Annotated in this window: 203 protein-coding genes, 7 tRNA genes and 3 rRNA genes (2 of these 213 only partly in view); 86 read left to right on the top strand and 127 right to left on the bottom strand. The window is 59.5% G+C overall.

Annotated features, from left to right (window positions below):
• Positions 1 to 1,373, bottom strand: partial view of an MFS transporter gene (locus tag AB1J88_RS23965; RefSeq protein ID WP_086794949.1) — the 5' portion only. The gene continues 25 nt to the left of window position 1, outside the view; only the first 1,373 of its 1,398 coding nucleotides appear in the window; the start codon lies at positions 1,371 to 1,373; its stop codon lies beyond the left edge, outside the window.
• 191 nt (positions 1,374 to 1,564) lie between these two features.
• On the opposite strand from AB1J88_RS23965, the gene uvrA reads away from it, so the two are divergent.
• On the top strand, positions 1,565 to 4,399 hold the full coding sequence (gene uvrA, locus AB1J88_RS23960) for an excinuclease ABC subunit UvrA (RefSeq protein ID WP_003228713.1): 2,835 nt from the start codon (positions 1,565 to 1,567) through the stop codon (positions 4,397 to 4,399).
• A 65-nt stretch (positions 4,400 to 4,464) separates the two neighbouring features.
• On the opposite strand, the gene bfr is transcribed toward uvrA, so the two are convergent.
• The 56 genes from bfr to tyrS form a co-directional block, all read right to left on the bottom strand.
• Positions 4,465 to 4,929, bottom strand: a complete 465-nt coding sequence (gene bfr, locus AB1J88_RS23955) for a bacterioferritin (protein WP_003228714.1) — start codon at positions 4,927 to 4,929, stop codon at positions 4,465 to 4,467.
• 150 nt (positions 4,930 to 5,079) lie between these two features.
• Positions 5,080 to 6,534, bottom strand: a complete 1,455-nt coding sequence (locus AB1J88_RS23950) for a catalase (RefSeq protein ID WP_430292101.1) — start codon at positions 6,532 to 6,534, stop codon at positions 5,080 to 5,082.
• Positions 6,535 to 6,773: 239 nt separating this feature from the next.
• Complete coding sequence (gene rplQ, locus AB1J88_RS23945) at positions 6,774 to 7,160, bottom strand: 50S ribosomal protein L17 (RefSeq protein ID WP_003176402.1); 387 nt, start codon at positions 7,158 to 7,160, stop codon at positions 6,774 to 6,776.
• Between the two features lie 42 nt (positions 7,161 to 7,202).
• Entirely contained in the window at positions 7,203 to 8,204 is a 1,002-nt protein-coding gene (locus AB1J88_RS23940) for a DNA-directed RNA polymerase subunit alpha (protein ID WP_003186012.1), read from the bottom strand.
• Positions 8,205 to 8,226: 22 nt separating this feature from the next.
• Positions 8,227 to 8,847 carry a 30S ribosomal protein S4 gene (gene rpsD / locus AB1J88_RS23935; protein ID WP_003176404.1) on the bottom strand — a complete coding sequence of 207 codons (621 nt, stop codon included), beginning with the start codon at positions 8,845 to 8,847 and terminating at the stop codon, positions 8,227 to 8,229.
• 18 nt (positions 8,848 to 8,865) lie between these two features.
• On the bottom strand, positions 8,866 to 9,255 hold the full coding sequence (gene rpsK / locus AB1J88_RS23930; protein ID WP_002555466.1) for a 30S ribosomal protein S11: 390 nt from the start codon (positions 9,253 to 9,255) through the stop codon (positions 8,866 to 8,868).
• 30 nt (positions 9,256 to 9,285) lie between these two features.
• The gene (rpsM, locus tag AB1J88_RS23925; RefSeq protein ID WP_008374135.1) at positions 9,286 to 9,642 is read right to left on the bottom strand and encodes a 30S ribosomal protein S13; all 357 of its coding nucleotides are present in this window, start codon (positions 9,640 to 9,642) and stop codon (positions 9,286 to 9,288) included.
• Positions 9,643 to 9,772: 130 nt separating this feature from the next.
• Positions 9,773 to 9,889 carry a 50S ribosomal protein L36 gene (rpmJ, locus tag AB1J88_RS23920; protein ID WP_002555468.1) on the bottom strand — a complete coding sequence of 39 codons (117 nt, stop codon included), beginning with the start codon at positions 9,887 to 9,889 and terminating at the stop codon, positions 9,773 to 9,775.
• 27 nt (positions 9,890 to 9,916) lie between these two features.
• On the bottom strand, positions 9,917 to 11,245 hold the full coding sequence (gene secY, locus AB1J88_RS23915; protein WP_003228718.1) for a preprotein translocase subunit SecY: 1,329 nt from the start codon (positions 11,243 to 11,245) through the stop codon (positions 9,917 to 9,919).
• The gene (gene rplO, locus AB1J88_RS23910) at positions 11,246 to 11,683 is read right to left on the bottom strand and encodes a 50S ribosomal protein L15 (RefSeq protein WP_003228720.1); all 438 of its coding nucleotides are present in this window, start codon (positions 11,681 to 11,683) and stop codon (positions 11,246 to 11,248) included.
• A 3-nt stretch (positions 11,684 to 11,686) separates the two neighbouring features.
• Positions 11,687 to 11,863, bottom strand: coding sequence for a 50S ribosomal protein L30 (rpmD, locus tag AB1J88_RS23905; protein ID WP_003176408.1), 177 nt, complete (start codon positions 11,861 to 11,863; stop codon positions 11,687 to 11,689).
• Between the two features lie 2 nt (positions 11,864 to 11,865).
• Positions 11,866 to 12,366, bottom strand: coding sequence for a 30S ribosomal protein S5 (gene rpsE, locus AB1J88_RS23900; protein ID WP_003176409.1), 501 nt, complete (start codon positions 12,364 to 12,366; stop codon positions 11,866 to 11,868).
• A 3-nt stretch (positions 12,367 to 12,369) separates the two neighbouring features.
• The gene (gene rplR, locus AB1J88_RS23895) at positions 12,370 to 12,720 is read right to left on the bottom strand and encodes a 50S ribosomal protein L18 (protein WP_003186037.1); all 351 of its coding nucleotides are present in this window, start codon (positions 12,718 to 12,720) and stop codon (positions 12,370 to 12,372) included.
• A gap of 10 nt (positions 12,721 to 12,730) precedes the next feature.
• Positions 12,731 to 13,264, bottom strand: coding sequence for a 50S ribosomal protein L6 (rplF, locus tag AB1J88_RS23890; RefSeq protein ID WP_007966176.1), 534 nt, complete (start codon positions 13,262 to 13,264; stop codon positions 12,731 to 12,733).
• A 12-nt stretch (positions 13,265 to 13,276) separates the two neighbouring features.
• On the bottom strand, positions 13,277 to 13,669 hold the full coding sequence (rpsH, locus tag AB1J88_RS23885; protein WP_007966178.1) for a 30S ribosomal protein S8: 393 nt from the start codon (positions 13,667 to 13,669) through the stop codon (positions 13,277 to 13,279).
• A 209-nt stretch (positions 13,670 to 13,878) separates the two neighbouring features.
• Complete coding sequence (gene rpsN / locus AB1J88_RS23880) at positions 13,879 to 14,184, bottom strand: 30S ribosomal protein S14 (RefSeq protein ID WP_007955639.1); 306 nt, start codon at positions 14,182 to 14,184, stop codon at positions 13,879 to 13,881.
• Positions 14,185 to 14,197: 13 nt separating this feature from the next.
• The gene (rplE, locus tag AB1J88_RS23875) at positions 14,198 to 14,737 is read right to left on the bottom strand and encodes a 50S ribosomal protein L5 (protein WP_003210069.1); all 540 of its coding nucleotides are present in this window, start codon (positions 14,735 to 14,737) and stop codon (positions 14,198 to 14,200) included.
• Between the two features lie 20 nt (positions 14,738 to 14,757).
• A complete protein-coding gene (rplX, locus tag AB1J88_RS23870) occupies positions 14,758 to 15,072 on the bottom strand; it encodes a 50S ribosomal protein L24 (RefSeq protein WP_003186046.1) in 315 nt (104 codons plus the stop codon).
• A gap of 11 nt (positions 15,073 to 15,083) precedes the next feature.
• Positions 15,084 to 15,452, bottom strand: a complete 369-nt coding sequence (gene rplN / locus AB1J88_RS23865) for a 50S ribosomal protein L14 (protein ID WP_002555479.1) — start codon at positions 15,450 to 15,452, stop codon at positions 15,084 to 15,086.
• 23 nt (positions 15,453 to 15,475) lie between these two features.
• Positions 15,476 to 15,742: a 30S ribosomal protein S17 gene (gene rpsQ / locus AB1J88_RS23860; protein ID WP_003194644.1), complete on the bottom strand. Its 267-nt coding sequence runs from the start codon at positions 15,740 to 15,742 to the stop codon at positions 15,476 to 15,478.
• Positions 15,743 to 15,744: 2 nt separating this feature from the next.
• Positions 15,745 to 15,936, bottom strand: a complete 192-nt coding sequence (rpmC, locus tag AB1J88_RS23855) for a 50S ribosomal protein L29 (RefSeq protein WP_002555481.1) — start codon at positions 15,934 to 15,936, stop codon at positions 15,745 to 15,747.
• The gene (gene rplP, locus AB1J88_RS23850) at positions 15,936 to 16,349 is read right to left on the bottom strand and encodes a 50S ribosomal protein L16 (protein WP_003228729.1); all 414 of its coding nucleotides are present in this window, start codon (positions 16,347 to 16,349) and stop codon (positions 15,936 to 15,938) included. Before rplP ends, rpmC begins: the two co-directional genes overlap by 1 nt.
• A 12-nt stretch (positions 16,350 to 16,361) precedes the next feature.
• Positions 16,362 to 17,048, bottom strand: coding sequence for a 30S ribosomal protein S3 (gene rpsC / locus AB1J88_RS23845; protein WP_003176422.1), 687 nt, complete (start codon positions 17,046 to 17,048; stop codon positions 16,362 to 16,364).
• Between the two features lie 13 nt (positions 17,049 to 17,061).
• Complete coding sequence (rplV, locus tag AB1J88_RS23840) at positions 17,062 to 17,394, bottom strand: 50S ribosomal protein L22 (RefSeq protein WP_003103908.1); 333 nt, start codon at positions 17,392 to 17,394, stop codon at positions 17,062 to 17,064.
• Between the two features lie 11 nt (positions 17,395 to 17,405).
• Complete coding sequence (rpsS, locus tag AB1J88_RS23835; RefSeq protein ID WP_003228731.1) at positions 17,406 to 17,681, bottom strand: 30S ribosomal protein S19; 276 nt, start codon at positions 17,679 to 17,681, stop codon at positions 17,406 to 17,408.
• Positions 17,682 to 17,697: 16 nt separating this feature from the next.
• Positions 17,698 to 18,522 carry a 50S ribosomal protein L2 gene (rplB, locus tag AB1J88_RS23830; RefSeq protein ID WP_003228734.1) on the bottom strand — a complete coding sequence of 275 codons (825 nt, stop codon included), beginning with the start codon at positions 18,520 to 18,522 and terminating at the stop codon, positions 17,698 to 17,700.
• A gap of 14 nt (positions 18,523 to 18,536) precedes the next feature.
• Positions 18,537 to 18,836, bottom strand: a complete 300-nt coding sequence (gene rplW, locus AB1J88_RS23825; RefSeq protein ID WP_002555488.1) for a 50S ribosomal protein L23 — start codon at positions 18,834 to 18,836, stop codon at positions 18,537 to 18,539.
• The gene (rplD, locus tag AB1J88_RS23820; protein WP_003228735.1) at positions 18,833 to 19,435 is read right to left on the bottom strand and encodes a 50S ribosomal protein L4; all 603 of its coding nucleotides are present in this window, start codon (positions 19,433 to 19,435) and stop codon (positions 18,833 to 18,835) included. Before rplD ends, rplW begins: the two co-directional genes overlap by 4 nt.
• 12 nt (positions 19,436 to 19,447) lie before the next feature.
• Entirely contained in the window at positions 19,448 to 20,083 is a 636-nt protein-coding gene (gene rplC, locus AB1J88_RS23815; protein ID WP_003228738.1) for a 50S ribosomal protein L3, read from the bottom strand.
• Between the two features lie 80 nt (positions 20,084 to 20,163).
• On the bottom strand, positions 20,164 to 20,475 hold the full coding sequence (rpsJ, locus tag AB1J88_RS23810) for a 30S ribosomal protein S10 (protein ID WP_003186070.1): 312 nt from the start codon (positions 20,473 to 20,475) through the stop codon (positions 20,164 to 20,166).
• 158 nt (positions 20,476 to 20,633) lie between these two features.
• Complete coding sequence (tuf, locus tag AB1J88_RS23805) at positions 20,634 to 21,827, bottom strand: elongation factor Tu (RefSeq protein WP_024164425.1); 1,194 nt, start codon at positions 21,825 to 21,827, stop codon at positions 20,634 to 20,636.
• 31 nt (positions 21,828 to 21,858) lie between these two features.
• Positions 21,859 to 23,964, bottom strand: a complete 2,106-nt coding sequence (gene fusA / locus AB1J88_RS23800; protein ID WP_047296931.1) for an elongation factor G — start codon at positions 23,962 to 23,964, stop codon at positions 21,859 to 21,861.
• Positions 23,965 to 23,994: 30 nt separating this feature from the next.
• On the bottom strand, positions 23,995 to 24,468 hold the full coding sequence (gene rpsG, locus AB1J88_RS23795) for a 30S ribosomal protein S7 (RefSeq protein WP_003228745.1): 474 nt from the start codon (positions 24,466 to 24,468) through the stop codon (positions 23,995 to 23,997).
• Between the two features lie 107 nt (positions 24,469 to 24,575).
• A complete protein-coding gene (gene rpsL / locus AB1J88_RS23790) occupies positions 24,576 to 24,947 on the bottom strand; it encodes a 30S ribosomal protein S12 (protein ID WP_003186084.1) in 372 nt (123 codons plus the stop codon).
• A gap of 215 nt (positions 24,948 to 25,162) precedes the next feature.
• Complete coding sequence (gene rpoC, locus AB1J88_RS23785) at positions 25,163 to 29,362, bottom strand: DNA-directed RNA polymerase subunit beta' (RefSeq protein ID WP_041074962.1); 4,200 nt, start codon at positions 29,360 to 29,362, stop codon at positions 25,163 to 25,165.
• Positions 29,363 to 29,425: 63 nt separating this feature from the next.
• Complete coding sequence (gene rpoB / locus AB1J88_RS23780; RefSeq protein ID WP_027614262.1) at positions 29,426 to 33,499, bottom strand: DNA-directed RNA polymerase subunit beta; 4,074 nt, start codon at positions 33,497 to 33,499, stop codon at positions 29,426 to 29,428.
• A gap of 221 nt (positions 33,500 to 33,720) precedes the next feature.
• Positions 33,721 to 34,086, bottom strand: a complete 366-nt coding sequence (gene rplL / locus AB1J88_RS23775; protein ID WP_041074960.1) for a 50S ribosomal protein L7/L12 — start codon at positions 34,084 to 34,086, stop codon at positions 33,721 to 33,723.
• Positions 34,087 to 34,160: 74 nt separating this feature from the next.
• A complete protein-coding gene (rplJ, locus tag AB1J88_RS23770) occupies positions 34,161 to 34,661 on the bottom strand; it encodes a 50S ribosomal protein L10 (protein ID WP_003228752.1) in 501 nt (166 codons plus the stop codon).
• Positions 34,662 to 34,859: 198 nt separating this feature from the next.
• Positions 34,860 to 35,555, bottom strand: a complete 696-nt coding sequence (gene rplA / locus AB1J88_RS23765) for a 50S ribosomal protein L1 (protein ID WP_003228754.1) — start codon at positions 35,553 to 35,555, stop codon at positions 34,860 to 34,862.
• A complete protein-coding gene (rplK, locus tag AB1J88_RS23760) occupies positions 35,555 to 35,986 on the bottom strand; it encodes a 50S ribosomal protein L11 (protein ID WP_003228756.1) in 432 nt (143 codons plus the stop codon). Before rplK ends, rplA begins: the two co-directional genes overlap by 1 nt.
• 117 nt (positions 35,987 to 36,103) lie before the next feature.
• Entirely contained in the window at positions 36,104 to 36,637 is a 534-nt protein-coding gene (gene nusG, locus AB1J88_RS23755) for a transcription termination/antitermination protein NusG (protein WP_025113545.1), read from the bottom strand.
• Positions 36,638 to 36,646: 9 nt separating this feature from the next.
• Entirely contained in the window at positions 36,647 to 37,015 is a 369-nt protein-coding gene (gene secE, locus AB1J88_RS23750) for a preprotein translocase subunit SecE (protein WP_430292100.1), read from the bottom strand.
• Positions 37,016 to 37,060: 45 nt separating this feature from the next.
• Positions 37,061 to 37,136 (bottom strand) — tRNA-Trp (locus AB1J88_RS23745).
• Positions 37,137 to 37,189: 53 nt separating this feature from the next.
• A complete protein-coding gene (gene tuf / locus AB1J88_RS23740; protein WP_024164425.1) occupies positions 37,190 to 38,383 on the bottom strand; it encodes an elongation factor Tu in 1,194 nt (397 codons plus the stop codon).
• A gap of 84 nt (positions 38,384 to 38,467) precedes the next feature.
• Positions 38,468 to 38,543, bottom strand: a tRNA-Thr gene (locus tag AB1J88_RS23735).
• A 26-nt stretch (positions 38,544 to 38,569) separates the two neighbouring features.
• Positions 38,570 to 38,643 (bottom strand) — tRNA-Gly (locus tag AB1J88_RS23730).
• Positions 38,644 to 38,667: 24 nt separating this feature from the next.
• Positions 38,668 to 38,752 (bottom strand) — tRNA-Tyr (locus tag AB1J88_RS23725).
• A gap of 142 nt (positions 38,753 to 38,894) precedes the next feature.
• Positions 38,895 to 39,332, bottom strand: coding sequence for a hypothetical protein (locus tag AB1J88_RS23720; protein WP_222018087.1), 438 nt, complete (start codon positions 39,330 to 39,332; stop codon positions 38,895 to 38,897).
• A gap of 7 nt (positions 39,333 to 39,339) precedes the next feature.
• Positions 39,340 to 40,089, bottom strand: a complete 750-nt coding sequence (locus AB1J88_RS23715; RefSeq protein ID WP_222018085.1) for a pantothenate kinase — start codon at positions 40,087 to 40,089, stop codon at positions 39,340 to 39,342.
• A complete protein-coding gene (gene birA / locus AB1J88_RS23710; RefSeq protein ID WP_198758936.1) occupies positions 40,079 to 41,032 on the bottom strand; it encodes a bifunctional biotin--[acetyl-CoA-carboxylase] ligase/biotin operon repressor BirA in 954 nt (317 codons plus the stop codon). Before birA ends, AB1J88_RS23715 begins: the two co-directional genes overlap by 11 nt.
• Before the next feature lie 132 nt (positions 41,033 to 41,164).
• Positions 41,165 to 41,280 (bottom strand): 5S ribosomal RNA (rrf, locus tag AB1J88_RS23705).
• 154 nt (positions 41,281 to 41,434) lie between these two features.
• Positions 41,435 to 44,326, bottom strand: a 23S ribosomal RNA gene (locus tag AB1J88_RS23700).
• A gap of 247 nt (positions 44,327 to 44,573) precedes the next feature.
• A tRNA-Ala gene (locus AB1J88_RS23695) sits at positions 44,574 to 44,649 on the bottom strand.
• Positions 44,650 to 44,678: 29 nt separating this feature from the next.
• A tRNA-Ile gene (locus AB1J88_RS23690) sits at positions 44,679 to 44,755 on the bottom strand.
• An 81-nt stretch (positions 44,756 to 44,836) separates the two neighbouring features.
• Positions 44,837 to 46,373: ribosomal RNA gene (locus AB1J88_RS23685) — 16S ribosomal RNA — on the bottom strand.
• Together the 16S, 23S and 5S rRNA genes with 2 tRNA genes alongside form the textbook arrangement of a ribosomal RNA operon.
• 553 nt (positions 46,374 to 46,926) lie before the next feature.
• A complete protein-coding gene (gene tyrS, locus AB1J88_RS23680; RefSeq protein ID WP_041070157.1) occupies positions 46,927 to 48,126 on the bottom strand; it encodes a tyrosine--tRNA ligase in 1,200 nt (399 codons plus the stop codon).
• 212 nt (positions 48,127 to 48,338) lie between these two features.
• On the opposite strand from tyrS, the gene AB1J88_RS23675 reads away from it, so the two are divergent.
• Positions 48,339 to 49,763: a peptidoglycan DD-metalloendopeptidase family protein gene (locus AB1J88_RS23675; RefSeq protein WP_430292099.1), complete on the top strand. Its 1,425-nt coding sequence runs from the start codon at positions 48,339 to 48,341 to the stop codon at positions 49,761 to 49,763.
• Between the two features lie 3 nt (positions 49,764 to 49,766).
• Positions 49,767 to 50,858 carry an anhydro-N-acetylmuramic acid kinase gene (locus AB1J88_RS23670; protein WP_430292098.1) on the top strand — a complete coding sequence of 364 codons (1,092 nt, stop codon included), beginning with the start codon at positions 49,767 to 49,769 and terminating at the stop codon, positions 50,856 to 50,858.
• A 75-nt stretch (positions 50,859 to 50,933) separates the two neighbouring features.
• Here AB1J88_RS23670 and erpA read toward each other — a convergent pair whose 3' ends face one another.
• A complete protein-coding gene (gene erpA / locus AB1J88_RS23665) occupies positions 50,934 to 51,284 on the bottom strand; it encodes an iron-sulfur cluster insertion protein ErpA (protein ID WP_003228776.1) in 351 nt (116 codons plus the stop codon).
• Positions 51,285 to 51,453: 169 nt separating this feature from the next.
• Entirely contained in the window at positions 51,454 to 52,488 is a 1,035-nt protein-coding gene (gene argC / locus AB1J88_RS23660) for an N-acetyl-gamma-glutamyl-phosphate reductase (RefSeq protein WP_047296942.1), read from the bottom strand.
• 135 nt (positions 52,489 to 52,623) lie between these two features.
• Between argC and hemJ the strand changes: the two genes are divergently transcribed.
• The 6 genes from hemJ (at position 52,624) to coq7 (ending at position 57,196) form a co-directional block, all read left to right on the top strand.
• Positions 52,624 to 53,052: a protoporphyrinogen oxidase HemJ gene (gene hemJ / locus AB1J88_RS23655; RefSeq protein ID WP_027610742.1), complete on the top strand. Its 429-nt coding sequence runs from the start codon at positions 52,624 to 52,626 to the stop codon at positions 53,050 to 53,052.
• 32 nt (positions 53,053 to 53,084) lie between these two features.
• Positions 53,085 to 54,053 (top strand): NAD(P)H-dependent flavin oxidoreductase, encoded by a 969-nt coding sequence (locus tag AB1J88_RS23650; protein WP_430292097.1) that lies wholly within the window; start codon positions 53,085 to 53,087, stop codon positions 54,051 to 54,053.
• A 79-nt stretch (positions 54,054 to 54,132) separates the two neighbouring features.
• On the top strand, positions 54,133 to 55,080 hold the full coding sequence (locus AB1J88_RS23645; RefSeq protein WP_430292096.1) for a DUF805 domain-containing protein: 948 nt from the start codon (positions 54,133 to 54,135) through the stop codon (positions 55,078 to 55,080).
• A 61-nt stretch (positions 55,081 to 55,141) separates the two neighbouring features.
• The gene (locus tag AB1J88_RS23640; RefSeq protein ID WP_041070136.1) at positions 55,142 to 55,930 is read left to right on the top strand and encodes an SDR family NAD(P)-dependent oxidoreductase; all 789 of its coding nucleotides are present in this window, start codon (positions 55,142 to 55,144) and stop codon (positions 55,928 to 55,930) included.
• An 80-nt stretch (positions 55,931 to 56,010) separates the two neighbouring features.
• The gene (locus tag AB1J88_RS23635; RefSeq protein WP_430292095.1) at positions 56,011 to 56,349 is read left to right on the top strand and encodes a histidine triad nucleotide-binding protein; all 339 of its coding nucleotides are present in this window, start codon (positions 56,011 to 56,013) and stop codon (positions 56,347 to 56,349) included.
• Between the two features lie 199 nt (positions 56,350 to 56,548).
• A complete protein-coding gene (gene coq7 / locus AB1J88_RS23630; protein ID WP_025113536.1) occupies positions 56,549 to 57,196 on the top strand; it encodes a 2-polyprenyl-3-methyl-6-methoxy-1,4-benzoquinone monooxygenase in 648 nt (215 codons plus the stop codon).
• 116 nt (positions 57,197 to 57,312) lie between these two features.
• Here the strand turns inward: coq7 and speD are convergent, their stop codons facing one another.
• Both speD and AB1J88_RS23620 read right to left on the bottom strand, forming a co-directional pair.
• Positions 57,313 to 58,107, bottom strand: coding sequence for an adenosylmethionine decarboxylase (gene speD, locus AB1J88_RS23625; RefSeq protein WP_027610737.1), 795 nt, complete (start codon positions 58,105 to 58,107; stop codon positions 57,313 to 57,315).
• Between the two features lie 237 nt (positions 58,108 to 58,344).
• On the bottom strand, positions 58,345 to 58,767 hold the full coding sequence (locus tag AB1J88_RS23620; protein ID WP_016772921.1) for an OsmC family protein: 423 nt from the start codon (positions 58,765 to 58,767) through the stop codon (positions 58,345 to 58,347).
• 239 nt (positions 58,768 to 59,006) lie between these two features.
• Here AB1J88_RS23620 and crp point away from each other — a divergent pair, with 239 nt between their 5' ends.
• A complete protein-coding gene (gene crp, locus AB1J88_RS23615) occupies positions 59,007 to 59,651 on the top strand; it encodes a cAMP-activated global transcriptional regulator CRP (protein WP_007966430.1) in 645 nt (214 codons plus the stop codon).
• 10 nt (positions 59,652 to 59,661) lie between these two features.
• Here the strand turns inward: crp and AB1J88_RS23610 are convergent, their stop codons facing one another.
• The 4 genes from AB1J88_RS23610 to AB1J88_RS23595 form a co-directional block, all read right to left on the bottom strand.
• On the bottom strand, positions 59,662 to 60,363 hold the full coding sequence (locus AB1J88_RS23610; RefSeq protein WP_108183972.1) for a lipoate--protein ligase family protein: 702 nt from the start codon (positions 60,361 to 60,363) through the stop codon (positions 59,662 to 59,664).
• Between the two features lie 125 nt (positions 60,364 to 60,488).
• Positions 60,489 to 61,325, bottom strand: a complete 837-nt coding sequence (trpC, locus tag AB1J88_RS23605) for an indole-3-glycerol phosphate synthase TrpC (RefSeq protein WP_108183973.1) — start codon at positions 61,323 to 61,325, stop codon at positions 60,489 to 60,491.
• On the bottom strand, positions 61,322 to 62,371 hold the full coding sequence (gene trpD / locus AB1J88_RS23600) for an anthranilate phosphoribosyltransferase (protein ID WP_047296957.1): 1,050 nt from the start codon (positions 62,369 to 62,371) through the stop codon (positions 61,322 to 61,324). The genes trpC and trpD overlap by 4 nt, the downstream gene beginning before the upstream one ends.
• Positions 62,372 to 62,379: 8 nt before the next feature.
• Complete coding sequence (locus tag AB1J88_RS23595; protein WP_198758988.1) at positions 62,380 to 62,973, bottom strand: aminodeoxychorismate/anthranilate synthase component II; 594 nt, start codon at positions 62,971 to 62,973, stop codon at positions 62,380 to 62,382.
• A 407-nt stretch (positions 62,974 to 63,380) separates the two neighbouring features.
• On the opposite strand from AB1J88_RS23595, the gene estP reads away from it, so the two are divergent.
• Positions 63,381 to 65,291, top strand: coding sequence for an esterase EstP (gene estP / locus AB1J88_RS23590; RefSeq protein WP_430292094.1), 1,911 nt, complete (start codon positions 63,381 to 63,383; stop codon positions 65,289 to 65,291).
• A gap of 155 nt (positions 65,292 to 65,446) precedes the next feature.
• Here the strand turns inward: estP and trpE are convergent, their stop codons facing one another.
• From trpE to AB1J88_RS23540, 10 genes are all read right to left on the bottom strand, one after another.
• Positions 65,447 to 66,928: an anthranilate synthase component I gene (gene trpE, locus AB1J88_RS23585; RefSeq protein ID WP_047596415.1), complete on the bottom strand. Its 1,482-nt coding sequence runs from the start codon at positions 66,926 to 66,928 to the stop codon at positions 65,447 to 65,449.
• Between the two features lie 71 nt (positions 66,929 to 66,999).
• Complete coding sequence (locus AB1J88_RS23580) at positions 67,000 to 67,818, bottom strand: phosphoglycolate phosphatase (RefSeq protein ID WP_430292093.1); 819 nt, start codon at positions 67,816 to 67,818, stop codon at positions 67,000 to 67,002.
• Complete coding sequence (rpe, locus tag AB1J88_RS23575) at positions 67,815 to 68,489, bottom strand: ribulose-phosphate 3-epimerase (protein ID WP_003228808.1); 675 nt, start codon at positions 68,487 to 68,489, stop codon at positions 67,815 to 67,817. Before rpe ends, AB1J88_RS23580 begins: the two co-directional genes overlap by 4 nt.
• Before the next feature lie 80 nt (positions 68,490 to 68,569).
• Positions 68,570 to 69,718, bottom strand: coding sequence for an iron-containing alcohol dehydrogenase (locus AB1J88_RS23570; protein ID WP_430292092.1), 1,149 nt, complete (start codon positions 69,716 to 69,718; stop codon positions 68,570 to 68,572).
• A 233-nt stretch (positions 69,719 to 69,951) separates the two neighbouring features.
• The gene (locus AB1J88_RS23565; RefSeq protein ID WP_041070101.1) at positions 69,952 to 70,776 is read right to left on the bottom strand and encodes an ABC transporter permease; all 825 of its coding nucleotides are present in this window, start codon (positions 70,774 to 70,776) and stop codon (positions 69,952 to 69,954) included.
• 12 nt (positions 70,777 to 70,788) lie between these two features.
• A complete protein-coding gene (locus AB1J88_RS23560; RefSeq protein ID WP_098965898.1) occupies positions 70,789 to 72,036 on the bottom strand; it encodes an ABC transporter permease in 1,248 nt (415 codons plus the stop codon).
• A gap of 258 nt (positions 72,037 to 72,294) precedes the next feature.
• Positions 72,295 to 73,338, bottom strand: a complete 1,044-nt coding sequence (locus AB1J88_RS23555; RefSeq protein ID WP_041070096.1) for an ABC transporter substrate-binding protein — start codon at positions 73,336 to 73,338, stop codon at positions 72,295 to 72,297.
• A gap of 48 nt (positions 73,339 to 73,386) precedes the next feature.
• Complete coding sequence (locus AB1J88_RS23550; protein ID WP_007966453.1) at positions 73,387 to 74,511, bottom strand: ABC transporter ATP-binding protein; 1,125 nt, start codon at positions 74,509 to 74,511, stop codon at positions 73,387 to 73,389.
• A 331-nt stretch (positions 74,512 to 74,842) separates the two neighbouring features.
• On the bottom strand, positions 74,843 to 75,472 hold the full coding sequence (locus AB1J88_RS23545) for a response regulator (RefSeq protein ID WP_003228820.1): 630 nt from the start codon (positions 75,470 to 75,472) through the stop codon (positions 74,843 to 74,845).
• Between the two features lie 85 nt (positions 75,473 to 75,557).
• Positions 75,558 to 77,954: a PAS domain-containing sensor histidine kinase gene (locus AB1J88_RS23540; protein ID WP_430292091.1), complete on the bottom strand. Its 2,397-nt coding sequence runs from the start codon at positions 77,952 to 77,954 to the stop codon at positions 75,558 to 75,560.
• A 74-nt stretch (positions 77,955 to 78,028) separates the two neighbouring features.
• Between AB1J88_RS23540 and AB1J88_RS23535 the strand changes: the two genes are divergently transcribed.
• Positions 78,029 to 79,018 carry an alpha/beta hydrolase family protein gene (locus AB1J88_RS23535; RefSeq protein WP_041070089.1) on the top strand — a complete coding sequence of 330 codons (990 nt, stop codon included), beginning with the start codon at positions 78,029 to 78,031 and terminating at the stop codon, positions 79,016 to 79,018.
• A 101-nt stretch (positions 79,019 to 79,119) separates the two neighbouring features.
• On the opposite strand, the gene AB1J88_RS23530 is transcribed toward AB1J88_RS23535, so the two are convergent.
• From AB1J88_RS23530 to AB1J88_RS23520, 3 genes are read right to left on the bottom strand one after another with little or no spacing between them, the layout of a single operon-like run.
• A complete protein-coding gene (locus AB1J88_RS23530; protein ID WP_041070087.1) occupies positions 79,120 to 79,887 on the bottom strand; it encodes a TerB family tellurite resistance protein in 768 nt (255 codons plus the stop codon).
• Between the two features lies 1 nt (position 79,888).
• Complete coding sequence (murU, locus tag AB1J88_RS23525; protein ID WP_430289995.1) at positions 79,889 to 80,560, bottom strand: N-acetylmuramate alpha-1-phosphate uridylyltransferase MurU; 672 nt, start codon at positions 80,558 to 80,560, stop codon at positions 79,889 to 79,891.
• Positions 80,557 to 81,576, bottom strand: coding sequence for an aminoglycoside phosphotransferase family protein (locus tag AB1J88_RS23520; RefSeq protein WP_430289996.1), 1,020 nt, complete (start codon positions 81,574 to 81,576; stop codon positions 80,557 to 80,559). Before AB1J88_RS23520 ends, murU begins: the two co-directional genes overlap by 4 nt.
• Positions 81,577 to 81,706: 130 nt before the next feature.
• On the opposite strand from AB1J88_RS23520, the gene AB1J88_RS23515 reads away from it, so the two are divergent.
• The 11 genes from AB1J88_RS23515 to AB1J88_RS23465 all read left to right on the top strand — a co-directional run bounded on the left by AB1J88_RS23515 (position 81,707) and on the right by AB1J88_RS23465 (position 95,858).
• Positions 81,707 to 84,481, top strand: coding sequence for an LPS-assembly protein LptD (locus AB1J88_RS23515; RefSeq protein ID WP_430292090.1), 2,775 nt, complete (start codon positions 81,707 to 81,709; stop codon positions 84,479 to 84,481).
• Positions 84,462 to 85,778 carry a peptidylprolyl isomerase SurA gene (surA, locus tag AB1J88_RS23510; protein WP_222018068.1) on the top strand — a complete coding sequence of 439 codons (1,317 nt, stop codon included), beginning with the start codon at positions 84,462 to 84,464 and terminating at the stop codon, positions 85,776 to 85,778. Before AB1J88_RS23515 ends, surA begins: the two co-directional genes overlap by 20 nt.
• Complete coding sequence (pdxA, locus tag AB1J88_RS23505) at positions 85,775 to 86,764, top strand: 4-hydroxythreonine-4-phosphate dehydrogenase PdxA (protein ID WP_430289997.1); 990 nt, start codon at positions 85,775 to 85,777, stop codon at positions 86,762 to 86,764. Before surA ends, pdxA begins: the two co-directional genes overlap by 4 nt.
• Positions 86,761 to 87,579 carry a 16S rRNA (adenine(1518)-N(6)/adenine(1519)-N(6))-dimethyltransferase RsmA gene (gene rsmA / locus AB1J88_RS23500; RefSeq protein ID WP_145593498.1) on the top strand — a complete coding sequence of 273 codons (819 nt, stop codon included), beginning with the start codon at positions 86,761 to 86,763 and terminating at the stop codon, positions 87,577 to 87,579. The genes pdxA and rsmA overlap by 4 nt, the downstream gene beginning before the upstream one ends.
• A gap of 114 nt (positions 87,580 to 87,693) precedes the next feature.
• On the top strand, positions 87,694 to 88,074 hold the full coding sequence (apaG, locus tag AB1J88_RS23495) for a Co2+/Mg2+ efflux protein ApaG (RefSeq protein WP_108183985.1): 381 nt from the start codon (positions 87,694 to 87,696) through the stop codon (positions 88,072 to 88,074).
• Entirely contained in the window at positions 88,074 to 88,955 is an 882-nt protein-coding gene (locus tag AB1J88_RS23490) for a symmetrical bis(5'-nucleosyl)-tetraphosphatase (RefSeq protein ID WP_430292089.1), read from the top strand. Before apaG ends, AB1J88_RS23490 begins: the two co-directional genes overlap by 1 nt.
• A gap of 33 nt (positions 88,956 to 88,988) precedes the next feature.
• Positions 88,989 to 89,318: a thiosulfate sulfurtransferase GlpE gene (gene glpE, locus AB1J88_RS23485; RefSeq protein WP_430292088.1), complete on the top strand. Its 330-nt coding sequence runs from the start codon at positions 88,989 to 88,991 to the stop codon at positions 89,316 to 89,318.
• 293 nt (positions 89,319 to 89,611) lie between these two features.
• Positions 89,612 to 91,534 (top strand): PrkA family serine protein kinase, encoded by a 1,923-nt coding sequence (locus AB1J88_RS23480; protein WP_003228848.1) that lies wholly within the window; start codon positions 89,612 to 89,614, stop codon positions 91,532 to 91,534.
• A 205-nt stretch (positions 91,535 to 91,739) separates the two neighbouring features.
• Positions 91,740 to 93,011, top strand: coding sequence for a YeaH/YhbH family protein (locus AB1J88_RS23475; RefSeq protein WP_041070055.1), 1,272 nt, complete (start codon positions 91,740 to 91,742; stop codon positions 93,009 to 93,011).
• Positions 93,008 to 94,570, top strand: a complete 1,563-nt coding sequence (locus AB1J88_RS23470) for a SpoVR family protein (protein ID WP_041070053.1) — start codon at positions 93,008 to 93,010, stop codon at positions 94,568 to 94,570. The genes AB1J88_RS23475 and AB1J88_RS23470 overlap by 4 nt, the downstream gene beginning before the upstream one ends.
• Before the next feature lie 64 nt (positions 94,571 to 94,634).
• Positions 94,635 to 95,858, top strand: a complete 1,224-nt coding sequence (locus tag AB1J88_RS23465; RefSeq protein ID WP_430292087.1) for a multifunctional CCA addition/repair protein — start codon at positions 94,635 to 94,637, stop codon at positions 95,856 to 95,858.
• A 90-nt stretch (positions 95,859 to 95,948) separates the two neighbouring features.
• On the opposite strand, the gene folK is transcribed toward AB1J88_RS23465, so the two are convergent.
• Both folK and folB read right to left on the bottom strand, forming a co-directional pair.
• Positions 95,949 to 96,464 (bottom strand): 2-amino-4-hydroxy-6-hydroxymethyldihydropteridine diphosphokinase, encoded by a 516-nt coding sequence (gene folK, locus AB1J88_RS23460; protein WP_121187488.1) that lies wholly within the window; start codon positions 96,462 to 96,464, stop codon positions 95,949 to 95,951.
• The gene (gene folB, locus AB1J88_RS23455; protein WP_041070044.1) at positions 96,455 to 96,811 is read right to left on the bottom strand and encodes a dihydroneopterin aldolase; all 357 of its coding nucleotides are present in this window, start codon (positions 96,809 to 96,811) and stop codon (positions 96,455 to 96,457) included. The genes folK and folB overlap by 10 nt, the downstream gene beginning before the upstream one ends.
• Before the next feature lie 74 nt (positions 96,812 to 96,885).
• Between folB and plsY the strand changes: the two genes are divergently transcribed.
• Positions 96,886 to 97,455 (top strand): glycerol-3-phosphate 1-O-acyltransferase PlsY, encoded by a 570-nt coding sequence (plsY, locus tag AB1J88_RS23450; protein WP_041070041.1) that lies wholly within the window; start codon positions 96,886 to 96,888, stop codon positions 97,453 to 97,455.
• A gap of 23 nt (positions 97,456 to 97,478) precedes the next feature.
• On the opposite strand, the gene tsaD is transcribed toward plsY, so the two are convergent.
• Positions 97,479 to 98,504 carry a tRNA (adenosine(37)-N6)-threonylcarbamoyltransferase complex transferase subunit TsaD gene (gene tsaD / locus AB1J88_RS23445; protein WP_041070038.1) on the bottom strand — a complete coding sequence of 342 codons (1,026 nt, stop codon included), beginning with the start codon at positions 98,502 to 98,504 and terminating at the stop codon, positions 97,479 to 97,481.
• A gap of 199 nt (positions 98,505 to 98,703) precedes the next feature.
• On the opposite strand from tsaD, the gene rpsU reads away from it, so the two are divergent.
• The 5 genes from rpsU (at position 98,704) to AB1J88_RS23420 (ending at position 107,242) form a co-directional block, all read left to right on the top strand.
• Entirely contained in the window at positions 98,704 to 98,919 is a 216-nt protein-coding gene (gene rpsU, locus AB1J88_RS23440) for a 30S ribosomal protein S21 (protein ID WP_002551877.1), read from the top strand.
• Between the two features lie 478 nt (positions 98,920 to 99,397).
• Entirely contained in the window at positions 99,398 to 101,362 is a 1,965-nt protein-coding gene (gene dnaG / locus AB1J88_RS23435) for a DNA primase (protein ID WP_041070033.1), read from the top strand.
• Between the two features lie 67 nt (positions 101,363 to 101,429).
• Positions 101,430 to 103,277 (top strand): RNA polymerase sigma factor RpoD, encoded by a 1,848-nt coding sequence (gene rpoD / locus AB1J88_RS23430; protein ID WP_430292086.1) that lies wholly within the window; start codon positions 101,430 to 101,432, stop codon positions 103,275 to 103,277.
• Positions 103,278 to 103,403: 126 nt separating this feature from the next.
• Entirely contained in the window at positions 103,404 to 107,150 is a 3,747-nt protein-coding gene (locus AB1J88_RS23425; protein ID WP_086793438.1) for a bifunctional diguanylate cyclase/phosphodiesterase, read from the top strand.
• Between the two features lie 15 nt (positions 107,151 to 107,165).
• Positions 107,166 to 107,242, top strand: a tRNA-Ile gene (locus tag AB1J88_RS23420).
• Between the two features lie 200 nt (positions 107,243 to 107,442).
• Here the strand turns inward: AB1J88_RS23420 and AB1J88_RS23415 are convergent.
• Positions 107,443 to 107,640, bottom strand: coding sequence for a hypothetical protein (locus AB1J88_RS23415; RefSeq protein ID WP_430292085.1), 198 nt, complete (start codon positions 107,638 to 107,640; stop codon positions 107,443 to 107,445).
• A 66-nt stretch (positions 107,641 to 107,706) separates the two neighbouring features.
• Between AB1J88_RS23415 and AB1J88_RS23410 the strand changes: the two genes are divergently transcribed.
• The 11 genes from AB1J88_RS23410 (at position 107,707) to AB1J88_RS23360 (ending at position 119,261) form a co-directional block, all read left to right on the top strand.
• Entirely contained in the window at positions 107,707 to 108,036 is a 330-nt protein-coding gene (locus AB1J88_RS23410; protein WP_430292084.1) for a PBECR2 nuclease fold domain-containing protein, read from the top strand.
• Between the two features lie 296 nt (positions 108,037 to 108,332).
• Positions 108,333 to 108,794 (top strand): Lrp/AsnC family transcriptional regulator, encoded by a 462-nt coding sequence (locus AB1J88_RS23405; RefSeq protein ID WP_007966501.1) that lies wholly within the window; start codon positions 108,333 to 108,335, stop codon positions 108,792 to 108,794.
• 206 nt (positions 108,795 to 109,000) lie between these two features.
• Positions 109,001 to 110,683, top strand: coding sequence for a flavin monoamine oxidase family protein (locus tag AB1J88_RS23400; RefSeq protein ID WP_430292083.1), 1,683 nt, complete (start codon positions 109,001 to 109,003; stop codon positions 110,681 to 110,683).
• A gap of 12 nt (positions 110,684 to 110,695) precedes the next feature.
• The gene (locus AB1J88_RS23395) at positions 110,696 to 111,490 is read left to right on the top strand and encodes a carbon-nitrogen hydrolase family protein (RefSeq protein ID WP_430292082.1); all 795 of its coding nucleotides are present in this window, start codon (positions 110,696 to 110,698) and stop codon (positions 111,488 to 111,490) included.
• A 48-nt stretch (positions 111,491 to 111,538) separates the two neighbouring features.
• Positions 111,539 to 113,956, top strand: a complete 2,418-nt coding sequence (gene pqqF / locus AB1J88_RS23390; RefSeq protein ID WP_430292081.1) for a pyrroloquinoline quinone biosynthesis protein PqqF — start codon at positions 111,539 to 111,541, stop codon at positions 113,954 to 113,956.
• Between the two features lie 156 nt (positions 113,957 to 114,112).
• Positions 114,113 to 114,187, top strand: a complete 75-nt coding sequence (gene pqqA / locus AB1J88_RS23385; RefSeq protein WP_003422658.1) for a pyrroloquinoline quinone precursor peptide PqqA — start codon at positions 114,113 to 114,115, stop codon at positions 114,185 to 114,187.
• Between the two features lie 81 nt (positions 114,188 to 114,268).
• Complete coding sequence (gene pqqB, locus AB1J88_RS23380; RefSeq protein WP_430292080.1) at positions 114,269 to 115,180, top strand: pyrroloquinoline quinone biosynthesis protein PqqB; 912 nt, start codon at positions 114,269 to 114,271, stop codon at positions 115,178 to 115,180.
• A gap of 135 nt (positions 115,181 to 115,315) precedes the next feature.
• Positions 115,316 to 116,068, top strand: coding sequence for a pyrroloquinoline-quinone synthase PqqC (gene pqqC / locus AB1J88_RS23375; protein ID WP_096796665.1), 753 nt, complete (start codon positions 115,316 to 115,318; stop codon positions 116,066 to 116,068).
• Positions 116,065 to 116,340 carry a pyrroloquinoline quinone biosynthesis peptide chaperone PqqD gene (pqqD, locus tag AB1J88_RS23370; RefSeq protein WP_003228880.1) on the top strand — a complete coding sequence of 92 codons (276 nt, stop codon included), beginning with the start codon at positions 116,065 to 116,067 and terminating at the stop codon, positions 116,338 to 116,340. The genes pqqC and pqqD overlap by 4 nt, the downstream gene beginning before the upstream one ends.
• Positions 116,312 to 117,484, top strand: a complete 1,173-nt coding sequence (gene pqqE, locus AB1J88_RS23365; protein ID WP_430292079.1) for a pyrroloquinoline quinone biosynthesis protein PqqE — start codon at positions 116,312 to 116,314, stop codon at positions 117,482 to 117,484. Before pqqD ends, pqqE begins: the two co-directional genes overlap by 29 nt.
• Positions 117,450 to 119,261 carry a S9 family peptidase gene (locus AB1J88_RS23360; RefSeq protein ID WP_430292078.1) on the top strand — a complete coding sequence of 604 codons (1,812 nt, stop codon included), beginning with the start codon at positions 117,450 to 117,452 and terminating at the stop codon, positions 119,259 to 119,261. The genes pqqE and AB1J88_RS23360 overlap by 35 nt, the downstream gene beginning before the upstream one ends.
• Positions 119,262 to 119,409: 148 nt before the next feature.
• On the opposite strand, the gene AB1J88_RS23355 is transcribed toward AB1J88_RS23360, so the two are convergent.
• Positions 119,410 to 119,568, bottom strand: a complete 159-nt coding sequence (locus AB1J88_RS23355) for a YqaE/Pmp3 family membrane protein (protein ID WP_003228885.1) — start codon at positions 119,566 to 119,568, stop codon at positions 119,410 to 119,412.
• Between the two features lie 196 nt (positions 119,569 to 119,764).
• The gene (locus AB1J88_RS23350; RefSeq protein WP_430292077.1) at positions 119,765 to 121,048 is read right to left on the bottom strand and encodes an aspartate aminotransferase family protein; all 1,284 of its coding nucleotides are present in this window, start codon (positions 121,046 to 121,048) and stop codon (positions 119,765 to 119,767) included.
• A 169-nt stretch (positions 121,049 to 121,217) separates the two neighbouring features.
• Between AB1J88_RS23350 and AB1J88_RS23345 the strand changes: the two genes are divergently transcribed.
• Positions 121,218 to 122,147 carry a LysR family transcriptional regulator gene (locus AB1J88_RS23345; RefSeq protein WP_121187517.1) on the top strand — a complete coding sequence of 310 codons (930 nt, stop codon included), beginning with the start codon at positions 121,218 to 121,220 and terminating at the stop codon, positions 122,145 to 122,147.
• 227 nt (positions 122,148 to 122,374) lie between these two features.
• On the opposite strand, the gene AB1J88_RS23340 is transcribed toward AB1J88_RS23345, so the two are convergent.
• From AB1J88_RS23340 to bioB, 9 genes are all read right to left on the bottom strand, one after another.
• Complete coding sequence (locus AB1J88_RS23340) at positions 122,375 to 124,153, bottom strand: acyl-CoA dehydrogenase C-terminal domain-containing protein (RefSeq protein WP_222018047.1); 1,779 nt, start codon at positions 124,151 to 124,153, stop codon at positions 122,375 to 122,377.
• 189 nt (positions 124,154 to 124,342) lie between these two features.
• Positions 124,343 to 125,632 carry a GGDEF domain-containing protein gene (locus AB1J88_RS23335; protein WP_430292076.1) on the bottom strand — a complete coding sequence of 430 codons (1,290 nt, stop codon included), beginning with the start codon at positions 125,630 to 125,632 and terminating at the stop codon, positions 124,343 to 124,345.
• Positions 125,633 to 125,825: 193 nt separating this feature from the next.
• On the bottom strand, positions 125,826 to 127,631 hold the full coding sequence (locus AB1J88_RS23330; RefSeq protein ID WP_041069986.1) for a phenylacyl-CoA dehydrogenase: 1,806 nt from the start codon (positions 127,629 to 127,631) through the stop codon (positions 125,826 to 125,828).
• Between the two features lie 275 nt (positions 127,632 to 127,906).
• Entirely contained in the window at positions 127,907 to 128,203 is a 297-nt protein-coding gene (locus tag AB1J88_RS23325) for a hypothetical protein (protein WP_047297018.1), read from the bottom strand.
• A 108-nt stretch (positions 128,204 to 128,311) separates the two neighbouring features.
• Positions 128,312 to 128,992 (bottom strand): dethiobiotin synthase, encoded by a 681-nt coding sequence (gene bioD, locus AB1J88_RS23320; protein ID WP_430292075.1) that lies wholly within the window; start codon positions 128,990 to 128,992, stop codon positions 128,312 to 128,314.
• Positions 128,989 to 129,801, bottom strand: a complete 813-nt coding sequence (bioC, locus tag AB1J88_RS23315; RefSeq protein ID WP_041069977.1) for a malonyl-ACP O-methyltransferase BioC — start codon at positions 129,799 to 129,801, stop codon at positions 128,989 to 128,991. The genes bioD and bioC overlap by 4 nt, the downstream gene beginning before the upstream one ends.
• A complete protein-coding gene (locus AB1J88_RS23310) occupies positions 129,794 to 130,525 on the bottom strand; it encodes an alpha/beta fold hydrolase (protein WP_430292074.1) in 732 nt (243 codons plus the stop codon). Before AB1J88_RS23310 ends, bioC begins: the two co-directional genes overlap by 8 nt.
• Positions 130,518 to 131,696 (bottom strand): 8-amino-7-oxononanoate synthase, encoded by a 1,179-nt coding sequence (gene bioF / locus AB1J88_RS23305; protein WP_430292073.1) that lies wholly within the window; start codon positions 131,694 to 131,696, stop codon positions 130,518 to 130,520. The genes AB1J88_RS23310 and bioF overlap by 8 nt, the downstream gene beginning before the upstream one ends.
• A 161-nt stretch (positions 131,697 to 131,857) precedes the next feature.
• Entirely contained in the window at positions 131,858 to 132,913 is a 1,056-nt protein-coding gene (gene bioB, locus AB1J88_RS23300; RefSeq protein WP_430292072.1) for a biotin synthase BioB, read from the bottom strand.
• A 91-nt stretch (positions 132,914 to 133,004) separates the two neighbouring features.
• On the opposite strand from bioB, the gene AB1J88_RS23295 reads away from it, so the two are divergent.
• From AB1J88_RS23295 to rarD, 5 genes are all read left to right on the top strand, one after another.
• Positions 133,005 to 133,739, top strand: coding sequence for a ComF family protein (locus AB1J88_RS23295; RefSeq protein WP_222018039.1), 735 nt, complete (start codon positions 133,005 to 133,007; stop codon positions 133,737 to 133,739).
• A 102-nt stretch (positions 133,740 to 133,841) separates the two neighbouring features.
• Positions 133,842 to 134,606 carry a TOBE domain-containing protein gene (locus AB1J88_RS23290; RefSeq protein WP_430292071.1) on the top strand — a complete coding sequence of 255 codons (765 nt, stop codon included), beginning with the start codon at positions 133,842 to 133,844 and terminating at the stop codon, positions 134,604 to 134,606.
• Between the two features lie 70 nt (positions 134,607 to 134,676).
• On the top strand, positions 134,677 to 136,578 hold the full coding sequence (locus tag AB1J88_RS23285) for a PhoX family protein (protein ID WP_430292070.1): 1,902 nt from the start codon (positions 134,677 to 134,679) through the stop codon (positions 136,576 to 136,578).
• Between the two features lie 183 nt (positions 136,579 to 136,761).
• Positions 136,762 to 137,736: a serine/threonine protein kinase gene (locus AB1J88_RS23280; protein WP_430292069.1), complete on the top strand. Its 975-nt coding sequence runs from the start codon at positions 136,762 to 136,764 to the stop codon at positions 137,734 to 137,736.
• A 160-nt stretch (positions 137,737 to 137,896) separates the two neighbouring features.
• Positions 137,897 to 138,784, top strand: coding sequence for an EamA family transporter RarD (gene rarD, locus AB1J88_RS23275; protein WP_222018031.1), 888 nt, complete (start codon positions 137,897 to 137,899; stop codon positions 138,782 to 138,784).
• A 223-nt stretch (positions 138,785 to 139,007) separates the two neighbouring features.
• On the opposite strand, the gene AB1J88_RS23270 is transcribed toward rarD, so the two are convergent.
• Positions 139,008 to 139,526, bottom strand: a complete 519-nt coding sequence (locus AB1J88_RS23270) for a glycine cleavage system protein R (protein ID WP_430292068.1) — start codon at positions 139,524 to 139,526, stop codon at positions 139,008 to 139,010.
• Between the two features lie 634 nt (positions 139,527 to 140,160).
• Between AB1J88_RS23270 and AB1J88_RS23265 the strand changes: the two genes are divergently transcribed.
• Positions 140,161 to 142,338 (top strand): malate synthase G, encoded by a 2,178-nt coding sequence (locus AB1J88_RS23265; RefSeq protein WP_430292067.1) that lies wholly within the window; start codon positions 140,161 to 140,163, stop codon positions 142,336 to 142,338.
• Positions 142,339 to 142,485: 147 nt separating this feature from the next.
• On the opposite strand, the gene AB1J88_RS23260 is transcribed toward AB1J88_RS23265, so the two are convergent.
• Positions 142,486 to 142,932, bottom strand: a complete 447-nt coding sequence (locus AB1J88_RS23260) for a response regulator (RefSeq protein WP_041069952.1) — start codon at positions 142,930 to 142,932, stop codon at positions 142,486 to 142,488.
• Positions 142,933 to 143,191: 259 nt separating this feature from the next.
• Between AB1J88_RS23260 and AB1J88_RS23255 the strand changes: the two genes are divergently transcribed.
• The 8 genes from AB1J88_RS23255 to AB1J88_RS23220 all read left to right on the top strand — a co-directional run bounded on the left by AB1J88_RS23255 (position 143,192) and on the right by AB1J88_RS23220 (position 152,362).
• Positions 143,192 to 145,126, top strand: coding sequence for a putative nucleotidyltransferase substrate binding domain-containing protein (locus AB1J88_RS23255; protein ID WP_430292066.1), 1,935 nt, complete (start codon positions 143,192 to 143,194; stop codon positions 145,124 to 145,126).
• On the top strand, positions 145,123 to 145,830 hold the full coding sequence (locus tag AB1J88_RS23250; protein ID WP_430292065.1) for a 3'-5' exonuclease: 708 nt from the start codon (positions 145,123 to 145,125) through the stop codon (positions 145,828 to 145,830). Before AB1J88_RS23255 ends, AB1J88_RS23250 begins: the two co-directional genes overlap by 4 nt.
• 215 nt (positions 145,831 to 146,045) lie before the next feature.
• Entirely contained in the window at positions 146,046 to 146,564 is a 519-nt protein-coding gene (locus AB1J88_RS23245) for an RNA polymerase sigma factor (protein ID WP_041070166.1), read from the top strand.
• Entirely contained in the window at positions 146,561 to 147,532 is a 972-nt protein-coding gene (locus tag AB1J88_RS23240; RefSeq protein WP_430292064.1) for a FecR domain-containing protein, read from the top strand. Before AB1J88_RS23245 ends, AB1J88_RS23240 begins: the two co-directional genes overlap by 4 nt.
• A 269-nt stretch (positions 147,533 to 147,801) precedes the next feature.
• Positions 147,802 to 150,228, top strand: a complete 2,427-nt coding sequence (locus AB1J88_RS23235; RefSeq protein ID WP_430292063.1) for a TonB-dependent siderophore receptor — start codon at positions 147,802 to 147,804, stop codon at positions 150,226 to 150,228.
• 70 nt (positions 150,229 to 150,298) lie between these two features.
• Positions 150,299 to 151,423 carry a PepSY-associated TM helix domain-containing protein gene (locus tag AB1J88_RS23230; RefSeq protein ID WP_430292062.1) on the top strand — a complete coding sequence of 375 codons (1,125 nt, stop codon included), beginning with the start codon at positions 150,299 to 150,301 and terminating at the stop codon, positions 151,421 to 151,423.
• A complete protein-coding gene (locus tag AB1J88_RS23225; protein WP_108184017.1) occupies positions 151,420 to 151,599 on the top strand; it encodes a hypothetical protein in 180 nt (59 codons plus the stop codon). Before AB1J88_RS23230 ends, AB1J88_RS23225 begins: the two co-directional genes overlap by 4 nt.
• Positions 151,600 to 151,732: 133 nt before the next feature.
• Complete coding sequence (locus AB1J88_RS23220) at positions 151,733 to 152,362, top strand: glutathione S-transferase (RefSeq protein ID WP_041069936.1); 630 nt, start codon at positions 151,733 to 151,735, stop codon at positions 152,360 to 152,362.
• Between the two features lie 205 nt (positions 152,363 to 152,567).
• Here AB1J88_RS23220 and creD read toward each other — a convergent pair whose 3' ends face one another.
• The 4 genes from creD to AB1J88_RS23200 all read right to left on the bottom strand — a co-directional run bounded on the left by creD (position 152,568) and on the right by AB1J88_RS23200 (position 156,775).
• Positions 152,568 to 153,938 (bottom strand): cell envelope integrity protein CreD, encoded by a 1,371-nt coding sequence (creD, locus tag AB1J88_RS23215; protein WP_430292061.1) that lies wholly within the window; start codon positions 153,936 to 153,938, stop codon positions 152,568 to 152,570.
• A gap of 166 nt (positions 153,939 to 154,104) precedes the next feature.
• On the bottom strand, positions 154,105 to 155,523 hold the full coding sequence (gene creC / locus AB1J88_RS23210) for a two-component system sensor histidine kinase CreC (protein ID WP_430292060.1): 1,419 nt from the start codon (positions 155,521 to 155,523) through the stop codon (positions 154,105 to 154,107).
• Positions 155,523 to 156,203 carry a two-component system response regulator CreB gene (gene creB / locus AB1J88_RS23205; protein WP_430292059.1) on the bottom strand — a complete coding sequence of 227 codons (681 nt, stop codon included), beginning with the start codon at positions 156,201 to 156,203 and terminating at the stop codon, positions 155,523 to 155,525. Before creB ends, creC begins: the two co-directional genes overlap by 1 nt.
• Before the next feature lie 68 nt (positions 156,204 to 156,271).
• Positions 156,272 to 156,775: an ATP-dependent zinc protease family protein gene (locus AB1J88_RS23200; RefSeq protein WP_041069928.1), complete on the bottom strand. Its 504-nt coding sequence runs from the start codon at positions 156,773 to 156,775 to the stop codon at positions 156,272 to 156,274.
• 245 nt (positions 156,776 to 157,020) lie between these two features.
• Here AB1J88_RS23200 and AB1J88_RS23195 point away from each other — a divergent pair, with 245 nt between their 5' ends.
• The gene (locus AB1J88_RS23195) at positions 157,021 to 157,908 is read left to right on the top strand and encodes an acyltransferase (RefSeq protein WP_095695841.1); all 888 of its coding nucleotides are present in this window, start codon (positions 157,021 to 157,023) and stop codon (positions 157,906 to 157,908) included.
• A gap of 1 nt (position 157,909) precedes the next feature.
• On the opposite strand, the gene AB1J88_RS23190 is transcribed toward AB1J88_RS23195, so the two are convergent.
• The gene (locus AB1J88_RS23190) at positions 157,910 to 158,467 is read right to left on the bottom strand and encodes a DUF2780 domain-containing protein (protein ID WP_041069921.1); all 558 of its coding nucleotides are present in this window, start codon (positions 158,465 to 158,467) and stop codon (positions 157,910 to 157,912) included.
• A gap of 148 nt (positions 158,468 to 158,615) precedes the next feature.
• On the opposite strand from AB1J88_RS23190, the gene AB1J88_RS23185 reads away from it, so the two are divergent.
• The 3 genes from AB1J88_RS23185 to AB1J88_RS23175 all read left to right on the top strand — a co-directional run bounded on the left by AB1J88_RS23185 (position 158,616) and on the right by AB1J88_RS23175 (position 160,441).
• Positions 158,616 to 159,251, top strand: coding sequence for an RNA polymerase sigma factor (locus tag AB1J88_RS23185; RefSeq protein ID WP_041069918.1), 636 nt, complete (start codon positions 158,616 to 158,618; stop codon positions 159,249 to 159,251).
• Entirely contained in the window at positions 159,248 to 159,922 is a 675-nt protein-coding gene (locus AB1J88_RS23180) for an anti-sigma factor (protein ID WP_430292058.1), read from the top strand. The genes AB1J88_RS23185 and AB1J88_RS23180 overlap by 4 nt, the downstream gene beginning before the upstream one ends.
• Positions 159,923 to 160,132: 210 nt before the next feature.
• Positions 160,133 to 160,441, top strand: coding sequence for a hypothetical protein (locus tag AB1J88_RS23175; RefSeq protein WP_430292057.1), 309 nt, complete (start codon positions 160,133 to 160,135; stop codon positions 160,439 to 160,441).
• 54 nt (positions 160,442 to 160,495) lie between these two features.
• Here the strand turns inward: AB1J88_RS23175 and fdhA are convergent, their stop codons facing one another.
• The 8 genes from fdhA to AB1J88_RS23135 form a co-directional block, all read right to left on the bottom strand.
• Positions 160,496 to 161,695: a formaldehyde dehydrogenase, glutathione-independent gene (fdhA, locus tag AB1J88_RS23170; RefSeq protein ID WP_027610665.1), complete on the bottom strand. Its 1,200-nt coding sequence runs from the start codon at positions 161,693 to 161,695 to the stop codon at positions 160,496 to 160,498.
• A gap of 200 nt (positions 161,696 to 161,895) precedes the next feature.
• Entirely contained in the window at positions 161,896 to 162,753 is an 858-nt protein-coding gene (gene purU / locus AB1J88_RS23165; protein ID WP_430292056.1) for a formyltetrahydrofolate deformylase, read from the bottom strand.
• Between the two features lie 222 nt (positions 162,754 to 162,975).
• On the bottom strand, positions 162,976 to 163,608 hold the full coding sequence (locus tag AB1J88_RS23160; protein WP_034155013.1) for a sarcosine oxidase subunit gamma: 633 nt from the start codon (positions 163,606 to 163,608) through the stop codon (positions 162,976 to 162,978).
• A gap of 130 nt (positions 163,609 to 163,738) precedes the next feature.
• Positions 163,739 to 166,756, bottom strand: a complete 3,018-nt coding sequence (locus AB1J88_RS23155; protein WP_222018005.1) for a sarcosine oxidase subunit alpha — start codon at positions 166,754 to 166,756, stop codon at positions 163,739 to 163,741.
• Positions 166,753 to 167,082: a sarcosine oxidase subunit delta gene (locus tag AB1J88_RS23150; protein WP_003228964.1), complete on the bottom strand. Its 330-nt coding sequence runs from the start codon at positions 167,080 to 167,082 to the stop codon at positions 166,753 to 166,755. Before AB1J88_RS23150 ends, AB1J88_RS23155 begins: the two co-directional genes overlap by 4 nt.
• Before the next feature lie 14 nt (positions 167,083 to 167,096).
• Entirely contained in the window at positions 167,097 to 168,347 is a 1,251-nt protein-coding gene (locus AB1J88_RS23145; RefSeq protein WP_003206307.1) for a sarcosine oxidase subunit beta, read from the bottom strand.
• A 20-nt stretch (positions 168,348 to 168,367) separates the two neighbouring features.
• Positions 168,368 to 169,621: a serine hydroxymethyltransferase gene (gene glyA / locus AB1J88_RS23140; RefSeq protein WP_041069902.1), complete on the bottom strand. Its 1,254-nt coding sequence runs from the start codon at positions 169,619 to 169,621 to the stop codon at positions 168,368 to 168,370.
• A gap of 284 nt (positions 169,622 to 169,905) precedes the next feature.
• Positions 169,906 to 170,616, bottom strand: coding sequence for a TraX family protein (locus tag AB1J88_RS23135; protein ID WP_430292055.1), 711 nt, complete (start codon positions 170,614 to 170,616; stop codon positions 169,906 to 169,908).
• A 126-nt stretch (positions 170,617 to 170,742) separates the two neighbouring features.
• Here AB1J88_RS23135 and AB1J88_RS23130 point away from each other — a divergent pair, with 126 nt between their 5' ends.
• Together AB1J88_RS23130 and AB1J88_RS23125 are read left to right on the top strand one after the other, a co-directional pair.
• Positions 170,743 to 171,783 (top strand): low specificity L-threonine aldolase, encoded by a 1,041-nt coding sequence (locus AB1J88_RS23130; RefSeq protein ID WP_016772826.1) that lies wholly within the window; start codon positions 170,743 to 170,745, stop codon positions 171,781 to 171,783.
• 280 nt (positions 171,784 to 172,063) lie between these two features.
• Complete coding sequence (locus AB1J88_RS23125; protein ID WP_430292054.1) at positions 172,064 to 172,888, top strand: SDR family oxidoreductase; 825 nt, start codon at positions 172,064 to 172,066, stop codon at positions 172,886 to 172,888.
• Positions 172,889 to 172,989: 101 nt separating this feature from the next.
• On the opposite strand, the gene gbcB is transcribed toward AB1J88_RS23125, so the two are convergent.
• Entirely contained in the window at positions 172,990 to 174,090 is a 1,101-nt protein-coding gene (gbcB, locus tag AB1J88_RS23120; protein WP_041069889.1) for a glycine-betaine demethylase subunit GbcB, read from the bottom strand.
• A 282-nt stretch (positions 174,091 to 174,372) separates the two neighbouring features.
• On the opposite strand from gbcB, the gene gbcA reads away from it, so the two are divergent.
• The gene (gbcA, locus tag AB1J88_RS23115) at positions 174,373 to 175,665 is read left to right on the top strand and encodes a glycine-betaine demethylase subunit GbcA (protein WP_401281344.1); all 1,293 of its coding nucleotides are present in this window, start codon (positions 174,373 to 174,375) and stop codon (positions 175,663 to 175,665) included.
• 115 nt (positions 175,666 to 175,780) lie between these two features.
• Here the strand turns inward: gbcA and AB1J88_RS23110 are convergent, their stop codons facing one another.
• The 9 genes from AB1J88_RS23110 to AB1J88_RS23070 all read right to left on the bottom strand — a co-directional run bounded on the left by AB1J88_RS23110 (position 175,781) and on the right by AB1J88_RS23070 (position 191,522).
• Positions 175,781 to 177,025, bottom strand: coding sequence for a metallophosphoesterase family protein (locus AB1J88_RS23110; RefSeq protein WP_430292053.1), 1,245 nt, complete (start codon positions 177,023 to 177,025; stop codon positions 175,781 to 175,783).
• Between the two features lie 25 nt (positions 177,026 to 177,050).
• Positions 177,051 to 178,919: a hypothetical protein gene (locus AB1J88_RS23105; protein ID WP_430292052.1), complete on the bottom strand. Its 1,869-nt coding sequence runs from the start codon at positions 178,917 to 178,919 to the stop codon at positions 177,051 to 177,053.
• 208 nt (positions 178,920 to 179,127) lie between these two features.
• A complete protein-coding gene (locus AB1J88_RS23100; protein ID WP_430292051.1) occupies positions 179,128 to 182,580 on the bottom strand; it encodes a GMC family oxidoreductase N-terminal domain-containing protein in 3,453 nt (1,150 codons plus the stop codon).
• Between the two features lie 1,043 nt (positions 182,581 to 183,623).
• Positions 183,624 to 184,394 (bottom strand): electron transfer flavoprotein subunit beta, encoded by a 771-nt coding sequence (locus AB1J88_RS23095; protein ID WP_041063331.1) that lies wholly within the window; start codon positions 184,392 to 184,394, stop codon positions 183,624 to 183,626.
• Positions 184,395 to 184,409: 15 nt separating this feature from the next.
• Positions 184,410 to 185,630 (bottom strand): electron transfer flavoprotein subunit alpha/FixB family protein, encoded by a 1,221-nt coding sequence (locus tag AB1J88_RS23090; RefSeq protein ID WP_262948166.1) that lies wholly within the window; start codon positions 185,628 to 185,630, stop codon positions 184,410 to 184,412.
• Positions 185,630 to 187,579 (bottom strand): dimethylglycine demethylation protein DgcB, encoded by a 1,950-nt coding sequence (dgcB, locus tag AB1J88_RS23085; protein WP_430292050.1) that lies wholly within the window; start codon positions 187,577 to 187,579, stop codon positions 185,630 to 185,632. The genes AB1J88_RS23090 and dgcB overlap by 1 nt, the downstream gene beginning before the upstream one ends.
• A 145-nt stretch (positions 187,580 to 187,724) precedes the next feature.
• Positions 187,725 to 189,785, bottom strand: coding sequence for a dimethylglycine demethylation protein DgcA (gene dgcA / locus AB1J88_RS23080; RefSeq protein WP_222017988.1), 2,061 nt, complete (start codon positions 189,783 to 189,785; stop codon positions 187,725 to 187,727).
• A 15-nt stretch (positions 189,786 to 189,800) separates the two neighbouring features.
• Positions 189,801 to 190,331 (bottom strand): DUF5943 domain-containing protein, encoded by a 531-nt coding sequence (locus tag AB1J88_RS23075; protein WP_003228980.1) that lies wholly within the window; start codon positions 190,329 to 190,331, stop codon positions 189,801 to 189,803.
• Positions 190,332 to 190,544: 213 nt separating this feature from the next.
• A complete protein-coding gene (locus AB1J88_RS23070; RefSeq protein ID WP_007962626.1) occupies positions 190,545 to 191,522 on the bottom strand; it encodes a dipeptidase in 978 nt (325 codons plus the stop codon).
• A gap of 234 nt (positions 191,523 to 191,756) precedes the next feature.
• Between AB1J88_RS23070 and AB1J88_RS23065 the strand changes: the two genes are divergently transcribed.
• Together AB1J88_RS23065 and AB1J88_RS23060 are read left to right on the top strand one after the other, a co-directional pair.
• Positions 191,757 to 192,158 (top strand): lysozyme inhibitor LprI family protein, encoded by a 402-nt coding sequence (locus AB1J88_RS23065; protein WP_027610649.1) that lies wholly within the window; start codon positions 191,757 to 191,759, stop codon positions 192,156 to 192,158.
• A 48-nt stretch (positions 192,159 to 192,206) separates the two neighbouring features.
• Positions 192,207 to 192,623 (top strand): DUF3010 family protein, encoded by a 417-nt coding sequence (locus tag AB1J88_RS23060; protein WP_086793584.1) that lies wholly within the window; start codon positions 192,207 to 192,209, stop codon positions 192,621 to 192,623.
• 84 nt (positions 192,624 to 192,707) lie between these two features.
• Here AB1J88_RS23060 and AB1J88_RS23055 read toward each other — a convergent pair whose 3' ends face one another.
• Positions 192,708 to 193,652 carry a GlxA family transcriptional regulator gene (locus AB1J88_RS23055; protein ID WP_095121415.1) on the bottom strand — a complete coding sequence of 315 codons (945 nt, stop codon included), beginning with the start codon at positions 193,650 to 193,652 and terminating at the stop codon, positions 192,708 to 192,710.
• A 193-nt stretch (positions 193,653 to 193,845) separates the two neighbouring features.
• Here AB1J88_RS23055 and AB1J88_RS23050 point away from each other — a divergent pair, with 193 nt between their 5' ends.
• From AB1J88_RS23050 to AB1J88_RS23025, 6 genes are all read left to right on the top strand, one after another.
• A complete protein-coding gene (locus AB1J88_RS23050; protein WP_430292049.1) occupies positions 193,846 to 194,790 on the top strand; it encodes a choline ABC transporter substrate-binding protein in 945 nt (314 codons plus the stop codon).
• 75 nt (positions 194,791 to 194,865) lie between these two features.
• Complete coding sequence (locus AB1J88_RS23045) at positions 194,866 to 195,753, top strand: 3-keto-5-aminohexanoate cleavage protein (protein WP_086793588.1); 888 nt, start codon at positions 194,866 to 194,868, stop codon at positions 195,751 to 195,753.
• Positions 195,754 to 195,964: 211 nt separating this feature from the next.
• A complete protein-coding gene (locus AB1J88_RS23040; protein WP_430292048.1) occupies positions 195,965 to 196,930 on the top strand; it encodes an L-carnitine dehydrogenase in 966 nt (321 codons plus the stop codon).
• Positions 196,931 to 197,109: 179 nt separating this feature from the next.
• Positions 197,110 to 197,586 carry a thioesterase family protein gene (locus tag AB1J88_RS23035; RefSeq protein WP_430292047.1) on the top strand — a complete coding sequence of 159 codons (477 nt, stop codon included), beginning with the start codon at positions 197,110 to 197,112 and terminating at the stop codon, positions 197,584 to 197,586.
• 23 nt (positions 197,587 to 197,609) lie between these two features.
• A complete protein-coding gene (locus AB1J88_RS23030) occupies positions 197,610 to 198,773 on the top strand; it encodes a gamma-butyrobetaine dioxygenase (RefSeq protein WP_430292046.1) in 1,164 nt (387 codons plus the stop codon).
• Positions 198,774 to 199,125: 352 nt separating this feature from the next.
• Positions 199,126 to 199,389 (top strand): hypothetical protein, encoded by a 264-nt coding sequence (locus AB1J88_RS23025; RefSeq protein ID WP_007962640.1) that lies wholly within the window; start codon positions 199,126 to 199,128, stop codon positions 199,387 to 199,389.
• Between the two features lie 114 nt (positions 199,390 to 199,503).
• Here the strand turns inward: AB1J88_RS23025 and AB1J88_RS23020 are convergent, their stop codons facing one another.
• Together AB1J88_RS23020 and AB1J88_RS23015 are read right to left on the bottom strand one after the other, a co-directional pair.
• Complete coding sequence (locus tag AB1J88_RS23020; protein WP_007949927.1) at positions 199,504 to 200,607, bottom strand: GlxA family transcriptional regulator; 1,104 nt, start codon at positions 200,605 to 200,607, stop codon at positions 199,504 to 199,506.
• A gap of 601 nt (positions 200,608 to 201,208) precedes the next feature.
• Positions 201,209 to 202,585: an L-serine ammonia-lyase gene (locus AB1J88_RS23015; RefSeq protein WP_430292045.1), complete on the bottom strand. Its 1,377-nt coding sequence runs from the start codon at positions 202,583 to 202,585 to the stop codon at positions 201,209 to 201,211.
• Positions 202,586 to 203,021: 436 nt separating this feature from the next.
• Here AB1J88_RS23015 and AB1J88_RS23010 point away from each other — a divergent pair, with 436 nt between their 5' ends.
• From AB1J88_RS23010 to choV, 3 genes are all read left to right on the top strand, one after another.
• Positions 203,022 to 203,969 (top strand): choline ABC transporter substrate-binding protein, encoded by a 948-nt coding sequence (locus AB1J88_RS23010; RefSeq protein WP_041063381.1) that lies wholly within the window; start codon positions 203,022 to 203,024, stop codon positions 203,967 to 203,969.
• 66 nt (positions 203,970 to 204,035) lie between these two features.
• Complete coding sequence (gene choW, locus AB1J88_RS23005) at positions 204,036 to 204,881, top strand: choline ABC transporter permease subunit (RefSeq protein WP_041063383.1); 846 nt, start codon at positions 204,036 to 204,038, stop codon at positions 204,879 to 204,881.
• Positions 204,878 to 206,056, top strand: coding sequence for a choline ABC transporter ATP-binding protein (gene choV / locus AB1J88_RS23000; protein ID WP_041063385.1), 1,179 nt, complete (start codon positions 204,878 to 204,880; stop codon positions 206,054 to 206,056). The genes choW and choV overlap by 4 nt, the downstream gene beginning before the upstream one ends.
• A gap of 178 nt (positions 206,057 to 206,234) precedes the next feature.
• Here choV and betT read toward each other — a convergent pair whose 3' ends face one another.
• The gene (betT, locus tag AB1J88_RS22995) at positions 206,235 to 208,232 is read right to left on the bottom strand and encodes a choline BCCT transporter BetT (RefSeq protein ID WP_222017975.1); all 1,998 of its coding nucleotides are present in this window, start codon (positions 208,230 to 208,232) and stop codon (positions 206,235 to 206,237) included.
• Between the two features lie 428 nt (positions 208,233 to 208,660).
• Here betT and betI point away from each other — a divergent pair, with 428 nt between their 5' ends.
• From betI to yccS, 9 genes are all read left to right on the top strand, one after another.
• On the top strand, positions 208,661 to 209,281 hold the full coding sequence (gene betI / locus AB1J88_RS22990) for a transcriptional regulator BetI (RefSeq protein ID WP_041063389.1): 621 nt from the start codon (positions 208,661 to 208,663) through the stop codon (positions 209,279 to 209,281).
• A 62-nt stretch (positions 209,282 to 209,343) separates the two neighbouring features.
• Positions 209,344 to 210,816, top strand: coding sequence for a betaine-aldehyde dehydrogenase (gene betB, locus AB1J88_RS22985; RefSeq protein WP_047297082.1), 1,473 nt, complete (start codon positions 209,344 to 209,346; stop codon positions 210,814 to 210,816).
• A 236-nt stretch (positions 210,817 to 211,052) separates the two neighbouring features.
• The gene (gene betA / locus AB1J88_RS22980) at positions 211,053 to 212,756 is read left to right on the top strand and encodes a choline dehydrogenase (RefSeq protein WP_086793597.1); all 1,704 of its coding nucleotides are present in this window, start codon (positions 211,053 to 211,055) and stop codon (positions 212,754 to 212,756) included.
• A 283-nt stretch (positions 212,757 to 213,039) separates the two neighbouring features.
• Positions 213,040 to 214,482: a TldD/PmbA family protein gene (locus AB1J88_RS22975; protein ID WP_108184046.1), complete on the top strand. Its 1,443-nt coding sequence runs from the start codon at positions 213,040 to 213,042 to the stop codon at positions 214,480 to 214,482.
• Positions 214,482 to 215,819, top strand: a complete 1,338-nt coding sequence (locus AB1J88_RS22970) for a TldD/PmbA family protein (RefSeq protein ID WP_430292044.1) — start codon at positions 214,482 to 214,484, stop codon at positions 215,817 to 215,819. Before AB1J88_RS22975 ends, AB1J88_RS22970 begins: the two co-directional genes overlap by 1 nt.
• Positions 215,820 to 216,020: 201 nt before the next feature.
• Entirely contained in the window at positions 216,021 to 217,460 is a 1,440-nt protein-coding gene (gene mdtD / locus AB1J88_RS22965; protein ID WP_414904076.1) for a multidrug transporter subunit MdtD, read from the top strand.
• Between the two features lie 332 nt (positions 217,461 to 217,792).
• Positions 217,793 to 219,130 carry an ATP-dependent RNA helicase DbpA gene (gene dbpA, locus AB1J88_RS22960; protein ID WP_430292714.1) on the top strand — a complete coding sequence of 446 codons (1,338 nt, stop codon included), beginning with the start codon at positions 217,793 to 217,795 and terminating at the stop codon, positions 219,128 to 219,130.
• Positions 219,131 to 219,278: 148 nt separating this feature from the next.
• Positions 219,279 to 220,457, top strand: coding sequence for an NAD(P)/FAD-dependent oxidoreductase (locus AB1J88_RS22955; RefSeq protein ID WP_430292043.1), 1,179 nt, complete (start codon positions 219,279 to 219,281; stop codon positions 220,455 to 220,457).
• A 208-nt stretch (positions 220,458 to 220,665) separates the two neighbouring features.
• A complete protein-coding gene (gene yccS / locus AB1J88_RS22950; protein ID WP_430292042.1) occupies positions 220,666 to 222,849 on the top strand; it encodes a YccS family putative transporter in 2,184 nt (727 codons plus the stop codon).
• Positions 222,850 to 222,976: 127 nt separating this feature from the next.
• On the opposite strand, the gene AB1J88_RS22945 is transcribed toward yccS, so the two are convergent.
• Positions 222,977 to 223,714 carry a substrate-binding periplasmic protein gene (locus tag AB1J88_RS22945; protein WP_047297090.1) on the bottom strand — a complete coding sequence of 246 codons (738 nt, stop codon included), beginning with the start codon at positions 223,712 to 223,714 and terminating at the stop codon, positions 222,977 to 222,979.
• Positions 223,715 to 223,971: 257 nt separating this feature from the next.
• Between AB1J88_RS22945 and AB1J88_RS22940 the strand changes: the two genes are divergently transcribed.
• On the top strand, positions 223,972 to 224,424 hold the full coding sequence (locus AB1J88_RS22940; protein ID WP_041063410.1) for a GNAT family N-acetyltransferase: 453 nt from the start codon (positions 223,972 to 223,974) through the stop codon (positions 224,422 to 224,424).
• 248 nt (positions 224,425 to 224,672) lie between these two features.
• On the opposite strand, the gene AB1J88_RS22935 is transcribed toward AB1J88_RS22940, so the two are convergent.
• The 3 genes from AB1J88_RS22935 to AB1J88_RS22925 all read right to left on the bottom strand — a co-directional run bounded on the left by AB1J88_RS22935 (position 224,673) and on the right by AB1J88_RS22925 (position 227,699).
• Positions 224,673 to 224,969: a winged helix-turn-helix domain-containing protein gene (locus AB1J88_RS22935; protein ID WP_007913779.1), complete on the bottom strand. Its 297-nt coding sequence runs from the start codon at positions 224,967 to 224,969 to the stop codon at positions 224,673 to 224,675.
• Positions 224,970 to 225,040: 71 nt separating this feature from the next.
• Complete coding sequence (locus AB1J88_RS22930; protein WP_003229006.1) at positions 225,041 to 225,532, bottom strand: M48 metallopeptidase family protein; 492 nt, start codon at positions 225,530 to 225,532, stop codon at positions 225,041 to 225,043.
• 43 nt (positions 225,533 to 225,575) lie between these two features.
• Complete coding sequence (locus AB1J88_RS22925; protein WP_041063414.1) at positions 225,576 to 227,699, bottom strand: putative bifunctional diguanylate cyclase/phosphodiesterase; 2,124 nt, start codon at positions 227,697 to 227,699, stop codon at positions 225,576 to 225,578.
• A 334-nt stretch (positions 227,700 to 228,033) separates the two neighbouring features.
• On the opposite strand from AB1J88_RS22925, the gene AB1J88_RS22920 reads away from it, so the two are divergent.
• The 3 genes from AB1J88_RS22920 (at position 228,034) to AB1J88_RS22910 (ending at position 230,023) form a co-directional block, all read left to right on the top strand.
• On the top strand, positions 228,034 to 228,702 hold the full coding sequence (locus AB1J88_RS22920; protein ID WP_430292041.1) for a polysaccharide lyase family 7 protein: 669 nt from the start codon (positions 228,034 to 228,036) through the stop codon (positions 228,700 to 228,702).
• Between the two features lie 487 nt (positions 228,703 to 229,189).
• Complete coding sequence (locus AB1J88_RS22915; protein ID WP_041063419.1) at positions 229,190 to 229,552, top strand: DUF6124 family protein; 363 nt, start codon at positions 229,190 to 229,192, stop codon at positions 229,550 to 229,552.
• Positions 229,553 to 229,771: 219 nt separating this feature from the next.
• Entirely contained in the window at positions 229,772 to 230,023 is a 252-nt protein-coding gene (locus AB1J88_RS22910) for a helix-turn-helix domain-containing protein (RefSeq protein WP_041063421.1), read from the top strand.
• A 62-nt stretch (positions 230,024 to 230,085) separates the two neighbouring features.
• Here the strand turns inward: AB1J88_RS22910 and fba are convergent, their stop codons facing one another.
• Positions 230,086 to 230,686: the 3' portion of a class II fructose-bisphosphate aldolase gene (fba, locus tag AB1J88_RS22905; protein ID WP_041063423.1), read on the bottom strand. The gene runs 464 nt beyond the window's last position; the window shows 601 of its 1,065 coding nt (coding positions 465-1,065); its start codon lies off the right edge, out of view; it ends in the stop codon at positions 230,086 to 230,088.

Here is a 230,686-nt window from a genome sequence, read left to right as displayed (position 1 = left end):
GGGTTGTTCACCAGGCGTTCGAGGGTGTCGCGATCCACTAATTCTTTGTCCAGTTTGATGTAAACAGCTGCTTCATCAGCAACTATCACTGCATCTGTTACCCCTACGAGGGCCTTGAGGCGCTCGACCAGACCCGCTTCGCGGATCGCCTCGGGCGACAACGGCAAGCGCAGGCTCGTCACATAGGGTGGTTCGCGCATGGTAACAGCAAAGGCCAGCCAGATGGCAGCCAGACCGGCACATCCGAGGAAGACAACCGACAGACCGCCATGCTGAAACAGCCAGCCGCCGAGTATCCCGCCGAGTGCCGAACCGAGGAATTGGCTGGTGGAATACACGCCCATCGCCGTGCCCTTCCCGCCTGCCGGTGAAACCTTGCTGATCAGCGACGGCAGCGAAGCCTCCAGCAGATTGAACGCGGTGAAGAATACCACCGTGCCGATCACCAGCGCCCGCAAGCTGTCACCGAACTGCCAGAAGAATAGCTCAGTGAGCATCAGCGTCAGGACGGCGCCGAGCAAAATTCGTTTCATTTTGCGTTTCTTCTCGCCGTAGATGATGAACGGAATCATGGCGAAGAAAGAGATCAGCAGCGCGGTCAGATAGACCCACCAGTGCTGCTCCTTGGGCAACCCGGCTTTTTCCACCAGTGCCAGCGGCAAGGCAACGAAGCTGGACATCAACATGGCATGTAACACAAAGATGCCGAGGTCCAGGCGCAACAGATCCGGATGCTTGAGTGTCGGCATCAAGGCCTGACGCGCTACGCCGGATTCACGATGGCTCAGCGGCCCGGTGGATTTCGGCACCATGAACATAATGATCAGGATGCCGACCAGCGCCATGCCGCCGGTGGCGAGAAACAGTCCGGACAGGCCGAAGGCCCGGGTCAACAACGGCCCGACCACCATCGCCACGGCGAACGACAGACCGATGGTCATGCCAATCATGGCCATGGCTTTGGTGCGGTGTTGTTCACGGGTCAGGTCGGAAAGCAACGCCATCACCGCCGCAGAAATCGCCCCGGCCCCCTGCAGGATGCGTCCGGCAATCACGCCCCAGATCGAATCGGCCTGAGCCGCCAGCACACTGCCGAGGGCGAAAACCACCAGCCCGAGGAAAATCACCGGACGCCGGCCGATGCGGTCGGAAATGATCCCGAACGGAATCTGGAAAATCGCCTGGGTCAGGCCGTAAGCGCCAATCGCCAGCCCGATCAGGGCCGGGGTCGCTCCCGCCAGGTCCATGCCGTAGGTCGCCAGGACCGGCAACACCATGAACATGCCAAGCATACGGAAGGCGAACACCAGGGCCAGACCGCTCGCTGCGCGGGTCTCGCTGCCACTCATGCGTTCGCTGTGGGGATCGTGCATGGAAAAACCTCGTGTGAACCGGCGGCGATTCTACCAGTCCCATCGAAAGACGGGGTATATCGCGACGCTATGACGCGTATAGATGAAACTCTCTTCATGCAAGGCAAAAAACCCTTCGTTTGATAGTGTGCATCCATCCAGTATTTGCCCGTATACTCCTACGTTTTCGACGCCCGCCGAGCGAGGCCACTTTGGACAAGATCCTGATACGTGGGGCCCGTACCCACAACCTGAAGAACATCGACCTGACCCTGCCACGGGACAAACTGATCGTCATCACCGGCCTGTCCGGATCCGGCAAGTCGTCCCTGGCCTTCGACACGCTGTACGCCGAAGGTCAGCGCCGCTATGTCGAATCCCTGTCGGCCTACGCCCGACAGTTCCTGTCGATGATGGAAAAACCCGACGTCGACACCATTGAAGGTTTGTCGCCGGCCATCTCCATCGAGCAGAAGTCGACCTCGCACAACCCGCGCTCCACGGTCGGCACCATCACCGAAATCTACGACTACCTGCGTTTGCTGTATGCACGCGTCGGTACGCCACGCTGCCCGGATCATGACATTCCGCTGGAAGCGCAGACCGTCAGCCAGATGGTTGACCTGGTGCTGGCGCAGCCGGAAGGCAGCAAGCTGATGTTGCTGGCGCCGGTTATTCGCGAACGCAAAGGTGAACACCTCTCGGTGTTCGAAGAGCTGCGCGCCCAAGGCTTCGTTCGGGCGCGGGTCAATGGCCGCATCTGCGAGCTCGACGAGCTGCCGAAACTGGACAAACAGAAGAAGCACTCGATCGATGTCATCGTCGACCGTTTCAAGGTCCGTGCCGACCTGCAGCAGCGCCTGGCCGAATCGTTCGAAACCGCTCTCAAGCTGGCGGACGGCATTGCCTTGGTAGCGCCGATGGACGATGAGCCGGGCGAAGAGATGATCTTCTCCGCGCGTTTTGCCTGCCCGATCTGCGGCCACGCGATCAGCGAACTGGAACCGAAGCTGTTCTCCTTCAACAACCCCGCCGGCGCCTGCCCGACCTGCGATGGTCTGGGCGTGAAGCAGTTCTTCGACATCAAGCGCCTGGTCAATGGTGAACTGACCCTGGCCGAGGGCGCGATTCGCGGCTGGGACCGGCGCAACGTCTATTACTTCCAGATGCTCGGCTCACTGGCGTCGCATTACAAGTTCAGCCTGGAGAAGCCATTCAACGAACTGACCGCCGAACAGCAGAAGCACATCCTGCACGGCAGCGGCTCACAGAATGTCGACTTCAAGTACCTCAACGACCGCGGCGACATCGTCAAACGTTCGCACCCGTTCGAAGGCATCGTGCCTAACCTTGAGCGTCGCTACCGCGAAACCGAATCGGCCAGCGTCCGCGAAGAGCTGGCCAAGTTTCTCAGCACTCAGGCTTGCCCGGATTGCCGAGGTACCCGTCTGCGTCGTGAAGCGCGGCACGTTTGGGTCGGCGAGAAAACCCTGCCGGCGGTGACCAACCTGCCGATCGGCGATGCCTGCGAGTACTTCGGCGAGCTGAAAATGACCGGCCGGCGTGGTGAGATCGCCGACAAGATCCTCAAGGAAATCCGCGAACGTCTGCAGTTCCTGGTCAACGTCGGCCTGGACTATCTGTCTCTCGACCGCAGTGCTGACACATTGTCCGGCGGCGAAGCACAGCGGATTCGTCTGGCCAGCCAGATCGGCGCCGGTCTGGTCGGAGTACTGTACATCCTCGACGAACCGTCCATTGGCCTGCACCAGCGCGATAACGACCGCCTGCTCGGCACCCTCAAGCATCTGCGCGATATTGGCAACACGGTGATTGTGGTCGAGCACGACGAAGACGCGATTCGCCTGGCCGACTATGTGGTGGATATCGGCCCGGGTGCCGGCGTGCATGGCGGGCAGATCGTGGCGGAAGGAACGCCCGCCGAAGTCATGGCGCACCCGGACTCGCTGACCGGTAAATACCTATCGGGCCGGGTGAAAATCGAAGTACCGGCCAAACGCACGCCGCGCAACAAGAAGCTGACGCTGTCGCTCAAAGGCGCGCGCGGCAACAACCTGCGCAATGTCGATCTGGAAATCCCGATCGGCCTGCTGACCTGCGTGACCGGCGTTTCCGGCTCCGGCAAATCCACGCTGATCAACAACACGCTGTTCCCGTTGAGCGCTACTGCACTCAACGGTGCCACCACGCTGGAAGCGGCCGCGCACGACAGCATCAAGGGCCTGGAGCATCTCGACAAGGTCGTCGATATCGACCAGAGCCCGATCGGCCGCACGCCGCGCTCCAACCCGGCGACCTACACCGGGCTGTTCACCCCCATCCGCGAATTGTTTGCCGGCGTGCCCGAGTCACGCTCCCGTGGTTACGGCCCTGGGCGTTTCTCGTTCAACGTCAAGGGCGGGCGCTGCGAGGCTTGTCAGGGCGATGGTCTGATCAAGGTCGAAATGCACTTTCTGCCGGACATCTACGTGCCGTGCGATGTGTGCAAAAGCAAGCGCTACAACCGCGAAACCCTTGAGATCAAATACAAGGGCAAGAGCATCCACGAAACCCTCGAGATGACTATCGAGGAGGCACGGGAGTTCTTCGACGCGGTGCCTGCGCTGGCGCGCAAGCTGCAGACGTTGATGGATGTGGGCCTGTCTTACATCAAGCTCGGGCAGTCTGCGACCACGCTGTCCGGTGGTGAAGCACAGCGGGTCAAGCTGTCTCGTGAGCTGTCCAAGCGCGATACCGGCAAGACCCTGTATATCCTCGACGAGCCGACCACCGGCCTGCATTTCGCGGATATCCAGCAATTGCTCGACGTGCTGCATCGCCTGCGCGACCACGGCAACACGGTGGTGGTGATCGAACACAACCTGGACGTGATCAAGACCGCCGACTGGCTGGTGGACCTGGGGCCGGAAGGCGGCTCCAAGGGTGGGCAGATCATCGCCACCGGCACGCCGGAGGAAGTGGCCGAGATGAAGCAATCTCACACCGGTCACTACCTCAAGCCATTGCTGATTCGCGATCGGGCCTGATCTGAGGGCATGAAAAAGCCCCTGTCACTTGTACAGTGACAGGGGCTTTTTTTGTGTCTGCGCAATCAGGTGTGCGATTGCAGGTAATTCTCGAGACCGATGAGTTTGATCAGGCCCAACTGCTTTTCCAGCCAGTAGGTGTGATCTTCTTCGGTGTCGTTGAGCTGAACACGCAGGATCTCGCGACTGACGTAATCCTTGTGCTGCTCGCACAACTCAATGCCTTTGCACAGAGCGGCGCGAACTTTGTACTCGAGACGCAGATCGGCTTCGAGCATCTCCGGCACGGTGGTACCGACGTCGAGATCGTCCGGACGCATGCGCGGCGTGCCTTCGAGCATCAGGATCCGGCGCATCAGTGCGTCGGCGTGACCGGCTTCTTCTTCCATCTCGTGGTTGATTCGTTCGTAGAGCTTGGTGAAACCCCAGTCCTCATACATCCGCGAGTGAACAAAATATTGGTCACGCGCGGCCAGTTCGCCGGTCAGCAACGTGTTGAGGTAATCGATAACGTCTGGGTGGCCTTGCATCGCCCTACATCTCCCTGCTTGAAAGTCTGTAGTTTGAACCAAGCTGACCGGAAGGTCACCCGTTTCGCGCAATAAAAGCGAAGAAGTTCTGAGAAAAGTTGGCTAAATAACGCAAAAACCGCCCTCAATGAGGGCGGTTCTGCTTCTCGTTTAGACTTCGTTAAGCTGTACGTCGAGCAGCTTTGCGATTGCTTCTCCATACGCCGGATCGGCTTTGAAGAAATGCTGCAACTGACGGTCAACCACGTCGGGTGAAACACCGCTCATGGCGCCGGCGATGTTGCTGACCAGAAGCGCTTTCTGTTCGTCATTCATCAATCGGAACAACGCACCGGCGTGGCTGTAGTAATCGCTGTCCTCGCGATGATCGTAACGATCTGCCGGACCGCTCAAGGCCAACGAAGGCTCAGCATAACGCGGCGCCTGCTTCGGTGATTCAACGTAGCTGTTGGGCTCATAGTTAGGCGCTGCACCACCGTTGCTGCCGAACGCCATCGAGCCGTCGCGCTGGTAGGTATTGACCGGGCTGCGCGGCGCATTCACCGGCAATTGCTGGTGGTTGGTGCCGACGCGGTAGCGATGTGCATCGGCGTAAGCGAATACGCGACCTTGCAGCATGCGATCCGGCGACAGACCAACACCTGGCACCATATTGCTTGGACCGAATGCGGCTTGCTCGACTTCGGCGAAGTAGTTCAGCGGGTTGCGGTTCAGCTCCAGTTCGCCGACTTCGATCAGCGGGAACTCCTTCTGCGACCAGGTCTTGGTCACGTCGAACGGGTTCTCGTAGTGCGCTGCAGCCTGAGCCTCAGTCATGATCTGAATACACACGCGCCATTTCGGGAAGTCACCACGCTCGATGGCCTCGAACAGGTCGCGCTGAGCGTAATCCGGATCGGTACCCGCGAGACGCGCAGCCTCGGCCGGCGCGAGGTTCTTGATCCCTTGCTGGGTCTTGTAGTGCCATTTCACCCAGTGACGCTCGCCTCGAGCGTTGATCAGGCTGTAGGTGTGGCTGCCAAAGCCATGCATATGACGATAGCCGTCGGGAATGCCGCGATCCGAAAACAGAATGGTCACCTGATGCAGCGCTTCTGGAGAATGCGACCAGAAGTCCCACATCATTTGCGCGCTTTTCAGGTTGCTCTGCGGCAGACGCTTCTGGGTGTGGATAAAGTCAGGAAACTTCAGCGGATCACGGATGAAGAACACCGGAGTGTTGTTGCCAACGATGTCCCAGTTGCCTTCCTCGGTGTAGAACTTCAGGGCGAAACCACGTGGATCACGCTCGGTGTCGGCCGAGCCGCGTTCACCGCCTACAGTGGAGAAGCGCAGGAACGTCGGGGTTTGCTTGCCCACGGACTCAAACAGTCTGGCGCTGGTGTACTCAGTGATATCGCGGGTCACGGTGAATGTACCGTAAGCACCTGAACCCTTGGCGTGCACACGACGCTCAGGAATGTTTTCACGGTTGAAATGGGCAAGCTTCTCGATCAGGTGAAAATCGTCGAGCAGCAGCGGGCCACGAGGGCCGGCGGAGCGAGAATTCTGGTTATCAGCGACAGGTGCGCCACTGGCGGTCGTAAGCGTTTTGATCTGGCTCATACGGTCTTCTTCCTCTGTCAGTCTTGAAACTGCCGGCTAATCGGCTTGCTGGGAAGTATTGATCATCGATGAGACACCTACAAATTCATTAACTTGCAGTCATCGATAGATAATTACTAATTATGTTTCCCTGCACATAGTGGCAACACAACAATGTCAGAAGCTTGTACGAACAGCGCATTTCTTGCGGGCACAAAAAACCGGGCACTAGGCCCGGTTTTTCGTTTCAGACTGACGTCTTACTCGGCGGATACAGCTTCGCCAGCAGTAGCACGATCAACCAACTCGACGTACGCCATAGGCGCGTTGTCGCCAGCGCGGAAACCGCACTTAAGGATGCGCAGGTAGCCACCCTCACGGGTAGCGTAACGCTTGCCCAGGTCGTTGAAGAGCTTACCAACGATAGCTTTCGAACGAGTACGGTCGAAAGCCAGACGGCGGTTAGCCAGGCTGTCTGTCTTGGCCAGAGTGATCAGCGGCTCGGCAACGCGGCGCAGTTCTTTGGCTTTTGGCAGAGTAGTCTTGATCAGCTCGTGCTCGAACAACGACACCGCCATGTTCTGGAACATGGCCTTGCGGTGCGAGCTGGTGCGGCTCAGGTGACGCCCACTTTTACGATGACGCATGGTTCATTCCTTACCAAACACTACGTTCGGTGATTACGACGATCAGGCAGTCGCCTTGTCGTCCTTCTTAAGACTTGCAGGCGGCCAGTTGTCGAGGCGCATGCCGAGGGACAGACCGCGGGAGGCCAGAACGTCCTTGATTTCAGTCAAGGATTTCTTGCCCAGGTTCGGAGTCTTCAACAGCTCTACTTCGGTACGCTGAATCAGGTCGCCGATGTAGTAGATGTTTTCCGCCTTAAGGCAGTTAGCCGAACGTACAGTCAGTTCCAGATCGTCAACCGGGCGAAGCAGGATCGGATCGATCTCGTCTTCCTGCTCGACAACCACTGGCTCACTGTCACCTTTGAGGTCGACGAACGCAGCCAACTGCTGTTGCAGGATGGTTGCAGCGCGGCGGATAGCCTCTTCAGGATCCAGAGTACCGTTGGTTTCCAGATCAATAACCAGCTTGTCCAGGTTGGTACGCTGCTCGACACGGGCGTTTTCCACCACGTATGCGATACGGCGAACCGGGCTGAACGAAGAGTCGAGCTGCAAGCGACCAATGCTGCGGCTTTCGTCTTCATCGCTCTGACGCGAGTCGGCTGGTTCATAACCACGACCACGAGCTACGGTGAGCTTCATGTTCAGGGCGCCGTTAGACGCCAGGTTAGCGATTACGTGATCGGGGTTAACGATCTCGACATCATGATCCAGCTGAATATCGGCAGCGGTAACCACCCCCGAACCCTTCTTCGACAAGGTCAGCGTAACTTCGTCACGACCGTGCAGCTTGATGGCCAGACCTTTAAGGTTCAACAGGATTTCAATTACGTCTTCCTGTACACCTTCGATGGCGCTGTACTCGTGGAGCACACCGTCAATCTCGGCCTCGACTACTGCGCAGCCGGGCATTGAGGACAACAGGATGCGGCGCAGCGCGTTGCCCAGGGTGTGGCCAAAACCACGCTCGAGAGGCTCGAGAGTGATCTTGGCGCGGGTTGGACTGACAACCTGCACATCAATGTGGCGGGGTGTCAGGAACTCATTTACCGAAATCTGCATGGATGCACCTATTTTCTAGCCCTTACTTGGAGTAGAGCTCGACAATCAGGCTTTCGTTGATGTCGGCGGACAGATCACTGCGAGCAGGAACGTTCTTGAAAACGCCCGACTTCTTCTCAGTGTCTACTTCTACCCATTCTACGCGGCCACGTTGGGCACACAGATCGAGAGCTTGGACAATGCGAAGTTGGTTTTTTGCTTTCTCGCGAACTGCGACCACGTCACCAGCACGAACCTGATACGACGGAACGTTTACGGTCTGACCGTTAACGCTGATCGACTTGTGCGATACCAGCTGACGGGATTCGGCACGAGTCGAACCAAAGCCCATACGGTATACAACGTTGTCCAGACGGCATTCGAGCAGTTGCAGCAGGTTTTCACCGGTTGCACCTTTCTTGCCAGCAGCTTCTTTGTAGTAGCCGCTGAACTGACGCTCGAGAACGCCGTAGATACGACGGACCTTCTGCTTTTCACGCAGTTGGGTGCCGTAGTCGGACTGGCGACCGCGGCGTTGGCCGTGGATACCAGGTGCTGCTTCAATGTTGCACTTCGATTCGATCGCGCGCACGCCGCTCTTCAGGAAGAGATCGGTGCCTTCGCGACGAGCGAGTTTGCATTTTGGACCAATGTAACGAGCCATTCTTTACAATCTCCTGGATTACACGCGGCGCTTCTTCGGCGGACGGCACCCGTTGTGCGGGATTGGCGTCACGTCGGTGATGCTGGCGATCTTGTAGCCACAGCCGTTCAAAGCGCGGACTGCGGATTCACGACCTGGACCTGGACCCTTGACGTTAACGTCGAGGTTTTTCAGGCCGTATTCCAGCGCAGCTTGACCAGCACGCTCAGCAGCTACTTGAGCAGCGAACGGGGTGGACTTGCGGGAACCGCGGAAACCCGAACCACCGGAGGTAGCCCAGGAAAGAGCGTTACCTTGACGGTCGGTAATGGTCACGATGGTGTTGTTAAAAGAAGCATGGATGTGGGCGATGCCATCAACCACTGTCTTTTTAACTTTTTTACGAGGACGAGCAGCAGGTTTTGCCATGATTAAATTCCTGTCGATTCGCTGGGGCGATTACTTGCGGATCGGCTTACGCGGACCTTTACGGGTACGCGCGTTGGTCTTGGTACGCTGACCGCGTACTGGAAGACCGCGACGATGACGCAGACCGCGATAGCAACCGAGGTCCATCAAGCGCTTGATTTTCATGTTGATTTCGCGACGCAGGTCACCTTCAGTGGTGAACTTCGCCACTTCGCCACGCAGCTGTTCAATTTGCTCGTCGCTCAGATCTTTGATCTTTGCTGCTGGGTTTACCCCAGTGTCTGCACAGATTTTCTGCGCAGTAGTGCGACCGACACCATAGATGTAGGTCAGCGAGATAACAGTATGCTTGTTATCTGGAATGTTAACGCCTGCAATACGGGCCATTCAGTGGGACTCCAATTGACAGCTACCTACGCCCCGGAAGCCAAGAAATAGGGCGCGAGATAATATCGCTGTAATAACAAATAATCAACCCGGCAGCGCACTAGCTGCCGGGCTTGAAGCACAATCACACTCAGCCTTGGCGCTGTTTGTGACGCGGTTCCGCGCTGCAAATTACTCGAACAACACCTTCGCGGCGAATAATCTTGCAGTTACGGCACAGCTTTTTCACCGATGCACGAACTTTCATCACCAACTCCTCGAACCTTATGGGTACTCAGCGCAACATGCCGCTGCCGTAACCCTTCAGGTTGGCTTTCTTCATCAGGGATTCGTACTGGTGCGAAACGAGGTGCGATTGTACTTGGGACATGAAGTCCATCACAACCACGACCACGATCAGCAACGAGGTCCCGCCAAGGTAGAACGGAACGTTTGCTGCAACCACCAGGAACTGGGGCAACAGGCACACGGCCGTCATGTAAAGAGCACCGAACATGGTCAAGCGAGTCAGAACGCCATCAATATAGCGTGCAGACTGCTCACCTGGACGGATGCCCGGAATAAAGGCACCGGACTTCTTCAGGTTTTCCGCTACGTCTTTCGGATTGAACATCAACGCCGTATAGAAGAAGCAGAAGAAAATAATCCCTGCACTAAACAGCAGAATATTCAACGGCTGACCAGGAGCGATCGACTGCGAGATGTCCTGCAACCAGCCCATACCTTCAGACTGACCAAACCAGGCACCCAACGAAGCCGGGAACAGCAGAATGCTGCTCGCGAAAATAGCCGGAATAACACCGGCCATGTTCACCTTCAGCGGCAAGTGGCTTGTCTGCGCAGCAAAAACCTTGCGGCCCTGCTGACGCTTGGCGTAGTGAACAGCGATACGACGCTGACCACGCTCAATGAACACCACGAAACCGATAATCGCTACTGCCAGCAAACCGATGGCAACCAGGGCGAAGATATTGATATCACCCTGACGCGCAGACTCGAAAGACTGCCCGATTGCTCTCGGAAGACCGGCGACGATACCCGAAAAAATCAACATCGAGATACCGTTGCCTACACCACGCTCAGTAATCTGCTCACCCAGCCACATCATGAACATCGCACCAGCCACAAAAGTGGATACCGCGACGAAATGGAAGCCAAAGTCACCAGTGAACGCAACGCCCTGCCCCGCCAAGCCAATGGACATGCCAATAGCCTGAACGAGAGCGAGAACGACGGTGCCGTAGCGGGTGTACTGGCTGATCTTGCGACGGCCAGCTTCACCTTCCTTCTTCAACTGCTCCAGCTGCGGGCTGACGGCGGTCATCAGTTGCATGATGATCGATGCCGAAATGTACGGCATGATCCCCAGTGCAAAGATGCTCATCCGTTCCAGCGCGCCGCCGGAGAACATGTTGAACAAGCTAAGAATGGTCCCCTCATTCTGTCGAAACAGGTCTGCGAGTCGGTCCGGGTTGATACCTGGAACCGGGATGTGTGCGCCTATTCGGTAGACGATAATCGCCAGGAACAGAAAACGCAGACGAGCCCAGAGTTCAGACATACCGCCTTTGCCGAGCGCAGAGAGAGCACCTTGCTTAGCCATTTATTCCTCGAACTTGCCGCCAGCTGCTTCGATAGCCGCACGCGCACCTTTGGTGGCGCCGATTCCCTTGCCGATAGTGACAGCGCGAGTCACTTCACCGGACAGCATGATTTTCACACGCTGTACGTTGACGTTGATCACGTTGGCATCTTTCAGGGACTGCACGGTGACGATGTCGCCTTCCACTTTGGCCAGCTCGGACAGACGCACTTCTGCGCGATCCATGGCTTTCAGGGAAACGAAACCGAACTTCGGCAGGCGACGATGCAGCGGCTGTTGACCGCCTTCAAAGCCTGGAGCAATAGTGCCACCGGAGCGGGAGGTTTGACCTTTGTGGCCACGGCCACCAGTCTTACCCAAACCGCTACCGATACCACGGCCCGGACGATGCTTTTCGCGACGGGAACCCGGCGCTGGACTCAGATCATTGAGTTTCATCGATTAACCCTCGACACGCAGCATGTAGTAAGCCTTGTTGATCATCCCGCGATTCTCGGGAGTATCCTGGACTTCTACAGTGTGACCGATGCGACGCAGACCCAGACCCTTAACGCACAGTTTGTGGTTAGGGATGCGGCCGGTCATGCTTTTGATCAGCGTAACTTTAACGGTAGCCATGATCAGAAGATCTCCTTGACAGTCAGGCCACGCTTGGCAGCAATGGACTCAGGAGATTGCATAGCCTTCAGACCCTTGAAAGTGGCGTGAACCACGTTTACCGGGTTAGTCGAGCCGTAGCACTTGGCCAGAACGTTCTGAACGCCAGCAACTTCGAGGACAGCACGCATAGCGCCGCCAGCGATGATACCGGTACCTTCAGAAGCAGGCTGCATGTACACCTTCGAAGCGCCGTGAGCGGACTTCATTGCGTACTGCAGGGTGGTGCCGTTCAGGTCAACTTGAATCATGTTGCGGCGAGCAGCTTCCATTGCCTTCTGGATCGCAGCAGGCACTTCACGCGACTTGCCACGGCCGAAGCCAACACGCCCTTTACCATCACCAACCACGGTCAACGCGGTGAAAGTGAAGATACGGCCGCCTTTAACGGTTTTGGCTACGCGGTTAACTTGAACCAGCTTCTCGATGTAGCCTTCGTCGCGCTTTTGGTCGTTATTTGACATAACTTAGAACTCCAGCCCAGCTTCACGAGCAGCATCAGCCAGCGCTTTAACGCGGCCATGGTACTTGAAGCCAGAGCGGTCGAAAGCCACTTGCGAGACGCCAGCGGCCTTAGCACGCGTAGCGACCAGCTGGCCAACCTTTGTGGCCGCGTCGATGTTGCCAGTGGCGCCATCACGCAGTTCTTTATCCAAAGTCGAGGCACTTGCCAGGACTTTGTTGCCGTCGGCCGAGATGACCTGGGCGTAGATGTGCTGCGACGAGCGGAACACGCAGAGACGCACGACTTCGAGTTCGTGCATTTTCAGGCGTGCTTTGCGAGCGCGACGCAGTCGAGTAACTTTTTTGTCGGTCATTTGCTATGCCCTACTTCTTCTTGGCTTCTTTACGACGGACGACTTCGTCCGCGTAGCGCACACCTTTGCCTTTGTACGGCTCTGGTGGACGGAAGTCGCGGATCTCAGCGGCCACTTGACCTACCAGCTGCTTGTCGATGCCCTTGATCAGGATATCGGTCTGGCTAGGAGTCTCAGCGGTGATGCCTTGCGGCAGTTCGTAATCCACTGGGTGCGAGAAGCCAAGAGCCAGGTTCAGCACCTGACCTTTTGCTTGCGCCTTGTAACCAACACCGACCAGCTGGAGCTTGCGCTCGAAGCCTTGGCTTACGCCTTGGACCATGTTGTTTACCAACGCACGCGTGGTACCGGCCATTGCGCGAGTCTGTTGATCGCCATTGCGAGCAGCGAAACGCAGCTCACCAGCTTCTTCAACGATCTCAACGGACGAATGGATGTTCAGTTCAAGAGTACCCTTGGCACCCTTCACCGAAAGCTGTTGGCCTGCGAATTTGACTTCGACACCGGCTGGCAGCTTAACGGGGTTCTTAGCGACGCGAGACATGCTTATCCCCCCTTAGAACACAGTGCAAAGAACTTCGCCGCCGACACCGGCAGCGCGCGCAGCACGATCCGTCATCACACCTTTGTTGGTGGAGACGATAGACACGCCAAGACCGCCACGAACTTTCGGCAGATCTTCAACGGACTTGTACTGACGCAGGCCTGGACGACTAACGCGCTTGACTTCCTCGATGACCGGACGGCCTTCGAAGTATTTCAGCGAGATGGACAACGACGGCTTAGCGTCGGTGGTGATCTGAAAATCCGCGATGTAACCTTCGTCCTTCAGGACTTTTGCTACAGCCACCTTCAACGTGGAAGACGGCATGCTTACGACAGACTTTTCAGCCATCTGGGCATTACGGATTCGAGTTAGCATGTCCGCTAACGGGTCCTGCATACTCATGGGCTAGACGCTCCTAATACAGAAAAATTAGCCTTGCGGCTACTACTTGTCGCCGAGAAATTCCGGGCACGAAAAACACGGGCTCAGGCGAGCCGGTCATTCTAGACACACCCCAGAAATGAATCAAGCCCCAAAAGGGGCTTGATTCAAATTCAAGGCCACCGATGGTCAGGTTCTTGCGACCCCGACCATCAAGGCTTTGACAGCGATTACCAGCTGGCTTTAACCAGACCTGGAACGTCACCACGCATTGCCGCTTCACGCAGTTTGTTACGGCCCAGGCCGAACTTGCGGTAAACGCCGTGCGGACGACCAGTCAGGCGGCAACGGTTACGCATGCGCGAAGCGCTTGCGTCACGTGGTTGCTTCTGCAGAGCTACGGTCGCTTCCCAACGCGCTTCTGGACTTGCGTTCAGATCAACGATGATAGCTTTCAGCGCTGCACGCTTGACGGCGTACTTGGCAACAGTGAGCTGACGCTTCAGCTCACGGTTTTTCATGCTCTTCTTGGCCATTTTCCTACTCCAATCAGTTGCGGAACGGGAATTTGAAAGCACGCAGCAAAGCGCGGCCTTCATCATCGTTCTTGGCAGTGGTGGTCAGGGTAATGTCCAGACCGCGGAGAGCATCGATCTTGTCGTAGTCGATTTCCGGGAAAATGATCTGCTCTTTCACGCCCATGCTGTAGTTGCCACGACCATCGAAGGACTTGGCATTCAGGCCGCGGAAGTCGCGAACCCGAGGCAGGGAGATCGACAGCAGACGATCCAGGAACTCGTACATACGCTCACGGCGCAGAGTCACTTTGACGCCGATCGGCCATCCTTCACGGACTTTAAAGCCAGCGATGGATTTACGAGCGTAAGTCACAACGACTTTTTGGCCGGTGATCTTTTCCAGGTCAGCAACAGCGTGCTCGATGACTTTTTTGTCGCCGATCGCTTCGCCCAGACCCATGTTCAGGGTGATTTTGGTAACGCGCGGAACTTCCATCACGTTCGAAAGCTTAAGTTCTTCCTTAAGTTTCGGAGCGATTTCCTTCCGGTAAATCTCTTTTAGTCGTGCCATGGTCTTCTACCTAGCAGTGTTCAAGCATCAACCGCTTTTTGGGTCGACTTGAAGACACGAATTTTCTTACCGTCTTCTACTTTGAAACCAACGCGGTCAGCCTTGTTGGTTTCGCCGTTGAAGATGGCGACGTTGGAAGCGTGCAGTGGCGCTTCTTTCTCGACGATACCGCCCTGTACGCCCGACATCGGGTTAGGCTTGGTATGACGCTTGACCAGGTTCAGACCACCAACAACCAGACGGTTGTCAGCAAGAACCTTCAGCACCTTACCGCGCTTACCTTTGTCTTTGCCGGCGATCACGATGATCTCGTCGTCACGACGAATCTTTTGCATGTCGGATCTCCTTACAGCACTTCTGGGGCGAGCGAGACGATCTTCATGAACTTCTCAGTACGAAGTTCACGGGTCACTGGCCCAAAGATACGGGTGCCGATCGGCTCTTGCTTGTTGTTCAGAAGAACAGCAGCGTTGCCATCAAAGCGGATAATGGAGCCATCAGCACGACGTACGCCGTGACGAGTGCGGACTACAACAGCAGTCATCACTTGGCCTTTTTTCACTTTACCGCGAGGAATTGCTTCCTTCACGGTAACTTTGATGATGTCACCGATACCAGCGTAACGACGATGGGAGCCACCCAGCACCTTGATGCACATAACACGGCGAGCGCCGCTGTTATCGGCCACATCGAGCATGGATTGAGTCTGAATCATATAATTTCTCCGACCCCTAGCCCTTAGACTTCCACAGCGCGTTCGAGAACATCAACCAGCGCCCAAGACTTGGTCTTGGCCATCGGACGAGTTTCACGAATAGTGACTTTGTCGCCGATGTGGCACTGATTGGTTTCGTCGTGCGCGTGCAGCTTAGTCGAACGCTTAACGTATTTACCGTAGATCGGGTGCTTAACGCGACGCTCGATCAGAACGGTGATGGTTTTGTCCATCTTGTCGCTGACAACACGGCCAGTCAGCGTACGGACAGTTTTTTCGGCTTCAGCCATGATCACTTACCTGCCTGCTGGTTGAGCACAGTCTTCACGCGAGCGATGTCACGCTTAACTTGCGAGAGCAGATGAGACTGCCCCAACTGGCCAGTTGCTTTCTGCATGCGCAGATTGAACTGGTCGCGCAGCAAGCCGAGCAGTTGCTCGTTCAGCTGCTGTGCGGATTTTTCACGAAGTTCATTCGCTTTCATCACATCACCGTCCGTTTAACAAAGGAGGTGGCGAGCGGCAGCTTTGCAGCAGCCAGGGCGAAAGCCTCACGCGCCAGCTCTTCAGAAACACCCTCGATTTCATACAGGACTTTGCCTGGCTGAATCTGGGCAACCCAGTATTCCACGTTACCCTTACCTTTACCCATACGAACCTCGAGAGGCTTTTTGGAGATCGGCTTGTCCGGGAATACACGGATCCAGATCTTGCCGCCACGTTTTACGTGACGGGTCAGAGCACGACGCGCTGACTCGATCTGACGAGCGGTGAGACGACCACGAGCAACAGACTTCAGCGCGAACTCGCCGAAGCTGACTTTGCTACCGCGCAGTGCCAGACCACGGTTGTGGCCGGTCATCTGCTTGCGGAACTTCGTACGCTTAGGTTGCAACATTTGGCGTACCCCTTACTTAGCAGCTTTTTTACGAGGCGCTGGTGCTTGTGGCTTCAGCTCTTCTTGGCGACCACCAATTACTTCGCCTTTGAAGATCCAAACCTTTACACCGATCACACCGTAAGTGGTGTGAGCTTCGTAGTTGGCATAGTCGATGTCGGCACGCAGGGTGTGCAGTGGCACACGACCTTCGCGATACCATTCAGTACGTGCGATTTCAGCACCGCCGAGACGACCGCTCACTTGGATTTTGATGCCTTTGGCACCAATGCGCATGGCGTTCTGTACTGCGCGCTTCATAGCGCGACGGAACATTACACGACGCTCCAGCTGCTGAGCTACGCTCTGCGCAACCAGCATACCGTCGAGCTCCGGCTTGCGGATCTCTTCGATATTGATGTGCACAGGCACACCCATTTGCTTGGTCAGGTCCTGACGCAGTTTCTCAACATCTTCACCCTTCTTCCCGATAACGATACCTGGACGAGCGGTGTGGATGGTGATGCGTGCAGTTTGAGCCGGACGATGGATATCGATACGGCTTACGGACGCGCTTTTTAGTTTGTCTTGGAGATACTCACGCACCTTCAGATCTGCGAACAAGTAGTCCGCATAAGTCCGACCGTCTGCGTACCAGACGGAGGTGTGCTCCTTGACGATTCCCAGGCGAATGCCAATGGGATGTACTTTCTGACCCATCTCTTCGACTCCGTTACTTGTCAGCAACCTTGACAGTGATATGGCAAGACCGCTTGACGATGCGATCAGCACGGCCTTTGGCACGTGGCATGATGCGCTTCAGCGAACGCCCTTCGTTGACGAAAACGGTGCTGACTTTCAGGTCATCAACGTCTGCGCCTTCGTTATGCTCGGCGTTGGCTACGGCCGACTCCAGCACTTTTTTCATGATCTCGGCGGCTTTCTTACTGCTGAAAGCCAACAGGTTGAGCGCTTCGCCCACCTTCTTCCCGCGGATCTGGTCGGCGACCAAGCGGGCTTTCTGGGCGGAGATTCGAGCGCCCGACAACTTAGCGGCTACTTCCATTTCCTTACCCCTTAACGCTTGGCTTTCTTGTCAGCCACGTGCCCACGATAAGTGCGGGTACCGGCGAACTCGCCCAGTTTATGGCCAACCATGTCTTCGTTCACGAGAACTGGGACGTGCTGACGGCCGTTGTGTACAGCAATGGTCAGACCGACCATTTGTGGCAGGATCATCGAACGACGCGACCAAGTCTTAATTGGTTTGCGATCGTTCTTTTCCGCCGCCACTTCGATCTTCTTCAGTAGGTGAAGATCAATAAAAGGACCTTTTTTCAGAGAACGTGGCACTGTCGTATCCCTCTATTTACTTGCGACGACGGACGATCATTTTGTCGGTACGCTTATTACCACGAGTCTTCGCGCCCTTAGTCGGGAAGCCCCATGGCGATACCGGATGACGACCACCAGAGGTACGACCTTCACCACCACCATGTGGGTGGTCAACCGGGTTCATGGCAACACCACGAACGGTTGGGCGAACGCCACGCCAGCGTTTGGCACCAGCTTTACCCAGCGAACGCAGGCTGTGCTCGGAGTTCGAGACTTCGCCCAGGGTCGCACGGCATTCAGCCAGGACTTTACGCATTTCACCGGAACGCAGACGCAGGGTAACGTACACGCCTTCACGAGCGATCAGCTGAGCCGAAGCACCAGCGGAACGAGCGATCTGTGCGCCTTTACCTGGCTTCAGTTCGATGCCGTGTACGGTAGAACCGACTGGAATGTTGCGCAGTTGCAGAGCGTTACCTGGCTTGATTGGAGCCAGAGCGCCTGCGATCAGCTGGTCGCCAGCACTCACGCCTTTAGGGGCGATAATGTAGCGACGCTCGCCGTCTGCGTAGCAGAGCAGTGCGATGTGAGCGGTACGGTTTGGATCGTATTCGATACGCTCGACAGTGGCGACGATGCCATCTTTGTCGTTGCGACGGAAATCGACCATACGGTAATGCTGCTTATGACCACCACCGATGTGACGAGTGGTAATACGGCCATTGTTGTTACGACCACCAGTCTTCGATTTTTTCTCGAGCAGCGGTGCGTGAGGAGCGCCTTTATGCAGCTCCTGGTTGACCACCTTGACCACAAAACGGCGGCCAGGGGAAGTCGGTTTGCATTTAACGATTGCCATGATGCACCCCTTCCTTACTCAGCACTGCTGCTGAAATCGAGATCTTGGCCTGGCTGAAGGGAGATAACTGCCTTCTTCCAGTCATTACGCTTGCCCAGACCGCGAGCAGTGCGCTTGCTCTTACCCAGAACGTTTAGGGTAGTGACGCGCTCTACTTTCACGCTGAACAGGCTTTCGACGGCCTTCTTGATTTCCAGCTTGGTTGCATCAGTAGCAACCTTGAAAACGAACTGGCCTTTCTTGTCTGCCAGAACCGTAGCCTTCTCGGAAACGTGCGGGCCAAGCAGAACTTTAAATACGCGTTCCTGGTTCATCCCAGCAGCTCCTCGAATTTCTTCACGGCCGACACGGTGATCAACACCTTGTCGTATGCGATCAGACTAACTGGATCGGAACCTTGCACGTCACGTACATCTACGTGTGGCAGGTTACGAGCAGCCAGGTACAGGTTCTGATCAACAGCGTCCGACACGATCAGTACGTCGGTCAGGCTCATGTTGTTCAGTTTGCCCAGCAGATCTTTGGTTTTCGGAGTTTCAACAGCGAAATCCTGAACCACGACCAGACGATCAGTACGCACCAGCTCAGCAAGGATGGAACGCATTGCTGCGCGATACATCTTCTTGTTCAGCTTCTGGGAGTGATCTTGTGGACGAGCTGCGAAAGTGGTACCGCCGCCACGCCAGATTGGGCTACGGATAGTACCGGCACGAGCACGGCCAGTACCTTTCTGACGCCATGGGCGCTTGCCGCCACCACGAACGTCGGAACGGGTCTTCTGCTGCTTGCTACCTTGACGGCCGCCGGCCATGTAGGCCACGACTGCTTGGTGAACCAGCGTCTCGTTGAATTCGCCGCCAAATGTCAGTTCGGAAACTTCGATCGCTTGAGCGTCATTTACATTTAATTGCATGTCAGCTTCCCCTTAACCGCGAGCCTTGGCTGCTGGACGTACAACCAGGTTGCCGCCAGTAGCGCCAGGAACAGCGCCCTTGACCAACAACAGATTGCGTTCAGCGTCCACGCGCACTACTTCCAGGGACTGCACGGTCACGCGCTCAGCGCCCATATGACCGGACATTTTTTTGCCCTTGAATACACGACCAGGAGTCTGGCACTGGCCGATAGAGCCTGGGACGCGGTGGGATACGGAGTTACCGTGGGTGTTATCTTGCCCGCGGAAATTCCAACGCTTGATCGTACCCTGGAAGCCTTTACCCTTGGACTGACCGGTTACATCAACCAGTTGACCAGCGGCGAAGATTTCAGCGTTGATCAGATCGCCAGCCTGGTACTCGCCTTCTTCAAGACGGAATTCCATGGTGGTGCGACCAGCGGCAACGTTCGCTTTAGCGAAGTGGCCAGCCTGAGCTGCTGTTACACGCGAAGCGCGACGCTCGCCGACAGTGACTTGCACTGCACGATAGCCATCGGTCTCTTCAGTTTTGAACTGGGTGACGCGATTCGGCTCGATCTCAATGACCGTGACCGGAATGGAGACACCTTCTTCGGTGAAAATACGGGTCATACCGCATTTACGACCGACTACACCAATAGTCATGTTGTAAACCTCATGAGTGTACGGGGCTTTCACCCGCTATGGCCGCCCATTTCAGAGCGTTACACGACCAAGACCGAGTCTTAGCCGAGGCTGATCTGCACTTCCACACCGGCCGCAAGATCAAGCTTCATAAGTGCATCAACGGTTTTATCCGTCGGCTGGACGATGTCCAGAACGCGCTTATGAGTGCGGATTTCGTACTGGTCACGCGCGTCTTTGTTGACGTGCGGGGAAACCAGAACGGTGAACCGCTCTTTACGGGTAGGCAGTGGAATTGGACCACGCACTTGAGCACCAGTACGTTTCGCGGTTTCCACGATTTCCTGGGTTGATTGGTCGATCAGGCGATGGTCGAAAGCCTTCAACCTGATACGGATTTGCTGATTTTGCATTGGATTTCAGACTCCGGCTGCTATTCCCACCGGGCGCAATACGCCCGTTAAAAGGAGGCGCAATTCTATAGACGCCCCAGATAGGTGTCAACCCAATAAAAAAGCCCCCGCTGAGCGGGGGCTTTTTCAATTCATCAAGCAGACTCTATAAAAGAGAATTACTCGATGATTTTGGCTACGACGCCAGCGCCGACGGTACGACCGCCTTCACGGATAGCGAAACGCAGACCGTCTTCCATCGCGATGGTTTTGATCAGGGTAACAGTCATCTGAATGTTGTCACCCGGCATTACCATTTCAACGCCTTCTGGCAGCTCGCAGTTACCAGTCACGTCAGTAGTACGGAAGTAGAACTGTGGACGGTAGCCTTTGAAGAACGGAGTGTGACGACCGCCTTCTTCCTTGCTCAGAACGTAAACTTCTGCGGTGAACTTGGTGTGCGGCTTAACCGAACCTGGCTTGACCAGAACCTGACCACGCTCAACGTCGTCACGCTTGGTACCACGCAGCAGAACGCCGCAGTTCTCACCAGCACGACCTTCGTCGAGCAGCTTGCGGAACATCTCAACACCGGTGCAGGTGGTGGTAGTGGTGTCACGCAGACCAACGATTTCCAGTGCATCTTGAACGCGAACGATACCGCGCTCGATACGACCAGTCACAACAGTACCGCGACCCGAGATCGAGAATACGTCTTCGATTGGCATCAGGAATGGCTTGTCGATCATACGAACTGGTTCTGGGATGTAGCTGTCCAGAGTTTCAACCAGCTTCTTGACGGCAGTGGTGCCCATCTCGTTGTCGTCTTTGCCTTCCAGCGCCATACGAGCCGAACCGATGATGATTGGAGTGTCATCGCCCGGGAAGTCGTAGGTGGACAGCAGGTCGCGAACTTCCATCTCAACCAGTTCCAGCAGCTCAGCGTCGTCTACCAGGTCAGCCTTGTTCAGGAAAACCACGATGTACGGAACGCCTACCTGACGGGACAGCAGGATGTGCTCACGGGTTTGTGGCATCGGACCATCAGCGGCCGAGCAAACCAGGATAGCGCCGTCCATTTGAGCAGCACCGGTGATCATGTTCTTCACGTAGTCAGCGTGACCTGGGCAGTCAACGTGAGCGTAGTGACGGATCAGCGAGTTGTACTCAACGTGCGCGGTGTTGATGGTGATACCGCGAGCTTTTTCTTCTGGAGCGCTGTCGATCTTGTCGAATTCAACTACGGCCGAACCGAAAACTTCGGAGCAGACGCGAGTCAGAGCAGCGGTCAGAGTGGTTTTACCGTGGTCAACGTGACCGATGGTGCCAACGTTGACGTGCGGTAGGGAACGATCAAATTTTTCTTTAGCCACGACAATTAACTCCTAGCCTAAAGGGGCTGAATCAGCCTTGTTTTTTGGTTACGGATTCGACGATGTGCGACGGAGCCGTATCGTATTTTTTGAATTCCATAGAGTAGCTTGCGCGACCCTGGGACATGGAACGAACGTCGGTCGCATAACCGAACATCTCACCCAGTGGAACCTCGGCACGGATAACCTTGCCGGACACTGTGTCTTCCATACCCTGGATCATGCCGCGACGACGGTTAAGGTCGCCCATCACATCACCCATATAGTCTTCAGGCGTAACAACCTCTACCGCCATGATCGGCTCGAGCAACTCACCACCACCCTTCTGGGCCAGTTGCTTGGTCGCCATGGAAGCAGCCACTTTAAACGCCATCTCGTTGGAGTCGACGTCGTGGTAAGAACCATCGAACACGGTAGCCTTCAGGCCGATCAGCGGATAGCCGGCAACAACGCCGTTCTTCATCTGCTCTTCGATACCCTTCTGGATAGCCGGGATGTATTCCTTAGGAACCACACCACCTACTACTTCGTTCAGGAATTGCAGACCTTCCTGACCTTCGTCAGCAGGAGCAAAACGGATCCAGCAGTGACCGAACTGGCCGCGACCGCCGGACTGGCGAACGAACTTGCCTTCGATTTCGCAGTTCTTCGTGATGCGCTCACGGTACGAAACTTGAGGCTTGCCGATGTTGGCTTCGACGTTGAACTCACGGCGCATCCGGTCAACCAGGATGTCCAGGTGCAACTCGCCCATGCCGGAGATGATCGTCTGACCAGTCTCTTCATCAGTCTTAACGCGGAAAGACGGGTCTTCCTGAGCCAGCTTGCCCAGTGCGATACCCATTTTTTCCTGGTCATCCTTGGTCTTAGGCTCTACGGCAACCGAAATAACCGGCTCCGGGAAGTCCATACGAACCAGGATGATTGGCTTGTCAGCGTTGCAGAGGGTTTCACCAGTGGTGACATCCTTCATGCCGATCAGGGCCGCGATGTCGCCAGCGCGCACTTCCTTGATCTCTTCACGGGCGTTTGCGTGCATTTGCACCATACGACCCACGCGCTCTTTCTTGCCTTTAACCGAGTTGATCACGCCGTCGCCGGAGTTCAACACGCCCGAGTAAACACGGACGAAGGTCAAGGTACCCACGAATGGGTCAGTAGCGATTTTGAACGCCAGTGCCGCGAACGGCTCGTCGTCACTTGCGTGACGCTCCATTTCCTCTTCCTCGTTATCAGGGTTGGAACCCTTGATCGCAGGAATGTCGGTTGGAGCAGGCAGGAAGTCGATAACGGCGTCGAGAACCAGGGGAACGCCCTTGTTCTTGAACGAAGAACCGCACACAGCCAGAACGATTTCGCCAGCGATAGTGCGCTGACGCAGAGCAGCCTTGATCTCTTCGATCGACAGCTCTTCGCCTTCCAGGTACTTGTTCATCAGCTCTTCACTGGCTTCGGCCGCAGCCTCAACCATGTTGCTGCGCCACTCAGTAGCCAGCTCGAGCATGTCCGCAGGGATTTCCTTGCGAACAGGAACCATACCCTTGTCAGAGTCGTTCCAGTAAACAGCCTGCATGTTGATCAGGTCGATCTGGCCCTGGAAGTTGTCTTCCGAACCGATAGCCAGCTGAATCGGCACTGGAGTGTGACCCAGACGCTGTTTGATCTGACCGATCACGCGCAGGAAGTTGGCACCAGCACGGTCCATCTTGTTTACGTAAACAAGACGTGGAACGCCGTATTTGTTGGCTTGACGCCATACGGTTTCCGACTGAGGCTCAACACCCGAAGTACCGCAGAATACAACGACAGCGCCGTCGAGTACGCGCAGGGAACGCTCAACTTCAATGGTGAAGTCTACGTGGCCCGGGGTATCGATGACGTTGAAGCGGTGTTCGTGAGGATACTGCTTCTCGGAACCTTTCCAGAAGGCGGTGATGGCAGCAGAAGTAATGGTAATACCACGCTCCTGCTCCTGCACCATCCAGTCTGTGGTCGCGGCGCCGTCATGCACCTCGCCCATTTTGTGACTTTTGCCAGTGTAAAAAAGGACGCGCTCGGTGGTGGTGGTTTTACCAGCATCCACGTGAGCGACGATACCGATGTTACGGTAGCGACTAATCGGAGTAGTACGAGCCATAAAGCCCTCGCAAAATTAGTGAAGCTAAAATTAGAAGCGGTAGTGCGAGAAAGCTTTGTTGGCTTCGGCCATACGGTGCACGTCTTCACGCTTCTTAACAGCAGCACCCTTACCTTCAGCAGCATCCAGCAGTTCGCCAGCCAAGCGCAGAGCCATAGACTTCTCGCCACGCTTACGGGCGAAGTCTACCAACCAGCGCATTGCCAGAGCGTTACGGCGGGAAGGACGAACCTCGACCGGAACCTGGTAAGTAGCACCACCAACGCGGCGCGACTTCACTTCGACCAGCGGAGCGATGGCGTCGAGTGCTTTTTCGAAGAGTTCCAGGGGATCGGTGCCGGCCTTACGAGCCTTCACGGTTTCCAGGGCACCATAAACGATACGCTCGGCAACGGCTTTCTTGCCGCTTTCCATAACGTGGTTCATGAATTTGGCGAGGATCTGGCTTCCGTATTTCGGATCGTCCAGAATCTCACGCTTTGCTGCTACGCGACGTCTTGGCATGATAAGCCCTCAAGCGGTCTTCAGGTTAGTTCGGGACAGATCCAGTGGATGCAAGCCCGACCTTACTCTTATCGACTCAATAAAATGAAAATCTGCAAAACGGCCGATTACTTCGGACGCTTGGTACCGTACTTCGAACGACCCTGGTTACGGCCTTTAACGCCGGAAGTATCCAAGGAGCCGCGAACGGTGTGGTAACGAACACCTGGCAAGTCTTTTACACGACCGCCGCGGATCAGTACCACGCTGTGCTCTTGCAGGTTGTGACCTTCACCACCGATGTACGAGGAAACCTCGAAACCGTTGGTCAGGCGCACACGGCATACTTTACGCAGTGCCGAGTTAGGTTTTTTCGGCGTAGTGGTGTACACACGGGTGCACACGCCACGACGTTGCGGGCAGTTCTGCAGCGCAGGTACGTCGGATTTCTCGACGATACGCTTACGCGGCTGACGTACCAGCTGGTTGATAGTTGCCATCTACTAGCTCCACTGTTGTCTTGCGACGCTATTGTCTTGCAAGAAAAGCAAAATGGCAGGAACGGATTCCCGCCAAATTTAGGGGATCAAGAGTCTAAAGAGGATCTTGTCCCCAGTCAAGGCAAGGCCCCGACCTCCCCGCCCGTCAAACCTTGACAATTTGTCTCGATTCGACGAACGGAGCGATCAGGGCCTCAGCTTATTTACCGCAGAACTCAGTTACCGCTCGAGTTCAGCGCTTCGGTCAGTGCAGCTTCCACTTCACTGGCGCTTACGCGCAACGGTTTGTCCGCATCACGGCGACGCTTGCGCTCGCTGTGATATGCCAGACCGGTACCGGCCGGGATCAGACGACCCACGACCACGTTTTCTTTCAGGCCGCGCAGGTAGTCGCGCTTGCCAGTGACTGCCGCTTCGGTCAGTACGCGGGTGGTTTCCTGGAAGGAAGCCGCCGAGATGAACGATTCGGTGGACAACGACGCCTTGGTGATACCCAGCAGAACGCGAGTGAACTTGGAGACAAATTTGTCTTCCGCGTTCAGACGCTCGTTCTCTACCAGTACGTGAGTCAGTTCCATCTGGTCGCCCTTGATGAAGCTGGAATCGCCGGACTCGGAGATCTCAACTTTACGCAGCATCTGACGCAGGATGGTCTCGATGTGCTTATCGTTGATCTTCACGCCTTGCAGACGGTAAACGTCCTGGATCTCGTTCACGATGTACTTGGCCAGCGCGCTCACACCCAGCAGACGCAGGATATCGTGCGGATCGCTTGGACCGTCGGAGATAACTTCGCCGCGGTTTACCTGTTCGCCTTCGAACACGTTCAGGTGACGCCACTTCGGAATCAGCTCTTCGTACGGATCGCTACCGTCGTTCGGGGTAATGACCAGACGGCGCTTGCCTTTGGTCTCTTTACCGAACGCGATGGTGCCGCTGACTTCAGCCAGAATCGACGCTTCCTTCGGACGACGAGCTTCGAACAGGTCGGCAACACGCGGCAGACCACCGGTGATGTCGCGGGTTTTCGAAGTTTCTTGCGGGATACGAGCGATAACATCACCGATCGCAATCTTCGCACCGTCCGCAACACCGACCAAGGCGTTGGCTGGCAGGAAGTACTGAGCGATAACGTCAGTGCCTGGCAGCAACAGATCCTTGCCGTTGTCGTCGACCATCTTCACTGCTGGACGGATTTCCTTGCCCGCAGCTGGACGATCTTTCGCGTCGAGTACTTCAATGTTGGTCATACCGGTCAATTCGTCAGTCTGACGCTTGATCGTGATGCCTTCTTCCATGCCCACGTAGGTCACGGTACCTTTCATTTCGGTAACGATCGGGTGAGTGTGCGGATCCCACTTGGCCACGATTGCGCCAGCGTCGACCTTGTCACCTTCTTTAACCGAAATCACAGCACCGTACGGCAGCTTGTAACGCTCACGCTCACGACCGAAGTCATCAGCGATTGCGAGCTCACCGGAACGGGACACAGCAACCAGGTGGCCATCCACTCGCTCAACGTGTTTCAGGTTGTGCAGACGGACGGTACCGCCATTCTTCACCTGAACGCTGTCGGCTGCGGAAGTACGGCTTGCCGCACCACCGATGTGGAACGTACGCATTGTCAGCTGGGTACCCGGTTCACCGATGGACTGGGCAGCGATAACGCCGACCGCTTCACCGATGTTCACCTGGTGACCACGCGCCAGATCACGGCCGTAGCACTTGGCGCAAATGCCATAGCGGGTTTCGCAGCTGATCGGCGAACGCACGATCACTTCGTCGATGCTGTTCAGCTCGATGAACTCGACCCACTTCTCGTCTACCAGGGTACCGGCAGGAACGATAACGTCCTCGGTGCCTGGTTTGAATACGTCACGGGCAATAACACGACCCAATACGCGCTCACCCAACGGCTCTACAACGTCACCGCCTTCAATATGCGGAGTCATCAGCAGACCGTGTTCGGTGCCGCAATCGATCTCGGTTACAACCAGATCCTGCGCCACGTCTACCAGACGACGAGTCAGGTAACCGGAGTTCGCAGTTTTCAACGCGGTATCCGCCAGACCTTTACGAGCACCGTGAGTCGAGATGAAGTACTGGAGTACGCTCAGACCTTCACGGAAGTTCGCAGTAATCGGCGTTTCAATGATGGAACCGTCCGGCTTGGCCATCAGACCACGCATACCGGCCAGCTGACGAATCTGTGCTGCGGAACCCCGCGCACCCGAGTCGGCCATCATGTACATCGAGTTGAAGGACTCTTGGTCGACTTCGTCGCCGTGACGGTCGATGACTTTCTCTTTCGAGAGGTTGGCCATCATCGCCTTGGAAACTTCGTCGTTCGCCTTCGACCAAAGGTCGATCACTTTGTTGTACTTCTCGCCCTGGGTTACCAGGCCGGAGGCGTACTGGCTCTCGATCTCTTTCACTTCGTCGGTAGCGGCACCGATGATGCGGGCTTTTTCGTCCGGGATAACGAAGTCGTTAACACCGATGGAAACGCCGGAGATGGTCGAGTAAGCGAAACCGGTGTACATCAACTGGTCAGCGAAGATCACGGTCTCTTTCAGACCAACCACGCGGTAGCACTGGTTGATCAGCTTGGAGATCGCCTTTTTCTTCATCGGCAGGTTGACGACATCGTACGACAGACCTTTTGGCACAACCTGGAACAGCAGCGCACGGCCGACAGTGGTGTCGACGATACGAGTGTTGCTCACGCTGTTGCCGTCACGGTCATTGACGGTTTCATTGATACGAACCTTGACCTTGGCGTGCAGTGCGGCTTCGCCGGCACGGAACACACGGTCAACTTCCTGCAGATCCGCGAACACACGACCTTCGCCCTTGGCGTTGATCGCTTCACGCGTCATGTAGTACAGACCCAATACAACGTCCTGCGACGGAACGATGATTGGCTCACCGTTGGCTGGCGACAGAATGTTGTTGGTCGACATCATCAACGCACGCGCTTCGAGCTGGGCTTCCAGCGTCAGCGGTACGTGCACGGCCATTTGGTCGCCGTCGAAGTCGGCGTTGTACGCGGCGCAGACCAGAGGGTGCAGCTGGATAGCCTTACCTTCGATCAGTACCGGTTCAAACGCCTGGATACCCAGACGGTGAAGGGTCGGTGCACGGTTGAGAAGAACCGGGTGTTCGCGAATCACTTCAGCGAGAACGTCCCAAACCTCTGGCAGCTCGCGCTCGACCATCTTCTTGGCCGCTTTGATGGTGGTCGCGAGACCACGCATTTCCAGCTTGCCGAAAATGAACGGTTTGAACAGTTCGAGAGCCATCTTCTTCGGCAGACCGCACTGGTGCAGACGCAGGGTCGGGCCTACGGTAATTACCGAACGACCGGAGTAGTCAACACGCTTACCGAGCAAGTTCTGACGGAAACGACCCTGCTTACCCTTGATCATGTCAGCCAGGGATTTCAGAGGACGCTTGTTCGAACCGGTGATAGCGCGGCCACGACGACCGTTGTCGAGCAGTGCATCGACAGCTTCCTGCAACATACGCTTTTCGTTGCGCACGATGATGTCCGGAGCGGACAGATCAAGCAGGCGCTTCAAACGGTTGTTACGGTTGATCACTCGACGATACAGATCGTTGAGGTCGGAAGTCGCGAAACGACCGCCATCCAGCGGGACCAGTGGACGCAGATCTGGCGGCAGAACCGGCAGAACGGTCAGCACCATCCACTCTGGCAGGTTGCCGGAGCCCTGGAAGGCCTCCATCAACTTCAGACGCTTGGACAGCTTCTTGATCTTGGTTTCCGAGTTGGTTTGCGGAATCTCTTCGCGCAGACGGCCAATCTCGTGTTCCAGGTCGATAGCGTGCAGCAGTTCGCGGACAGCCTCGGCACCCATGCGGGCGTCAAAATCGTCACCGAACTCTTCCAGCGCTTCGAAGTACTGCTCGTCGTTCAGGAGCTGACCTTTTTCAAGGGTGGTCATGCCTGGATCGATAACGACGTAGCTCTCGAAGTAGAGAACGCGTTCAATATCACGCAGGGTCATGTCCATCAGCAGGCCGATACGGGACGGCAGCGATTTCAGGAACCAGATGTGGGCAACCGGCGAAGCCAGTTCGATGTGCGCCATGCGCTCACGACGAACCTTGGCCAGTGCGACTTCAACGCCGCACTTCTCGCAAATCACACCACGGTGCTTCAAGCGCTTGTACTTACCGCACAGGCACTCGTAATCCTTTACCGGGCCAAAGATCTTGGCGCAGAACAGACCGTCACGCTCAGGTTTGAACGTACGATAGTTGATGGTTTCCGGCTTTTTAACTTCACCGAACGACCACGAGCGGATCATCTCAGGCGAGGCCAATCCGATACGGATGGCGTCGAACTCTTCGACTTGACCCTGGTTTTTCAGCAAATTCAGTAGGTCTTTCAAGGCCTTTCCTCCTGGCGGAGCAGAGAGCGGGCAGTCCTGCCCCGCTCTCGATCGCGTCACGTGTTATTCGGTTTCCAGATCGATATCGATGCCGAGGGAACGAATTTCCTTGATCAACACGTTGAAGGACTCGGGCATGCCCGGCTCCATACGGTGATCGCCATCCACGATGTTTTTGTACATCTTGGTACGGCCGTTCACATCGTCCGACTTCACTGTGAGCATTTCTTGCAGAGTGTAAGCAGCACCGTATGCTTCCAGTGCCCAGACCTCCATCTCCCCGAAACGCTGACCACCGAACTGCGCCTTACCACCCAGCGGCTGCTGGGTAACCAGGCTGTACGAACCGGTAGAACGCGCGTGCATCTTGTCGTCTACCAAGTGGTTCAGCTTCAGCATGTACATGTAGCCAACGGTAACTGGACGCTCGAACTTGTTGCCGGTACGGCCGTCAGTCAGCTGCATCTGGCCGCTTTCCGGCAGGTCTGCCAGTTTCAGCATGGCCTTGATTTCGCTTTCCTTGGCACCGTCGAACACTGGAGTGGCCATTGGAACACCGCCACGCAGGTTCTTCGCCAGATCCAGGATTTCCTGATCGGAGAAGCTGTCCAGATCTTCGTTACGACCGCCGATCTGGTTGTAGATCTCGTCCAGGAAGGTGCGCAGCTCAGCGACTTTACGCTGCTCTTCGACCATCCGGTTGATCTTCTCGCCCAGACCTTTGGCCGCGAGGCCCAGGTGGGTTTCAAGGATCTGACCAACGTTCATACGCGAAGGTACGCCCAACGGGTTGAGGACGACGTCGACCGGAGTGCCATTGGCATCGTGCGGCATGTCTTCAACCGGCATGATCACGGAGACCACACCTTTGTTACCGTGACGACCGGCCATCTTGTCGCCCGGCTGGATGCGACGACGGATTGCCAGGTAAACCTTGACGATTTTCAGCACGCCTGGAGCCAGGTCATCGCCCTGCTGCAGTTTGCGCTTCTTGTCTTCGAACTTGTCGTCCAGCAGACGGCGGCGATCAACGATGTAGGCCTGAGCCTTCTCGAGCTGCTCGTTCAGAGCATCTTCAGCCATGCGCAGTTTGAACCACTGACCATGCTCAAGACCGTCGAGCACTTCGTCGGTGATGTCCTGACCTTTCTTCAGGCCGGCGCCGCCTTCAGCCTTGTGGCCTACCAGAGCGGAGCGCAGACGTTCGAAGGTCGCGCCTTCTACGATACGGAACTCTTCGTTCAAATCCTTGCGGATCTCGTCCAGCTGGGACTTCTCGATCGACAGAGCACGAGCATCACGCTCAACGCCGTCGCGGGTGAAGACCTGTACGTCGATGACAGTACCTTTGGTACCGGTAGGTACACGCAGGGAGGTGTCTTTAACGTCGCTGGCTTTTTCACCGAAGATCGCACGCAGCAGTTTTTCTTCCGGAGTCAGTTGGGTCTCGCCTTTCGGGGTGACCTTACCGACCAGGATGTCGCCTGCGCCTACTTCAGCACCTACGTAAACGATACCGGCTTCGTCCAGCTTGTTCAGTGCAGCTTCACCCACGTTCGGGATGTCCGCAGTGATTTCCTCTGGGCCAAGCTTGGTGTCACGGGCCACACAGGTCAGTTCCTGAATGTGGATCGTGGTGAAACGGTCTTCCTGAACCACACGCTCGGACAGGCAGATGGAGTCTTCGAAGTTGAAGCCGTTCCATGCCATGAACGCGATGCGCATGTTCTGACCCAGTGCCAGTTCACCCATGTCGGTGGACGGGCCGTCGGCCATGATGTCGCTACGCTGAACGCGATCACCCTTGCTCACCAGCGGACGCTGGTTGATGCAGGTGTTCTGGTTCGAGCGGGTGTATTTGGTCAGGTTGTAGATGTCGACACCAGCTTCGCCGGTTTCAACTTCGTCATCAGCAACACGAACCACGATACGGCTGGCATCAACGGAGTCGATCACGCCGCCACGACGAGCCACGACGCAAACGCCGGAGTCGCGAGCCACGTTACGCTCCATGCCCGTACCTACCAGCGGCTTGTCAGCGCGCAGGGTTGGTACAGCTTGACGCTGCATGTTCGAACCCATCAACGCACGGTTGGCGTCGTCGTGCTCGAGGAACGGAATCAGCGACGCTGCAACCGAAACTACCTGCTTCGGCGAAACGTCCATCAAGGTGACGTCTTCCGGCGCCTTGACGGTGAATTCGTTCAGGTGACGTACGGCTACCAGTTCGTCGATCAGGACTTTCTGCTCGTTCATGGTCGCCGAAGCCTGCGCGATCACGTGATCGGCTTCTTCAATAGCGGACAGGAACACGATCTCGTCGGTGACCACACCCTCTTTCACCACACGGTACGGGCTTTCCAGGAAGCCGTACTGGTTGGTGCGAGCGTACGCAGCCAGGGAGTTGATCAGACCGATGTTCGGACCTTCCGGCGTTTCAATCGGGCAGACACGACCGTAGTGAGTCGGGTGTACGTCACGGACTTCAAAGCCCGCGCGCTCACGAGTCAGACCGCCAGGGCCGAGTGCAGAGACACGACGCTTGTGGGTAATCTCGGACAACGGGTTGTTCTGGTCCATGAACTGCGACAGCTGGCTGGAACCGAAGAACTCTTTCACCGCCGCAGCCACTGGCTTGGCGTTGATCAGGTCTTGCGGCATCAGGCCTTCGCTTTCGGCCATCGACAGACGCTCTTTGACCGCACGCTCAACACGTACCAGGCCAACGCGGAACTGGTTCTCGGCCATTTCGCCTACGCAGCGAACACGACGGTTACCCAGGTGGTCGATGTCATCGACGATGCCTTTACCGTTACGGATATCGACCAGAGTCTTCAGGACCGCGACGATGTCTTCCTTGCACAGCACGCCCGAACCTTCGATTTCGGTACGACCGATACGACGGTTGAACTTCATCCGGCCGACCGCAGACAGGTCATAGCGCTCAGGGCTGAAGAACAGGTTGTTGAACAGGGTTTCGGCAGCGTCTTTGGTTGGCGGCTCGCCTGGACGCATCATGCGATAGATCTCGACCAGCGCTTCCAATTGGTTGCTGGTGGAGTCGATCTTCAGCGTGTCGGAGATGAACGGACCGCAGTCGATGTCGTTGGTGTACAGAGTTTCGATGCGAACAACGCCGGCCTTGGCGATTTTCGCCAGGACTTCGGTCGACAGCTCGGTGTTGCACTCTGCCAGGATTTCGCCGGTAGCTGGATGCACGATGACCTTGGCGGTGGTGCGACCCAAGACGTAGTCCAGAGGCACGTCCAGCTCTTTGATCCCGGCTTTTTCCAGCTGGTTGATGTGGCGGGCAGTAATACGACGGCCCTGCTCGACAATCACCTTGCCTTTATCGTCCTGGATATCAAGGACAGCCACTTCACCGCGCAGGCGCTGAGGCACCAGTTCCAGGCTCAGGCCTTCGCCTTTAACGTGGAATACGTTGGTGGTGTAGAACGCGTCCAGCACTTCTTCGGTGGTGTAGCCGAGCGCACGCAGCAGTACCGAGGCCGGCAGCTTGCGACGACGGTCGATACGCACGAATACGCAGTCTTTCGGGTCGAACTCGAAATCCAGCCACGAACCGCGGTAAGGAATGATGCGCGCGGAGTACAGCAGTTTACCGGAGCTGTGCGTCTTGCCGCGGTCGTGGTCGAAGAACACGCCCGGGGAACGGTGCAGCTGGGAAACGATAACACGCTCGGTACCGTTGATTACGAAGGTACCGTTCTCAGTCATCAATGGGATTTCGCCCATGTAGACTTCTTGCTCTTTGATGTCCTTGATCGCTTTGTTCGACGATTCTTTGTCGAAAATGATCAGGCGCACTTTTACCCGCAAAGGTACGGCGAAAGTTACACCGCGCAACACGCATTCTTTGACATCAAATGCCGGTTCGCCCAAGCGATAACCGACGTACTCCAGCGCAGCATTGCCGGAGTAGCTGATGATCGGGAAAACGGATTTGAAGGCCGCATGCAGGCCCACGTCGCGGAACTGATCTTTAGTCGCTCCCGCTTGCAAGAATTCACGATACGAATCCAGCTGGATGGCCAGGAGGTACGGCACATCCATGACGTCCGGCAACTTGCTAAAGTCCTTGCGGATACGTTTTTTCTCAGTATATGAGTAAGCCATCAGCGTTCCCCAGCTTGGTCACCTGCTTGTTTGGCCCCTCCCGACGGGAGCAGCCAGAAAATCGTGCAAACCCCATGGTTTGCGCCACCGCATCGGGTGGTTACAGCGCCTTTATCAGCACCGACCCAGTCGGCTGCCAATAACGGAAAAAGGCCGGTGGCAAGAGCCACCAGCCATCAGCCTGTCGCTTGACGCTCGGGCTGGAGGAGCAAAGTCGATACTTATTTCAGCTCGACTTTAGCGCCTGCTTCTTCCAGCTTCTTCTTAGCGTCTTCAGCAGCTTCTTTCGAAACGCCTTCAGCTACAACCTGAGGAGCGCCATCTACTTTCTCTTTGGCTTCTTTCAGGCCCAGACCGGTCAGTTCACGAACTGCCTTGATCACGTTTACTTTCTTCTCGCCGGCTTCAACCAGGACAACGTTGAACTCGGTTTGCTCTTCAACAGCAGCAGCAGCTACAGCTGGGCCAGCCGAAGCGGCAGCAGCGGTAACGCCGAAGGTTTCTTCCATCGCTTTGATCAGCTCAACGATTTCCACTACGGATTTCTGGCCGATTGCTTCGATGATTTGTTCGTTAGTCAGAGACATGACTCAATTCCTGAATTGGGGGACGGCCTACGCGACCATCGAAATAAACAAAAAACGCGAGAAGTCGACGAGCCTTAGGCTGCGGCAGCTTCTTTCTGGTCGCGAATTGCCGCCAGAGTACGAGCCAATTTGCTGGTAGCGCCTTGAATCACGCTCATCAGCTGAGAAATTGCTTCGTCACGGGTCGGCAGAGTTGCCAGTACGTCGATCTGATTAGCTGCGAGGAACTTGCCCTCGAACGCAGCTGCCTTGATCTCGAACTTGTCCTGACCCTTGGCAAACTCTTTGAAGATACGGGCAGCAGCGCCCGGATGTTCGTTCGAGAATGCAATCAGGGTCGGGCCGGTGAACACGTCGTTGAGGACACTGTATTCAGTGTCAGCAACAGCGCGCTTGAGCAGGGTGTTACGTACAACACGTACGTAAACGCCAGCTTCACGAGCCTCTTTACGGAGTCCGGTCATTGCGCCTACTGTTACGCCACGGGCATCAACCACGACAGCGGACAGAGCGACTTTGGCAGCCTCGTTGACTTCAGCGACGATGGCCTTCTTGTCTTCGAGATTAATTGCCACGGGTTTAACTCCTGCTTGTTACCGTTTCACTCGGTCGAAACCGAATGTCGTTTTGGTGTCTGATTCGGTAAGGAACCGGGAGCACCATCTGCGTAGGCTTATGGTTTAAGACTTGCGTCGCCTACGGTCTTGGATAGCCCCCGCCAGGCAGGGACCCCAATCTTTCAATTGACGCGATCAAACGCGCCAACCTTTGTCTTACGCGTCCAGCGAGCTCTGGTCGATAACCAGACCTGGGCCCATAGTGGTGCTCAGGGTAACGCGCTTGACGTAGATACCTTTCGAAGAAGCTGGCTTGATACGCTTCAGATCAGCGATCAGGGCTTCAACGTTTTCCTTCAGCTTGACGGCATCGAAGCCGATCTTGCCAACGGAAGTGTGGATGATGCCGTTTTTGTCGGTGCGATAACGAACCTGACCAGCCTTGGCGTTTTTAACCGCGGTAGCTACGTCTGGAGTTACGGTGCCGACTTTCGGGTTAGGCATCAGGCCACGTGGACCGAGGATCTGACCCAGTTGACCTACAACGCGCATGGCATCCGGGGATGCGATCACTACGTCATAGTTCAGGTCGCCGCCTTTCATTTCGGCAGCCAGGTCGTCCATACCTACACGGTCAGCGCCGGCAGCCAAAGCGGCCTCAGCAGCTGGACCCTGGGTGAACACAGCAACGCGAACGGTCTTGCCAGTGCCGTGTGGCAGCACAGTAGCGCTACGAACAACCTGGTCGGATTTACGCGGGTCTACACCCAGGTTTACAGCAACGTCGAACGACTCGCTGAACTTGACAGTCGACAGCTCAGCCAGCAGAGCAGCAGCGTCTACAATGTTGTAGGCCTTGCCTGCTTCGATTTTGCCGGCGATAGCCTTTTGACGCTTGGTCAGCTTAGCCATTACACACCCTCCACGTTAAGGCCCATGCTACGAGCAGAACCGGCGATAGTACGCACGGCTGCATCCATATCAGCTGCAGTCAGATCCGCGTTTTTGGTTTTCGCGATTTCTTCCAGCTGAGCACGGGTAACAGTCCCAACCTTAACGGTGTTCGGACGAGCGGAACCGCTGGTCAGACCGGCCGCCTTCTTCAGCAGAACCGAAGCAGGGGTGGATTTGGTTTCGAAAGTGAAGCTACGGTCGCTGTAGACAGTGATGATCACTGGAGTCGGCAGACCTGCTTCAAGACCCTGAGTACGGGCGTTGAAAGCCTTGCAGAATTCCATGATGTTCACGCCGTGCTGACCCAGAGCAGGACCAACAGGTGGGCTTGGGTTAGCCTGAGCGGCCTTCACTTGCAGCTTGATGTAAGCGGTAATCTTCTTGGCCATGAGGCACTCCAATTACGGGTTCGAACGCCTCGAAAGGCTCCCCGGTTACTTGCGCGTTTATCCCAGTGACGACAAAACCCCACAGCCTAGGGCTGCGGGGTTGGGATGCTTGTTCAGTTAGACCTTTTCGACCTGACTGAACTCTAACTCTACCGGGGTAGAGCGACCGAAAATAAGCACTGCCACCTGGACACGGCTCTTTTCGTAGTTAACTTCTTCGACGGTGCCGTTAAAGTCAGCGAATGGACCATCGGTAACACGAACCACTTCACCCGGCTCAAACAGAGTCTTCGGCTTCGGCTTATCACTACCATCGGCCACGCGACGGAGAATGGCTTCCGCCTCTTTGTCGGTGATTGGAGCAGGCTTGTCGGCGGTACCGCCAATGAAGCCCATCACCCGAGGAGTATCCTTGACCAAGTGCCAAGTACCCTCGTTCATATCCATCTGTACCAGCACATAACCTGGGAAGAACTTACGTTCGCTTTTGCGCTTCTGGCCATTACGCATTTCAACCACTTCTTCAGTGGGAACCAGAATTTCGCCGAAGCCATCTTCCATGCCAGCCAGCTTAACGCGCTCAATCAGCGAGCGCATGACATGCTTCTCGTAACCCGAGTAAGCATGCACAACGTACCAACGCTTAGCCACGGGACACCCTTAGCCGACAATCAAGGAAACAAGCCAGCCGAGCAGGGAATCAACACCCCACAACAGCAACGCCATAACGATAACCACAGCAACAACAATCAACGTTGTCTGCGTAGTTTCCTGGCGAGTTGGCCATACGACTTTACGAATCTCGGTGCGCGCTTCCTTAACCAGTACGAAGAACGACTTGCCCTTTGCAGTCTGCAGGCCTACAAAGGCAGCAACAGCAGCAATCACGAGCAGTGCGAGTACACGGTACAGGATCGGCGAAGCAGCGTAATACTGATTGCCAACTACACCCACAACCACCAAAGCAGCTACCACAAACCACTTTAGTAAATCGAAGCGAGAGCCTTGAGCTTCAGCCTTAGGAGTCATCTATGAAGATCCTGTGAAAAGAAAGCCAGACACACTGAGTGAATCTGGCAGGTCAGGAGGGAATCGAACCCCCAACCTACGGTTTTGGAGACCGTCGCTCTGCCAATTGAGCTACTGACCTAAAACAAAATCAGGCCGACCATTATGCCGGCCCGAAAAATACATTACAACCGCTTATTCGATGATTTTAGCCACGACACCAGCGCCGACGGTACGACCGCCTTCACGGATAGCGAAACGCAGACCGTCTTCCATCGCGATGGTTTTGATCAGGGTAACAGTCATCTGAATGTTATCACCTGGCATTACCATTTCAACGCCTTCTGGCAGCTCGCAGTTACCAGTTACGTCAGTAGTACGGAAGTAGAACTGTGGACGGTAGCCTTTGAAGAACGGAGTGTGACGACCGCCTTCTTCCTTGCTCAGAACGTAAACTTCTGCGGTGAACTTGGTGTGCGGCTTAACCGAACCTGGCTTGACCAGAACCTGACCACGCTCAACGTCGTCACGCTTGGTACCACGCAGCAGAACGCCGCAATTCTCACCAGCACGACCTTCGTCAAGCAGCTTGCGGAACATCTCAACACCGGTGCAGGTGGTGGTGGTGGTGTCACGCAGACCAACGATTTCCAGTGCGTCTTGAACGCGAACGATACCGCGCTCGATACGACCAGTCACAACAGTACCGCGACCCGAGATCGAGAATACGTCTTCGATTGGCATCAGGAATGGCTTGTCGATCATACGAACTGGTTCTGGGATGTAGCTGTCCAGAGTTTCAACCAGCTTCTTGACGGCAGTGGTGCCCATCTCGTTGTCGTCTTTGCCTTCCAGCGCCATACGAGCCGAACCGATGATGATTGGAGTGTCATCGCCCGGGAAGTCGTAGGTGGACAGCAGGTCGCGAACTTCCATCTCAACCAGTTCCAGCAGCTCAGCGTCGTCTACCAGGTCAGCCTTGTTCAGGAAAACCACGATGTACGGAACGCCTACCTGACGGGACAGCAGGATGTGCTCACGGGTTTGCGGCATCGGACCATCAGCGGCCGAGCAAACCAGGATAGCGCCGTCCATTTGAGCAGCACCGGTGATCATGTTCTTCACGTAGTCAGCGTGACCTGGACAGTCAACGTGAGCGTAGTGACGGATCAGCGAGTTGTACTCAACGTGCGCGGTGTTGATGGTGATACCGCGAGCTTTTTCTTCTGGAGCGCTGTCGATCTTGTCGAATTCAACTACGGCCGAACCGAAAACTTCGGAGCAGACGCGAGTCAGAGCAGCAGTCAGAGTGGTTTTACCGTGGTCAACGTGACCAATGGTCCCTACGTTGACGTGGGGCAGGGAACGATCAAATTTTTCCTTAGCCATCGATAACACCCTCAACAGAAGAATTAGACGAACGATATCTACCATTAAAACAAAGGCAGATATTTTCATATCTGCCTTGTTATATGGAGCTCTTGAGCGGATTTGAACCGCTGACCTCACCCTTACCAAGGGTGTGCTCTACCAACTGAGCTACAAGAGCGTAACACTTTGCACAACCTGCAAACTTGGAGCGGGTAGCGGGAATCGAACCCGCATCATCAGCTTGGAAGGCTGAGGTTCTACCACTAAACTATACCCGCGGAGCTTGCAGCTCACGCTAAAAATGGTGGAGGGGGAAGGATTCGAACCTTCGAAGTCGTAGACGTCAGATTTACAGTCTGATCCCTTTGGCCGCTCGGGAACCCCTCCTAAGCGAGCCGGCATTCTATACTATGCCAGCCTTCTGTCAAGCATTTTCTCATTAAAAACCTGAGGTTAGCTGCATTGACACCGCTCCGCGCTGACCACCTGTTTAGGTGTTCGCTGTGGAGCGGGCGCCATTCTATGCAAACTATTCCAGCGGTGCAACCCCCTCACACAGCATTATTTTATGTTTTAACTCATTGAATTCCTTGGAAAGGTTCTGCAACTGCACATCCCCCAATAAACGCTGGCTTTCGGGCGCAATGCGCAACCAGTAACCAAGCTCGGGGAGATCCTTTTGCGACGCCTGAACCTTCACTCCCAGGGCCGCTAGACGCAGCTGCAGCGCGGAAATGCTGCTTTCTTGAGTCAAACCACCCAAAAACAGACACTCCTGTCCGCCACGGCGCGCGCCCTGCCCTCCCCCAGAGTCACCATTCGCCTCACTCAATAAGCGAATATCTTGTTGAGACCCGCGGTAGATGCTGAGGGGCGTGACATCTTTCGCACGCAAGGGTGCTTCCTGCTGATGCCAGACGTAATAAAACACATTGAGAACAACGAGCAGCAGGAACAACCAACGCATACAAACCTCAAGTTAAAGGACAGGCCATCGCCAACCCTATGAATACCAGGTCAGGGACGATCCGCGCTTCAGGCACAACGTCCGCCACCAACAGAGCATCGCCACCGGTAATAAAAACAGTAAAGCGCTCTCCCCAATAGGATCGAGCCATTTCCATCTGGGTCAGAACGAAACCTCTCAACATTAAAGAGCATCCACGCTCCACCGCTTCGACGGTACTGCGCCCCGGAGCATGGCTCGTCAGCGCTCTTTCGGCAGCCGAGTCCCCATAACGGATTTTCCGGGTATGCGTACGCAATTGGTTACGCATCAAGGGCATCCCTGGGCAAATGAATCCCCCAAGGTGCTCACCTTCGGCATTAATAAAGTCGGCCGTCACTGCAGTGCCGAAATCCAGAATCAGACAGGCGCCCGCAGCCAAATGAAAGCCACCAAGCATCGCCAACCAGCGATCTAGCCCCAGGCGTTCATACTCGTCATAGCCATTCTTGACACCAGACATCTCACTGGCCGACTTGGCGCACACGGCCGAGACACCGAACTCCTGCTCAAGAATCCGGGTGAGCGCGGCAGTTTCTTCGCTGGTTCTTACGCTCACCAATCGACATTTACGCAACGACAGGCTGTCAAATGCGCTCAAGCTATCCACCAAAGCTTGATCCGAGTCGACAACACCCTCCGCGAAAAGACCGCCAGCGGCCGTATTCAATACCCGCCACTTGATAAAGCTATTCCCACAGTCGAGCTCAAGAATCATCACGCAACCTCAGGCTGAGCTCACCACCACTAAAAACTTTTTCCACGCCGTCCACCTTCAAGCGCAGCGCACCTTGGCTATCAATGCCAAGCACAACGCCTTCTATATGACTAACGCCGGCAATCAAAGAAACCGGGCGACCTTGCCACATGTGATCCTTTTCCCACTCTTCCTGGAACGCAGAGAAACCATCAACCTGATGGCGCTGGATATAGCCGCGTAGCTGCTCGCTCAGCTCAGCTACCAAGAGGTTGCGATCGCAGCTTTTGCCCGTTTCCAGTCGTATCGACGTCCATTGCTGGTCAACTTCCTCGGCAACCTGCATGTTTACATTAACGCCAATACCCAGCACCACATGGCAAACATCTGCAGGATCCCCGACCAGCTCAAGAAGAATACCGGCGATTTTCTTGTCTCCGACCAGCACATCGTTGGGCCACTTCAATCCTGCGCCCGCCACCCCCAACTTTCGCAAGGCGTGCATAACAGCCAAACCGACCACCAGACTCAAGCCCTCAAGCTGACGCATGCCACCTTCTATGCGCAGAACCAGGCTGTAGTAGAGATTTTCAGCAAAAGGGCTTACCCACTTACGTCCACGGCGACCACGGCCGGAAATCTGTCGCTCTGCCAATACCAGAAACGGTGCCGCTCGACCTTGATTGATCGCGCGAAGCGCCTCTGCGTTAGTGGAGTCAATGGAGTCAAAGACTGTAATCGGCCAAACCGCTGCCAAGGCACCAATCTTCAGGGGGTCGAGCAGCGTCAGGGGCGCAGCCAGTTGATAGCCTCTGCCCCGGACTTTGTTAATTGACAATCCGAGCTCAGCCTCAAGATGCTGAAGCTGCTTCCACACCGCGCTTCGACTGATTCCCAAGGCAAGCCCCAAGGCCTCACCGGAATGGAATCGACCATCCTTTAAAAGATTCAACAACGTCAGCATGCAGGTCTCGCCTCACAATGAGGCCCGAATAATAGCCATGAGCAGGGCGATTGCATAGAAATCAAGCGCACCACTTTCCTGCGGGCAAAACAAAACCCCAACTGCTTTCGCAATTGGGGTTTCGGAATTTAATCTTGACGATGACCTACTCTCACATGGGGAAACCCCACACTACCATCGGCGATGCATCGTTTCACTTCTGAGTTCGGGATGGGATCAGGTGGTTCCAACGCTCTATGGTCGTCAAGAAATTCGGATACTGACTCGTGACCGGCTGGCCTCGCTTCAGCAAATCGGGTATGTGATACAGGTGCTTTGTGAGCAGCGCGAACTTTCGGTTCATTGCGTCTTCACACACCGCAATCTGGTCTCTTACGAGCATTCAGATTGCTTGGGTGTTATATGGTCAAGCCTCACGGGCAATTAGTATTGGTTAGCTCAACGCCTCACAGCGCTTACACACCCAACCTATCAACGTCGTAGTCTTCGACGGCCCTTCAGGGAACTCAAGGTTCCAGTGAGATCTCATCTTGAGGCAAGTTTCCCGCTTAGATGCTTTCAGCGGTTATCTTTCCCGAACATAGCTACCCGGCAATGCCACTGGCGTGACAACCGGAACACCAGAGGTTCGTCCACTCCGGTCCTCTCGTACTAGGAGCAGCCCCTCTCAAATCTCAAACGTCCACGGCAGATAGGGACCGAACTGTCTCACGACGTTCTAAACCCAGCTCGCGTACCACTTTAAATGGCGAACAGCCATACCCTTGGGACCGGCTTCAGCCCCAGGATGTGATGAGCCGACATCGAGGTGCCAAACACCGCCGTCGATATGAACTCTTGGGCGGTATCAGCCTGTTATCCCCGGAGTACCTTTTATCCGTTGAGCGATGGCCCTTCCATACAGAACCACCGGATCACTAAGACCTACTTTCGTACCTGCTCGACGTGTCTGTCTCGCAGTCAAGCGCGCTTTTGCCTTTATACTCTACGACCGATTTCCGACCGGTCTGAGCGCACCTTCGTACTCCTCCGTTACTCTTTAGGAGGAGACCGCCCCAGTCAAACTACCCACCATACACTGTCCTCGATCCGGATAACGGACCTGAGTTAGAACCTCAAAGTTGCCAGGGTGGTATTTCAAGGATGGCTCCACGCGAACTGGCGTCCACGCTTCAAAGCCTCCCACCTATCCTACACAAGCAAATTCAAAGTCCAGTGCAAAGCTATAGTAAAGGTTCACGGGGTCTTTCCGTCTAGCCGCGGATACACTGCATCTTCACAGCGATTTCAATTTCACTGAGTCTCGGGTGGAGACAGCGCCGCCATCGTTACGCCATTCGTGCAGGTCGGAACTTACCCGACAAGGAATTTCGCTACCTTAGGACCGTTATAGTTACGGCCGCCGTTTACCGGGGCTTCGATCAAGAGCTTCGCGTTAGCTAACCCCATCAATTAACCTTCCGGCACCGGGCAGGCGTCACACCCTATACGTCCACTTTCGTGTTTGCAGAGTGCTGTGTTTTTAATAAACAGTCGCAGCGGCCTGGTATCTTCGACCGGCATGAGCTTACGGAGCAAGTCCTTCACCCTCACCGGCGCACCTTCTCCCGAAGTTACGGTGCCATTTTGCCTAGTTCCTTCACCCGAGTTCTCTCAAGCGCCTTGGTATTCTCTACCCAACCACCTGTGTCGGTTTGGGGTACGGTTCCTGGTTATCTGAAGCTTAGAAGCTTTTCTTGGAAGCATGGCATCAACCACTTCGTCACCTGAAAGGTAACTCGTCATCAGCTCTCGGCCTTAAGATCCCGGATTTACCTAAGATCTCAGCCTACCACCTTAAACTTGGACAACCAACGCCAAGCTGGCCTAGCCTTCTCCGTCCCTCCATCGCAATAACCAGAAGTACAGGAATATTAACCTGTTTTCCATCGACTACGCTTTTCAGCCTCGCCTTAGGGACCGACTAACCCTGCGTCGATTAACGTTGCGCAGGAAACCTTGGTCTTTCGGCGTGGGTGTTTTTCACACCCATTGTCGTTACTCATGTCAGCATTCGCACTTCTGATACCTCCAGCAAGCTTCTCAACTCACCTTCACAGGCTTACAGAACGCTCCTCTACCGCATCACTTGCGTGATACCCGTAGCTTCGGTGTATGGTTTGAGCCCCGTTACATCTTCCGCGCAGGCCGACTCGACTAGTGAGCTATTACGCTTTCTTTAAAGGGTGGCTGCTTCTAAGCCAACCTCCTAGCTGTCTAAGCCTTCCCACATCGTTTCCCACTTAACCATAACTTTGGGACCTTAGCTGACGGTCTGGGTTGTTTCCCTTTTCACGACGGACGTTAGCACCCGCCGTGTGTCTCCCATGCTCGGCACTTGTAGGTATTCGGAGTTTGCATCGGTTTGGTAAGTCGGGATGACCCCCTAGCCGAAACAGTGCTCTACCCCCTACAGTGATACATGAGGCGCTACCTAAATAGCTTTCGAGGAGAACCAGCTATCTCCGAGCTTGATTAGCCTTTCACTCCGATCCACAGGTCATCCGCTAACTTTTCAACGGTAGTCGGTTCGGTCCTCCAGTCAGTGTTACCTAACCTTCAACCTGCCCATGGATAGATCGCCCGGTTTCGGGTCTATTCCCAGCGACTAGACGCCCTATTAAGACTCGCTTTCGCTACGCCTCCCCTATTCGGTTAAGCTCGCCACTGAAAATAAGTCGCTGACCCATTATACAAAAGGTACGCAGTCACAGAACAAAGTCTGCTCCCACTGCTTGTACGCATACGGTTTCAGGATCTATTTCACTCCCCTCTCCGGGGTTCTTTTCGCCTTTCCCTCACGGTACTAGTTCACTATCGGTCAGTCAGTAGTATTTAGCCTTGGAGGATGGTCCCCCCATATTCAGACAAAGTTTCTCGTGCTCCGTCCTACTCGATTTCATGACTAAGAGACTTTCGCGTACAGGGCTATCACCCACTATGGCCGCACTTTCCAGAGCGTTCCGCTAATCTCAAAGCCACTTAAGGGCTAGTCCCCGTTCGCTCGCCACTACTAAGGGAATCTCGGTTGATTTCTTTTCCTCAGGGTACTTAGATGTTTCAGTTCCCCTGGTTCGCCTCTTGCACCTATGTATTCAGTACAAGATAACCATCTTATGATGGCTGGGTTCCCCCATTCAGACATCTCCGGATCAAAGTCTGTTTGCCGACTCCCCGAAGCTTTTCGCAGGCTACCACGTCTTTCATCGCCTCTGACTGCCAAGGCATCCACCGTATGCGCTTCTTCACTTGACCATATAACCCCAAGCAATCTGGTTATACTGTGAAGACGACATTCGCCGAAAATTCGCAAAACTCTTAAGAGTCACTCACAAATTTTACCTTAGCCTGATCCGTTACCAGTGAAAGTAACGTTCAGTCTATCTTTCTATCACATACCCAAATTTTTAAAGAACGATCTAATCAAAAGACTAGAAATCAGCATTCACCATCACAGCGATGGAATGCTCATTTCTAAGCTTTCAAACTTCAGAAGCAGTGGTGGTGGAGCCAAGCGGGATCGAACCGCTGACCTCCTGCGTGCAAGGCAGGCGCTCTCCCAGCTGAGCTATGGCCCCGTATTTCTACAGGTTTCCCACACAAAAATTGGTGGGTCTGGGCAGATTCGAACTGCCGACCTCACCCTTATCAGGGGTGCGCTCTAACCAACTGAGCTACAGACCCAATTTCGGGCTGCTTCTATCGTCTTCTTCAATGAATCAAGCAATTCGTGTGGGAACTTATGGAGCAGCTGATGTCGTCGATTAAGGAGGTGATCCAGCCGCAGGTTCCCCTACGGCTACCTTGTTACGACTTCACCCCAGTCATGAATCACACCGTGGTAACCGTCCTCCCGAAGGTTAGACTAGCTACTTCTGGTGCAACCCACTCCCATGGTGTGACGGGCGGTGTGTACAAGGCCCGGGAACGTATTCACCGCGACATTCTGATTCGCGATTACTAGCGATTCCGACTTCACGCAGTCGAGTTGCAGACTGCGATCCGGACTACGATCGGTTTTATGGGATTAGCTCCACCTCGCGGCTTGGCAACCCTCTGTACCGACCATTGTAGCACGTGTGTAGCCCAGGCCGTAAGGGCCATGATGACTTGACGTCATCCCCACCTTCCTCCGGTTTGTCACCGGCAGTCTCCTTAGAGTGCCCACCATAACGTGCTGGTAACTAAGGACAAGGGTTGCGCTCGTTACGGGACTTAACCCAACATCTCACGACACGAGCTGACGACAGCCATGCAGCACCTGTCTCAATGTTCCCGAAGGCACCAATCCATCTCTGGAAAGTTCATTGGATGTCAAGGCCTGGTAAGGTTCTTCGCGTTGCTTCGAATTAAACCACATGCTCCACCGCTTGTGCGGGCCCCCGTCAATTCATTTGAGTTTTAACCTTGCGGCCGTACTCCCCAGGCGGTCAACTTAATGCGTTAGCTGCGCCACTAAGAGCTCAAGGCTCCCAACGGCTAGTTGACATCGTTTACGGCGTGGACTACCAGGGTATCTAATCCTGTTTGCTCCCCACGCTTTCGCACCTCAGTGTCAGTATCAGTCCAGGTGGTCGCCTTCGCCACTGGTGTTCCTTCCTATATCTACGCATTTCACCGCTACACAGGAAATTCCACCACCCTCTACCATACTCTAGCTTGCCAGTTTTGGATGCAGTTCCCAGGTTGAGCCCGGGGATTTCACATCCAACTTAACAAACCACCTACGCGCGCTTTACGCCCAGTAATTCCGATTAACGCTTGCACCCTCTGTATTACCGCGGCTGCTGGCACAGAGTTAGCCGGTGCTTATTCTGTCGGTAACGTCAAAATTGCAGAGTATTAATCTACAACCCTTCCTCCCAACTTAAAGTGCTTTACAATCCGAAGACCTTCTTCACACACGCGGCATGGCTGGATCAGGCTTTCGCCCATTGTCCAATATTCCCCACTGCTGCCTCCCGTAGGAGTCTGGACCGTGTCTCAGTTCCAGTGTGACTGATCATCCTCTCAGACCAGTTACGGATCGTCGCCTTGGTGAGCCATTACCTCACCAACTAGCTAATCCGACCTAGGCTCATCTGATAGCGCAAGGCCCGAAGGTCCCCTGCTTTCTCCCGTAGGACGTATGCGGTATTAGCGTTCCTTTCGAAACGTTGTCCCCCACTACCAGGCAGATTCCTAGGCATTACTCACCCGTCCGCCGCTGAATCCAGGAGCAAGCTCCTTTCATCCGCTCGACTTGCATGTGTTAGGCCTGCCGCCAGCGTTCAATCTGAGCCATGATCAAACTCTTCAGTTCAAACATCTTTGGGTTTTTAAGAAACCCTAAACTTGGCTCAGCAATCGTTGGTTACATCTTTGATTTCTCGCGGAGTAACTTGTGATGCTGATAATCTTGTTGACTATCAGTCTGACCCCACAAGCACCCACACGAATTGCTTGATTCAGTTGTTAAAGAGCGGTTGGTTAAGATCTTTCGTCTCAACCGAGGCGCGCATTCTACAGCAGCCTCATTTGCTGTCAAGTGATTATTTTCAGAAGTTTTCGAAGAATTCTTCAACCACTTCAACCACTTGCGCTTCCGATCTCTCGTTAGCGGGAGGCGAATTCTACAGCGTTACACGCCGCTGTCAACACCTCTTTTTCTCCACTTTCGACCGAGAAGATCGAACCGTCAAAAGAGCCAAACCTCACCGCTCTTTCAACTCCTTCCAGGCTTCGATGAACTGAAGCAACCCACTATCGAAAACCGCGTAACTCATTGAATCTCAAGGAGTTTTCCGTTTCGACTGCGCCGGAAGTGGGGCGAATTATAGACTTCTAAAATTCGCCGTCAACCCTTATTTCAAACTTTATTCAGATTTCAGCGTGATGCGCGCAAACGCCTTCTTGCCCGCCTGACAGACGTGAGTCGCACCCAGTACATATATAAAGGAGCGATCAACCACCTCACCATCAACACGCACACCACCGGAAGCCAACAGATCGCGCGCCGCCGCCGAGTTCTTCACCAGGCCTGCTTTATTAAGAACGGCGGCAATTGGCATATCCTCAGCAGAGGCCAGCTCGATCTCCGGCAGATCATCCGGCAACTCACCATCCTTCATACGGTTACCTGCAGCCCGATGAGCATTGGCCGCAGCCTCCTCACCGTGGAAACGCGCAACAATCTCTTCCGCCAGCTTGATCTTGATGTCGCGCGGGTTGGCCCCCGCCTCCACATCTGCACGCAAGGCATTGATCTCATCCATCGAACGGAAGCTGAGCAGCTCAAAGTAACGCCACATCAGCGCATCCGGAATCGAAACCAGCTTGCCGTACATGACACCTGGCGCCTCCTGGATACCGACGTAATTGCCCAACGACTTGGACATCTTCTTCACGCCATCCAGCCCCTCGAGCAACGGCATGGTCAGAATGCATTGAGCTTCCTGGCCATATCCACGCTGCAGCTCACGCCCCATCAGCAGGTTGAACTTCTGATCGGTACCGCCCAGCTCGACATCCGCGCGCAGAGCAACCGAGTCATAACCCTGAACCAGCGGATAGAGGAACTCATGAATAGCGATCGGCTGATTGGTGGTGTAACGCTTGTCGAAGTCATCACGCTCCAGCATACGCGCGACAGTGTATTGCGAAGTCAGACGAATGAAGTCCGCCGGCCCCATCTGATCCATCCAGGTGGAGTTGAATGCAACTTCGGTTTTCGCCGGATCAAGAATCTTGAACACTTGAGTCTTGTACGTTTCGGCGTTTTCCAGAACCTGCTCGCGAGTCAAAGGAGGACGAGTCGCACTCTTGCCGCTTGGATCACCGATCATTCCGGTGAAGTCACCAATAAGGAAGATCACTTGATGCCCCAATTCCTGGAACTGGCGCAGCTTATTAATAAGCACGGTGTGACCCAAGTGCAGATCCGGGGCGGTTGGATCGAAACCAGCCTTGATACGCAGCGGCTGGCCGCGCTTGAGCTTCTCGATCAGCTCGGACTCGACCAATAGTTCTTCCGCACCACGTTTAATCAGCGCTAGCTGCTCTTCAACCGACTTCATAACAGACCCGCAAGGCTCAGATTCAAAGGGAACCAACCATACAAGATCGTGCACCAATTACAAGTTTTGCCCGGCGCACGGACACCAATCTACAGACAGGGTATCTGCAGACTTGCTTCGGGGATGATTTGGTTATATTTTATACAGTTATTTCATCTTCATCATGTCATTCATCTTTTCCAATTCATCTTTTTTCAAAGTCAAAAATACTTATGACCACTGAACCGTCTAAAGCGCCACCGCTTTACCCGAAGACCCACCTGCTCGCCGCGAGTGGAATCGCCGCCCTTCTCAGCCTGGCGCTCCTGGTATTCCCTTCCAGTGATGTTGAAGCCAAAAAGACGACCCTGAGCCTTGAACTGGAAAGTCCTGCTGAACAACTGACACAAGATCAAGACGCTGCTGACGCGGCTCAAGCCACAAATGAGCCAGTAACCTCACCTTTCGCCCAGATCGAAAACAGCACCGAAGACACTCCGCAAACCGCTGAAGCCGCACCTGCGCCCGCTCCGGTTGCCGAAAAACCAAAAGCTCCAGGACACCGCGAAGTCGTTGTCTCCAAAGGAGATACGCTCTCTACACTGTTCGAGAAAGTCGGTCTGCCAGCCGCCGCCGTGCATGAAGTCCTGGCGAGCGACAAACAAGCCAAACAATTCAGCCAGCTCAAGCACGGCCAGAAGCTTGAGTTCGAACTGGACCCGCAAGGCCAACTGACCAGCCTGCACAGCAAGGTCAGCGACGTTGAAATCATCACCCTGACCAAGAACGACAAGGGCTATGCATTCAACCGCGTCACCGCAAAGCCGACCGTTCGCACGGCTTACGTGCACGGCGTGATCAATAGCTCCCTGTCACAATCCGCTGCCCGTGCAGGCCTGTCCCATAGCCTGACCATGGATATGGCCAGCGTCTTCGGCTACGACGTCGACTTCGCTCAGGACATCCGTCAAGGTGACGAATTCGACGTGATCTACGAGCAGAAAGTGGTCAACGGCAAGGCAGTGGGCACCGGCCCGATTCTGTCTGCACGCTTCACCAACCGCGGCAAGACCTACACCGCCGTGCGTTACACCAACAAACAAGGCAACAGCAGCTATTACACCGCTGATGGCAACAGCATGCGTAAGGCTTTCATCCGTACCCCGGTGGACTTCGCCCGCATCAGTTCGAAATTCTCCATGGGCCGCAAACACCCGATCCTCAACAAGATCCGCGCCCACAAGGGTGTCGATTACGCGGCCCCACGCGGTACGCCGATCAAGGCTGCCGGCGACGGTAAAGTGCTGCTGGCCGGTCGCCGCGGTGGCTACGGCAACACGGTGATCATCCAGCACGGCAATACCTACCGCACGCTGTATGGCCACATGCAAGGCTTCGCCAAAGGCGTGAAAACCGGCGGCAGCGTCAAGCAGGGCCAAGTGATCGGTTACATTGGTACCACCGGCCTGTCCACTGGACCGCACTTGCACTATGAGTTCCAGGTCAACGGTGTTCACGTCGACCCGCTGGGCCAGAAGCTGCCGATGGCAGATCCGATCGCCAAGTCCGAGCGCGCACGCTTCCTTGCGCAGAGCCAGCCGTTGATGACGCGCATGGATCAAGAGAAGGCCACCATGCTGGCTTCGAGCAAGCGCTAAGCCATGGCTCTTTATATCGGCGTGATGTCCGGCACCAGTCTCGATGGGCTGGACATCGCCCTGATCGAGCAGACCTCGGCGATCAAACTGATCGCCACGCATTACATCCCCATGCCTGAAACCCTGCGCGCCGAGCTGCTTGGCTTGTGCGCCAGCGGCCCCGACGAGATTGCCCGCTCGGCGATCGCCCAGCAGCACTGGGTAAAACTAGCGGCCCAGGGCATCCATACCGTCCTCGATCAGCAGCAACTGAAGCCTGAAGCCATTCGTGCAATCGGCAGCCATGGCCAGACCATTCGCCATGAGCCCGCTCGTGGCTTCACAGTGCAGATCGGCAATCCCGCACTACTGACCGAGCTGACCGGCATCACCGTGGTTAGCGACTTCCGCAGCCGCGACGTGGCTGCTGGCGGTCAGGGTGCCCCGCTGGTACCAGCCTTCCATGAGGCTTTGTTCGAAGAGCGTAACGGCAACCGCGCAGTCCTGAATGTCGGCGGTTTCAGCAATCTCAGTCTGATAGAACCGACCAGGCCTGTAGCCGGTTTCGACTGCGGCCCTGGGAATGTGCTGATGGATGCCTGGATTCATCAGCAACGCGGCGAGAACTATGATCGCAACGGCCAGTGGGCAGCCACCGGCACGGTCGAGCCAGTCTTGCTGAAAGCTCTGCTCGGCGACCCGTTCTTCGTGACCAAAGGCCCGAAGAGCACTGGCCGGGAAGTGTTCAACCTGCCGTGGCTGGAGCACCACCTCTCAAATTTGCCGAGCTTCGCCGCTGAAAACGTTCAGGCAACGCTGCTCGAACTGACGGCGCAGACCATCGTCGAGTCGCTGCAAAGCGCTCAATCCGATACGCGGGAAATGTTGGTCTGCGGCGGCGGCGCTCACAACGCTACGCTGATGAAACGTCTTGCCGACCTGCTGCCTAACGCCACCGTCGCCAGCACCGCCACTCACGGCGTCGATCCGGACTGGGTCGAGGCAATGGCCTTCGCCTGGCTTGCTCATTGCTGCCTCGAAGGCATTGCTGCCAACCGCCCGAGCGTCACGGGCGCCAAAGGTCTGCGGGTACTCGGCGCCATCTACCCCAACTGAGCAAAACGCAGGCAACAAAAAACGCCGCAGAACCGTAAGGCTCTGCGGCGTTTTGTTGTGTGCAGCGAGGAGCGATCAGATCGAGAACGAAGAGCCGCAACCACAAGTAGTGGTGGCGTTCGGGTTCTTGATCACAAAGCGCGAACCTTCCAGACCTTCCTGGTAATCCACTTCGGCACCCGCCAGATACTGGAAGCTCATCGGATCCACCACCAGGCTCACGCCTTCGCGCTCGACGATGGTGTCGTCCTCGGCCACATCTTCATCGAAGGTGAAGCCGTACTGAAACCCTGAACAACCGCCGCCCGTAACAAATACGCGCAGCTTCAAGCGATCATTCCCCTCTTCATCGACCAGGCTCTTCACCTTGTGCGCAGCACCTTGGGTGAATTGCAAAGCCGTGGGGGTGAAGGATTCGACGCTCATGCTGACTATCTCCCGGCGTTTACGCCGCCATAATGCGTGATGACGCGCATTATCCGCTTGTCCTAGAAAATCGGTCAACTATTGTTACGGTATATCAATAAACCCTACTAACTGTCCGGAATGCAAAAAGGCCCGTCAGACGGGCCTTTTTGCTGTGTTGCCGAACGTGTTACGGCAGCATACCGGCGTGGGACAGGCCGAAACGCTCATCCAGGCCGAACAGGATGTTCATGTTCTGCACCGCCTGACCCGACGCGCCTTTGACCAGGTTGTCGATCACCGACAGCACCACCACCAGATCGCCATCCTGCGGGCGGTGCACGGCGATGCGGCAGACGTTGGCACCACGCACGCTGCGGGTTTCCGGATGGCTGCCGGCCGGCATCACATCGACGAACGGCTCGTTGGCATAACGCTTTTCGAACAGAGCCTGCAGATCCACCGAACGATCAACCACGGTCGCGTAGAGCGTGGAGTGAATGCCACGGATCATCGGCGTCAGGTGCGGAACGAAGGTCAGACCGACATCCTTGCCCGCAGCGCGACGCAGACCCTGGCGAATTTCCGGCAGATGACGGTGACCTTTCACCGCATAAGCCTTCATGCTTTCCGACGTCTCGGAATACAGCGAGCCTACAGAAGCACCGCGACCAGCACCGCTGACGCCGGATTTGCAGTCGGCGATCAGACGCGAAGTATCAGCCAGACCCGCTTCAAGCAGCGGCAGGAAACCCAACTGTGTGGCGGTTGGATAGCAACCCGGTACGGCGATCAGACGTGCTTTCTTGATCTGCTCGCGATTGACTTCCGGCAGGCCGTAGACCGCTTCGTCCAGCAACTCCGGCGCACCGTGTGGCTGGCCATACCACTTGGCCCATTCTTCAGCGTCCTGCAACCGGAAGTCCGCTGACAGGTCGATGACCTTGGTGCCCGCCGCCAACAGTTCACCGGCCAACGCATGGGCAACGCCGTGCGGGGTGGCGAAGAACACCACATCACACGCGCCCAGGGTTTTGATGTCCGGCACGCTGAACGCCAGACCGTCGTAGTGACCGCGCAGGTTCGGGTACATGTCAGCCACGGCCAGACCGGCCTCGGATCGGGAAGTGATCACCACCACTTCTGCCTGCGGATGCTGTGCCAACAGACGCAGCAGTTCGACACCGGTGTAACCCGTGCCGCCGACGATACCGACCTTGACCATAAACCTGCCCTCAACGAACCCACTGGAAAGCCGTCGATAATAGGGGCCGCGCGCCCCTGCGACAACCATCAAGGTGACGTGCGGACGCTCAAGCCTCTACTATCCCGGCTACCGTGAACCTGGGAATAACCAAAAATGCTCTATCTATGGATCAAAGCGTTTCACATCGTCAGCGTCGTCTGCTGGTTTGCCGGGCTGTTCTACTTGCCGCGGCTGTTCGTTTATCACGCGCAAAGTGAAGACGCGATCAGCAAGGAACGCTTCAGCCTCATGGAGCGCAAGCTGTATCGCGGCATCATGGGCCCGGCGATGATCGCCACGCTGATTTTCGGCGGCTGGCTGATCTACCTCAATCCGGGCATCTTCAGCATGGGCGGCTGGATTCACGCCAAACTGACCCTGGTGGTCTTGCTGATCGGCTACCACCACATGTGCGGTGCGCAGGTAAAACGCTTCGCCCGTGGCGAGAACACCCGCAGCCATGTCTTTTATCGCTGGTTCAATGAAGTGCCGGTTCTGATATTGCTGGCTATCGTAATTCTGGTCGTGGTCAAGCCGTTCTAACTTCATAACAGTCACACCTCGGGGGATTTCCAATGTCGCTGCCCGCTTTGCTCGAACAACGTCTGCGCTTGCCGATAGTGGCGGCGCCGATGTTCCTGATCTCCAACCCGGAGCTGGTGCTCGCCTGCTGCCGTAACGGCGTGGTTGGCAGCTTCCCGGCGCTGAACCAGCGTGAAAGCAGCGGCTTCAAGGCCTGGCTGGAGGAGATTGAAGCGGGCCTGGCGACACTGGACAACCCGGCGCCGTATGCGGTGAACCTGATCGTGCATAACAGCAATCCGCGCCTGCAGGCGGATCTGAACATCTGCGTCGAGCACAAGGTGCCGATTGTCATCACCAGCCTCGGCGCGGTGAAGGAGCTGGTGGATGCCGTGCACAGCTACGGCGGTCTGGTGTTCCACGATGTGACCACGCGCCGGCATGCCGAGAAAGCCGCCGAAGCCGGAGTCGACGGCTTGATCGCCGTCGCGGCGGGCGCCGGCGGCCATGCCGGCACCTGGAGTCCGTTTGCACTGATCGCCGAGATCCGTGAATTCTTCGATAAAACCCTGTTGCTTGCCGGATGTCTGAACCACGGCCATGAGATTTTGGCCGCACAGCTGCTCGGCGCGGATTTGGCCTACTTCGGTACGCGATTTATCGGCACCACCGAAAGTCATGCGCCTGACGCCTATAAGGACATGCTGCTGACGGCCAAGGCGGCGGACATCATTCATACTCCTGCAGTCTCCGGAGTACCGGCCAGCTTCATGCGTCAAAGCCTGGAGGCGGCGGGTTTCGACATGGCCGCGCTGCAGGGCAAGGGCGAGGTCAATTTCGGTGACAAGCTCAAACCGATCAACGATGAAGCCAAGGCCTGGAAGACCGTGTGGTCGGCCGGCCAGGGCGTTGGCCAGATTGACGACCTGCCGAGCGTGGATCAGTTGATCGCCCGGCTCGACGCGGAATATCGTCAGGCGCTGGAGCATGCGGCGCAGTTGCCGAAGCGTTGGCCACGCTGAGAAAATTCAAGCCAGTCTTCGAGTGACTGGCCTTACACTTGCTGACCTTCAATTCATTCGCGACAAGGATGCCTCGGCCATGAGCGAACCTCGCTACAAGATCGTTTTCGACGGTGCTCTACAGCCCGGTGTCGATCTCACCACCGCCAAGCTCAATCTGGCGGCCCTGTTCAAAAGCGATGTTGCCGCCATCGAGCGCCTGTTCAACGGCAGCACCGTAGCCCTCAAACGCGACCTGACCCACAGCGATGCGCAGACCTATCTGCAAGCACTGAGCAAGACCGGGATCGATGCGCGGATCGAAAGCGAAACGGCGATTGAACTGAGTCTGTCGGACGTGCATGAACAACCGGCGACTTTCAACGAACCCGCATCACCCTATGCGCCACCTCGGGCCAACGTCGGCGAAAACCTGCCAGCATTCGCAGTGCTCAAGCCCTTCAGCGTCGAAGGCCGGATCGGTCGCCTGCGCTTTTTGGCCTGGACGATGGTGCTGAGCCTGGTGACTCTGCCGATCGTGGCGATATTCGCGTTTATCGGGCTCGGACTGGTCAGCGGCGACTCAACCACCGGCCTGATCATCGGCGGGATACTCGCGTTCTTCCTGTTCCTCGGCTTTATCATTGTCAGCATTCTGTTCAGTGTGCAGCGCCTGCACGACATCGGCTGGTCCGGCTGGCTCTGGCTGCTGAATCTGGTGCCGTTCGTGGGCAGCTTCTTCCCGCTGGTGATCATGGTCGTGCCGGGCAACACCGGGGCCAACCGCTACGGGCCGCCGCCACCGCCCAACAGTACTGCGGTCAAAGTGCTGTGCTCGTTGTGGATCGTGTTCTTCGCCCTGGTATTTGCCGGCGGCATGCTCGGCGGTATTTCGGCCATTCAGCAAGAATATGAAACCAACCTTGAGAGCAGCTATGAAAGCGGCTCGGTCACCACCGATGAAGTCGAGGTCGAAACTGAACCTGCGAATTCCGTGGACGATGCAGCCGAAGCGGCCCCGGCCCCTGTAGACTCTGCGAAAGAATGAACAACGCTCTCCGCCGTGACACCTGCGTCGCTGGCGTGGAGCTGTTGCGATGGAGAATTGCATGACCCGTTACGCTCTGATCACTGGCGCCTCCAGCGGCATCGGCCTGGCCATGGCCGAAGCGCTGGCCCGACGTGGCCGCAGCCTGATTCTGGTGGCTCGCCAGCGTGATCAGCTGGAAAGTATCGCGATCGAACTGACCCAGCGCTTTGGCGTGGAAGTCTTGTTCCGCGCCTGCGATCTGGGCGAGCCATTGCGCTTGTCCGGCTTCCTGCTGGAGCTGGAAGAAGGCGACCGGCAGATCGATCTACTGGTCAATTGCGCCGGCATCGGTACCTGCGGCCCATTCCTCGCCCAGGACTGGATGACCGAGCAGGACCTGATCGAAGTCAACATCCTCGCCCTCACCCGTCTGTGCCATGCCATCGGCAACAGCATGGCGCTGCAGGGCGGCGGGCAGATCCTCAACGTCGCCTCAGTGGCGGCGTTCAATCCCGGTCCGTGGATGAGCACTTACTACGCCAGCAAGGCTTACGTTCTGCACTTCTCCGAAGCGCTGAGGGTTGAACTGAAACAGAGCGCGGTCAAAGTCTCGGTCCTTTGCCCCGGCCCGACCCGCACCGCATTTTTCCGCACCGCGCAGCTCAACAGCGACAAACTCAAGGACAGCAAACTGCTGATGAGCCCCGAGGAAGTCGCGCTGTACACCGTGCGTGCGCTGGAGAAAAACCGCGCAATCATTATCCCGGGACGACGCAACCGCTGGCTGGCGTTCCTGCCGCGCCTCGGCTCGCGCTGGCTCAATCGCACCCTCGTCGGCATGGTCAACAAGGCTTACTGCCCGCGCTGAACTGTCCTACGGCAAATCACTGGGCGCGGTCATTTCCCATGAGTACACTCAGGCCAGCCCCCACAACGGAGAAAACAGCAGTGGATACTCTGTTCACCAAGATCATCAACCGGGAAATCCCGGCCAAGATCATTTACGAAGACGACCAGATTCTGGCGTTCCACGACATCGCCCCTCAGGCACCGGTGCACTTTCTGGTGATCCCGAAGAAACCGGTGCGCACCCTCAACGACCTGACCGAAGACGACAAGGCACTGGCCGGACACATCCTGTTCACCGCCCAGCGTCTGGCGCTGGAACTGGGCTGCGAGGAAGGCTTCCGGGTGGTGATGAACTGCAATGAAAAAGGTGGGCAGACCGTCTATCACATTCATATGCATGTACTCGGTCAGCGCCAGATGAACTGGCCGCCGGGCTGATACCAGCAAACCTGTGCAGGAGCTGCCGAAGGCTGCGATCTGTTGATCTTCGAGTATCAAAAACAAGAACCAAAGATCGCAGCCTTCGGCAGCTCCTAGATAAAGCAAAAAGCCCATCCAGTGTGACTGATGACCCAGCGCAAACCTTCCCCGGCCGATTCGGTTAAACTGGCGGTCGAGATTTTTCCCGGAGGTCAGCATGACTACCCAACGTCACTACTCGCCGATTGACCGTCTACTGCTGCAAGCCGATGCCGCGATGCGTACCCTGCTGCCTTTCAGTGGTCAGCCGTACCGTCCGTCGCCAGCGATTGTGCAGCCGGAAGTGCAGATGAGCGATGAAAACACTCGCCACGTCGCCGGCCTGATGCGCATCAACCACACTGGTGAAGTGTGCGCCCAAGCGCTGTACCAAGGTCAGGCGCTGACCGCCAAGTTACCGCAGGTGCGTGCCGCCATGGAGCATGCCGCCGAAGAGGAAATCGATCATCTGGTGTGGTGCGAACAGCGCATCCATCAGCTGGGCAGCCATACCAGCGTGCTCAATCCGCTGTTCTATGGAATGTCATTCGGCATCGGCGCTGTGGCCGGCCTGATCAGTGACAAGGTCAGTCTCGGTTTCGTCGCGGCCACCGAGCATCAGGTGTGCAAGCACTTGAACGAGCACCTGGAGCAATTGCCGGCAGAAGACGAGAAGTCCCGGGCAATCTTGCAGCAGATGCGCATTGATGAAGAACATCATGCGGAGAGTGCACTGGATGCGGGTGGTTTCCGTTTTCCGGCACCGGTGAAGTTCGGGATGAGTCTGCTGGCGAAGGTGATGACCAAGAGTACCTACAGGATCTGACTTCAGTGTTGTCTGGCAGGGCCCCTTCGCGAGCAAGCTCGCTCCCACAGGGTTCTGTTTAGGCAATAAAAAAGGCGACTACCGCACGGTAGTCGCCTTTTTTGTGCCCGGGAATCTTACGCCGGCATGTTGCGCGCGTAGAAGATTTCCAGCATTTCGTGTTTCACACGCTCGGTCACCTGAGCACGCTGCTCGGAGGACAGGTTGCTGGTGGCGTCGCCGAACAGGTAGTTGTCCAGTTCGAAGTTCTTCAGCAGCATTTTGGTGTGGAACAGGTTTTCCTGGTACACGTTCACGTCGGTCATCTGGTACGCATCGCGGGTGTCTTCGGAAAGGTAGTTCTGGATCGAGTTGATCTCGTGGTCGATGAAGTGCTTGTTGCCTTCAACGTCACGGGTGAAGCCGCGCACACGGTAATCCACAGTCACGATGTCCGAATCGAACTGGTGAATGAGGAAGTTGAGCGCTTTAAGCGGTGAAATGACACCACAGGTCGACACATCAATGTCCACACGGAACGTCGCAATACCGGCGTCCGGATGGATTTCCGGATAGGTATGCACCGTGATGTGACTCTTGTCGAGGTGGGCAAGGATGATTTCGGGCAATGGACCCGGGGACTCTTCGATCTGGCTGTCAGTCGGGGTCACCGGCTCTTCCGAGATCAGAATCGTGACGCTGGCACCCTGAGGCTCATAGTTCTGACTCGCGATGTTCAGAATGTTGGCACCAATGATTTCGACAACTTCCGTGAGGATCTGCGTCAGACGTTCGGCGTTGTACTCTTGATTGATGTACTCGACGTAAGCCTGCTGGTCTTGCGGGGTTTCCGCGTAGCAGATGTCATAGATGTTGAAGCTCAAGGTCTTTGTCAGGTTATTGAACCCGTGGAGCTTGAGTTTGCTTTTCACCGTTAAAAACTCTCTATGTATGCGGCGCAGCCGCGTGATCAAGCATGCCCGTCAAATGCGAACAACGCACCTGCGTAGGACGGTTAACACCTCTTCGCGATGGCGATTTTGGTTATCTGTTCAGGCGGATGACCCGTCGGCTGACCGATCACTGCCCTGAAAAAAGTGGCGCATTATGCAGACGTCAGCGAGGGATCGCCAGAGTCTGCACTGCTTTTATGATAGTTGAATGTCGGTTCAACCGAGTTCGACGATTTCATAATCGTGAGTGATCGCCACGCCGGCCGCGCCGAGCATGATCGAGGCCGAGCAATATTTCTCGGCAGACAGTTCGATGGCGCGTTTGACTTGCGCTTCTTTCAGGCCCCGGCCCTTGACCACGAAGTGCATGTGGATCTTGGTGAACACCTTCGGGTCTTCGGTCGCGCGCTCGGCGTCGAGGAACGCTTCGCAGCTTTCAACCGCCTGACGCGATTTCTTCAAGATGCTCACCACGTCGAAGTTGCTGCAACCGCCAACGCCCAGCAGGAGCATTTCCATCGGGCGAACACCCAGATTACGACCACCGGCGTCGGGCGGACCGTCCATCACCACGACATGACCGCTACCGGATTCGCCGAGGAACATGGCTTCGCCAGCCCATTGGATGCGTGCCTTCATCGCCAAGACTCCACTGTAGAAAAAAGGGTCGCCAGCTTAGCACAGGCCTTTGCTCTGACAGCGCCCCACGTTCCTGGGAAGGATGCCTATGCTGCGTAGGTAATTTCTCGAATTTTCGACGAAGTGTCTGGTAAGCTGGCGCCAATTCGCTGGCGCCAATTGTCAGCCTGTGTAGCGACCGCCTTCAGCGCCTCATATAAAAATCAAACATCACCGTGCAGTCTTTTCGGGATACAACCATGGTTGCTATTACCCCCACACCCAAAATCAAAAACCTCGACAAACTGTTGATGCATTGCCAACGCCGTCGCCATGCGGCCAAAAGCAACATCATCTGCGCCGGCGATCGTTCGGACACGCTGTACTTCATCATCAAGGGTTCGGTCACGATCCTGATCGAAGATGACGACGGCCGCGAAATGATCATCGCCTACCTCAACGCCGGGGATTTCTTTGGCGAGCTGGGTTTGTTTGAGCAGGCAGGCCAGGAACAGCAACGCAGCGCCTGGGTGCGGGCCAAGGTTGAATGTGAAATCGCCGAAATCAGTTATGTGAAGTTCCGCGAACTGTCACAGCAGGATCCCGACATTCTTTACGTCCTCAGCGGACAAATCGCACAACGTCTGCGCAATACCACGCGCAAGGTCGGCGATCTGGCGTTCTTCGACGTTACCGGTCGTGTTGCCCGTTGCCTGCTGGAGTTGTGCAAACAGCCTGACGCAATGACTCACCCGGACGGCATGCAGATCAAGGTGACCCGTCAAGAAATCGGGCGGATTGTCGGTTGTTCGCGGGAGATGGTCGGTCGCGTGCTCAAGGATCTTGAAGAACGCAACCTGGTCGATGTGAAAGGCAAGACCATGGTGGTCTTCGGCACCCGCTAAGCGCGCCGAATCAGGCGCTGTAGACCTGCGCCAGCATCCGTCGAAACAACTCATCCAGACGCGCCAAAGCATTTGGCGCGACGAACTTCTCATGCAGGGCAATGTGGCTTTCAGCCCGCACTCGCTGCTCCAGACCGCAAGCTTCATTGAAACGATTGACCGCCGCGACCATCGACTCGCGCTCGTTATCGATCAACATTGCCCCGTGCACCAACCCCACCGGACGCTGACCGCCCTGACTCTGGCGCCAGCGCTGAGCAGTGCCGACCATCTTGCGGCCGTCGAGATTGACGTTGAAGCGGCCGTCACAGAACGCACCGTCGATTTCGCCCAACGACGATGTGCCGCCCAACTCATCCAGCAACTCACAGATTGGATCGCACAGACGCCGATAGCCAGTTTCGATGCGATTCAGATCGCCCTCGCTGCGGGGCGGGGCGTAGACCAGTGCGATGTTGATCGTTGAGGAGGACTGCGGGACGGGTTCACCGCCGGTTTCCCGCAGCAATACTGGCCAACCGGCTGCAGCGGAGACTTCGCAGGCGTGATCAAAACCGGGCAGACGATTGAGGCGGCGCGGCATGACCAGGGCGTTATCACTGGGTTGCCAGAACAGCAGACCAAATTCGGCGTCGCCGGCGCAGACGGAAGCGAGCAAGTCTTGTTCGGCTTGCAGGCCGGCCTCGATGGTCAGGAAGATGGGCAGCGACATGGAGGGCTCCGGCAGATCTGGAATCTTTAGGGATTTTGAGGGCCTCTTCGCGAGCAGGCTCGCTCCCACAGGGGAAATGCATTCCAATGTGGGAGCGAACCTGCTCGCGAATGAGGTCGACTCGGTCAGTCGAGGGTCGAACCACTGACCGGTACGCCGCGTTCCGGGAAGAACAGGCGTTGCAGTTCGGTGCCCGGGCTTTCCGCGCGCATGAACGCTTCGCCCACCAGAAAGGCATACACATCGCTGATTTCCATCAGCTCGACATCGGCACGGTTAAGGATGCCACTCTCGGTAATCACCAGTCGGTCGCGCGGAATGCGCGGCAGCAGGTCGAGGGTGGTTTCCAGGCTGACGTCGAACGTGTGCAGGTTGCGGTTATTGACCCCGACCAGTGGTGTGTCGAGGGTTTTCAGTGCGCGCTCCAGCTCATCGCCGTCGTGCACTTCCACCAGCACATCGAGACCGACACCTTTGGCCACCGAGGCCAGCTCGGCCATTTTTACGTCGTCCAGTGCGGAGACGATCAACAGCACGCAATCGGCGCCCAGCGCGCGGGCTTCGACGATCTGGTACGGATCGATCATGAAGTCTTTGCGGATCACCGGCAATTTGCACGCGGCGCGGGCCTGTTGCAGGTAGACATCAGCGCCCTGGAAGTAGTCGATATCGGTCAGCACGGAAAGACAGGTCGCCCCGCCCTTCTCGTAGCTCTTGGCGATGTCGGCAGGCACGAAGTTCTCGCGTATCACGCCTTTGCTCGGCGAAGCCTTTTTGATTTCGGCGATCACCGCCGGTTGCTTCTTCTTGGCCTGCGCCAGCAATGCCTGGGCAAAACCACGGGGTGCATCGGCCGCCTTGGCCAGACTTTCCAGCTCGCTCAGGCTGACGCGAGCGCTGCGCTCGGCGACTTCCTGGACTTTGCGCGCCAGAATGTTTTCCAGAACCGTCGGTACACTCATCCCTCATTCTCCACTTTGAATACCGCGGTAAAGGCACCCAACTCCTCGAGTTTTTCCCGAGCGAGACCGGTGTGCAGGGCGTCGTGCGCGAGCGCCACGCCTTCTTTGAGACTGGTCGCCAGGTCGGCGGCATACAGCGCCGCACCGGCATTGAGCACGATCATTTCAGCAGCTTTCTGGCCACTTTCGGTTTTGCGTTTGCCCAACGCATCACGGATCAACGCCAGCGATGCTTCCGGACCTTCGACCGAGAGACCGTGCAGACTCTGGCTCTTCATGCCGAGATCTTCCGGCTCGACCCAATATTCAGTGATCTCGTTGTTCTTCAGCTCTGCGACGAAGGTTGGCGCGGCAAGACTGAACTCGTCCAGACCGTCCTTCGAATGCACTACCAGCACATGTTTGCTGCCCAAGCGCTGCAAGACTTCGGCCAATGGCCGGCACAACGCGGGAGTAAACACGCCCACCACCTGATGTTTGACACCGGCCGGATTCGTAAGCGGGCCGAGCATGTTGAACAGCGTACGCAGGCCGAGATCGCGACGCGGGCCGGCGGCGTATTTCATCGCCTTGTGGTGAGTCTGGGCAAACATGAAACCGATGCCGACGTTGTCGATGCAACGGGCAACCTGCACCGGGGTCAGGTTCAGGTAGATACCGGCGGCCTCCAGCAAGTCGGCGCTGCCGCTCTTGCCCGACACCGCACGGTTGCCGTGCTTGGCCACGGTGCAACCGGCTGCCGCGACAACGAACGCCGAAGCAGTCGACACGTTGAAGATGTTCGCACCGTCACCGCCGGTGCCGACTACATCGACCACGCCGTCGAGGGTCTTGAGTTCGACCTGGTCGGCCAGCTCACGCATCACCGACACGGCACCGACGATTTCGTCGATGCTCTCGCTCTTCATGCGCATGGCCATCATGAATGCGCCGATCTGTGCGTCGGTGCATTGCCCGGTCATGATTTCGCGCATCACGTCGCGCATTTCTTCGGTGCTGAGGTCGAGGTGTTCGACGATACGGCTCAGGGCTGTCTTGATATTCATGGGAGTCCTTAGCGCGTGCCGCCGGTTTGTTTGAGGAAGTTGGCAAACAGTTCATGACCCTGCTCGGTGAGGATCGACTCGGGGTGGAACTGTACGCCCTCAATGTTCAGGGTCTTGTGCCGCAGGCCCATGATTTCGTCGACCGAACCGTCGTCGTGCCGGGTCCATGCAGTCAGTTCCAGGCACTCGGGCAAAGTATCGTGCTTGACGATCAGCGAGTGGTAGCGGGTAACCGTCAGCGGATGATTCAGACCGGCGAAAACGCCCTTGTCCTCGTGGAATACCGGACTAGTCTTACCGTGCATCACCTGACGGGCGCGCACCACATCGCCACCGAACGCCTGGCCAATCGATTGATGACCGAGGCAGACGCCGAGAATTGGCAGTTTGCCGGCGAAGTATTTGATGGCTTCGATGGAGATGCCGGCTTCGGTCGGCGTGCACGGACCTGGCGAGACTACGATGCGCTCGGGGTTGAGCGCTTCGATTTCGGCGACGGTCAGTTCGTCGTTGCGCACCACTTTGACCTCGGCACCCAGCTCGCCGAGGTATTGCACAACGTTGTAAGTAAAGGAGTCGTAGTTGTCGATCATCAGCAACATGGCGTTTCGAACCTCTTAAATTCTGACTTGAAGACAGCCTTCAGATGACTTGCCCGCAGGGCGCTGCACGATGTCGGACGCACAGAGAGCGTCGGCACAGCGGCATTTCAAACGGGTAAGGAAGGCAAAGCGATACAGATCCGGCCGGGCCGGCAGAAAGGATTCAGGCGCGCCAACGCCAACGGGCGTGTGCCTTGATGACTTGATCCAGAAGTTTGCTGACGATCAACACGGGGAAGGTCTCGTTCATACGTTCCGGCACAGTAACTTAGCTGGGCAGAGCGTGCAATATGGCGGGGCTGACGGGGGACAAAACTATGGGAGGCTTCGCGACCGATGGCAAAATGCCGGGAGTTTTTGGTACTGTCGTTTCGTTCACCTACAACAATAAATAAACGGACTTGCTCATGATCAAACAGACGTTGTTTGTACCGCTCGCCGGTTGCCTGCTCGCCATGGCTTGCGCCCAGGCCTACGCAGCACCCGCGCCCTATTCCAACTTCATCGTGTTCGGCGACAGCCTGAACGATGCCGGGACCTTCAAGGACAGCGGCGGCCCGGCCGGCGCCACGCAGCGCTACACCAACCGCACCGGCCCGTTGTACAAGGATGGCACCGGGGAAAACCGCGACCTCAACGCCACCCAGATCATCGGTGGCAAACTGGGTTTCAGCCCCGATCAGACCGCCTCCTCGTCCTCGGCCGTGCGCGCCGGTGAAGGTCTGGCCGATGGCAACAACTGGGCGGTGGGTGGTTACCGTACCGACCAGATCCTCGACTCGATCACCACCCAGTCCGCCACCGGTGAACGCACGCGCAGCGGTTACCTGCCGTCGAATGGCTTCCGCGCTGATCCGAACGCGCTGTATTACCTGTCCGGGGGCGGCAACGACTTCCTTCAGGGCCGCGTGCTCAGCCTCGATCAGGCCAGCTCGGCGGCCGACCGACTGGCCGACAGCGTGCGCACGCTGCAAGGTGCCGGCGCCAAATACATCATGGTCTGGCTGTTGCCAGACATCGGGCTGACCCCGGCGATCAACGGCTCGCCGCTGCAGAGCTTCACCTCGCAGCTCAGCGCCCAATTCAACACCGAACTGGTCAGCCAGTTGCAGGGCATCAACGCCGAAATCATTCCACTGAACATTCCAGTGCTGCTCAAAGAAGCGTTCGCCAACCCGGCGCAGTTCGGCCTCGCGACCGACCAGAACCTGACGGCCACCTGCTTCAGCGGCAACAGTTGCACCGAGAACGCCCGATACGGCATCAACAGCGCTACGCCGGATCCGACCAAGCTGATCTACAACGACTCGGTGCACCCGACCGAAGCAGGCCAGCGCCTGATTGCCGACTACGCCTACTCGCTGCTGGCCGCCCCGTGGGAACTGACCCTGCTGCCGGAAATGGCCCAGGGTTCGTTACGCGCGCATCAGGATGAACTGCGCAACCAATGGCTGGCCGACTGGGAAAACTGGCAGGCCGTGGGCCAATGGCGGGCGATTGTCGCCGGTGGCGGACAGCATCAGGACTTCGACGGCCAGCACAGCGCCGCCAGTGCCGATGGCAACGGCTACAACCTGAACATCGGCGGCAGCTATCGCGTCAACGACGCCTGGCGTGTCGGATTGGCCGCCGGTTTCTATAACCAGAAACTCGAGGCCGGCGACGCCGATTCGGAATACAAACTCAACTCCTACATGGGCACCGCGTTCGCCCAGTATCAACAAAACCGCTGGTGGGGCGATCTGGCGATGACCGCCGGCAAGCTCGACTACGACAGCCTCAAGCGTAAATTCCAGCTCGGGGTCAACGAGCGCGGGGAGAAAGGCGATACCGATGGCTACGTGCTGGCGATCAGCGGCCGTATCGGCTACGACATCGCGCAGCAGGCCAGCAGTCCGTGGCACCTGTCGCCGTTCGTCAGCGCCGACTTTGGCAAGGTCGAGGTCGACGGTTACTCGGAAAAAGGCGCGGACTCAACGGCGCTGACCTTCGATGACCAGTCGCGCAACTCGCGGCGTCTGGGCGTGGGTATTCAGGGCAAGTACCAGATCACGGCGCAGACCGAAGTGTTCGGCGAGTTCGCTCACGAACGTGAGTACAACGACGATCGCCAGGATCTGACCATCAACCTCAACAGCTTGCCGAACAACCGCTTCACGCTCGAAGGCTACGAGCCGCAGACCAACCTCAATCGCCTGAACCTGGGCGTGAGCCACAAGCTCACGCAGGATTTGGCGTTGCGCGCCAGCTACAACGTGCGCAAGGATGATGACTTTACCCAGCAAGGGGTGAACGTCGGGGTCAGTCTCGACTTCTGAGGCGGAAAAGCAAAAGATCGCAGGCTGCGCCAGCTCCTACAGGGGCTTGGCAGGTACAAAAAACGCGGCGCCCTTACGGGTGTCGCGTTTTTTATGCCTGACCGTAAAGCCCATGTGGGAGCGAGCCTGCTCGCTCCCACAGGAGACAATGTGGATCAGGCGTCCGGAGTCTGCTCAGCCAGGGCCACGGCACGGAACATCGCGCGGCGCTTGTTCAGGGTTTCTTCCCATTCCAGCGCCGGCACCGAGTCGGCCACGATGCCGCCACCGGCCTGCACGTGCAGTTCACCGTTCTTGATCACCGCGGTACGAATCGCAATCGCGGTGTCCATGTTGCCGTTCCAGGCGAAGTAACCGACCGCACCGCCATACACGCCACGCTTGACCGGCTCCAGTTCGTCGATGATTTCCATCGCACGGATCTTCGGTGCGCCAGACAAAGTGCCCGCCGGCAGAATCGCCCGCAGCGCGTCCATCGCGGTCAGCCCGGCCTTCAACTGGCCGGTGACGTTGGAGACGATGTGCATCACGTTGGAATAACGCTCGATGACCATTTTCTCGGTGAGCTTCACCGATCCGATTTCCGAGACACGACCGGTGTCGTTACGACCGAGGTCGATCAGCATCAAGTGTTCGGCAATCTCTTTGTCATCCGACAGCAGGTCTTCTTCCAGCGCCAGATCCGCCTCTTCGGTGGCGCCACGCGGGCGGGTGCCGGCAATCGGGCGCACGGTGATCAGGTTGTCTTCGACCCGCACCAGCACTTCCGGCGAACTGCCGACGACGTGGAAGTCGCCGAAGTTGAAGAAGTACATGTACGGCGTCGGGTTGAAGCAACGCAGGGCGCGGTACAGATCGATCGGCGCGGCCTTGAAGTCGATCGACATGCGCTGCGACGGCACCACTTGCATGCAGTCGCCTGCGAGGATGTATTCCTTGATGGTGTCGACGGCTTTTTCGTAGTCGCTCTGGGTGAAACTGGAGCGGAACAGCGGATCAGCCGCTTGTTGCTTGCTGAAGTCCAGGCCACGGCGCGGGGTGATCGGCTGGCGCAGTTTCTCCAGCAGTGCCTGCAATTGCGCCTGCCCCTGCTCGTAAGCATCGGCTTGCGCCGGATCGGCGAGGACAATCGCGTGCATCTTGCCGGCGAGGTTGTCGAACACCACCACCGCATCGGACACCATCAGCAGAATGTCCGGCACGCCCAGTGGATCAGGGTTCGGGCATTTGCCCAGACGCTTCTCGACATAACGCACGCAGTCGTAACCGAAGTAGCCGACCAGACCACCATTGAAGCGCGGCAGACCGGCGATGGTCGGCACGTTGTAGCGGGCCTTGAAAGTTTCGACGAAGGCCAGCGGGTCTTCGACGTCATGGCTTTCGGTCTCGACGCCATCAACAGTGATGCTTACGTGATGGTCGTGAACCCGCAGCACGGTGCGGCACGGCAGGCCGATGATCGAGTAACGGCCCCATTTTTCGCCACCCTGCACCGATTCGAGCAGGTAGGAGTTTGGCTGGTCGGCCAGTTTCAGGTAGATCGACAGCGGGGTGTCGAAGTCGGCCAGGGTTTCGCAGGCCAACGGAATACGGTTGTAGCCATCAGCGGCCAGGCGCAGGAATTCTTCGCGGATCATGGGGTGCCTCGTGGTGTGAGGGGCAAATCAGTCAGGTGTGCAAACGCGCCGGCAAGCCGGCCAGGAACCAGTCAGGCGCGCCAACGCCAGCGAGCCAGGGCCTTGATGACTTTCATCCAGAGTTTGCGGGTGACCACCACGATGGCGTTTCCAGAATGGGATTGAGATGCGTCGGGCAACGTTATCTCAGCGGCTGTACCGAGGCAACCGGGAATTAGCTTGCGCAGATCGTCGATCACCAGTGCCGGGGATTCCTCGGCAATCGGCCGGCCATGGTTGTAGCCGTAGCTCAGCGCCACGCACTTGACCCCCGCCGCCTTCGCCGCCAGCACATCGCTGCGCGAATCGCCGACGAACAACGATTGTGAGGCCGGGATGTTGGCCATTTTCATCACGAAGAACAGCGCGGCCGGATCAGGCTTCTTCTGCGGCAAGGTATCGCCGCCGATGATCCATTTGAAGTAACGGCCGATCTTCATCTGATCCAGCAGCGGCGCGACAAAACGCTCCGGCTTGTTGGTGATCAGCGCCATGGCCACACCCTGCTTGTGCAGCCACTTGAGGGTGTCGCGCACGCCGGGATAGACCACGGTCAACTCGTGGCTCGCGCCATAGGCTTCCATGAAGAATTCCAGCGCGTGCTCGGCCTCGACGTCATCCACCGCCGAATGATCGATGCCACCGGCCAGCGCCCGGCGCACCAGCACCGGTGCGCCATTGCCGACCCACTCGCGTACCGCCTCGATACCGGCAGGCTTGCGGCCGAGGGAGAGCAGCATGGTGTCCACCGCCGCCGCCAGGTCGGGAACCGAGTCGATCAGCGTGCCATCCAGATCGAACATCACCAACCGTGGCAGTTGCCCCGGGAACAGCTGCTCAAAACCGCTCATGGGCGGGCCAGCGCCAGTTCGGAACGCATCTTGTCGATGACTTCCTGATAGTTCGGCGCATTGAAGATCGCCGAGCCGGCCACAAAGGTGTCAGCGCCAGCGGCCGCGATTTCGCGAATGTTGTTGACGTTGACGCCGCCATCGATTTCCAGACGGATATCACGCCCCGAGGCATCGATGATCGCCCGCGCTTCGCGCAGTTTGTCGAGGGTGCCGGGAATGAACTTCTGCCCGCCGAAGCCCGGGTTGACGCTCATCAGCAGCACCATGTCGACCTTGTCGATCACGTACTTGAGCACGTCCAGCGGGGTCGCCGGGTTGAACACCAGGCCGGATTTGCAGCCGCCTTCACGGATCAGTTGCAGCGAACGATCGACGTGCAGCGTGGCTTCCGGGTGGAAAGTGATGTAAGTGGCGCCGGCCTCGATGAAGTCGCCAACGATGCGATCCACCGGGCTGACCATCAGGTGCGCGTCGATCGGCGCGGTGATGCCGTACTTGCGCAATGCCGCGCAAACCATCGGGCCGATGGTCAGGTTCGGCACGTAGTGGTTGTCCATGACATCGAAGTGGACGAAGTCGGCACCGGCGGCCAGAACGTTGTCCACTTCTTCGCCGAGGCGGGCGAAGTCGGCGGAGAGAATCGACGGAGCAATTACGAAGGGCTGCATGACGCACCTTTTCTGAGCTAAATCACGATGGCGCGCATTGTATACCTCAAGTTTCCGTGCGCGCACCGTGACCGCGATGATCAGTACGCCGCTCGGTAGATCTTCTCGATATCAGCAGCGCTGAGCCTGCGCGGGTTGTTGCACATCAAACGCTCGATTCCCGCGGCCTCCACGGCCATGGCCGGGATCGCCTCTTGCGGGACGCCAAAACTGCGCAACCCGGCAGGAATTTCCACTGACACGCACAACTCGGTCATCGCCTGCACGGCTTTGTCCGCCGCCTCGGTTGCGCTCAAATGAGCGGTCTTCACCCCCATGGCTTCGGCGATATCCTGCATGCGCTCGACGCAGGCCATCTTGTTCCAGGTCATGACATACGGCAGCAGCAAGGCGTTACTGACGCCGTGGGCGATGTTGAAACGCCCGCCCAGCGGATACGCCAACGCATGCACCGCGCCGACCCCGGCATTGCCGAACGCCATGCCGGCCATCAGGCTGGCGGTGGCCATGTCTTCCCGGGCCTGCAAATTGCTGCCATTGGCATAGGCCTTGGGCAGGGCTTTGGCAATCAACTTGATAGCGCCGATAGCCAATGAGTCGGTAATGGGCGAGGCATTGACCGACAGATAGGATTCGATCGCATGCACCAGCGCATCAACACCACTGGCGGCGGTGACGCTGCGCGGGCAGGTCAAAGTCATCTGCGGACTGACCAGCGCCACATCCGGCAACAGGTAGTCGCTGACGATGCCTTTCTTCAGTTGCGCGACCTTGTCCGAGAGAATGGCGACGTTGGTCACTTCCGAGCCGGTGCCGGCGGTGGTCGGGATGGCGATCAGCGGCGGGCCTTTGCGCGGCACCTGATCGACACCGAACAGGTCTTCCAGCGCGCCGTGGTATCCAGCATACGCCGCCACGCTTTTGGCGATGTCGATTGCACTGCCGCCACCGAGGCCGATCAAACCGTCATGCCCGCCCTCGCGGTACACGCGCATGCAATCTTCTACGATGGCGATTTCCGGGTCCGGCAGCACCCGATCAAAAATCTCGTACTCGCGCCCGCCCAATTGGCACAGCGCCAGCTCCACAGTGCCGGACTTGACCAGCGCGGCGTCGGTGACAATCAGCGGGTTGTCGATATCCAGCCGCGTGAGTTCCGCCGCCAGTTGCTCGATGGCCCCGGCGCCGGTGATCAGTTTGTGAGCGATTTTGAACTGGGACAGACTCATTGTGCGCAGCCTCTTATAGATGTGGGAGCTGAGCACAAGCGTAGCTGGGGAAACCGGGTTGTCTGCCATTCACCCCATGAATGACAACCACACATAGATTTTCTGTACGCACGAACATTCCTATGTAGAAGCTGCCGAAGGCTGCGATCTTTTGATTTTGATCTTAAAAAGCCAGATCAAAAGATCGTCCGATCGCGGCCCGAGCCTTCGGCAGCTCCTACAGGGGATCAGCGTCAGACCTGGGCGGTACGCAGTTTCTCGCTACGGCCACGCAACCATTCAAGGGTCAGCAACAGGATGACGGAGAAGGCGATCAGCAGTGTTGCCGCCGCCGCAATCGTCGGGCTGAGGTTCTCGCGAATCCCACTGAACATCTGCCGGGGCAGCGTCGCTTGCTCGGGGCCGGCGAGGAACAGCGTCACCACCACTTCATCGAACGAAGTGGCAAAGGCAAACAGCGCCCCGGAAATCACCCCCGGCGCAATTAACGGCAGAGTCACCCGACGGAACGTGGTCAATGGCGAAGCCCCTAGGCTCGCCGCCGCCCGCACCAGATTGTGGTTGAAACCCTGCAACGTCGCCGACACGGTGATGATCACGAACGGCACGCCGAGCACCGCGTGCACCACGATCAGCGAGAAGAAGCTGTTACCCAGCCCCAGCGGCGCGAAGAACAGATAACTCGCCACACCAATGATCACCACCGGCACCACCATCGGCGAAATCACCAGCGCCATCACCAGCGCCTTGCCGGGGAAATCGCCGCGGGTCAGGCCGATCGCGGCCAGTGTGCCGAAAACCATCGCCAGCACGGTCGCGGCGGGAGCGACGATGATGCTGTTCTTCAACGAACGCATCCATTCCGCCGAGGCGAAGAAGTCCTGATACCAGTGCAGCGAAAAGCCTTGCAGCGGATACACCAGGAAACTGCCCGAGTTGAACGACAGCGGCACGATGACCAGCACCGGCAGAATCAGGAACAGCAGGATCAGGCCGCAGAGGATCCGCAAGCTGTAGAACCACACCCGTTCAATGGGCGACATATAAGGACTCAGCATTTCAAATTCCCCTTAGCTCAGGCGCAGGCGACTGGCGCCCACCAGCCAGCTGTAGATCAGATAAAGCACCACGGTCGCCAGCAGCAACAAGCCGCCCAGCGCAGTGGCCATGCCCCAGTTGATGCTGGTGTTGGTGTAGAACGCGACGAAGTAGCTGACCATCTGATCGTTCGGACTGCCGAGCAGCGCCGGGGTGATGTAGTAGCCGATGGCGAGGATGAACACCAACAGACACCCGGCACCGACACCGGCATAGGTCTGCGGGAAATACACCCGCCAGAAACTGGCAAACGGGTGGCAGCCCAGCGAAATCGCAGCACGCATGTAGGTCGGCGAGATGCCTTTCATCACGCTGTAGATCGGCAGGATCATGAACGGCAGCAGAATGTGCACCATCGAGATGTAGACCCCGGTGCGGTTGAACACCAGCTCCAGCGGTTTATCGATGATGCCCATGGCCATCAGCGCGCTGTTGATCAGCCCGCCCGACTGCAGCAACACGATCCACGCCGCGACCCGCACCAGAATCGAGGTCCAGAACGGCAGCAACACCAGAATCATCAGCAGGTTGCTCTGCCGCGATGGCAAATTGGCCAGCAGGTAAGCCAATGGATATGCGAGGAACAGGCAGATCACGGTGATGATCAGGCCCATCCAGAACGTCCGGGCGAAGATGTCGAGGTAGATCGCCTGATCCGGGGTGGCCGGGGCCAGTTCGCCGAGATCATCGATACGGTGATCGACCGCCGCCAGCAGGTAATACGGGGTGATGCTGCTGGTGTTGCGTTTGACCGCTTGCCAATAGGCCGGATCGCCCCAGCGCTCGTCGAGCGCTTCGAGGGCTTCTTTATAGGAGGCCGGTTCGCTGGCGAAAGGCAGCGCCCGGGCGGTTTTGGTCAGCAGGCTGCGATAGCCGGCCAACTCCATGTTCAAGCGCTTGGACAGATCGCCCAGCGTCTGGTTCTTGCGGGCTTCGGCGAGGTCTTCGCCAGCCGCTTTGTAGACTGGCTCAGCAGGCAGGCCGCGGCCGTCCCAACTGGCGATGGCCGCCACGGTGCGCGGCATGCCGCCGACCACTTCCGGGTTACCGACGCTTTTATAGAGCAGCGCCACGATCGGCACCAGGAACACCAGCAACAGAAACAGCACCAGCGGCGCAATCAACGCCTGGGCCTTCCAGCGGTTGACCCGCTCGGCGCGCTTGAGCTTCTGCTTCAAGGTGGGGCTGGCGCCCTCGTTCAGGGGAACGGCGATGGCCATGACGTACTCCGCAAATCTTTGATCGTTACAGAGGTGGCGAACCACCTCTGTTGTGTTGAAACACCAAAACTCTCAGATGAGTTTTTGTGGCGAGGGGATTTATCCCCGATCGGCTGCGCAGCAGTCGTAAAACCTGAGAATCCGGTTTATCTGACACACCGAGCGGGTATGGCTTCGGGGGCTGCTTCGCAACCCATCGGGGATGAATCCCCTCACCACACAAGCTCCTTCGCCACAAAGTCTTCCTTCAGGTTGTGGTTACTTCGCAGCCCAGGAGTTGAAGCGCTGCTCCAGTTGCTCGCCATTGTCAGCCCAGAAGCTGACGTCGATCTGCACTTGGTTGGCGATGTTTTCCGGAGTGGTCGGCATGTCTTTCAGCACGTCCTTGCTCAGCAGTGGGACTGCCTGAGTGTTGGCCGGGCCGTAAGCGATGTTTTCCGAGTAGGTCTTCTGCTGTTGCGGCTGGACCGAATAGGCGATGAATTTCTTCGCTGCATCGGCGCGGGTCTTGTCCAGACCTTTCGGGATCGCCCAGGCGTCGAAGTCGTAGATGCCGCCGTTCCACACCACTTTCAGGTTGGATTCTTTCTGCACGGCGGCGATGCGACCGTTGTAGGCCGAGCTCATCACCACGTCACCGGAAGCGAGGTACTGCGGCGGCTGGGCGCCGGCTTCCCACCACTGAATGTTCGGTTTGAGCTCATCCAGTTTCTTGAACGCACGATCCTGACCACCCTTGCTCGCCAGTTCTTTGTAGACGTCTTTCGGCGCTACACCGTCGGCCATCAGCGCGAATTCCAGGGTGTACTTGGCGCCTTTGCGCAGGCCGCGTTTGCCCGGGAATTTCTTGGTGTCCCAGAAATCGGCCCAGCTGGTTGGCGCGGTTTTCAGCTTGTCGGCGTTGTACGCGAGTACGGTCGACCAGACGAAGAAGCCCACGCCGCAAGGCTGAATCGCACCTTTGACGTAATCTTCGGTTTTGCCGAACAGCGCCGGGTCGAGTTGTTCGAACATGTCTTCGTCGCAACCACGGGACAGCTCCGGCGATTCAACTTCCACCAGATCCCACGACACACTCTTGGTGTCGACCATGGCTTTGACCTTGGCCATTTCGCCGTTGTACTCGCCGGCCACGATCTTGCCGTTGCCCGCTGCTTCCCACGGTGCGTAGAAGGCTTTGACTTGCGCCGCCTTGTTCGCCCCGCCAAACGACACCACAGTCAAATCGGGACCGGCGGCCATCGCGCTGGCCGCACCCATCAGGCCCAGGGTCAGGGCGGTGAACTTCAGGGATCTCAACATTTATTGTTCTCTCCACGTGCAGGGTTGGTGTTGGTATTGCCGGGGCGATCAATGCGCCTCTAGAAGTGGGTCGAGTGCACGAACGTGCTCGACCTGCCAGCCAAGCGGTACCACGTCGCCGACCGCGAGCGCGGGATCGAGCTCGGCAATCGGCTGTTTCACGAAGAAGTCGGTCTTGCCGCAGACTTCCAGGCGCACCCGGACGTGGTCGCCCAGATAGATGAATTCCGCCACCCTCCCTGAGAAGCGGTTGACGCATTGGTCGCTCGAGCCATTGAGGCTGACGCGCTCCGGGCGGATCGACAGGGTCACCGGCTCGCCGGTCTGGCCGACGTTGACCGCCAGCGCCTCGACCTTCTCGCCCCGACCCAACTCGACCACGCAACGCTCCCCGCTCTGGCTGAGCAGACGGCCGTTGAGGCGGTTGTTCTCGCCGATGAAGTTGGCGACGAAGGTGTTTTTCGGTTCTTCGTAGAGAGTGCGCGGCGGCGCGATCTGCTGGATTTCGCCCTGATGGAACACGGCGACGCGGTCGGACATGGTCAGCGCTTCACCCTGGTCGTGGGTCACGTAGACCACCGTCACGCCGAGGCGCTGGTGCAGGTGCTTGATCTCCATCTGCATGTGTTCGCGCAATTGCTTGTCGAGCGCGCCCAGCGGTTCGTCCATCAGCACCAGTTGCGGTTCGAACACCAGCGCCCGGGCCAACGCTACACGCTGCTGCTGACCGCCGGAGAGTTGCGCCGGATAACGTGAGGCGAACGCGTCGAGCTGGACCATGCTCAGGACTTTCTTGACCTTGTCGCTGACGTCGCTCTTGTTCAGGCCGCGCACGGTCAGCGGGAAGGCCAGGTTCTCGGCCACAGTCATGTGCGGGAACAGCGCGTAGTTCTGAAACACCATGCCGATGTCGCGCTTGTGCGGCGGCACGTTGTTGATTGCCCGGCCGGCCAGGAGGATTTCGCCGGCGGTCGGGGTTTCGAACCCGGCGAGCATCATCAGGCTGGTGGTCTTGCCCGAGCCGGACGGCCCGAGCAGGGTCAGGAACTCGCCTTTGCGAATGTCCAGGTTGAGGTCTTTGACGATCAGGTTCTCGCCGTCGTAGCTCTTCTGCACTCCACGAAAGCTGACCAGCACGTCACTGGCCCCTGCGTTTGAATCGACCTGGCTCATACCCACACCTTTGTTATTGGTAACTGCTGTGGATTAAGCCTAGTGGCTGGCGCCAGCCGCGCAAATCGGGGCGCAGGAGAGAATCGCCTCAGCGGGATGGAAGGTTGGGGGTAGGGATTGCCCTACAAGGATGGCGCGTTTTGGCAAGCGAGCGACGAGCGCCATGCTGCGAGCCGCAAGAACAAACAAAAGCGCGTGTCGCTGATGGATATGCCCACACGGTTCTAACTGTAGGAGCTGCCGAAGGCTGCGATCTTTTGATCTTGATCTTATGAAAACAAGATCAAAAGATCGCAGCCTTCGGCAGCTCCTACACACGGGATCAATGTGCTTAGAGGAGTTTGTGTTCCATCGCATACTTCACCAGTTCGGCCAGCGAGGTGATGTTGAGCTTCTGCATCAGCCGCGCCTTGTGTGTGCTGATGGTCTTGCTGCTCAGCGCCAGTTGCTGGGCGATGTCATTGACGTTGGCGCCCTGGGCCAGGCGTTCGAACACCGAAAATTCGCGCTCGGACAGCAGCGAATGCAACGGTCGCGTGTCAGTCAGGCCGACCTCGAAGACCATCCGGTCGGCCAGCTCCGGGTCTATGTAGCGCCCACCCGCCGCCACCTTGCGAATCGCCGTCAGCAGCAACGCCGGATCACTGTCTTTGGTCGCATAGCCAGCAGCGCCGACCTTCAGCGCGCGGGCGGCCATTTGCGCTTCATCGTGCATCGACAGCACCAGAATCGCCGGTGGATTGTTCAACGCGCGAATCCGCGGGATCGCCTCCAGGCCGTTGACGCCAGGCATAGAGATGTCCAGCAGCACCACCTCGCACGGCACACTGCGCAGGGTTTCGAGCAACTGCTCGCCATTGCTCGCCTCCCCCACCACTTGCAGGTCCTTGGCCAGACCGATCAATTGCTTGATGCCTTCCCGGACGATGGTGTGGTCTTCGGCTACCAGTACACGGATCAAATTTTTTCTCCAGATTTCAGGTACACACCAAACCCTGTGGGAGCGAGCCTGCTCGCGATAGCGTCAGCTCAAACACCACAAACCTTCAAACCTCACTCACCGGCACCCACACCTTCAGACTGGTGCCCTCGCCCGGCTCACTCTCAAGCACCAACCGCCCGCCCATGATCAACACCCGCTCGCGCATGCCGACCAGGCCAAAGGATGTCGGCCGCTGCGCCGTCGCGACAAAGCCTGCGCCATCGTCGCTGACCGTCAGACACAACTCGTCGCCTTTCAGCGCCAGCGTCAGCTCCACAGTATGCGCTTGGGCGTGGCGCATCACATTGGTCAGCGCCTCCTGCAGGATGCGGAACAGCCCGATCGCCTTGGCGTCGCTGAGCACCGGCAGATTGTCCGGCACCTGCACCAGACATGGAATCTGCGTGCGCGCCTCGAATCGCCGCGCCTGCCACTCGATCGCCGAGGCGATCCCGGCATCGAGGATCGGCGGGCGCAGCGCCGTCGCCACATCGCGCACCAGCTGGAACAACTGGGCGATCAGGCGTTTCATGCTGTTCAACCGTTCGTGCAGGCCCGGATCGAGTTGCGCGTAGGCCAGCTCGCACATCGAGGTTTCCAGTTTCAGCACCGTGAGCATCTGCCCCAGCTCATCGTGCACTTCGCGGGCGATGCGTGCCTTCTCTTCTTCACGCACGCTTTCCAGGTGCGCCGACAGCTCACGCAGCTGCTCGCGGGACGCCGCCAGTTCCAGTTCGATGCGCTTGCTTTCGCTGATGTCCCAGACGATGCCATCCCAGACATAGGCGCCATCCTCCAGCTGGCGGGTGATTGCCTTGATCTCGGCCCAGCGCTGTTCACCCTGGCGGGTGAGGATGCGGCCCTGCCACGACCAGTCACTGTCGGTGTCCAGTGCCTGATCCTGGGTCTGGTGGTAACTGGCCTTGTCGTCCGGGTGCACCAGGCTGCGCAAGCCCATGTCGCGGTGAGCGATGGCGGCCGGCGCGTAGCCGACCAGACTCTCACTGCCCTCGCTGATGTAGGCGAAATCGATCTGCCCGGTCACTGGCGCCCGCTCCAGGCGAAACACCAGCCCCGGTACGTTGGCGGCGATGCCTTGCAGGCGCGCTTCACTTTCCTGTAACGCGGCCAGCGCGCGGCGACGCTCGGTGACGTCGGTGAGATAAACCACCAGATACTCGCTGTCGCGAAAGCGCAGAAAACTCAGCGAAACGTCCGCCGGCAGGACGCTGCCATCGGCGCGCACGCAGCTGGTTTCAAAGCTCAGCGGTCCTTCTTCACTGGCCCGCGCGCGTTTCCACAGGTTGAGCCAGCGGTCCATGTGCAGACCGGGTTCGAAATCGATCAGCGGCCGTTCGATCAACGCGCCCTGTGGATAACCGAGCATGCTTTCCGCCGCGCGGTTGGCGTAACGCACATGGCTGTCCCAGTTGACCCAAAGAATGCCGACAGTACTTTGATCGATGGAAAACTGGGTCAGGCGTAAGGCTTCTTCGCTGGCCGCGCGCAGGGCGATGTCTTCCCGGGCGGCCAGCAGGCGGTGTTCGAGACTGTGTTGCTGGCGTCGTTGCCAGACCACAATGGCCACACAACTGAGCAACAACACCGCAAACAGCAAACTGAGGTTCTGCCAGAACCCCCGCGACTCCGACAGACGCGGGTATTTGGGTTGCAGCCATTGCGTGTGCAGGCGTTCCAGATCCTTCGCAGGAATCGCCCGCAGAGCACTTTCAACAATGCCGGCCAACGCCGGCCAGTCGCGCCGTGTGGCAATCCGCAACAGCTGCGGCAAGCCGATATCGCCGACCACCACCAACCCGGCGAACTCAGGTTCGGCAGACAACCGTCCGAGTTGCGCTTCATCCACCACGGCGTAGGACGCCTGCTGGGTCAACAGCAGTTGCAGCGCCTGACGCTCCAGCGGCACGCCTTGCAGATTCAGATGGGGATAGGTGCTGCGCAAATAGTCTGCCGTCACGCTGGGCATGCGCACGGCGACGCGCGACAGGCTGTCGAGTTTTTCCAGCTCGACCACGCCGCCGCTCTTCTGGTCGCTGACCACCAGTTGCGGCACCCGCATGTAGGGATCGGAAAACTGCCACAGACGCAGTGCACCCGGGGTCTGGGTCAGGCCCGGGGCGATGTCGATTTCGCCGTCGCGGGCGGCCTCCTCCAGTTGCGCCAGATCCTGAAAATTGCGCCAGCTCAACTCGACGTTCAAGGTCTTGGCCAGTGACTTCATCAATTCGACATTGGCCCCGGACAAGCGCTGCAGACGTCGGTCGTATTGCGCGTACGGCGCCTGCAGCACCAGGCCCACACGCAACTCACGGTGCTGCGCCAGCCATTGCTGCTCGGCGGGCGTCAACAGCGCTGCATGCGCCGCCGGCGCAGACGCCGCCCAGCCCATCAAGGGAAAACACAACCCGCCGATAACCCACAGGCAGCAAAAACGCATCATTGAAGTCTCGTACACTGACAAATTCTGACCAACCCATTAGGCTGCCGGGATACTTTTCTGGCCTGGAATAACCGATGCCCTCTGTCTATCGCCTGGCAATGCCAGCATTGTGCCTGTCGCTGATCCTGCCTTGTGCGTTTTCCGTCGAAGCCGCCGATCCGGCGCCCGCCTCCTCCGTCGAGCAACCGGCCGCCGAAAAACCCGCCGAACGCCAGCCACTGCTTGAGCGTAGTCAGGAAGAAGCCGCAGCACTCGAACGCAAAGTCCCGGCACAAGAACAGCAGCAACTGCAGGCCGGCGCCGACACTTTCCTCGCCCTGTGGAAACCGGCCAACACTGCCGAACCCAAAGGTGCAGTGATTATTGTCCCTGGCGCCGGCGAAACCGCTGACTGGCCGCAAGTAATCGGCCCGCTGCGCAACAAATTGCCCGACGTCGAGTGGAGCAGCCTGAGTATCACCCTGCCGGATCTGCAAAGCGATGTCATCGCTCCACGCGTGATTGCGCCCGCCGCCGCGCCGAAAGCCGCGGAAAGTGGCAGCAAGGATGCCACCACCGCGCAACCGATCGAACAGGCCGCGGGCGGCGAAGCGGACGTGGCGGATCAGGTCGTGGCCGAAACGACTGAAGAACAATCCAAGGCGGATGCCGAGCGAATCTTTGCGCGGATCGACGCGGCCATTGCCTACGCCGAGCAACAAAGCGCACGCCGGGTCGTGGTCCTCGGTCACGGCACAGGTGCCTACTGGGCCGCACGCTTCCTCAGCGAGCGGCAGACTGCTCAAGTCGAGAAACTGCTGATGGTCGATGCGCAAACGCCGAGCAAGGCCAAGCCACAATTGGCCGAGCTGACGCCGACCCTGAAGTTGCCGACGGCGGATATTTTCTACATGGACAAGGCGCTGGATCGCAACGCGGCACTGGAGCGCATGCAGGCCAGCAAGCGCCTGAAGACTTCGGCGTTCAGCCAGGTGGCGCTCAAGGCGTTGCCGGATAAAAAGGCTGAGCAGGAACAGCTGTTTCGGCGGGTGCGTGGCTGGTTGAACCCGCAGAAGACTGACTGATAGAAACAAAAGCAAAAGATCGCAGCCTGCGGCAGCTCCTACCTCGGAATGCCTTTCCTGTAGGAGCTGCCGCAGGCTGCGATCTTTTGCTCTTTTGATCGCTAGCGAAAATCCCGCCGCGCCCGAATCAGGGTAAACGCGTTGTGCAGCTCACGGGTTTTCTCGGTCGCCTCGCGCACCTGCTCAGGCGTCGCTCCGCTGCCGGCGATCTTGTCCGGGTGATGACGACTGAGCAGCCGTCGATAGGCGCGCTTGATCTGTGCCGGCTCGCTGGTCGCCGACACGCCGAGCAGGCGCATCGCTTCCTGATAACTCACCGCCGCACTGACAATCGGCCGTTTATTGGGCTCGTAATCATTGGCCAGCGCCTGGATCTGGTGCGTCGTCCAGCCCAGCCACTTGCCCCACTGCGCCAATAATTCGCGCTCACTGACGCCCGCACGACCGTCGGCCCAGACCATCCGCCAGCAGGCGCGCAACACACCTTCGGCGGCATGCGGCTGAGCACTCAGGCGCCGCAGATAACCGCGCAGGCGGTCGCCACCGGACTTTCCACGATTGAACGCCGCAATCGCCCGCCGCCGCGCCGGCTCGCTCATTTCCAGCGCGTTCATTTCATTGCGCGCCTGCTGGATATGGCCGTCCGTCACCCGTCCGTCACTCTTGGCCAGACGCCCGAGCAACACGAACAACAATTCGTCGTTGCGCAACATCGGCCGTCCGCCGAGCTTTTCCCGCAGATGCCCCCAGCTCTGCAAGTGCAGGCGCCGATCCAGCGCCTGCCCCAACAATGCCCCAAGCATGGCCCCCGGAATGCTGGCGATCGCAAAACCCGCTCCGGCTCCAATCAGAGTCCCTGGCCACAACATATCAACGACTCGCTTCTATCAATGCTTCGGCTTCGGCCAGACGCTCATGCGTGCCGACATCCACCCAATGGCCTTTCAGACGTTCACCGCTGACCTGCCCGTCTGCCATGGCTTTGCGCAGCAACGGTGCAAGCTTGAAGGCCCCTTGCGTGCAGCCATCGAACAACTGCGGATGCAGGACGGCGATGCCGCTGTAGGTCAGGGTTGCCGCGTCCGGTTGGCCATCGATCACCTGACCGTCGGTCAAGATGAAATCGCCTTGCGGGTGGTGGGCCGGGTTGTCCGCCAGCACCAGATGCGCCAGACCGTTGATCGGTTGGTGCAGTACGCTGAAGTCGTAGTCGGTCCAGATATCGCCGTTGACCACCAAAAAGGCGTCGTCACCGAGCAACGGCAAAGCACGGAAAATCCCGCCGCCGGTTTCCAGCGGCTCGCCTTCCGGCGAGTACTGGATGCTCACGCCAAACTGCGAACCATCGCTCAGGTAATCCTCGATCTGCTGACCGAGCCAGGCATGGTTGATCACGATTTCACTGAAACCAGCCGCCGCCAGCGCCCGCAGGTGGTATTCGATCAATGGCACGCCGCCGGCACGCACCAGCGGCTTGGGTGTGGTCAGGGTCAGCGGGCGCATGCGCTCGCCCTTGCCTGCCGCCAGAATCATCGCCTTCATGCGGCCACTCCACCACGCAGACTGGCGAGCAAAGCCTGCAGATCCGCCAGTTCAGGACGACGCGCAAGCACCGCTTCTATATAGGCGAAGAAACGCGGCACGTCGGCCAGGTAGCGCGGCTTGCCATCGCGATGGCAGATGCGGGCGAAGATGCCGATGACTTTCAGGTGGCGTTGTACGCCCATCAGGTCGCTGGCACGCAGGAAGTCTTCGAAGTCAGCTTGCACCGGAATGTCCAGCGCCGAGGCTTGCTGCCAGTAACTTTCCAGCCAGCCGCGCACGCGCTCTTCAGGCCAGCTGAGGAAGGCGTCCTTGAACAGGCAGGTGACGTCGTAGGTGACCGGGCCATACACCGCATCCTGAAAGTCCAGCACACCGGGATTCGGCTCGCTGAGCATCAGGTTGCGCGGCATGTAGTCGCGGTGCACCAGGACTTTCGGCTGGGCCAGGGCGCTGTCGATCAGCAGCTCGCTGACGGACTGCCATTGTTGCTGCTGTGCTGCGTCGAACTCGATGCCGAGCTCGCGTTTCACGTACCACTCGGGGAACAATTCCAGCTCACGGCGCAGCAGCGCGACGTCGTAGCTCGGCAGTGGTGCGATCATCGGCAATTGCTGAAAAGCCAACAGCGCCTGCAGGGCATCGCTGAACAAGGCGTCGGCATTTTCGCCGTCGATTACGTCGAGATAGGTCTTGTTGCCCAGGTCATTGAGCAAAAGAAAACCGCGTTCGAGGTCTTCTGCATAAATTTTCGGCACGTTAATTCCGGATTTCGCCAGCAAAAAGGCGATATCCACGAACGGTTTGCAGTTTTCCTGGGGCGGTGGCGCGTCCATCACGACGAAACTGCGGCCCGCGCCTTCCCAGCGGAAATACCGGCGGAAACTCGCGTCGCTGCTGGCCGCGGTCAACGTGGCCGGGGGCACGGCGCCCCAGCCTTGATCTGCAAACAGGATTGCCAACTGCTCATCGAGCCAAACTTTCAGGTGTTGCAAGCGTACATCTTGGTCAGGCATTGCAAGGGTCTCCGACGGCGCTAGCCGTCAAGCGGGTCATGCTTTATTATCCAGCATCTTTTTCAGACCATCGAGAGGCGTGCGGCCCACACCGCGGGCAGATGGCACGCAGGAAGCCCGGACTAATAAGATGGCATTGAAATCCCCCGCGTTTCGTAAAAAATTTCCGTTGTTGGTAACCGGCAGTCTGCTGGCTATGCAACCTCTGGCCAGTCAATTCGTTGTTGCCGCCGAGCAGTATGACTGCGCCGTCTCGGCAACGGGTGGCTGGGCGTGTGCGCCCAAGACGCCGGCAGCTGCATTGCCGCCGCGTCCGGTGCATGACGGCAGCGCCGTCAGCGCCGCTGGCGAAGCCCCGGCCCAGAACGGTTCGACTGCCGACACCGGCGTCAAGCCTGTGCTGGTCACCGAAGCCAAGGGCCGCGGCCTGAAATCCCGTAGCGAAGACTACAGTCACCTCGACTGGGTTCCGCGCGAGAAGCTCACCGCCGCCCAATTGGCCGAGACCGGTCCTTACTGCTCTGGTTCCTATATCGAACCGATTCGTCCTGGCATGAATGACAAGACGAATAAAAGTGACGCACCGACCTTTATCGGCGCCAAAGCCTCGCGCTACAACACCGAAGATCAGGTGGGTACGCTGGCCGGCGACGTGGTCCTGCGTCAGGGCAGCATGCAGGTCGAGTCCGACGAGGCCAGCCTGTATCAGGCCGAGAGCCGCGCCGAACTCAATGGCGACGTACGCATTCGCGACAACGGTGCACTGATCGTCGGCGACCACGCCGATGTACAGCTCGACACCGGTGAAGCCAAGGTCGACAACGCCGAATACGTGATGCACAAATCGCGCATCCGCGGTAACGCGCTATACGCCAAGCGTGCCGAGAACGCGATCATCCGCTTGAAGGACGGCACGTACACCACGTGCGAACCGAACAGCAACGCCTGGCAGCTCAAGGGCAACAACATCACCCTGAACCCGGCCACCGGCTTCGGTACCGCGACCAACGTGACGCTGCGGGTCAAGGACATTCCTATCCTGTACACGCCGTACATCTACTTCCCGATCGACGACCGTCGCCAATCGGGTTTCCTGCCGCCGACCATCGGCACCGGCAGCGACACTGGCTTCATGCTGGTCACCCCGTACTACTTCAACCTGGCGCCGAACTACGATGCCACGTTGTACCCGCGCTACATGAGCAAGCGCGGCATGCTGGTCGAAGGCGAGTTCCGTTACCTGACCAAGTCCAGCGAAGGCCAGTTCGGTGCGGCGTATCTGAACGACGAAGATACCGATCGCAGCAAGCAGACCGACTACGAAAAAAATCGCTACATGTACAACTGGCAGCACAAGGGTGGTCTCGACTCCCGAGTGATGACTCAGGTTGACTACACCAAGATCAGCGATCCGTACTACTTCCAGGACCTGAGCACCGATCAGATCGGTGTGAAGAGCGCTGACTATGTGAACCAGCAGGGATCGGTGACCTACCGCGGTGACAGCTACACCGCACGCCTGAATGCTCAGCAGTACCAATTGGCTACTGTTTCGAACATTACGCCGTACGGCCGTCTGCCGCAGATCACCTTCAATGGTCAGTTGCCGTATCACCCGGAAGGTTTGAATTTCGATTACGAGACCGAGCTTGTGCGGTTTGATCGTGATCTGAAAACAGGAAGCTTTACGGATGAAGACGGCAACGTCTCGCCACGCCTCGATACCAACGTACAGGGTCTGGCGCGCGCCAATGGCGACCGTCTGAATCTGAAACCAGGCGTCAGCCTGCCGATGAACTGGACCTATGGTTTCCTGAAACCATCGCTCAAGTACCAGTACACCCAGTACGACCTTGATCTGGATCAGCGAGGGAAAGACACCCTGCTGGCCGGCGAAAACTATAGTCGTAATCAGAGCCGTGGCGTACCGATCGCCAGCGTCGACAGCGGCCTGTACTTCGACCGCAACACGTCGTACTTCGGCAAGAACTATCGCCAGACCCTGGAACCGCGCCTGTTCTACCTGTATGTACCCAAGGTTGATCAGGAAGACATTCCGGTATTCGACACCAGCGAATACACCTTCAACTACGCTTCGCTGTTCCGTGACAACCGCTTCTCCGGTGCCGACCGTGTCGGTGACGAGAACAAACTGTCGCTGGGCGTGACCAGCCGCTGGATCGAAGACGATGGATTCGAGCGTCAGCGCATCAGCGTCGGTCAGGCTTACTACTTCAAGGATCGTGAAGTCCAACTGCCAGGCATCGCGTTCAAGGATCGCAAGGATGCCCAGTCCGACGTGTCGCCATACGCGCTGGAATACGAATACCGCTGGAACCGCGATTGGCGCACCACGGCCGATTACAACTGGGACCCGGACAGCCGCAGCCCACGCTCCGGCAGCGCGATGTTCCACTACCAGCCAGAAGACAACCCGAACAAGGTGGTCAACGTCGGTTATCGCTATCGCAACGACCAGGTTCGTTACGATCAGACCACCGGCAAATGGTCGGTGGGTGGTGGCGACTACGGCACCCCGGGGCAGCCTGGCTACGTGAAGGACTACTACAAGATCCAGCAGCATGACTTCTCGGTCATCTGGCCGATCGTTCCGCAGTGGAGCGCGATCAGCCGCTGGCAGTACGACTACAACCGCAACCGTACGCTGGAAGCCTTTGGTGGTTTCGAGTACGACAACTGCTGCTGGAAACTGCGCCTGATCAACCGTTACTGGGTTTCCTACGACGAATTCAGTCAGGAAGCTCCGCAAAACGAAAAAGGCGACCACGGCGTCTTCCTCCAAATTGTTCTGAAGGGACTCGGCGGCCTGACTGGCGCCAAGGTAGAGAGCTTCCTCGACAAAGGCATCCAAGGTTATCGTCAACGTGAAGACCAAGCTTTCTGATTCTCTGCGCCCGCTGTTGCTGGGCGCGCTGTTCCTGGGTACTGCGGCCAACGCCGCAGTACAGTCCATCGATAAAGTGGTTGCGATCGTTGATAACGACGTGGTCATGCAGAGCCAGCTGGACCAGCGTGTCCATGAAGTTCAGCAGACCATCGCCAAGCGTGGCGGCGGCATGCCGCCGCCGGGCGTGCTGGATCAGCAGGTGCTCGAGCGCTTGATCGTCGAAAACCTGCAACTGCAGATCGGCGAGCGTTCCGGCATCCGCATTACCGACGAAGAGCTGAACCAGGCAGTCGGCACCATCGCCCAACGCAACAACATGACCGTGGATCAATTCCGCGCCGCCCTGGCTCACGACGGTTTGTCCTATGACGACGCCCGTGACCAGATCAAGCGCGAGATGATCATCAGCCGCGTGCGTCAGCGCCGCGTGGCAGAACGCATTCAGGTCTCCGAGCAGGAAGTGAAGAACTTCCTCGCTTCCGACCTGGGCAAGATGCAACTGTCCGAAGAGCTGCACCTGGCCAACATCCTGATCCCGACGCCGGAAAGCGCCAGTTCTGAAGCGATTCAGAGCGCTTACCGTCAGGCCATGGACGTTTACCAGCAACTCAAGCAAGGCGCTGACTTCGGTCAGATGGCCGTTGCCAAATCCGGCAGCGACAACGCCCTGGAAGGCGGCGACATGGGCTGGCGTAAAGCTGCGCAATTGCCACCGCCGTTCGACCGCGAGTTGAGCAGCATGGCGGTGGGCGACATCACTCAGCCTGCCCGCACTCCGGGTGGTTTCATCATTCTCAAGCTGCTGGCCAAACGGGGTGGCGAAACCCAGATGCGTGATGAGGTGCATGTGCGCCACATCCTGGTCAAGCCAAGCCCGATCCGCGACGAAGCCAAGACCAAAGCCCTGGTGCAATCGCTGTACGAGCGCATCCTGGCCGGTGAAGACTTCGCTGAACTGGCGAAGAACTACTCCGAAGACCCGGGCTCGGCGCTCAACGGCGGCGACCTGAACTGGATTGACCCGAACGCACTGGTACCGGAATTCCGCGAAGTGATGGCCAAGACCCCACAAGGTCAGCTGTCCAAGCCGTTCCAGACCCAGTACGGCTGGCACGTGCTGGAAGTCCTTGGCCGCCGCGCCACCGACAGCACCGAATCGGCACGCGAGCAACAGGCAATGAATGTTCTGCGTAACAAAAAATACGATGAAGAGCTGCAAAACTGGCTGCGTCAGATTCGTGAAGAAGCCTACGTAGAAATCAAACTCCCTGGTGCAGACCAGGCAGCGCAGTGAAACCCAAGCGTTTCGCGCTGACACCCGGCGAACCAGCCGGCATCGGTCCCGACCTGTGCCTGCTGCTCGCCTCGCAAGCCCAGCCACATCCCCTGATTGCCATCACCAGCCGCGACCTGCTTACCGAGCGGGCCGCGCAGTTGGGGCTGGCCGTCTCTTTGCTTGAGGTTGCGCCTGACAACTGGCCGGCTGTTCCAGCCCCCGCCGGTAGCCTGTATGTCTGGGATACTCCACTCAGCGCTCCGGTGGTCGCTGGACAACTGAGCAAGGCTAACGCCGCCTTCGTCCTCGAAACCCTGACCCGTGCCGGCAACGGCTGCCTGAACGGCGACTTCGCCGGGATGATCACCGCTCCGGTACACAAGGGCGTGATCAACGAATCCGGTATCCCGTTCTCCGGACACACGGAATTCCTCGCCGACCTGACCCACACCGCCCAAGTGGTGATGATGCTCGCTACTCGCGGTTTGCGCGTGGCCCTGGTCACCACTCACCTGCCCCTGCGCGAGATTGCCGATGCAATCACCCCGGAGCGGCTGGAACGGGTCACGCGAATTCTGCACGCCGACCTGCAAGACAAATTCGGCATCGCCCGGCCACGTATTCTGGTCTGCGGACTCAACCCGCACGCCGGTGAAGGCGGACACCTGGGCCATGAAGAAATCGACATCATCGAACCGACATTGGAGCGCCTGCGCGGCGAGGGCATGGACCTCCGTGGCCCGCTGCCTGCCGACACTCTGTTTACCCCCAAATATCTGGAGCACTGCGACGCAGTGCTGGCGATGTACCACGACCAGGGCCTGCCCGTGCTGAAGTACAAAGGCTTCGGCGCGGCGGTCAACGTGACCCTCGGCCTGCCGATCATCCGCACGTCGGTCGACCACGGCACTGCCCTGGATCTGGCCGGCAGCGGCAAGATCGACACCGGCAGCCTGCAGGTCGCCCTGGAAACCGCCTACCAGATGGCCGAGACCCGTTTATGACCGAGCAATACCAACACAAGGCGCGCAAACGCTTTGGCCAGAACTTCCTGCACGATGCCGGCGTCATCGACCGCATCCTGCGCTCCATCAGCGCCAAGCCTGACGACCGCATGCTGGAAATCGGCCCGGGCCAGGGCGCACTGACCGCCGGCATCCTCAACTCCGGCGCACAACTCGACGTGGTGGAACTGGACAAGGACCTGATCCCGATCCTCAACCAGCAGTTCGCCGGCAAGAGCAACTTCAACCTGCATCAGGGCGATGCGCTGAAGTTCGACTTCAACACCCTCAACGCCGCGCCGAACAGTCTGCGTGTGGTGGGCAACCTGCCTTACAACATTTCCACGCCGCTGATTTTCCATCTGCTGAACAACGCCGGCATCATTCGCGACATGCACTTCATGCTGCAGAAGGAAGTGGTCGAGCGTCTGGCGGCCGGCCCGGGCGGCGGCGACTGGGGGCGTCTGTCGATCATGGTTCAGTACCACTGCCGCGTGGAGCACCTGTTCAACGTCGGCCCGGGCGCGTTCAATCCGCCGCCGAAGGTCGACTCGGCCATCGTCCGTCTGGTGCCGCACGCGGTGCTGCCGCACCCGGCCAAGGATCATCGCCTGCTCGAACGCGTCGTTCGCGAAGCCTTCAACCAGCGTCGCAAGACCCTGCGCAACACCCTCAAGCAATTGATGACCGCTGCCGAGATCGAAGCCGCAGGTGTCGATGGCAGCCTGCGCCCCGAGCAACTGGACCTGGCCGCATTCGTGCGCCTGGCCGACAAGCTCAGCGAACAAGCCCCGCAAACTCCTGTCGCCGACTGACCGGCGATGAACGCTATCGGGCAGGACGCCACTCTGGTTTACTGCCCGATACTTGCCTAGACTGATTCCCCATCAGCTACGCCTCGCGTTCCGCTTTGTTTAAGGCCCTTTTGCATGTCCGATCCTCGTTATCAGGTCGATGTCAGTGTCGTTACCCGCTACCTGGCAGACCAATCGCAACCCGAGCACCACCGCTTCGCCTTCGCCTACACCATCACCGTGCAGAACAATGGCGAGCGCCCTGCCCAGCTGATGTCACGACATTGGGTCATTACCGACGGTGACGGGCATGTCGAAGAGGTTCGCGGCGCCGGCGTTGTCGGCCAGCAACCACTGATCGAGGTCGGCAAAAGTCACACTTACAGCAGCGGCACAGTGATGACCACCAAGGTCGGCACCATGCAGGGCACTTACGAAATGGTCGCCGACGATGGCAAGCATTTCGACGCGATCATCAAGCCTTTCCGCCTCGCCGTGCCTGGAGCCCTGCACTGATGACGACGTACGCCGTCGGCGACCTGCAAGGCTGCCTTGCACCGCTCAAATGCCTGCTCAAGCAAGTCGCGTTCGACCCCAGGCTTGATCGGCTGTGGCTGGTCGGCGATCTGGTCAACCGTGGCCCTCAGTCGCTGGAGACCCTGCGGTTTCTCTATGGCATGCGCGAGTCGCTGGTCTGCGTACTCGGCAACCACGATCTGCATCTGCTCGCCGCCGCCAACAACATCGAGCGCCTGAAGAAATCCGACACCCTGCGCGAGATTCTCGAAGCCCCCGATGCGGCTGACCTGCTCGAATGGCTGCGCCAACAGAAACTCATGCACTACGACGAACAGCGCGAAGTCGCCATGGTGCACGCGGGCATCCCCCCGCAGTGGTCGTTGCGCAAGGCCTTGAAGTACGCCGCCGAAACCGAAGCCGCGCTGCGTGACGACAACCTGTTTCCGTTGTACCTCGATGGCATGTACGGCAACGAGCCGGCGAAGTGGGACAGTGATCTCACCGGCGTGACCCGTCTGCGCGTGATCACCAACTATTTCACCCGCATGCGCTTCTGCACCGCCGACGGCAAGCTCGACCTCAAGAGCAAGGAAGGCCTCGACACCGCGCCACCGGGCTACAAACCGTGGTTCCAGCACAAGGAGCGTAAAACCCGTGGCCTGCGGATCATTTTCGGCCACTGGGCCGCACTGGAAGGCGATGTCCGCGAACCGGGCGTCTCGGCACTGGACACCGGTTGTGTCTGGGGCGGCAGCCTGACCCTGATGAACGTCGACAGCGGCGAGCGCGTGTCGTGCAAATGCGATGAGCACGGCGGGCTTGCCCCGACCGTCGCCCCACTTATCCCCGAAACGTCGCCAGTCAGCGTCCCGCGTTAGACTGCGCATTCTGCCGAGCTACAGGAACCCGCCATGAGCGAATTCAAACGAATCCCCCCGGAACAGGCCCAGGCCCTGCGTGAACAAGGCGCTGTGGTGGTCGACATCCGCGACCCGCAAACCTATGCCGCGCTGCACATCGCCGGCTCGACCCATCTGGATAACCACTCGATCTCGGAATTCATCCGTAACGCCGATCTCGACGCACCGCTGGTGGTGGTCTGCTATCACGGCAACTCCAGCCAGAACGCTGCGGCTTACCTGACCAGCCAGGGCTTCTCCGACGTCTACAGCATGGACGGCGGCTTCGAGCTGTGGCGTACGACTTATCCTGCGGAAACCGCGGAAGGCAGCGCAGAATAATTTTTTGTCACGCGCAGGCCCCGGCTCACGCGGGCCTGCGCGTGACAGACGAACGGTCTGCCACAACTAATTACGTATCTCGCCTTTACCTCTCGAATTCCCAACTATCCTTAAGCCCAGGCCATCCAAAACAGGGGAGAGCCGGTACACCGGCGCACGGGTCATCGGGAGTGACTTTCAAGGTTGTCGACCGCGAAAGTGTTCTGGGGGGTAAACAAGTGGCCACCACGGCTGCTTGCCAGCATCGACTGAGTGATCCGGCGTCGGCTCCACGTATCGAGCGAGGTGACGTCATGAGTATCTTTAGCCACTTCCAACAACGCTTCGAGTCCACACGCCAGGAAGAACTCTCGCTGCAGGAGTACCTGGAGCTGTGCAAAAAGGATCGCAGCGCTTACGTTTCCGCCGCCGAGCGTCTACTGATGGCTATTGGCGAACCCGAGCTGCTCGATACGTCGACCAACTCGCGGCTGTCGCGGATCTTCTCCAACAAGGTGATTCGTCGCTATCCGGCCTTTGAAGACTTCCACGGGATGGAAGAATGCATCGACCAGATCGTCTCGTATTTCCGCCATGCCGCCCAAGGCCTGGAAGAGAAGAAACAGATTCTCTACCTGCTCGGCCCCGTCGGTGGCGGTAAGTCGTCCCTGGCCGAGAAGCTGAAACAGTTGATGGAAAAAGTGCCCTTCTATGCGATCAAGGGCTCGCCGGTATTCGAATCACCTCTGGGTCTGTTCAACGCCACCGAAGATGGCGCGATCCTTGAGGAAGACTTCGGCATCCCACGGCGCTATCTCAACACCATCATGTCGCCATGGGCGACCAAACGCCTGGCTGAATTTGGCGGCGACATCAGCCAGTTCCGCGTGGTCAAGCTGTACCCGTCGATTCTCAACCAGATCGCCGTGGCCAAGACCGAACCGGGCGACGAGAACAACCAGGACATCTCCGCGCTGGTGGGCAAGGTCGACATCCGCAAACTCGAGGAATACCCACAGAACGACGCCGACGCCTACAGCTACTCCGGCGCGCTGTGCCGGGCCAACCAGGGCCTGATGGAATTCGTCGAAATGTTCAAGGCACCGATCAAGGTGCTGCACCCATTGCTGACCGCCACCCAGGAAGGCAACTACAACAGTACCGAAGGCCTCGGTGCGATTCCGTTCACCGGGATCCTGCTCGCGCACTCCAACGAATCGGAGTGGCACACTTTCCGCAACAACAAGAACAACGAAGCCTTCATCGACCGGATCTATATCGTCAAAGTGCCGTACTGCCTGCGGGTCAGTGACGAAGTGAAGATCTACGACAAATTGCTGTTTAACAGCTCCCTGGCCAAGGCTCACTGCGCGCCGGACACCCTGAAGATGCTGGCGCAGTTCACTGTGCTGTCGCGCCTCAAGGAGCCGGAAAACTCCAACATCTATTCGAAGATGCGTGTCTACGACGGGGAAAACCTCAAGGACACCGATCCGAAGGCCAAGTCGATTCAGGAATACCGCGATTCGGCGGGCGTCGACGAAGGCATGAACGGTCTGTCGACCCGCTTTGCCTTCAAGATCCTGTCCAAAGTGTTCAACTTCGATCCGCATGAAATCGCCGCCAACCCGGTACACCTGCTGTACGTGCTGGAACAGCAGATCGAGCAGGAACAGTTCCAGGCTGAAACCCGTGAACGCTACCTGCGCTACCTCAAGGAGTACCTGGCGCCGCGTTATATCGAATTCATCGGCAAGGAGATTCAGACCGCTTACCTGGAGTCTTACAGCGAGTACGGGCAGAACATCTTCGACCGCTACGTGCTGTATGCGGACTTCTGGATTCAGGATCAGGAATACCGCGATCCGGAAACCGGCGAGATTCTCAACCGCGTCGCCTTGAACGAAGAACTGGAGAAAATCGAGAAACCGGCCGGCATCAGCAATCCGAAGGATTTCCGCAACGAGATCGTCAACTTCGTGTTGCGCGCCCGAGCCAACAACAACGGCAAGAACCCGACCTGGCTCAGCTACGAAAAACTGCGAGTGGTCATCGAGAAGAAAATGTTCTCCAACACCGAAGACCTGCTGCCAGTCATCAGCTTCAATGCCAAAGCCAGCAAAGAGGATCAACAGAAACACAACGACTTCGTTACTCGAATGGTCGAACGCGGCTACACCGACAAACAGGTACGACTGCTGTCCGAGTGGTACCTGCGGGTCAGAAAGTCACAGTAAACCGCGGCCGGTCAGACCGGTTGTCGTCAGCCCGAGGCCTGTGCCCGCATTTTCTGCTACACAGGCCTCTGGAAGGTGTTCGCAAGTCGGTAGCGAGGTACAGGCAGCATCCAGAGCGCTTGGGGGAGCGTGTACGCCCCTTGGCATTCGGCTCAATGCTGCATGACCGCTCCCGCCTTTGCAGGACAGCTTCTAAGGAGCAGTCATGAGCTATGTGATCGACCGACGTCTCAATGGCAAGAACAAGAGCACGGTGAACCGCCAGCGCTTCCTGCGGCGTTACCGTGATCACATCAAGAAGGCTGTCGAAGAGGCGGTCAGCCGGCGTTCCATCACTGACATGGAACACGGTGAGCAGATCAGCATTCCCGGTCGCGACATCGACGAACCGGTGCTTCACCACGGCCGCGGCGGCAAACAGACCGTGGTTCACCCCGGCAACAAGGAATTCACTGCCGGCGAACACATCGCCCGGCCACCGGGAGGGGGCGGCGGACGCGGTCCCGGCAAGGCTGGCAATTCCGGCGAGGGCATGGATGAATTCGTTTTCCAGATCACTCAGGAAGAATTCCTCGAATTCATGTTCGAAGACCTCGAACTGCCGAATCTGGTGAAACGCAATCTCAGCGGGACTGACACGTTCAAGACCGTGCGCGCCGGGATCAGCAACGAAGGCAACCCGTCGCGGATCAATATCATCCGCACCCTGCGCTCGGCCCATGCCCGGCGCATTGCCCTGTCCGGCAGCAGCCGCGCCAAGCTGCGCGAAGCCAAAGAGGAACTGGCGCGATTAAAACGCGAAGAGCCGGACAACTTCGGCGATATTCAGGAACTCGAGGCAGAAATCGAAAAGCTCAGCGCGCGCATCCACCGGGTGCCGTTTCTCGATACGTTCGACCTCAAATACAACCTGCTGGTCAAGCAGCCCAACCCCAGCTCCAAAGCGGTGATGTTCTGCCTGATGGACGTATCCGGTTCGATGACCCAGGCCACCAAGGACATTGCCAAACGCTTTTTCATCCTGCTGTACCTGTTCCTCAAACGTAACTACGACAAGATCGACGTGGTGTTCATTCGCCACCACACCAGCGCCCGGGAAGTGGACGAGGAAGAGTTCTTCTACTCGCGGGAAACCGGCGGCACCATCGTCTCCAGCGCCCTGAAACTGATGCAAGAGATCATGGCCGAGCGTTATCCGAGCAACGAGTGGAACATCTACGCCGCGCAGGCTTCCGACGGCGACAACTGGAACGACGACTCACCGATCTGCCGCGACATCCTGATCAACCAGATCATGCCGTTTGTGCAGTACTACACTTATGTGGAGATCACCCCACGCGAACACCAGGCCCTCTGGTACGAATACGAACGCATCGCCGAAGCCTTTTCCGACACGTTTGCCCAGCAGCAACTGGTCTCGGCCGGGGATATTTATCCGGTCTTCCGTGAACTCTTCCAGCGCAGGTTAGTGACATGACCGCCAAAGAGCAGAAGCGCCAACCCATTTCCACCGGCTCCGAATGGACGTTCGAGCTGATTCAGGCCTACGACCGCGAGATCGCCCGGATTGCGGCCCGGTATGCTCTGGATACTTACCCCAACCAGATCGAAGTGATCACCGCCGAGCAGATGATGGACGCCTATGCCTCGGTTGGCATGCCACTGGGCTATCACCACTGGTCCTACGGCAAACACTTCCTCAGCACCGAGAAATCCTACAGCCGCGGGCAAATGGGTCTGGCTTACGAGATCGTGATCAACTCCGACCCGTGCATCGCCTATCTGATGGAGGAAAACACCATCTGTATGCAGGCCCTGGTTGTGGCGCACGCGTGCTATGGCCACAACAGCTTCTTCAAGGGCAACTACCTGTTCCGCACCTGGACCGACGCCAGCTCGATCATCGATTACCTGGTGTTCGCCAAGCAGTACATCATGCAGTGCGAGGAGCGCCACGGTATCGATGCGGTGGAGGACCTGCTCGACTCCTGCCATGCGCTGATGAACTACGGCGTCGACCGCTACAAACGTCCTTATCCGATTTCTGCTGAAGAGGAACGTCGGCGGCAGAAGGACCGCGAAGAGCACCTGCAGAAGCAGATCAACGATCTGTGGCGCACCATTCCCAAAGGCGCAGACAAATACAGCGACAAGGACAACGCCCGCTTCCCGGCCGAGCCGCAGGAAAACATCCTGTATTTCATCGAGAAGCACGCGCCGTTGCTGGAGCCGTGGCAACGGGAGATCGTGCGCATCGTGCGCAAGATCGCCCAGTATTTTTATCCACAGCGTCAGACGCAGGTGATGAACGAAGGCTGGGCCACGTTCTGGCACTACACGCTGATGAACGACCTGTATGACGAAGGCCTTGTGACCGACGGCTTCATGATGGAATTCCTTACCTCGCACACCAGCGTGGTGTTCCAGCCAGGTTTCGACAGCCCGTATTACAGCGGAATCAACCCCTACGCACTGGGGTTTGCGATGTATCGCGACATCCGCCGCATGTGCGAAAACCCTACCGAGGAAGACCGGCGCTGGTTCCCGGACATTGCCGGTTCCGACTGGCTCTCGACCATCAAGTTCGCCATGAGCAGCTTCAAGGACGAAAGCTTCATCTTGCAGTACTTGTCACCCAAGGTCATCCGCGATCTCAAGCTGTTCAGCATCCTCGATGACGACCAGAAGGACGATTTGCTGGTGCCGGCGATCCACGACGAAACCGGTTACCGGATCATCCGTGAAACCCTGGCTGCGCAGTACAACCTCGGCAACCGTGAGCCGAACGTGCAGATCTACAGCATCGACCGACGCGGCGACCGCTCGCTGACCTTGCGTCACCAGCAACACGACCGTAAACCGCTGGGCGACTCCACCGATGAGGTACTCAAGCATCTGCACCGGCTGTGGGGCTTCGACATTCATCTGGAAACCCTGCAGGGCGACCAGATCATGAAAACCCACCACGTGCCGCCACGCAGTGAACACAGCGAGGGTGATTACGGTCGACTCGACCTGGCCGTGATTCATCTCTAGTTGCGGTTCTGACCTCCGAAAGTCCGGCACAAGGTTTATCCTGTCGGGCTAACGGAGGTTTTTTATGCAGATTTTCAAGGTTGGCGGTGCGGTACGCGATCGCTTGCTCGGGTTACCGGTGACCGATATTGATTGGGTAGTGGTCGGCGCCACGGCGGACGAGATGCTCGCCAAGGGGTATCGCCCGGTGGGCGCGGATTTTCCGGTATTCCTGCACCCGCAAACCGGCGAGGAATACGCTCTCGCCCGTACCGAACGCAAAAGCGGTCGCGGTTATGGCGGCTTCACCTTTCACGCCAGCCCCGAAGTCACCCTTGAAGAGGACCTGATCCGCCGCGACCTGACCATCAATGCAATGGCCGAGGATGATCAGCAGAACCTGACGGATCCGTACCATGGCCAGCGCGATCTCGAAGCGCGCATTCTGCGTCACGTTTCCCCCGCATTTGCCGAAGATCCGCTCCGGGTACTGCGCGTTGCGCGCTTTGCCGCGCGTTATGCCGGACTGGGTTTCACCGTTGCCTCAGAAACGCTGGAATTGATGCGTCAGCTCAGCGAATCCGGCGAGCTGGAAGCGTTGACCGCCGAGCGCAGCTGGAAAGAAATCTCCCGCGCGCTTATGGAGGATCAGCCACAGGTATTCATTCAGGTGCTTCGCGACTGCGGCGCGCTGAAAGTACTGATGCCGGAAGTTGACGCGCTGTTTGGCGTGCCGCAACCGGAAGCGCATCACCCGGAAATCGATACCGGGCTCCACACACTCAGCGTGCTGGAACAATCGGCGCTGCACAAACAACCGCTAACCGTACGCTGGGCCTGTCTGCTGCACGATCTTGGCAAAGGCCTGACTCCTGAAGAAGCCTGGCCACGGCACATCGCCCACGAACACACGGGGTTGAAACTGATCAAAGCGGTCAACGAACGCTTCAAGGCGCCAAAGGACTGTCAGGAACTGGCGTTGCTGGTTGGCCAGTACCACACCCACGGCCACCGTGCCCTGGAGCTGAAGGCATCGACCTTGCTGGAGCTTTTGCAGAGCTTTGACGTGTATCGTCGCCCGCAGCGTTTCGAGGAGTTCATCGTCGCGTGCGAGATGGATGCGCGCGGACGCAAGGGGCTTGAACAGCGCAGTTATCCACAGGCGGAGTATCTGCGTGGCGCTGCCAGTGCGGCGCGTGGCGTGGCAGTGCAGCCGTTGCTGGAGAAGGGATTCAAAGGCCCGGAACTGGGCGAAGCGCTTAAACGCGAGCGACTCAAGGCGTTGAAGGCGTACAAAGAGAACGCTTGAAACAAGATCAAAAGATCGCAGCCTGCGGCAGCTCCTACATGGAAACGCGCGTCCCCGTGTAGGAGCTGCCGCAGGCTGCGATCTTTTGCTTCAAAGGTTCAAAGGCGTGAGCTGTTCGCCACGCCATTCAAACCCCACCGGTGCCAACACCTGATCAATCTGCGCCTCGGCCCACAATGTCGCGAAGCTTTTTCCCACCCCCGGATGCACCCGGTCCGGCGCAATCAGCGACAGCGGCCACAGCACAAAGGCGTTTTTCAGAATTTCGGCACGCGGCAGGATCAAACCGTCGAAATTACCCGTCAGATCACCGTACAGCAGCACATCGATATCCAGCGGCAACCCCTTGCGATCAGGGGCGTAGCGACCATTATCGGCCTCGATGAATTTCAAGCGCCGATCCAGCTCCATCAAGGGCAGATCGGTAAACGCCGAGACTACGAAATTGAAGAACGGTCCGCTCTTGATTCCCACTGGCTGGCTCTCGAACACCGCCGAACAGCGGATATCCACCAGAAATGTCGCCAAAGCGTCGAGCCCGGCGCGCAAATGGGTTTCGCGCTCGATATTGCTACCGAGCCCGAGGTACACCTGAGTCAGCGACATCCGCGCTCGATCTCCACACCCACGCCACCCTTGGCGGCCGGCACGGCGCCCGGCTTGGTCAGTTTCAGGCGAACCCAGGTAATCTTGAACTCGGTCATCAGCACTTCGACCAGACGCTCGGCAAAGGTCTCGACCAATTGATATTGCGCTTGTTCGGCAAAGGCCTGGATGCGCGTTGAAACGCTGGCGTAATCGAGCGCCAGAGTCAGGTCGTCACCGGCCGCAGCCGGACGATTGTCCCAGGCGAAGCTCAGATCAAGACGCAAGCACTGACGGATGCCGCGCTCCCAGTCATAGGCACCGATCACGGTGTCGACTTCCAGGCCCTCGATAAACACTCTGTCCAAGCACTTCTCTCCGCTGCACGACAAGGGCGCAATGCGCCGTTAGAATCAGGGCGTCCTCGCCCGGAATAGTTAGCATGTTTTGGTTACTGGCGACTCTCGCCTACCTGCTCGGCTCTCTGTCCTTCGCCATTTTGCTCAGCCGCCTGACCGGAAATCCGGACCCGCGAATGAGTGGCTCGGGTAATGCCGGCGCCACCAACATGCTGCGCCTGGCCGGTCGCAAACTGGCGATCCTGACCTTGCTCGGTGATCTGTGCAAAGGCCTGTTGCCGGTGCTGATCGCAGCAGCCGCTGGCCTTTCGCTGCAGGATCAGGCCTGGATCGGCGTGTGCGCCGTGATCGGTCACCTGTTCCCGCTGTATTTCCGTTTTCGCGGCGGCAAAGGCGTCGCCACGGCTGCCGGCATGCTGCTGGGCCTGTATCCACCCGCCGCGCTGCTGGCGGTGTGCGCCTGGCTGCTGACGTTCTACCTGACCCGTACCAGCTCGCTGGCGGCGCTGATCGCCACGCCCCTGACCTTGCCCCTACTTGCATGGCAAGAGCCGGAGGCGCTGCTGCCGATGAGCGCGCTGACGCTTCTGATCGTCTGGCGCCACCGCGGCAATCTACGCGACCTGTTTGCCGGGCGCGAACGGCATTTTTAAATACCGCCCATGAGCGCCGCACATTACAGCGCCGACAACTGCTCCATCGGCCAGCGCGCCTGCACGCTGATCGCCAGACTTTCCTGCTGACCGGCCTGCAAACGCTGACAACCGGCAAACGCGATCATCGCGCCATTGTCGGTACAGAACTCGGGACGGGCGTAAAACACATCGCCCTTCATATCGCCGAGCATCTTTTCCAGCGAAGCGCGCAAGGCCTTGTTGGCGCTGACGCCGCCAGCGATCACCAGACGTTTCATGCCTGCGTGTTTCAGGGCGCGCTTGCATTTGATGGTCAAAGTCTCCACCACGGCCTGCTGGAACGCCAGCGCAATGTCGCAACGGGCTTGCTCGCTGTCGTCCCCGGCGCTGACGCATTGCTGCCAGGTGTTGAGGGCAAAGGTCTTCAAGCCGCTGAAGCTGAAATCCAGGCCCGGGCGATCACACATCGGACGCGGGAAGGTGAAACGCCCTGCGACGCCCTTCTCGGCCAGCTTGGCGATTTCCGGCCCGCCCGGATAATTGAGGCCCATCATTTTCGCGGTTTTGTCGAACGCTTCACCGGCGGCATCGTCGAGGGTCTCGCCAAGCAGGCTGTATTGGCCAATGCCATCGACCTGAACCAGTTGCGTGTGCCCACCGGACACCAACAAAGCGACGAACGGGAATTCCGGCGGTTTTGGCTCCAGCATCGGCGCCAGCAAGTGGCCTTCCATGTGGTGCACACCGAGTGCCGGAATGCCCCAGGCAAACGCCAGCGCCTGAGCGCACGAGGCACCGACCAGCAACGCGCCGACCAGGCCCGGGCCTGCGGTGTAGGCGATCGCATCGATCTCGGTCGGCACGCAGTCGGCCTCGGCCAACACCTGACGAATCAAGGGCAGCATGCGTTTGACGTGGTCACGCGAGGCCAGCTCCGGCACCACGCCGCCATAGACGCGGTGCAGGTCGATCTGGCTGAACAGCGCGTCGGCCAGCAGGCCGCGTTCACTGTCGTATAGCGCGACGCCGGTTTCGTCGCAGGAGGTTTCTAATCCCAGTACTAGCATGGGTTTGCGCCTTGTTTAGGCTGAATTCGAAGGCGCGCATAATAGTCGCCACGCGATGCCCCGACTAGCGGTTTTCGATCAGAGGCTTTGCATTCCGAGCGATGAGGGGTTAACATCCGCAACCCTTAAAAACCGACGTCTTCAAGTGCTCTTTTGCCGCGAGGATGTTGACCCCGGTAATGAATGAAGGTAGCTCTGGATGCCAGCCGTCAAAGTTAAAGAGAACGAACCCTTCGACGTAGCTCTGCGTCGTTTCAAGCGCTCCTGCGAAAAAGCCGGTGTACTGGCTGAAGTTCGTAGCCGCGAATTTTACGAGAAGCCAACTTCTGAGCGTAAGCGCAAAGCAGCAGCCGCTGTTAAGCGTCACGCCAAGAAAGTTCAGCGCGAACAGCGCCGCGCCGTTCGTCTGTACTAATACACAGACTTTCGTAGCAAGCTTCTTGCCTAAGCCCGGCCTTCAGCCGGGCTAATGGCATTTGCGTAAAACGCTTGATGCTTCACCGTCGAAGCCGCACACGCGACCGAGACAAATCTGCTTCACGCGTCAGACCTGGCTCTTTTGCCAGCGGTGCACGTCTTTTCTGACGAGTCTTTCAAGGCTACTGACGAGCACACCTACTGATTCCTCTCACGACGATCAGCCCAAGGCACCTCCATGCGTGCCCGCTTTATTGAGCTATCCGAGGCCATTTATCGGCCGCCAGCGGATTCAGCGCAACACTTTCAAATAGTCGACAACTGATGATTACTAACGTCAGTGGATTTTCGGCAGATACACTTCCCGACAGTGAATATGCACCGACCGGTCGAACCGCCCATTTTGTGCGCTTCACTCAAGACCTGTGTCCGGCCGCCCTTCGCATCGGACTCATTACAGCGCATACGAGAACGCCATGGCCGGGCTGATTCCCCAGAGCTTTATTGACGACCTCCTGAACCGCACCGACATCGTCGACGTGGTCAGCTCGCGCGTGCAACTGAAAAAGGCCGGCAAGAACTACACCGCTTGCTGCCCGTTCCACAAAGAGAAAACCCCGTCGTTCAGCGTCAGCCCCGACAAGCAGTTCTATTACTGCTTCGGCTGCGGCGCCGGCGGCAACGCCCTCGGCTTTCTCATGGACCACGACAACCTGGATTTTCCCCAGGCTGTCGAGGACCTGGCCAAAGCCGCCGGCATGGAAGTCCCCCGCGAAGAAAGCGGCCGTCCGCACAAACCGCGACAGCCAACCGACTCGCCGCTGTATCCGCTGCTCACCGCCGCCGCCGACTTCTACCGCCAGGCGCTCAAGAGCCATCCGGCGCGCAAGGCTGCGGTGGATTACCTCAAGGGCCGCGGCCTGACCGGCGAGATCGCCCGGGACTTCGGTCTCGGCTTTGCGCCGCCGGGCTGGGACAATCTGTTCAAGCACTTGAGCAGCGACACTTTGCAGCAGAAGGCCATGATCGACGCCGGCCTGCTGATCGAGAACGCCGAAACCGGCAAACGCTATGACCGCTTCCGCGATCGCGTGATGTTCCCGATCCGCGATACCCGTGGCCGGATCATCGCTTTCGGTGGCCGGGTACTGGGTGACGACAAGCCGAAATACCTGAACTCGCCGGAAACCCCGGTCTTCCATAAAGGCCAGGAACTCTACGGCCTCTATGAAGCACGCAAGAACAACCGCAACCTCGACGAAATCATCGTCGTCGAGGGTTACATGGACGTCATCGCCCTCGCCCAGCAAGGCTTGCGCAATGCCGTCGCAACCTTGGGCACGGCGACCAGCGAAGAGCACCTCAAGCGCCTGTTTCGCGTCGTGCCCAACGTTCTGTTCTGCTTCGATGGCGACCAGGCCGGCCGCAATGCTGCATGGCGCGCACTGGAAGCGACACTGCCGTGCCTGCAGGACGGGCGCCGTGCGCGCTTCCTGTTCCTGCCCGAAGGCGAAGATCCGGATACGCTGGTTCGCGCCGAAGGTACTGACGCCTTCAAGGCCCGCATCAATCAGCATGCGCAGCCGCTGGCAGATTATTTCTTCCAGCAACTGACCGAGGAAGCCGATCCGCGCTCGCTCGAAGGCAAGGCCCACATGGCCACCCTCGCCGCGCCGCTGATCGACAAAGTACCGGGTGCCAACCTGCGTATTCTGATGCGCCAGCGCCTGACCGAAATCACCGGCCTGAGCAGCGAAACGGTCAGCCAGCTCGCGCAAAGTGCGCCGCAGGAAGCTCCTCCGGCCTACGATCCGGGCATTGATTACGACGCAATGCCGGACTACAGCGACTACCATCAGCCGCAGGCACAGGACATGTATGTGCCGCAGCAGGAGTGGACGCCAAAGAAACCCGGCGCCGGCGGCAAGAAATGGGACAAGAAACCCTGGGACAAGAACGGCAAGCGTGGCGGCGATCGCGATCAACAGCGCCCGCGCACGCCGATTGGCGTCGAGTCCCCGACGCTGACCGCCCTGCGTACGTTGCTGCACCACCCGCAACTGGCCGAACGTGTCGAAGACGCCGGGCACATTGCGGACGAAAATCAGACCAATGCCCAGTTGCTCGTGGCGCTGCTTGAAGCCGTACAGAAGAATCCCAAGCTAAACTCATTTCAGTTGATCGCGCGATGGCATGGCACTGAACAGGGTCGCTTGCTCAAGGCGCTGGCGGAAAAGGAGTGGCTGATTGACGGAGAAAACCTTGAACAACAGTTTTTCGACACCATTACTAGCTTGTCAGCCCGCCAACGCGAGCGAAATCTGGAACAGTTGCTCAGGAAAGCGCGTCAAAGCGAACTGAGCGCCGAAGAGAAAAATCAACTGCGCGACCTACTAAGTCGCAATGTTTCCGCATCAAACCCGACCTCAACTGGCGCGTGAGGTCATAGCTCAGGTATAATCCTCGGCTTGTTTTTTGCCCGCCAAGACCTTCAGTGGATAGGGTGTTATGTCCGGAAAAGCGCAACAGCAGTCTCGTATTATTGAGTTGATCAAACTGGGTCGTGAGCAGAAGTATCTGACTTACGCCGAGGTCAACGACCACCTGCCCGAGGATATTTCAGATCCGGAGCAGGTGGAAGACATCATCCGCATGATTAACGACATGGGGATCCCCGTACACGAGAGTGCTCCGGATGCGGACGCCCTTATGTTGGCCGACGCCGATACCGACGAGGCCGCTGCGGAAGAAGCAGCCGCCGCGTTGGCCGCGGTGGAGACCGATATCGGTCGCACCACTGACCCGGTGCGCATGTACATGCGTGAAATGGGTACGGTCGAGCTTCTGACTCGTGAAGGCGAAATCGAAATCGCCAAGCGTATCGAAGAAGGCATCCGTGAGGTGATGAGCGCTATCGCGCACTTCCCAGGCACGGTTGACCACATTCTCTCCGAGTACACTCGCGTCACCACCGAAGGTGGTCGCCTGTCCGACGTTCTGAGCGGTTACATCGACCCGGACGACGGCATTGCGCCGCCTGCTGCCGAAGTGCCACCGCCGATCGACGCGAAAGCCGCCAAGGCTGACGACGATACCGACGACGATGACGCCGAAGCTTCGGATGACGAAGAAGAAGCCGAAAGCGGTCCGGATCCGGTCATCGCTGCCCAGCGTTTCGGCGCTGTGTCCGACCAGATGGAAATCACCCGCAAGGCCCTGAAAAAGCACGGTCGTCACAACAAGGCCGCCGTTGCCGAGTTGCTGGCCCTGGCCGAGCTGTTCATGCCGATCAAACTGGTGCCGAAGCAATTCGAAGCCCTGGTCGAGCGTGTTCGCAGTGCCCTTGATCGTCTGCGTCAGCAAGAGCGCGCGATCATGCAATTGTGCGTACGTGATGCACGTATGCCACGCGCCGATTTCCTGCGTCAGTTCCCGGGCAATGAAGTCGACGAAAGCTGGTCCGACGCCCTGGCCAAAGGCAAGAGCAAATACGCCGAAGCCATTGGTCGCGTGCAGCCAGACATCATCCGTTGCCAGCAGAAGCTGATTTCGCTGGAAACCGAGACCGGTCTGACCATCGCTGAAATCAAGGACATCAACCGTCGCATGTCGATCGGTGAGGCCAAGGCCCGCCGCGCGAAGAAAGAGATGGTTGAAGCGAACTTGCGTCTGGTGATCTCGATCGCCAAGAAGTACACCAACCGCGGCCTGCAATTCCTCGATCTGATCCAGGAAGGCAACATCGGTCTGATGAAAGCGGTGGACAAGTTCGAATACCGTCGTGGTTACAAGTTCTCGACTTATGCCACCTGGTGGATCCGTCAGGCGATCACTCGCTCGATCGCCGACCAGGCTCGCACCATCCGTATTCCGGTGCACATGATCGAGACGATCAACAAGCTCAACCGCATTTCACGCCAGATGTTGCAGGAAATGGGTCGCGAACCGACTCCGGAAGAGCTGGGCGAACGCATGGAAATGCCTGAGGACAAGATCCGCAAGGTGTTGAAGATCGCTAAAGAGCCGATCTCCATGGAAACCCCGATCGGTGATGACGAAGACTCTCATCTGGGTGACTTCATCGAAGACTCGACCATGCAGTCGCCAATCGATGTGGCAACCGTTGAAAGCTTGAAAGAAGCAACCCGCGAAGTGCTGTCCGGCCTCACAGCCCGTGAAGCCAAAGTACTGCGCATGCGCTTCGGTATCGACATGAACACCGACCACACACTCGAAGAAGTGGGCAAACAGTTTGACGTAACGCGCGAGCGGATCCGTCAGATCGAAGCCAAGGCGCTGCGCAAGCTGCGCCACCCGACGCGAAGCGAGCATCTGCGCTCCTTCCTCGACGAGTGATACCAGAACCCCCGGCCCAGGCCGGGGGTTTTGTTTATACGGCAGATTAAATCCCTCGCACCGCCCCTCCCCCGCATACCCCGTCTACACTCGAAACAATCAATCCCGTGCCCTAACGAGACGGTTATGCCCAGACTGGCGCCCGTGCTTTTCTTGCTGTCACTGATGATCTGGACCGCAACGGCTAACGCGCTGACTCTGACCGATGAAGAACGTAGCTGGCTCGCGGCTCACCCGGACTTGCGCCTGGGTGTTGACGCCTCGTGGCCGCCGTTCGAGTTCCGCGATGAACAGAATCGCTATCAAGGCCTGGCCGCTGATTACATCGACGTGATCCGCCAGCGCCTGGCCGTCAAACTCACTCCGGTCGAGCCGTCGAGCTGGACTGAGGTGCTGGCGCAGGTGAAAACCGGCAAGATCGATCTGCTGCCTGGGATCATGTCCACGCCCGAGCGCCAGAACTATCTGTCGTTTACTCGCCCTTATCTCGATTTCCCGATCGTGATCCTCGCCCATATCGGCGGCGCGCAACCGCGCAAAATCGAAGACCTGTACGGACTGAAGATCGCCGTGGTGGAAAACTACGCCCCCCACGAACTCCTGCGCACCCACCATCCGGACCTGAATCTGGTGGCCATGCCCAATGTCAGCTCGGCCTTGCAGGCCCTGGCTACCGACGAAGTAGATGCGGTTGTCGGCGATCTCGCCTCCAGCGTCTGGAGCCTGCGCCAGCTCAAGCTCGACGGCTTGTACGTAAGCGGCGAAACCCCGTACCGCTACCAGTTGGCCATGGGCGTGCCCCGTGACAACAAAATGCTGGTGGGCATTCTGGACAAGGTCCTGGCGGACATGAGCCCGGAGGAAATCAGCAGCATTCAGGAACATTGGGTCGGCAATGTCCTCGATCATCGGACATTCTGGTCGGATTTGCTGATTTACGGCCTGCCGGGCCTGTTATTGCTGATGATCATCCTGGCCGTGGTCATTCGCATCAATCGCCGCCTGAGTTCGGAAATTGCCCGCCGCGTCGACCTCGAACAGGAATTGCGCAGCAGCGAATACCACTACCGCGGACTGGTGGAGAGCCTGTCGGCCATCGCCTGGGAAGCGCGCATGAGCGACTTCACCTACAGCTATGTGTCGCCGCATGCCGAGGATCTGCTCGGTTATCCACAGGCGCACTGGCTGATTCCGGGTTTCTGGCGCAACATCATCCACCCCGCCGACCTGACGCGTGCCCAGGCCATCTGCGATGAGGCGGTGCGCGAAGGGCGCGATCACACCCTCGATTATCGGGTGATTACCGCAGACGGGCGCTGCCTGTGGGTGCGCGATATTGTCAGCCTGATCGAGCACGGCCATGAGCCGGTGATGCGCGGGCTGATGATCGACATCAGCGAGACCAAACGTACAGAAGAAGCATTGCGGCTGTCGGAGCAGAAGTTCGCTTCAGTGTTCCAGCAATGCCCGGACATTCTGGTCATCGCGAGGCTGTCCGATGGCTGCCTGTTGGAGGTCAACGAAGCCTTTGAAGAACAGATCGGCTTGAAGGCCGAAGAAGTCATAGGCCAGACCGCCACGGAACTCAACATCTGGGGCATTCCCGGGGTCGGGCCAGGACTGCTCCAGCGCTTGCAGGCCGGCAGCATCCGCAACCTGGAGATGCCCTTTCGCCGCAACAACGGCCAGGTATTCACCGGCCTGATCTCCGCCGAACCCTTCGACCTCGACACCACTCCAGCGCTGGTGGTGGTGGTGCGCGACATCACTCAGCTCAAGGAAACCCAACAACAACTGCAAACCTCCGAAGAGAAGTTCGCCAAGGCTTTTCATGCCTCACCGGACGGCTTGCTGCTGTCGCGTCAGAGCGATGGCCTGCTGCTGGAAGTCAACGAAGGCTTCAGCCGCATCACCGGATTCAATAGCGCGATGTCGGTGGATCGCTCGGCGCTGGACCTGGGGATCTGGGTCAACCTCAACGAACGCAAGCAGATGCTCGACCTGTTGCACCGCGACGGCTTCGTGCGCGACTTCACCTGCCATATCCGCCGCAGCGACGGGCAGATCCGCCTGTGCGAAGTGTCCAGCCGACCGCTGCCGATCGGCGAAGAAGACTGCATGCTGACCATCGCCCGGGACATCACCGAACGCCATCTGATGCAGGAAAAGCTGCAACAGGCCGCCACCGTTTTCGAGAGCACCGCCGAGGGCGTGCTGATCACCGACACCCAGCAGCACATCAGCGCGGTGAACCGTGCGTTCACCGAAATTACCGGCTACAGCGAAAGCGAAGCCCTCGGCCACACCCCGCGCCTGCTCGCCTCCGGCCTGCATGACAGCGCGTTTTACGCGGCGATGTGGCACCAATTGACCGACGAGGGTCACTGGCAAGGCGAGATTTCCAACCGGCGCAAGAACGGCGAGCTGTACCCGAGCTGGCTGACCATTAGCGCCGTGCGCAACCGCGACAAATTCATCACCCACTTCGTCGCGGTGTTTGCTGACATCTCCAGCCTCAAACACGCACAAGCCAAACTCGACTATCAAGCGCACCACGACCCACTCACCGGCCTGCCGAATCGCACCCTGTTCGAAAGTCGCCTGCTCACCGCGCTGAACAGTCAACAGGAAAATGGCGGTCAGGGCGCCGTGCTGTTTCTCGATCTCGACCGTTTCAAACACATCAACGACAGCCTTGGGCACCCGGTTGGCGACCTCTTGCTCAAAGGCATTGCCGTACGCCTGAAGGAGCAATTGCGCGATATCGACACTGTCGCCCGACTCGGCGGGGATGAATTCATTATCCTGCTGCCGGGCCTGCAACAAGCCAGTGATGCCGATAACATCGCTATCAAACTGCTCAACTGCTTTGGCGCACCGTTTCAGGCCGGTGAGCACGAGTTTTTCATCAGCGCCAGCATCGGCACCAGCCTCTATCCACGGGATGGCTGCGACGTTGCCACCCTGGTGAAAAACGCCGACGCCGCGATGTACCGCTCCAAAGCCAAGGGCCGCAACCGCGTCGAAAGCTACACCCGCGATCTCACCGCCCAAGCCAGCGAACGCGTGGCACTGGAACACGAACTGCGCCGGGCCATCGAACGCGAAGAGTTGTTCCTCTACTACCAACCGAAAATCAGCCTCGACGACCATCGCCTGGTCGGCGCCGAAGCACTGATCCGCTGGCGCCACCCGACCTTCGGCGAAGTGCCGCCCGAGCACTTCATCCCGCTGGCCGAAGAAAACGGCATGATCTTGCAGATCGGTGATTGGGTGCTCGAGACCGCCTGCCGGCAGATGTTCGAGTGGAATCAGATCTACGACAGCCTCGGCCCGCTGTCAGTCAATCTCGCCGGCGCGCAACTGCGCCAGCCGAATCTGCTCGGGCGTATCGAACAACTGCTCAGGGACAACCGTTTGCAGCCGGATTTACTGCAACTGGAAATTACCGAAAACTTCATCATGAGTCAGGCCGAAGAGGCCTTGGCGGTGCTGCACCAGCTCAAACACCTGGGTGTACAACTGGCGATCGACGACTTCGGTACCGGTTATTCTTCGCTCAGTTACCTGAAACGCCTGCCGCTGGACATCCTCAAGATTGACCAGTCTTTTGTTCGCGGGCTGCCCGACGACCCGCACGACGCGGCGATTGTACGGGCGATCATCGCACTGGGCCGGAGCATGCAATTCACCGTGATTGCCGAAGGCGTGGAAACCCAGGCGCAACAACAATTCCTGGCGGCTGAGGGCTGCGAACAGATCCAGGGCTACATCGTCAGCCTGCCGCTGCCCCCGGAAGAATTCGCCGCAACGTTTCTTCGTGTAACCGTATCGGATTATTCGGATAGCACAGCCGAGAAACCGTCGTTATAATCCGCGACCTACTGAGGGCCTATAGCTCAGTTGGTTAGAGCAGAGGACTCATAATCCTTTGGTCCACGGTTCAAGTCCGTGTGGGCCCACCACATTTGAAAGCCGCGCTACATGCGCGGCTTTTTCTTGGGCGATCGGTTGGGGGAACAATTTCTACGAGCGCAATGTTCGGAAGACTTCCCCGGAGTCTGTAGGCAAGTTCCGAAGCTGTTTTTTCTTCCCTCCCCGCGCCTTGTTGACTGTTTCCCCAGACAAGTAATCTCCGGACGCCACTGCCCGTCCAGGATTGTTTTTATGCTTGTGAATGCTGCGCCACTGATAAAGGAAGCAGCCGACCAACCAACCAACCAACCAACCAACCAACCAACCTGGATCGACCTTGCTCTGCCAGATCTAAGAACATTGCCAAGAGAAATTCGGTCAGCCGCAATCGAAGAAGTAAAAAAGGGCTGACGACGCCGAAGGCGCTCTCAAAATTCTTCTGAATCACTTTAGGTTCGTCGACGATTCCGTACTGGCCGTTACTATCCTCACGCCTATTGGAAACGTTGCAGTCATGAGAGACAAACTGGCCCACATCGTCGAGAAACGTCCCGACTCCCGAAAACGCTATGTTCGACATGCCATCGACACGCTGGCGGGACCTTTCGAAGTATGGAAAGTCCTCTACGATAATGGCGGTTTCCGATTGGCATTCATCAACGCCTGTGAGGCAAAAAACGACATGCTCGTCGTGGTCGATGTGCGAAACGGGCACGTCCTCTGGAATTTCATGCACGCTCCGTCAAGAGCAATGAACAAGCACCGCCATGGCGGTCTTTTGTACAAGCGGTACATTCTTGAAGACAAAGAAAAGGGCAGCCATTTGGCTGCCCTTGATATTTAAATCCTGATATTTGCATCCTCAGGAAATGGGATGAAGAGGTCTCACCTTACACCGATGTTGCAGTATCGCTGAGGTACCTACGTCCGCTAAAGCCCTGCAAGGCAGCAGATTTCGCGCTCTTGTTGGCATACTTGATAAATAGGCCCGGCAAGTCAAACCAAATATTTGATGTTTGTTTTGGCGCAACGATTGCCTCCACGCATAAGTGACGTGCTCAGTCAGCGCCAGCAGCGTGTCGCTGATAGTGCCTGTAACATGCAAACTCATCCGCCCTCAACAGTCACGGAGCCGCCCCTTTGCCCGACACCCGCCCCCCCGCCCTCGACGAAATCGACCGCCAGCTGATCGCCGCCCTGCAAATCAACGCCCGCGAAAGCGTGGCGATGCTTGCCCGGCAGCTGGGCATTGCGCGCACCACCGTGACTTCGCGGTTGGCGAGGCTGGAAAAGGCCAAGGTGATCACCGGTTATGGCGTGCGTCTGGGGCAGCGCGTGGTCGATGGCGGGTTGCAGGCGTATGTCGGGATCAAGGTACAGCCACGTTCCGGCAAGGAAGTGCTGCGCCGGTTGAGCGCGATGGCGCAGGTGCAGCAGTTGTGTGCGGTGAGTGGCGAGTTTGATTATGTGGCGTGGTTGCGCACGGACTCGCCGGAGCAGCTGGATCAGTTGCTGGATCAGATTGGCAGTGTGGATGGGGTGGAGAAGACGACGACGTCGATCATTTTGAGTAGCAAGATCGATCGGGGGCAGCCGGTTTAAATGTGTTGGCTGAGAGGGACTCTTCGCGAGCAGGTTCGCTTCTACACCTGGTCGGTATGCAGTCACCAATCGTCATATTGATCAGTTAAATGGCAAAACGACGACACATTGCGTCTTATTAACGTGTTCCAGGCTCCCTAGAATGGCTGGCATCTTTTCCTATACTCAGACGCGCATCTTGCGTCGGGTCGCCAACAGGGTCAGCCATGAACAAGAACAATCGCCATCCTGCAGACGGTAAGAAACCCGTCACCATTTTCGGCCCGGACTTTCCGTTCGCGTTTGACGACTGGATCGAACACCCGGCCGGTCTCGGCAGCATTCCTGAACACCACCATGGCGTTGAAGTGGCGATTGTCGGCGCCGGTATCGCTGGTCTGGTGGCCGCGTACGAGCTGATGAAGCTCGGCCTGAAACCGGTGGTATACGAGGCTTCGAAGCTCGGTGGGCGCCTGCGTTCGCAGGCGTTCAACGGTACCGACGGCATCGTCGCGGAACTGGGCGGCATGCGTTTCCCGGTGTCCTCCACGGCGTTCTACCACTACGTCGACAAGCTCGGGCTTGAGACCAAACCGTTCCCGAACCCGCTGACGCCAGCCTCCGGCAGCACGGTAATCGATCTGGAAGGCAAAACCCATTACGCACAGAGCCTGAAGGATCTTCCTGCACTGTTTCAGGAAGTGGCTGACGCCTGGGCGGATGCGCTGGAGGCGGGCTCGCAGTTCGCTGATATCCAGCAAGCCATCCGTGACCGCGATGTGCCACGCCTCAAAGAACTGTGGAACAAACTCGTGCCGCTGTGGGACGACCGCACGTTCTACGACTTCGTGGCCACCTCCAAGGCCTTCGCCAAACTGTCGTTTCATCACCGCGAAGTGTTCGGTCAGGTCGGTTTCGGCACGGGCGGCTGGGATTCGGACTTCCCCAACTCGATGCTGGAAATTTTTCGCGTGGTGATGACCAACTGCGACGATCACCAGCACCTGGTGGTGGGCGGTGTGGAGCAAGTGCCGCAAGGCATCTGGCGCCATGTACCGGAGCGTTGCGTGCACTGGCCGCAAGGCACCAGTCTGAAATCCCTGCACCGTGGCGCGCCGCGCTCCGGCGTGAAGAAAATCGCTCACGCGCCGGACGGCCGTTTCGCTGTCACCGACAACAACGGCGACACCCGCGAATACGCCGCCGTGCTGACCACCTGCCAGAGCTGGTTGCTGACCACGCAGATCGAATGCGACGAAACCCTGTTCTCGCAAAAGATGTGGATGGCACTGGATCGCACGCGCTACATGCAGTCGTCGAAGACCTTCGTGATGGTCGACCGCCCGTTCTGGAAGGACAAGGATCCGGAAACCGGCCGCGACCTGATGAGCATGACCCTCACCGATCGCCTGACCCGTGGCACTTATCTGTTCGACAACGGTGACGACAAGCCGGGCGTGATCTGCCTGTCGTACTCGTGGATGAGCGACGCGCTGAAAATGCTCCCGCATCCTGTTGAAAAACGCGTGGAGCTGGCGCTGAACGCGCTGAAGAAGATCTACCCGAAAGTCGACATCGCCGCGCGGATCATCGGCGATCCGATCACCGTGTCGTGGGAAGCCGACCCGTACTTCCTCGGTGCATTCAAAGGCGCCCTGCCCGGCCACTATCGCTACAACCAGCGGATGTACGCGCACTTCATGCAGGACGACATGCCGGCGGAGCAGCGGGGGATTTTCATCGCCGGTGACGACGTGTCGTGGACCCCGGCGTGGGTCGAAGGCGCGGTGCAGACTTCACTCAACGCGGTGTGGGGCATCATGAAACACTTCGGCGGTTCGACACATAAAGAGAACCCGGGCCCGGGTGATGTGTTCAAAGACATCGGCCCTATCGCCCTGCCCGAGTAAGAGGAATCCCCGATGCGTGTAGCCCTTTACCAATGTCCACCGCTGCCCCTGGAACCCGCCGCCAACCTGCATCGCCTGCAGCAACTGGCGATGGAGGCCAAGGGTGCCGACCTGCTGGTGCTGCCGGAAATGTTTCTGAGCGGCTACAACATCGGCAAGGAAGCGGTCAGCACCTTGGCCGAGGTCTACAACGGCGAATGGGCGCAACAGATCGGTCGAATCGCCAAAGCCGCCGGGCTGGCGATCGCTTACGGGTACCCCGAGCGCACGGCCGACGGGCAGATCTACAACGCCGTGCAGTTGATCGACGCGCACGGCGAGCGCCTGTGCAATTACCGCAAGACCCACCTGTTCGGCGATCTGGATCGGTCGATGTTCAGCCCGGGGGATGATGACTTTCCCATCGTCGAACTCAACGGCTGGAAAATCGGTTTCCTGATCTGCTACGACCTGGAGTTTCCGGAGAATGCGCGGCGTTTGGCGTTGGCCGGCGCCGAGCTGATTCTGGTACCGACGGCGAACATGATTCCATTCGATTTCGTCGCCGACGTCACCGTGCGTTCCCGCGCCTTCGAAAACCAATGCTACGTGGCGTACGCCAATTACTGCGGACAGGAAGGCGAGATCCACTATTGCGGGCAAAGCAGCATCGCTGCGCCGGACGGCAGCCATATCGCCCAGGCCGGCCTCGATGAAGCGTTGATCGTCGGTGAGCTGGATCGGCAATTGATGGCCGATTCCCGCGCCGCCAATCGCTACCTCAACGACCGTCGCCCTGAGCTTTACCACGCGTTGAACAAGCGCTGACCCCATGCAATCCGCTAGCATGGGCACTTCACTGTTCTGGAAGTGCCCATGCCTGCGCTGACTCACCCCCGCCCCCACACTGAAACCCTGGCCAACGGCTTGCGCGTGACCCTGCGTCAGGTGCCCGGCTTGAAGCGCAGCGCCGCTGCGTTGCGGGTGGCGGCCGGTAGCCATGATGTGCCACTGGAGTGGCCGGGGCTGGCGCATTTTCTTGAGCATTTGCTGTTTCTCGGTACCGAGCGTTTTCCTGCGAGTCAGGCGTTGATGGCCTACGTGCAAAGTCACGGTGGCCAAGTGAACGCCAGCACCCGCGAACGCACCACCGACTTCTTTTTCGAACTGCCGACCTCGGCCTTCAGTGCCGGGCTTGAGCGTCTGTCAGACATGCTCGCCCAGCCGCGTATGAATCCGGACGATCAATTGCGCGAACGGGAAGTGCTGGACGCGGAATTTGTCGCGTGGTCGCAAGATCCCACAGCTCAGCAGGAACTGGCGTTATACGACGGTTTGCCGGCAACACATCCGCTGCGCGGATTTCATGCGGGGAATCGCGACAGCCTGAAAGTTGAGTTGCCAGCGTTTCAACAGGCGCTGAAGGATTTCCATCAGCAGTTTTATCGCACCGGACAAATGACCCTGAGCCTGGTTGGGCCGCAGAGCATCGAGGAATTGCGCGTACTGGCACAGCAGTTCGCCGCCGCGCTGCCGGTTGGGGATAAAGTCGAGCAGGCAGCGCCCTTGCCATTGGCGGTAAAGAGTTATCAACAGGTCGGCGAGCGAAGCAGCCATCTGTTGTTCGCTTTCGAAGCGCTGCCCGACTCGTCCGCCGAAGCGCTGGCGTTTCTCTGCCATTGGCTGAACAGCGCCAAGTCCGGCGGTTTGCTCGCCCATTTGCAGCAACAACGCCTCGCGGACGGTTTGAAAGCGGTGCCGCTGTATCAGTTCGCCGGGCAAGCGTTGCTGGACCTGCAATTCACCGCCCCAGCCGAATCCTTCAGCGCCATTCGTGAACAGTTTCTGGACTGGTTGAGCTTCTTTGCCGCGCAACAGGGCTGGGCAGCGTTGCGCGAGGAATATGCCAAATTGCTGGAACGCCAGCAGCAAGTCAGTGGCGCACTGCATCTGGCGCGCCGCGACAGCGAACAGCTTGCACACGGCTTGTCGGAAAACGGCGTCGTTGTGCTCAAACACATCCTGCGCGACATCGGTGTTGTGGATAACTTCAGCGCGCATTGGCATCGGCCTGCCGCCAACCCATTCCTCGGTTCCAGCGAACCGCTGGCCAACGCCGGGCTGATCCGCGGCCAGACCAGCGCCCATCGTGGATTGCGCACTTTCGCTCAGGATCGCTCGCGCGGGCGGCGTGAGCGTTCACCGATGCAGTTCAGTCAGGCGCTGCCGGACCACACTGATCACGGCGCGATCTACTTGCGTTGGCAAACCGCAGCGCAGGCGGGCGTCGATCTGCAAGGCAAGCTGCAACGCAATCTGCAGGAAACTCAGGAAGATGCACGGCAGGCGGGCGTCGAAATCGCGTTCAGTGCCAGCGGCACTCAGTGGCTGCTGAAACTGACGGGACTGCAGGAGCCGATGCCCGGTGTCCTGGAACACGCGCTGAAATGTCTGACGCATATTGACGCCGATTCAGCCAACGCAGGGCCGGAAGCGCCGTTGATACCGATCCGTCAGTTGCTCAAGGCGTTGCCTGAACATTGCCTGCCATCGGCTGTCGAGTCGAACGACGCCAAACAGGTGTGGACAACGTCGCGCTGGGACGGACTGGCGCTTGGTCTCAACGCACAAACTCAATCGGCCATGGGTCTGGCCCTGAGCCGCATCCCCGGCACACCGGACAATCAACTGCCGACAGTGCCGACGATCACTACGCAACATTTGTGGAGCCACATCGACACCGCCTCCAGCGAGCATGCACTGCTGCTGTTCTGCCCGGCCGCAGGCCACGAAATCGCTGACGAAGCCGCCTGGCGACTGCTCGCGCAGCTGTGCCAGACCCCGTTCTATCAGCGCCTGCGAGTCGAATTGCAATTGGGCTACGCGGTGTTCAGTGCCTTGCGACAGGTACATGGTCAGAGTGGATTGCTGTTCGGTGTGCAGTCGCCAGAGACTGCGCCCGTTGAGCTGCTCGGCCATATCCAGCAGTTCCTCAAAGACATTCCTGCGCTGATCGAAAACCTCGACGACGTGCATTTCACCCAGCAACGCCAGTCACTCGCCGATCAGTTCGATGAGCGTCAGCTGTCCGGAAAAGACGCCGCCGAGTTGCTGTGGCAGGCCAGACTCGCGGGCCACTCGTCGGATTATCTGGCACAACTGCACACGGCCATTGGTCAACTGCAACGCTCGGCATTGCTGGCGGCAGCGCAGCGCTTGCTCAACGCCGAGGGCGGCTGGCGCTGCCTGGCCAGCGCACCGTCACCCGGCGCACCGTGGCAAGCGACAAAATGATCATTACCAAGGCTGCAAGGAGCTTTCTCAAAGATTCACGGGCAATACCGTTGAAATTTTGAGTAACATAGCAGCCTAACTATTTGGAACATCCCTGCGCTGCCGTGGACTATAACTATGGACAGCGCTATCCCACCCACCCTGAAGGAGACACCCATGTCCTGGACAAAACCGGCTTACACCGACCTGCGTATCGGCTTCGAAGTCACCATGTACTTCGCCAGCCGCTGAGTTCTGCCTACGCAGACTTGCAGTGCAACGCCTCGGCTCGCCGGGGCGTTTTATTTTCAGCGTTGAAAGATGGGAGCGTTCATGTTCGTCCAGATTCTGGGTTCGGCCGCCGGTGGCGGATTTCCGCAGTGGAACTGCAACTGCGTCAATTGCGCAGGCTTTCGCGACGGCAGCCTGAATGCCAAGGCCCGCACCCAGTCGTCCATCGCGATGTCCGACGACGGCGTGAACTGGGTGCTGTGCAACGCTTCGCCGGACATCCGCGCGCAGCTGCAGAGCTTCGCCCCGATGCAACCGGGCCGTACCCTGCGTGACACCGGGATCAGCGCGATCATCCTGATGGACAGCCAGATCGACCACACCACCGGCCTGCTCAGCCTGCGCGAAGGCTGCCCGCATCAGGTCTGGTGCACAGACATGGTTCACGAAGATTTGAGCACCGGTTTCCCGCTGTTCAAGATGCTCACCCACTGGAACGGCGGGTTGAACTGGAACCGCATCGAACTCGACCAGAGCTTCACCGTCGCTGCCTGCCCGAACCTGCGCTTCACTCCGCTGCCGTTGCGCAGCGCCGCACCGCCGTATTCGCCGCACCGTTTCGACCCGCACCCGGGCGACAACATCGGGCTGATCGTCGAAGACCTCAACACCGGCGGCAAACTGTTCTACGCCCCGGGCCTGGGCAAGGTCGACGCGCCGCTGCTGGAAATCATGGCTGGCAGCGACTGCCTGCTGGTGGACGGCACACTGTGGGATGACGATGAAATGCAGCGTCGTGGCGTCGGCACCCGCACCGGTCGTGAAATGGGCCACCTGGCACAGAACGGCCCCGGCGGCATGCTCGAAGTGCTGGAGCAGTTGCCTGAGCAACGCAAAGTGCTTATCCACATCAACAACACCAACCCGATTCTCGATGAGGATTCGCCGGAGCGCGCTGAGCTGGCGCGGCGTAATGTTGAAGTGGCGTTCGATGGCATGAGTATTGTGCTGTAGCGGATGGCCCCATCGCTGGCAAGCCAGCTCCCACAGGGTTCTGTGGCGTTCACAAAAACTGTGGGAGCTGGCTTGCCAGCGATGACGTCCGACCAGACACCCAAGATTTTAACGGTTGTTCCCCGGAGAACCGCAATGACCGACACCCCGCTGTCCCCCAGCGAATTCGAAGCCGCACTGCGCGCCAAAGGCGCCTACTACCACATCTACCACCCGTATCACGTGGCGATGTATGAAGGCCGTGCCACCCGCGAGCAGATTCAGGGCTGGGTCGCCAACCGCTTTTACTATCAGGTGAATATCCCCCTGAAAGACGCGGCGATCCTCGCCAATTGCCCGGATCGCGAGATCCGTCGCGAGTGGATTCAACGCCTGCTCGACCACGACGGCGCCCCCGGTGAAGACGGCGGCATTGAAGCCTGGCTGCGGCTCGGTCAGGCGGTCGGCCTCGACCCGGATCAACTGCGCTCCCAGGAACTGGTGCTGCCCGGCGTGCGTTTCGCCGTCGATGCCTACGTCAACTTCGCCCGCCGCGCCAGTTGGCAGGAAGCCGCCAGCAGCTCGCTTACCGAACTGTTCGCGCCGCAGATCCATCAGTCGCGCCTCGACAGTTGGCCGCAGCATTACCCGTGGATCGACCCGGCCGGTTACGAATATTTCCGCACCCGCCTCGGTCAGGCGCGGCGCGATGTCGAGCATGGCCTGGCGATCACGCTCGAGCACTACAAGACCCGCGAGGGTCAGGAGCGCATGCTGGAAATTCTCCAGTTCAAACTGGACATTCTTTGGAGCATGCTCGATGCCATGAGCATGGCTTACGAACTGAACCGCCCGCCGTATCACAGCGTCACCGAGCAGCGGGTCTGGCACAAAGGAATCACCCTATGAGTTTTGATCGCAGCAAGATCCCGACCTGGCGCCCCGGCTACCGTTTCCAGTACGAACCGGCGCAAAAAGGCCACGTGCTGCTCTACCCCGAGGGCATGATCAAGCTCAACGACAGCGCCGCGCTGATCGGCGGTTTGATCGACGGAGAGCGCGATGTCGCGGCGATCATCGCCAAACTCGACGAGCAGTTTCCCGGCGTGCCCGAGCTCGGTGAAGACATCGAGCAATTCATGGAGGTTGCCCGTGCGCAGCACTGGATCGAACTTGCCTGAGGCATCGGTGCAAGTACCGCCAAAACCTGTAGTCGGCCTGCCGCTGTGGCTGCTCGCCGAGCTGACCTACCGCTGCCCGCTGCAATGCCCGTACTGCTCCAATCCACTGGATTTCGCCGAGCAGGGCAAAGAGCTGAGCACCGAGCAGTGGATCAAGGTCTTCCGCGAAGCGCGGGAGATGGGCGCGGCACAGCTGGGCTTTTCCGGTGGCGAACCGCTGGTGCGTCAGGATCTCGCCGAACTGATCCGTGAAGCGCGGCAGCTGGGTTTCTACACCAACCTGATTACCTCAGGCATCGGCCTGACCGAGCAGAAGATCAGTGACTTCAAGAAGGCCGGTCTCGATCACATCCAGATCAGTTTCCAGGCCAGCGACGAGCAGGTGAACAACCTGCTCGCCGGCTCGAAAAAGGCTTTCGCGCAGAAGCTGGAAATGGCTCGCGCGGTGAAGGCCCACGGCTATCCGATGGTGCTGAACTTTGTCACCCATCGGCACAACATCGACAAGATCGACCGCATTATCGAGCTGTGCATCGCGCTCGAAGCGGACTTCGTCGAGCTTGCCACCTGCCAGTTCTACGGCTGGGCGCAGCTCAACCGTGTCGGCCTGCTGCCGACCAAGGAACAATTGGTGCGCGCCGAACGCATCACCAACGAATACCGCGTCAAACTGGAAGCCGAAGGGCATCCCTGCAAGTTGATTTTCGTCACCCCGGATTACTACGAAGAACGCCCGAAAGCCTGCATGAACGGCTGGGGCAGCGTCTTTCTGACGGTGACTCCGGACGGCACCGCCCTGCCCTGTCATGGCGCCCGACAGCTGCCGGTGCAATTTCCCAATGTGCGCGACCACAGCATGCAGCACATCTGGTACGACTCGTTCGGCTTCAACCGCTTTCGCGGATACGACTGGATGCCCGAGCCGTGCCGCTCCTGCGATGAGAAGGAACAGGACTTCGGCGGTTGCCGCTGTCAGGCGTTCATGCTCACGGGGGACGCGAGTAACGCCGATCCGGTGTGCAGCAAGTCCGAACATCACGGCGTGATTCTCAAGGCCCGCGAAGAAGCCGAGACCGCCACCCAGACCATCGAACAACTGGCCTTCCGTAATGAACGAAACTCACGCCTCATCGCCAAGGGCTGAGCCTTTCAGCGCCACCCAGGCCGTCGCCGCCGGAATGGATTTCGCCGAACTGCAACTCGGTGCCAACGGTTTATTCTGGAATGAATATCGCCCCGAAGACGCCGCGTGCCGGATCTGGCACTGGCGCGACGGCGCGGCGAAATGTCTGACGCCGAATGGCTTCAGCGTGCGTAGCCGGGTGTACGAATATGGCGGTGGCGCGTTTTGTCTGACGCCAGACGGGGTGGTTTTCGTCAATGAGGCGGATCAGCAGTTGTATCGGCAGACGTTGCAGGGTACGCCTGAGGCGCTGACGTCAGGCGAGTGTCGTTATGGTGATCTGCATTTTGCTTGCGGCCAGGTTCTGGCGGTTGAGGAGCAGCAAGATCAGCATCGACTCGTCGCCATTGATCTGGCTGACGGTACCCGGCATTTGCTGGCTGAAGGCGCGGATTTCTATGCCGCGCCCACCATCAGCCCGAATGGCCGACGTTTTGCGTGGATCGAGTGGAGCCGGCCGCATCAGCCGTGGACTTCAACTCGCTTGATGGTGACTGAGCGTCTGACCGACGACGCATTTGCGCCCCCGGTATGCGTGGCTGGCATCGAGCGTGAAGAGTCGATCCAGCAACCGCGATTCGACACTGAAAATCGCCTGTACTGCCTGACCGATCGCGGCGGCTTCTGGCAGCCGTGGGGCGAAACGTCCGACGGTTTGCAGCGACTGCCCTGCGCCGAGGCCGATCATGCGCCCGCCCCTTGGCAAATGGGTGGCTGCACCTGGTTGCCGGTGGGTGATTCGTTTCTGGCGAGCTGGACCGAGGGTGGTTTTGGTCGCCTGGCGCTCGACGGCGACGACTTCACCGGCGACTACAGTCGTTTCCGGCACCTGGCGCTGGATCAGCAACTCATCTATTGCATCGCCGCCTCGCCAATCAGTCCCTCGGCGGTGATTGCCATTGATCGTTCCAGCCGCGAAGTGAACGTGCTGGCCGGTGGTATTGCGCCACTGCCGGCGGAGCGCATCAGTCGTCCGCAGACGTTGCGCTACCCGAGCGGCAGCGGTGAGGCTCATGGGTTCTTTTATCCGGCAATGAACGACGAAGCACAGCCACCACTGGTGGTGTTCATCCACGGCGGCCCGACCTCGGCCTGCTACCCGATGCTCGACCCGCGCATTCAGTACTGGACGCAACGCGGTTTTGCTGTCGCCGACCTCAACTACCGCGGCAGCAGCGGTTATGGCCGCGAATACCGTCAAGCGTTGCATCTGAGCTGGGGCGAGGTGGACGTCGAGGACGCCTGTGCGGTGGTGGCGTATCTGGCCAGACAAGGTCTGATCGACGGCGAGCGCGCGTTTATCCGCGGCGGCAGCGCCGGGGGTTACACCACGTTGTGTGCGCTGGCGTTTCACCAGGTGTTCCGCGCTGGCGCCAGCCTCTACGGCGTCAGCGACCCGGTGGCACTCGCCCGCGCGACCCACAAGTTCGAAGGCGATTATCTCGACTGGCTGATCGGCGATCCCCAACAGGACGCCGAGCGCTACGCCGCACGCACGCCATTGCTGCACGCGAATAACATCCGGGTGCCGGTGATTTTCTTTCAGGGTGAACTGGATGCCGTGGTGGTGCCGCAACAGACCCGCGACATGGTCACGGCGCTGGAAAGCAATGGCATCCCGGTCGAGGCGCATTATTACGCAGAAGAGCGCCATGGTTTTCGCCGGGCGGTGAATCAGGCGCATGCACTGGAGCAGGAGTGGACGTTTTATCGGCGGGCGATGGAGTTGGCGGACTGAATACCGCACTTCTTCCAAAATGGCGCCGCCCCCATCGCGGGCAAGCCCGCTCCCACAGGTTCTTGGGTGTACACAAAATGTGTGACCTACCGAAAACACTGTGGGAGCGGGCTTGCCCGCGATAGCAATCTATCTCGCGCCGCTGAACTCAGCGCTTGGCGATGATGTACACCGCATGCACGATCCCCGGGATATAACCACACAGCGTCAGCAGGATGTTCAGCCAGAACGCCCCGCCGAACCCGACCTGCAGAAACACACCCAGTGGCGGCAACAGAATGGCGATGATGATACGAATGAAGTCCATGGGTCAGCTCCTGAATGGGGGTTGGCTCACATGAGCCATACAAGCTAATCGACCTGCGCCGTTCGTCAGGGTTCAGTGCAAACGCCATTTGATCGCCACCATCGGGCATAAAAAAACGCCCCACGCCAAAAGAATCAGGCGTGAGGCGTGCGTTATACCGCGAGACGGTTCTTGAAATCGGGCAGGAAACTTCAGTTCAGACGGCAATCCCTTTGCGGCATTGCAGTTGCGCGGTGCGCACCCGCGAGAAGGCGCGGGCCAGGCGCAGGAGCATTTCGTCGATGTTGGCCTTGCTGACGGTGAGTGCCGGGGTGAAACGCAGGCAATCGGCTTGCGGCGCGTTGAGCAGCAGGCCTTCGTGCAGGGCGGCACTGACTACGGCATCGGCGCATTCCTCTGACAGGCTCAGTCCCCAGAACAGGCCTTGACCACGCAGTTCGCCATGGCCGTAACGGTGCGCCAGGCGCGCAAGTCCCTCGCGCAAGTGCTGACCGTGGTCTTTGACCTGTTCGAGAAATGCCCGGTCCTGCACGCTGTCGAGCACCACCAGACCGGCCGCGGTCATCAGTGCATTGCCGTGATGAGTGCCGCCCAGTTCACCCGCATCAAAGCAGCAGGCTTTGCCTCGGGCCAGCAGCGCTGCCAGCGGCACACCACCACCCAGGCCCTTGCCGAGTACGACAATATCGGCGCGCACACCGTAGGACTGCTCGGCGAGCAAACTGCCGCAGCGGCCGATACCGGTCTGCACTTCGTCGAGGATCAGCAGAATGCCCAGTTCGCGGCACAGCCGTTCAACGCCTTTGAGGTAATGCTCAGTGGCCGGAATCACCCCGGCATCGCTCTGAATCGGCTCGAGCATGATCGCCACGGTTTGCGCATCGACAGCCGCGTGCAGCGCCGGCAAGTCGTTGAATGGCACCAGATCGAAACCTGGCAGCAGCGGAGCGAAACGGTTGTGCAGGTTGCAACTGTCTGACGCGGAAATCGTCGCCAGACTACGGCCGTGACAACCTTGCTTCGCCACGATGATTCGCGACGCCCCACCACGATGCAGCTGACCCCATTTGCGCGCCAGTTTGATCGCTGCCTCGCAGGCTTCGCTGCCACTGTTGAGCAAGTAAGCCTGGTCGCTGGAAGTGCTGGCACACAAACGATCGGCAAGGTTGAGCATGCCGCGATTGTGCAGATTGAAGCCGGGATTGATCAGTGCCTGAGCCTGACTGGCAATCGCTTTGACCAGCGCCGAAGGGCTGTGCCCCAGACTGTTGGCACCGCCGGCCTGAGAGAAGTCGAGGTAGGCGCGATCATGACTGTCCCACAGCCAGGAACCCTGACCGCGAACGAACACCTGCAGCGGGCGCTCGACGCTGGGCATCAAGCGCTCGGCATTCAGACTGTCGCCTGCCCCGGCGGGATTGGGCTCGAACGCGAGGTCATCAAGACTCGGCGCCTGGCGCCGCAAACTGAACAGATTCATTGAAAGAAACCTCGTTTGAGGTTTTTTGAACTGCCTATGCAAACACTGTCGAAGCAAACGCTATTCATCGCGCTCTCTGGCCCTGTAAGCCTTGTGATTGCGGTTAGACTAGGCTCACAGCGGGCTTCGAGCCATTTCGATTTACCAGCATTTTCGATAAGCATTACTTATGGATTTCAAACAACTGCGTTATTTCGTCGCGGTCTACGAAGAAGGCCATGTGGGCCGGGCCGCTGAGCGTCTGTCGATCTCGCAACCGGCGCTCTCGCAACAGATCCGCCAGCTCGAGCAGAACCTCGACGTCACCCTGTTCGAACGTAGCAGCAAACGCCTGCTGCCGACCCTCGCCGCGCACACTCTGTACAACCACGCGCTACCACTGCTCGATGGATTGCAGCGCGCGCGCGAGGCATTGGGCAATTTCAAGGGCCAGGCCTTGCGCACCCTGGCGATCGGTGTACTGCAAACCGTGCACACCAGCCTCGTCCCGCAAATGCTCGAGCGGGTACGCAAGGCGCAGCCGCACCTGGTGGTGCAGATTTACGAGCTGACCGGTCTGGAGATCGAGCGCCGCCTGCTCAACGGCTCGCTGGATATCGGCATCAGCTACCTGCCACCGCGGCAACCCGGGCTGCATGGCGTAATGCTGTATGAAGATGAGCTGACGCTGGTGATCCCGGCGGATCATCCGCTGCGTGAATTCAAAAAGGTTTCGATGCGTCAGGCGGCGGAATTGCCGATGTTGCTACTGGGCGAAGAGTTTCAGATCCGGCAGATCTGGCAGGCACAACTGACCAGCCTGGGGCGACGCCCGCAAGTGCAGGCCGAGCTGAACAATATGCTGGGGATTCTCGACAGTTTGCCGCACACCAAACTGGCGACCGTGCTGCCCGGGCGCTCACAGAGGGAATACGACGATCAGGATCTGCTGTGGAAACCGCTGAGCGAGCCACGGGTGCCCCTGCAGGTTGGCCTGGTGTGTCGCGATGTGCAGCGCCAGCAGGCGTCTCTGGCGTTGCTGCGCACGTTGCTGGAAGAGGTGATTCAGCGTGAAGACAAACCGCTGAAAGCCGCGCCACCACTGGATCCGCTGCCCTGAAAACTTTTCTTCAGACAAAAGAAAACCCCGCCGAAGCGGGGCTTTGCAGACTGTTTCCCTGACATCCATTTCACTCCGCCACCCTGGCAGAATCCTACGTGTCCGTGTTGTTGCTTTGCGCTTCCTGCGCGACGTCCATGAGTTGTAGATTAGCTGTGGATCCAATCTACGCCTATGGGAGAACAGCAGCACGTCATGTAAGAGAATGCTTACATGACGTTACATCATCAGAACTGTTCAGCGTTCAACAGGAACAGCGACTCGCTGCCCGCCTTCACCGATGCGCTCAACGAGTGGATACGCGGCAGCAGACGGGCGAAATAGAAGCGCGCGGTGCCTAGCTTGCTGGCGTAGAAATCGTCCTGCGCTTCTTTGCCCAGCGCGGCTTTCGCCATCAGTGCCCACATGTAGGCATAAGCGGTGTAGCCGAACGCTTGCAGATATTCGACCGAGGCTGCGCCGATTTCGTTCGGATTGGTTTTTGCCCGATCCAGCAGCCACGCCGTCAACTCGTCGAGGGTGCTCACGGCGTCGTTCAGCGGCTTGGTGAATTCGCCGAGGTCAGCGCTGGCGGTCGCGGTGAAGTGGCGGATCTCGTCAGCGAACAGCTTGTAGAACGCGCCGCCGCTGCCGACGATCTTGCGCCCGACCAGGTCCAGCGCCTGAATGCCGTTGGTGCCTTCGTAGATCTGGGTGATGCGCACGTCACGCACCAGTTGTTCCTGGCCCCACTCGCGGATGTAGCCGTGGCCGCCGAAAATCTGCTGGCCGTGAACGGTGGTTTCCAGGCCCAGGTCAGTGAGGAATGCCTTTGCCACCGGGGTCAGCAACGCGACCAGATCTTCTGCGCGCTTGCGGGTGGTGGCGTCTTCGCTGAACTTGGCGGTGTCGAGTTGCATCGCCACGTAAGTGGAGAAGGCGCGACCGCCCTCGTTCGAGGCTTTCATGGTCAGCAGCATGCGACGCACGTCAGGGTGGACGATGATCGGGTCGGCAACCTTGTCCTTGTTCTGCGCGCCGGTCGGCGAACGGCTCTGCAGACGATCACGCGCGTATTCGACGGCGTTCTGATAAGAGCGCTCGCCGCTGGCCAGGCCTTGAATGCCGACGCCCAGACGTTCGTAGTTCATCATGGTGAACATCGCCGCCAGGCCCTTGTTCGGCTCGCCGACCAGATAACCCACGGCTTCGTCGAAGTTCATCACGCAGGTCGCGGATGCCTGGATGCCCATCTTGTGTTCGATCGAGCCACAGTTCGCCGGATTGCGTGCGCCCAGACTGCCATCGGCATTGACCATGAACTTCGGCACCAGGAACAGCGAAATGCCTTTCGGACCAGCCGGGGCGTCCGGCAATTTCGCCAGCACCAGGTGGATGATGTTCTCGGTGAGATCGTGCTCACCGCCGGTGATGAAGATCTTGGTGCCGCTGACCTTGTAGGAACCGTCGGCCTGCGGTTCGGCCTTGGTGCGGATGATGCCCAGGTCGGTGCCGGCGTGCGGCTCGGTCAGGCACATGGAACCGGCCCAGATCCCGGCGTACATGTTCGGCAGGTAGGCGGCTTTCAGCTCTTCGCTGGCGTGGGCGTTGATCGACAGGCAGGCACCGGCGGTCAGCATCGGGTACAGACCGAACGACAGGCTGGCGGAGTTGACCATTTCTTCGACCTGCGCCGAAACGGCTTTGGGCATGCCCATGCCGCCGTAGGCCGGATCGCCACCGACTCCAACCCAGCCGCCCTCAGCGTAAGTCTGATAGGCCTGCGGGAAACCGGCCGGCGTGGTGACGGCGCCGTCCTTCCAGTGGCAGCCTTCTTCGTCGGCAGCGCGGCTCAGAGGCGCGATACTTTTGCTGGTGACCTTGCCGGCTTCTTCGAGAATGGCTTCTACGGTTTCTGCATCGACAGTCTCGGCCAAGGCCGGCAGTTCGGCCCAGAGTTTGGCGACTTCGAATACTTCATTGAGGACGAAGCGCATATCGCGCAGCGGCGCTTTGTAGTCAGCCATGGCAAACCTCGCAAGATCTAAACAGGTGATTCGTGGAAGAGTGTTTTCGTTGAGGCCGAGTGTACCTCAACAACTTTTGCGACACATAGGGTCAACCGGTGACTGATTTGTTATTTTTGGTCACCAGCATTCAGCGATAAAACAAAGCCCGCAATCAGCGGGCTTTTGAGCGATGGCGTGTGGCTTGACTCAGCCCGCGGCGCTGTCCATGCGCACCGCGCCGCGACGGTTCTGACCGAACGCCATGACGCAGTTACGCCCGGCGCCCTTGGCGCTGTACAACGCCTGGTCGGCAGACTTGAGGACTTCTTCCGGGGTACGCTGTTCAACGCGTTCGGCGACACCGATACTGACCGTCACCGAGACACTGGAAGCACCGCTGCCGCTACGACGCTGACGACCTTGCTGATCGTCCTGCGGACGGCTCTCCTGATTTCGCAACTGGATGTTGTAGGAGGCAATCGACTCGCGAATCACCTCCAGGTGCGGCATGCACTCCTCGAGGGTTTTGCCCGCAAACACCAAGGCGAATTCCTCACCGCCATAGCGATATGCCCTACCGCCACCGCTGATTTTCGACAGCTTGCTGGCGACCAGCCGTAGCACTTGGTCACCGACGTCGTGACCGTGGGTGTCGTTGAATTTCTTGAAGTGATCGACGTCGCTCATCGCCAGCACATAGTTGCGCCCCAGACGCTGCATGCGTTCATTGAGCGCACGACGCCCCGGCAGACCGGTGAGTTCATCGCGGAAGGCCATTTGATAGGCCTCATGCGCCACGGCAGCGGCAATCATCAGCATCACCTGACTGCACATGATGTTCAGGGTGAACGGCAGGATGAAGGTTTTCGGCAGCATCCAGAACAACCCGAGCAAGCCGACCAGTTGTGCCGCATGCAACGGGCGCGGGTTGCGCCAGTATTGCCAGGCCAGCAGCAGGAACGCCGAGAGAAACACCGGATAGGACATCTGGATCAGGCTCATCCAGGCACCGTGCAGCGCTGGCCAGCGGATTTCCGAGAGCCACATCAGCAACGCCTGGGGATAACTTTGCTCAAGACCGAGGGCGACGCTGCCAAAGGCCAGCAGCACGGCGAACCGCGCAACCATGTCCTGAAACAGATGGGTGCGCTCTTGCCACGCGGCGAACAGGCCGAACAACAGTGGCAACAGCAGACAGACCAGATGAAACACCACCGCGGCGTCTTCGCGCACTTTGCCGTTATCGCGGTAATAGTCAGTCTGGGTGTCGAGCAGAAAGTAGGCGATGTACACCGTGAGCATCAGAAACAGTTCGCGCTGACGTCGGTAAACCGCACAGTAAGCGCCGCCCAACAGCAGCACCAGGGTCGGCAACACGTTGAACAGCGATGTGAAGAACACATTGAGGTCTTTGACGTACGCAGCCGCCAACCCCGCAAGCAATAACAGCAGTGAAGGCAGGAAATGACTGAAACGTACAGCGGAAGAACGCGGCAAGGGTAAAGCTCCGACCCGTCATATCAAAGAGATGGCATTGTGCCTGCAATGTGGCCAGTTAAGCACACACAATGTGATCCAGATCACAGGCAGTCTCTTTAACGGCAGAAAAGCCGGGTTGCTGAGCGATTCAGCAACAAAAAAAACCGCTGCCCCCGGAAGAGCAGCGGTTTTGGTCAGACCGCGTTGAGGCTTAGTAGCCCAGTGCGAAGTCTTCTTCTTTCATGTCCATCAGGTTATTGGCGCCCGACAGCATGGTGGCCACGTGGGTTCGGGTACGTGGCAGGATGCGCTGGAAGTAGAAGCGCGCGGTTTGCAGCTTGGCGGTGTAGAACGCCTCGTCGGTGGTGCCGGCAGCCAGTTTTTCAGCAGCCAGGCGCGCCATGTCAGCCCAGAAGTAGGCCAGACAGGCGTAACCGGAGTACATCAGGTAGTCCACGGAGGCCGCGCCGACTTCTTCGCGATCTTTCATGGCGGCCATACCGACCTTCATGGTCAGCTCGCCCCATTCCTTGTTCAGTGCAGCCAGCGGTGCAACGAATTCTTTGACGGCTTCGTTGCCTTCATTGTTCTGGCAGAACTTGTGAACGATCTTGGTGAAGCCTTTCAGAGCCTCGCCTTGAGTCATCAGCACTTTACGGCCCAGCAGGTCGAGTGCCTGGATGCCGGTGGTGCCTTCGTACAGCATCGAAATGCGGCTGTCGCGAACGTTCTGCTCCATGCCCCACTCGGCGATGAAACCGTGACCACCGTAGATCTGCACGCCGTGGTTGGCGGCTTCGAAACCGACTTCGGTCATGAACGCCTTGGCGATCGGCGTCATGAACGCCAGCAGTGCGTCGGCCTTCTTCTTCTCTTCTTCGTCGACGCCGTACTTGACGATGTCGACCTGTTTGGCGGTGAAGTACACCATCGCGCGGTTGCCTTCGGCGAAGGCCTTCATGGTCAGCAGCATGCGACGTACGTCAGGGTGCACGATGATCGGGTCAGCGGCCTTGTCCGGCGCTTTCGGGCCAGTCAGAGAGCGCATTTGCAGACGATCGCGAGCATATTTCAGGCCGCCCTGGAAGCCGATTTCGGCGTGGGCCAGACCTTGCAGCGCGGTACCCAGACGTGCGGTGTTCATGAAGGTGAACATGCAGTTCAGGCCTTTGTTCGCCGGGCCGATCAGGAAACCGGTGGCGCCGTCGAAGTTCATCACGCAAGTGGCGTTGCCGTGAATGCCCATCTTGTGTTCCAGCGAACCGCAGCTCACTGCGTTGCGCGCACCGATGGTGCCATCGGCGTTCGGCAGGAATTTTGGAACGATGAACAGGGAAATGCCTTTGGTGCCAGCCGGTGCGTCCGGCAGGCGGGCCAGTACGATGTGGACGATGTTGTCGGCCATGTCGTGTTCACCGGCCGAGATGAAGATCTTGGTGCCGGAAACCTTGTAGGAGCCATCGGCCTGAGGCTCGGCCTTGGTGCGCAGCATGCCCAGGTCGGTGCCGCAGTGCGGTTCGGTCAAGCACATGGTGCCGGTCCATTCGCCGGAAACCAGTTTGGTCAAATAGGCTTCTTGCTGCTCAGGGGTGCCGTGCTCGGAGATGGTGTTCATCGCGCCGTGCGACAAGCCTGGGTACATGCCCCACGACCAGTTGGCTTCACCGACCATTTCGCTCACAGCTAGACCCAGCGACTCCGGCAGGCCCTGACCGCCGTGCTCGACGTCGTGCGCCAGGCTCGGCCAGCCGCCTTCGACAAATTGCTTGTAAGCCTCTTTGAAGCCAGTCGGGGTTTTCACACCGGACTCGCTCCAGGTGCAGCCTTCGAGGTCGCCCACGCGGTTCAGCGGTGCCAATACCTGCTCACAAAACTTGGCGCCTTCTTCGAGGATGGCGTCAACCATGTCCGGCGTTGCTTCGGAGCAAGCTGGAAGGCTCTGATAGTGCGCTTCGTAGCCGAGCAGTTCGTCACGAACGAAGCGAATATCACGCAAGGGGGCCTTGTAGTCAGGCATAGCGATAAACCTCTGCTGATGTAACCGGGAATGAACGACCGTGTTGATTTGTTATGACGGTCAAACAGTTGTTTGAAACATACGTTTACGCCGAAATCTTGTCAAGCGTCGATCTTTTGCCGTTCGTCATGACTTTTTTCAAACGCCGGACACAGCAAACGGCCATGGGCTGCAAAGCGCCACGGGCAATGAAAAAAGATTAGTTGAGGGAGAAGGACTTACAACGAAAAACGCCGCGACAAGGCGCGGCGTTCAGCAGGCAGGGACCGCAAAAATCAGGCAAACGTATCAATGATCGTACCGAGCATTTCATCGGAAGCCTTGGCGACCTTGGTGCCCAGTTCCACCTGAAACTTGCCTTGAGCCATTTCGGCCATGGCGCTGCCCGGATCCATTTGCTGACTGCGATCGATACCGCGCAGGCGATCGATCTGCGCCTCGGAAGACTGGCTGGTAACCGAACGCTCGATCGTATTATTGGCGATCTGGCTGGCGGCCTGATCGACACGATTCTGCCCGGTTTGAATGGTGCTCAAACCCGCATAAAAAGCTGTGTTACCGGTGATTTCCATGGGAGTTCTCATCCTTGGGAAGGATCAATGGTTGCCATTGAAGCAGAGGCGTCAGAAAAACACCCGTCAAAAATACTGATGGCACAGTGCCCTGTCATAGCAAAAGCATTAGTCCAGCAGATCGAGTTGCAAGTGGGCAGCCACCGCCTCGGCGCTGAGCGACTTAAGTTTCGGCACGCGCCCCAGACACGGCGCGGGAAGCCGCTCGGCCAGCGTCGCCAGATTCTCTTCCAGCCGCGAGGTCTTCGGATCGATGATATTCGCCACCCAACCGGCCAGTTGCAGGCCATCGCGGGCAATTGCCTCGGCCGTCAGCAAGGCATGACTGATACAGCCCAGGCGCACGCCCACCACCAGAATCACCGGCAGCTTCAGCGCGATGGCCAGATCCGACAGATTGTCCTGATCCGCCAACGGTACTCGCCAGCCACCGGCCCCCTCAATCAAGGTGAAATCGGCATTCAGCGCCAGAATTTCGCGCATCGGCGCCAACAGCGATTGCACGGTCAGCGCGACACCCGCCTCGCGCGCCGCCAGATGCGGCGCGATGGCCGGCTCGAACGCGACCGGATTGACCTGTTGATAAGTCAGCGACACCGAACATTCAGCCAACAACGCCAGCGCGTCCGCATTGCGCAAGCCCTTGGCGGTTACCTCGCACCCCGAAGCCACCGGTTTGCCCGCCGCCGTACTCAGCCCCGCCGAGCGCGCAGCATGCAGCAATCCGGCTGCCACAGTGGTCTTGCCGACATCGGTGTCAGTCCCGGTGATGAAATAGGCTGCGCTCATAAGGGTTTCTCCAACACCGCGTAAACCACCTGGTAAGTCGCTGGCAATCCCTGCGGCTGACGGAACTGTTCGTACGCCTCGATCAGGCCGAGGATCCGCGCCCGCCCGGTCAAACCGCCCGGCCGCCCGGGGTTCAGATTGTGCGCACCGAGCGCCTTGAGTTCGTGGGTCAGGTTGCGCACATCCGGGTAGTGCAGCACATGCGCCTGATTCTGCAGACTCACCGAACGCAAGCCACTGGCGGCGCACAACTGCTCATACCGGGCGAATTCGCGGAAGCGGTTGACGTGCACCAGCCCATCGACCTGCCGCCAACTGTCGCGCAATTCGTACAACGTCCCGACACAAAGACTAGCAAACGCGAAAATCCCGCCCGGCTTGAGCACACGAAAAGCTTCGCTGAGCACCGATTCGAAGTCCGCACACCACTGCACCGCGAGGCTGGAGAAGATCAGCTCGCAGGTCGAATCCTGCAATGGCAGACGCTCCGCATCACCCGCGATGAAATGCTGCGCGCCGCCCAGTGGCCGTGCGTGACCGAGCATGCCCTCGGCGATATCCAGTGCCAGCCCCTGCCCCTCGACATATCGCTCGGCCAATGCGCGAGTGAAATAGCCGGTGCCGCAGCCAAGATCCAGCCAGCGCGACGGCAGAAAATCTTCCGGCAACCGCTGCAGCAACTGTGAGCCGACATCACGCTGCAATTCGGCAACACTGTCGTAACTGGCCGCCGCACGGGAGAAAGAGGCCGCGACCTGGCGCTTGTCGGGCAAGCCGCCGGGCAGCGCAACAAGAGACAAATCAGTCATCACCGCACTCGTGTAGAAAAGCCTGGATCGCACCCGCCACGCCATGGGGGTCTTCCAGAAGAAACGCATGACTGGCCTGCTCGATCAGACCAATTTCGATATCCGGCAACAGCGCGAACAACGCCCCCGCCGCTTCCGCCGGCACCAGGCCGTCCTGCCCGGCGAACAGGTGTAACTGCGGTCCGCGAAACGCCTGCAACGCTTCCCGGGTATCCAGTTGGGCGAGCAGTTCCAGCCCGGCCAACAAGGTTTCGGGGGCCGAATTCGGCGCACCGCCGAGCAGCAGTCGCGACATGCCGCGCGGGTCCTGCGCGCCCTGAGCACACAACAGCGAGAATCGTTTGAGGGTCATTCGCGGATCGGCCTGGCAGCCGCCGAGAAATGCATCGAACGTCTCGTCCGGCATCGCACTCGGCCAATGCTCTTGGGCCACGAAAGAAGGATTGCTCGCCAGCGTCAGCAGACCGCAGCAACGCTCGCCGCGCCGTGCTGCCAATTCAGAGGCAAGCATGCCGCCCAGCGACCAGCCGCCCAGCCACACATCCTGAGGAATACGTTCATCGAGATCGTCGAGCCACTCCTGCAAGTCGCTCGAATCAAGCTCGGGCAACGGCTCGATCTCGACATACAGATGCTCGTCGAGTCCCTGTAACGCCGCGGTCAAAGGCTCCAGCGGCGAAATACCAAGGCCCCAGCCCGGCAGCAGAATCAGACGATCACGCATGGCTTGGCTCCGGCGGCAGTTGGGCAAAGCAATCGGCCAGTCCTTCCAACAATAGCTGCACCTGCGCCTCGCTGTGGGCGGCGGTCAGGGTCACGCGCAGGCGTGCACTTCCTGCCGGGACGGTAGGCGGACGGATTGCCGTGACCATCAAGCCGCGTTCGCGCAGCATCTGCGACAGGCGCACGGCGCGACCGGCATCGCCGATCAGGATCGGCTGGATCGGGGTGAAGCTGTCCATCAGCTGCAGACCGATCTGCTCGGCCCCTCGACGAAATTGGCGGATCAGCAGGTTAAGGTGCTCACGTCGCCAATGCTCGCTGCGCAGTAATTCCAGACTTTTCAGCGTCGCACAGGCCAACGCCGGTGGCTGGCTGGTGGTGTAGATGTACGGCCGGGCGAACTGGATCAGGCTTTCGATCAGCTCTTCGCTGCCGGCGACAAAAGCACCGGCGGTGCCGAACGCCTTGCCGAGGGTGCCGACCAGCACCGGCACATCGTCCTGACTCAAGCCGAAATGCTCGACGATCCCGCCGCCATTCGCGCCGAGCGGGCCGAAGCCATGGGCATCATCGACCATCAGCCACGCGCCCCTGGCCTTGGCTTCCCGGGCCAGCGCGGGCAGATCGGCAATGTCGCCGTCCATGCTGAACACGCCATCGGTGACCACCAGCGTGTTGCCCGTGGCTTTCTCCAGACGCGTGGCCAGACTGTCGGCGTCGTTGTGCAGATAACGATTGAAACGCGCGCCGGACAACAGACCGGCATCCAGCAACGAGGCGTGATTGAGGCGATCTTCCAGCACCGTATCGCCCTGCCCGACCAGTGCCGTGACCGCACCGAGGTTGGCCATGTAGCCAGTGGTGAACAGCAAAGCACGTGGCCGGCCAGTGAGATCGGCGAGGGCTTCTTCCAGGGCGTGATGCGGGCCGCTGTGACCGATCACCAGATGCGACGCGCCGCCGCCCACGCCCCAGCGCTCGGCACCGGCGCGCCAGGCTTCGATCACCTGCGGGTGATTGGCCAGACCAAGGTAGTCGTTATTGCAGAACGCCAGCAACGGCTGCCCGTCGACCACCACTTCAGGCCCCTGCGGGGACTCGAGCAACGGACGCTGGCGATAGAGATTTTCGGCACGGCGGGCAGCAAGGCGTGCGGCGAGATCGAAAGACATGCAGGCCTCGACAGTCAGATCAGATGAATCAAGACGGACACAGACCCTGTGGGAGCTGGCTTGCCAGCGATGACGGTGACACATTCAACATAGATGTCGACAGCCACTCCGCTATCGCTGGCAAGCCAGCTCCCACAGTGTTTTGCATCGCATCAAAAAACTTAGATGGCAGCGTTATAGAACTGCTCGCTGCTCTTCTGCTCCACCAGCGCCTGCTCGATCGCGGCCTGATGCACCTCATCGGCATGCTCTTCACGGGCTTCTGGCTGAATACCCAGACGCGCGAACAGTTGCATGTCCTTGTCGGCCTGCGGGTTGGCAGTGGTCAGCAGTTTGTCGCCGTAAAAAATCGAGTTGGCACCGGCAAAGAATGCCAACGCCTGCATCTGCTCGTTCATCGCTTCGCGGCCGGCGGACAGGCGCACGTGGGATTGCGGCATGAGGATGCGCGCCACGGCAAGCATGCGGATGAAATCGAACGGATCGACGTCGTCGGCGTTTTCCAGCGGCGTACCGGCCACTTTCACCAGCATGTTGATCGGCACCGACTCCGGATGCTCCGGCAGGTTAGCCAGCTGGATCAGCAGGTTGGCGCGGTCGTCCAGCGACTCGCCCATGCCGAGAATGCCGCCGGAGCAGATCTTCATCCCCGACTCACGCACGTAGGCCAGGGTCTGCAGGCGCTCGCTGTAAGTGCGGGTGGTGATGATGCTGCCGTAGAACTCCGGCGAGGTGTCGAGGTTGTGGTTGTAGTAATCCAGGCCAGCCTTGGCCAGCGCTTCGGTCTGCTCCTGATCGAGACGCCCAAGGGTCATGCAGGTTTCCAGACCCATGGCTTTCACGCCTTCGACCATCTTCAGCACATACGGCATGTCTTTGGCCGACGGGTGCTTCCACGCGGCCCCCATGCAGAAACGGGTCGAGCCGATGGCCTTAGCGCGGGCAGCCTCTTCGAGGACTTTCTGCACTTCCATCAGCTTTTCTTTTTCCAGGCCGGTGTTGTAGTGACCGGACTGCGGGCAGTACTTGCAGTCTTCCGGGCAGGCGCCGGTCTTGATCGACAGCAGCGTGGAAACCTGCACCCGGTTGGCGTTGAAATGTGCACGGTGCACCGTCTGCGCCTGGAACAGCAAGTCGTTGAATGGCTGTACGAAGAGCGCTTTGACTTCGGCTAAAGACCAGTCGTGACGCAGGATGGCAGAGGTGCTGGCGCTCATGGGCAGTTCCTTGGTTATGCTTGGCTGGCGGCTGCGGGAACGGAATACCCACAGGCGCGACACGGATGTTCGGCATATTTAAGGAAGAGTCATGCGCTGTCAACCACGATACGCACAACAGGTTTACATCTGTTTAAAAAACGTACAGACCTGCTTGCTGTGCGATGAGCCCGCAGAAGCAGAATTGCCAATGTGCGTCGCCTGTGAAACCGAGCTGCCCTGGCTCGGCGACCAGTGCCAGACGTGCGCGTTGCCGATGCCGGCTGTCGGTCTGACCTGCAGCGAGTGCCTGCTAGAGCCGCCGGCGTTCGAACAGGTGGTCGTGCCGTGGCGCTATGACTTCCCGGTGGACAGTCTGATTACACGCTTTAAACACAAGGCGAAATGGCCGTTTGGTCACCTGCTCGCCGACGTTGCCGGACAATACCTGCAACATCGCTTCGATGAGGGATTGCCACGACCCGACGCGTTGGTGCCGGTGCCATTGGCCAGCAAACGACTGCGCCAACGCGGGTTCAATCAAGCGGCGATGCTCGGGCGATGGTTGAGCCAACAGCTGGATCTGCCTTTTGAGGAACAGGCGCTACGGCGGGTCCACGACACCAGCGCCCAGCAGGATCTCGACGCCAAGGCGCGCAAGCGCAATTTGCGTCATGCCTTCGCGCTGAACCCTGACACCGATGTGAAAGGTCGGCACTTCGCATTGATCGATGACGTGCTGACCACCGGCGCCACGGCCCAGGCATTGGCGCGACTGCTAAAAAATGCAGGCGCAGCGCGGGTTGACGTGTATTGCCTGGCGCGCACCCCAAAACCAGGGAATTGAAAGTCAGCACAATCCCCTTGTGGGAGGACAGTGTGTGGCTTGACTCTTGTGGCTCAAGCCGCCAACTTCACTTTCCACCGCCATCGTGAAAAGCCCCCCTCCATGTCCATGCCGTCTCTGTTATCCCAGCACATCGTCCGCCGTCCGCAGCGCATCGCCCTGCTGCAACACATTGCCGAACAGGGCTCGATCACCCGCGCGGCAAAAAGCGCCGGGCTGAGTTACAAGGCCGCTTGGGATGCGATCGATGAGTTGAACAACCTGGCGCAGAAGCCATTGGTGGAACGTGCGGTCGGCGGCAAGGGCGGCGGTGGCGCCAGATTGTCCAGCGAAGGCGAGCGGGTGTTGCGCCTTTATCAAAAGCTGCAGGCCTTGCAGGCGCAGGTACTGGAAGCCGCTGAAGACGCCAGTGATCTGGATCTGATCGGGCGATTGATGCTCAGAACCAGCGCCCGCAATCAACTGCACGGCAAAGTCGTGAACATCGAAGGTCAGGGCCGCAATGACTTGATCCGCCTCGAACTGGCTGAAGGCCTGTGGATCAATGCACAGATCACCCACGACAGCACCGTGCATCTGGAACTGCAACCGGGCACTGAAGTGGTGGCATTGATCAAGGCCGGCTGGCTTGAACTGCTGGCGGCGGACCAAGCTGCAACATCTGGACACAATCTACTGAGCGGCACCCTCGAAGCCATTCTCGATGCCGAGGACGGCCCCAGCGAAGTGCGCATCGCTTTGCCCAACGGCCAGACGCTCTGCGCTCTGGCTGAGCCGCTGCAGCTTCGCACCCGCGGGCTGAGTGTCGGGCAACCGGTGCAGGTGCAGTTCTCGCCGTCCAATGTGCTGATCGGCACGCCGCTGTAATCAGGCGCTGCAACGAAAGCGTAATCGACGCTCATTAAGGTGGCTGCCAAAACCAAGCAGGGAGCCTGATGTGAGCCTATTAGAAGAAAACCAATCGACAGACCTGGAAAAAATGGTCGGCCTCAGCCGTCGCGGTTTCATCAGCGCCGGTGCGCTGTGCGGCGCCGCCATGTTCCTCGGCGGTAACCTGCTCAGCCGCAGCGCGCTGGCCACCAGCATCAGCGCCGGCAACAGCCGCTTGCTGGGTTTCGAGAGCATTCCCGCCGCCACCACCGACGTCATCAGCCTGCCCAAGGGCTACAAGTCCTCGGTGCTGATCAGTTGGGGTCAGCCATTGCACAAGAACGGCCCGGCGTTCGACCCGAGCGGCAATGGCACCGCCGCCGCACAGGAAGTGCAGTTCGGTGACAACAACGACGGCATGAGCCTGTTCGAATTCCCCGACGACAGAAACCGCGCGTTGATGGCGATCAACAACGAATACACCAACTACCGCTACCTCTACCCGCACGGCGGCATGCCGCAATCGGCCGAAGACGTGCGCAAGGCGCTGGCCTGCGAAGGTGTGTCGGTGATCGAAGTGCAGCGCAAGAACGGCCAATGGCAGTTCGTCCAGGGCTCGCGCTACAACCGGCGCATCCACGGCAACTCGCCGTTGCGCATCAGCGGCCCGGCGGCGGGTCACGAGCTGATGAAGACGGCCGCCGACAAGCATGGCAAGAGAGTCCTCGGCACCTTCCAGAACTGCGCCAACGGCAAGACACCGTGGGGCACCTATCTGACCTGCGAAGAAAACTTCACCGACTGCTTTGGCAGCAGCAACGCCCAGCAGCAGTTCGACCCGGCGCAGAAGCGTTACGGCGTGTCGGCGGCCAGCCGCGAGATCAACTGGCATCCGTTCGATCCACGCTTCGACATGGCCAAGAACCCCAACGAGCTCAACCGTCACGGCTGGGTGGTCGAGATCGATCCGTTCGATCCGCAATCGACCCCGGTCAAACGTACCGCGCTGGGTCGCTTCAAACATGAAAACGCCGCGCTGGCCGAGACCGACGACGGCCGCGCCGTGGTGTACATGGGCGACGACGAACGGGGCGAGTTCATCTACAAATTCGTCAGCCGCGACCGCATCAACCACCGCAACGCCAAGGCCAACCGCAACATCCTCGACCACGGCACTTTGTACGTGGCGAAATTCGATGCCGGTGACGGCAACCCGGATCATCCAAAAGGCCAGGGCCAGTGGATCGAACTGACCCATGGCAAGAACGGCATCGACGCCAGCAGCGGTTTCGCCGATCAGGCCGAAGTGCTGATCCACGCCCGCCTCGCCGCCAGCGTGGTCGGCGCCACGCGCATGGACCGCCCGGAATGGATTGTGGTCAGCCCGAAGGACGGCCAGGTCTATTGCACCCTGACCAACAACGCCAAGCGCGGCGAAGACGGGCAGCCGGTGGGCGGGCCGAACCCGCGCGCGAAGAACGTCTACGGGCAGATCCTGCGCTGGCGCACCGACCGCGACGATCACGCCTCGAAGACCTTCGCCTGGGATCTGTTTGTGGTCGCCGGCAATCCAGGCGTCCATGCGGGTACGCCGAAGGGCGGTTCGTCGAACATCACCTCGCAGAACATGTTCAACAGCCCCGACGGGCTGGGCTTCGACAAGGCCGGGCGCCTTTGGATTCTGACGGACGGCGACTCAAGCAATGCCGGCGACTTTGCCGGGATGGGCAACAACCAGATGCTCTGTGCCGACCCCAAGACCGGCGAGATTCGCCGCTTCATGGTCGGGCCGATTGGTTGCGAAGTCACCGGGATCAGCTTCTCGCCGGACCAGAAGACCCTGTTTGTCGGGATTCAGCACCCGGGCGAGAACGGTGGTTCGACCTTCCCCGAGCATCTGCCCAATGGCAAGCCGCGTTCATCGGTGATGGCGATTACCCGTGAGGATGGCGGGATCGTCGGCGCCTGACAGGCCCTAATCGCTGGCAAGCCAGCTCCCACAGGTTCTGCGCTGATTTGAAAATAGTGCAAGACTTTGTGGGAGCTGGCTTGCCAGCGATAGCGTCCTCCCAGACACCAACCCACTCCCCCGCTGCCATCTGCGCTACCATGCTGGGCCGGACGCGGCAGCCTGCTGCGCGCAGGAGTCAGCATGGCCCACCCGTTTGAAACCCTTACACCCGATCTCGTGCTCGATGCCGTCGAAAGCATCGGTTTCCTCAGCGATGCGCGCATTCTCGCGCTCAACAGCTACGAAAACCGCGTCTATCAGGTCGGCATCGAAGACTCCGAACCGCTGATCGCCAAGTTCTATCGCCCGCAGCGCTGGACCAATGACGCCATCCTCGAAGAACACCAGTTCACCTTCGAACTGGCCGACGTCGAAATCCCGGTGGTGGCGCCGCTGATCCACAATGGCGAAACCCTGCACGAGCATGCCGGTTTCCGTTTCACCCTGTTCCCCCGTCGCGGCGGGCGTGCGCCGGAGCCGGGCAATCTCGATCAGTTGTATCGCCTCGGCCAGTTGCTCGGGCGCATTCATGCGGTCGGCGCCAGCAAGCCGTTCGAACACCGTGAAGCACTCGGCGTGCAGAACTTCGGCCATGCTTCGCTGGCAACATTGCTTGAAGGCAACTTCATCCCCAAGAGCCTCCTGCCAGCCTACGAGTCTGTGGCCCGCGACTTGCTCAAGCGTGTCGAAGACGTCTACGCCGCCACCCCGCACCAGAACATCCGCATGCACGGCGACTGTCACCCCGGCAACATGATGTGCCGCGATGAAATGTTCCACATCGTCGACCTCGACGACTGCCGCATGGGCCCGGCCGTGCAGGACATCTGGATGATGCTGGCGGGCGATCGTCAGGAATGCCTCGGCCAGCTCTCGGAACTGATGGATGGCTACAACGAATTCCACGACTTCGATCCGCGCGAACTGGCGCTGATCGAACCGCTGCGCGCCCTGCGGCTGATGCACTACAGCGCGTGGCTGGCGCGGCGCTGGGACGACCCGGCGTTTCCGCACAGCTTTCCTTGGTTCGGCACCGAACGGTATTGGGGCGATCAGGTGTTGGCGTTGCGTGAGCAACTGTCGGCGCTCAACGAAGAACCTTTGAAATTGTTCTGAATTCAAGATCAAAAGATCGCAGCCTTCGGCAGCTCCTACATGGATCGCATTCCCCTGCAGGAGCTGCCGAAGGCTGCGATCTTTTCGCTTTCTGACACGACACTTCTATACAACCTCCTTACAATCCCTCCTTTGTTAGCTGCCTAAGCAAGGACTCTGCATGCAAGCCGCCAACCCGCGTCGCGGGTACATTCTGGGCCTGAGTGCCTACATCATCTGGGGCCTGTTCCCGATCTACTTCAAAGCCATCGCCGAAGTACCCGCTGTCGAGATCATCATTCACCGGGTGCTGTGGTCGGCACTGTTCGGCGCCCTGTTGCTGATGGTGTGGAAGCATCCGGGCTGGTTGCGTGAATTGCTCGACAACCCCAAACGCCTGGCGATTCTGGCCCTGAGCGGTACCTTGATCGCGGCCAACTGGCTGACCTACGTGTGGTCGGTGAACAACGGACGCATGCTCGAAGCGAGTCTCGGTTACTACATCAACCCGCTGGTCAACGTGCTGTTGGGGATGCTGATTCTCGGCGAACGCCTGCGGCGCATGCAGTGGATCGCCGTGGGGCTGGCGGCCATCGGCGTGGCGCAGCAAGTGTGGCAGGTCGGCAGTCTGCCGTGGGTGTCGCTGGTGCTGGCGCTGACCTTTGGTTTTTACGGTTTGATCCGCAAACAGGCGCCGGTCAAAGCCTTGCCGGGGCTGGTAGTGGAAACCTGGATGCTGGTGCCGATCGCCATTGTCTGGTTGTTGTTCAACCAGACCGCGACCAGCGCACAACCCGAATTCTGGACCACCTCGCAAGCCTGGTGGCTGGTAGCCGCCGGCCCGGTGACGCTGGTGCCGCTGGTGTGCTTCAACGCTGCCACGCGCCACTTGCCTTACACCACCATCGGCTTCCTGCAATACCTGGCGCCAACCCTGGTGCTGCTGCAGGCAGTGCTGCTGTTCGGCGAACATTTGTCGTCGAGCACCCTGATCGCGTTCATCTTTATCTGGGCCGGTCTGGCCGTTTACAGCGTCGATGCGGTGATCAGTTTGCGTCGGCGCAGCTGATCAAAAAACGCACAAAGCTTTGCAGGCCACGATTCTCGTGGCCTGCAACGTTCCTTCCCAAGGTTATCCACAGCGTGATCCCCGCCGTTTGTGCGCAAGTCACTGAATGCTGGCGGTTTTTTGATCAGTTCCCGGCAAGCCACAGCCCGCGTGGCGTTGCGCCCGGTCTCTACAGGTTATCCACAGGCAGGTGCACGTTAAAACTGGATAACCCTGGCGGCGCTTAAACGTCTGTGCGTAACACCAGTTCGACCATCAGATCATCGGCCAGGGTTTCCAGGCGCGATTGCAGCACGTCCAGCGACAGGGTCAGCGGCACCGCGAGAATTGCTTCGGCGTGGAATAACGGCTCGCTGCTCATGGGCGCCGGGCGCACTTCGGTCACCAGCCGCTCGAGGTTCACCCCCTGCTCGCTGAGCAAACGGGTGATGTCGCGCACGATGCCCGGACGGTCGTTGCCCACCAGCTCCATGGCGATCGGTTTCCAGGTACAGGACTGCTCGATGCCGCTCTCGGCAATCAGCACACGAATGCCCTGCGCCGACAGTGCTTGTAGGGAATCGACTAATTCGTCGTAAGCCTCCGCCGGCACGCCCACCCGCAGAATCCCCGCGAACTGCCCGGCCATCCGTGACATGCGGCTTTCCAGCCAGTTACCGCCATGCTCGGCGATGCATTGGGCGATGCACTCGACCTGCCCGGGCTTGTCCGGGGCAAACACAGTGAGTACGAGATGGTCCATGGCGCAGCCCTCTTGTCATGACTTTTGTTATAGAAAGGCAAGTATAGGCAAGGGTTTGATTCAGCCCAGGCAGCAGACCTGTGTCCTGGTTTTGGATGCAACCTGTGGCGAGGGGATTTATCCCCGATCGGTTGCGCAGCAGCCGTAAAACCTGTCAGCTCGGTCTACCTGTCAGCGCGCAGGGGGCGGCTTCGCCACCCATCGGGGATAAATCCCCTCGCCACAGAGTGTGCACCGAAGGGGATGCCATAGCAGGCAGAAAGCATTTATGTGTACAACTTTTTATATTTAACTGGAACAATCTGCTGGTTTTTTGAGAACATCCCGTTCCGCGACGTGACCGCAATGCGTCATGAGGTCGCAGAACGACGTAATTAGTCTGATTTTCACAAGCGCAACTCATCATGTAGTATGCCGCAGCGCGCACTACATAACGCTGGATCGATGTCTGCCCAAGGCACGTTCGCAATCCTGAAAGCCCCGTCAGCAAGGCCCCCAAGCCGTTGATTGGTCCCAGCCCAGCCGCCAGCAATGGCATGTACTGGTCGGAAGGTTTGTGGTTTAAATGGCCAGAGGCTTCATTGTTAAATTGAAGAGCTGAAAAGCGAAATAGCTGAGCAGAGTGAGGCAAGCAATGACTGAACACGTTCAAGTCGGTGGCCTGCAGGTCGCCAAAGTCCTGTTCGACTTCGTGAACAACGAAGCCATTCCCGGTACCGGCCTCACCGCCGAAAAATTCTGGGAAGGTGCCGACAAGGTCATTCATGACCTGGCGCCGAAGAACAAAGCCCTACTCGCCAAACGCGATGACTTCCAGGCTCGTCTTGATGCCTGGCATCAGGAACACGCCGGCCAGGCGCACGACGCCGTGGCCTATAAAGCCTTCCTGCAAGAAATCGGTTATCTGCTGCCAGAAGCGGCTGATTTCCAGGCAACGACGCAAAACGTCGATGATGAAATCGCCCGCACCGCCGGCCCGCAACTCGTGGTGCCGGTGATGAACGCCCGCTTCGCCCTCAATGCCTCGAACGCCCGCTGGGGTTCGCTGTACGACGCCCTGTATGGCACCGACGCGATCAGCGAAGACGGTGGCGCGGAAAAAGGCAAAGGCTACAACAAGGTGCGTGGCGACAAAGTCATCGCCTTTGCCCGTGCGTTCCTCGACGAAGCGGCGCCACTGGCTGCCGGCTCTCATGTCGACTCCACCGGTTACAAGATCGCTGACGGCCAACTGCTGGTCTCCCTCAAGGGCGGCAGCAACACCGGTCTGCGCGACGATGCTCATCTGATCGGTTTCCAGGGCGATGCCAATGCCCCGATCGCGATCCTGCTGAAAAACCACGGCCTGCATTTCGAAATCCAGATCGACGCCAGCACCCCGGTCGGCCAGACCGACGCCGCCGGCGTCAAAGACATCCTGATGGAAGCGGCACTGACCACCATCATGGACTGCGAAGACTCCGTGGCCGCCGTCGATGCCGACGACAAAGTGGTGATCTACCGCAACTGGCTCGGCCTGATGAAGGGCGACCTGTCCGAAGAAGTCGCCAAGGGCGGCCAGACCTTCACCCGCACCATGAACCCGGATCGCACCTACACCAAGGTCGATGGCAGTGAACTGACCCTGCACGGTCGCTCGCTGTTGTTCGTGCGTAACGTCGGTCACCTGATGACCATCGATGCGATCCTCGATAAGGATGGCAACGAAGTGCCGGAAGGCATCCTCGACGGTCTGGTGACCTGTCTGGCGGCGATGCACAACCTCAACGGCAACACCTCGCGCAAGAACACCCGCACCGGCTCGGTCTACATCGTTAAACCGAAGATGCACGGCCCGGAAGAAGCGGCGTTCACCAACGAGTTGTTCGGCCGCATCGAAGACGTGCTGGGTCTGAAACGCAACACGCTGAAAGTCGGGATCATGGACGAGGAGCGCCGCACCACGGTCAACCTCAAGGCCTGCATCAAGGCGGCCAGCGAGCGCGTGGTGTTCATCAATACCGGTTTCCTCGACCGTACCGGCGACGAAATCCACACCTCCATGGAAGCCGGCCCGATGGTGCGCAAGGCCGACATGAAGGCCGAAAAGTGGATCGGCGCCTACGAGAACTGGAACGTCGATATCGGTCTGAGCACCGGCCTGCAAGGTCGTGCGCAAATCGGTAAAGGCATGTGGGCGATGCCCGACCTGATGGCAGCGATGCTCGAACAGAAAATCGCTCACCCACTGGCCGGCGCCAACACCGCCTGGGTACCGTCGCCGACCGCTGCTGCGCTGCACGCGCTGCATTACCACAAGGTCGATGTATTCGCCCGTCAGGCCGAACTGGCCAAACGTGCCCGTGCTTCGGTGGACGACATCCTGACCATTCCGCTGGCGGTCAACCCGAACTGGACCCCGGAGCAGATCAAGAACGAACTGGACAACAACGCCCAGGGCATTCTCGGTTACGTGGTGCGCTGGATCGACCAGGGCGTGGGTTGCTCGAAAGTGCCGGACATCAACGACGTGGGCCTGATGGAAGACCGTGCGACGCTGCGGATCTCCAGCCAGCACATCGCCAACTGGCTGCGCCACGGTATCGTCACCGAGGCGCAAGTGATGGAAAGCCTCAAGCGCATGGCGCCGGTGGTTGACCGGCAGAACGCCAACGACCCGCTGTACCGTCCGCTGGCACCGAACTTCGACAGCAATATCGCCTTCCAGGCGGCGGTCGAACTGGTGATCGAAGGCACCAAACAGCCGAACGGCTACACCGAGCCGGTTCTGCACCGTCGTCGTCGCGAGTTCAAGAAGGCCAACGGCCTGTAAATTTGCGCTGATGTGAAAAAGCCCTGGTCGAGAGATCAGGGCTTTTTCTTTGGAAAGCAAAATCAAAAGATCGCAGCCTTCGGCAGCTCCTACAAGTGATCTCATGTAGGAGCTGCCGAAGGCTGCGATCTCTTGATCTGCAAAAAGTCAGGGCTCAATGCCCAATTCGTGTTTGACCAGGCCCAGCAACTTGGCCGTATCAATCGGCTTGAGCAGAAAATCCACCACGCTCAGATGCATCGCGGCAATCGCGTCTTTTACATCGGCATCGCCGGAAACAATGATGATCGGCATCGCTGCCCGCACCGATTCGCGTACCTGGCGGATCAAGTCCAGACCATCGACGTTGCCCATGCGCAGATCCGTGATCACCAGACCAATCGAGGGTTTTTCCGCGAGCATCTTCAGTGCGGTTTCACCGCTGGCGGCGGTCATGCAGTGAATACCGTCCAACGCGAGAATCTCCGACAACAGCTCCCGGGCGTCCTTGTCGTCATCGACGATCAGCACACGCTGCGGCGGCAAGTCGGGTTCGAGCATGACAGCGCTGAGCGCTTCACGCTCGGCGTCGCTCAAAATATCGTGGTCGGACATGGCACTCTCTACGTTTTCAATTCAGTCACCTGGCACAGTCGTCAGACATCGCTAAGCACAGCTTCAATGTGCACTTCGTCGGATTTTTTTCCAAGAGGCTGACGCGATAATTTCCGACTGTTTTTGTAGGGTTCTTCCCAAATGTGCCGAACGGCAACCCCAACCTAGACTTACGTCCAATGGGCACCCTGCACGCAGGGGCCGACGATGGCTGCAACGATCCGACAACAACAATTCAAAAAAGACTGCGGTAATGGTTATGAGTAAAGCGGACGCCTTCACCCAGGCAGGGAAGACCGCGGTGTTGCAGAACATTCAGGGCACCCTGCAATTCCTCCAGCGCTTCCCGCCTTTCAATCAGATGGAACACGCCCACCTGGCTTTTCTGGTGGAGCAATGTCAGCTGCGCTTCTATGGCCAGGGCGAAAGCATCATCAAACCTGCCGACGGGCCGGTCGAATATTTCTACATCGTCAAACAGGGCCGCGTGATCGGCGAGCGTCAGCACATCACCCGGCCCGGCACCGAAACCACCTTCGAGATCACCACCGGAGAATGCTTCCCGTTGGCCGCACTGATTGGCGAACGGGCCACCCGCACCGAACACCTGGCCGGCGAAGACACCTTCTGTCTGCAGTTGAACAAACCGGCGTTCATCAAGCTGTTTGCCCTGTCCGGCAGTTTCCGCGATTTCGCTCTGCGCGGGGTCAGCAGCCTGCTCGATCAGGTCAACCAGCAAGTCCAGCAGAAAGCCGTGGAAACCCTCGGCACCCAGTATTCGCTCAACACCCGCCTCGGCGAATTGGCGATGCGTCATCCGGTGACCTGCAGCCCGGACACGCCACTGCGCGAAGCAGTGAAGCTGATGCACGAGCAACAAGTCGGCAGCATCGTCGCAGTGGATGAACACAAGGCGCCGCTGGGGATCTTCACCCTGCGCGATCTGCGCGAAGTGGTCGCCAATGGCAGCGGCGATTTCAGCGAAACCATCGAGCGGCACATGACCTGTTCGCCGTTCTTTCTGTCGCCGGATCACAGCGCCTTCGACGCAGCGATTGCCATGACCGAACGGCACATCGCCCACGTCTGTCTGGTCAAGGATCAGCGTCTGTGTGGCGTGGTCTCCGAGCGCGATCTGTTCTCCCTGCAACGGGTCGATCTGGTGCATCTAGCCCGGACCATCCGCAGCGCCCAGCGCATCGAGCAACTGGTGAGTCTGCGCGGCGAGATCGGCCAACTGGTCGAACGCATGTTGGCTCACGGTGCGTCTTCGACGCAGATCACTCACATCATCACCCTGCTCAACGACCACACCGTGTGCCGGGTGATCGAACTGACCCTCGCCGAAAAAGGCGACCCCGGCGTGCCGTTCAGTTGGTTGTGTTTCGGCAGTGAGGGCCGGCGCGAACAGACGCTGCACACCGATCAGGACAACGGCATTCTCTTCGAAGCACGGGACGCGGCGCAGGCGGCGGAGATTCGCGGCAAGCTGCTGCCGATCGCCCAGCAGATCAACCAGAGCCTGGCGCAGTGCGGCTTCAGCCTGTGCAAGGGCAACATCATGGCCGGCAACCCCGAGCTGTGCCTGTCCCGGGCAGAATGGGCGCGACGCTTTGCAGCGTTCATTCGCGAGGCGACGCCGGAGAACCTGCTCGGTTCGAGTATCTATTTCGACCTGCGGGTGGTCTGGGGTGACGAGAAAGGCTGTGCGCAACTGCGCCGCGGCATTCTCGACCAGGTCGGCGACAACCGTTTGTTCCAGCGCATGATGGCCGAGAACGCGCTACGCAATCGCCCGCCCGTGGGGCGTTTCCGCGAGTTTGTGCTGGCGCGCAAAAACGGCGAGAAAGCCACCCTCGATCTCAAGGTCCAGGGCCTGACGCCCTTCGTCGATGGCGCGCGCCTGTTGGCGCTGGCGCATGGCATCGAAACCAACAACACCCTCGAACGCTTGCGTCAGCTGGTCGAAAAACAAGTCATCGAACGGCTCGACGGCGCGGCGTATGAAGAGGCCTACCACTTCATCCAACAGACGCGCATGCAGCAGCATCAGATCCAGACCCGTGAGAATCTGCCGTGGTCCAACCGCGTCGACCCGGACAGCCTCAATCATCTGGACCGGCGCATCCTGCGTGAATCGCTGCGCCAGGCGCAGCGCCTGCAAAGCAGCCTGGCCTTGCGGTATCAGTTATGAGCCTGTTTTCGTGGCTGCGGCCGGCCAGCCCACTGCTGTCGGCAGACCTGCAACAGCGCCTGGCAAAACTACCGACCATTGGCGAACTGAAAGAATGCAGCCTGCGCGAGCAGCGCTGGGTGGTGCTCGATCTGGAAACCACCGGGCTGAACCTGAACAAGGATCGCGTGTTGTCGATCGGTGCAGTGGTCATCGAGGACGGCGCAATCGACTTCAGCCAGCAGTTCGAACGCACCCTTCAATGCCGGGAGCTGAAGCTCAGCCCCAGTGTGTTGATTCATGGCCTGGGGCCGAACGCGATTGCCGCCGGCAGCGACCCGGCCGAAGCGCTGCTGGAGCTCATGGAGTTTATCGGCGACAGTCCGGTGCTGGCGTTTCATGCGCCCTTCGATCAGCACATGCTCGGACGCGCCCTGAAGGAGCACTTGGGCTACAAGCTGCAGAACGTGTTTCTGGATGTCGCGGACATGGCGCCGCTGTTGTGCCCGCAGGCGAATATTCGCGAGGCCGGGCTGGATGAATGGATCGACTGGTTCAGGCTTGAGGTGTTCGAGCGGCACAACGCGAGTGCCGATGCGCTGGCCACGGCGGAGCTGGCGTTGATCCTGTTCAGCCGGGCGCGGCAGCAGCAGATTCATAGTCCATTGAATATGCAGCAGCGCTTGAGTCAATGGAAACGCCGTCAGCAGGCACCCTCCTTCTAGATTTTCGGCCGAACCACATCCCCTGTAGGAGCTGCCGCAGGCTGCGATCTGTTGATCTTGTTGTTAAAGCAAGATCAACAGATCGCAGCCTGCGGTAGCTCCTACAGGGCTCACCGTTAACTTCACCCGACCAGTGGCCAATTGCTAACCATTCCCACCTCTGCGAGAATCGCGAACAATTCTCGTTGGTTAACATTTCCCAATCGGTGCGTCTGGTGTCGTCAGTCCCAAGCCCTCACAGTGAAATCGTCGGTGCGTTGTATCGCGACCATCGCGGTTGGCTACTGAGCTGGCTGCGGCGCAATGTAGCTTGCCCGCAACGGGCCGAAGACCTGAGCCAGGACACCTTCGTGCGCCTGCTCGGTCGCGATCAACTGCTGACCCCGCGCGAACCCCGGGCGTTTCTGGTGGCGATCGCCAAGGGCCTGTTGTTCGACTACTTCCGTCGCGCCGCGCTGGAACAGGCCTATCTCGCCGAATTGATGCTGATCCCCGAAGGCGAACAACCTTCGGTGGAGGAACAGCAGTTGATCCTGGAAGACCTCAAGGCCATCGACCGACTGCTCGGCAAACTGTCGACCAAGGCCCGCGCCGCTTTCCTTTATAACCGCCTCGACGGCCTCGGCCACGCCGAAATCGCCGCGAAGCTCGGCGTCTCGGTGCCGCGCGTGCGGCAATACCTCGCGCAAGGCATTCGCCAGTGCTACATCGCCCTCTACGGTGAGCCGACATGAATCCGGCCAGCTCCAAACCGGTCTCGGCCCAGGTGCTGGACGCGGCGATTGCCTGGCAATTGTCGCTGGATTCCGGCAGTCCGCTGGAGCGCGAGGAGTTCGCCAAATGGCATGCGGCCCATGAAGAACACGCCCGCGCCTGGCGCCAACTGGGCATGCTCGATCAGCGCTTCAACGTCGCCAACGGCCCGGCCCGCGCTGCGTTACTGCAATCGCGCGAAGGCATTCGGCGGCGCGTGCGCAAGCTCGGCAGCGGATTGGCCAGCGTGGTGGCGGTGATCGGTCTGGCGCTGTTTGCCGGTGATCGGTATTTGCCGCTGGATTACTGGCTTGCCGATCAACGCACCGCCACCGGCGAACAGCGCACGGTACGCCTGGCCGATGGCACCGTGCTCAATCTCAACACCCACAGCGCGGTGGATGTGCGCTTCGATGCCAGGCAGCGGCTGATCGTATTGCAGGAAGGCGAGATCATGGTCGAGACCGGTCACGGTGATGCGCGGCCGTTCATCGTCGAAACCCGCGAAGGCAGCATGCGCGCATTGGGGACACGGTTTCTGGTCAAGCGTGAAGACCAAGGCACGCGTCTGAGCGTCCTGCAATCGGCGGTGGCGGCGCATCCGCAAAGTCATCCTGACGAGCAGATCCTGCGCGAAGGCCAGCAGGTGTTGATCCGCAATGACGGCCTCGACGCGGTCGCCGCGCTCACGCCCGACGCCGATGCCTGGACCCGCGGCATGCTGGTGGTGGACAACGCGCGACTGGAAGACCTGGTGCATGAACTGGCGCGTTATCGCCGCGGATATCTGGGTGTGGCGCCGGAAGTCGCTGACCTGCGCATCACCGGCAGTTTCCCACTGCACGACACCGACAAGGCCTTGAGTGCGCTGCTGCCGACCCTGCCGGTACAGATCGAGCAGCACACGCCGTATTGGGTCACGGTGGCCAAAGCAGATACAAAACCCTGATTTATCTGGTGCCCGAGCGGCCGCCATCGCTGGCAAGCCAGCTCCCACAGAGATCGATGGTGAATACCAATTCTGTGAGCTGCGCTGAACCTGTGGGAGCTGGCTTGCCAGCGATGAGGCCGCCCGCAACTGCACAAAACCAATGTTGCCACGCGAATCGGCTGCCCCACTCCCAGTTAATCGACATTATTTTCATCCAGCCCTATCACTTTTCAATTCTCGTCCGGCACACAGGCAATTGAGAAATATTTCCATTCAGGAGCCTTCGCATGTCCCGTTCGCTAGACACCTTGTTGCGCCCCAGTCTGCTGGCCGTCGCCATTGCCCTCAGCGCGCCGCTGATCAGCAACCCGTTGCTCGCCGCTGAACAGGCGTCCAACGTGCGTACCTACAATCTGCCGGCGGCGCCGCTGTCGACCACGCTGAACCAGATCGCCAGCCAGGGTGGCCTGGCGCTGTCGCTCAATCCGTCGCTGGCGGCGGGCAAGACCTCGGCGCCGGTCAACGGGCAATACGACGCCGCCGGCGCTCTGCGCGCAGCGCTGCAAGGCACCGGTCTGCAACTGGAACAAAGCAGCACGGGCACCTACAGCCTGGTTGCCGTGCCTGAAGGGACACTGGCGCTGCCGGAAACCGCCGTGATCGGCGTGGAAAACCTGGAAACGGCCTGGGGCCCGGTCGAAGGCTACACCGCCACCCGCACCGCCGCCGGCACCAAGACCGACACCGCGCTGGTCGAAGCACCGCGCTCGATCTCGGTCGCCACCCGCCAGCAAATGGACGACCGCAGCGTGCACAGCCTCGATGACGCCGTGCGTTATATGCCGGGCATCACTGCCAGCAGCTACGGCAGTGACACCCGCGCCGACTGGCTGCGCGTGCGTGGCTTCGAGCCGACCCAGTTCCTCGATGGCCTGCCACTGCCAAAAGGCGTGTACGCCAACCCGAAACAGGAAACCTGGAACCTCGATCGCCTCGCCCTGCTGCGCGGCCCGGCCTCCTCCGTCTACGGCCAGACCCCACCGGGCGGCCTGCTGGACATGGTCAGCAGGCGCCCCAGCAGCGACGCCAGCAGCGAAATCCAGTTGCAGTACGGCAGCGACAACCACCGCCAGATCAACTTCGCCAGCACCGGCAAGATCGACGACGCCGGCCAGTTTCTCTACGGCATCAGCGGGGTGGTGCGCGACAGCGACACGCAGATCGATCACATCGAAAACAAGCGCTACAACATCGCGCCGAGCCTGACCTGGAACATCGACGACGACACCAGGTTCACCCTGCTGAGCCAGTTCACCCGCGACGATACCGGCATTACCAGCCAGTTCCTGCCGGTGCAGGGCACCAAGATCGACATGCCGTTCGGTAGCGTCTCGCATCACAAAAACCTCGGCGACCCGGATTGGGAATACTACGACCGCACTTACTACGCGCTCGGTTATGCGTTTGAACACCGGCTGAACGATGTCTGGCAGTTCAAGCAGAACCTGCGTTACACCAAGTCAGATCTGTCGTTCCAGGCCTTGACTGTCGGTTCTTACCCGTACACCCAGGTGGACGATCAAGGCAACGTCGGGCGCACCAGCACCAGCGTTGACGAAGACATCAGCCAGTTCGCGGTGGACAACAACTTCCAGGCCGACTTCGCCACCGGTGACATTCGCCACACCGTGCTGTTGGGGCTGGATCACCAGCGCAGCAACACCAACTACCTGTCGATCTACGGTGACGGTCTGAAAACCAACGTGCTGAAGCCGATCTACGGCCAGCCGATCGTTCGTCCGGATCGCTCGACCGCGTATTACGACTACGACCAGAAGACCTACCAGACCGGCCTCTACGTGCAGGACCAGATGGCCCTCGACCAATGGCGCCTGACACTGGGCGGTCGTGAAGACTGGGTCCACACCGGCACCAAATTCTTCAACAAGGCCGACGCGACCAACACCCAGCGCGACAAGAACTTCAGCGGTAACGCAGCCCTCAGCTACGTGTTCGACTCAGGCTTCGTCCCGTACATTTCCTACGCCGAATCCTTCCAGCCCACCACCGGCGCCGACGCCTCCTCCACCGGTTCGCTGAAGCCGACCGAAGGCAAGCAGTGGGAAATGGGCGTCAAGTACCAGCCACCGGGCAGCAAGACCCTGCTGACCGCCGCCGTGTATGACCTGACGCAGAAAAACGTCGCAGTCACCACCACCGTCGGCAACACCCCGATCACCAGCCAGACCGGCGAAGTGAAAGTCAAAGGCCTGGAACTGGAGGCGACCTCGGACGTCACCGATAACCTGAAAGTGATTGCCGCCTACACCCTGGCCAAGTCCGAAGTGCAGAAAGGCGACTACAAAGGCAACCGCCTGCAGCTGATGCCGAACCAACAGGCCTCGCTGTGGACCGATTACACCTGGCACAACGGCGTACTCGACGGCTTCGGTATCGGCGGTGGCGTGCGTTACACCGGCAACACCTACGGCGATCAGGGCAACACTTGGCTGGGCAAGGCCAATGCTTACACCGTGTTCGATGCCTCCGTGCACTACGACCTCGGTCGCCTGGACAACAGCCTCAAAGGCGCATCGGTCGCGGTCAATGCCACCAACCTGTTCGACAAGGACTACATCTCCACCTGCGACGGCTTCTATTGCTACTACGGCGACCAGCGCAGCGTCGTCGCCAGCGCCACCTACAAGTGGTAAGCGCGTGAGCTGAAACTCTGTCACCAGGCCGTCCCCCGTGGACGGCTTCGGTGTTTTTGAAGGTCATGAAATGAAAAGTAAAACAATTCGCCGCTGGTCGTTCATCCACACCTGGACCAGCCTGATCTGCACCATGTTTTTGCTGCTGTTGGCACTGACCGGTCTGCCGCTGATTTTCCATCACGAGATCGAGCACCTGCTCGGCGATGCTCCGCAAGTGCGCGAAATGCCCGCCGACACCCCGCGCCTGAACCTGGCGCAACTGGTCGAGGCGGCAGAACAACATCGTCCCGGCGAAGTGGTGCAGTACTTCGGTTTCGAGGACGACGAGCCCAACGCCGTGCTGACGATCATGGCGAAGACCGCCGGTACCGAACCGAACTCTTCGCACACGTTCATGCTCGATGCGCGCACCGGTGAAGCGCTGGAAACCCCGTCGGCCAATGGCGGGCTGATGTTGTTCATCCTGCGCCTGCATGTGGACATGTTCGCCGGCCTGCCGGGCAAGTTGCTGCTGGCATTCATGGGTTTGCTGTTCGTGGTCGCGATTATTTCCGGCACCGTGTTGTACCTGCCGTTCATGCGCCGTTTGCAGTTCGGCACCGTGCGCCAGGACAAGTCCTCCCGGCTGCGCTGGCTCGACCTGCACAACCTGATCGGCGTGGTTACGCTGACCTGGGCGCTGGTGGTCGGTGTCACCGGAGTGATCAGCGCCTGCGCTGATCTGATCATCGCCGCGTGGCGCAATGACTCGCTGACCGCCATGGTCGCGCCGTACCGCGATGCCCCGCCGCTGACCCGACTGGCCCCGGCCACCCGCCTGCTCGACATCGCCCGGGACGTGGCACCGGGGATGAACCCGGACTTCATCGCCTTCCCCGGCACGCGGTTTTCCAGCGAGCATCATTACGCGGTGTTCATGAAGGGCGGCACGCACCTGACCTCGCACCTGCTGACGCCGGTGCTGATCGACGCCGGCACCCTGCAGGTCACCGCCGTGGCCGAGCGCCCGTGGTACATGGACGCCATGGGCCTGTCGCAGCCATTGCACTTCGGTGACTACGGCGGTATGCCGATGAAAATCCTCTGGGCAACCCTCGACGTGCTGACCATCATCGTCCTTGGCAGTGGCGTGTATCTGTGGGTGGTGCGGCGTAAAGCGGCGAAACCGGTGACGGTGGAGGCGGCCGCATGAAGCCGCGTCAGAGCAATTTCTGGAAGGTCTTCAGCACGCCGCTGGTGATTGCGCTGCTGAGTGCGGCGGGGTTGTTTGCGGCGTTGTTGGGCGATGGAATCTGGGATGCGTTGAGCTGGATCGGGCTGGGCGTTCCGGCGTATCTGGCCATTAGAGGTTTGTTGCCGCGAAACTGAACACCTGAAGGAGCTGCGAATGCTGTGATCTTTTGCTCTTGATCCTTTTTTTAATATCAAGATCAAAAGATCGCAGCGTTCCGCAGCTCCTACGGCTAACCTGCTGTTCTTCGATGACCACCGAGGTTTGCCAATGTCCGCCCCCAGCATGACCCTGTTCCACAACACGCTCTCCCCGTTCGTGCGCAAAGTGATGGTGCTGCTGCATGAGACCGGCCAGCAGGATCGCGTCGCTCTGCAAGACTGCGTGCTCAGCCCGGTCAGCCCGGACGCTGCGCTCAACGCCGACAATCCGCTGGGCAAGATCCCGGCCTTGCGTCTGGCCGACGGCAGCGTCATCCATGACAGCCGCGTGATCCTCGAATACCTCGACCAGCAGCATGTCGGCAATCCGCTGATCCCCCGCGACGGCGCGGCCCGCTGGCGCCGTCTGACCCTGGCCTCGCTGGCCGACGGAATCATGGATGCCTCGGTGATGGTGCGTTACGAACTGGTATTGCGCGCCCCGGAAAAACACTGGGACGAATGGCTCGACGCCCAGCGCGAGAAGATCCGCCGTGCCCTGGCCTATCTGGAAAGTGACGCCATCGCCGAGCTGACCAGCCATTTCGACGTGGCCGCCATCAGCGTGGCGTGCGCATTGGGTTACATCGATCTGCGTCATCCGGATCTGGACTGGCGCAGCGCCAATCCACAACTGGCCAACTGGTTCTTTGAAGTGAGTCAGCGACCGTCCATGGTCGCTACCCTGCCCAAGCCTTAAATCGGCGGAACCTGTTCTGGCCTCATCGCTGGCAAGCCAGCTCCCACAATGGATTTGGGTATGACAGAACCCTCTGTTTCAGCACAAATCCTGTGGGAGCTGGCTTGCCAGCGATGGCACCACCTGGGTTGCGGCGGCAGTGCTGCAACAATCAGCGTCACCAAAACCTCCACCTCTCGCTGATCTTCACGCAATCCCAACCCGCTCATTGCATCGCCTCCACATCAAACGCCAGCGGCTTGGCTGGTTTCTGACCGATCCCGTACCAATCGAGTTTGCGCGTTAGCACCATGAACACCCCGAGCAAGCCGAACAGCAACAGCGAACCCATCAGCAGCGCATAGTCCTCGGCGCTCAGCAGGCCATACAGCAGGCCATACAACGCCGCCAATCCCGCAGAAAAACTCAGGCCGTGGCGCACGCTGTGCAGCACGTGACAGACATAAAACCCGATCAACAACACACAACCACTGGCCGACAGCAGATAGGCCAAAGCAAAGCCGATGTGCTCCGACAGCGACAGCAACAACAGGTAGAAGAACGCCAGCGCCACCCCGACCAACGCGTATTGCACCGGGTGCACCGCCAGACTCTTGAGCACCTCGAACAGGAAGAAGCCGGCGAACGTCAGGACAATAAACAACAACGCATATTTGATCGCCCGGTCACTCTTCAGGTACTGATCCACCGGGTCGATGAAACTCACGCCAAAACTGCGCCCGTTGAACGCCTCGCAATCATTGCCCATCACACAGCGATTCATCGCTTCTTGCAGGTTGGTGGAGAAAAACGAGGTCTGCCAATCGGCGCTGAAACCCTGATCATTGATTTCGCGTTTGGCGGGCAGGAAGTTGCCGATGAAGCTGGGGTGCGGCCAGTTCGCCGCCAGGTTGACGCGGCTGGTTTTGCCCACCGGCAACACCTGCAGCGAACCGGTGCCCTGCAGGCGCAGGTCGAAACCGAAGGTCAGCTCCGTGGCGTTACGGGTGTCCAGTGTCGGCAACATGACCCGCACGCCTTCGCCGAGCCAGCCCACCTGGGTGCCAGGCACAAAGTCCAGACGCTGGCCGTCGAGTTCCAGTTTCAGCGCGTTTTCAATGCCGCGAATATCACTGATGCCCACCGCCAGAAACGGCGCGTCGAACTGGTAATCGGCAAAGTCTTCTTTGATGCCTAACTGCGCCGGCAAGGAGAAATGCCCGTTGATGCGATTGTCAGCATGGAACAATCGCGCTTGGTAAATGCCCCGGGCGCGCAGCTCAGTCTGCACCTGGCCGTCGAGCTCGAAGCGTTCCGGCAGAAAGTACAAACGACCGCGTTCCTCGCCGAGCTCTTCATAGCGCTGATTGGTTTTCTCGTTGGTCTTCCAGGTGCGTACCACCTTGCGATACGGCACCACCATCACCGGCCCGCTCAGTTGCTGGCTGTAGCTGGAACTGCGGGCGATGTCTTCGAGCACGCCGTCGCGCAGTTGCTGGCGGTCGTCGATGATGCCGTCAATCATCAGCAGCGGGATCAGCAACAGCAGGATCAACAGGGCAATGGCCCCGAGCTTTATGGTCAAATTTTTGTTCATGGGACTCTCCCTGTTTGGATGGGCAGAGTCTGCTGTTGATGTATGAGGGGAATGTGGGGGGAATATGGAGATTGTGTGGAAAGATCAAAAGATCGCAGCCTTCGGCAGCTCCTTGGGATTGCGTTCCCCTGTAGGAGCTGCCGAAGGCTGCGATCTTTTTAGGGTCTCAAGGCAGGCGCAATGTCACTTCCACACCGCCCTCGACATTGCGAATCTGCATCGACCCACCATGCAACTTCACCACCTCTTCAACAAAGTTCAGCCCCAACCCGGTGCTCTTGCGCCCACTGTCCGGACGCGGCAACGAATAAAACCGCTCACTCAAGCGCGGCAAGGCGTAATCGGGAATCGGGGCAGCTTCGTTGAACACGCGCAACTCGACCTGTTCCCCGACACGTTCGGCACTGAAACGCAGCAACCCGGCGATCGGGGTGAAATCCAGTGCATTGTCCAGCAGATTGCCCAGCGCCTGACGCAGCAGAAACGGCTCGCCGATCAGCAGCAGATCCGGCGCAATGGTCTGCTCGATCGTGAGCCGCCGGCCTTCGATCCGCGCTGCCTGCGCGCGCAATAATTCATCGATCAGCGCCGCCAGCGGCACCGCCACGCGCTCCTCGAGACCCTGGCGCTGTTCCACCTGAGCCAGATTCAACAGGCGCTCGATCAACTGCTGCATCCGCGCGCTTTCACTGTCGATGTTGCCGACAAAGCGCAGGCGCTGAATCGCTGGCATTTCATCCTGCAGCAACTCCGCGGCACCGCGAATGGCCGCCAGCGGACTCTTCAATTCATGGGTCAGCGTGTGCACGTAGCGTTCGACGTAAGCCTTGCCTTCCAGTTGGGTGCGCATCTGCTCCACCGCCGTCGCCAGTTGCTCCAGTTCACCGCCACGGTAATGCGGCACTTCCACCCGGCGCCCTTCACTGACCGCTTTGGCGTAACCGGTCAAACGGTGCAGCGCGCGGCTCAGCCACCACGACAGCAAGGCGCCGAACAGCAGGCCGAGGCCGATCAGCCCGGCGCCGTAAAACAGCAAACGCCGCTCGGTGCGATCGACGTAAGGCTGCAAAGAGCTATTGGGCTTGGCCACGGTGACCACGCCGATGATTTTGCCGTTGTCGCGGATCGGCGCGCCAACGTGCATCACCGACGACGCCGGGTCGTTCGGATCGCTGCGGGTTGAGCGCGCACCGTATGCGCCGCGCAGGGTCAGGTAGACGTCGTTCCAGCGCGAGTAATCCTGCCCGACCGCCACGCCACTGGAATCCAGGACCACGATGCCTTTGGCGTCGGTGACGTAGATGCGATGGTTGACCTGATTTTTCGGCAACCCCCAGATGGTCGCCTGCGGCTGGCGTTCGCCGTAGGCACGCAACAACTCGGGCCAGCGGTTCTCGCTGAGCGTGCCGGCCTTGAAATCATCACGCAAAATCTCCGCCATCAGGTTGGCGGTATCGACCAGGGTTTCTTCGGTGGACTGACGCACACCGGGGCGGATTTCTTCCATCACCGTGTTGAGCACGAAGTAACCGGTCAGGCCGATAAACAGCACATACACTAGAAAAATCCGCAGCCCCAGCGACATCAGCTGTGCCCCGGGCTGTAGCTGTAGCCGAGGCCGCGATGGGTCTGGATCGGCTCGGCATCGGCCCGCACCAGACGCAATTTGGCGCGCACGCTTTTGATGTGGCTGTCGATGCTGCGCTCGTAGCCGGCGTCGGCAGCAATCCCCAGCGCGTCGAGCAGTTGCTCGCGGCTGAACACCCGCTGCGGTTGTTCGAGCAGACACTGCAACAGGCGAAATTCATGGCGGGTCAGGCTCAACGGCTGTCCCCGATAGACGATCTGCACACGCTCGGCATCGATGCGAAACAGCGTCGAGGACGCTTCAACCGCAGGACGCGGCGCCATGCGCTTGAGAATCGCCCGAACCCGCGCCGCCACCTCACGCGGGCTGAACGGCTTGACCACGTAATCGTCGGCGCCGATCTCCAGCCCCACCACCCGGTCGATCTCGGCGTCCCGGGCGCTGAGGAACAGCACCGGCACTTCACTGAAGCGCCGCAGCTGCTTGCAGGTTTCGAAACCGCTGATGTCCGGCAGGCCGATATCGAGAATGATCAAGTCGGCCGGGGTCTGCCGTTGATGCTCCAGCGCCGCGGCGCCAAGGCTCAGCCACGTGGTCGTGAACCCCTCGCCCTGCAGGGCAAAAATCAGCGTGTCGGCAATCGCCGCTTCGTCTTCGACAATCAGGATATGAGGCATGGCGTCCGAGCCCATGGGTTAAGTGCGCGAACGGTGCCCCAAGCCTGACCTTACGTCAATGAGACCACTCAGCAGTCTGGCTTGTCGGCGGTGAAACGCCGCGCCGGGTTCACTGCGGCGCCAAACTCGCGCAAGGCCTTGGCACCGATCAGCAGCGGGTAGTTGAAGTTGCTGCGGTCGGTCAGGTTGACCTCAACGGTACGCTTGACGTTGCCCAGGCACAGTTCCAGATCGACCACCGGGCGTTTGGCGACTTCAGTGCTGTCGCCCTCGTCCTCTTCGTCCGAGCGGCTCTTGATCTTGCTGATCCGCGCGATCTTGTGCTCGTACACTTTGTTGCTGGCGTCCTTGGTGCCGAGGCGGAAGCGCACCCAGTTTTCGCCGTCGCGGGTGAAGGTCTCAATGTCCTTGGCCGACAGCGAGGCGGTCAGCGCGCCAGTGTCCATCTTGGCTTTGAGCACCTCACCACCGATTTCCGGCAGCGCGATGTATTCATAACGCCCGTACAGGGTCGGTTCGGCGGCCATGACCGGCAGGGCGACGAGGGCAAACAGTGCAAGGAGGGATTTCACGTAGAGGGCTTCCTTGGGGAGTTGGGCAACGGGATTTTAGACCGTGGCCTTTGAATTCGTTCGGCTCAATCAGGATCAAAAGATCGCAGCCTTCGGCAGCTCCTACAGCGATCGGGTAGGAGCTGCCGAAGGCTGCGATCTTTTGATCTTAAGGGTTAAAAGGTGAAACATTCGTCACCATCGATTTGGCCTGTCGCCCGAAGCCACTTATCATGGCGCGCCCATCCGCCTTCATAGAGTTGCTTATGCGCCGCCTGCTCACCGGCTGTTTCGTCACCCTGCTGCTATTGCTCAACACCCTGATCCTGATCGGGCCGTTGATGGTCTTTGCCCTGCTCAAACTGATTGCGCCAGGGCGCTGGCGCGATTACGCCTCGTGGGCGGTGATGTGGATTGCCGAGACCTGGGCGGAAATCGACAAACTGATCTTTCGTCTGTGCATCCCCACTCAGTGGGACATTCGCGGCGGCGCAGATCTGCGCGGTGACACCTCGTATCTGGTGGTCAGCAACCACCAGTCGTGGGTCGACATTCCGGCGCTGATCCAGACCCTCAACCGGCGCACGCCGTTCTTCAAGTTCTTCCTCAAGAAAGAGCTGATCTGGGTGCCGTTCCTTGGTCTGGCGTGGTGGGCGCTGGATTACCCGTTCATGAAGCGCTACAGCAAGGCGTTTCTGGCGAAGCATCCGGAGCTGGCGGGCAAGGATCTGGAAATCACCAAACAGGCCTGCGAGCTGTTCAAGCGCCAGCCGGTAACGGTCGTGAATTATCTGGAAGGTACTCGCTACACCGCGGCGAAAAGTGCGCAGCAGCAGTCACCGTTCAAGCATCTGCTCAAACCCAAGGCGGGAGGTGTGGCGTTTGTGCTGGCGGCGATGGGGGAGCAGCTGGATGCATTGCTCGACGTGACCGTGGTTTATCCACAGGAGAACATTCCGGGATTCTGGGATCTGATCAGCGGCAGCGTGCCGCGGGTGATCGTCGACATCCAGACCCGCGAACTCGACCCGGCGCTGTCGCAGGGCGATTACGAGAACGATCCGCAGTTTCGCCAGCAGGTCCAGAACTGGGTCAACCAGCTCTGGACCGAGAAGGATCAGCGCATCAGCGAACTGCGCGGTGAGCGCGGCTGAATCAGCTGCCGCTGCCGGCGCCCCAGATGTTGCCCAGACTGCTCAACAGCGAACCGCCAACACCCTGTTGACCCAGGTATTGCAGGATCACCGGGGCAAACTGGCCAACCATGCCGCTGTCCATGCCCAGCGCACTGAAAGCGTTGTTCAGGTCGCTGGTGGTCTTGACGTTGCCCAGCGCATTTTCCAACCCGGCTGACTTGCCCGACGAGCCCAGCAACCCGCTCAATGCCGCCAGATTGCCGCTACCGCCCGACAGTTTGTCGATGCCCGGCACTTCTTTGGCCAACTGCGAATAATCGGTGCTGCTCAATTGGTTCTTGGCCAGGCCCAACATCGCACTGGTTCCCCCTACAGCTTGCTGGGGCGTGACGTTCAGCGCACTCAAGGCACTCAGCAATCCAGCGGTTTCCGAAGTCGGTGCAGCGGCGGCAGCCTTGTCACCCCCTTGCATACCCGAGACTGCACCGGCGACATCGTTCAAGCTGAAACCGGCAAACACCGGGCTCGCTGCAAGGGTCATCAGTGAAGCCAAGGCCATACCGCGTGAAATCTTCATTCAGACATCCTCTTGCACTGTGGTAACCGCCCGTCTAGGGGCGGCAAAACTGCCGATTTGACCGGGTTTGCGCTGGCATGTTCCTCGCCGACGCATCCATTTTCAGGATAGCCACGTATATAAAACGTGAAACCGTGGATAACCCGAGATGAATGGCACAAGCGCTGTCGCTGAACTAGCCTGTGAACAGCCCGAGCAGCGCCCTCGTCGTCCGCCCATTGCCTGGAGAACCGTCATTTCCACCGCCGACCCCGATCAGTTGCGCCAGTTGTTGGCCCAGTGCTCACTGGGCGATCGGCGTGCATTCGAAACCCTCTACCGCAGCGTCGGCCCGCGCTTGCACGGTGTCGCCTTGCGTTTCATGGGCCGGGCAGATCTGGCCGAGGACGTGCTGCAGGAAAGCTTCGTGCGCATCTGGAACAACGCCTCGCGCTACGAAGCCCATTTGTCGGCGCCGCTGACCTGGATGATCAACATCACTCGCCACCAGGCCATCGACCAGTTACGCAAACAGCGTGACCGGCCGCTGACCGACTTCGAACAGGCCACCCTGCCGGACGAAGGCCCTTCGGCCCACGACCTGTTGAACAGCAGCCGCGAAGCCAGCGCGTTGCACCGTTGCCTCGACACACTCGACGGCATGCAGCGCCAGTCGATCAGCGTCGCCTACTTTCAGGGCCTGTCCTGCTCGGAACTCGCCGAACACCTGGCCGCGCCGCTGGGTTCGGTGAAATCGTGGATTCGCCGTGGCATGGAACGTCTGCGCAGGTGCCTTGAATCATGAACTACCAGACCCCTGCCCTGCGCCGCGCCCTCGCTGCCGATTACGCCATCGGCCTGATGTCGTCGGCGGCGCGTCGGCGCTTTGAACAACTGCTGCTGGACGATGCAGCACTGCGCACAGAACTCGCTCACTGGCAGGAAAGCCTTGCCAGCCTGACCGACGCGGTTCCAGAGCAACCGGTGCCGGATCGGGTGTGGCAAGGCATCACTGCGCGCATCGAACCGCAAGTACTGCACGTCCCGGAAAAACGTCCGTTCTGGAACTGGCTGCGGGTCACTGCCGCGCTGTGTTCGATCGTGGTGCTGGTGTTCCTCGGTTCCCTGTACAACCGCGACGACGCCCGCTACCGCGCCACCCTGCTGAGCGCCGACGCGCAACCGGCGCTGAAGGTCGAGGCGCATGCGGACTATCTGCAGGTCGAACCGCTGACATTGGCGGCAGTCGGGCCAGATCGCAGCCTGGAACTGTGGGCGATACCCGCCGATGGCAAGCCGATTTCGCTGGGGGTGATTCCTGCAGGCGGCAAAGGCAAGGTTGAACTGAGCGCGGCGCAGAAAGCCTTGATCGGCCAGCCGATTGCGCTGGCGGTGAGTCTGGAGCCGAAAGGTGGTTCGCCGAGCGGACAGCCGACCGGGCCGGTGCTTTACCAAGGCGCTTTGGCAGCCCTCTGATTGCAAAAATCAAAAAATCGCAGCCTTCGGCAGCTCCTACATCGATCCCTGTAGGAGCTGGCGAAGGCTGCGATCTTTTAGGCCCGTTGGTTGCGCGTCAGGCTAATCGATATTTCAAAACGATCCATGAACCTGTCAGATCTGACAGTAGGCGTTACTAATCATGCACGCGATCATTGCGGCTCCCATTTATGTAACGGAGTACAAATGATGAAGCTGACAATTGCCACGGGCATCGTAATCAGCCTGGCCATGATGAGCACCGCTTACGCAGCCACTTGCCCGACGGTGTCGATCACTCACTCTCAAGACGCTGAAGATCTCACCTTTACCTCAGCACGCCTTAAAGACAAAGACACAGCCGATTCGGTTGTCATCTGCCGATATGAAGGCAAGAACGATATGGGTGCGTCTTCGGGCCTGCGGCTCGGCGTTCCGGTAAAAGCCACCGGAAGCAATTGGAAAGGTGAAGATTGTGCAACCGCTGACGGCGATGCCAGCAAGTGCGCATTTAAATAGTTTGGTTACTCAAAAAAGGCAACCCATCGGGTTGCCTATTCCTATGCGTAAAACTTACGCCGCACTGAACAACCGATGCGGATCGATCACAAACTTCTTCGGCACACCGGCATCGAACTCGCCGTAACCTTCCGGCGCCTGGTCGAGGCTGATGACTTGCACACCCACCACTTCGGCGATGTTGATGCGGTCCCACATGATCGCCTGCATCAGCTGGCGGTTGTATTTCATCACCGGGGTCTGGCCGGTGTGGAAGCTGTGGGATTTGGCCCAGCCCAGACCGAAGCGGATGCTCAGGCTGCCCATTTTTGCGGCGGCGTCCACGGCACCCGGATCTTCGGTCACGTACAGGCCCGGAATACCGATCTTGCCCGCCACGCGCACCACGCCCATCAGCGAGTTGAGCACGGTGGCCGGCGCTTCGGCTTTCACCCCGTCATGCCCGTGGCCGCGGGCTTCGAAGCCCACGCAGTCCACCGCGCAATCGACTTCCGGTTCGCCCAGCAGTGCGGCGATCTGCTCGTGCAGCGGCGTGTCCTTGGACAGGTCGACCACTTCAAAACCCTGAGCCTTGGCGTGCGCCAGGCGGATGGTGTTGACGTCGCCGATGATCACCACCGCCGCGCCCAGCAAGCGCGCCGAGGCCGCAGCGGCCAGACCGACCGGGCCGGCGCCCGCGATGTACACGGTGCTGCCCGGGCCAACGCCCGCCGTCACCGCACCGTGATAGCCGGTCGGCAGAATGTCGGAGAGACAGGTCAGGTCGCGGATTTTCTCCATGGCCTTGTCGCGATCCGGCAGTTTCAGCAGGTTGAAGTCGGCGTACGGCACCAGCACGTATTCAGCCTGGCCGCCGGTCCAGTCGCCCATGTCGACATAACCGTAAGCACCGCCGGCGCGGGCCGGGTTGACGGTCAGGCAGACGCCGGTGTGTTGCTCCTTGCAGGAACGGCAGCGCCCGCAAGCCACGTTGAACGGTACGGAGACCAGGTCGCCGATTTTCAGGTTCTCGACGTCGGAACCCTTCTCGATCACTTCGCCAGTGATTTCATGGCCCAGCACCAGACCGGTCTGCGCCGTGGTCCGGCCGCGCACCATGTGCTGGTCGGAGCCACAAATGTTGGTGGACACCACACGCAGGATCACCCCGTGCTCGATCTTCCTGCCACGCGGGTCCTGCATTTTCGGATAGTCGATTTTCTGTACTTCGACCTTGCCAGCGCCGAGATACACCACACCACGATTGCCAGACATGCTTTCACCTCGCTGTTGTTTTTATGGAACCGCGTTGCCCAGGCAGGCAGCGCGTTAAGTGCTCGGGTACAGATGCTGATTGTTGTGTTGCCTGTTATGGCCTCATCGCTGGCAAGCCAGCTCCCACAGGTTTCGGGTGGAACTCAAAAATTGTGTACGACACAAATCCCTGTGGGAGCTGGCTTGCCAGCGATGGCGATCTAAAGAACAACGGTTCTGTTGGCGTTCAAAAACACCCTTCTTTCGATGTGATAACCCACGGCCCGGGCCAAAGTCAGGCCCTCGATATCACGCCCCTTGGCGATCAAATCTTCCGGGTAATGACTGTGATCCACCGCCTCGACACCCTGGGCGATGATCGGCCCTTCATCGAGGTCGTTGTTGATGTAGTGCGCCGTGGCGCCGACCAGTTTCACGCCCTTGTTGTAGGCCTGGTGATAGGGTTTGGCACCCTTGAACCCCGGCAGCAACGAGTGATGGATGTTGATCGCCTTGCCATCGAGCTTGCGGCACAACTCCGGTGACAGCACCTGCATGTAGCGGGCGAGGATCACCAGTTCGGCGCCGGACTCTTCGATCACCTGCCACACCTGACGCTCCTGCGCCGGCTTGTCGTTGGGGTCGAGGGGGAAATGGTAGTAGGGAATCTGGTGCCAGTCGGCCAGCGGCTTGAGATCCGGGTGGTTGGACACCACCGCCGCCACGTCCATCGACAACTGGCCGATGCGCTGGCGGTAGAGCAAATCGTTGAGGCAGTGATCGGCCTTGGAGACCATGATCACCACTTTCGGCCGGTAGTTCGGCGCAGTCAGCTCGAAGACCATGCCAAACGCCTGACCACGCTCGGCGAGGCCGGCGCGGAAGGACTGCTCGTCGAAACCCTCGGGCTGACGGAATTCCACACGAATGAAGAAGCGGCCCGAGAGCCGGTCATCGAACGAATGGTGCTCGGTGACGTAGCAACCCTGCTCGAACAGAAAACGCGTCACCGCGTCCACCGTGCCGAGCACGCTGGGGCAGTCGGCGGTCAGAATCCATGTGTCTGGGGCGCGGCTCATGGTGCGGTGACTCCTGTTTCAACATCTGTGAGCAGAGTGAACTCTGTACTGGGCTGACCTACACTGAACTGCTTTTGTGGTGAGGGGATTCATCCCCGATCGGCTGCGAAGCAGTCGCAAAACCTATGTATACGATCTACCTGATAAACGCGGTGGCTGGTCTGGGGCGGCTTCGCCGCCCATCGGGAATGAATCCCCTCACCACAAAGCAGTCACAACAGGTCAGGCCTGAACGCTGAGGCCGTACTCGGCCGAAGCATCCTGCAACCACAACCACCAGTAATCCGAGAAGCTGCGGCGGATCAGCAGTTCCCAGGTATCTTCGGCGGTGTGGCGAATCATCAGCTGCGACTTGGCGAACACCGTGCCCACCGCTTTGCCGACCGGGAAGTTGTTCGGGTGCACGTCGTAGCTGGTGGATTTCATCAGCACCTGACGCACGTTCGGCCCGCTCAGTTCGAGCACTTGCTGGCCGCCGCTGACGTTGACGATCGCGATGTGCAGGTCGCCCAGCGCTTCGCGCAGTTTCTGTTCGGCGGCGAATTCTTCACCGCTTGGCACGATCAGCAGCCACTCGTCCGGGCCCATCCATTGCAGGCTGGTTTCGCCTTTGACGATGACGCTCAGGGCGCCCGGCAACTCAATGCCGAGGGCCTTGTGCACGCCAGCGGCGAAGGCTGCATCGTGGCCATCGCCACGAATGGTCAGGTGACCGAGGAGTTTCTTTTCACGCACGATGACGCCGGCGTTCTTGCGGCCCTTGCCGACCAGGCTGGCGAGGTCGGCATGGTGCAGCGACGACTCGGCACGGGCCCCGGTGGTCGGGCGTTGTTGGTACACGTTGGCTGTGGTCATAAAGCACCTTTGCTGAATTCATCATCCCGGTGGGAGCGGGCTTGCCCGCGATGGCGATTTGTCAGTCGCAGATGTGTAACCTGGTCTGACGCCATCGCGGGCAAGCCACGCTCCCACAGGTTCTGTGGTGTTAGATATTCTGCCGATCCCCCTTCGGATCGAAGAACACCGAAGAAACGATCTCTGCCTCGATCACGCTGCCATCGGCCAGCGGTGCAAACACCCGCTCGCCCATGCGCTTCAGACCGCCCTTGACCACACCCATGGCAAACGAATAGCCGAGGGAGTTGTGCGCGTAGCTGGAGGTCACGTGGCCGACCATGGTCATCGGGATCGCCTGCTTGGTGTTGAACACCAGTTGCGCACCTTCCGGCAGCCAGACGTTCGGGTCGATCGGCTTCAGACCCACCAGTTGTTTGCGCTGATCACGCACGCAGTCTTCGCGATTCATGCCGCGCTGGCCGATCCACGAGAACGGTTTGGTGCGACCGACGCACCAGCCCATGTTCAGGTCGTCCGGGGTCATCGAGCCGTCGGTGTCCTGACCGACGATGATGAAACCCTTCTCGGCCCGCAGGACGTGCATGGTCTCGGTGCCGTACGGGGTCAGGTTGTACTGTTTGCCGGCCTCGACGATTTTCTCCAGCACGCCCATCGCGTAGTCGGCCTGGACGTTGACTTCGTACGACAGTTCACCGGTGAACGAGATGCGGAACACCCGCGCCGGCACACCGCCGACCAGACCCTCTTTCCAGGTCATGAACGGGAACGCTTCGTTGGCCAGGTCGATGTCGGTCACGGCACTGAGCAGCTTGCGGCTGTTCGGGCCGGACAGGGTCATGGTCGCCCAGTGGTCGGTGACCGAGGTGAAGTACACCTTCATCTCCGGCCATTCGGTCTGGTGGTACAGCTCCAGCCATTGCAGCACGCGCGCGGCGCCGCCCGTGGTGGTGGTCATGACGAAATGGTTGTCGGCCAGGCAGGCCGTCACGCCGTCGTCGAAGACCATGCCGTCTTCTTTGCACATCAGGCCGTAACGCGCCTTGCCCACGTCGAGCTTGGTCCAGGCGTTGGTGTACACGCGGTTGAGGAACTCGCGGGCATCCGGGCCTTGAATGTCGATCTTGCCCAGGGTCGAGGCGTCGAGCAGGCCGACGCTGTCGCGCACGGCTTTGCATTCGCGCTTCACCGCCGCGTGCATGTCTTCGCCGTTCTTCGGGAAGTACCATGGACGTTTCCACTGGCCGACGTCTTCGAACTCGGCGCCGTTTTTCAGGTGCCATTGATGCAACGCGGTGTAGCGTACCGGCTCGAAGATGTGCCCACAGTGACGACCGGCCACGGCGCCGAACGTTACCGGCGTGTAGTTCGGGCGGAACATCGTGGTGCCCATCTGCGGGATGGTCACGTTCAGCGAGCGGGCAGCGATGGCCAGGCCGTTGACGTTGCCGAGCTTGCCCTGATCGGTGCCGAAACCCAGCGCGGTGTAGCGTTTGACGTGTTCGACCGACTCGAAACCTTCGCGGGTCGCCAGTTCGATGGCGGCGGCGGTGACGTCGTTCTGCAGGTCGACGAATTGCTTCGGCGCCCGCGAAGTACCCTTCTCGTGCGGCACCTGGAACAGCGCCAGGGTCGCTTCTTCGAGACGGCTCAGCGCTTTTGGCAGCGTGCCTTCGACCACCGCAAAACCGGCTTCACTGGCAGCGCGTGCGCCACCTTCGAAACCATCGGCCAGCGAATCTCCGAGGCCGTAAACACCGTTGATGCCGCCGACACACACACGTTTCTGCGGTGCTTCGCCCGGTACGAAACCGAGGATGTCTTCGCGCCAGATCGGCTTGCCACCGAGGTGCGAAGCCAGGTGCACCACCGGGCTGTAACCGCCGGAACTGGCGATCACGTCGCAGTCGAGCCATTCGCCCGGGCTGGTCACGGTGTGCGCTTTGACGTCAATTGCGGCAACGCGGGCAGCGGTGACGCGCTTGCTGCCACGGGCCTCGATCACGGCGCTGCCGGTGAGGATGCGAATGCCTTTGGCGCGGGCTTCTTCCACCAGCGCACCACGCGGATTGCTCCGTGCATCGGCGATGGCCACCACTTGCAGGCTGGCGTCGAGCCAGTCCAGCGCCACGCGGTAGGCGTGATCGTTGTTGGTGGTCAGCACCAGCTTCTTGCCCGGTGCCACACCGTAACGGCGCACGTAAGTCGAGACCGCACCGGCGAGCATGTTGCCCGGCACGTCGTTGTTGCCGTAGACCAGCGGACGCTCGTGGGCGCCGGTCGCCAGCACCACACGCTTGGCGCGAACACGGTGAATGCGCTGACGCACCTGACCGATTGGCGCGCGGTCGCCGAGGTGATCGGTGAGGCGTTCGTGAATGGTCAGGAAATTGTGGTCGTGGTAACCGTTGACCGTGGCGCGCGGCAACAGCAGCACGTCCGGAGTGTTTTTCAATTCAGCGATAACGCTGGCCACCCACTCGATCGCCGGTTTGCCATCGAGGCTTTCGCGAGAATCGAGCAGGCTGCCGCCGAACTCTTCCTGCTCATCGGCGAGAATCACCCGCGCACCACTGCGCGCAGCCGCCAGGGCAGCCGCCAGACCGGCAGGGCCGGCGCCGACGATCAGCACGTCGCAGTGCTGGTTCATGTAGTCGTAGGTGTCCGGATCGACTTCGGTCGGCGAACGGCCCAGACCGGCAGCCTTGCGAATGTACTTCTCGTAGGTCATCCAGAACGATTGCGGGTACATGAAGGTTTTGTAGTAGAAACCCGGCGGCATCAGCTTGCCGCCGACCTTGCCGAGAATGCCCATCATGTCGTTGTTGACGCTCGGCCAGCCGTTGGTGCTGGTGGCGACCAGGCCTTGGTACAGCGCCTGTTGCGTGGCGCGCACGTTGGGAATCTGCGTGGCTTCGGTGGCACCGATCTGCAGCACGGCGTTCGGCTCTTCGGCACCGGCGGCGAAGATCCCGCGAGGACGCGAATACTTGAAGCTGCGGCCGATGATGTCGACGCCGTTGGCGATCAGTGCCGAGGCCAGGGAGTCGCCCTCGAAGCCTTTGTAGCTCTGACCGTTGAAGGTGAAGCTCAGCACTTTATTGCGGTCGATCCGTCCACCGTTGGACAGGCGATTGGTCTGGCTCATACCTTCTCTCCCAGCGCCGTCGTGGCTGTTTTTGCCGTATCAGCCTTGTCGGTGAATTGCGGCTTGGTGCCGATCTTGTAGGTTTCGAGAATCTCGTAGGTCACGGTGTCGCGAGTGACGTTGAAGTACTGGCGGCAACCGGCGACGTGATCCCACAACTCGTGGTGCAGACCACGCGGGTTGTCGCGGAAGAACATGTAGTCGCCCCACTCTTCATCGGTGCAGGCGTTCGGATCCAGCGGACGCGGAATATGCGCCTGACCGGATGCGTGGAATTCCTCTTCGGAGCGCAGTTCGCCGCAGTGAGGACAGAAGATATGCAACATGGGAATTTCTCCTGTTAGTGGGCGACGGCAGCAGCGCCGTGTTCGTCGATGAGTGCGCCGTTGTGGAAACGGTCGATGGAGAACGGTGCCGCCAATGGGTGCATTTCACCCTTGGCCAGACTCGCGGCAAACACGTTGCCCGAGCCAGGTGTGGCTTTGAAGCCGCCGGTGCCCCAACCGCAGTTGAAGAACATGTTCGGTACCGGGGTTTTCGAAATGATCGGGCAAGCGTCCGGCGTGGTGTCGACGATGCCGCCCCACTGGCGGTTCATGCGCACCCGCGACAGCACCGGGAACATCTCGACGATGGCCTGGATGGTGTGCTCGATCACCGGGTACGAACCGCGCTGGCCATAGCCGTTGTAGCCGTCGATACCGGCGCCGATCACCAGGTCGCCCTTGTCGGACTGGCTGATGTAGCCGTGCACGGCGTTGGACATGATCACGCTGTCGATAATCGGCTTGATCGGCTCGGACACCAGTGCCTGCAGCGGGTGAGATTCGATCGGCAGACGGAAACCGGCGAGCTTGGCCATGTGTCCGGAGTTACCGGCGGTGACCACGCCGACGCGTTTGGCGCCGATGAAACCCTTATTGGTTTCAACGCCGATGCACACGCCGTTTTCCTTGCGGAAACCGATGACTTCGGTCTGCTGGATCAGATCCACGCCCAAGGCGTCGGCGGCACGGGCAAAGCCCCAGGCCACGGCATCGTGACGAGCGACGCCACCACGACGCTGCACGGTCGCGCCCATCACCGGGTAGCGGGTGTTTTTCGAGCAGTCGAGGTACGGAATCTCGTCGGCCACTTGCTTGGCGTTGAGCAGTTCGCCGTCGACGCCATTGAGGCGGTTGGCGCTGACCCGACGCTCGGAATCACGGATGTCCTGCAGGGTGTGGCACAGGTTGTAGACGCCACGCTGGGAGAACATCACGTTGTAGTTCAGATCCTGCGACAGACCTTCCCACAGTTTCATCGCGTGTTCGTACAGGTGTGCCGACTCGTCCCACAGGTAGTTGGAACGCACGATGGTGGTGTTGCGCGCGGTGTTGCCGCCGCCCAGCCAGCCCTTCTCGACCACGGCCACGTTGGTGATGCCGTGCTCTTTCGCCAGGTAGTAGGCGGTCGCCAGACCGTGCCCGCCACCGCCGACGATGACCACGTCGTAGACCTTCTTCGGCGTCGGCGTGCGCCACATGCGCTGCCAGTTCTCGTGGTGGCTGAGGGAGTGTTTGAAGAGGCCGAAGCCCGAATAGCGTTGCATAGTCATTTACTCCAAACCGCTCAGCGATAAACCGGGTAGTCGGCGCACAGTGCCGCGACGTTCTTGGCCACATTCGCTTCAACGTCGGCGTCACCGAGGTTGTCGAGGATGTCGCAGATCCAGCCGGCCAGCGCTTCGCACTGCGCGACCTTGAAGCCACGCGTGGTGACGGCCGGGGTGCCGATGCGCAGGCCCGAGGTCACGAACGGCGACTGTGGGTCGTTCGGCACGGCGTTCTTGTTGACGGTGATGTGCGCGCGGCCAAGGGCGGCGTCAGCATCTTTGCCGGTCAGGCCCTGACGGATCAGGCTGACCAGGAACAGGTGGTTGTCGGTACCGCCGGACACTACATCGTAGCCACGTTTGATAAACACGCTGGCCATGGCCTTGGCGTTGTCGATCACTTGTTGCTGATAGGCCTTGAAGCCGGGCTCCAGCGCTTCCTTGAAGCACACCGCCTTACCGGCGATGACGTGCATCAGCGGGCCGCCCTGGGCGCCGGGGAATACCGCGGCGTTGAGCTTTTTCTCGATCTCTTCGTTGGACTTGGCCAGGATCAGCCCGCCACGTGGACCGCGCAGGGTCTTGTGGGTGGTGGTGGTGACCACGTCGGCGTACGGCAGCGGATTCGGGTACAGGCCAGCAGCGACCAGACCGGCAACGTGGGCCATGTCGACGAACAGCAGCGCACCCACCTTGTCGGCGATCTGGCGGAAGCGCGGGAAGTCCAGCGTCTTCGAATAAGCAGAGAAACCGGCAACGATCATCTTCGGCTTGCACTCGACGGCCAGACGCTCGACTTCGTCGTAATCGATCAGCCCGGTGTCGGTGTTGATCCCGTACTGCACCGCGTTGTAGAGCTTGCCCGAGGACGAGACTTTCGCGCCGTGGGTCAGGTGACCGCCATGAGCGAGGCTCATACCGAGAATGGTGTCGCCCGGCTGGATCAGTGCCAGATACACGGCGCTGTTGGCCGAGGAACCGGAGTGCGGCTGGACGTTGGCGTAATCGGCGCCGAACAGTTGCTTGGCGCGTTCGATCGCCAATGCTTCGACTTTATCCACATGCTCGCAGCCACCGTAGTAGCGCTTGCCCGGATAACCTTCGGCGTATTTGTTGGTCAGGCCGCTGCCTTGCGCTTGCATCACGCGTTTGCTGGTGTAGTTCTCCGACGCGATCAGCTCGATGTGATCTTCCTGACGTTGCTCCTCGGCATTCATCGCCGCCAGCAGTGCATCGTCGTAACCCTGGATCTGGTCTTGCTTGCTGAACATCGCGTCTCTCCCAGCGGCGTCGGTGCGCCATTTCGTCTTGGTCAGGCACGCGGCTTGCGGAGGTGCCCTTTGATGCGATGGTATGGCCGGCGCAGACAGCCCAGATGCCTACGGACGCCACACAAAGGTGCGTTTACGACATGGCTCGAAATGGTCTTGCCAGACTCGATCTCGAAAACACTGAAGAACCCTGTGGGAGCTGGCTTGCCAGCGATGGCGATAGCACATCTGGTATTGATGACGGCTGACCCACCGCTATCGCTGGCAAGCCAGCTCCCACACGGTTATGCGGCGACTTCGCGGATAAGTAGCAGCAAGAGGAAATGTGCAGGATAGAGGGCGTAGCCCCAGCGCCGCATCGGTGGCGGCTGGAGATGTCGCGCGTGTCGCAACAGGAACACCCCGAGCATTGGCGCAAACAGACACGCCGCGATACCAAACACCGCCACGTAGTTGCCGAACTCCGCCGCCTCATACAGCACCCGCCACTGATTGCCCGCCAGACACACCAGCCCCGGCAGCAGGCCGAAATACCAGGGGCGACGGATCACCCACAGCAGCGCCAGCGGCAACAGCACGCCAAATATGCCGAACATCAGCCACTGCGAAAACAGCGCCGTCAGCAGCAAGGCGCCCGCGCCCAAAAGCCGCGACAACACCGTACGATCCTGCCAGCCCCGCACCACCAGCAACCCCAGCGCCAGAGTGGGCATCACGTTCAAGGTGTCGGGATCGGGAATGTACAAGCGGTAAGGAATCTCGCTGACCAGACTGAACAGCAGCAACCAGCCCAGATAGCGCCACTCGGTCTTCTGCGCACCGGCCCGGGCCAGGTTCGCCGCCATCGCCAGACAGAACCACGGGAATGCCAGGCGTCCCGGCACATACAGCCAATCGGCGCTGATCCCGACATATCGCAGGTGATCGAGCAGCATGCTCAGCAGCGCCAGCCACTTGAGCAGATCCAGCGCGCCGTCGCGTTTAGTCACGTGCATAATCGGGTAACAAACTGGTAATTTCCTGACAGTGACATCCCGTGTGCTCCCCGGAAGATCTTCGGTAAAGTGCGCACCCTCATTGACCACGAGCCTTCACAAGAGTCTCGACCACGGAAGCCGGCCATGACCGACAAGAGCCAACAATTCGCCAGCGACAACTACTCCGGTATCTGCCCCGAAGCTTGGGCCGCCATGGAACAGGCCAACCACGGCCACCAGCGCGCTTATGGCGACGATGAATGGACCGCACGCGCGGCCGACCATTTCCGCAAGCTGTTCGAAACCGACTGCGAGGTGTTCTTCGCCTTCAACGGCACCGCCGCCAACTCGCTGGCGCTGTCGTCGCTGTGCCAGAGTTACCACAGCGTGATCTGCTCGGAAACCGCCCACGTCGAAACCGACGAATGCGGCGCGCCGGAATTCTTCTCCAACGGCTCGAAACTGCTGATCGCCGGCACCGAAAACGGCAAGATCACCCCGCAGTCGATCCGTGAAGTCGCGCTCAAGCGCCAGGACATCCACTACCCGAAACCGCGCGTCGTGACCCTGACTCAGGCCACTGAAGTCGGCAGCGTCTACACCCCGGAAGAAGTCCGCGCCATCAGCGCCACCTGCAAGGAACTGGGCTTGCACCTGCACATGGACGGCGCGCGTTTCTCCAACGCCTGCGCGTTCCTCGGCTGCTCGCCAGCCGACCTGACCTGGAAAGCAGGTGTCGATGTGCTGTGCTTCGGCGGCACCAAAAACGGCATGGCGGTGGGTGAGGCAATCCTGTTCTTCAACCACAAACTGGCCGAAGACTTCGATTACCGCTGCAAACAGGCTGGGCAACTGGCGTCGAAAATGCGTTTCCTGTCGGCACCGTGGGTCGGCATCCTCGAAAACGACGCCTGGCTCAAATACGCCCGCCACGCCAACCACTGCGCGCAACTGCTGGCCGAGCTGGTCAGCGACATCCCGGGTGTGGAACTGATGTTCCCGGTGCAGGCCAACGGCGTGTTCCTGCAACTCTCGGAACCGGCCATCGCCGCGCTGACCGCCAAGAACTGGCGCTTCTACACCTTCATCGGCAAGGGCGGCGCGCGTTTCATGTGCTCGTGGGACACCGAAGAAGAACGCGTGCGCGAACTGGCGCGCGATATCCGCGAAGTGATGTCCGCCTGATTCCTTGGCAAATGAACGCCTGGATGAGGGGATCTCCGGTAATGAGTTGATCCCCTGTGGCGAGGGGATTCATCCCCGATCGGCTGCGCAGCAGTCGTGAATCCTGAGATAGCGGTCTTACTGGTAGATCGCGTTCATAGGTTTTGGGGCTGCTGCGCAACCCATCGGGGATAAATCCCCTCACCACAAGTCATCACCGCCCATCCCTATCGCGACAGCTGCTTGGTCTACATTGTCTGTCGAGCCCTCCGCTCACATAACAACAAGCAGGAGCATCGGCATGTCGCTACAAGGCAAAACCCTGTTCATCACCGGCGCCAGCCGTGGCATCGGGCGTGAGATTGCGCTGCGGGCCGCGAAGGACGGGGCCAATATCGTGATTGCGGCCAAAAGCGCCGAAGCCCACCCCAAACTGCCCGGCACAATCCACAGTGTTGCCGCAGAAGTCGAAGCCGCTGGCGGCAAGGCGTTGGCGCTGCAACTGGACGTGCGTGATGAAGACGCGGTGCGCCGTGCGCTGGCTCAGGCCAACGCGCATTTCGGTGGCATCGATGCGCTGGTGAACAATGCCGGGGCGATCAAGTTGACCGGTGTGCAACACATCGAACTCAAGCGGTTCGACCTGATGCACCAGATCAACACCCGCGCCGTGTTGCTGTGCAGCCAGGCCGCCCTGCCCTATCTGAAGAAATCCGCCGGGCACATCCTCAACCTGTCGCCGCCGCTGAATCTGGCGAGCAAATGGTTCGCCCAGTACAGCCCCTACACCGTGACCAAGTACGGCATGAGCATGCTGACGGTGGGCATGAGCGAGGAATTCGCCAGTTACGGCATCAGCGTCAATTCGCTGTGGCCACAGACGATGATTGCCACGGCGGCGATCGAGTTTCAGCTGGGGAACCGCGAGTCGTTCAAGCATGCGCGCCTGCCTTCGATCATGGCGGATGCGGCGCATGTGATTCTGAATAGCAGCCAGCGGCAGATCACTGGACGACTGCTGATCGACGAAGAAATTTTGCGTGAGCACGGCGTGACTGAATTCGATCACTACCGATTCGAACCGGACAGTAATGCAACCCTGATGCCTGACTTGTTCGTGGATTGAATCCCCCTGTAGGAGCTGCCGAAGGCTGCGATCTTTTGATCTTGCTTTTAAGATCAAGATCAAAAGATCGCAGCCTTCGGCAGCTCCTACAGGGATCCGGCTCAGAATTCGATTCTGACGTCGCCTTTAGGCACGCTGCAGCACGACAGGATGTAGCCTTCGGCTTCATCATCCTCGGTAATCCCGCCGTTGTGCTCCATCTCCACTTCGCCGCCCAGTTTCATCACCTTGCACGTGCCGCAAATGCCCATGCCGCAAGCTTTCGGAATCATCAGGCCCAGCTTGGCCGCCGCCGCATGCACGGTTTCGCCCGGGGCCACGCGAATGCTCTTGCCGGAGGCGGTGAACTCGACCTGATGCAAATCCGCTGCGTCGATTTCCGGTGCCTCGGCCGCTTGTTCGGCTTGCTCCACCGCATCGGCGCGAGCTTCCGGTGGCGTGGCGCCGAAGGATTCCTCGTGATAACGCGACATGTCGTAGCCGGCGGCTTCGAGCAGGCGCTTGACGGCGGTCATGTACGGCGTCGGGCCGCAGCAGAACACTTCGCGCTCAAGGAAGTCGGGAACCATCAGCTCCAGCATCTTGTGATTGAGGTAGCCGCGATAGCCGGCCCACGGCTCGCCCAGCCCGTGTTTCTCGCAGATCAGGTGCAAGCTGAAGTTGTCGATCCGCGACGCCATGTGCTCCAGCTCGCGGTGGTAAATGATGTCTTTCGGCGAGCGGGCGCTGTGGATAAAGGTCATGTCGACATTGGCGTTGGTGTCGTAGAACCAGCGCGCCATCGACATGCACGGGGTGATCCCCACACCGCCGCTGAGATACAGCACTTTCGGGCTCGGGAAGTCGATGGCATTGAACAGCCCGACCGGCCCGTGCACCGCCAGCTCCTGGCCTTCATGCAGGGTGTCGTGCAACCAGTTGGAAACCTTGCCGCCCGGCACGCGCTTGATGGTCACCGAGAAGCTGTACGGCACCGACGGCGAACTGGAAATGGTGTACGAACGCATGATCGGCTGACCGTCGATTTCCAGCTCCAGGGTTACAAACTGCCCAGGCTTGAAGAAGAACAGGATCGGCTGGTCGGCCATGAAGCAGAAGGTGCGTACGTCCCAGGTTTCCTGGATGACTTTGACGCAACGGACGATGTGTCGGCCATTGGCCCAGGTCTGGGTGGTGACCGGATTCAGGAAGCTGTTGGACATGCTGTTCTCCACGGCCGACTGTCGGCCTTCATGTGGCGATTCTGCGTATAGCGTGAACCGCCCGTTTACCTATCCGCGACATCGGCATACTTATCGCGACCAGCCCCCAACCACCGGGGGTTGCGCGTCGGGAACAGATTGCACCATGTCGCCCATGGATAAGGTTCCGGGCAGCGCCGGCCCCACACTCGTCTCACACCAAGACAACTTCTTTACACCTTGCGTAGCAACCCTGATCAGCCACTTTCGCCGGCCACGCAGATGGCCTTGAGGATCACATTGATGGACACCGCAAAAATCAGCCTGGGCGACCCGCTGGAACCCGCACGCAAGGCCACCGCACAGATGCTGCAGGAGCGCGAACGTACCTTTTCGCTGCCGCAGCCGTTCTATAACGATGAACGCCTGTTCGATATCGACATGCAGGAAATCTTCCAGAAGGAATGGTTGATCGCCGGCATGACCTGCGAGATCCCGGCCAAGGGCAACTACATCACCCTGCAGATCGGCAAGAACCCGATCATCGTCATTCGTGGCGCCGAGGGTGTGGTGCATGCGTTCCACAACGTCTGTCGCCACCGAGGCTCGCGCCTGTGCACCAGCGACAAGGGCAAGGTTGCCAAACTGGTCTGCCACTACCACCAGTGGACCTACGAGCTGGACGGTCGCCTGCTGTTCGCCGGTACCGAGATGGGCGCCGACTTCGACATGAAGCAGTACGGCCTCAAACCGGTGAACGTGAAGACGGCCGGCGGCTACATCTTCATTAGCCTGGCGGAAAACCCGCCGGCCATCGATGACTTCCTGTCGACGCTGAACCACTACATGGAACCGTACGACATGGAGAACACCAAGGTGGCGGTGCAAACCACCTTGATGGAAAAGGCCAACTGGAAACTGGTGCTGGAAAACAACCGCGAGTGCTACCACTGCGGCGGCTCGCACCCTGAATTGCTGAAAACCCTGCTGGAATGGGACGACGTCACCGACCCGCGCGCCGATCAGGCGTTCAAGGATCACGTCGCCGCGTCCGCTGCTGCCTGGGAAGCCGAGAAAATCCCTTACGCCCACGCCAGTTTCGGCCTGCGCAACCGCATCGTGCGCATGCCGCTGCTCAAGGGCACCGTGTCGATGACCATGGACGGCAAACAGGGCTGCGCCAAGCTGATGGGCCGGATCAAGAATCCGGACCTGGGTTCGATGCGCATTCTGCACCTGCCGCACTCGTGGAACCACTGCATGGGCGACCACATCATCGTGTTCACCGTGTGGCCGATCAGCGCCCAGGAAACCATGGTCACCACCAAATGGCTGGTGCACAAGGACGCCGTCGAAGGCGTGGATTACGACGTCGAACGCATGCGCCAGGTGTGGGACGCGACCAACGACCAGGACCGGCGTCTGGCCGAAGAAAACCAGCGCGGGATCAACTCCACGGCTTATCAGCCGGGGCCGTACTCGAAGACCTATGAGTTTGGCGTGGTCAACTTTGTCGACTGGTACAGCGAGCGGATGCTGAGCAACCTTGGGGCCGAGCCGGCGCCGTACCTCAAAGGCGTGCCTGTCCAGGGCTAAAAGCATCGCTGGCAAGCCAGCTCCCACAGTGGTCGATGGTGTTTACAGATACCGTGTACACCGCAAAACCTGTGGGAGCTGGCTTGCCAGCGATAGCGTCATCACTGTCATCGCATCACTTCGATGACCACCTCAAACTGCCATCCTCCCCAATAAACTCCTCAAAAATCTCCTCCCCCACCAGCCGGATTTTCGCGTACCCATTCAGCACCCGCAGCGGATAGTCCGGATCGTTCGCGTCCTGCGTCTCCGAAAACAGCACCCGCGAATGGCCGTTCAGCTCGCTGGTAGTGCCGTAGGGAATGGCTCCGTGGCCGGCACAACGCGCATGCAGTCCACCTTGTGGCGCATAGACGATGCCGTTGTGCAGATGCCCCCAATACCAGTAATCAGGCTCGCGCCCCAGCGCATCGCACACCGGTTGATACAGCGCGGTCTTGTGGTGCCCGGTGATGTCGAAGCCCTGATGGTGGCTGAGCACCATGAGTTTCTTGCGTTTCGGCAGGCCCTTCATCCACTCGATCTGCGGTTTGTTCAGGGTGCCGTCCATGTACAGGTTCATGACATCCGAAGCGTACGCGGTGTCCAGCCCGACAATCAGCCAGTCGTCGTTGATCAGGGCAAAGTAGCTGGTGCCCTGCTGCCCCGGAAAACGCGCGGCCAGTTCCTTGAAGTAACCGTGGGCGCCGCTGTACATCTCGTGGTTGGAATTGAGGGTGAACGAGCCGTGGGTGCCCATCGGCCAGCCGGCCATGTCAGTGTCTTCCTGGGAGTAGCTGCCGGCGTAATAAACATCCCCCAAATGAATGGTGAAATCAGCGTTCGCCAGTTGCATCTGGTTGGCCACCGACACCGCCGGCGCGTGGCTGTTGAACGGCCCGGTGCCCCAGTCACCGGCAATCGCCAGCGTCACTTCGCGATCCATGGTCACCATCGCCGGGTCAGTGCCGAAGGTCGCGTGATGGCGCAGGTTTTCGATCCACTTGAGCAGCGCCTCGCTCCACAGCAGATCCAGCAGTTCCCATTTGCGACATCCCAGCAGCGTGCCGTCCTTGAGCACCTTGGTCTGCAATTGATCGGGCGATTGCGGCAACGGCGTGGCATTGCCGATGCGCAGGATCGAAAGACCGTGGGACAACTCCCACGGCACCGCCGGTTCGTCGTCCGGCAGCTCGCCATTTTTCAGCACGTATTGCGCCTGATCGTGGCCGCGCTGGAGCAACTTGATGATGGCCTGGAACTCCTCGGGTTCCAGTTCGCTGATGAGCTTCATCCAGGCCATTTCCACTCGCGTGAACAGGCCGTGCAGACGCACCTTTACCTTGTCGTACTCATGCTTCAGATGACCGACCGCTGACATGGCGTAATCCTCTATCCGTAGGGGCTCACAGGGTTTTCATGAATTCGATCAACGCACGCTTGTCGTCGTCCGACAGCGTGGTGCCATACAGGTGACCGCTGTTGTGGTTGCCCTCCAGCCGCGTGTCGTATGTGAAATCGGCCGAGGCTTTGGCCTGGGCACCCGTGGTGACGAAACCGACGTTGACCGGGTCGTAGACATCGGAGCCGGTGATGAACACCACCGGGCGTTTTTCCGGCGGTTGCAGCAGATCCCACAGGGTCGGCACCGAACCGTTGTGCAGGTACGGCGCGCGCAGCCAGATGCCGTCGGTCGGCGTGTTGCTGTAGCTCTGGGTCTTGCGATAAGCGCCGAAGTCGAACGGCGGTTTCTTGAAGGTGTGGAACGCCGTCACCAGACCGGTGGTGAACGAGTCCAGCCGATGTGGATCGGTGCCGAGCTGATCGATGTTGGTGGTCACTTGCCCGGTGTCGGCGCGACCGAAGTCGTGGCACGCGGCGCAATTGGCGTCCCAGATTGGTTTGCCCTGGGCGACCTTGGCCTGATCCAGTGCCCACGGCCACGCCGGCGCCTTGTGCCCGAGCAGCCAGTTGGTCACCCGGTTGAAGCTCGGCGGCAGCACCGATTCCGGGGTCGCGCCCACGGCCATTGCAGCGGCGTAGTTGCGTTCGTGGATCTTGTTGTTATTGCCGTCCCAATGCAGGTACATCGACTCCCGCGGCTTCTGGTTCCAGACTTGCGGCAGGTCGACGGTGCCGATGGTCGAGTCATCCGGGAAGCCGAACACCACCATTTTCGTCGGGTTGAAGGTGTCGGTGCGACCCGGGCCCTGTTGCGGACGCAGCTTTTGCCAGGCGTAGGCCTGTTTCTGCTTGAGCAAGGCGCTCTTCGCCATCGGAATAATCAGATAGCGGTTGTAGAGCTTCTCGAAAAAGCCCAGCTGAAATTTGCCGTTGATCGCCGCCATCACCGCGTCGGTGGTGAATTTCGGGTCGCTGGCGCAATCGTAAGCGAACCACTGGAAGGCCTGCAGTTGCAGGGTGTTGGCCGGCGCACTGGGCACGTTGACCGCGACGTCGCTGGCATTGGCCCGGTAGGAGCCGGTGTGACACAGCGCGCAGTTCGGTTCCACGGTCGGGTAGCCGATCTGCCGTTTGGCCATGCCGATCGGCAGGTCCTTGCCGTTTTCATAGAGAAAGCCGAAGACCTCCCAGCCGCCGGGTTTGGGCAGTTTTTCCGGGCACATCTGCGGCAGTACGGCGAACAGGTAATACGGGATCCGCGCTTCGATGCCCAGGCCGATGGCGGCGTATTTGTAATGATCTTCGTCGGACGCGTATTCCTGCTCCGGCACCACCCGCAGCATCTGATACCAGGTTTCGTAACCGATGAAACCCAACACCGCGACAACCACCAGCGTGCCGACCTTGAAGGCGTGACTCTGCCATTGCCGCGCCCAGGCAGCACGCCACTCGCGACAGCCATCGCACAGCAGCGCCCATGGCCGGTTCGCGGGCGTGGTGCCGAGGTACAGCAGAATGCCGAGGATCAGAAAAAAGCTCAGATCGCCCAGCAGCATCGGCACGAACACCGAGCCTTGAATGCTCGTATTGATCAGGTAAATCCAGAACACCACGGCGATCAGCCGCGTCAGTACGCACAGCCAGGAATGCACCACATAGCGCGGCGCATTGAAGCCCGACGGCATGTAAAACACGCTGATGCCCACCAGCAGCATCCCGGCGTTTTCCAGCCACGGGTCGGAGAGTTGCGGCGGCAGACCGACCACCGATGTCAGCAACCCCGGCGCGAACAGCGCCGGGATCGCGAACACCATGTTCATCGCAATGCCGAGCCAGATGAAGCGTTGAAACCAGCGGATGTAGCTGTCCATGTCTTCCATTTCCTTCTGACCACCAACCTGCAATGTCCCTTGTGGTGAGGGGATTTATCCCCGAAGGGTCGCGAAGCGGCCCCAAACCCTGCCAGCGCGGTCTGTCAGGATCACCGCGCGCTCAGGTTTTACGGCTGCTGCGCAGCCGATCGGGGATGAATCCCCTCGCCACAGAGAATCTCCTCCACACAGAAATCAGTAATCGATCTCAACCGAGGGCAGTTTTCTCTAGGTGCTCAAGGATGATCGGGTACACATCCACCACCGCGTTCTTGCCGAACATGCAGTCGATGTGGCCGTAACCTGGCACTACGTGCCGGCTGTAGCGTTCCGGCCCGTGGACTGCGCAGACGCGCTGGTAGGTCTTGAGGGTGCTTTCCGGCAGGTAACACTGGTTCTCCGCGCCGCTGATAAAGCAGATCGGCATCGTCAGCCGCTCGAAGTGCGGCATGTACACATCGTTGCCCTTGAAATCCACCAAATGCCCTTTGCGCACGATCAGCGCCAAATGCTCGAAGGTCTCGATGTTCGACTCGCCGAACAGTTCATGCAGGTTGTCGTGCAGGGTTTCGTTAAGGGTGTCGTGGCGGTACAGCGAGGCGTACATGAAGGTGATGCGGTGGCACACCGGGTTGGTGCAATAGCCTTGCGCCTCGATCCGCGCGTAGCCGTTGAGGGCTTTGTCGTAGAGGCGGTTGAACCAGTTTTCCTTGCTGTCGGCGTAAGCGGTCATCGATTTGATGCCGATCGCATCGAGCATCCCCGGCAAGTGCAGACCGGCCTTCAACCCGGTGGCCGTGGCGACCACGGTGTCAGCGGCAATCTGCGAGCAGACCACCGAACGCACGCCTTGCAACCCCGCCAACAGCGACATGAAGAACGTCGTCGCGCCGTAGCAATGCACCACGCACTGCACGTCTTTGGCCTGCGTCTCCTGCTGAATTTGCGCAATGGCAGCCTTGAAGTCGTACTCGGCGATCTGGTCGCCATTCCACTCTTTCTTGCTCGCCGGCAGCAGAATGCTCACCCGGAAATCCAGCAGCCACACGTCATAGTCGTGCTTGCACAGGTACTCCAGCAGGTTGGTCTGGATGGTGTCGGTGGAAAAGATATTCGAGCCGACACCCAAGCCATGCACCAGCATCACCGGGCCTTTGCTGCCGGCCTGATAACGGGTCAGGCGCAGTTCGACGCCGTCCTCGGTGGGGAAGAAATGCACCGTCGGGGTTGGCGCATCCAGCGGCCGTTTCAGCCGTGGCGGCGCGTCGGGATTGAAGTATTTGTCACCGGCGAACACCCCGCCGTAACTCTCCCAGAGAATCCCGGCGAAGAACTTGCCGAAGCGTGCCAGACCTTCGATGCGCTCGCGCTCGTTGCGCGCATTGAGCACCTTCATGGTGGTCATCTGTTTGGCGAAATCGGTCGGATGAATGTGCATCACCCCGGAGCCGATCACCTCGCCCGACTTGTCCGACCCGCGGTACAGCGTCACGTACAGGGTGCTGGTGTCGTGCCAGATGTTCAGCACGCCGTTGTCTTCCGGTACGGTTTTGAAGGCGCTGAAGTAATAGTCGGTGCCGTCCTCGGCGGTCAGTTTCATGTCGTATTTCATGTGCCGCGTGTCGACCTGCTGCTCGAATTGCTCGAACAGGTTGAACACGCCATTGCTGGCGGTCAGCGGTTGCGGCGACAGCGCCGGGGCGTTGACCGTGCCGACGATGGTCGCGGCATGTTGCGGCTCCTTGATCATCCGGTTGAGGTCGTTGGCGGTGATGGTCAGGGTGAAGTCGATGGGCGAGTTGTCCGCCTCGCCGCGTTTGGCCGCCGCTTCGTAGACTTTCAGATCGGTGCTTTGTGCGGCGGTGAAAGCGCGGGAGAAATAGCCCTTCATGGTTTCGGTGAACTGCACGCCGAGGGTCGGCGGGGCCACCTGTTTGCGCGGTGCCGAGGGCAGTGTGTAGTCGATGTGCCAACCCCGGTCAGCGGCGAGCAGGCCCATGTTGCGCTCGCTCACGGCGGAGATGGTCAGCAGCGGATTGACCGCCAGCGAGGTCGGGATCACCGCGCCGTCCGTCACGTAAAGACTGGCGTAGACATCGGTGCCGGCCGCGCCGCTGAACACCTGGCCCTTGTGATTGACCACGCCTTGCGCCGCGTCTTCACCCATCACGCAACCGCCCAGCGGATGCACCGAGACGATGCTGTGCTTGAGCAGCTGGGTCCAGATCGGGTTCTCGACCCAGACCCCGCCCAGTGCCTTGGTGCTCTGGTATAGACGTTCGTTGCCGAGCTTGAAGTTTTCCTGCTCGCCGACGCCTGGCCAGTCGATGCGCAACTGGTCCTTGTTGTCGAGCAGCATCCGGCCCTGGCCACTGTCGTGGCTCATGATCAGGTAGGTCTGCATGTTGTGCAGCGCGCCGTAATACGGGCCGCGCAGGAAGCTTTCGGCCTCGCGCTCCTTGTAGCCAAGCTTGCCACTGAAACTGTCGTCGGTGGCCTTGCCGATCATCTCGGCAAACCCGGCCATCGCCGGCACCATTGGCCGGCCGAGCGCGCCGGGAATCGAGCCCTCCTCGATGACCATGCGGCTGCGCCAGTCACCTTCGGTGCGCATGTCGATGATCGAGGTGATGCACGGGCCAACCGGTTGCAGCTCCTTGGCCGAATGCGCGCCGAAGCCGATGCCGTTGATGGTCTGCTCGCAGTTGTGGCCGAAGCCGAGAATGTCACCGTTACCGCTCATGTTCTCGCCGAGCTGACCGGACATCACCAGACCCTTGTCCCGCGAACGCAGCAGAATTTCGGTAGAGCCGAGGGTACCGGCGGAGACCACGACGATATCGGCCTTCACGAACAGCGTCGGCGCGTCGAACTTCTCGCGACCGCTGTCGAGGTACTGGAAGTGCACGATCCAGCCTTCGCCGTCGCGCTCCAGATGGCGCACCTCAGCCTGGCAGAAAATCTCCGCGCCGTGGTTCCAGGCATCCGGCAGATAGTTCATCAGCGTGGTGTTCTTGGCCTTGTTGTTACAGCCCGATACACAGTCGCCGCACTGGTTGCACGGCAGTTGTTCGACGCCGACGTGGTTGAGATTGTTCGGCAGTTTGTCGAAGGTCACGTTGATCGGTGGCTTGTAGAAATGCGCGCCTTGCTTGAGGTAGTCCGCCGACTTTTTGTTGGCGTCGAGCTTGGGCAAGTTCGGTGCGCTGTTCGGGTACGGATTCGGTTTGAGCATTTCCCGGGCGCGGGCGTAACCGTCCTTGAGCAAGGTATCGCGGTGTTCGCGCACGGCTTGAGGCCAGCGTGGGTCATCAAATACCCCGGGCTCGGGTTCAAGCGCGACGTTGGCATTGATCAGCGACGTACCGCCGAGGCCGCAACCGACCACCACGTTCTGCTGCGCATTCACGTGCAGGTCGAACAGTCCGGTGCGCGAACCGATATGGCCGTCGGGGTCGTGCACCTGCAATTCTTCGGTCGCGGCAATCATCGTGTTGGGGTATTCGCCGGGCTGGATCTCCCGGCCCCGCTCCAGCAGGCACACCTGCTTACCCGCCCTGGACAGGCGCGACGCAGCAATGCCGCCGCCATAACCGGAGCCGATGACAATGACGTCGTAGTGTTCCTTGATCTCGCTGATGGGCGTTGCGATGCGTGTCATGAGACTGATCCTTTCTCAGGCTGATGGGGCAACTCTGCGGTTGCCTGCAATCAATGGGCGAACGGGCACCTGGCCTCCGGGGCGAGCCCGGCGACAGCACAACGGTCGGAGCAGAAGGTCGCTACAGGCGAGCGTGTTGATTGGCCGCACGACGTAACGTGCGCTTGCGGGGCGTGGGGGGATGGCGGTGTGGGCGGCTATCCATCATGCGTTCTCCCAGAACCTGATGTGGATAAGTGACGGCTGTCCTTGTGCCATTGCAGTGAAGACAGCGCAGGAATCGAAGTCAAGGCAACGATTTAGAACTGTATGAAATCTGATCAATTGCGGTTTGGACTAAGCCGGCCGGGGCCTGTGCAGTTCAGCGAACAAGTTATCCACATAGCCATGCACAGCAAATGGGGGTAACTGTGGATGAATGGAAAAATAACTGCCTGATTTGTGAAGAAAAATCGTGACTTATCCAGAAGGATAGTTTGCAGGAGTGATTGACTGTTTTTTGATCAAATATCTACACGTCACGTTTCACATGGGCTGCAGAGGATGGCGAACACGTTATCCACAGAAGCGCCAACAGAGTTCGGGGGTAACTTTGTGGCTGCTGTGGAAAAGTGCTGAGGGCTGTGGGAAATCGGGCGTTGCGCAGGGATTATCAGCCTGAAACGCTTAATCGATCATTTATTGATCAAATCCCTGAAAGCCACGGTTTATATACCTTGCAGCGGACAGCGAACATCTTGTCCACAGAAGCGCCAACAGAGATTGGGGGCAACTCTTGAAGTTATTCAGGAGAAAAAGCCCGGTAAAACCGTGACTTAGGCTGGTTGTTTTTTGAGCTGGGGCCTGGAGGGCTTGATTGGCGTGGGGTACAGGGATGGGCGAACACGTTATCCACAGATCCGCCAACAGGGATTGTGGGTAAACAACACCATATTGGCGATCTGCAAACTCCTGTAGGAGCTGCGGCACGCTGCGATCTTTTGATCTTGATCTTAGAGATCAAAAGATCGCAGCCTCGTTTCACTCGACAGCTCCTACAGGGGTCAGCGGACGACGCCTTCTTCGATCAGGAGTTTGAGGATCGCTTCAGCGCCGGCCTGCGCGGTGACACCCTTGAGCACTTGTCCACCGCCGCCACTGGCTTTGGCGGTGGCAGCTTTCATCCGGTCCGCGCCGCTCTTGGCCTTGATCACCTTCAGACGTTTCGGCCGTGGCTTGGCCGGTTGCAACGTAGCAACCGCCAGCAGTTCATCGTCCAGCACTTCCACGTCTTCGGCATTGAGCACACCGCGCCGCGCCGGGCCGTAGGCGCTCTGCCGTGGCTTGGGTGCGGCGTTATCCACAGTCGCCAGAAACGGCAGCTTCACCTTCAACCGCCGTCGCTGCCCACGGGGCAAGGCTTGCAGCACCAGCGCCGAGCCGTCGCTGATCGATTCGACCTGCGCCAGTCCTACCACCAGCGGCCAGCCCAGTCCTTCGGCGAGCAGGAACGGCAACATGCCCGAGCCTTCGCCGGTTTCCGCCTGCGTACCGGTCAGCACCACCTGGGCGCCGGCATCGCGCAGATACGCAGTCAGCGCCGGCAACGCGTCGGCACCAGCGGGTTGCTCCAGCACGTGCATCTGCGCGAGTCCCATGCCCAGATAGGCGCGCAGCGCCGGTTCGGCAACGTCCCCGGCGTGCAGCACTTGCAGGTTATCCCCAGCCAGCTGCAGGCCCAGTTCCACGGCGCGCGCGTCCTGTTCGGCACGGCGTGGCCGGCCCGAGGTCGGGTGGGCGCCGATGGAGACCAGGCTGATGACATTGGTGTTCATAACTGTGTCCTTCCCTTAAGCCGCATCGCGCTTGGCGTCGTTGCGGTAAGCCGCTACCGCCGCGATCAAGGCTTGAAGAATCTCCGCGCTCTCGCCGATCACCGACAGGTCGGCGCGTTTGATCATGTCGCATCCCGGGTCGAGGTTGATCGCCACCACCTTGTCGCAGGCACCGATGCCCTGCAGGTGCTGGATCGCCCCGGAGATACCCACAGCCACATAAACCCGTGCGGTGACCCAGGTACCGGACGCGCCGACCTGCCGGTCGCGGGTCATGAAGCCGTCGTCCACCGCCACCCGCGAGGCGCCTTCGGTGGCGCCGAGAGCGGCGGCGGTCCTGTGGAAAAGATCCCAGTCCTTGACCCCGTTGCCGCCGGAGAAAATGAACTCGGCTTCGGCCATCGGAATCGCCGCCGGGTCCACCGCCACCGCGCCCAGATCTTCGATCCGCGACAGGCTGCGCGCCACAGGTGTGGATAACTCCACCGGCAGCGCTTCGTGACGGGTTTCGCTGACCGGTTCGGCGCATTCGGCCGAGGCCAGAATCAGCCGTGCGACCGGACGGGCAAGATCCTGCAACCCGGCACCGGCGCGGCCGATGCACTCCTGTTCCTTGACTTGCCAAACCCGTGTGGCTGGGCGTTCGCCCAGCGCAGCAGCAAAGCGCCGACCCAGTTCGCCGCCACCGCTGCGGCTGTCCGGCAGCAGCCAGTGGCGCGGGTTGAACTGGTTATCCACAGCCCGCAGGCCCTGGATTCGTTGCTCCGGTGCATAACCGCTGAACTCTTCGCCTTCCAGCACCAGCAAGCGGTCAACGCCCGCCGTGGCGAAAGCGTTTTCCTTGTGCTCTGCGAATACCACCGCCAGCACCGCGCCGTCGCTGCCGGCCAGTTGATGCGCCAGGCCCAGCAAGTCGCGGTCGTGGCTGCTCAGACGCCCACCGACCATGTCCGGCACCACGCTGATGTAGAACGCCGGCGCCGGCACCTGATGCAGCGGCAATTGCACTTCAACCGTGGCCGAGCGCTTGACCGCCCCGCCCTGTTGCGCGCCGCTGCGGTCGATACGCTTGATGCCGTTGGGGCCGATGAAACCGATGCCGTGCAGGTTCTTGCGGATGATCCCGTTGGGGCCCATCCAGCTGTGTTGCGCCGGTTGCATGGCCGCGTGCAGCGGGTGCAAACGGTTACGCGCAATCCATTCGGCGCGTGGGTCGCGGCGGATAATGTCGCTCATCAGTGGGCCTCCGCAGGTTCACGTTTGGCCGGCGTGGCAGGCTTGTCTGGCGCGGCATCTTCAAGCAGCGCGTCGGCCACGAGTTCGGCGATGTCCTTGATCAGCGGACGCGGTTCGACCACGCCTTCGAGCATCGCCGTGCACTGTGGACAACCCACGGCCACCAGCTCGGCGCCGGTCTCGCGGATGTCTTCCATGCGCATGTCGGGAATCCGCTGCTTGCCCGGAATGTCAGTGATCGGCGCACCGCCACCACCGCCGCAGCAGCGCGAGCGGAAGCCGGAACGCTGCATCTCTTTGACCTCGATACCGAGGGCGCGCAGCACTTCACGCGGTGCCTCGTATTCGCCGTTGTAGCGACCGAGGTAGCACGGGTCGTGATAGGTCACACTGTTGCCTTTGTGCTGACCGAGGTTCAGCGCACCGGCCTGAATGATTTCTGCCATGTAGGTGCTGTGGTGCTGCACCAGGTAGTTGCCGTCGAACGCGCCGTACTCGTTTTTCAGCACATGGAAACTGTGCGGATCGCAGGTGACGATGCGGTTGAAGCGGTATTTGGCCAGGGTCTGGATATTGCGTTTGGCGAGCAACTGGAACGTCGCTTCGTCACCGAGACGTCGGGCCACGTCGCCGCTGTCACGCTCTTCGAGGCCGAGCACGGCGAAGTCGATTTTCGCGGCTTTCAGCACTTTGACAAACGCGCGCAAGGTGCGCTGGTTGCGCATGTCGAAGGCACCGTCGCCGACCCAGAACAGCACGTCGGTGGATTTCTTCTCGCTGAGCAGATTGAGGTTCAGATCCGCCGCCCAGTTCATCCGCCCGCCCGGGGCGAAACCGCCGGGGTTGTCGGTGGCGATCAGGTTTTCCAGGACTTCGGCCCCTTTGTTCGGGGTCGCGCCTTTTTCCAGCGTCAGGTGGCGGCGCATGTCGACGATGGCGTCGACGTGCTCGATCATCATCGGGCATTCCTCGACGCAGGCACGGCAAGTGGTGCACGACCACAGGGTTTCTGCATCGACCAGACCGTTGACGATCGGTTGATGCGGGTTGCCGCTGTGTTCACCAATGGGCTTGCCGGGATACGGGCTGCCGGCGAAGTTCGCATCGGTGCCGCCGGCGAGGCCGACGACCATGTCCTGAATCAGCTTTTTCGGGTTCAGCGGCTGGCCGGCAGCGAAGGCCGGGCACGCCGCTTCACACTTGCCGCACTGCACGCAGGCGTCGAAACCGAGCAGTTGGTTCCAGGTGAAATCCTTGGGTTTTTCCACGCCCAGTGGCGCCGATGGATCGTTGAGATCCAGCGGTTTCAATCCGGTGGAACGACCGCCGCCAAAGCGCTCGGCGCGACGGTGCCAGGCCAGGTGCAGAGCACCGGCGAAAGCGTGCTTCATCGGCCCGCCCCAGGTCATGCCGAAGAACAGTTCCGACACGCCCCACAAAACGCCGAGTCCGAGAATCGCCGCCAGCAGCCAGCCGCCGAAGTTCTCCGGGAGGATCCCGGCCACCGGCAAGGTCACCAGAAAGAACGACGCCGAGAACGCCAGCAGACTCTTCGGCAACCGCATCCACGGGCCTTTCGACAACCGTGCCGGCGGATTGAGCCGGCGCCGATAAACGAAGAGCGCACCGACGAACATCACCGCCGTCATCAACAGCAGCGCATAGCCGAGGATGCGGTTATGCAGGCCGAAACCGTGCACCAGAATCGCCAGCACGATTGACGCCACCGCACCACCGGCCGTGGCCACGTGGGTGTTGGCGATGTATTTGTCCCGCGCCACCACGTGGTGCAGGTCGACCATGTAACGCTTGGGCATGGCGAACAGGCCGCCGATCAGATCGACCTTCGAGGCCCGGCCCCGACGCCACATGGCCACCCGCCGCAAAGCACCCAGCACCGCAAGGGCCAGGGCTGCGAACAACAGGATTGGAAGAAGGGTGTTCAACATGGTGAAGCTCCCACCAGTACAGCCTGGAGAAACACGGTCTATGTGTAGGAGCTGCCGCAGGCTGCGATCTTTTGATCTTGCTTTGAACAACAAAAGTCAAAAGATCGCAGCCTTCGGCAGCTCCTACAGGGTCATGTGCAAGCCCTTAGAAGTCTTTGCACAACCGCAACGCGTCGTAGATCGCAGCATGGGTATTACGCTGCGCCACGCAGTCGCCGATGCGGAACAGCAAGTAGCCGTCACCGGTGCTGCTCAGCGAAGGTTGTGGCTGGATCGCGAACAACGCTTCGACGTCGATCTGGCCCTTGTTGCGCGACCCCTCTTTGAGCGCGTAGTAGATTTCCTCATCCGGCCGCACGCCGTTTTCCACCACCACCTGATCGACCACCCGCTCCTCTTTGGCGCCGGTGTACTCGTTCTCCAGCACCGCCACCAACTTGTCGCCTTCGCGGTAGACCTTCTCCAGCATCATGTCGCCGGTCATGATCACTTCTTTCGGGTACATGCTGCGGTAGTAGGTCGGGAACGACGTACCGCCGATGGCCACGCCCGGTTTGATGTCGTCGGTAACGATCTCGACCTGGCTGCCCTTGTCGGCGAGGAAGTCGGCCACCGACATGCCGGTGAACTCGCAGATGGTGTCGTAGACCAGCACGTTCTTGCCCGGCGCGACCTTGCCGTCGAGCACGTCCCAGCTGCTGACCACCAAGCCCTCGGCGGCCCCCCAGTGTTCGTTCTGCTCAAGGTATGGATGACCACCGACGGCCAGCACCACGATGTCCGGACGCAGATCCATGAGGGTGTCGGCATCCGCCGCCGTGCCCAGACGCAGGTCGACTTTCAATCGCGCCAGTTCCAGCTGGAACCAGCGGGTGATCCCGGCGATCTGGTCACGCTGCGGCGCTTTCGACGCCGTGGTGATCTGCCCGCCGATGAATTCTTTCTTCTCGAACAGGGTCACGTCGTGGCCACGTTCGGCCGCCACACGCGCAGCTTCCATCCCGGCTGGGCCGGCACCGACGATCACCACCTTGCGTTTCGGCCCGGTGGACTTCTCGATGATGTGCGGCACGCCCATGTATTCACGGGACGTCGCGGCGTTCTGGATGCACAGCACGTCCAGACCTTGATACTGACGGTCGATGCAGTAGTTGGCGCCGACGCACTGTTTGATCTGGTCGATCTGGCCCATCTTGATCTTGGCGATCAGGTGCGGGTCTGCGATGTGCGCGCGGGTCATGCCGACCATGTCGACGTAACCGCCTTCAAGGATGCGCGTGGCCTGGTTCGGGTCCTTGATGTTCTGCGCGTGCAGCACCGGCACCTTGACCACTTCCTTGATCCCGGCCGCCAGGTGCAGGAACGGCTCCGGCGGATAGCTCATGTTCGGAATCACGTTGGCCAGGGTGTTGTGGGTGTCGCAACCCGAGCCGACGACGCCGATGAAATCGAGCATGCCGGTGTCGTCGTAATACTTGGCGATCTGCTTCATGTCTTCGTGGGACAGACCGTCCGGGTGGAACTCGTCACCGCAGATGCGCATGCCGACGCAGAAATCGTCACCGACCTCGGCGCGCACGGCTTTCAACACTTCCAGACCGAACTTCATCCGGCCTTCGAAGCTGCCACCCCATTCATCGGTACGCTTGTTGACGCGCGGGCTCCAGAACTGGTCGATCATGTGCTGGTGCACGGCCGACAGTTCGACACCGTCCAGACCACCGGCCTTGGCGCGGCGCGCGGCTTGCGCGTAGTTGCCGATCACTCGCCAGATTTCTTCCGGCTCAATGGTCTTGCAGGTCGCACGGTGCACCGGTTCACGGATGCCCGACGGTGACATCAGGGTCGGCCAGTGAAAACCGTCCCAACGTGAGCGTCGGCCCATGTGGGTAATCTGGATCATGATCTTGGCGCCGTGCTTGTGCATGGCGTCGGCCAGATTCTGGAAGTGCGGAATGATCCGGTCGGTGGACAGGTTCACCGAACTCCACCATTGCTGCGGGCTGTCGATGGCGACCACCGACGAACCGCCGCAGATCGCCAGGCCAATGCCGCCCTTGGCTTTCTCTTCGTAGTATTTGACGTAGCGCTCGGTGGTCATGCCACCGTCAGTCGCGTAGACCTCGGCGTGCGCGGTGCTGAGCACGCGGTTGCGGATGGTCAGTTTGCCAATTTGAATTGGCTGGAACATTGCTTCGAAAGCCATGGCGGGTTCCTCGACTTACAACGGCTTGACGGTGAACAGGCCGTCGTCGTGGCCTTCTTCGGAGCCACCGTAGACTTGCTCGGCAACCGTACGAATCTTGCTGCCGCGTGCAGCGAGGATCTGGTCCATGGCGCCGGCAAACCAGCCGGTGAACATGTAGTCGACCTTGCGCCCGACCTTGCCGTAGACGTAGACGAACGCCGAGTGTTCGAGCTTGACGCTGGCGGTGCCTTTGTCGAGGTCGATGTCCTGAATCTTGAACAGGCCCCAGCCGCGTTGCGACAGGCGCTTCATGTAGTGCTCGAACACCGCGACGCCTTCCAGGCCGTGGCATTCAGCTTCTTTTTCGCACCAGTGCCAGGCGGACTTGTAGCCGGCCTTGTAGAGGATTTCGGCATAGGCTTCAGCGCCCAGCACTTCCTCGATGCCCATGTGGTTGTTGACGAAAAAGTGGCGTGGCACGTAGAGCATCGGCAGGGCGTCGGAGGTCCAGACACCGGTTTCACTGTCGACTTCGATTGGCAATTGCGGGGCGATCTTGGCCATGGAAACTTAACTCCAGAAAATTCGTGGTTGGTGCCGAGCGAAGCTTTTGCTTTGCTCTTATAAACAAGCCGTATGAATGACTTTGGAGCCGTAGCGAGCACGTCGAGAGCAAGGAAGGACCGGAGCGACAAGCGAGACAGTACGGGACGTACGGCGAGTTTGGCGCGAGGACCTGACGCAGCTATCGGCGAGCGGAGTAGGCTCCAGAGTTATTCATTCGCCCCAGACGTCTTTGAGGACGTTCACCCAGTTCTCGCCCATGATCTTGCGCACCACGCGCTCGGAGTGGCCGCGCTTGAGCAGGGTTTCGGTCAGGTTCGGGAACTCGCCGACAGTGCGGATGCCCAGCGGGTTGATGATCTTGCCGAAGCTGGTCAGACGACGGGCGTAGCCCTTGTCGTGGGTCAGGTATTCGAAGAAGTCCTGGCCGTGACCCTGGGTGAAGTCGGTGCCGATGCCGATGGCGTCTTCACCGACGATATTCATGGTGTATTCGATGGCCTCGGCGTAATCGTCGATGGTCGAATCGATGCCCTTGGCGAGGAACGGCGCAAACATGGTCACGCCGACAAAACCGCCGTGGTCAGCGATGAACTTCAGTTCAGCATCGGACTTGTTGCGCGGGTGCTCTTTCAGACCCGACGGCAGGCAGTGGGAATAGCAGACCGGTTTTTTCGATTCGAGGATGACTTCCTCGGACGTCTTGGAACCGACGTGGGACAGGTCGCACATGACGCCGACGCGGTTCATCTCGGCGACGATTTCGCGGCCGAAGCCCGACAGGCCGCCGTCACGCTCGTAGCAACCGGTGCCGACCAGGTTCTGGGTGTTGTAGCACATCTGCACAATGCCGACGCCGAGCTGCTTGAACACCTCGACATAGCCGATCTGGTCTTCGAACGCGTGGGCGTTCTGGAAGCCGAAGAGGATGCCGGTCTTGCCCTGCTCCTTGGCGCGACGGATGTCGGCGGTGGTGCGCACCGGCATTACCAGATCGCTGTTTTCGCGGATCAGCTTCTGGCTGGCGGCGATATTGTTCACAGTCGCCTGAAAGCCTTCCCACACCGACACGGTGCAGTTGGCCGCCGTCAGACCGCCCTTGCGCATGTCTTCGAACAGCTCGCGGTTCCATTTGGCAATGATCAGACCGTCGATAACGATGCTGTCGGCGTGTAATTCGGCTGGGCTCATCAGGCGTCCCCTTATTGGCGATTCATGCGCCGAATCGTCTGCCGGCGCTTTGGGGCCAGCATATGCCTCGGTGCCGGGGCGACCGGGTGCAAAAACGACAGGGGAATTGCCGAAAGCGTCAATCCGCGACAAAGGGTCGCCAGGCGCTCCGATCAGCTACCTGTTCAAGCCCGCCAGCTTGAGCCAGAATCTGGCGCATCTTGGATACACCACTGGATTAGAGCGGCGACAACCATGAAATCGATCTTCCTGGCCTTGGCACTGATGGCGACCGGCGTACACGCCGCCGAAGAGACCGACAACAACCCGTGCGACGCGGTGGAAAACGACGTCCAGACCCTGGAATGCTCGACCTACAGCCGCAGCACCGCCGAAGACCTGCTCAAGGACAACTACGCCAGCCTCAACGAGCGCATGCAGGCCACCTACGGCAAAAACGCCGCGCAACTGGCCGACATCACCGCCAAACTGAAAACCGCCCAGCAACAATGGCTGAAAACCCGCGACGCCGATTGCGCCGTGGAAGCCTTCCCGGCCACCGAAGGCAGCAAGGCGTTCAAGATTGCGCAGAATGACTGCGTGGCGCGGATGAGTGACGAACGGTCGGAGTTTTTGGAGTCGATTGGGCAGGAGTGAGGAGCTGCGCTGTAAGCTGCACCTCATATAGCCAATCAAGGGACACTCATGAACATCTGCGGCATCGAAATCAAAGGCAGCGAAGCGATCATCGCCGTGGCCTCCCTTGACGGGGCAACGCTGAGCCACGTGGCACTCAACACCAAGAAAATCGCCCTCGACGATGATGACGAGGCGGCCAACGTCAAACGCTTCGCGGCGCAGGTTGCCTCGTTTGTGCGCGAACACTCGATTGAACGGATTGCGATCAAGAAGCGCAGCAAGAAAGGTGAATTTGCCGGTGGGCCGACCACGTTCAAGATCGAAGGTGTGTTTCAGTTGCTCGATGGGTGTGAGGTGACGCTTTTGTCGCCGCAGACGATCAATGCGCAAGCCAAGAAGCATAATTTCGAGCTGCCGGGGACGTTGAACAAGTATCAGCATGAGGCTTATAAAGCGGCGTGTTCGGCGTTGGTGAAGAAGTAAGATCAAAGGATCGCAGCCTTCGGCAGCTCCTACAGGGAAATGAATTCCAATGTAGGAGCTGCCGAAGGCTGCGATCTTTTGATTTCAGGCCTGAGCGGTACGCCGGTCCTCCCGGGGGCAACGGGCGAAGCGTGCGCGGTAGCTGCGGGTGAAATACGACGGCGATTCAAACCCGCAGGCGATGCTGACCTCCAGCACGCTCATATCGGTCTGGCGCAGCAACTGCCGGGCCTTTTCCAATCGCAGGCGCAGATAGAAATTGCTCGGTGTGTCGTTCAGATGCAGCCGAAACAGGCGCTCCAGCTGTCGCCGCGTGACTTTGATCGATTCCGCCAGTTGCAGCGTGGTCAGCGGTGGTTCGCTGTGTTGTTCCATCTCGCCAATCACCTGCACCAGCTTCTTGTTGCTGATGCCGTAACGCGTGGCGACTTCCATGCGCTGGTGGTCCTTGCGTGGGCGGATCCGCCCCAGCACGAACTGCTCGCTGACCTGGATTGCCAGTTGCGGGCCGTGGGCCTGGGCGATCAAGTCGAGCATCAAGTCGATAGACGCGGTGCCGCCCGCCGAGGTGATGCGCCGCCGGTCAATCTCGAACAGCTCCTGGGTCACGCTCAGCTGTGGATAAGATTCCTTGAACGCATCGATCGCCTCCCAGTGCAGGGTCAAGCGATGGCCGTCGAGCAGGCCGGCTTCAGCGAGAACGAAACTGCCGGTATCGATGGCGCCGAGGGTCACGCCTTCGTTGTCCAGCCGGCGCAACCAATGCTCAAGGGTTGGCGTGGCGAACTTCAGCGGTTCGAATCCGGCCACCACCAATAGCGTCGCACCTTTCTTCAACGGCTCCAGCGCCGCGTCGGCGTTGACCGACATGCCATTGCTCGCCAGCACCGCCCCGCCATCGGCGCTGAGCACGTGCCAGCGGTACAACTCGCCGCGAAAGCGGTTGGCCACCCGCAGCGGTTCGATCGCCGAGATGAAACCGATGGCGGAAAAACCCGGCATCAACAGAAAGTAGAAATCCTGGGACATGGTGCGCACTCGGTTAGCGGGTAGCGTGGATCGTTGATACGCCGATTGTCGTCAGCGTTCAAGCGCACAGGTCGCTACAGTGCAAGAGCCAGTCGCCGCAGTGCGCTTTCAAGGGCCTACAGCTGCGTAACTTTGCATCACCGGCACGCCAGATGCCGGAACTCACAATAAACGACCTGCCGAGGAACCCGACATGAAACGACTGATCAGCAGCTGTGTTCTTGCACTCAGCGGTACCGCTTTCTTGAGCGCCAGCGTCATGGCGGCCGAACCTGCGTCGTGCCAGAACGTGCGCATGGGCGTCGTGAACTGGACTGACGTGATCGCCACCAGTGCCATGACCCAAGTGCTGCTCGACGGCCTCGGCTACAGCACCAAACAAACCAGCGCGTCCCAGCAGATCATCTTCGCCGGGATTCGCGATCAGCGGCTGGATCTGTTCCTCGGCTACTGGAACCCGCTGATGACCCAGACCATCACCCCGTTCGTCGATGCCAACCAAGTCAAGGTCCTGCCGGCACCAAGCCTGAAGGACGCCCGCGCCACCCTCGCGGTGCCGACCTATCTGGCGGACAAGGGCCTGAAAACCTTCGCCGACATCGCCAAATTCGAGAAGGAACTGGGCGGCAAGATCTACGGCATCGAGCCGGGTTCGGGCGCCAATACGCAGATCAAGGCGATGATCACCAAGAACCAGTTCGGCCTTGGCAAATTCCAGCTGGTCGAGTCCAGCGAAGCCGGAATGCTCGCCGCTGTCGACCGCGCCGTGCGCCGCAAGGAAGCCGTGGTGTTCTTCGGCTGGGCGCCGCACCCGATGAACGTGAACGTCAAGATGACTTACCTGACCGGCAGCGAGGACGCCCTCGGTCCGAACGAAGGCATGGCCACGGTATGGACGGTCACCGCGCCGAAATACGCCGAGCAGTGCCCGAACGTCGGTCGCCTGCTGAGCAACCTGACGTTCACCGCCGAAGACGAGAGCCGGATGATGCAGCCGCTGCTCGATCACAAGGACGCGTTCGAATCGGCCAGGCAATGGCTCAAGGATCACCCCGAAGACAAGCAGCGCTGGCTGGAAGGTGTAACCACCTTCGATGGCAAACCGGCCGCTGAAAACCTGCAACTGACCAGCAAATAAATCACCGGAAATCAACGCTTCGCAGCCCCGAACAGGGCTGCGAACAGACCCATCACGCCTGAAGGAAACCGCACCATGAACCACGACGTCATCATCACCTGCGCACTTACCGGTGCTGGCGACACGACCGCCAAAAGCCCCCACGTGCCGGTCACCCCGAAACAGATCGCCGCGGCTGCCGTGGAAGCTGCCAAGGCCGGCGCCACCGTGGTGCATTGCCATGTGCGCGACCCGCAGACCGGCAAGTTCAGCCGTGACGTGGCGCTGTACCGCGAAGTGATGGAGCGCATCCGCGAGGCCGACGTCGACATCATCGTCAACCTCACCGCCGGCATGGGCGGCGACCTCGAAATCGGCGCTGGCGAGCACCCGATGGAGTTCGGCCCGAACACCGACCTGGTCGGCCCGCTGACCCGTCTGGCCCACGTTGAAGAACTGCTGCCGGAAATCTGCACCCTCGATTGCGGCACGCTGAACTTCGGCGACGGCGACACCATTTACGTCTCGACCCCGGCGCAACTGCGCGCCGGCGCCAAGCGCATCACCGAGCTGGGGGTGAAGGCCGAACTGGAAATTTTCGACACCGGCCACCTGTGGTTCGCCAAACAGATGATCAAGGAAGGCCTGCTCGACAACCCGTTGTTCCAGCTGTGCCTGGGCATCCCGTGGGGCGCACCGGCCGACACCACCACCATGAAAGCCATGGTCGACAACCTGCCGGCCGACGCAGTGTGGGCCGGGTTCGGTATCGGCCGCATGCAGATGCCGATGGCCGCGCAAGCGGTGCTGCTCGGCGGCAACGTGCGAGTCGGCCTGGAAGACAACCTGTGGCTGGACAAAGGCGTGCTGGCAACCAACGGCCAACTGGTCGAACGCGCCAGCGAGATCCTCAGCCGCCTCGGCGCCCGGGTGCTGACCCCGGCTGAAGGCCGCAAAAAGATGGGCCTGACCCAGCGCGGCTAAACCAACCACCCATTTCCCCCTGTGAAATGAATTTTGTGGTGAGGGGATTTATCCCCGATGGGTGGCGAAGCCGCCCCAAAACCTGACAACCCGGGCATCAGAAAGACCGAGAGTGCTGGTTTGACGACTGCTTCGCAGCCGATCGGAGATAAATCCCCTCGCCACAAGACAGAGTTTCCACAGGACCACCGAACTCTCTCAGGAAATCGTCATGAGCTTTATCACCAACATCAAAACCTTCGCCGCCCTCGGCAGCGGTGTCATCGGCAGCGGCTGGGTCGCGCGTGCCCTCGCCCACGGCCTCGACGTGGTGGCCTGGGACCCGGCGCCCGGCGCTGAAGCCGCGCTGCGCAAACGCGTGGCCAGCGCCTGGGGCGCGTTGGAGAAAAACGGTCTGGCGCCTGGCGCCTCGCAGGATCGTCTGCGCTTTGTTGCGACCATCGAAGAATGCGTGCGCGATGCCGATTTCATTCAGGAAAGCGCCCCGGAACGCCTCGAGCTGAAACTCGATCTGCACAGCAAAATCAGCGCGGCGGCCAAGCCCAATGCCTTGATCGGATCGAGCACTTCCGGCCTGTTGCCGAGCGAGTTCTACGAGAGTTCGACCCACCCTGAACGCTGCGTGGTCGGCCACCCGTTCAATCCGGTTTACCTGCTGCCGCTGGTGGAAGTGGTCGGTGGCAAGCACACCGCGCCGGAAGCGGTGCAAGCGGCGATGAAAGTCTACGAATCCCTCGGCATGCGCCCGCTGCATGTGCGCAAGGAAGTGCCGGGGTTCATTGCCGACCGTTTGCTCGAAGCACTGTGGCGCGAGGCGCTGCACCTGGTCAACGACGGCGTGGCGACCACTGGCGAGATCGACGACGCGATCCGTTTTGGCGCCGGGCTGCGCTGGTCGTTCATGGGCACGTTCCTGACCTATACGCTGGCCGGTGGCGACGCGGGGATGCGCCACTTCATGTCGCAGTTCGGCCCGGCGTTGCAGTTGCCGTGGACGTATCTGCCGGCACCGGAGCTGACTGACAAGCTGATTGACGATGTGGTCGATGGCACCAGCGATCAGCTTGGCCGCCACAGCATTTCAGCGCTGGAGCGCTATCGTGATGACTGCCTGCTGGCGGTGCTGGAGGCGGTGAAGACCACCAAGGAAAAGCACGGGATGAGTTTCAGCGAGTAATCGCCTTCCCCTGTGGCGAGGGAGCTTGCTCCCGCTCGGCCGCGAAGCGGTCGTAAAACCAGCGAATGCTGTCTGACCGACGCACCGCGATCAGAGGTTTTGGGGCTGCTGCGCAGCCCAGCGGGAGCAAGCTCCCTCGCCACAATGTGTATTGCGCCAGCGATCTATGGAGTTCAACCATGCCCACCCTCACCACCTACCAAACCACCATCATCCCCGACTGGGTCGACTACAACGGCCATCTGCGCGACGCCTTCTACTTGCTGATCTTCAGCTACGCCACCGACGCCCTGATGGACCGTCTCGGCATGGACAGCAACAACCGCGAGGCCAGCGGCCACTCACTGTTTACCCTGGAACTGCACCTGAATTATCTGCACGAAGTGAAGCTCGACGCCGAGGTCGAAGTGCGCACGCAGATCATCGGTCACGACAGCAAACGCCTGCACCTCTATCACAGCCTGCACCTGGCCGGCGACGACAAGGAACTGGCCGGCAACGAGCAGATGCTGCTGCACGTCGACCTCGCCGGCCCGCGCTCGGCACCGTTCACCGCCGATACCCTGAGCCGTCTGCAAACCATCGTCGCCGAGCAAGTCGATCTGCCCGCCCCGGCTTACATCGGCCGCGTCATCGCTCTGCCACCCGCCCGCTAATTCCGCCCACGCAAGGAGCCACCATGCACACCGCTGCCGCTGTTGCCGATTTCCGCAGTTATCCGTTGATCAGCGCGCTGAGCGGCGTGCAGAACCTGGCGGATCGCGTTTCACTTGCCTGGGCCGATGGCCGCATCAGCCCGTTTCACCATGTCTGGTTGCGCGACAACTGCCCGTGTGAACAGTGCGTCTACACCGTCACCCGCGAGCAGGTGTTCGAGATCGTCGATGCCGCGCCGGATCTGGCTCCCGTCAACGCGCACATCGACAGCGACGGCTGTCTGCAGATCGACTGGCAGGACGGCCACCAGAGCCGCTTCGACCCGGGCTGGCTGCGCGCCCACGCCTATGACGACGAGTCCCGCGCCGAACGCCTGGCAGCCAAACCCCAGCCCTATCTGTGGCGCAGCAATTTGCAGCTACCGGCATTCGACTATTCAGCGCTGATGAACGACAACGGCGCGCTGCTGCAATGGTTGATCGCGGTGCGCGACATCGGCCTGACTCAGGTGCGCGGCGTGCCCACCGAACCGGGTTCACTGAAGCTGATCGCCCAGCGCATTTCGTTCATCCGCGAGAGCAATTTCGGCGTGCTGTTCAACGTGCAGTCCAAGGCCGATGCCGACAGCAACGCCTACACCGCTTTCAACCTGCCATTGCACACCGATTTGCCGACCCGGGAGTTGCAACCGGGCCTGCAGTTTCTGCATTGCCTGGTGAATGATGCCGAGGGTGGCGAAAGTATTTTTGTCGACGGTTTTGCGATTGCCGACGCGTTGCGTCAGGAGGCACCGGAGTTGTTTCAGGCGCTGTGCGAAATCCCCGTGGAGTTTCGCAACAAGGACCGCCACAGCGACTATCGTTGCCTGGCGCCGATCATTGCGCTGGATGCGCTGGGCCGGGTGGCGGAGGTTCGCATGGCGAACTTTCTGCGCGGTGCATTTGATACATCGGTGGAGCAAATGCCGCTGCTATATCGGGCCTATCGGCGCTTGATCGCCATGACCCGTGAGCCACGTTTTCGCCTGATGCAGCGACTCAATCCGGGTGAACTGTGGTGCTTCGATAATCGCCGCACGCTGCATGCGCGCAATGCGTTTGACCCGGCCACCGGGGCGCGGCATTTCCAGGGCTGCTACATCGATCGGGATGAGTTGTTGTCGCGGATTCTGGTGTTGCAACGCTAGACCGCTAAAAGCAAAAGATCGCAGCCTCCGGCAGCTCCTACAGGGGATCGCATTTCAACTGTAGGAGCTGCCGGAGGCTGCGATCTTTTGACTTTCATAAAATTAAAAAAAGCCCCGATACAAGCCGTGACAGGATCGGGGCAGAGGGTACTGTTGAGGAGCTGCCAGTCGAGGGTGACCAAACCGTCTGTAGCGAGCTGAGGCCAGTGTGCCCACTCCCCTTGGCACTGAGTTAGCCGAAAACGACCTGTTCATAGCCGTCGCGGCCACTGCGACAAATCACCCTTGCCGTGCCTGCGCATGCCCACCAGAATCGAGCCACGACCTCCATTGCCGAAGAAGGAAGCGCGCCATGATGTATGCCGATTTGATCGATCAGGAAGACTTGCTGGGCCAGCTCAAGGCATTGGGGTTTCAGGTGCCGAGCGGCTCCACAGCGGAGCAGGCCTGCGAGTGTGCGGTGCGTGGTCTGGACAATGTTCGCGCGTTTGAATTGCGCAAAATGGTCAAGGACATGTACACCAGCGGCGCCAGTATTCAGCCTGCGGTGCGTCAGGCGATCGACAAGCAGTTGTTGCCGGCATTGGCGGATTATCAGCAAAGCCACAGCGCCTGACAGACCGTCATCGCTGGCAAGCCAGCTCCCACAGGGATTTTCGGTGTGATCAAGATATCTGTATCACCGCAGAACCTGTGGGAGCTGGCTTGCCAGCGATAAGATCGACGCGGTCTACAGCCTTACGCTGGCAAACGTCGACTCATTGCGCGCCTGACTCAGTGCCGACATCGGCCCCGACAGCGGCGACATCACGATGGCCTGCGGCAGCGGCAGCATCGCCACTTGCTGCGTGGTGTTGGAGCCTACGCGTTCGTCACGCGGCGGAATGCCGAAGTATTCGCGGTAGCATTTGGAGAAGTGCGGCGTCGACACGAAACCGCACACCGAGGCCACTTCGATGATCGACATCGGCGTTTGCTTGAGCAACTGCCGCGCGCGGATCAGGCGCAGCTTCAAGTAGTAACGCGACGGCGAGCAGTGCAGGTATTTCTGGAACAGGCGCTCCAGCTGTCGACGCGACACGGCGACGTACACCGCCAGTTCGTCGAGGTCGATCGGCTCTTCGAGGTTGGCCTCCATCAGCGCGACAATTTCCTGCAGCTTCGGCTGGTTGGTGCCGAGCATGTGCTTGAGCGGCACGCGCTGGTGATCCTGCTCGTTGCGGATGCGCTCGTAGACGAACATTTCCGAGATCGCGGCGGACAGCTCGCGACCGTGATCGCGGCTGATCAGGTGCAGCATCATGTCCAATGGCGCGGTACCACCGGAACTGGTGAAACGGTTACGGTCGAGGGTGAACAGGCGAGTGCTCATCGCCACACGCGGGAAAGCTTCCTGCATCGCCGCCAGACATTCCCAGTGCACGCTGCAATCGAAACCGTCGAGCAGCCCGGCGCAAGCCAAGGCCCAGCTGCCGGTGCACACCGCGCCCAGCCGCTTGGACTGACGCGCCTGGCTCTGCAGCCATGACACGTGCTCGCGGGTCACGGTACGTTGAATGCCGATCCCGCCGCAGACGATCACGGTGTCCAGGGGCGGGGCTTTGTGCATGGAGGCATCGGGGGTGATTTGCAGACCGTCACTGGCCCACACCTGTCCGCCATCGACGGTCAGGGTGCTCCAGCGATACAGCTCACGACCGGACAATTGGTTGGCCATACGCAGGGGTTCGACTGCGGAGGCCAGAGAAATCAGCGTGAAATTGTCCAGCAGCAGAAAGCCGATGGATTGAGGCGCACGGTTCTGGGGTTGGGCCCCGGAGTTGAACGACGTCATCGCGGTATCTCCTCACACAAAGCGGGTGATGGCCTCAGGCGGAGGCTCTTGTTATTGCCGGCGTTCTCGCGTGGGAGACGGGCTTTGTTATGACAGAGCAAATGCCATGCCTAAAATTGAATGGCCGTTCAATAACTCCTGAAAACGACGTCGCGACGTGTCTATTCAAGACGTCGGCCAACAGCTGTTTCGAAGTGCCATCAGCGGCGGTGAGCGCCCTGCCCCGCTGCCTGTGAGCAGATCGGTAGCACTTGTGGGAACTGGCCTGCGCGCAGTTTGTGGGGAGTGTCACCGCAGGCACGGGTGACGGACGGTAGGGAGTGCGAATGGCGCACTGCGAGTGGGAAAAGCTCTTATCTGATTGCGACGCGCTAAAAGGTGGCGTGATTTGATCAGCGTGTGCACTTGGTGAGCAGTTTTGACTGGTCTGGCGCTTCCAAATCAAACATAAATCCTGTGGCGAGGGGATTTATCCCCGATCGGCTGCGCAGCAGCCGTAAAACCATTCAGCGCGGTGTGTCAGGCAACACTCGATGGCAGGATTTGGGGCCGCTTCGCAGCCCATCGGGGATAAATCCCCTCGCCACAGGACATCTCGGTCTCAGCACTCAACCGCGCTAACCGCCAAACCACCGCGCGAAGTCTCTTTATATTTGTCATGCATATCGGCGCCGGTATCGCGCATGGTGCGGATCACCCGGTCCAGCGAGATGAAGTGCTGACCATCGCCGCGCAAGGCCATCTGCGCCGCGTTGATCGCTTTCACCGCCGCAATCGCATTGCGCTCGATGCACGGCACCTGCACCAGCCCGCCGACCGGATCGCAGGTCAGGCCGAGGTTATGTTCCAGACCGATTTCCGCCGCGTTGCACAGTTGCTCCGGCGTCGCACCCAAAATCTCTGCCAGACCCGCTGCCGCCATCGCGCAGGCCGAGCCCACTTCACCCTGGCAGCCGACTTCGGCACCGGAGATCGAGGCGTTCTTCTTGCACAGAATCCCCACCGCCGCCGCACCCAGAAAGTAGTCGACGACGTTGGCGTCGGTGACCGCTTCGCTGAACTTCATAAAGTAGTGCAACACCGCCGGAATGATCCCCGCCGCGCCATTGGTCGGCGCCGTGACCATACGCCCGCCCGCGGCGTTTTCTTCGTTGACCGCCAAGGCGAACAGGTTGACCCATTCCATCGCGCTCAACGTCGAACCGATCACGTTGGGCTTGTTCAATTCCTGCAGGTTGCGATGCAACTTCGCCGCACGCCGACGCACATTCAAACCACCGGGGAGGATGCCTTCGTGCTTGAGGCCCTGCTCGACGCAATCCTGCATCGCCCGCCACAGCTTCATCAGCCCGGCGCGGATTTCTTCTTCGCTGCGCCAGACCTTTTCGTTGGCCATCATCAATTCGGCGACGCGCAGATTGTTCTTTTGGCACAGCTGCAGCAGTTCCACCGCGCTGGAAAAGTCATAGGGCAATTCAGTGCGATCCAGATCGACCACACCGCTGGATGCCTGCGCCTGATCCACCACGAATCCGCCGCCGACCGAATAGTAAGTGTCGCGATGAATCTCGCCGTGATCGCCTTCGGCAATCAGGGTCATGGCGTTGGGGTGGAACGGCAGGTTCTCGTCGATCAGGCGCATGTCGCGCACCCAGACAAACGGCACCGACAAACGGCCGTCCAGAAGAAGCGTGTGGGTTTCACGCAGGGCCTGGATTCGCGGGCCAATCTGCGACGGGTCGATTGCGTCCGGCCACTCGCCCATCAGACCCATGATCACCGCGTTGTCGCTGCCGTGGCCGATACCGGTGGCCGACAGCGAACCGAACAGTTGCACTTCTATACGCCGCACCTGTTCGAGCAGGTGCCGGTCGCGCAGCGATTCGACAAACAGGGCCGCGGCGCGCATCGGGCCGACGGTGTGGGAACTGGACGGGCCGATGCCGATTTTGAACAGGTCGAAAACGCTGATAGCCATTGCTGCAGAGCTCCTGAGGATGCCGTTCCCGGGCGTTAAGCGCCCGCTGGCGGAGCTGCTACGCTCAAGCTGCGATCCGCCGGAATGCCCGCATCATCAGGCTTTTGTCAGGTCGCCCGGCGTCTGACACCGACGCACTCATGCCCACCAACGCCGTGCCGGTTTCCTCCCCTGTTTTCGCCGTTTTTATGCGGTTCAGATGGTCAAACGGGGCGGAAAAAAGCTGTAAACGACGTCACTGACACTGGATGCGACCATCCCTGTACTGGATACGACCCACCCTGTAGGCGTCAGATTTTCACTGGTACATGATCGTTATGACTCGATTGCAAGGCGCCGTGGTAGAGCTGTCTCCAGAACGCCATCCAACCGCAACCTATAAGTGCGGTGGTCCACAGTCGGAACACTGCCAAAAAAAACACCAAGGAGTCCATCCATGAAAGGTTCCCCGTCGTTGTTGTTGGCCGCCATGCTGAGTCTGCCGTTACTGGCTCACGCTGCAGAACCCGCTCAGTGCAGTACCGTGAACTTCTCCGATGTCGGCTGGACCGACATCACCGCCACCACCGCCACCACTTCGGTGGTACTCGACGCCCTCGGCTACAAGACCAAGACCACCATGATCTCCGTGCCCGTGACCTACAAGTCGCTGGCCGACGGCAAGAACATGGACGTGTTCCTCGGTAACTGGATGCCGACCATGGAAAACGACATCAAGGCCTACCGCGATGCCGGCACCGTCGAAGTGGTGCGCACCAACCTCAAGGGTGCCAAGTACACCCTCGCCGTACCGCAAGCCCTGTACGACAAGGGTCTGCATGACTTCGCCGATATCGCCAAATTCAAGAAAGAGCTCGACGGCAAGATCTACGGCATCGAGCCCGGCAATGACGGTAACCGCCTGATCCAGAGCATGATCGACAAGAACGCTTTCGGCCTGAAGGACGCCGGTTTCAAAGTCGTCGAATCGTCCGAAGCGGGCATGCTCTCGCAGGTTGACCGCGCACAGAAACGCGACACCGCCGTGGTCTTCCTCGGCTGGGCGCCGCACCCGATGAACAAGCGCTTCAAGATTCAATACCTGACCGGCGGCGATGACTTCTTCGGCCCCGATTTCGGTGCTGCGACCGTGGCGACCAACACCCGCAAGGGCTACACCACCGAATGCAGCAACGTCGGTCAGTTGCTGAAGAACCTGGAGTTCACCGTCGACATGGAAAGTACCCTGATGGGCAACATCCTCGACGACAAGATGAAGCCTGAAGCGGCCGCCAAGGCCTGGCTGAAAAAGAACCCACAGGTGCTCGATACCTGGCTCGCTGGCGTGACCACCATTGACGGTAAACCTGGCCTGGAAGCCGTGAAAGCCAAGCTCGCACAGTAATTGCCTTACGCCGGGCGAGTTCGCTCGCCCGGGCTGTTTATTCCTTGCATGCGGACGTTCACTACCATGCTGATTGATCAGAAAATCCCTTTAGGCCAGTACATCGCGGGCTTCGTTGAATGGTTGACGCAACACGGCGCCAGCACCTTCGACGCAATCGCCGTGACACTGGAAACGATGATCCACGGCGTGACGTTTGCGCTGACCTGGTTCAACCCGCTGGTGCTGATCGGCCTCATCGCCCTGCTGGCCCACTTCATCCAGCGCAAATGGGGGCTGACGGTGTTCGTCATCGCCTCGTTCCTGCTGATCCTCAATCTGGGTTACTGGCAGGAAACCATGGAAACCCTCGCCCAGGTCATGTTCGCGACCCTGGTCTGCGTGGTCATCGGCGTGCCGCTGGGCATCGTCGCCGCGCACAAGCCGATGTTCTACACTTTAATGCGTCCGGTACTCGATCTGATGCAGACCGTACCGACCTTCGTTTACCTCATTCCTACCCTGACCCTCTTCGGGCTGGGTGTGGTGCCGGGCCTGATCTCCACGGTGGTGTTCGCCATCGCTGCGCCGATCCGCCTGACCTACCTGGGCATCCGCGATGTCCCGCAAGAACTGATGGACGCCGGCAAGGCCTTCGGCTGCTCGCGTCGCCAATTGCTCTCACGGATCGAACTGCCTCACGCCATGCCGAGCATCGCGGCCGGCATCACCCAGTGCATCATGCTGTCGCTGTCGATGGTGGTGATCGCGGCACTGGTAGGCGCCGACGGACTCGGCAAACCGGTGGTCAACGCACTGAACACTGCTGATATCGCCCTGGGCTTCGAAGCGGGCCTGGCGATCGTACTGCTGGCGATCATGCTCGACCGTATCTGCAAACAACCCGACGCCAAAGCAGGGGGTGACGCATGAGCATAATTCGCTTCGATAACGTTGACGTGATCTTCACCAAGGATCCGCGCGAAGCACTGAAACTTCTCGATCAAGGTTTGACCCGCAGCGAGATCCTGAAAAAGACCGGGCAGATCGTCGGCGTGGAAAAGGCCAGCCTGGACATCAACAAGGGCGAGATCTGCGTACTGATGGGCCTGTCCGGCTCCGGCAAGTCGAGCCTGCTGCGCTGCATCAACGGCCTCAACACCGTGAGTCGCGGCAAGCTGTTCGTCGAGCACGAAGGCAAGCAGATCGACATCGCTTCCTGCACCCCGGCCGAACTGAAAATGATGCGCACCAAACGCATCGCCATGGTGTTCCAGAAGTTCGCCCTGATGCCGTGGCTGACGGTGCGCGAGAACATCAGCTTCGGTCTGGAAATGCAGGGCCGACCGGAAAAGGAACGGCGCAAGCTGGTCGACGACAAGCTCGAACTGGTGGGCCTGACCCAATGGCGCAACAAGAAGCCCGATGAACTCTCCGGCGGCATGCAACAGCGGGTCGGACTGGCCCGGGCGCTGGCGATGGACGCCGACATTCTGTTGATGGACGAACCGTTCTCGGCCCTCGACCCGCTGATCCGTCAGGGTCTGCAGGACGAACTGCTGGAACTGCAACGCAAGCTGAGCAAGACCATCGTGTTCGTGAGTCACGACCTCGACGAGGCGCTCAAACTGGGGAGCCGCATCGCGATCATGAAAGACGGCCGGATCATCCAGTACAGCGTGCCGGAAGAGATCGTGCTGAACCCGGCGGACGACTATGTGCGCACCTTCGTGGCCCACACCAATCCGCTCAACGTCCTGTGCGGGCGCAGCCTGATGCGCACGCTGGACAACTGCAAACGCATCAACGGTTCGGTGTGCCTCGACCCGGGCGGCGACTCGTGGCTGGACCTGGCCGAAGGTAACACCATCAAAGGCGCGCGGCAGAACGGTTCGGTGCTGAACCTGCAGAACTGGGCCCCGGGCCAGGCCGTGGAAGGCCTGGAGCGCAAACCGACGCTGGTGGACTCGAACATCGGCATGCGTGACGCGCTGCAGATTCGCTACCAGACCGGCAACAAACTGGTGCTGCACGACAACAACCATGTGGTGGGGATTCTTGGCGACAGTGAGCTGTATCACGCGTTGCTGGGCAAGAACCTGGGGTAAGAACCCCGCACACAAAAACGCCGCGAGAGGATCGCGGCGTTTTTGTTTGAAGAGCAAAAGATCGCAGCCTTCGGCAGCTCCTACAGGGGGAATGCGATCCATGTAGGAGCTGCCGAAGGCTGCGATCTTTCAAAGGAACAACGCGGTGCTTCAGACTGAAACACCGCGCACTTGCTGTTTAGCTATACACCCGGCCAAGGAGCTGCCGATGGCTTTCAAACTGATCGAGCACATCGCGTGTGATCTGATCCTGCGTGAAGCCCATCAGGTCGTAGTCCTGGCTGCCGTTGTGCAGGTACACCTCGGCACGGTAATAGCGCTGGCGCGCTTCATCGGACTGGGCCGATTCGGTCGGGGTCGCCAGGTAGCCGTCCAGGCTCACTTCATAGACGAAAGGATTGCCCTCTTCCATCTCGACACGCACGCCCATGCAGCGCTTGGATTTGCCCAGCAGCGTCTGCACTTGCAGACCCTGTGCACGCATTTGCGCGGCAGCGTCTTCCAGCGCAGGGCTGACCTGCTTGTCCATGAAGCGCTGCACCACCGATTGGCTCGGCTGCAGATCCAGCTGCGTCAGACGCTCGCTGAAACCACGACGACCGCGCTCAGCCAGTTGCGCCTGCTCCTGTTCGATCTGCACGTCCTGACGCATCGCCTTGTGCAGGCCGAACATGAAGAACACCAGCACCACCGAGAACGGCAGACCGGCCAGCACCACCATGGTTTGCATGGCTTCGAAGTTACCGGCGAACAGCAGACCGATAGTCACCAGCGTGATCACCACCGACCAGAAGATCCGCAGCCAGTGCGGCGCATCTTCATCGACGTTGCCGCCCTTGCAGGACAGATTCGCCATCATCACCGCGCCGGAGTCGGCCGGGGTCAGGAACAGCACGAAGCCAACAAAGATCGACACACCGATGACGACTTTCGACGCCGGGTAGTGTTCCAGCAACTGGTAGATCGCCATCGACGGCTGTTCCAGCGCCGTCTTGCCGAGTTCCACCGCGCCCTGGTTCATCACCAGATCCAGTGCCGAGTTACCGAAGATCGACAGCCACGCCAGGGTGAAACCCAGCGGAATCAGCAGCACGCCAGCCACCAGCTCACGCACGGTACGACCACGGGAAATACGCGCGATGAACATGCCGACGAATGGTGCCCAGGAAATCCACCACGCCCAGTAGAACAGGGTCCACAGGCCCAGCCAACGGTCGGACTTGGCGCTGTCGCCTTCATAGACGTACAGGTCGAAGGTCTTCAGCACCACGCCGTTGAGGTAATCGCCGATGTTCTGCACGAAGCCGTTGAGCAGGTGCAGGGTCGGGCCGAACAACAGGACGAAAATCAGCAGACCGCTGAACAGCACGATGTTCAGGTTGGACAGACGACGGATGCCGTTTTCCACACCGGACACGGCAGCGATGGTCGCCACGGTGCTCATCACGATGATCACGATCAGCAGGTTGGTGTTGCTGTGCTCCATGCCGAACAGGTTTTCCAGGCCGGAGGACACTTGCAGCGAGCCGATCCCCAGGTTGGTCACCAGACCCAGCAGGGTCACGAACATGCCGAAGCCGTCCACCGCATGACCGGCGGCGCCCTTGACCCAACGCTCGCCGACCAGCGGATACAGCGCCGAACGCAGGGCCAGTGGCTGGTTATGACGGTACGCAAAGTACGCCACGGCCAGACCGACCAGTGCGTAGATCGCCCAGCCGTGCAGGCCCCAGTGCAGGAACGTCAGTTGCACCGCCTGACGCGCAGCCAGATTGGTGGCCGCTGCGCCTTCCGGCGGATTGAAGTAATGGTCCAGCGGCTCGGAGGCGCCGAAATACAGCAGCGAAATACCGATACCCGACGAGAACAGCATCCCCGCCCAGGCGCCGTAACTGAAATCCGGGGTATCGTCCTTGCTGCCCAGTTTGAGTTTGCCGTAGGAGGAAAACGCCAGGCCCACCACAAACACCAGGTAGGCGGCGATCACCACCATGTAGTACCAGCCGAAGCTGCGCGACAACCAGGCCTGAGCCATACCCAACATTCTGCCGGCCTCTTGCGGGGCGATGATCAGAATGGCGGTCAACAACAGAATCAACGCGGTCGAGGTGTAAAACACCCAACCGTTGACCGTCACCTTCTCGGGCGGGGTCTTTATAAGCGAGGCAGAACTCATGGCACAAATGCTCCAGGCAGTGCGAGAGAAGAACACAAGGCAACACGGAACCCGACCAATCGGTTAGTTGGCAGCCGACCGGCGGGTGATATAAAGACACCCCGAAAAAAGCCCGAACCTGCCGAAATGGCGTTGCGAATCGCTTTCGTGGCCGAAGCTGTGCGGACGTTCATCCGAAACCTGGCCCCGAGCGTCTTGCCCATTCAACACGTCCATCGAATAGCGAACCGCGCCATGCCCCACGCAGGTTTCAAGGATTTTCGGAGGTCGTTTTATCGCCATTTACAAGCAGAAAAAATCTGTAGGCAGCGACGATTTGTCGCAGATCTTATTCTTTGTTGATTGAACGTTCAATCAAAACAAAATAGACTGGCCCTCAATCCGATCGGCGTTTATCGCCCGTCGGAAGGCCTAAGGAGATGTGCAAGATGCCCAAGGTCGGTATGCAACCCATCCGCCGCCAACAACTGATCGAAGCCACGTTGCAGGCGGTCGATCAGGTCGGTATGGGGGACGCCAGCATTGCGCTGATCGCCCGTTTGGCCGGTGTCTCGAATGGCATCATCAGTCACTATTTTCAGGACAAGAACGGCCTGATTGCCGCCACGATGCGGTATCTGATGAACGTCCTCAGCGAGAACGTCACCGCGCGCCGGCAGGCGCTGGCAGACAGCAGCCCACGGGCGCATCTGCAGGTGATCATCGAAGGCAACTTCGACGCCAGCCAGGTCAATGGCCCGGCAATGAAAACCTGGCTGGCCTTCTGGGCCACCAGCATGCACCAGCCGTCTTTGCACAGGTTGCAGCGGATCAACGATCACCGTCTGTATTCCAACCTGTGCTGCGAGTTCCGCCGTGTGTTGCCGCTCGAAGATGCGCGCAGCGCCGCGCGTGGACTGGCAGCGTTGATCGACGGCTTGTGGTTGCGCGGCGCGCTGTCGGGAGACGCTTTCGACACCGCGCAGGCGCAACAGATCGCTTACGAATACATGGATTTCCAATTGGCCAAGCAGGTGAGCCAGAGCACACAGAAAACGCTCGGTACCTGAACCGCCACCGCAGTTTCAGCGCGGTGGTCGACGCCAACCACTAATGCACTTGCGAGGACACTATGGCCCGTTTCGAACTGCAAAAACTCTACATCGATGGCGCGTACTCCGACGCTGGCAGCGATGCCACTTTCGAAGCCATCAACCCGGCGAACGGTGAAGTCCTCGCCAAAGTGCAACGTGCGACCAAGGAAGACGTCGAGCGTGCCGTGGTCAGCGCTGAAAAGGGTCAGAAAATCTGGGCCGCGATGACCGCCATGGAGCGTTCGCGCATCCTGCGTCGCGCCGTCGACATCCTGCGCGAGCGCAACGATGAACTGGCTGCTCTGGAAACCCTGGACACCGGCAAAGCCTTCTCCGAAACCAAGTACGTCGACATCGTCACCGGTGCTGACGTGCTGGAATACTACGCAGGCCTGGTGCCGGCGATCGAAGGCGAGCAGATTCCGCTGCGCGACACTTCCTTTGTCTACACCCGTCGCGAACCGCTGGGCGTGGTTGCCGGTATCGGCGCGTGGAACTACCCGATCCAGATCGCGCTGTGGAAATCCGCACCCGCCCTGGCCGCTGGTAACGCGATGATCTTCAAGCCAAGCGAAGTCACCTCGCTGACCACCCTGAAACTGGCCGAGATCTACACCGAAGCCGGCCTGCCAAACGGCGTGTTCAACGTCCTGACCGGCAGCGGCCGTGAAGTCGGCACCTGGCTGACCGAGCACCCGCGCATCGAGAAAGTTTCCTTCACCGGCGGCACCGACACCGGCAAGAAAGTCATGGCCAGCGCTTCGGCTTCGTCGCTGAAAGACGTGACCATGGAACTGGGCGGCAAGTCGCCGCTGATCATCTGCGACGACGCCGACCTGGATCGCGCCGCCGACACCGCAATGATGGCCAACTTCTACAGCTCCGGTCAGGTCTGCACCAACGGCACTCGCGTATTCGTACCGAGCCACCTGAAAGCCGCGTTCGAAGCCAAGATTGTCGAGCGCGTCGCGCGCATCCGCATCGGCAACCCGGAAGACGAAAACACCAACTTCGGGCCACTGGTCAGCTTCGCCCACATGGAAAGCGTGCTGGGTTACATCGCCAAGGGTAAAGAAGAAGGTGCTCGCGTGCTGTGCGGCGGCGAGCGTCTGACCGACGGCGAATTCGCCAAAGGCGCCTTCGTTGCACCGACCGTGTTCACCGATTGCACCGACGAGATGACCATCGTCCGTGAAGAAATCTTTGGCCCGGTGATGGCGATCCTCTCCTACGAGACCGAGGAAGAAGTGATCCGCCGCGCCAACGACACCGACTTCGGCCTGGCCGCCGGTATCGTCACCAAAGACCTGAACCGCGCACACCGCGTGATTCATCAACTGGAAGCCGGTATCTGCTGGATCAACGCCTGGGGCGAGTCCGACGCAAAAATGCCGGTGGGCGGTTACAAGCAGTCGGGCGTGGGCCGCGAAAACGGCATCAGCTCGCTGACCAACTACACACGTATCAAATCGGTACAGGTCGAGCTGGGCGATTACGTCTCGGTGTTCTGATCTGACTCAGAGTCTGGATGGGGCCTTTGTGGTGAGGGGATTCATCCCCGACGGGCTGCGAAGCAGCCCCCATCCAGACCCTGCAACTCTCCAGACAGAACTCATTCGCTGGCTTTACGACTGCTGCGCAGCCGGTCGGGGATAAATCCCCTCACCACAGAGGATTCTCTCCTCACCACTGGTTTTGCAGCGTCCCGGCGATCTTGACCTGACCAACCTCTAAGAGGGTGCATTCAATGTCCCAAGAATTCGATTACATCATCATCGGTGCCGGCTCGGCCGGTAACACCCTGGCGACCCGTCTGACTGAAGACGAAGGCGTCACCGTGCTGCTGCTCGAAGCAGGCGGCCCGGACTACCGTTTCGACTTCCGCACGCAAATGCCGGCCGCGCTGGCATTCCCGCTGCAGGGTCGTCGCTACAACTGGGCCTACGAAACCGATCCGGAGCCACACATGGACGGTCGCCGGATGGAATGCGGTCGCGGCAAGGGCCTCGGCGGTTCCTCACTGATCAACGGCATGTGCTACATCCGTGGCAACGCGATGGACTACGACGGCTGGGCGAAACTGCCAGGCCTGGAAGACTGGACCTACCTCGACTGCCTGCCGTACTTCCGTAAAGCGGAAACCCGTGACATCGGCCCGAACGATTACCACGGTGGCGACGGCCCGGTCAGCGTGACCACGCCGAAAGCCGGCAACAACCCGCTGTTCCACGCCATGGTTGAAGCCGGCGTGCAAGCCGGTTACCCGCGCACCGAAGACTTGAACGGCTACCAGCAGGAAGGCTTCGGCCCGATGGACCGCACCGTGACGCCGAACGGCCGTCGTGCTTCCACTGCCCGAGGCTACCTCGACGTCGCCAAAAAACGCTCGACCCTGACCATCGTTACCCACGCCCTGACCGACAAGATTCTGTTCGAAGGCAAGCGCGCGGTCGGCGTGCGTTATCTGGTCGGCTCGGCGGAAGAGCGCGTTGAAGCCAAAGCACGCAAGGAAGTTCTGCTGTGTTCAGGCGCCATCGCTTCGCCGCAGATTCTGCAGCGCTCCGGCGTCGGCCCGGCAAAACTGCTGGAAAGCCTCGACATCCCGGTCGTCCATGACCTGCCGGGCGTCGGTGAAAACCTGCAGGATCACCTTGAACTGTACCTGCAATACGCTTGCACCCAACCGGTCTCGCTGTACCCGTCGCTGCTCTGGTACAACCAGCCAGCCATTGGTGCCGAGTGGCTGTTCAACGGCACCGGCATCGGCGCCAGCAACCAGTTCGAAGCCGGCGGTTTCATCCGTACTCGCGAAGAGTTCGAATGGCCGAACATCCAGTACCACTTCCTCCCGGTGGCGATTAACTACAACGGCAGCAACGGTGTGAAAGAGCACGGTTTCCAGGCGCACATGGGTTCCATGCGTTCGCCGAGCCGTGGCCGCATCCAGGTCAAATCCAAGGACCCGCGTCAGCACCCGAGCATCCTGTTCAACTACATGGCCACCGAGCAGGACTGGCAGGAATTCCGTGACGGCATCCGCCTGACCCGCGAAATCATGCAACAGCCTGCGCTGGACGCCTTCCGTGGCCGCGAAATCAGCCCGGGCATCGACGTGCAAACCGATGAGCAGCTGGACAAGTTCATCCGCGAGCACGCCGAAACTGCGTTCCACCCGTCCTGCTCGTGCAAGATGGGCACCGACGAGATGGCGGTTGTGGATGGCGAAGGCCGCGTGCACGGCATGCAGAGCCTGCGTGTGGTCGATGCTTCGATCATGCCGATCATCACCACCGGTAACCTGAACGCGCCGACGATCATGATGGCCGAGAAAATCGCCGACAAGATCCGTGGCCGCAAGCCACTGCCGCGTAGCAATGCTGCCTACTACGTGGCTGGCGGTGCGCCGGTCAAAGGCAAGCCAATGCGTGATATCACGCCTGTTGCCCAGTAAGACTTGATACCGCGTCACGGCTAATCGCTGGCAAGCCAGCTCCCACAGGGTTTTGCGTCGTTCACAGATATTGTGGTCACCGAGAAACCTGTGGGAGTCTGGCTTGCCAGCGATGAGGCCCTGCAAATCAGCATCCATCTCCCTGCTGCACAGTAAATCCTCCTACACCCCCTCTTCACTTGATCCTACCCCCACGCAGGCCTACTCTAGACCTCGCGCAATCGTTTCACCCCTCCCCGCCGAATCGCTTCACCCCGCCACTCCATAACAAGGAGGTTCCCGAATGTTCGATTTCCACCCCCAGCTCAAGCAGCGCTTCGCTGCCTTGCGCACGGGCGCCGAGTTTTTTTCCCTGCGGTATGTGCGCGAGTCCGGCCAGTACCTGTCGGTGCGCAAGAACGTCGCCGAGCCGCCCAGCCTGAGCCGTGACGAGGGTGCGATGCTCACAGTGCGGGTCAACGGCGTCGAGGCTTACGCGGCGACCAACGACCTGTCGCAGCAAGGCCTGCAAGCCGCCCTGGAGCGCGCCGAACAGCAGGCCCGTCGGCTCAAGCCCCACGCCTTGCTCGACCTGCGCGATCAGCCGGTATCCAGTGACCGCGCTGATTACTTTTCACCCAATCTCGATCAACCCTTCCCGTCCCTGAGCGAATGCTTCGAGCTGCTCGGCGCGGAATCCGCCGCGGTGCCAAAGGATGAGCGCCTGGTGCATTGGCAAGCGAGCATCGGCATCACCCACGTCGAACAGATTTACCTGAGCAGTGCCGGCGCCGAATTGCGCCAGGCCCAGCGCTTCGTTTATCCAAGTTTCGATGTCACTGCCTACGACGGCCACGACAGCCAGACCCGCTCCCTGGGCCGCGAGAACTTCGGTCAGCAGGGTGGCGCCGACGTGATCAGCCGTTGCGGTCTGGTCGGCGCCGGCCCGCAAGTGGCCGATCAGGCCCTGCAACTGCTGCTCGCGCCAAATACCCCGCAAGGCCCGCGCGATCTGTTGCTGATGCCCGATCAGATGATGCTGCAGATTCACGAGTCGATCGGTCACCCGCTGGAGCTTGACCGGATCCTCGGTGACGAGCGCAATTACGCCGGCACCAGCTTCGTCAAAACCAGCGACTTCGGCAGCCTGCAATACGGCTCGAAGCTGCTCAACGTGACCTTCGATCCGGACATTCCCGAAGAGCTGGCCAGTTACGGCCACGATGACGACGGCAGCAAGGCCAGCAAACAATTCCTGATTCGCCAAGGCTTGTTGTTGCGGCCATTGGGCGGCGCACTGTCGCAGTTCCGCGCCGGCCTCGACGGCGTTGCCAACAGCCGCGCCTGCGGCTGGAACCGGCCGCCGATCGACCGCATGGCCAACCTCAACATCGAGCCGGGCGATCAGTCGCTGACGCAACTGATCAGCGGCATCGAGCATGGCATTCTGATGAGCACCAACCGTTCGTGGTCGATTGACGATGCGCGCAACAAATTCCAGTTCGGTTGCGAGTGGGGGCAGTTGATCGAGAACGGTGAACTCAAGGGTGTGGTGAAAAATCCGAATTACCGAGGCATTTCCGCGCAGTTCTGGAAGAGTCTGCGCGCGGTCGGCGATGCTGGCACCCGTAAAGTGCTGGGCACGCCAAACTGCGGCAAGGGCGAGCCGAACCAGGTGATCCGCGTCGGCCACGCTTCGCCGGCCTGCGTATTCAGCAACGTTGATGTGTTTGGGGGAGACGCCTGATGAGCATTTCGAAGAGTCAGTCCGACGCCTTCAAGGTCATGGTCAATTGGCTGCGCGACAGCGTGCGCGAGCCGGAACAATTCACCCTCAGCTATGCCGCCGAATCCTCGGCGTTCGTGCGTTTCAATCACGCCAAGGTGCGTCAGGCCGGTCAGGTGCAACAAGCCGACGTCGGGTTGAAGCTGATCAACGATGGCCGCCATGCCGACCTGCACATCACCCTGTCCGGTGATCAGGAAGCCGACCTGCAGCGCCTCGCCGAAGGCCTGCAACAACTGCGCGAAACCCTGCCGCTGCTGCCACAGGATCCGTACCTGCTGCTCAACCACAACGGCTGGCAGAGCAACAACGTGCAGCAACATCCGCTGCCGGACACCGAGCAAGTGGTCGAGGAAATCTGCACCGCGGCTGAAGGTCTGGATCTGGTCGGCTTCTATGCTGCCGGCCCGATCAGCCGTGGTTTCGCCAGCTCCTCGGGAGCGTTTGGCTGGCATCAGGCCAACAGCTTCAACTTCGACTTCAGCCTGTTCCACGAAAACGGCGAAGCGGTCAAGGCCAGCTACGCCGGGCACGAATGGAGCAGCGAAGGCTTCGCCCGGCGCTTCCAGCAGGCGCGCGAGCAACTGGCGTTTCTCGGTCGACCGTTGCGCACCCTCGCACCGGGGCAATACCGGGCGTACCTGGCGCCGGCCGCACTGGAAGAAATCATGGGCATGCTTAGCTGGGGCGGTTTTTCCGCACAGTCGATCGCCAGCAAGAGCAGTCCGCTGCAGAAGCTGTATGTCGGTGATCAGGCGTTCAGTCCGCTGGTCTCGCTGGATGAGCAAGTCAGCGGATCGTTGAGCCCGGCGTTCTCCGGCGAGGGTTATCCGCGCAGCGATCTGCGGCTGATTGTCGAAGGCAAGGCCGGTGATCAACTGGTCGGCTCGCGCAGTGCCGCCGAATACGGCCTGACCGCCAACGGCGCCAGCGGCGGTGAAATGCCGAGTGCACTGAACATGGCGGCCGGTGATCTGTCACAGGCAGAAATTCTCAAGCAGTTGGGCACCGGGCTGTACATCAGCAACCTGTGGTACCTGAACTACTCGGATCAACCGGCGGCGCGCCTGACCGGCATGACCCGCTTCGCGACCTTCTGGGTCGAGAACGGCGAGATTCAGGCGCCGGTCAGCACCATGCGCTTCGACGACAGCGCCTACAGCCTGCTGGGTTCGCAGCTGGAAGCACTGACGGCCGAGCGTGAGTTGCTGCTGTCGGCGAGCACGTACAGCCAGCGCAATACCTCGTCGGCGTTGCTGCCGGGGGCGCTGGTGAGCCGATTGACCTTGACCCTGTAACTGAAAACCTCCAGTACCCCCAAGGATCAAGTGCTGGAGTGGACCCTGTGGCGAGGGGATTTATCCCCGATGGGTCGCGTAGCGGCCCCGCTTTTAAAATCAAATGCAGGGGACTGCTGCGCAGTCCATCGGGGATAAATCCCCTCACCACAGGGTTTCTTCACGACAAGCCATTTGGATTAACCACCCACCCGAGGTTCCATGCCCACACGCCCGCCTCTCGACGCCATCACCGCCCGCTGGTTGCCGTGGGTCGTCGCCATTGCGTTCTTCATGCAGTCCCTCGACGGGACCATTCTCAACACCGCCCTGCCGGCCATGGCCCGGGATCTGGCCGAAGACCCGTTGCGCATGCAAGGCGTGGTCATCGCCTACATGCTCACCGTGGCCTTGCTGATTCCGGCCTCGGGCTGGATCGCCGACCGCTTTGGCACCAAGAAAATCTTCTTCGGCGCGATCCTGCTGTTCAGCATTGGCTCGCTGCTCTGTGCGTTATCGAGCACTCTGACCATGCTGGTTGGCGCGCGGGTAATCCAGGGTCTGGGCGGCGCATTGATGTTGCCGGTCGGACGGCTGGTGGTGCTGCGTGCCTATCCGCGTTCGGAACTGGTGCGGATCATGGGTTTCATCACTATTCCCGGCCTGCTCGGCCCGCTGATCGGCCCGACCATGGGCGGCTGGATGGTGCAATACCTGACGTGGCACTGGATCTTCCTGATCAACCTGCCGGTCGGCGCCATCGGCTGCTATGCGGTGTGGAAGTTCATTCCCGACCTGCGCGGCAGCGAACGCACGCGCTTCGACAGCCTCGGTTTCCTGCTGTTCGGCGCAGCAATGATCCTGATCACCATCGCCATGGAAGGTCTGGGCGAACTGCACTTGCCGCACCTGCGGGTGATGTTGCTGCTGTTCGGCGGTCTGGCCTGCCTGGCGGCGTACTGGCTGCGCGCCGGGCGTGTGGAAAATCCGCTGTTCGCCCCATCGTTGTTCAAGACCCGAACCTTCGCGGTTGGAATCATCGGCAACCTGTTCGCCCGCCTGGGCAGCGGCGCCCTGCCGTTTCTGGTGCCGTTGCTGCTGCAAGTGGCGCTGGGTTATTCACCGTCGCAAGCGGGGATGAGCATGCTGCCGCTGGCCGCTGCGGCGATGTTTGCCAAGTGGATGGCGCGACCGCTGATCGAACGCCTCGGCTATCGCATCGTGCTCACCGGCAACACCCTCGCGCTGGGGATCATGCTGGCGAGCATGGGTCTGGTCAGCGAGCAGACGCCTTATTGGCTGCTGCTGTGCCTGCTGGCGGTTCTCGGCGCGATCAACTCGCTGCAATTCACCGCGATGAACACCGTGACGCTGATCGACCTCGACGACGCCAGCGCCAGCAGCGGCAACAGCTTGCTGTCGGTGGTGGCGCAGTTGTCGCTGAGCCTGGGCGTGGCCTGTGCCGGCGCCTTGCTGGGCGGCTTCACGGCGGAGATCGGCAACGACGGCGTCGAGACCGTGCTGGGGGCTTTCCAGCTGACGTTTGTGACCGTCGGAGTGATGGCAATGCTGGCGGCGACGATCTTCTCGCAACTGTCGAAAGAAGACGGTCGCCGGGTCAAACGCCCGGATGAACATCCCGACGAACACATCGAACACTGAGCTTGAATTGAGCAGTGAAGGCCCTGTGGTGAGGGGATTTATCCCCGATGGGGCGCGAAGCGCCCCCTAGAAAGGTTGAATGCGATCAGCCTGATGTACTGAAGTGACAGATTCTGGGGCTGCTGCGCAGCCCATCGGGGATAAATCCCCTCACCACAGAGGAATCCACTCACCACGGTTGAACCCTCTCGCCTCGGGATTCAGGCACTGTTCGTCCAGAACTTTCGAGGAAAGTGGCACGGGGCTGCTACACTGCGCGACATTTTGTTTTGCAGGCCAGTCCCGTGACCACCATCGCCACCGCTTTTAATACTCTGCCGCTGTCCGCCGCCATGCTGGCTAACCTCGAATCCCTCGGTTATGCCCAGATGACGCCGATCCAGGCGCAGAGCTTGCCGGTGATCCTCAAGGGGATGGACCTGATCGCCCAGGCCAAGACCGGCAGCGGCAAGACCGCCGCGTTCGGCATCGGCCTGCTCAACCCGATCAACCCGCGCTACTTCGGTTGCCAGGCGCTGGTGATCTGCCCGACCCGTGAGCTGGCCGACCAGGTCGCCAAGGAAGTCCGGCGTCTGGCCCGTGCCGAAGACAACATCAAGGTCCTGACCCTGTGCGGCGGCGTGTCGTTTGGCCCGCAGATCGCTTCGCTGGAGCACGGCGCGCACATCATCGTCGGCACCCCGGGGCGTATCCAGCAACACCTGCGCAAGGGTTCGCTGGTCCTCGACGGCCTGAACACGCTGATCCTCGACGAAGCCGACCGCATGCTCGACATGGGCTTCTACGACGCGATCGAAGACATCATCGAGCAGACCCCGGCGCGTCGTCAGACCCTGCTGTTCTCCGCCACGTACCCGGTGGGCATCAAGCAATTGGCGTCGAAATTCATGCGCGATCCGCAAACGGTGAAAGCCGAAGCGTTCCACGACGACACGCAGATCGAGCAGCGCTTCTACGAGATTTCCCCGGAAGAGCGCATGAGCGCAGTGACCAAAGTCCTGCACCACTTCCGCCCGGCCTCCTGCGTGGCGTTCTGCTTTACCAAGCAGCAAGTGCAGGAAACCGTCGACCACCTGACCGCCAAAGGCATTTCTGCCGTTGGCCTGCACGGCGATCTGGAACAGCGTGACCGCGATCAGGTGCTGGCAATGTTCGCCAACCGCAGTACTTCGGTTCTAGTCGCCACCGATGTCGCCGCTCGTGGTCTGGACATCGATGCGCTGGACATGGTGATCAACGTCGAACTGGCCCGCGACTCGGAAATCCACATTCACCGCGTTGGCCGTACCGGTCGCGCTGGCGAGAAAGGCATCGCGGTCAGCCTCGTCGCACCGTCCGAAGCGCATCGTGCGCAAGCCATCGAACAGTTGCAGAAGGCTCCGCTGAACTGGGATCAGGTCGACAACCTCAAGTCCCAAGGCGGCGCCCCGCTGCAGCCACCGATGAGCACGCTGTGCATCGCTGGCGGGCGCAAGGACAAGGTGCGTCCGGGCGACATCCTCGGCGCACTGACCGGTGACGCCGGCATCCCGGGTGCTCAGGTCGGCAAGATCGCGATCTTCGACTTCCAGTCCTATGTGGCCGTCGAGCGCACCGTGGTCATGCAGGCGCTGCAGCGCTTGAACAACGGCAAGATCAAGGGCCGTTCGCTGCGCGTGCGCGTCCTTTAAGAACAACGCACACCCCCTGTAGGAGCTGCCGCAGGCTGCGATCTTTTGACTTTGTTTTTAAAGAGCAAGGTCAAAAGATCGCAGCCTCGTTTCACTCGACAGCTCCTACAACAGTTGGTTTTGTGGTGATATTTCAGAGGACACCGTTTTGCGCTCTACCGAAGTCGTGATCGTTGGCGCTGGCGCCGCAGGGTTGATGTGTGCACTGACCGCCGCCGGGCGTGGGCGTCAGGTGCTGCTGCTTGACCATGCGAACAAGGCCGGCAAAAAAATCCTGATGTCCGGTGGTGGCCGCTGCAATTTCACCAACATGTACACCGAGCCGGGCAATTTCCTCTCGGGTAACCCGCATTTCTGCAAATCGGCACTGGCGCGCTACACCCAGTGGGATTTCATCGGCATGGTCGCCAAGCATGGCGTGCCCTACCACGAGAAAAAACTCGGCCAGCTGTTCTGCGATAACAAATCCAGCGACATCCTCGGCATGCTGCTCGACGAGTGCGATCAGGTCGGCGTGGAGCTGCACCTGGACACCTCGATCCAGACCATCGAGAAGGTCGAAAGCGGTTACCTGCTCGACACCACCCTCGGCCAGGTTCAGTGCCAATCGCTGGTGATCGCCACCGGCGGGCTGTCGATCCCGACGCTGGGCGCCACCGGCTTCGGGTATCAGGTCGCCAAACAGTTTGGCCATGAACTGCTGCCGACCCGCGCCGGCCTGGTGCCGTTCACCATCACCGATCAGCTCAAGGAACTGTGCACCGAGTTGTCCGGTACGTCGGTGGATTGCCTGGTCAGCTGCAACGAGCAGAGCTTTCGCGAGAACATCCTGTTCACTCACCGCGGCCTCAGCGGCCCGGCGATTCTGCAGATCTCGTCGTTCTGGGAGCCGGGCGACACCGTGGAGATCAACCTGCTGCCGGATCACGACACCGCCGCATGGCTGCAACAGCAAGTGGCCGAACGCCCGAACAGCGAACTGAAAACCCTGCTCGGGGAAATCTTCACCAAGAAGATGGCCAACCTGTTGGCGGACAACTGGTTCGTCTCCAAACCGATGAAGCAGTACACCCACGCCGAACTGGCGCAGATCGCCGACAAACTCGGCAGCTGGAAAGTTGTCCCGGCCGGCACCGAAGGCTACCGCACCGCCGAGGTCACGCTGGGTGGCGTCGATACCCGCGAAGTGTCGTCCAAGACCATGGAATCGCTGAAAAGCCCGGGCCTGTATTTTGTCGGCGAAGTGCTCGACGTCACCGGGCATCTGGGCGGTTTCAACTTCCAGTGGGCCTGGGCCTCCGGCTACGCGGCTGCGCAGTACGTCTGACTGAAACAACACTCCCCTGTAGGAGCTGCCGAAGGCTGCGATCTTTTGATCTTAAAACAGGATCAAAAGATCGCAGCCTTCGGCAGCTCCTACAGGGGTAGCGGGCAATCAAGGAACACTTTTTGCTGTCAGATGTGATCGGCGCCATTGCGTCGGCGTCATTACTGGCTCAATTTAGCGGCATCGCCTCGGAAGGCCTTCGCACTTCATGTCCTCGACCTCGTTTCGTCAGTCTTTGCGGCGCCTGTGGGCGCTGGATAAATTCAGCTACAGCGTGCGGGTGTTCATCGCCCTGACCGGCAGCATGGCGCTGTGTTGGTATCAGGATGAAATGGGCTTGCTGATCCCGTTGTTCCTCGGGATTATCGCCAGCGCCCTGGCCGAGACCGACGACAGCTGGCAAGGCCGCCTCAATGCCCTGGCAGTGACACTGGTGTGTTTCAGTATCGCCGCGCTGTCGGTGGAACTGCTCTTCCCCTACCCCATCGTATTTGCCATCGCCCTGGCATTGGCCAGCTTCGCCCTGACCATGCTCGGTGCGCTCGGCGAGCGTTACGGTGCGATTGCTTCGGCAACGTTGATCCTGTCGGTCTACACCATGATCGGCGTGGATCAGCGCGGCGGCGCGGTCACCGATTTCTGGCACGAACCCATGCTGCTGGTGGCCGGCGCGGCGTGGTACGGCCTGCTCTCGGTGCTGTGGCAGGCGCTGTTTTCCAACCAGCCGGTGCAGCAGAGTCTGGCGCGGCTGTTCCGTGAACTGGGCTTCTATCTGAAGCTGAAAGCCTCGCTGTTCGAGCCGATCCGTCAGCTGGACGTCGAAGCACGACGGCTGGAACTGGCGCAGCAGAACGGTCGGGTGGTGGCGGCGCTGAACAGTGCCAAGGAAATCATCCTGCACCGGGTCGGCAACGGTCGCCCGGGCTCGAAAGTCAGCCGTTATCTGAAGCTGTACTTCCTCGCCCAGGATATTCACGAACGCGCCAGCTCTTCGCACTATCCTTACAACGCGCTGGCCGAGGCGTTCTTCCACAGCGACGTGCTGTTCCGCTGCCAGCGCTTGCTGCGCCAGCAGGGCAAGGCCTGTCGCGCGTTGGCCGAATCGATCCAGATGCGCCAGCCGTTCGTCTACGACGCCAGTTTTGCCGAAGCGCTGACTGACCTCGATGCCTCTCTTGAACACTTGCGCATCCAGAGCAACCCGGCGTGGCGCGGCCTGCTGCGTTCACTGCGCGCACTGGCAGCCAACCTCGGCACCCTCGACCGTTTGCTCAGCGACGCGAGCAACCCCGACGCGCTGGCGGATGCCACCGACAGCAGCCTGCTCGACCGCTCGCCGCGCAACCTCAAGGACGTGTGGATTCGTCTGCGCACGCAGCTGACACCGACCTCGTTGCTGTTCCGCCACGCCCTGCGTCTGCCGCTGGCATTGAGTATCGGCTACGGCATGGTGCACCTGATCCACCCCTCGCAGGGCTATTGGATCATCCTCACCACACTGTTCGTCTGCCAGCCGAACTACGGCGCAACGCGGCGCAAACTCGGGCAGCGGATTCTCGGCACCGCCATCGGTCTGACCATGGCCTGGGCGCTGTTCGATCTGTTCCCCAGCCCGCTGGTGCAGTCGTGCTTCGCCATTGCCGCCGGGGTGGTGTTCTTTACCAACCGCACCACGCGCTACACCGTGGCGACGGCGGCGATCACGATCATGGTGCTGTTCTGCTTCAACCAGATCGGTGATGGCTACGGGCTGTTCCTGCCGCGCCTGTTCGATACCCTGCTTGGCAGCCTGATCGCCGGCCTGACGGTGTTCCTGTTCCTGCCGGACTGGCAGGGTCGACGCCTGAACAAAGTGCTGGCCAACACCCTGACCTGCAACAGCATCTACCTGCGCCAGATCATGCAGCAATACGCCGCCGGCAAGAGCGATGACCTCGCCTATCGCCTGGCCCGACGTAACGCGCACAACGCCGACGCGGCACTGTCGACGACGCTGGCGAACATGCTGATGGAGCCGGGGCATTTCCGGAAGGAAGCGGATGTCGGTTTCCGCTTTCTGGTGCTGTCGCACACCCTGCTCAGCTACCTGTCCGGGTTGGGCGCGCATCGCGAAACGCAACTACCGGCGGAAGTCCGCGAACACCTGATCGACGGTGCTGGAGTGAAACTGGCCGCGAGCATCGATGAAATCGCCCAGGGCCTGGCGAACAAGCAGCCAGTGGCGATCCAGAGCGACGACGAGGAAGCGCTGGCCAATGAGCTGGAGCAGATGCCCGACGAGATCGATGAAGGGCAGCGGCTGGTGCAGACGCAACTGGCATTGATCTGCCGGCAGCTGGGGCCGTTGCGCACGTTGGCGGCGCATTTGATCAAAGACACCAGCGAGGCTTAAGGTGACCGGACTGGCCCCATCGCTGGCAAGCCAGCTCCTACATGATTTGTGTACACCGCAATACCTGTGGGAGCTGGCTTGCCAGCGATGAGGGCATCAGCAACAACGCAACTCCGGGATCAGATGCTCACATCCCATGCTGCCTCAGCAACTTGTCATAACTGCCATCCGCCTTCATCGCCGCAATCGCCTTGTCGAACCCGGCCACAATCTGCTCATGCTCGGGGTTCTTCAGGCTCACCAGAATATGCAGGCTGTTCTCGCTCAACGGCTTGGGCAGGAACTCCACGGCGTTGCGTACCTTGGGTGATTCGCGCGCCAGGTAATAGCGTGCGACATACTCATCTTCCAGCGTCAGCTTGACCCGATCCGCCGCCAGCATGCGCACCGCCATTGCAAAGTTGTGCACCGGTACTTTCTGCAACGCCGTGTCGGCATCGAACGCCTGCGAGTAGGCATAACCGCGCACCACCGCCACCGGGTAGGTGTGCAGTTGCTCCAGGCTGTTGTATTCGAGCGGAGTGTCCTTGCGCTTGAGAAAGCGGATGCGGTTGAGCAGGTATTCGCCAGAGAACTGGCCGATCCGGGTGCGCTCGTCGTTGTACCAGGCGTTGACCAGCACGTCGTATCGTCCTTCGCCCACACCCAGCAGTGCCCTCGCCCAAGGTACCTGTTCATAGTCGCTGGCATAACCGGCCCGCGCCAGCGCGGTGCTGACGATGTCGGTGGCCAGGCCACCGTTGACCAGGGTGTCGTCGGTAAAGGGTGGCCAGATATCAAACACCAGTCGCAGCTTGTCCGCAGCGGCGGGTTGGGCCAGCAAGAGCAGTCCGATCAAGGCAAAGGCTCGATGCAGTCGCGGCATGCTTGAAAATCCTTAGCGGGCGGTTGGCCCGGCGTGTTTTCCAGTCAAAACCCCAAGGCCCCGTACCGGCGAAACCCAGGCCCTAACAGTAGCTCATTGAAGCCAGTGCACAGCGCTTTCCAGCAGATTACACAAAGCGGCCGCCACCGCGAGAAAGGAATGATGGCATTTTGACCTTTGTCACAGACTCTTCCGCCATACAGACATTCAGCGCCTGTGCACTTAGTATCGGGCGACGGAGTTCAAGGAGTCGGAAAATGACAATCGAGTGGATCTGCAAGCATCACAGCGATCTGGGCAAAGAGCAGTTATACGCACTGCTGAAACTGCGCTCGGACGTATTTGTGGTCGAACAGCAATGCGCCTACCCAGACCTCGACGGCCAGGATCTGGACGGCGATACCCACCATTTGATGGGCTGGGAAGACGATCAGTTGATGGCCTATCTGCGCCTGCTCGATCCAGAATCCCAGGGCGGTGACGTGGTGATCGGCCGCGTGATCATTGCGCCACAGGGCCGCGGCAAGGGGCTGGGGCACGAGATGATGGAGCAGGCGCTGAAACAGGCCGAGAAGCATTGGCCGCAGGTGCCGATCTACCTGTCGGCGCAGGCGCATTTGCAGGGGTATTACGGCAGGTACGGGTTTGTGGTGGTGGGTGAGGAGTATCTGGAGGATGACATTCCGCACATAGGCATGCGTCGTCCCTGAGGCCCTCATCGCTGGCAAGCCAGCTCCCACAGGTTCATCCGTTGCTCACAACAACCGTGTTGACTGGAGACCCTTGTGGGAGCTGGCTTGCCAGCGATTGCGTCAGCTCAAACACTGCAAAACTCATGGATATTCGCTGGCAAGCCAGCTCCCACAGGTTCAGCGGTTGTTCACAATAACTGTGTTCGCTGGAGATCCTTGTGGGAGCTGGCTTGCCAGCGATTGCGTCAGCTCAAACACTGCAAAACTCAGGGATACTCCAGCACAGCTTTGATCTGCCGCAGATTGCGCTCGATCCACCCGCGATCAATCGCCCCCCACTCGCGAATCCGATAGCGCCCGGCATGGTTGCGCGCGCCCTCTTCCTGTTCGAATTCGCAGACGATATCCAGATCTGCCAGCGCGGCGATCGTGTCCTGCGCCGTGCGCCGGGGCATGCCGGTCACTTCGGTCAGCGTCGGGACGCTCGGGGCCAGGCCGCTGTCGATCAGGTAGGCCACGTACAGGCGCCGGTAAAAGCTGCTTTTGGTCTTGCTTACGTCCATCTAAACACTCCCAACGTTAAAAGATCGCAGCCTGCGGCAGCTCCTACAGTTGGAATGCGATCTTTTGATCTTCATTGCAAATCCCGCCACGTCAGGTACACCCTCAAGTCGAACTCGACCTGGTGATACCCCGGCAGCATGTGTTCACACAACTTATAGAAGGCCTTGTTGTGATCCGATTCCTTGAAGTGCGCCAGTTCATGCACGACGATCATCTTCAGGAACTCCGGCGCCGCCTCCTTGAACAACGAGGCGATGCGAATCTCTTTCTTGGCTTTGAGCTTGCCGCCCTGCACCCTTGAGACCGTGGTGTGCAGGCCCAGCGCGCGATGCGTCAGGTCGAGGCGGTTGTCGAACAGCACTTTGTCGATGGCCGGCGCGTTACGCAGGTATTCCTGCTTCAGGTCCAGCGCGTAGCTGTACAGCGCCTTGTCACTCTGCACATCGTGACGCCCCGGATAGCGTTGGCTCAGGTAGTCACCCAGACGCTGTTCGGCGATCAGTTGGCGCACCTGATCCTGCAATTGCGCAGGATAGGCCTGGAGGTATTTCAACGCAGTCATGGACACGGCAGCACGGTTCGAAAAGAGCGCCAGTGTAGCGAATTCAAACCGGCAGCGCGCTCCAGTCAAAGGGTTTGGCAAAGCTGACGGCGTCCTCGGAGGTCAGCGGACGCGCCACCAGGAAACCCTGCACGTATTCGCAGCCATGCGCCTGCAGCCATTGATACTGTTCAACGGTTTCCACGCCTTCGGCGATCACCAGCAAACCGTACTGTTTGCACAGATTGATCACGTTGCTGACCAGCGCCGCGTCGCGCGTCGAGTCCGGCAGCCGCGCAATCAGGTGTCGATCCAGCTTGAGCGTATCCAGCTCCAGATCACGCAGATACGCCAGCGAACACGGGCCCGAACCAAAGTCATCCAGCGCCACCCGCACCCCGAGATTACGCAGCAGGCGCAACTGTTTGCGGGTCTCGTCAGGGTTGTGCATCAGCGCGTCTTCGGTGACTTCCACCTCCAGTTGCCGCGGCTGCAGCGAATGCCGCTCCAGCACCTGACGCAACTCGGTGACCAGGTTCGGCAGACCGAACTGGGTGTTGCTCAAACTCACGCCAAGCACCAGATCCTCGGCGAACAGGGTTTCCCAGGCTTTGCGCTGGCCGGCGCCACGGTGATAGATCCAGCTACCGAGCCGACTGATCAGCCGTGCCTCCTCCAGCAATGGCAGGAACAACCCCGGCGGCACATCGCCAACGCTCGGGTGCTGCCAGCGCAGCAACGCCTCGAAACCGCGAATCTGCCCGCTGTCGATCGCCACTTGCGGCTGATACACCAGATTGAAATCCCGGTTCTCGATGGCATTGCGCACGCTCTCTTCGAGCATCAGCCGCGAACGGGCGCGACCGTTCATTTCGTGATCATAAAAACGATATTGCTGACGCCCGGCGCGCTTGGCTTCATACATGGCGATGTCGGAGGCGCGCAGCAAACCGTCGAGGTTCGCGCCGCAGTCCGGGTAAGTGGCGATGCCGATACTCGCGCCGAGAGCGATGTCCAGTCCTTCGATCTGCTGACAGATCGACACCCGTTCGATGAGCTTCTCGGCAATTTTTGCGGCCTGCTCGGGAAACTCCAGATCGAGCAACGCGGTGAACTCGTCACCGCCCATGCGCGCGAGAATGTCGAACGGTCGCAGACAGGCTTTCAACTGCTCGGAGACCCAGCGCAGCACCCGGTCGCCGGCATCGTGGCCAAGGGAATCGTTGACCCGTTTGAAGCCATCCAGATCCAGATACAGCAGCACCCAACTGCTGTCACTGCGTTCACCGCGCAGCAGCAGGTTTTCCACCGTCTGATAAAAACCCCGGCGATTGAGCAGACCGGTCAGCGGATCGGTGACGGCCTGAAATTCCAGTTGCTGATGCAGGTGACGTACCACCGACATGTCCAGCACCGTCACCACCATCGCCCGCTGCTCGGCGGGCAACGGCGCACAGGACAACGCCACCGGCACCTGCTGCCCCGGTGCCGTGCGCAACAACGCATCGTGCAGACGCAAGGTCTCACCGCGTTTATAGCCGGCCAGCAACTCGGAACCGGCCCATAGCGGGATATGCGGTTTCTGCAGAAAATCGAGAAATTCCTTGCCCTCCAGCTCTTTCACCGGCGCATTCAGCAATCGCGAAATCGCTGGGTTGGCGAAGCGGATCAGGCCGTCCTCGCCGAGCACCAGAATGCCTTCCGCCGCGTTGTCCAGCACCGAGGCATTGAAGGCCCGCGCGAGTTCCAGATCATGACTCAGACGCTGCAAGGCGCGGCGGTTGCGCTGGTGTTCGAGCAATGCCTGGACTTTCGGCTTGAGGATCTGCGGATCGAACGGCTTGAACAGGTAATCCACCGCGCCACTGGCGTAACCCTTGATCACGGCGTCCTGGGATTGCTCGTTGGCGGTGAGGAAAATAATCGGTGTGAGACGCGTGCGCTGGCTGCCGCGCATCAGCCGCGCGACTTCGAAGCCGTCCATGCCCGGCATCTGCACGTCCAGCAGCACCAGATCGACGTCGTGTTCGAGCAGCAGATTGAGCGCCTCGAAACCGGAGGCGGCGGTCATGACGTGCCAATCCTGACGCTGCAGCAACGCGCGCATGCTGATCAGGTTTTCAGGGTAGTCATCAACGATCAAAAGGACAGAGCTGCCTTCACCTGGCTGGGGTTGCGCGCATTCCATGCTGCTTCTCTTGTCGGGACATCTCTTGTCGGACTATCGGCCGGTTTTTTGTGAAAACCGTACAGTTACTGAGCCATCACTCTAGTCCCGGATCTGTGAAAGCAGAAGCTGCCACGCCGCCATCATTTAGCCAAAGCTGTAAATTACCGACTAACGGTCACCCCTGCAGCCCCCGAAAACCGGCACAGATGGCATTTCGACAGGATGTTGACGCCAATCATCTGCCAAACGGGCGTTAACAAAAAACACCTCTACGCTTATAACTGCCGCCCGAAAAAGCGCGGGCTAGAGCTTCTGGCACTCGCGTACAGGAAAATTGAGTGGAAGAACCGACATGATCGATCTCGCAACCTGGAACCTCAGCGTTCCCGTCGGCAGTCCGCCGTACACCGTCGAAACCTCCAAACTGGTGAATGGCTTCAAGGATCAGTACTTCCATTCCGACACCGGCACCTTGTTCTTCTGGTCGCCGGTGACCGGGTCAAAAACCGAAAACGCCATTTACCCGCGCACCGAGCTGCGCGAAACCTTCAGCAACGGCTCCCTGCGCAACTGGTACTACCCCGACGCCGACAACACCCTGCGCGCGACCCTCGCCGTGAACAAAGTGCCCAGCTCCGGCAAGATCGTCATCGGCCAGATCCATGCTTATGAAAGCCAGCGCCCGATGGTCAAGCTCGAATACCAGTACAAGGAAAAAACCCAGAACGGCAACCTGGTGATCAAAGTCCGCATGCACCCCGACGATCAGGAAAGCCGCGTTATCACCCTCGCCACCGGGATCAAGCTGGATCGCGAATTCAACTACCTGATCCACTTGAGCCCCGGCGGCGCACTCGGCGTGAGCGCGGCGGGTTACCAGTGGGATTCACAGATCAGCGCGACCTGGCGCAACAAGCCGTTGTACTTCAAGGCCGGGGTATATGTGCAGGACAACACCGGCTATACCAGCGAAGGCGGCCAGGTCACCTTCAGCAAACTCGACATCGACCACGACAAATAAGGCTTCATTGGCACAAATCCCTGTGGCGAGGGAGCTTGCTCCCGCTGGGGCGCGCAGCGGCCCTAAAAAAGCGAGGCCTGCTGCGCAGTCCAGCGGGAGCAAGCTCCCTCGCCACAGTGTTATTTATTGCCAGTCGGACATCCTTTAAACGGTGTTGTTTAAATCGCTCGGCGGTTACTTCCCGATGCCTACAACAACTTGCGTGGATACCTACAGCTACGCCAGAATCCGCCGGCTTGTGCGCCTGGAGGGCCATCGGTAACTTGATTCGCGTCACTGATTTCCAGTGATCGGGTTTAGTAGCCCGAGGTTACGCGATGCGCATTGGCACCATTCAGTCGGACATTCATCCGCGCTTGATGGTAGCTGTACGCAGGGCGCCTTCGGGTGCGCCGGTCGCGTCTCCCCGGTCTACTAACCTGCGTTCAGCTGCCACCCCTTCGTTTAGTAGCGATCCGGTGCCGGCTCCATTTACCGGAGACGAGACATGACCAAATCAACGCCTCACCCGCCAGCCACCGACCTGGCCTCCCCCTACGAATCCCTCGACTCAAGAAAGCTCCACGACGCCGCCGAGCGCGCCCTCGACCACTACCTCAACCCGGCCGCACACATCATGACCAGCACCTGCGAACCCGAGTCCATGTACCTCGCCAACCCGAAGTACAACACCGAATCTCTGCTGGCCAACGCCAGCGAAACCCTGGGTTCAGCCAGCGAAATGCTCAACAACTTCGCCGCAACACTCGATACCTCCCACCGCAAGACTGCGCTGGGTATCGCACAGGTGGTCATGCTCGGTGAATTGGCGGTAAATCAGGCACTGGATCACGTTGAACTGAAGGAGTAGTCCCTGATAACGGACTTTTCGTCGAAAAATCTTCCAAACTTCCATTACAGGTGCCATTCACCTAGCTGTGCCTTGTGAAGTGCCACTCTGCAGAAGTCGGCGCAAGCAGCTTGAAACAAAGCCTGGGGATCGAGTAGACGCGGACGCGCGCCGAGCGGACTCATAACGATCAAATGCAGCGTTTACGCCATTTAACTTTGAAAGTTACAGAGACAGTAGATGGATCACGTTCTATTAATGAGCCGCCTCGCCACCCAATTACGCATAAAGCGTAGGGAGCGCGGACTAACGCAAGCGCAACTCGCCGACCTCGCGAGAGTTACGCCATACAAAGTCATCGCTATAGAGAAAGGCACCCTCTCCGTGGGCATGAACGCTTATGCACGTGTTATTGCCGCTCTGGATTGTGAGTTCACCGTCGTTCCGGCAGTGATGCCTACGCTTGAAGAGCTAGCGGAAATATTTGTTTAACTACGCCCACAAAAAACCCGCCTCTCGGCGGGTTTTTCATAAAAGCAGCTCAACACCCAGGCTTAGTTCACCTTAGCGTTCAACTCACCCTTCAGATAACGCTGGAACATCGCTTCCAGCGAGATCGGCTTGATCTTCGAAGCATTACCGGCAGTACCGAACGCTTCATAACGAGCGATGCACACATCACGCATCGCCGTCACGGTTGCGCCGAAGAATTTACGTGGATCGAATTCGCTCGGGTTGGTGGCCATCAGACGACGCATGGCACCGGTGGATGCCAGGCGCAGGTCGGTGTCGATGTTGACCTTGCGCACGCCGTACTTGATGCCTTCGACGATTTCTTCAACCGGTACGCCGTAGGTTTCTTTGATGTCACCGCCGTACTGGTTGATGATCGCCAGCCACTCTTGTGGCACGGACGAGGAACCGTGCATCACCAGGTGGGTGTTCGGGATGCGCTTGTGGATTTCCTTGATGCGGTCGATCGCCAGCACGTCACCGGTAGGTGGCTTGGTGAACTTGTAGGCGCCGTGGCTGGTGCCGATGGCGATGGCCAGGGCGTCGACCTGAGTCTTCTTGACGAAGTCAGCGGCTTCTTCCGGGTCGGTCAGCATCTGGCTGTGATCCAGAACGCCTTCAGCGCCGATGCCGTCTTCTTCA

The organism is Pseudomonas sp. S8 (assembly GCF_050473925.1).
In the GTDB taxonomy this organism is placed as follows: domain Bacteria; phylum Pseudomonadota; class Gammaproteobacteria; order Pseudomonadales; family Pseudomonadaceae; genus Aquipseudomonas; species Aquipseudomonas parakoreensis.
The sequence above is the reverse complement of the archived record's forward strand: the minus strand, read 5'-3'. Positions and strand labels throughout refer to the sequence as shown.

Excerpts from the sequence above, each read along its gene's own strand:
- trpE (WP_047596415.1), bottom strand. The coding sequence starts at position 66,928 with ATGATCCGCGAAGAATTCCTGCGCCTGGCCGCTGATGGCTACAACCGT.
- AB1J88_RS23395 (WP_430292082.1), top strand. The coding sequence starts at position 110,696 with ATGCGTGTAGCCCTTTACCAATGTCCACCGCTGCCCCTGGAACCCGCC.
- rplB (WP_003228734.1), bottom strand. The coding sequence starts at position 18,522 with ATGGCAATCGTTAAATGCAAACCGACTTCCCCTGGCCGCCGTTTTGTG.
- rplW (WP_002555488.1), bottom strand. The coding sequence starts at position 18,836 with ATGAACCAGGAACGCGTATTTAAAGTTCTGCTTGGCCCGCACGTTTCC.
- bioC (WP_041069977.1), bottom strand. The coding sequence starts at position 129,801 with ATGACTGATTTGTCTCTTGTTGCGCTGCCCGGCGGCTTGCCCGACAAG.
- dgcA (WP_222017988.1), bottom strand. The coding sequence starts at position 189,785 with ATGGCTTTCGAAGCAATGTTCCAGCCAATTCAAATTGGCAAACTGACC.
- AB1J88_RS23070 (WP_007962626.1), bottom strand. The coding sequence starts at position 191,522 with ATGAGCCCAGCCGAATTACACGCCGACAGCATCGTTATCGACGGTCTG.
- AB1J88_RS23095 (WP_041063331.1), bottom strand. The coding sequence starts at position 184,394 with ATGAACACCAATGTCATCAGCCTGGTCTCCATCGGCGCCCACCCGACC.
- fusA (WP_047296931.1), bottom strand. The coding sequence starts at position 23,964 with ATGGCTCGTACTACTCCGATTAGTCGCTACCGTAACATCGGTATCGTC.
- coq7 (WP_025113536.1), top strand. The coding sequence starts at position 56,549 with ATGACTACCCAACGTCACTACTCGCCGATTGACCGTCTACTGCTGCAA.
- AB1J88_RS23015 (WP_430292045.1), bottom strand. The coding sequence starts at position 202,585 with ATGGCTATCAGCGTTTTCGACCTGTTCAAAATCGGCATCGGCCCGTCC.
- AB1J88_RS23560 (WP_098965898.1), bottom strand. The coding sequence starts at position 72,036 with ATGGCCATCGCCGTTCCCCTGAACGAGGGCGCCAGCCCCACCTTGAAG.
- AB1J88_RS23355 (WP_003228885.1), bottom strand. The coding sequence starts at position 119,568 with ATGGACTTCATTCGTATCATCATCGCCATTCTGTTGCCGCCACTGGGT.
- AB1J88_RS22915 (WP_041063419.1), top strand. The coding sequence starts at position 229,190 with ATGACCAAATCAACGCCTCACCCGCCAGCCACCGACCTGGCCTCCCCC.
- erpA (WP_003228776.1), bottom strand. The coding sequence starts at position 51,284 with ATGAGCGTCGAATCCTTCACCCCCACGGCTTTGCAATTCACCCAAGGT.
- AB1J88_RS23540 (WP_430292091.1), bottom strand. The coding sequence starts at position 77,954 with ATGATGCGTTTTTGCTGCCTGTGGGTTATCGGCGGGTTGTGTTTTCCC.
- AB1J88_RS23270 (WP_430292068.1), bottom strand. The coding sequence starts at position 139,526 with ATGGACCATCTCGTACTCACTGTGTTTGCCCCGGACAAGCCCGGGCAG.
- rplV (WP_003103908.1), bottom strand. The coding sequence starts at position 17,394 with ATGGAAGTAGCCGCTAAGTTGTCGGGCGCTCGAATCTCCGCCCAGAAA.
- rplX (WP_003186046.1), bottom strand. The coding sequence starts at position 15,072 with ATGCAAAAGATTCGTCGTGACGACGAGATCATCGTGATCGCCGGCAAA.
- AB1J88_RS23110 (WP_430292053.1), bottom strand. The coding sequence starts at position 177,025 with ATGTCAGCGGTCGGTCATCTGAAGCATGAGTACGACAAGGTAAAGGTG.
- AB1J88_RS23045 (WP_086793588.1), top strand. The coding sequence starts at position 194,866 with ATGAACCACGACGTCATCATCACCTGCGCACTTACCGGTGCTGGCGAC.
- choW (WP_041063383.1), top strand. The coding sequence starts at position 204,036 with ATGCTGATTGATCAGAAAATCCCTTTAGGCCAGTACATCGCGGGCTTC.
- AB1J88_RS23645 (WP_430292096.1), top strand. The coding sequence starts at position 54,133 with ATGAGCGAACCTCGCTACAAGATCGTTTTCGACGGTGCTCTACAGCCC.
- rplR (WP_003186037.1), bottom strand. The coding sequence starts at position 12,720 with ATGACCGACAAAAAAGTTACTCGACTGCGTCGCGCTCGCAAAGCACGC.
- tyrS (WP_041070157.1), bottom strand. The coding sequence starts at position 48,126 with ATGAAGTCGGTTGAAGAGCAGCTAGCGCTGATTAAACGTGGTGCGGAA.
- rpsJ (WP_003186070.1), bottom strand. The coding sequence starts at position 20,475 with ATGCAAAATCAGCAAATCCGTATCAGGTTGAAGGCTTTCGACCATCGC.
- AB1J88_RS22940 (WP_041063410.1), top strand. The coding sequence starts at position 223,972 with ATGACAATCGAGTGGATCTGCAAGCATCACAGCGATCTGGGCAAAGAG.
- AB1J88_RS23475 (WP_041070055.1), top strand. The coding sequence starts at position 91,740 with ATGAGCTATGTGATCGACCGACGTCTCAATGGCAAGAACAAGAGCACG.
- rarD (WP_222018031.1), top strand. The coding sequence starts at position 137,897 with ATGCAAGCCGCCAACCCGCGTCGCGGGTACATTCTGGGCCTGAGTGCC.
- rpsM (WP_008374135.1), bottom strand. The coding sequence starts at position 9,642 with ATGGCCCGTATTGCAGGCGTTAACATTCCAGATAACAAGCATACTGTT.
- AB1J88_RS23105 (WP_430292052.1), bottom strand. The coding sequence starts at position 178,919 with ATGGACAGCTACATCCGCTGGTTTCAACGCTTCATCTGGCTCGGCATT.
- crp (WP_007966430.1), top strand. The coding sequence starts at position 59,007 with ATGGTTGCTATTACCCCCACACCCAAAATCAAAAACCTCGACAAACTG.
- AB1J88_RS23940 (WP_003186012.1), bottom strand. The coding sequence starts at position 8,204 with ATGCAGATTTCGGTAAATGAGTTCCTGACACCCCGCCACATTGATGTG.
- AB1J88_RS22975 (WP_108184046.1), top strand. The coding sequence starts at position 213,040 with ATGTTCGATTTCCACCCCCAGCTCAAGCAGCGCTTCGCTGCCTTGCGC.
- trpD (WP_047296957.1), bottom strand. The coding sequence starts at position 62,371 with ATGAATATCAAGACAGCCCTGAGCCGTATCGTCGAACACCTCGACCTC.
- rplQ (WP_003176402.1), bottom strand. The coding sequence starts at position 7,160 with ATGCGTCATCGTAAAAGTGGGCGTCACCTGAGCCGCACCAGCTCGCAC.
- bioD (WP_430292075.1), bottom strand. The coding sequence starts at position 128,992 with ATGAGCGCAGCCTATTTCATCACCGGGACTGACACCGATGTCGGCAAG.
- AB1J88_RS23035 (WP_430292047.1), top strand. The coding sequence starts at position 197,110 with ATGCCCACCCTCACCACCTACCAAACCACCATCATCCCCGACTGGGTC.
- AB1J88_RS23470 (WP_041070053.1), top strand. The coding sequence starts at position 93,008 with ATGACCGCCAAAGAGCAGAAGCGCCAACCCATTTCCACCGGCTCCGAA.
- AB1J88_RS23670 (WP_430292098.1), top strand. The coding sequence starts at position 49,767 with ATGGCTCTTTATATCGGCGTGATGTCCGGCACCAGTCTCGATGGGCTG.
- gbcB (WP_041069889.1), bottom strand. The coding sequence starts at position 174,090 with ATGTCCAACAGCTTCCTGAATCCGGTCACCACCCAGACCTGGGCCAAT.
- AB1J88_RS22945 (WP_047297090.1), bottom strand. The coding sequence starts at position 223,714 with ATGCCGCGACTGCATCGAGCCTTTGCCTTGATCGGACTGCTCTTGCTG.
- rpsG (WP_003228745.1), bottom strand. The coding sequence starts at position 24,468 with ATGCCAAGACGTCGCGTAGCAGCAAAGCGTGAGATTCTGGACGATCCG.
- AB1J88_RS22925 (WP_041063414.1), bottom strand. The coding sequence starts at position 227,699 with ATGGAATGCGCGCAACCCCAGCCAGGTGAAGGCAGCTCTGTCCTTTTG.
- AB1J88_RS23225 (WP_108184017.1), top strand. The coding sequence starts at position 151,420 with ATGAAGCCGCGTCAGAGCAATTTCTGGAAGGTCTTCAGCACGCCGCTG.
- AB1J88_RS23090 (WP_262948166.1), bottom strand. The coding sequence starts at position 185,630 with ATGAGCGACATTATCCGCCGCGACCCACGCGCCGAATGGATTGCGCGT.
- AB1J88_RS23125 (WP_430292054.1), top strand. The coding sequence starts at position 172,064 with ATGTCGCTACAAGGCAAAACCCTGTTCATCACCGGCGCCAGCCGTGGC.
- secE (WP_430292100.1), bottom strand. The coding sequence starts at position 37,015 with ATGACTCCTAAGGCTGAAGCTCAAGGCTCTCGCTTCGATTTACTAAAG.
- rpmC (WP_002555481.1), bottom strand. The coding sequence starts at position 15,936 with ATGAAAGCGAATGAACTTCGTGAAAAATCCGCACAGCAGCTGAACGAG.
- tsaD (WP_041070038.1), bottom strand. The coding sequence starts at position 98,504 with ATGCTAGTACTGGGATTAGAAACCTCCTGCGACGAAACCGGCGTCGCG.
- AB1J88_RS23040 (WP_430292048.1), top strand. The coding sequence starts at position 195,965 with ATGAGCTTTATCACCAACATCAAAACCTTCGCCGCCCTCGGCAGCGGT.
- AB1J88_RS22930 (WP_003229006.1), bottom strand. The coding sequence starts at position 225,532 with ATGACTGCGTTGAAATACCTCCAGGCCTATCCTGCGCAATTGCAGGAT.
- AB1J88_RS23240 (WP_430292064.1), top strand. The coding sequence starts at position 146,561 with ATGAATCCGGCCAGCTCCAAACCGGTCTCGGCCCAGGTGCTGGACGCG.
- mdtD (WP_414904076.1), top strand. The coding sequence starts at position 216,021 with ATGCCCACACGCCCGCCTCTCGACGCCATCACCGCCCGCTGGTTGCCG.
- AB1J88_RS23250 (WP_430292065.1), top strand. The coding sequence starts at position 145,123 with ATGAGCCTGTTTTCGTGGCTGCGGCCGGCCAGCCCACTGCTGTCGGCA.
- yccS (WP_430292042.1), top strand. The coding sequence starts at position 220,666 with ATGTCCTCGACCTCGTTTCGTCAGTCTTTGCGGCGCCTGTGGGCGCTG.
- rpoB (WP_027614262.1), bottom strand. The coding sequence starts at position 33,499 with ATGGCTTACTCATATACTGAGAAAAAACGTATCCGCAAGGACTTTAGC.
- AB1J88_RS23155 (WP_222018005.1), bottom strand. The coding sequence starts at position 166,756 with ATGAGCCAGACCAATCGCCTGTCCAACGGTGGACGGATCGACCGCAAT.
- AB1J88_RS23410 (WP_430292084.1), top strand. The coding sequence starts at position 107,707 with ATGAGAGACAAACTGGCCCACATCGTCGAGAAACGTCCCGACTCCCGA.
- AB1J88_RS23620 (WP_016772921.1), bottom strand. The coding sequence starts at position 58,767 with ATGAAGGCACGCATCCAATGGGCTGGCGAAGCCATGTTCCTCGGCGAA.
- AB1J88_RS23350 (WP_430292077.1), bottom strand. The coding sequence starts at position 121,048 with ATGAATCTGTTCAGTTTGCGGCGCCAGGCGCCGAGTCTTGATGACCTC.
- rpsU (WP_002551877.1), top strand. The coding sequence starts at position 98,704 with ATGCCAGCCGTCAAAGTTAAAGAGAACGAACCCTTCGACGTAGCTCTG.
- AB1J88_RS23265 (WP_430292067.1), top strand. The coding sequence starts at position 140,161 with ATGACTGAACACGTTCAAGTCGGTGGCCTGCAGGTCGCCAAAGTCCTG.
- rplC (WP_003228738.1), bottom strand. The coding sequence starts at position 20,083 with ATGACTATTGGTGTAGTCGGTCGTAAATGCGGTATGACCCGTATTTTC.
- betA (WP_086793597.1), top strand. The coding sequence starts at position 211,053 with ATGTCCCAAGAATTCGATTACATCATCATCGGTGCCGGCTCGGCCGGT.
- AB1J88_RS23130 (WP_016772826.1), top strand. The coding sequence starts at position 170,743 with ATGACCGACAAGAGCCAACAATTCGCCAGCGACAACTACTCCGGTATC.
- rplL (WP_041074960.1), bottom strand. The coding sequence starts at position 34,086 with ATGTCTCTGACTAACGAACAAATCATCGAAGCAATCGGCCAGAAATCC.
- AB1J88_RS23295 (WP_222018039.1), top strand. The coding sequence starts at position 133,005 with ATGCGCTGTCAACCACGATACGCACAACAGGTTTACATCTGTTTAAAA.
- AB1J88_RS23640 (WP_041070136.1), top strand. The coding sequence starts at position 55,142 with ATGACCCGTTACGCTCTGATCACTGGCGCCTCCAGCGGCATCGGCCTG.
- AB1J88_RS23260 (WP_041069952.1), bottom strand. The coding sequence starts at position 142,932 with ATGTCCGACCACGATATTTTGAGCGACGCCGAGCGTGAAGCGCTCAGC.
- betB (WP_047297082.1), top strand. The coding sequence starts at position 209,344 with ATGGCCCGTTTCGAACTGCAAAAACTCTACATCGATGGCGCGTACTCC.
- gbcA (WP_401281344.1), top strand. The coding sequence starts at position 174,373 with ATGGACACCGCAAAAATCAGCCTGGGCGACCCGCTGGAACCCGCACGC.
- glyA (WP_041069902.1), bottom strand. The coding sequence starts at position 169,621 with ATGTTCAGCAAGCAAGACCAGATCCAGGGTTACGACGATGCACTGCTG.
- AB1J88_RS23715 (WP_222018085.1), bottom strand. The coding sequence starts at position 40,089 with ATGATTCTTGAGCTCGACTGTGGGAATAGCTTTATCAAGTGGCGGGTA.
- AB1J88_RS23060 (WP_086793584.1), top strand. The coding sequence starts at position 192,207 with ATGAACATCTGCGGCATCGAAATCAAAGGCAGCGAAGCGATCATCGCC.
- bioB (WP_430292072.1), bottom strand. The coding sequence starts at position 132,913 with ATGAGCGCCAGCACCTCTGCCATCCTGCGTCACGACTGGTCTTTAGCC.
- AB1J88_RS23280 (WP_430292069.1), top strand. The coding sequence starts at position 136,762 with ATGGCCCACCCGTTTGAAACCCTTACACCCGATCTCGTGCTCGATGCC.
- rplA (WP_003228754.1), bottom strand. The coding sequence starts at position 35,555 with ATGGCTAAGCTGACCAAGCGTCAAAAGGCTATCGCCGGCAAAATCGAA.
- rpsN (WP_007955639.1), bottom strand. The coding sequence starts at position 14,184 with ATGGCCAAGAAGAGCATGAAAAACCGTGAGCTGAAGCGTCAGCTCACT.
- AB1J88_RS23025 (WP_007962640.1), top strand. The coding sequence starts at position 199,126 with ATGATGTATGCCGATTTGATCGATCAGGAAGACTTGCTGGGCCAGCTC.
- AB1J88_RS23190 (WP_041069921.1), bottom strand. The coding sequence starts at position 158,467 with ATGAAGATTTCACGCGGTATGGCCTTGGCTTCACTGATGACCCTTGCA.
- AB1J88_RS23555 (WP_041070096.1), bottom strand. The coding sequence starts at position 73,338 with ATGTTGAGATCCCTGAAGTTCACCGCCCTGACCCTGGGCCTGATGGGT.
- choV (WP_041063385.1), top strand. The coding sequence starts at position 204,878 with ATGAGCATAATTCGCTTCGATAACGTTGACGTGATCTTCACCAAGGAT.
- AB1J88_RS23290 (WP_430292071.1), top strand. The coding sequence starts at position 133,842 with ATGTCCATGCCGTCTCTGTTATCCCAGCACATCGTCCGCCGTCCGCAG.
- AB1J88_RS23180 (WP_430292058.1), top strand. The coding sequence starts at position 159,248 with ATGAACTACCAGACCCCTGCCCTGCGCCGCGCCCTCGCTGCCGATTAC.
- AB1J88_RS23675 (WP_430292099.1), top strand. The coding sequence starts at position 48,339 with ATGACCACTGAACCGTCTAAAGCGCCACCGCTTTACCCGAAGACCCAC.
- AB1J88_RS23535 (WP_041070089.1), top strand. The coding sequence starts at position 78,029 with ATGCCCTCTGTCTATCGCCTGGCAATGCCAGCATTGTGCCTGTCGCTG.
- rpsC (WP_003176422.1), bottom strand. The coding sequence starts at position 17,048 with ATGGGTCAGAAAGTACATCCCATTGGCATTCGCCTGGGAATCGTCAAG.
- creD (WP_430292061.1), bottom strand. The coding sequence starts at position 153,938 with ATGAACAAAAATTTGACCATAAAGCTCGGGGCCATTGCCCTGTTGATC.
- AB1J88_RS23650 (WP_430292097.1), top strand. The coding sequence starts at position 53,085 with ATGTCGCTGCCCGCTTTGCTCGAACAACGTCTGCGCTTGCCGATAGTG.
- rsmA (WP_145593498.1), top strand. The coding sequence starts at position 86,761 with ATGACCGAGCAATACCAACACAAGGCGCGCAAACGCTTTGGCCAGAAC.
- hemJ (WP_027610742.1), top strand. The coding sequence starts at position 52,624 with ATGCTCTATCTATGGATCAAAGCGTTTCACATCGTCAGCGTCGTCTGC.
- AB1J88_RS23100 (WP_430292051.1), bottom strand. The coding sequence starts at position 182,580 with ATGACACGCATCGCAACGCCCATCAGCGAGATCAAGGAACACTACGAC.
- purU (WP_430292056.1), bottom strand. The coding sequence starts at position 162,753 with ATGAGCCGCGCCCCAGACACATGGATTCTGACCGCCGACTGCCCCAGC.
- creC (WP_430292060.1), bottom strand. The coding sequence starts at position 155,523 with ATGTCGCTGGGGCTGCGGATTTTTCTAGTGTATGTGCTGTTTATCGGC.
- plsY (WP_041070041.1), top strand. The coding sequence starts at position 96,886 with ATGTTTTGGTTACTGGCGACTCTCGCCTACCTGCTCGGCTCTCTGTCC.
- tuf (WP_024164425.1), bottom strand. The coding sequence starts at position 38,383 with ATGGCTAAGGAAAAATTTGATCGTTCCCTGCCCCACGTCAACGTAGGG.
- AB1J88_RS23195 (WP_095695841.1), top strand. The coding sequence starts at position 157,021 with ATGCGCCGCCTGCTCACCGGCTGTTTCGTCACCCTGCTGCTATTGCTC.
- AB1J88_RS23055 (WP_095121415.1), bottom strand. The coding sequence starts at position 193,652 with ATGTCCCAGGATTTCTACTTTCTGTTGATGCCGGGTTTTTCCGCCATC.
- fdhA (WP_027610665.1), bottom strand. The coding sequence starts at position 161,695 with ATGTCTGGCAATCGTGGTGTGGTGTATCTCGGCGCTGGCAAGGTCGAA.
- AB1J88_RS23235 (WP_430292063.1), top strand. The coding sequence starts at position 147,802 with ATGTCCCGTTCGCTAGACACCTTGTTGCGCCCCAGTCTGCTGGCCGTC.
- rplK (WP_003228756.1), bottom strand. The coding sequence starts at position 35,986 with ATGGCCAAGAAGATTACCGCTTACATCAAGCTGCAAGTGAAGGCCGCT.
- AB1J88_RS23950 (WP_430292101.1), bottom strand. The coding sequence starts at position 6,534 with ATGAGCCAGATCAAAACGCTTACGACCGCCAGTGGCGCACCTGTCGCT.
- AB1J88_RS23565 (WP_041070101.1), bottom strand. The coding sequence starts at position 70,776 with ATGCTGAGTCCTTATATGTCGCCCATTGAACGGGTGTGGTTCTACAGC.
- AB1J88_RS23610 (WP_108183972.1), bottom strand. The coding sequence starts at position 60,363 with ATGTCGCTGCCCATCTTCCTGACCATCGAGGCCGGCCTGCAAGCCGAA.
- AB1J88_RS23150 (WP_003228964.1), bottom strand. The coding sequence starts at position 167,082 with ATGTTGCATATCTTCTGTCCTCACTGCGGCGAACTGCGCTCCGAAGAG.
- AB1J88_RS23330 (WP_041069986.1), bottom strand. The coding sequence starts at position 127,631 with ATGCCTGACTACAAGGCCCCCTTGCGTGATATTCGCTTCGTTCGTGAC.
- rpsD (WP_003176404.1), bottom strand. The coding sequence starts at position 8,847 with ATGGCTCGTTACATTGGTCCAAAATGCAAACTCGCTCGTCGCGAAGGC.
- bioF (WP_430292073.1), bottom strand. The coding sequence starts at position 131,696 with ATGTCTTTCGATCTCGCCGCACGCCTTGCTGCCCGCCGTGCCGAAAAT.
- AB1J88_RS22935 (WP_007913779.1), bottom strand. The coding sequence starts at position 224,969 with ATGGACGTAAGCAAGACCAAAAGCAGCTTTTACCGGCGCCTGTACGTG.
- creB (WP_430292059.1), bottom strand. The coding sequence starts at position 156,203 with ATGCCTCATATCCTGATTGTCGAAGACGAAGCGGCGATTGCCGACACG.
- AB1J88_RS23580 (WP_430292093.1), bottom strand. The coding sequence starts at position 67,818 with ATGAGCGGTTTTGAGCAGCTGTTCCCGGGGCAACTGCCACGGTTGGTG.
- AB1J88_RS23255 (WP_430292066.1), top strand. The coding sequence starts at position 143,192 with ATGAGTAAAGCGGACGCCTTCACCCAGGCAGGGAAGACCGCGGTGTTG.
- pqqB (WP_430292080.1), top strand. The coding sequence starts at position 114,269 with ATGTTCGTCCAGATTCTGGGTTCGGCCGCCGGTGGCGGATTTCCGCAG.
- AB1J88_RS23550 (WP_007966453.1), bottom strand. The coding sequence starts at position 74,511 with ATGAGCCAGGTCGATTCAAACGCAGGGGCCAGTGACGTGCTGGTCAGC.
- AB1J88_RS23175 (WP_430292057.1), top strand. The coding sequence starts at position 160,133 with ATGAAGCTGACAATTGCCACGGGCATCGTAATCAGCCTGGCCATGATG.
- AB1J88_RS23135 (WP_430292055.1), bottom strand. The coding sequence starts at position 170,616 with ATGCACGTGACTAAACGCGACGGCGCGCTGGATCTGCTCAAGTGGCTG.
- rpsK (WP_002555466.1), bottom strand. The coding sequence starts at position 9,255 with ATGGCAAAACCTGCTGCTCGTCCTCGTAAAAAAGTTAAAAAGACAGTG.
- AB1J88_RS23340 (WP_222018047.1), bottom strand. The coding sequence starts at position 124,153 with ATGGCTGACTACAAAGCGCCGCTGCGCGATATGCGCTTCGTCCTCAAT.
- AB1J88_RS23360 (WP_430292078.1), top strand. The coding sequence starts at position 117,450 with ATGAACGAAACTCACGCCTCATCGCCAAGGGCTGAGCCTTTCAGCGCC.
- rpmJ (WP_002555468.1), bottom strand. The coding sequence starts at position 9,889 with ATGAAAGTTCGTGCATCGGTGAAAAAGCTGTGCCGTAACTGCAAGATT.
- AB1J88_RS23400 (WP_430292083.1), top strand. The coding sequence starts at position 109,001 with ATGAACAAGAACAATCGCCATCCTGCAGACGGTAAGAAACCCGTCACC.
- AB1J88_RS23065 (WP_027610649.1), top strand. The coding sequence starts at position 191,757 with ATGAAATCGATCTTCCTGGCCTTGGCACTGATGGCGACCGGCGTACAC.
- AB1J88_RS23185 (WP_041069918.1), top strand. The coding sequence starts at position 158,616 with ATGAATGGCACAAGCGCTGTCGCTGAACTAGCCTGTGAACAGCCCGAG.
- apaG (WP_108183985.1), top strand. The coding sequence starts at position 87,694 with ATGTCCGATCCTCGTTATCAGGTCGATGTCAGTGTCGTTACCCGCTAC.
- trpC (WP_108183973.1), bottom strand. The coding sequence starts at position 61,325 with ATGAGTGTACCGACGGTTCTGGAAAACATTCTGGCGCGCAAAGTCCAG.
- pqqD (WP_003228880.1), top strand. The coding sequence starts at position 116,065 with ATGAGTTTTGATCGCAGCAAGATCCCGACCTGGCGCCCCGGCTACCGT.
- rplE (WP_003210069.1), bottom strand. The coding sequence starts at position 14,737 with ATGGCACGACTAAAAGAGATTTACCGGAAGGAAATCGCTCCGAAACTT.
- AB1J88_RS23345 (WP_121187517.1), top strand. The coding sequence starts at position 121,218 with ATGGATTTCAAACAACTGCGTTATTTCGTCGCGGTCTACGAAGAAGGC.
- AB1J88_RS23515 (WP_430292090.1), top strand. The coding sequence starts at position 81,707 with ATGGCATTGAAATCCCCCGCGTTTCGTAAAAAATTTCCGTTGTTGGTA.
- betI (WP_041063389.1), top strand. The coding sequence starts at position 208,661 with ATGCCCAAGGTCGGTATGCAACCCATCCGCCGCCAACAACTGATCGAA.
- rplO (WP_003228720.1), bottom strand. The coding sequence starts at position 11,683 with ATGAAACTCAATGATCTGAGTCCAGCGCCGGGTTCCCGTCGCGAAAAG.
- rpmD (WP_003176408.1), bottom strand. The coding sequence starts at position 11,863 with ATGGCTACCGTTAAAGTTACGCTGATCAAAAGCATGACCGGCCGCATC.
- pqqC (WP_096796665.1), top strand. The coding sequence starts at position 115,316 with ATGACCGACACCCCGCTGTCCCCCAGCGAATTCGAAGCCGCACTGCGC.
- secY (WP_003228718.1), bottom strand. The coding sequence starts at position 11,245 with ATGGCTAAGCAAGGTGCTCTCTCTGCGCTCGGCAAAGGCGGTATGTCT.
- rplN (WP_002555479.1), bottom strand. The coding sequence starts at position 15,452 with ATGATTCAGACTCAATCCATGCTCGATGTGGCCGATAACAGCGGCGCT.
- AB1J88_RS23010 (WP_041063381.1), top strand. The coding sequence starts at position 203,022 with ATGAAAGGTTCCCCGTCGTTGTTGTTGGCCGCCATGCTGAGTCTGCCG.
- AB1J88_RS23520 (WP_430289996.1), bottom strand. The coding sequence starts at position 81,576 with ATGCCTGACCAAGATGTACGCTTGCAACACCTGAAAGTTTGGCTCGAT.
- rpsE (WP_003176409.1), bottom strand. The coding sequence starts at position 12,366 with ATGTCAAATAACGACCAAAAGCGCGACGAAGGCTACATCGAGAAGCTG.
- AB1J88_RS23720 (WP_222018087.1), bottom strand. The coding sequence starts at position 39,332 with ATGCGTTGGTTGTTCCTGCTGCTCGTTGTTCTCAATGTGTTTTATTAC.
- murU (WP_430289995.1), bottom strand. The coding sequence starts at position 80,560 with ATGAAGGCGATGATTCTGGCGGCAGGCAAGGGCGAGCGCATGCGCCCG.
- betT (WP_222017975.1), bottom strand. The coding sequence starts at position 208,232 with ATGAGTTCTGCCTCGCTTATAAAGACCCCGCCCGAGAAGGTGACGGTC.
- AB1J88_RS22910 (WP_041063421.1), top strand. The coding sequence starts at position 229,772 with ATGGATCACGTTCTATTAATGAGCCGCCTCGCCACCCAATTACGCATA.
- AB1J88_RS23595 (WP_198758988.1), bottom strand. The coding sequence starts at position 62,973 with ATGTTGCTGATGATCGACAACTACGACTCCTTTACTTACAACGTTGTG.
- dbpA (WP_430292714.1), top strand. The coding sequence starts at position 217,793 with ATGCTGGCTAACCTCGAATCCCTCGGTTATGCCCAGATGACGCCGATC.
- dgcB (WP_430292050.1), bottom strand. The coding sequence starts at position 187,579 with ATGTTGAACACCCTTCTTCCAATCCTGTTGTTCGCAGCCCTGGCCCTT.
- rpsH (WP_007966178.1), bottom strand. The coding sequence starts at position 13,669 with ATGAGTATGCAGGACCCGTTAGCGGACATGCTAACTCGAATCCGTAAT.
- AB1J88_RS23465 (WP_430292087.1), top strand. The coding sequence starts at position 94,635 with ATGCAGATTTTCAAGGTTGGCGGTGCGGTACGCGATCGCTTGCTCGGG.
- rplD (WP_003228735.1), bottom strand. The coding sequence starts at position 19,435 with ATGCAATTAAATGTAAATGACGCTCAAGCGATCGAAGTTTCCGAACTG.
- pqqF (WP_430292081.1), top strand. The coding sequence starts at position 111,539 with ATGCCTGCGCTGACTCACCCCCGCCCCCACACTGAAACCCTGGCCAAC.
- AB1J88_RS23490 (WP_430292089.1), top strand. The coding sequence starts at position 88,074 with ATGACGACGTACGCCGTCGGCGACCTGCAAGGCTGCCTTGCACCGCTC.
- birA (WP_198758936.1), bottom strand. The coding sequence starts at position 41,032 with ATGCTGACGTTGTTGAATCTTTTAAAGGATGGTCGATTCCATTCCGGT.
- rpe (WP_003228808.1), bottom strand. The coding sequence starts at position 68,489 with ATGCAGCCCTTCGTAATTGCTCCGTCGATTCTCTCCGCCGACTTCGCC.
- rplF (WP_007966176.1), bottom strand. The coding sequence starts at position 13,264 with ATGTCTCGCGTCGCTAAGAACCCCGTTAAGCTGCCAGCCGGTGTCGAA.
- AB1J88_RS23570 (WP_430292092.1), bottom strand. The coding sequence starts at position 69,718 with ATGAGTCTGTCCCAGTTCAAAATCGCTCACAAACTGATCACCGGCGCC.
- AB1J88_RS23145 (WP_003206307.1), bottom strand. The coding sequence starts at position 168,347 with ATGCAACGCTATTCGGGCTTCGGCCTCTTCAAACACTCCCTCAGCCAC.
- AB1J88_RS23160 (WP_034155013.1), bottom strand. The coding sequence starts at position 163,608 with ATGACCACAGCCAACGTGTACCAACAACGCCCGACCACCGGGGCCCGT.
- rpsL (WP_003186084.1), bottom strand. The coding sequence starts at position 24,947 with ATGGCAACTATCAACCAGCTGGTACGTCAGCCGCGTAAGCGTATCGTC.
- AB1J88_RS22920 (WP_430292041.1), top strand. The coding sequence starts at position 228,034 with ATGATCGATCTCGCAACCTGGAACCTCAGCGTTCCCGTCGGCAGTCCG.
- AB1J88_RS23030 (WP_430292046.1), top strand. The coding sequence starts at position 197,610 with ATGCACACCGCTGCCGCTGTTGCCGATTTCCGCAGTTATCCGTTGATC.
- glpE (WP_430292088.1), top strand. The coding sequence starts at position 88,989 with ATGAGCGAATTCAAACGAATCCCCCCGGAACAGGCCCAGGCCCTGCGT.
- bfr (WP_003228714.1), bottom strand. The coding sequence starts at position 4,929 with ATGCAAGGCCACCCAGACGTTATCGATTACCTCAACACGTTGCTGACC.
- estP (WP_430292094.1), top strand. The coding sequence starts at position 63,381 with ATGATCAAACAGACGTTGTTTGTACCGCTCGCCGGTTGCCTGCTCGCC.
- AB1J88_RS23220 (WP_041069936.1), top strand. The coding sequence starts at position 151,733 with ATGTCCGCCCCCAGCATGACCCTGTTCCACAACACGCTCTCCCCGTTC.
- AB1J88_RS23480 (WP_003228848.1), top strand. The coding sequence starts at position 89,612 with ATGAGTATCTTTAGCCACTTCCAACAACGCTTCGAGTCCACACGCCAG.
- dnaG (WP_041070033.1), top strand. The coding sequence starts at position 99,398 with ATGGCCGGGCTGATTCCCCAGAGCTTTATTGACGACCTCCTGAACCGC.
- AB1J88_RS23075 (WP_003228980.1), bottom strand. The coding sequence starts at position 190,331 with ATGGCCAAGATCGCCCCGCAATTGCCAATCGAAGTCGACAGTGAAACC.
- AB1J88_RS22970 (WP_430292044.1), top strand. The coding sequence starts at position 214,482 with ATGAGCATTTCGAAGAGTCAGTCCGACGCCTTCAAGGTCATGGTCAAT.
- AB1J88_RS23020 (WP_007949927.1), bottom strand. The coding sequence starts at position 200,607 with ATGACGTCGTTCAACTCCGGGGCCCAACCCCAGAACCGTGCGCCTCAA.
- rpsQ (WP_003194644.1), bottom strand. The coding sequence starts at position 15,742 with ATGGCTGAAGCCGAAAAAACTGTCCGTACGCTGACTGGCCGTGTTGTC.
- rplP (WP_003228729.1), bottom strand. The coding sequence starts at position 16,349 with ATGTTGCAACCTAAGCGTACGAAGTTCCGCAAGCAGATGACCGGCCAC.
- argC (WP_047296942.1), bottom strand. The coding sequence starts at position 52,488 with ATGGTCAAGGTCGGTATCGTCGGCGGCACGGGTTACACCGGTGTCGAA.
- AB1J88_RS23050 (WP_430292049.1), top strand. The coding sequence starts at position 193,846 with ATGAAACGACTGATCAGCAGCTGTGTTCTTGCACTCAGCGGTACCGCT.
- AB1J88_RS23530 (WP_041070087.1), bottom strand. The coding sequence starts at position 79,887 with ATGTTGTGGCCAGGGACTCTGATTGGAGCCGGAGCGGGTTTTGCGATC.
- AB1J88_RS23230 (WP_430292062.1), top strand. The coding sequence starts at position 150,299 with ATGAAAAGTAAAACAATTCGCCGCTGGTCGTTCATCCACACCTGGACC.
- AB1J88_RS23425 (WP_086793438.1), top strand. The coding sequence starts at position 103,404 with ATGCCCAGACTGGCGCCCGTGCTTTTCTTGCTGTCACTGATGATCTGG.
- rpoD (WP_430292086.1), top strand. The coding sequence starts at position 101,430 with ATGTCCGGAAAAGCGCAACAGCAGTCTCGTATTATTGAGTTGATCAAA.
- AB1J88_RS23325 (WP_047297018.1), bottom strand. The coding sequence starts at position 128,203 with ATGGAAATCACCGGTAACACAGCTTTTTATGCGGGTTTGAGCACCATT.
- AB1J88_RS23310 (WP_430292074.1), bottom strand. The coding sequence starts at position 130,525 with ATGCGTGATCGTCTGATTCTGCTGCCGGGCTGGGGCCTTGGTATTTCG.
- folK (WP_121187488.1), bottom strand. The coding sequence starts at position 96,464 with ATGTCGCTGACTCAGGTGTACCTCGGGCTCGGTAGCAATATCGAGCGC.